Source organism: Pseudomonas bubulae, assembly GCF_037023725.1.
Lineage (GTDB): Bacteria > Pseudomonadota > Gammaproteobacteria > Pseudomonadales > Pseudomonadaceae > Aquipseudomonas > Aquipseudomonas bubulae.
Genome location: NZ_CP146077.1, coordinates 1,676,286 through 1,903,733 on the forward strand (window position 1 = coordinate 1,676,286; position 227,448 = coordinate 1,903,733).

Below are 227,448 nucleotides of genomic sequence, written 5' to 3' on the forward strand. Positions count from 1 at the left end.
CGCGAGTTCAAACTGGCTGCCAAAATCCAGGAAAGTGCTGAAATCACTTCGTTTTACTTCCGCCCGGTAGACCAGCAACCGATCCTCGACTTTGCCCCGGGCCAGTATATCGGTCTGAAACTGATGATCGATGGCGAAGAAGTGCGTCGCAACTACTCACTGTCGGCGCTGGCTCAGGTCGGTCGCTACCGTATCAGCGTCAAGCGCGAGAAGGGTGGGGTGGTGTCCAACTTCCTGCACGACCGTCTGAATGTGGGCGATACCCTGGAGCTGTTCCCGCCAGCGGGCGACTTCACCCTGGCCAATAGCGAAAAACCGCTGGTGCTGATCAGTGGCGGTGTGGGCATTACACCGACCCTGGCGATGCTTGAAGCGGCCCTGGCGACAAAACGCCCGATCCACTTTATCCACTGTGCCCGCAATGCCGATGTGCATGCCTTCCGCACATGGATCGATGAACTGGCAGACCAGCATCCGCAATTGAAGCGTTTCTACTGCTATGACGAGCAGGGCGAGTCTGCAGATCATGTAGGGCTTTTGACCGAAGAAGTACTGGCTCAGTGGTTACCGCAAGAGCGTGACCTGGATGCCTACTTCCTGGGGCCAAAAGGCTTTATGGGGGCGGTCAAGCGTCATCTCAAAGCCCTGGGTGTGCCGGAGCAGCAAAGCCGCTACGAGTTCTTCGGCCCGGCAGCCGAGCTGAAGTAGGGCGCGTGGCAGCTGCCGAGGAACGAAGGCTGCTACAAGAAGCAGGCAAGACCTTAATCCCCCATTAATCCCCTTGCGCCACTTTTCCTGCAACGTTCAGATACATCCAGGCCCGGGGTCTGGGTGTAAACTGTGCGGCTTACACATAATCAGGCAAAGGGACGCGGGATGACCAATGACATGTTGCAACTGGGCCGGGAGAAACGCTTCCTGGTCCTGCTCGGGGTGATCTGCCTGGCGCTGATCGGCGGCGCGCTGTACATGCAGATCGTGCTCGGCGAGGCACCTTGCCCGCTGTGTATCCTGCAACGCTATGCACTGCTGCTGATCGCGATCTTTGCCTTTATCGGTGCAGCCATGCCTGGCCGGCGCAGCCTCACCGTGTTTGAAGTGCTGGTGGTGCTCAGTGCCATCGGTGGTATTGCCGCCGCCGGGCGCCACGTCTATATCCTCGCTCACCCGGCCGTGAGCTGCGGTCTTGATGTGTTGCAGCCAATCGTCGATGGTCTGCCGTTGGCAGCCGTGTTCCCCCTGGGGTTTCAGGTCGACGGGTTTTGCTCCACCCCATACCCGCCGGTGCTTGGTCTGTCGCTGGCACAGTGGGCACTGGTGGCCTTTGTAATGACTGCGGTGCTGGTGCCACTGGGCATCTATCGCAACCGGAAACAATCGAGCTGAGCCAGCCACCAATTTTTGCTTGAGCAGCCTCGTGCTTCCTTCGGCAGTGCGGGGCGTTTTTTTGTCCCTGCGCAAATGTAAAGAAGGCGTGATCCTCACGTCGAAAAAGTCTGTGCGACACTGCGACATATTGTCACGCGCAGGGTGTCTCAGGGCTGGTTTTGGTCTGACCAGTGGTCTTTTAAACGTATGACTTCGTGTAACCCAGCTGAGGCATTTTGACGCTGGCAAAGGGGTTGAAATCAGGGTTGCGAGACTCAACGCAAATCGGCTGTAGCCCTTTTTATTTGGGCGTTCAGGCGGGGTCAGGGGGGGGTGTTCATGCGCTAAAAAGGGGCATAAAAGTGCAGGGCTAAAGACGTGCTACAACTCTGTTTCAAGGGGGGGCTTGAACGCTTGGCGTAATAATAGGCAGGGATTGTTACCGTACCCGATAAGAATTATTTCGGGATGAGACATGGTTTATAGAGAGCTACCTAACTACAATCGCCCGCACTGAACGTCCAGCCTGCTCATCCCTGAGCCCAAGCGGGAAGTTGAAGGCCGACTGGGTTGTTCAATACAGGCGTCCCATGCGACTCCCAGGTACTGGCAACCCTTCTAAGTTCCGCACCAAATGGAATTGGTCTGTGACAAGGCCATTGACCACGTATCGAATAAGAAATCACTGCTAACCCGGAATTTTGCCCGTTCGCCTGATGGTGATAGAGCAGGCTTTCATTCAATTCCGGAAAAGAGCCAACCCTTGGCAGGGCGAAGTGTTGGCGAAAAAAACCAACTGCATTGTGCAAGCTGTTTTAGAGGTCGTGAGATGACTAAAAAAAGGTACCCCAGACTCCTTGGCTTATTGCCACTTTTCGGCACGCTGCTGCTGGGAGGTTGCAACATGACATTGCTCGATCCGGTGGGGCAGGTCGGGATCGAAGAGCGGAATCTGATCATCACTGCAACACTGCTGATGCTTCTGGTCGTGGTGCCGGTCATCATTATGACCCTCGTCTTCGCGTGGAAATATCGCGCGTCGAACACCAGCGCTACCTATACACCTAAATGGTCGCACTCCACCAAGATCGAAGTCGTGATCTGGACTGTGCCAATTCTGATCATCATCGCCCTGGGCGTGATCACCTACAAGTCGACCCACGCGCTGGACCCTTATCGTCCGCTCGAGTCCGACGTCAAGCCGATTACCATCGAAGTGGTGGCAATGGACTGGAAGTGGATGTTCATCTATCCGGAACAGGGTATCGCTACCGTCAACAAGATCGTGTTCCCGGCCAACACCCCGGTCAATTTCCGTATCACCTCTGACACGGTCATGAACTCGTTCTTCATTCCAGGCCTGGGCGGTCAGATCTACGCCATGGCCGGGATGACGACCAAGCTGCACCTGATTGCCAACCGCAACGCTGAAATGGAAGGCATCTCTGCCAACTACAGCGGTGCCGGTTTCACGGGCATGAAATTCAAAGCGATCGCGACTACTCAGGCTGATTTCGATGCTTGGGTAAGTGAAGTCAAAGCATCACCTAAACAGCTTGACCAAGCTGAATACGAAGCCTTGAGCAAGCCAAGTCAGAACAACCCCGTTGAACTGTTCTCCTCGTACACACCGAACCTGTTTCAGAAAATCGTCGACAAGTACGAAGGTATGACGCCAGGCAAGCCGGTGAAGCACGAGAAGAAAGAAGTGGCCGGGACCGATGTGGTGGACATGAGTTCGCATTCAGCTGCCGGGGCAGAGGAGTAAACGATGTTTGGTAAATTAAGTTGGGAAGCGGTCCCGTTCCACGAGCCGATCGTGATGGTGACCATCGCCATGATCGCGCTGGGTGGTCTGGCACTGTTTGCAGCAATCACGTATTTCAAGAAGTGGACCTACCTGTGGACCGAATGGCTAACGTCAGTCGACCACAAGAAAATCGGCGTGATGTACATCATCGTCGCCATGGTCATGCTGCTGCGCGGCTTTGCCGACGCAATCATGATGCGTACCCAGCTGGCCATGGCCACCGAGGGTTCGCCTGGCTACCTGCCACCTGAACACTATGACCAGATCTTCACCGCTCACGGTGTGATCATGATCATCTTCATGGCGATGCCATTCTTCACCGGCCTGATGAACCTTGCAGTGCCGCTGCAGATCGGCGCCCGTGACGTGGCCTACCCGTTCCTCAACTCCCTGAGCTTCTGGCTGCTGGTGTCCGGCGTTGTGCTGGTCAACCTGTCGCTGGGCGTCGGCGAGTTCGCCAAGACCGGTTGGGTTGCCTATCCGCCGCTGTCGGGCTTGCAGTACAGTCCGGGCGTGGGGATGGATTACTACATCTGGGCTCTACAGCTATCGGGGTTAGGTACGACGTTAACCGGGGTTAACTTCCTGGCGACCGTACTGAAGATGCGTGCTCCAGGCATGAAACTGATGGACATGCCGATCTTCACCTGGACCTGCACCTGGGCAAACGTCCTGATCGTGGCTTCGTTCCCGATCCTGACCGCTACCCTGGCACTGCTGACACTTGACCGTTACATGGATTTCCACATTTTCACCAATGAACTTGGTGGCAATCCAATGATGTACGTCAACCTGTTCTGGGCGTGGGGTCACCCTGAGGTGTACATCCTCATTCTGCCGGCGTTCGGTATCTTCTCCGAAGTTATCTCCACGTTCACCGGCAAGCGTCTGTTCGGTCACCACTCGATGGTCTACGCCTCCGGCGCGATCTCGGTGCTGGGCTTCATGGTTTGGCTGCACCACTTCTTCACCATGGGTTCGGGTGCCAGCGTCAACGCCTTCTTCGGTCTGGCGACGATGCTGATTTCGATCCCGACGGGGGTGAAGCTATTCAACTGGCTGTTCACCATCTACCAGGGCCGTCTGCGCTTCACCAGCCAGGTTCTGTGGACCCTGGGCTTTATGGTGACCTTCGCCATCGGCGGCATGACTGGCGTACTGCTGGCCATCCCGGGTGCTGACTTCGTACTGCACAACAGCCTGTTCGTTATTGCTCACTTCCATAACGTGATCATCGGCGGCGCAGTATTCGGTTACATCGCAGGCTTCAGCTTCTACTTCCCGAAAGCGTTCGGCTTCAAGTTGAACGAAACCTGGGGCAAGCGCGCGTTCTGGTTCTGGATCGTCGGCTTCTTCATCGCCTTTATGCCGCTCTATGCACTGGGCTTCATGGGCATGACCCGTCGTCTGAACGCCAGCACCAACCCTGAGTGGGTGCCTTACCTGTACGTAGCCCTGTTCGGCGCAGTACTGATTGCCATGGGTATCGCCAGCCAGCTGATCCAGCTGTATGTCAGCGTCCGTGACCGCAACAAGCCAGAGAACGCCTGCGAATTCGGCGATCCATGGAATGCTCACACGCTGGAATGGTCGACTTCGTCGCCACCACCGTTCTACAACTTTGCTGTACTGCCAAAAGTCGACGGTATCGACCCGTTCACCGAAGCCAAGGAAAACGGCACTGCGTACCAGGTTCCGGCCAAGTACTCGCCTATCCACATGCCTAACAACACCGCTACCGGTGTGTACATGGGTGCTTTGCTGACCGTCTTCGGTTTCGCGATGATCTGGCACATCTGGTGGCTGGCCATCGTGGGTCTGGTAGGTACGGTTGTTGTCTTCGTTGCTCACGCCGCCCGTGACGACCAAGGCTACATGGTGCCGGTCGAGACCATCGAGCGTATCGAGGCCGAGCAGCACAAGCGTCTGGTAGCCGCCAAAGCAATTCCGGCTACTCGTGTTGAAACCAAGTTGGAACAGGCTTAAACCATGTCGAACTTAGCGACCACTGCTGGACACGCTCATGGTCACGACCATGAGCATGAGGAACACCACGACGCGGGCGAGACAACCATTTTTGGTTTCTGGCTCTACCTGATGACCGACTGCATCTTGTTTGCATCGATCTTCGCGGTATACGCGGTATTGGTAAACAACGTTGCAGGTGGCCCGTCGGGCCACGACATCTTCGAACTGCCGTACGTACTGGGTGAAACTGCCCTGCTGCTGTTCAGTTCGATCACCTACGGCTTCGCCATGCTGGCGTTGTTCAAGGGCAAGAAACAGCAGGTGCTGTTCTGGCTGGCCATGACCTTCCTGCTCGGTGCAGGCTTCATCGCCATGGAAATCAACGAGTTCCACCTGTTGATCTCCGAGGGCTACGGCCCTAGCCGTTCGGGCTTCCTGTCTGGCTTCTTCACCCTGGTCGGTACCCACGGTCTGCACGTGACCAGCGGTCTGATCTGGATGGCGATCATGATGTACCAGGTGCAGAAAAACGGCCTGACCTCGACCAACAAGACCCGCCTGAGCTGCCTGAGCCTGTTCTGGCACTTCCTGGACGTGGTGTGGATCTGCGTATTCACCGTTGTTTACCTGATGGGGACTTTGTAATGGCTAACGCACATTCCGACGGCGCCAACCACGGCAGCGTGAAGTCCTACGCGATCGGCTTCATCCTGTCGGTGATCCTGACCGTTATTCCGTTCGGGCTGGTGATGTACCCATCGCTGCCCAAATTCACCACCCTGGCGATCGTACTGTTGTTCGCCGTGGTGCAAGTGGTTGTTCACCTGGTGTACTTCCTGCACCTGGACCGTTCGCCTGCACAACGCAACAACGTCACCGCGCTGGTATTTGCTGCGCTGGTAATTGTGCTGCTGGTGGGCTTGTCCCTGTGGATCATGTTCAGCATCCACACTGAAATGATGGCGAAGTGAGGTAAGACCCGATGTCCTTCAAGCACTTTATCCAAATCACCAAACCGGGGATCATTTTCGGTAACGTGCTTTCTGTGGCAGGCGGGTTCTTCCTGGCCTCGAAGGGGCATTTCGATCTTGCCCTGTTCCTGGCTGCGGTAATCGGCACCTCCCTGGTGGTAGCGTCCGGTTGTGTGTTCAACAACTGCATCGACCGCGACATTGACATCAAGATGGACCGCACCAAGAACCGCGTACTGGTTCAAGGCCTGATCTCCCTCAAGGTGGCGCTGGTTTACGCCACCCTGCTGGGGGGCGCCGGCCTGTACCTGTTGTATCGCGTAGCCAACCCGCTGGCGGCTCTGTTCGCCGCGATCGGTTTCGTGATCTACGTCGGTCTGTACAGCCTGTACTTCAAGCGCAAGTCGGTTCACGGCACGCTTATCGGCAGTCTGTCGGGTGCAATGCCTCCGGTCATCGGCTATGTAGCTGTGAGCAACAGCTTCGACATGGCTGCAATGACCTTGCTGGTGATGTTCAGCCTGTGGCAGATGCCGCATTCCTACGCCATCGCGATCTTCCGCTTCAACGATTACCTGGCTGCATCGATTCCGGTGTTGCCAGTGAAGCGCGGGATCAAGGTTGCCAAGAAGCACATCCTGCTCTACATCCTCGCGTTTCTGATCGCGACCCTGATGCTCACCCTCGGCGGTTACGCCGGCATGAGCTACATGGCCGTGGCTGCTGCGATGGGCATGTACTGGCTGTACATGGCGTGGACGGGCTACAAGGCCGTCGACGACAAGGTCTGGGCACGCAAGCTGTTCGTGTTCTCGATCTTCACCATCACCGCGCTGAGCGTCATGATGTCCCTGGATTTCAAAGCGCCTGCCGAGTTGTTACTGACTTACGCGCACTGATCTGTCCAGAGTGAAAAACCCCGCCTTCGAAAGAAGAGCGGGGTTTTTTTATGCGGAAATTCACGTGTGCAAATTGGCTCAGGGGGGGGCTACACACCGGAAATGTTTGGTGGTTGGTTTGTTTTTTTGCTGTTTTCCTACTGATTGCAAAGTCTAGGCCTACATTATTTGTTTTTTTCTGATGCTCAAATACAACGGCTAAATTGAGTTTGTAAATTTGTTCAAAAACTAAATGATCAGGTGCCTATAATGCTTTCAGCTAGTTTTAAAAAAACTATTGCAGTACTTGCTCTCGGGTGTGCGTCTGTGGGGGCCGTATCTTCTGTTCAAGCCGGGAATAAAATGTCCCAGGAACAGCTTCAGAAACTGTTAACCCAGGAATACATTAAAAAAGCTGAGGAGCGAGCGCGTCTTCAAAAACAAGCCCAACTCAGAAATGAAGAGGCACGAAAAAAAGCGGCCGCCGTACATGCAAAAAATGATGCCATCGGCGAACAAATCCGAAAGCAACTGGCCGCAGATAAAGTACAAAAAGCAGCAGATAAGGCCGCAAAATTAGCAGCACGCAGAGCCGAAACGCTAAAGAGTGCAAAACAAAGCCATGCAGCCAGAAAAGCATCGCAGGTGCCTGTAGGGCCAGCGGTACAGAGCGCATTGGCATTGAGTTGCAGTGCGTCGGGTGTGACTGCGCAAATTGAAGGCGTAAGCTCTATTACTCCGCTTGTTAGCGGGAAGCATACCGTTGTGCAGGTTACAAAATACAAAATCACCCCTGTGGACCGTTCACGTTTTTATGGGAGCGTCTCCGCATCATTTTTTATTACCGGCGAGCAGCTTACTGGGGCGAAGATTTTTAAGATGAGTGATAGCTGGACCCCAGCCAATATTGTACTGCGTACCTATGCACCAGCACCTGAGTTTAGTGTCAACTTATCAGCGAATGGTAAAGTGCAAAAATTTTCCTGCGTTCTGCGTAAGAAATTCTAAGGTTACCAGCGTATAAAATCCGCGGAGGCGTACATAGAGATGCCAGGGTGGTGTTTTGAGCGTGGTTGCACTGCGTGGGGCTGCAGTATTTAAAAAAATAATGAAATACTAGGTCGGCCTTTTTATTCTTTGATTTGTTTGTTCGACTGTTGCGGCGATTGGAACTCAGTTTTAGTTCTGGCTGTTGTTCGGGTTGAGTCAGGAAGACAGTCCGCCCTGATATGGGCTTTCGCTCGATTGTCAGGGAAAAAACGTCATGCTTTTCGGCGCCTGAACACTGAGCTCTGATAATGCGGTACGACCCTTGTGAGTATATAGATGCGATGGCTCGAAAGCTGGCAGCCGAGCTGTTTCTGGTCACTCTGAACCGGCTCGCTTAAAGTTAGCATAAGCGGGTACAAGTTCTATATGTTCTGGGGGCGTATTTTATTGAGCTGGTCGCGTGGTCTTTACCTACATATTGTGAGGCGAGCCCCTACATTTTCTAGTGTCGGCCAGTGATTAAATGTGTTTGCTGGTTAGGCGGTTTTAATTGTAGTGGGCTCAAAGTTTTAAAATTCAGAGATTTTCTATGCCTTCATTTTTATGTGAGCAGCCAACTGTTCTTTGTTCTTCTGGTCGTTTGTCAGTCCCAGCTATTTATGTTTGTGCATGGGTCGAATACAGGTCTGACGGGCAGGGGGGGGCGGTGTTGTCATGAGCAGCCCGGCATGCATTTCAATGAAGGGGGTCAGCAAGAGTTATGCGTGCCAAGGGGGAGGGAGCCCGGTCATAAGCCACGTTGATTTTCATATCGCGGTCGCAGACTCCTGCGCCATTATTGGTCCGTCCGGATCCGGTAAAAGTACATTGTTGAATATAATCGGCCTGCTGGACTTTGCCGACGCGGGTGAGTACCTGTTTATGGGACGCCCTGTCACAAAAAAACAGAGTGACGAGTTGGCAGCCCTGAGAAAGAAGAACATCGGATTTGTCTTTCAGAATTTCAATTTGATCCCCCGTTTAAATGTTGTCGAAAATGTAGCCTTGCCGCTTCGCTATCACGGGGTTGACCGCGGGCAATCTCTGGAACGGGCGATGCTGATGTTGCAACGGGTCGGGATGGCTCATCGCGCAGGCTACAAGCCTGCCGATCTGTCGGGAGGGCAAAAGCAACGCGTCGCTATTGCCCGGGCTCTGGTGGGGCAGCCATCCCTGATACTGGCTGACGAGCCGACCGGCAGCCTGGATGGCCAGACGGCCAGTGAAATTCTCGAGCTGTTGCTGTCGATCCAGAAAGAACAAGGCGTCACATTATTGATTGTTACCCACGACCCACTGGTTGCAGGCCTTATGCGCAGGCAAGTCCGTGTATGTAACGGGCGGGTTGAGGAGGCGGGCAAGTGCTAGCCCTGATGACTTTCCTGCCTCCATCACTGCTGCAAGTGGGCGCAGATGCAGCAGACAGTTTTCGCACGCTGGGCAAGCGCTCGATTCTCGCCTTGTTAGGCATCGTGATAGGTAGCGCCTCGATTATCGCAGTCATCAATATCGGGCATAACGCACGGCAGGAGGTCGCAAGTGTCTTCCACAACATGGGCGTCGATACATTTGCGGTGAGTTTCTCTGTCAAGCAAGGGCGGCAAGCGTCACCTCTCTCTATCGAGGCTGCAACATTCAGGAAGTTGGTCCTGGAAGGTCTGTTGATCGCTCCTGCAGCGATAGTGCCTGCCCAGGCCGGATTTAACCACCGGACTATCAATATCCGCCTGGTAGGAACCGAGCCTTCCCTGTTAGACGTGATGAAACTGTCGTTAGCGTATGGGCGGTTTTTGCATCCCTTTGATCAGGACGAAAATGTGGTTGTGCTTGGTCACGATATCGCAACCTCACTGAGCAGCGATGGAACTCTGATCAAGACCGGTGACTGGCTCAAAATCAATAACTACCTGTTTAGGGTTATCGGTGTATTGCAATCTCGAACGCACTCACTGATCAGTCCGGTCTCCGCCGATCTTTCAGTTTTTGTACCGTTGCAGGCCATGAATCGTGTGGCAAGCGAGGCCAGAATAGATGATTTGGTTGCGCGTATCCCCCTTCACAAAAAAAGTGAAAACGTAGCCTCGACCTTCGGTGAAATGCTGACCCGTACTTTCAAGTCCCGAGACATTGAGGTGGTTACACCTGTGCAAATGATCGAGGGGATGAATAGCCAGAATCGCACTTTCCATTACCTCTTGATGGCCTTGGGGGTCATCACGCTGGTAGGCGGCGGAGTGGCGGTGATGAACGTTATGTATATGAACGTTTCTGAGCGCCGTAGTGAAATAGGTTTACGTATGGCAATGGGTGCCCGCCGTCAGGACATTCGCAATTTGTTTCTGATCGAAGCCGCTGCGCTTAGCGTTTTAGGGGCTGTGTTGGGCGCTGGGCTGGGCATGGCACTGGCTTACATTTATGCCCAAGTATCGGGTTGGGCGTTCGCCATGGCATTCAGCGCCATCCCCTTGGGCGTCACAAGCACGGTTTTGGTCGGCGTGTTCTTTGGTTTGAAACCTGCCATTACGGCTTCTCGCCTGACTCCGGTGGAGGCCCTGCGTGATTATTAAAACAGGACTGATTCTGGCCGTGGTGTGCGGTGTGGCGATGCAATCCTTGGTGGCATCTGCGCAAACAGACGTGCCGGCCCCTAATGCTCCCCCCACAGCCTTGATGAGTCAGCACTCGATTGATTTGTCGTTGGTCGAAGCAGTGTCTCTGGGCTTGCGCCGCAACTACAACATACGCAGCCTTAAACTTCAGCGCGTGCGAGAGAAGTTCGACTTGTTTGTCGCTGATGACATGTTTAACCCCAAGCTCAAGCTCATTGGCACTCACAAACTTTCCAAAGGGAGCGTGGACAGCAGTCGTGCAACAGGTATTGGGCCTTCGGTGAGCCTGCTGGGTGAGTATGGGAGCAACGTGGAATTGAGCTGGAACCAGGAGTTCAATGCCACGAGAAACTCGGGTGATTTGAGCAGTAATGGCCTCGCGTTGACCTTGACTCAACCCTTGCTTCGGGGGGCGGGTAAAAACGTCACAACTGCGCCCTTGCGCTTGGCGAAATTGGCTGAGCAAGTCAACCAGCTTAATTTGAAAGCCAGTGTGTCCCAAACCATTTACGAAATCATTGCGGCTTATCGCGTACTGCTTAAAACCCAGAATCAGGTGACGATCGCCACGCAGGCGCTGGAGCGGGCAGTCGCTTTGCTCAAGGTCAACAAGCAACTGATCACAGCAGGACGAGTAGCCGAGTTTGATGTTGTGCAGATCGAGGCGGATATCGCGAGTCAGGAGCTGGCGGTGGAAGATGCAAAGAATCAGTTGGAGGCGAGCCGCTTGTTGCTGCTCAAGCTTTTGGCGCTTGACCTATCAACGCCCGTGCGCGCCAGTGACAGCTTGCGAGTGACCCGGCTTGAACTGGATCAGGCGACGGCATTTAAAGTGGCACAGGCCAAGCAACCCCAGTACTTGAGCACGATTGTGCAGAGCGAACAGGCCTCGATCAACCTGCTGCTTGCCAAAGACAAGGTCCGTTGGGATTTTTCTTTGGTGGCGGGTGCCTCTCAGCAGCGCGATCAACACAGCCTCAACGGTTCTGCCAGGGCCTGGGACACTTACGCGGGGCTCAAACTGGAAATTCCCATCAATGATCTCAGTACTCGCCAGGGCAAGGTCCATGCCCAGACAGCGTTGGAACAACAGCAATTGCTGCTGGAGGAGGCTCGGGTTGATTTGCAGCGCCAGACTACTGACGCAGTACGTAGCCTGAATACCCAGTGGCGTCAGCTTGAAATTTCCCAGCGGGTGATGGACCTGTCCAGGCGCAAGCTGGCGATAGAGAACGACAAATTGAACGCAGGCCGATCCAGCAACTTTCAGATCATCAGTTTTGAGTCAGACCTGCGGGCCGCTGAGGAAGCGAACTTGAGCGCAAAAATTTCATATCTGGATGCCAGGTCCCAGTTGGATGTGCTGTTGGGCGTAATGTTGGAGAGTTGGGAGATCTCACTTGAGAGTTTTTGACAGAATCCAGGCTTCGAAGAGGCGTTGGAAATTTCTCGCAGCGGGAGTGCTGGTATTGAGCTTGATACTGGTATTTATCGTACCCGAAGCCCCGCACGGCACTGACTCCTGGGTAGCGGTTAACAGTCGGAACCTGGAGCATGAAATCGGGCTGGTGGGTAAAGTTGAGCCGGTTGAGACAGCCATTCTCACGGCGCCTTTTGAAGGTTTTGCCTTGGACAACAATTTGAGTCCAGGTATGTATGTTGAAGAGGGGCAGGCTCTGTTGACCCTCGATACCAGGTTGCAGGAAGTCAAAGTAAGGGACGCTTTGGCCAGCAAGTTGAAAGCGCAGCAGACTGCTGCAGCGTTTCGCGTTTGGGATACGGGCTCGGGAGTGAGGCAAGCCAGGCAGGCGCTAAGACTGGCCGAGGTGGCCATGCAGAGGCTTGACCTTGAGCTTGCCCAGGTCAAGACGCTTTATCAGAGCGGCATTGTATCTCGCAACGAGCGAGATACCTTGAAGCAACAACGTGACCAACAATTGCTTGAGGTGACCTCAGCCAAAGCACAGCTCAAAGACATGCTGGCTGTTGGCAAGGGCGAGGGCAAAGTCATAGCTGATATGGAATACCAGAATGCATCCATTGCTCATGAGCGGCTAAACACGATGCTGGAGCAAAAGACGATCCATGCCCCGTTTCCGGGAGTAGTGCTATCCATTGGCGCACCCCAATCGTCAGGGGGCGAGCCGGGGTCTCTTCACAAAGGAGCGTCTTTGGCCCAAGGCCAACAAATACTCAAGTTGGCCAACATATCTGGGCTTAAGGTCGTCACCCAGGTGTTGGAGTCAGACGTCAACAAGTTCTCCCTGAATCAGCCAGTAGCGATCCATGGGGAGGGTTTTTCGGTGCCGAATTTAAACGGTTATGTAAGCGCCATCAGCCAGTTGGCTGTGCCGGATGATAGCAGCAGCTCAGCAAGATTCCCGATCACGATCACCGTCAATGATCCCGAGGATGGTGACCTGAAAAAGGTGAGGCTAGGTATGAGTGCGCACATGACGATCGTGACCTATAGCAATGAAAACAGCTTGGTCATTCCTCACGGTGCAGTTGAGAAGGAAGGGGACGCCTACGTCATACAGTATCGCGAGCGTCTAGACGCACCCGTGGTGCGGCGTGAGGTTACGATCGGCCAATCGACTGTCGAAGGGGTTGAGGTATTCGGTCTGGACCCTGGATTTGTTCGTGTGAAAGCAGACCCTCGGTAACTATTTACATCAGGCTTTTTGAGCGCTAAATATCTGTGGTAACCGGGCTTGCCCGCGATGGCCCCGCCGCAGTCGACCAGATGAGTCGAGTCGCCGGCATCGCAAGCAAGTCTGCCCCCACCAACAGAATTACGCAGTCTGCAGCTTGTTCGTCGGCAACACCGGCAGTACATTGGCAAGACCGGCTGCGATCCCGTACGGCCGCAATACGCTGATCAATAACCCGCTCGCCAGCAGATACCCCCCGGAACAGATGACCAGCGACCAGCGCAGGGCATTGATGCCCATTAGCGGGGTCAGGTGATCACTCAGCACACCCACGGCCAATGGGCCGAAACCTGCACCGATGGCCATGATCCCGAAGTTGTAGAGGGCGATCATGGTTGCGCGGCGCTCAGGCGCCACCAGTTGGGCAATGGCGGTGTAGCTCGGTGCCATCCACCACATGCCGAACACCGACATGCCAAACATGAACACCGTTGCCTGGGGCACTTGCAGCGCACCCAGCGTCCAGGGATGACCGGCCGGGTACAGCGCGAAGGCAATCGACATCGGCAAGGCCAGCAGTGCCCCGACGATCGGCACGCCCAATTGCCAGCGGCTGTCGCGTTGGGCCAGGCAGGCGCTCAACCAGCCGCTGGACAGAGAGCCGATAATGGCCCCCGGCCCGGCCGCCAGGCCCATGATGATGCCTGCGTCCTTGAGCGTCAGCCCGTGGCTGCGTACCAGAAATGCAGTGCTCCAGATACTGAACGCATAACTGGCAAACGCCAGCAGCGCCCCGGCCAGGGCAATACGTACAAAGGTTTTCGACGCCCAGGCCACGCGCATCACTTGCATCACGCTTTCATGGGGCACGGCTGGGCGCGACTCACGGGCTTTCTCCCATAAGCCGCGCAATGGTTCGGCAGCCGTAAACCGCAGCAATACAGCGGCAGCGATACCAGGCAGCGCCATCCAGATAAAGGCTTCGCGCCAGCCGTGGTAGTACGCGATATAGGCGCCCAGGCTCATGCCCAGCAAGGCGCCGATGGGCGCTCCGAGCATAAATACGCTGATGGCCTTGGAGCGCTGATGGGGCGGGTAGAGGTCGGCGATCATCGACATCGATGCTGCGCCGCTGCCCGACTCGCCCACTGCCACGCCTATGCGTGCCAGGGCCAGGGTCCAGAAGTTACTGGCAAAGCCGCAAAGCATGGCCATCACGCTCCAGAACGCACAGCACCAGCCGATCAGGTTGCGCCGATGGCCACGGTCGGCAAAGCGCCCCAACGGGATCGCAAACAGGCAGTAGACCAGAGCAAAGGCCAGACCTGTAAGCAGGCCGATCTGGGTATCGGAAACGTGAAATTCGGCCTTGATCGGTTCAATCACAACGCCCGTGACCTGACGGTCGATCAGGCTGACCGCCGAAATCAGGAACAACACAAACAAGGTGTAATGACGGCGAAATCCGGAGATTTGGTTATTCATCATTTCAATCCCATCGAGCAGTGTTCATCGGTTGAGTGGCTTACAGCGGTGCGCGTCGATCAGCCCAGGGGCTTGCCTGTTCGAGTTGCCCGGCCAATTGGAACAACAGGTCTTCGCGGCACCAGCCTGCACTGAACATCATGCCGATGGGCAAGCCGCTGCTGCTGGTGCCCAGCGGCACCGACATGGACGGCTGGCCACTGACATTGGCCAGTACGCTGTAGCCGATGCTGCCGATGATGCCCTGGATGTAGTGCGGGTAATCCTGATCCAGACTGGCCACTTTCAGTTCGGGAGTGATCTGCGAGGTGACCGGACTGAGCAGCAGGTCATAGTCGTCGAACAGGTGTTCCATGCGACTGCCGATCAATTCGAAACTGCGTCGGGCACGGTACAGGTTTTCGGCGGTGGCCGAAGTGGCATTGTTGACCAGATAACGGCTGACGGGCTCCAGCTCGTCAGCGTGCAACGGGCGGCCGAGGACGGTTTCGCGGTCACGCACGGCGGCCAGCAGTGCGGCTGCACCCACGGCGCCGTGAGCGCCGTATACCTGCTGCGGGTCGACGGGCAGGGTCACGGGGTCTACCCGATGTCCGAGGCCCAACAGCAGATCAACAGTAGTGTTCAAAACGCTGCGGATATCGGCGTCCAGTTCCAGGCCGGTCATGGCCTGATCGACCACGCCGATGCGCAACGAACCGGGGCTGCGTCGCACTGCCTCGCTGTAGCTTATGGCCTGTGGCGCGAGCCAGTAGGGACTGCCTTTTTCATGACCGTGACTGACGTCCAGCAACAGTGCCGAGTCGCGCACGCTGCGTGATACCACATGACCGCAACTGGCACCGAACCAGCCTTCGAAGGTGTCCGGGCCCTGAGGGGTGCGATAGCGCGTGGGCTTGAGGCCAAACAGGCCGCAATACGACGCCGGGATGCGAATCGAGCCGCCGCCGTCGGTGGCGTGGGCCACGGGCACGATGCCTGCGGCCACGGCTGCCGCCGCACCGCCGGATGAGCCGCCTGCGCTGTGAGCCAGACTCCAAGGGTTGCGTGTCTGGCCCCACAGTGAGGATTCGGTGGTGGTGGTCAGGCCGTACTCGGGGCTGGTGGTCTTGCCGAAGATCAGCATCCCGGCGGCCTCGTAGCGCTGCACGATGGTGCTGTTGCGCGTTGCCGGCGGCGTGTCGGCCAGCATTCTTGAGCCGTTGGTAGTCAGGGTGCCAGTCAGGTAAGTGTTCAAGTCCTTGAGCAGCATCGGCACCCCGGCCAATGCTCCCAGCAGCTCGCTGCCGGCGTGGTGACGGGCCCTGAGCACGCTGTTGGCATGCTCGTCGTGGCGCATGTTGACCGCATTGACCAGCGGGTTTACCGCATCGCAGCGCGCCTGGGCGGCGCTGAGCAGCATCCGGGGGGTCAGTTCGCCGGTTTTGACCGCAGCGGCCATGGCTGTGGCGTCCAGCGCCAGATAGTCGCCGGTGGACAGTTGATAACGTTCATCGCTCATGTTCTACGACCTCGCATTAGCACCTGGGCCTGCGCTGCAAAGGACCAGGTGACGGGTATATACGGCTGGGGGCTGGCGCTTTAAAACAGGAAGTTCAGCGATTCCTGGAGCAACAGGGCATCGGAATGGATCGGCGTGAATACCGGGTTCTTGGTGTAGGTCAGACCGCTGATCAAATACACGCCGGGGATCAGGCGGGCCGCATAGGAAGCGGTTACCGCCAGGGTGTAGGGCGCCGCTTCCATGCCATAGCTCCTGGTCACGTCGCGCAGATCCTTGCTGTAGTAGCTCTTGGTCAGGCCCACGGCGGCCATGTCGGCAGGGCGGCTGGCGAACGGGCCGACATTGAAGGCACTGACCTGGAATGCCTTGTTGATGGCGTTGACCGAGTCAGGCGAGTAATCAAGTTTGCTGTCCAGATACCAGCCGCGGGCATCGCCGTAGGGCTTGGTCACCTGCACCGTCTCGGCCAGGTATACGCCGTAGTTGTTGTCCGACTTTTCACCGGTGGTGAACTCGGTGTAATGGCTGGTGTTGTACATGGCCCCTGCGCGCAGCCACATGGCGTTGGAACTGGCCGACGGCGCCTGCTTGTAGCCGAACTCATTGATCAGCATGGCGCGGGCATCCGGCACCTTGAGGCGCAATCCGCTGGGGTTGAGGTCGACATCCTTCTGGATGCCTTCGGGGCTGACGCTGCGGGTCAGCGCGGTGCTGTTGTAGAAGCGCAGCGACGGGTCACGCACGATCACGTTGACGGTTGGGGTCGGCTCGGTAGCCGACATGCCGACCTGAAATGGCACCACGCTGCTTGGGCCCAGGGCGGCGGTCGAGGCACTGCCCCCCAGCGCCATGCCATAGAACAGGCGCACGCCGGGTATGAAGCCGTATTCCAGTTCCAGCTGGTGATTGAAAAAGGACTGGTTGATGGCAAATACCGAGACGGTTTTGACCCGCGGGTTGGCCGGGGTATAGGTCGAGTCCACCCAGTTGCCGGCCAGTGTCAGCTGCGCGTCATTGGCAAAACCAACGCGGGTCAGATCGTAGGTCAGGTACAGGTTGAGCGACGTGTTGTAGCTGGGGTTCTGGCCGTTATACACCTGCTTTTTCGCGTTGTTGCCCAATACGTCATAGGTGTAACCGTTATACGAGGTGGCGGTAAAACCGATGCCATGCTCGGCCAGCTCCTTGCGCAGCCCCCACAGGTCCGGCTTGATCCGCGCGCAAATGGGCACGTTCTTGAAGGCCAGTTCGGCGCGGGTCAGCAGCTTTTCATACTGGGCACATTCGGGGGCAGCCGACGTGTCGGCTGCCAGCGCATGCTGGGTAAAAGCGAAGGCGGCAAGGCTGACGGCTAACGGATACTTTGCGTAAAACATAGTGAGAGTTTCCCATCCTTAACGTTTTGTTTTCAGGACGACGCCAAGTGCTTTGGTGGTCAGCAGTAGTACTGCATATCCGTGACCAGCGAATGGGGCCAGCGGGGACTATCGATAGGGCCAGGGGCTGGTAGTGCGACTACCGTGCGGGAGCCGGGGTTGTGGGAGCCGGGCTTGGCCGCGATGGGATCACTGCGGTTTGCCAGATGCACCGTGTTGCCTGCATCGCGAGCAAGCCCGCTCCCACAGGGAGAGATGGCACTGGGGTTGTGGGAGCCAGGCTTGGCCGCGATGGGGGCACTGCGGTTTGCCAGATGCACCGTGTTGCCTGCATCGCGGGCAAGCCCGCTCCCACAGGGATAGATGGCCCTGGGGTTGTGGGAGCCGGGCTTGGCCGCGATGGGATCACTGCGGTTTGCCAGATGCAGCGCGTTGCCTGCATCGCGAGCAAGCCCGCTCCCACAGGGATAGATGGCCCTGGGATTGTGGGAGCCGGGCTTGGCCGCGATGGGGGCACTGCGGTTTGCCAGATGCACCGTGTTGCCTGCATCGCGAGCAAGCCCGCTCCCACAGGGAGAGATGGCCCTGGGGTTGTGGGAGCCGGGCTTGGCCGCGATGGGGGCACTGCGGTGGGCCAGATGCAGCGCGTTGCCTGCATCGCGGGCAAGCCCGCTCCCACAGGGGCAACGCAGGCGCTGTTGTGGGGCAAATGGCTCAGCCGCGCACAACTGCAGGTCGTTTCGCGTGGGCGTTGATCACCAGTCCCAGCTCGCGAATGCCGGGGGCAATCAGCTCCTGGGCGATGGAGCCAAAGCCCAGGCGCAGGCAAGGCCGGGGCAGGGTGTCGGGCTCGACGCAAAACGCACTGCTCGGGTCAAACAGCACGCCCTTGGCCAACCCTGCGTAGTACAAGCTCAGCAAGTCGTGCTCGCCGGCCAGCTTGAGCCATAGCGTGGCGCCGCCGCTGGGCATGACAAACTCCGCATCCGGCAGCACTTCACGCAATGCGGTGGCCATCGCCCCGGCCCGCAGTTGCAGTTTTTCCCGGGCCTGTTGCAGCAACCGATCGTAGTGGCCTTGTTGAATAAACAGCGCGGCGGTGATCTGGTTGTTGCCCGGGATCTGGCGGATCATCAGCCGTTGCAGCTGGCGCAGTTGCTCGATCACCGGTGTCGGGGCAACGATGTAACCGATGCCCAGCCCCGGGGACAGCAACTTTGACAAACTGCTGAGGTAGATCACTCGCTCCGCCGGGTCGGTGGCCTTGAGCGCTGGCAGGGCGCGGCCGTCGTATTCGGTCTCGGGGTCATCATCGTCTTCGAAGATCACCTGATCGTGCATCTGCGCATGTTCAAGCAAGGCCTGGCGCCGGCCCAGGCTCATGGTCACACCGGTCGGGCACTGGTAGCCGGGTGTGCAATACAGATAGTCGCAGGCTGCCAGTGCCGGGGATATCTGCAATCCGTGTTCGTCGATGGGCAGCGAGACCATGTGCGCGCCATCGTGGGAAAAGGCATTGCGCGGATCGCGAAAGCCCGGTTCCTCGACCCCGACTACGCTGCCGGGGCGGGCAAACAGGCGCGCGAGCAGGTAAAAACTTTGCTGGCGGCCCAGGGTCAACAACACTTGATCATGGGTGGCGGCAATTCCGCGGCGCGGCAACACGCGGCGGATCAGTTGATCGATCAGCTGGCTGGCGCCGACGTTCTCGCCTTCCTGCCACCAACGATCCACGGCCTTCAATTCCAGTGCCTGACGGCTGCACTGGCGCCACTGGGTGAGCGGGAATTGCCGGGGATCGAACTGGCCGTAGATAAAGGGGTAGCGCACTTCGCGCCAGGTGGGCGGGCGGTCCATAAACGCCAGCGGGTTGCGCGCCAGGTGCATGCGCGAGGCCCAGTCAGGTGGTTGCGCAGCCTGTTCGGGCAGAGGCCGGGTGGTCTGTGTCGGAGTGATGGCGCCGCATACAAAAAAACCGTCACGGGGCCGCGAATCGACATAACCCTCGGCTACCAGGCGTTCGTAGACCAGTACTGCGGTATTGCGCGAAACCCCGGTCAGCATGGCCAGATCACGGCTCGATGGCAGCCGTGTACCGCCAGGCAAACGCCCGTCGAGCATGGCCGTGACAAACGCGGTGCACAGCTGCACCTGCAGCGGCTCATCGTGCCTGCGCACTTTGGGCAGCAACTGGCGCCACATCAAATCGTGCTGACTGGAGCGCATGGTCTATCCGGAAATCAGGTCGGGGAGCGCCACCCTAACCCAAGACTCTTTTGCAGGGCTATGTAGTCCTTGATCAACTGACCGTCACTGTGAACCCGGTCCTGTTCGGCGCGGTAGCGGGTGCGTTCGGCGTCCAGCCAGTCGAGCACGCTGCTGGTACCGGCGCGGTATCGCTGTTCGGTCAGGGTGGATGCGCGTACGGCGCTGGTTTCGACCCGGCCCAGGGTGCCCCTGCGCTGGCGTTCGTTACCGTAGCGGGCCAATGCCACATCGGCATCGCGCAGGGCACCGAGCACGCTGCTGCGGTACCTGGCCAGGGCTTCGTCGCGTCCGGCTTCGGCCTGTTTGACCTGGGCCTGCACGCGGCCAAAGTCCAGCCAGTTCCACTGCAGATAGGGGACACCCAGGGCGCTGAGGTTGTCCTTGCGCAACAGATGGCCCGGCGCGCTGGCGCTGAAACTCAGGGAGCCGAACAGGCTGACCCTGGGAAATGCCGCCGCCTTGTGTTCTCCGATCTGCGCGGTGCTGGAGGCCAGCCGGCGTTCTGCAGCGCGGATGTCGGGGCGCTGTTGCAGCAACTGCGCCGGGTCACCGATATTGACCATGGCGGGCAGTGCCGGCAGCGCGGCTTCGGTGCCCAAACGGGTGTCCAGGGCGCCGGGCTCGAGACCGCTGAGCAAGGCCAGTTCGTCGAGGGATTCAATCACTTCCAGCTCCAGGGCGATGGACGCGGCACGGGTGGTTTCGACCTGGGTGGCGATGCGTTCACGGTCCAGTTCCGAGGCGGTTCCCTGGGCCAGGCGCTGCCCGGTAAAGTCCAGCAACTGGCGCTCAAGCTGTTCGGACTGGCGGGCGATGCGCAGCCGCTGTTGCTGGTCGCGCAGGCCGATATAGGCCTGGCCCACTTCAGCGGCCAGTTGCACATGGGCGTCGGCCAGATCCGCCTGTACGGCATCTGCTTCGGCACTGGCTGCTTCTACCGCGCGGCGGCTGGCGCCGAAAATATCCAGCTCCCAGCTGGCATCGAAACCGCTCAGGTACAGGTGGGTGGCGTCGGTCTGGCTGTCACCCGAGCCGGTGTAAAGCGCCGCTGCCGTGGCCGAGCTTTTGGGCATCTGGTTGCTGCGTTTTTCCGCCAGTCCGGCGCGGGCCTGGCGTAACCGCGCGGCGGCCGCTTGCAGATCGGGGCTGTGGCCCAGTGCACTGTCGATCAACTGGTTGAGCACCGGGTCATTGAGGTCGCGCCACCATTCGGCAACCTGTGCTGTTTGCGCCTGGGTGCCAGCCACCTGACGGGCAAAGTCCCTGTCTTGCAGGTGGCTGTCGGGTGCCGCGTGATAGTCCGGGCCCAAGGTGCAGCCCACCAGCAACAACGGACCCAACAGGCTCAAGGGTTTGCAAGCGATCATGGTCAGTGTCCTGTGTTCAATGGCGTACCGGCAGGCGGTTTTTTTAGAAAGAGGGCGAGGGGCAGACACAAAAGCAAGGCGATGCCGAGCACGTAGAAGGTTTCGCTGTAGGTCATCACTTGCGCCTGAACCTGGATCTGCCCGGCCAGTTGACCCAGTGCCTGGAGCTGGGCATGGGCGAGATCGCCGTGCTCAGCGAAAAAGCCCTGGGCGGACGCTGCAAGCTGAGTGTGAGCTTCGACCGACTGTACGCTTACGGCATCGCGCAAGGTGGCGTCATGGAAGCTGCTGCGCCGCTCGATAAACGTCCCCAGCAGCGCCAGCCCCACCGAGCCGCCGAGGTTGCGCGCCATGTTGTAGATACCCGCAGCCTCACCCGCCACGTGGGCCGGCACGCAGCTCATGGAGGCCTGATTGAGCGGCATCATCGCCATTACCTGGCCCAGGCCCAGCAGCAGTTGGGTGCGAGTGAAATTCTCGCCCACGCTGTCGGCGGTCAGCCCCATGGCCAACAGGCAACTGCTGGCCAGGCAACCGAGGCCAAGCATGACCATGATGCGGGTATCCACGCGGCCAAGCAGGCGTGGCAAAACAGGCATCATCAAAAACGCCGGCAAACCCGACATCAGCATCACCGCTCCGGATTGCTGAGCATTGAAACCGGCAATATTGCTCAGAAATTGCGGCAGTACAAAGGCCACGCAATACAGTCCGCAGCCCACCACAAATACAATCGCGATCACGCTGGCAAAGCGCGGATTGAGCAGGAGTTTCAGACGCACAATCGGCGTCTTCGACAGCCTCTGGGCAATCAGCAGCAAGGCGATCCCGGACACCGCCAGCAGGCTCAGGCCGATGATGTGCGAAGACTCGAACCAGCGCTCGCGATTGCCTTCTTCGAGTACCACGGTCATGGCGCTAAGGCCCACGGTCAGGCCGATAATCCCCAGCCAGTCGGCCTTGATAAACGCTTGCCAGTTGCTCGGGCTTTTTTTCAGACCCTGACTGAGCATCACCAGCAGCAAGGCGCACACCGGAATGTTCAGAAAGAAACACCAGCGCCAGCTGAAGTTTTCGGTCAGGGTGCCGCCCAATACCGGGCCCAGCAGTGGCCCGAGCAGTACGATCAGGCCGAACATTGTCATGCCGATGGGCATTTGATGGCGAGGTAAGCGGGTGGCCACCAACACCTGCGCCGTGGGAATCATGGCCCCCCCGGCAAAGCCCTGGCCGAGCCGGCCAATGACCATCTGCGGCAAGGTTTCGCTAATGCCGCACAGGATCGAAAACAGACTGAACAGAATCGCGTTGCCGATCAGGAAATTGCGCAGCCCGAACACCCGTGTCAGCCAGGCGGTTAACGGGATCATGACAATTTCAGCCATCAGATAGCCGGTCGAGATCCATGTGCCTTCGGTGCCAGAGGCGCCAATCTGGCCCTGAATCTGAGGCAGGGCGGCGTTGGTGATGGAGATGTCCAGCGTGGCCATCAACGCGCCCAATGCGCCAGCAAAGACCACAATCCAGTCGCTGGTACTGGCGTTTGCCCGGGGCGGTTGCAGCGCTGCGGATGCAGCAACAGCACTAGCCACGATGGGTGTCGACGTCGACAGTGGCCGACAGCCCCGGCATCCACTCAATGCCTTTATCGGCAGAGGGGTTCAGGCGAATGCGCACCGGCACCCGCTGTACGATCTTGGTGAAGTTGCCGGTGGCGTTGTTGGACGGCAGCAGGGCGAACTGTGAGCCGGTACCGGGCGACAGGCTTTCAACCACACCCTCAAATTTTATCCCCGGCCAGGCATCGATATGCACCGCCACGGTCTGGCCGGGGTGCATGCGCTCGATCTGGGTTTCCTTGAAGTTGGCGGTCAGGTAGACCTCATCGAGGGGCACTATGGTCATCAGGCGCGTTCCGGGTTGCAGGTATTGGCCCACCCGCACCGAGCGGCTGCCGACGCGGCCGGCCAGGGAGCTGTAAACCACGGTGTCCTGTTCATCAAGCTTGCTTTGGCGGGTGCTGGCCTGGGCGCTGGCCAGTTGTGCACGGGCTTGTTCAATGGCGGCGCGCTGGGTGTGCAATTGGCGCTGGGCAACGTTCAGTGCCGCCGCCTGGGCAGCCCGCCTTGCGCTGGCCTGACGCAGGGCGTTGCGCAGCTCGGCCATGCGCTCCTGCGTCTCGGCGCCACTTTCGGCCAGGGGCGCGTAGCGTTTGACCTGTGCGGCGGCGTACTGCTCGTTGGCGCTTTCACCTTCCAGCTGCGCCTGCACCTGGGCAATGGACGCGCCGTGCTGCTCAAGCTCGGCTTCGCCCCGGGCAATATCGGCCTCGGCTGCGCGAATGGCCGCTTCGGATTTTTCCCGCGCCGCCTGATAAGTCCGCACATCGAGGCGCACCAGCGGCTGGCCGACGCTGACGGTCTGGTTGTCGCTGACATACACCTCGCTCACCGTACCTGCGATCTTGGCGGCTACGCTCAGGCTGTCGGCCTGCAGGTAGGCGTCGTTGGTGCTTTCGATAAAACGCCCCACATTCCACCAGTGTGCACCCCATATGGCAGCACCCAGCAGCGCGCCCAGGCCGAGAGCCCCCAGCGCCAGGGTTTTACCAGGCTGGCGTTTGGGCCTGATCTTGATCGATGGGTCTAGGGCCTGATGTGCGGTCATGGTGCTCTCAATTGTTATCGGTTGTAACAATTATTACGATCGGTAAAATTATGTCAATCGATATAAATTCAGGCACACTCCCGTCTTCATCGATCAAGGAGAAGCCCATGACCACGATTCACCGGCGCCGACCTGCCAGCGAAGGCGGCTATACGTGTGGGGATGAAACCAGTGCGCGGATTATCGAAGCGGCCCTCAACCTGTTTGGCGAGCGTGGCTACGAGGGCGCTTCGACCCGCGATATCGCCGAATTGGCGGGGGTTAATGCACCGGCGCTCAATTACTACTTCAAGAACAAGGAAGGGGTGTATAGCGCCTGCACCGAGTACATGGTGGAGCGGATCTGGGATTACCTGGCGCCGACCATCGAAGCGGCCCAGGCGCTGCTGGGCACGCGGCCGGACACCGAACAGCTGATCGACACCTTCTGCGCCATCCAGAGCAAGATTGCCGAATTCATGCTGGTGTCCAACCGTACCAACAGCTGGCGCAAGTTCTATGCGCGGGAGCAGGCGGGGCTGGGCCCCAGCGCCGGTGAAGAAATGATCAGCCAGCGTATAGGCCAGCGCATTATCGGCGTGACCAGCGGAATCATTTCGCGGCTGATGGGCCCGGATGCCAGTGATGAAGAATGCATCCTGCGCTCCATGACCCTGACCGGGCAGTTACTGCCGTTTCACCTGACCCGCACCAGCTCGCTGAAGTCACTGGGCTGGGACACACTGACGGCCGAGCGTTACGCCATGCTGATGGGCATTGTGCGCGAGCAGACCGTGACCCTGTTGCGCGGGTTGGTGCGCTAAGACCTGCAACTGTGGGAGCGAGCCTGCTCGCGAACGCCCTTCGCGAGCAGGCTCGCTCCCACTGGGCCGGCTACGGGTTTTCATTTATCCCCGGCCCTTCCACGGCACCAGTTTGCGCTCCAGCCAGCGCATGCCCAGATCGAACAGCAGGGCCAGCGCTCCGATCACCAGAATGCCCATGATCACCACATCAGTGGCCATGAACTTGGACGCCGTCAGCACCATAAAGCCCAGCCCGGCCGTGGCCGCGACCATTTCGGCGGCCACCAGGGTGGTCCAGCCAAAGCCGATGGCGATGCGCATGCCGGTCAGAATTTCCGGCAGGGCTGCCGGCATGATCACCTGCCTGAGCACTTGCCCGCGGCTGGCGCCCATCGAATAGGCCGCGTGGATCTGCTCAATGGCCACCGACTTGACCCCGGCCCGGGCACTGAGTGCCAGCGGGGCAAACATCGCCAGGTAGATCAGGAGGATTTTTGAGCCTTCACCGATACCCATCCAGATCACCACCAACGGCAGATAGGCCAGCGGCGGCAGCGGGCGGTAAAACTCCACCAGTGGGTCGAACACGCCTCGGGCCACCCGATTGACCCCCATCAAAATACCCACCGGGATTGCCGTCAGCACCGCCAGCGCAAACGCGCCAAACACCCGCAGGGCACTCCAGCCGATATGTGTCCACAGGCTGGCATCGGCAAACCCGTCGCGGCTGACATCCACGATCTGCGCCCATACCGCCTGGGGCGAGGGCAAAAACAGCGGCTTGATCCAACCGCCATTGGTGGCGAAAAACCACAAGGCGAACACGACACAAATCGTGCCCAGGCTCAGCCCCATACTGGAGCCGTTGCCCGGTGCGCCATATTGCTCGCCCGGCTTTGCCGGCGCGGCGCGGCGCAGTTCATGGAGGGTGCGCAGCACGGCATTGCGTTGTTTTTCATCCAAAAGGCTCATTACGCTGCCTCCTCGTCACCGTGGATGATGCTCAGGATCTGCTCGCGCAGGGCGATGAAATCGGGACTGGATTTTACGGCGCGAGCGTCGCGGCACTTGAGAAAGCGCTGGCCGAAATCCACCGAAAACTCGTGGGTGATACGCCCCGGGCGTGGCGACATGATGATCAGTCGGGTGGCCATAAACAGCGCTTCTTCGACGTCATGGGTGATAAAAAACATCATCTTTTGCGTGCGCTGCCAGATCTCCAGGATCAGCTCCTGCAAGCGTTCGCGGGTCAGGGCGTCCAGTGCGCCGAGGGGCTCGTCGAGCAGCAGCATCTTCGGGTCATTGGTCAGGGCGCGGGCAATCCCGACCCGTTGCTGCATACCGCCCGACAGCTGATAAGTGGCGTGATCGCGAAACTCCGCCAACCCGGTCAACTGCAAAAAATGCAGGGCACGTTCTTCGCGTTCGACCTTGGGGATACCGCGCAACTTGAGACCGAAGGCCACGTTGTCGATCACATTCAGCCACGGCAGCAGCGCATGTTTCTGGAACACCACACCGCGTTCTGCGCCGGGGCCGGTGACCTGGTCACGCAGCTCGGCGCCGTCGATGCGCTCGGGCACCTGGCCGTGATAGTCGCCCAGGGTAATCACCCCGCTGCTGGGCTGGATAAACCCGGCCATCAGGTTGAGCAGTGTGGTCTTGCCGCACCCTGAAGCACCCAGGGCGACGACAAAATCACCGGCGGCAATGTCCAGATTGACCCCGGACAGAGCCCTTACCGGCTGACCCTTTTGCTGCCCGGGGTAGAGCACCGACACATCATGAATTTTTAGGCTGAGGGGCATGGCGTGTTCCTCGTCAATTAACTTGATGCCCTGTGGGAGCGGGTTATTGGGCGTTTTGCACAAACGTCGGGTTGATCGCCGCGCTGTAGTCAGGCAGCAAGGCCGGGATTTTCTTTTGAGCTTTCAAGAACTCGGCGGTGGCGGCCAGTGCCTTGGCAGCGCCACCGCCCAGCCACGTCGGGCCGGCCTGTTCGCTGGCCAGCGGGAACTGGTACAGCGCCAGCACCGGTGGTACTTCTTCAGGTTTGGCCCCGGACTGCTTGGCCACGTTGATGACCTGCGGCGAGTCGGCGGTCCAGGATTTTGGCGCCTTGACGTAACCCGCGGTGCTGTCTTGCAGCACCTGGGTGAACGCCTGCATGCCGGGGCCGTTGGCGGCAGCGAATTGTTTATCTACCACCAGGCCGTCGAAGGTGGCCTTGCCCCAGTCGGTCAGTTGGCCCGAAGTCAACAGCACATGGCCGCTTTGCTTGAGACGGCCCAGGGCCGGATCCCAGATAAACGCCGCGTCGATATCACCGCGCTCCCAGGCTGCGGGGATATCCGAAGGTTGCAGGTTGATAACCTTGACCTTGCCGGTCAGGCCAAACTGCTCAAGGGCAAACAACGCGTGAAAGTGGGTGGTGGAGACAAAGGGTACGGCGAGGGTTTTGCCGGCCAGGTCCTGTGGCGCGACGATACCGCTGCCATTGCGTACCACCAGCGCCTCGGCATCGGCAATGTTGTCCAGAATCCAGAACAATTGCGCATCCACACCGCGGCTCACGGCGGCGGCAATCGGGCTGCTGCCGGCGACCCCGATCTGCACATCGCCCGAGGCCATGGCCATCATCACGTCGCCGCCGCTGTCGAAGTTGCGCCACTGGATATCCCAGCCGGTAGCTTGCTCGAACTGCTTTTGCGCGATGGCGTCTTTCCAGGGCGCAAACATGCTTTGCACGCCGATGGTCACGGTCTGAGCGTGGGCAGTGGCTACCAGGCTCAGAGCGGTAAGGGGCAACAAGACGGTGCGACGGATCCATTTGTTCAGGGGCTTGAGCATGGTGAGACTCCGGGCTGGGGGATGTCTGTTTTTTTGTCAGCCCGATCTTAGGCGCTGGCTCGGCGCTTGCTTTAGATCCAGTTGCTGCAAGCTGTGGTGCCAGAGGTCGTTGCAGGCCTTGTGTGGCAAGGGCTGTAGCGCATCGGGTGCGCCATGACGGGGCGCCGGGCCAGGAGCTTGAACCATGTTGGAGCGTTATTTTCGACCCTTCGAAGCTGGCCGGGGCTTACAGGAGCAACTGCGCGAGAGCTTGCTCAGCGCGATTCTGGACGGTGCCATGCCGCCCGGTGAGCCGATGCCGTCATCGCGCAAGCTGTGTGAGCTGCTCAACGTGTCGCGTAATACTGTGGTGCTGGTGTATGAGCAGTTGGTGCAGGATGGTTATCTGATCCCATCGGACCGGCGCGGTTTCTTTATCAACGAGAAGTACCTGCGCCAGCAGCTCAATGTCAGCCTCAAACCCGCCACGCAAAAAATCTTTGAGCGCCCCGACCATGCACCGGACTGGGAGGCGCGCCTGCAAAGCAGTTCGTCGCAGTTGCGGGCCATCGTCAAGCCGCGTAACTGGCGTGAGTATCGCTACCCGTTCATCTATGGTCAGGTCGAGGCGGATGAGCAAACCGCTGCCCGCTGGCGCGACTGTTCGCGCATCGCCAGCACCGGCGCACATATGCGCAGTTGGGTCGATGATCAAGTGATGCTCGACGATCCGTTGTTGGTCGAACAGATCGTCCAGCGTGTGTTGCCCAAACGCGGGATCAGCGTGTCGACGCAGGAAGTGATGATCACCATCGGCACGCAGAATTCGCTGTATATGCTCGCCAGGCTGCTGGGCCGCCCGGGGCTGGTGATGGGGCTGGAGGATCCGGGCTATGTGGACGCGCGCAATATTTTCAGCCTGAGTGGCTGCGCGTTGAAACCGCTGCGCATTGATCGCCAGGGGCTGGTGGTCAATGAGCAACTGGCCGACTGCGAGATGGTGTTTTGCACGCCCAGCCATCAGTCGCCCACTGGCGTGACCATGCCGCTGTACCGACGCCTGGAGCTGATGGCCAGTGCCCGTGAAAATGACTTGTTGATCATTGAGGACGACTACGAAAACGAACAGAATTTTTTGGGCAGCAACCATCCGGCTTTGAAGAGTTTTGATGACAGCGGACGGGTGATCTATCTGGGCAGCTTGACCAAAAGCCTGCTGCCGGGGGTACGGTTGGGATTTATTGCCGCGGATGCCGAGCTGATCCATGAACTGCGGGCGCTGCGCCGTTACATCTACCGGCATCCGCCGTCGAACAACCAGCGTACGTTGGCGCTGTTTTTATCGATGGGCCATTACGATGCCCATGCCCGGCGGTTGCGCGATCGGCTGGCGCGCAAGTGGCGGGTGATCAGCCGGGCCATGGCCGAGCATTTGCCGCAACTCAATGCCAGCGGCATGGCGGGGGGCTCGTCGCTGTGGGTCAGTTGCCCGCCGGATGTGGATGCCTGGGTGTTGCAGCGGCTGGTGGCCAGGCGTGGTGTGTTGATTGAACCGGGGGATATTCATTACTTGAGCGAGCAGCGGCCGCTCAACTGCTTTCGTCTGGGCTTCGGGGCGATTGCCGAAGAACTGATCGAGCCGGGGATTGCGGCGCTGGGTGAGGCGTGGCGCGAGTTGAAAGCCCCTCACCCCATCCCTCTCCCTCTGGGAGAGGGCTAGGGTGAGGGACTTGCTTTAGCCTTACAAAATCTCCCGCCCCAACGTCTCTCTCAACACTTCAAACATCGCATCCAAATCCGCCCGCCCAGTCACCAGCGCCGGGGCAAAGATGATCGCATCCCCGGTCGTTTTAACATGCAGCCCGGCGTCATACAGCGCCCTCTGCACCCGTGCGCCCTTGGCCCCCGGCGCTTCCCCGGGCGTTAGTTGAATCCCGCTGAGCAAACCATAACCGCGCAAATCACTGACCTGTGCCAACCCCCTCAAACCGCTCAAGGACTCCAGAAAATACGGCGCCAGTTTTGCGCCCTTGGCAAACAAATCCTCATCCCGGTAAATATCCAGCGAAGCCAGCGCCGCCGCACAGGCCACCGGGTGCCCGGAGTAGGTATAACCGTGGAACAGTTCCGGGCCGCCACCTTTGCTGGCATTGATCACTGTGTCGTAAACCGCCTCGTCCACCGCCACGGCACCCATCGGGATTGCGCCATTGGTCAGGGCCTTGGCCATGGTGATGAGGTCCGGCTTCACCTCAAAGCTCTGTGCTGCAAACGCCTGGCCGGTGCGGCCAAAACCTGTGATGACTTCATCGAACACCAGCAAAATCCCATGTTTGTCACAAATGTCGCGCAGGCGCTTGAGGTAGCCCGCAGGCGGCACATACACGCCGATGGAACCGGCAATCGGCTCCACAAAGCAGGCAGCAATGCTGTCGCCGCCATGCATGGCGATGATCCGCTCCAGGTCGCTGGCCAGGTCGGCGCCCTGCTGCGGTTCGCCCAACTGAAAGCGCTGGTCCTCTTGCCAGGTGTGACGCATATGGCTGACGTGGGGCAGGCCGCCGGTGGCGAAGGCCTGGCGGTTGCGCATCATCCCCGACAGGGCCACGCCGCCAAAGTTGACGCCGTGATAAGCCCACTCGCGGGACACAAACCGGGTGCGCTGGGCTTCGCCGCGGGCACGGTGATAGGCCAGGGCAATTTTCATCGCGCTGTCCACCGACTCGGAGCCGGAGTTGGTGAAAAACAGTTTGTTCAGGCCAGCAGGCAACAAGTCGCTCAAGCGTTCCGCCAGCTCGAAAGACAACGGCGAAGCCCGTTGAAAGTGCGGGGTGAAATCCAGGGTCAGCAATTGCTTGCACACCGCCTCGGCGATCTCGGTACGGCCATGGCCGGCAGCGCTGCAAAACAACCCGGAGCTGCCATCGAGCAGTTCGCGGCCCTCGGCATTCCAGTAACGAACGCCCTCGGCGCGGACGAACAACTGCGGTGCGCGGTGAAACTCACGGTTGTCGGTAAAAGGCATCCATTGGTGGTTCAGATTCGTCGCCATGCATGTCACTCCTGAGGGTCGGTCCGGTGCGGCCAGTTGCTCGCAGACTAGTCACGGCCGGGGGCAATCCTTAGATCCAGATGAGGTTTTCGATAGGGCCAGTTCTGGCCCCATCGAAAGCCCCGACTGGATCTAAGCCCCGGGGCGCGCGGCTGACTACAGTGGCGCCATTGAGCACCCTGGAGCAGCGTATGAACCCTGAAGCAAGTTGGGCCCTGAGTGCGCTGTGCGTACTGGTGGCGGCTGTGGTGCGCGGGCTCACGGGGTTTGGTTTTGCGGCCATTGCCGTGGTCGGGCTGGCGATGCTCGGGTCGCTGCAACAGGCGGTGCCGCTGGTGCTGTTTCTGGAAGTGGCGTCCAGCGTGATGCTGTTGCGCAGTGCCTGGCGCGAGGCGCATTACCCGCTGCTCAAACGCCTGCTGCTGGCGGCCGCGTGCGGAGTGCCGTGCGGTATCTGGTTGCTGACGGGTATCGACAGCGGTGGGCTGACAGTGGGGGTCTACCTGTTGGTGGGGCTACTGGCGATTCTGGGTCTGGCGCGTATTCGCCTGCCGATGGGCGAGGGTCGCGCCGGTGCCTGGCTGGTGGGGGGCAGCAGCGGGGCGTTGATCGCCGCATTCAGTATTGGCGGGCCGCTGGTAGTGGCGTGGCTCAGCCACTGCGGGTTGCGGGCCCGGGCGTTGCGGGCGACGCTGATCATGTTCTTTTTTGCCGTCGATCTTGCGGCGCTGGCCGGGCTGGCGGTGGCTTTGGCCATCCCCCCCGGCACAGGCCGGCAGGCATTGCTGATGCTGCCTGCGCTGCTGTTGGGGCTGTGGCTGGGGCAACAATTGTTCGCGCGTATCCAGGCCGAACAGGCCGCCCGTTTTACCCAATGGCTATTGCTGGTGCTGGCAGGCGTTGGTCTGCTGGGCCGGTCGTGGTCCTGATCGATCCCAAGGAGCTGTCTATGATGCCGACTGTTTTTATTACCGGTGCCACGTCCGGTTTTGGCGAAGCCTGTGCCCGTCGTTTTGCTGCCGCAGGCTGGTCGCTGGTGCTTACCGGTCGCCGGGCCGAGCGCCTATATGCACTGGCTGACGAGCTGTGTGCGCAAGCCAGAATCTTGCCGCTGGTGGTGGACGTGCGTGACCGTGTCGCGATGGAGCAGGCCATTGAACATCTGCCTGCGGAATTCAGCAGGTTACGCGGGCTGATCAATAATGCCGGGCTGGCATTAGGCACCGCGCCAGCCCCCGAGTGCTCGCTGGATGACTGGGAGATCATGGTCGACACCAATATCAAGGGCCTGCTGTACAGCACGCGCTTGCTGCTGCCACGGTTGATCGCTCACGGTGCCGGGGCAGGCATCGTCAATCTGGGGTCTATTGCCGGTAACTGGCCGTACCCTGGCAGTCATGTGTATGGCGCGAGCAAAGCCTTTGTGCGGCAGTTCTCATTGAACCTGCGCTGTGACCTGCAGGGTACCGGCGTGCGCGTCACCAACCTTGAACCTGGCCTGTGCGAGAGCGAGTTTTCGCTGGTGCGCTTTGCCGGGGACAAGGCCAAATATGATTCGGTCTACGCCGGCGCCCAGGCGATTCAGCCAGCGGACATAGCCGAAACGATTTTCTGGATTCTCAACCAGCCGGCGCACATCAATATCAACAGCCTTGAGTTGATGCCTGTGAGCCAGTCGTGGAACAACTTTGCGATTGAGCGGGCTTGAGCCCGGCTTTCCAGGGCGTGTACTCGACGCGATAAAACGCGCTGCTCATGCCCTGGGTGTTGGGCACAAAGCCCGGCATGGCGCTCAAGTCCAGTTGCTTGCAGCGCTGAACCAGTCCTGCAAGTAACCCATCGTCATGCCTGAACTCAGAAGGGCGCATGGCGTGCGGATCAAGGCTGGCGGCACATTCGCGCACCTGGCCGGTGCTGTCAGTCATCATCATCAGCGTGGCGACACCAATGCTGTCGATGGGCATCGGCGCGAGCAGTTGCTTGAACAAAAAGTCGTTTTGCGCCTTGTCCTGCAAGGCCGCATCGCGCCGTGCCCGGGTCTCGGGGGAAAGCCCAACCAATGGATACACCAGAACCGGCGCCACGACACTTGCCGTCTTGCTCTTGGGGTCGATCAGTGACGAGGGCAGCTCGGGGAACACCGCTGTCCAGCAGATCGACCGCAGGTCCAGGGCCAGCTTGCGATTGTAGGGGTAAACCCTGGCATCCACTTTCTTGTTGGGTTGAGTGCCGCAGCCAATGATGCGGTTCTTGTCATCGAGGGTCAGCATCAGATTGAAACTGCCATCGCGCCCTTGGGCATTAGCCAGGTCGCCCTCACGGGCGAGCACACTGCTGATCAGTTTTTCATACACACCGCGTTGTACCGCCTGCTCCTTTTCCTGGGCTTGGGTGAGCTTGGGCGGGCTATCGGGGTCAATGGTCGCTGACTGGCAACCTGCAAGCAGCACCGCTGTCAGGGCGAGGGGGAAAGAGGGTTTGAACATGACGATCCTTGTGCGAGAGGCTAGCCGGTGAAGTCCTTGCCGTTTTTTAAACGGCGGGCAGTTTATCGCATTCAAGGTGTTTATTGCAGTTGGGTTGTATTCGCGTTAGCGCAGGGGCTGCGCTTTACCACACAGCGCAACAGCCCCCTACTTTAACCTTGCGGATGCCAGCCCAACTGACTTGAAACCTGCTGCGAGGCTTCCATCAGTTGTTTGACGTAGTCCTGTTTCAGTTCCTCACGAAAGCGAAAGCACGGGAAGGATACGCTCATGCCGCCAATCACATGGCCGAAACGGTCGCGGATGGGGGCTGATAAACAACGCATGTTGTCTTCAAATTCTTCATGGTCTTCGCCATAACCCTGCTGGCGTACCACAGCCAGTTCCTGCAGGTATTCGTCGATGCTGGTGAGGGTGTTGGCGGTACGCCGCTCGAAGCTCTCTTCGCGCAAATGTGCCAGCAACTCATCCTCTTTCAGCCAGGCCATCAGCACCTTTCCGATGCCGGTGCAGTACAGCGGCGCCCGACGGCCGATACGCGAATACATGCGCAGGTTGTATTTGGAGTCGATCTTGTGCACGTAGACGATGCTGCCTTCGTCGAGGATGCCCAGGTGCACGGTTTCCCCGGTCAGTTCGTTGATCCGGCGCATCCCCGGCTCGGCTTCGCGCACGATATCCAGATGGGGCAGGGCCTGGGCACCCAGTTCGAACAACCGCACGCTCAGGCGGTAGCGGTCTTCAGCATCCTGAACCACATAACCACGGGCCTTGAGCGACTGCAAAAAGCGATAGACCGTACTTTTTGACATATCCAGTTTTTGCGCGATTTCGGACACGCCACTCTCTTCCGGGTGCTCGGCCAGCGCTTCAAGCACGGCCATGGTGCGACCGACTGCAGAGACCAGTTCATTGTTCTGGGTGGTGCTGTTGTCCATGAAGGCTCCAACGCAAATGAAAAAAACAAGGATATACCGTAGGGAAACGAAACGCTGTTTCATTTTTCTTGACGGTGCGGGGATTTTGATTAAACTCGCCCTCAAGCAATGAAATGAAACGCCGTTCCGAAAATAATAATCAGCTCGATGCAAGGACACGACCCGTGCCTGTATCGACGCCAAGCGACCCATAAAAACAAGGCGCGAAGTGATGACGGTAACCCTCGGGCATTGCCCACAGGCCGATTTGCCCCACCCCCGACGAGTCGCTCTGGTGGGCGAGTGCATGATTGAGATGCGCGGTCTGCCAGGAGCGCTTTTCAGCCAGACCTTTGGCGGCGATACGCTCAATGCAGCGGTCTATCTGTCACGTCTGGGGGCTGGCAACGGTATTGTTGCCGACTATGTAACCGCCATCGGCGCAGACGCTTTCAGCGTTGCCATGCGCCAGCTCTGGCGTGATGAGGGTGTCGGCGATCAGCATGTGCGAGTGATCAAGGACGCGCTGCCCGGTTTGTATTTCATCCAGACCGATGACCAGGGTGAGCGCCGCTTTGCCTACTGGCGCGGAGAAGCCGCCGCCCGACGGGTTTTCGACGGACCAGAAGCCGATGACGTACTGCGCGCCCTGGCCGACTACGACTATGTGTACCTGAGCGGCATCAGCCTGGCGATCCTCACCGCCGGCGGCCGCGAGCGCCTGATGCAGGCCCTGGGCCAGGCGCGCCAGAGCGGCACGCGCATTGTCTTTGACAACAACTACCGCCCACACCTGTGGCCAGATGCGTCTTCTGCACGCAAGGCGTACAGCGACATGCTGCGCCTGACCGATCTGGCGCTGATCACCTGGGAAGACGATGCTGCGTTGTTCGGCTATGCCGATCCCGAAGCCCTGTTTGGCGCCTATGCCCGGTTTGGTGTGGGCGAAGTGGCTCTCAAGCGTGGTCCGGCTTCGTGCCTTATCCAGTGCCCGACCGGGCGTTTCGAGGTGCCCGCCGAACAGGTGCGGCAGATCGTCGATACCACGGCGGCAGGCGACTCTTTCAGTGCTGCGTACCTTGCCTGCCGCTTGCAAGGCGGTGAGCCGCAACAGGCTGCGCGCTGGGGGCACACGCTGGCCGCAGAAGTGGTGCAGCATCCCGGCGCGCTGATTCCCGCAGCGGCCATGCCAAGCCTGAACATGCCTGTATTTTCTTCTGTCGCCGAGGCCTGAACCGATGAAAATTGTTGAAGCACGCGTGATTGTCACCTGTCCGGGTCGCAACCTGATCACCCTGAAAATCGTCACTGACGAGGGGGTCTACGGCATTGGCGATGCGACTTTGAACGGCCGCGAAATGGCGGTTGTCGCCTACCTCGAAGAACACGTGCTGCCCGCGTTGATCGGGCGTGATGCGCGACGTATCGAAGACATCTGGCAGTACCTTTACCGCGGTGCCTACTGGCGCCGTGGCCCTGTGACCATGACCGCCATTGCTGCCGTTGACGTGGCACTGTGGGACATCAAGGCCAAGGCAGCCAATATGCCCCTGTACCAGCTGCTCGGCGGCAAAAGCCGCGAGCGGGTAATGGTGTACGGGCATGCCACGGGCAAGGACATCGAAGGCTGCCTGGCCGAAGTGGCCCGTCATGTGGAACTGGGCTACAAGGCGGTGCGTGTGCAATGCGGCATTCCGGGCATTGCCACCACCTATGGCGTGGCCAAGCGCAGTGGCGAACGCTATGAACCGGCCGACAGCGACCTGCCAGCAGAGCATGTCTGGGACACCGCCAAGTACCTCAATCATGTACCCAAGCTGTTTGCCGCCGTGCGCGAGCGCTTTGGCGATGACCTGCACATCCTGCATGACGTTCACCACCGCCTGACACCGATCGAAGCGGGGCGCCTGGGCAAGGCTGTGGAGCCTTTCAACCTGTTCTGGCTGGAAGACTGCACCCCGGCAGAAAACCAGGAGGCATTTCGACTTATCCGCCAGCACACCACAACCCCGCTGGCGGTGGGTGAAGTGTTCAACTCGATTCACGACTGCCGCGAGCTGATTCAGGAACAACTGATCGACTATATCCGCGCCACCCTGGTTCACGCGGGCGGTATTACCCATGTGCGGCGGATCGCCGACTTTGCCGCGTTGTACCAGGTGCGCACCGGCTTTCATGGCGCCACCGACCTGTCGCCGGTGACCATGGGCGCGGCGCTGCATTTCGATACCTGGGTGCCCAACTTCGGCATTCAGGAGCACATGCCCCACGACCCGCTGACTGATGACGTCTTCCCCCATGCCTATCGCTTTGAGGACGGCCATTTCACCCCGGGTGAAACCCCGGGCCATGGCGTCGACATCAACGAAGAACTGGCTGCCAGGTACCCCTACAAGCGCGCCAGCCTGCCGGTCAACCGCCTGGAAGATGGCACGCTCTGGCACTGGTAATACCGCTTAAAGCTGATTGCTCGACTGTTTAATAACTATAAAAAACGGGGCGTCATGTCCTGGCAGGAGTTACCCGATGAAAGCGTTTAAAGTAAGAGCTCCCTTTGAATTCGGCCTGGCCCAGGTCGATGTCCCGCAACTGTCTCGCAGTGAAGTCAGGGTCGACGTCGCTTATGCCGGAATCTGCGGTTCGGACCTGCACATCATTCACGGGCAAAACGCCTTTGTGCGCTTCCCTCGGATTACCGGCCATGAGTTTTCCGGAGTGGTCAGCGAAGTGGGTGCTGACGTTGCGCAGATCAAGGTCGGCGACCGTGTGTGCATCGACCCGGTGATCAGCTGCGGTACCTGCTACCCGTGCCGCATCAATCGGCCCAATGTGTGCACCCAACTGCAAGTGATCGGTGTGCACCGTGACGGTGGTTTCAGTGAGCAAGTCTGCGTGCCTGCGAGCAATGTTTATCGCCTGCCGGACACTATGTCGCTGAGCCATGCCGCGCTGGTGGAACCGTACTCCATTGCCCTTAACGTGCTGGATCGCATGCAGCCGCACCCCGGCGACAGCCTGCTGATCTACGGCGCCGGGGTGATCGGCCTGACCCTGGTGCAAATGGCCCGGGCATTGGGGCTGACCGACATTACCGTGACTGACGTGATTGACGAGCGCCTGCAAACCGCCCGCGCCCTGGGCGCCAGCCGCACCCTCAACGGCAAGGAAGTGGATGTAGAGGCGACGATGCGCGAGTTGACCCATGGCGAAGGCGTGCCACTGATTGTCGATGCTGCCTGCATCCCGGCGCTGATGCCGCAAATGGTGCGTATTGCCTCACCGGCCGGCCGTATCGGCCTGCTGGGTTTCAGCACCACGCCCACCGATCTGGTGCAGCTGGAAATGATCAAGAAAGAACTGACCCTGGTGGGATCGCGGCTCAACAACCGCAAGTTCGCGCGGGTGATTGAACTGATTGCCAGCGGCAAGTTGCAGGTTCAGGAAATGATCAGCCACCGCATCCAGTTCGATGAAATGCCCGAAGCGATTGCCCTGATCGAAAACCACCCCGAGCAGACCCGCAAGGTGCTGGTGCAACTCAACAGCGCCCTGTAGCCGTTGAGGCGCGCAGCCGCGCTGCGCTTCCGGCGGCTACAGATCAGGCGTTACGGCTTTCGGCGTCAAGGATTCAACCGATACACGTGCCCCCAGCGGGCACCCTCACCGAATACAAAAACAAGCGGGAGGTTCCAATGTTTGGTCAAGGTCGTACCTTAGTCATCATCATGCTGTTCCTGGCAGGCGTTATTAACTACCTGGATCGCTCGGCATTGTCTGTGGCCGCCCCCTTCATCCAGAAAGACTACGGTCTGACCACGGGTGAGATGGGCATGATTTTCAGCAGTTTTTTCGTCGGCTATGCGGCATTCAACTTTATCGGCGGCTGGGCCGCTGACCGCTACGGGGCGAAAACCACACTGCTGCTGGCCATGGTGCTGTGGTCGTTGTTCAGCGGTCTGACGGTATTGACCGTCGGCTTTATGTCGCTGGTGTTTATCCGCATCCTGTTCGGCATGGGTGAAGGCCCGTTGAGCGTGACCACCAGCAAGATGGTCAACAACTGGTACACCCCCAAGCAACGGGCGCGGGCGCTGGGTTCCTCCATGTCCGGCACCCCGTTGGGGGGGGCGATTTCCGGACCGGTAGTGGGCTTTATCGCCATCAGCTACGGCTGGAAGGTGTCGTTCATCATCATCATGCTGATTGGCCTGGTGTGGGCGGCGGTCTGGTACAAATTCGTCAAGGACAAGCCCACCGGCAAGGTTGCCGAAGAGATTGCGCAAGGCGAAGGCCAGAGCGAGATGGCGGCGCAGCCGGTGCACCCGCTGCGTTACTACCTCAAGCAGCCGACCGTGCTGTTCACCTCGCTGGCGTTCTTTTCGTACAACTACACACTGTTCTTCTTTCTGACCTGGTTCCCCAGCTACCTGACGATGGCCCACGGCCTCAACGTTAAAGAGATGAGTATCGCCACGGTCATTCCATGGTTGCTGGGCTTCCTCGGTTTGGCACTGGGCGGTTTCATTTCCGACTTCGTGTTCAAGAAAACCGGGCGGATGATGTTTTCACGCAAAGTGGTACTGGTGACCTGTCTGCTGGCCTGTGCCGTGTGCATCGGCCTTGCCGGGCTCGTCACCACCCTGTACCCGGCCGTGATTCTGGTGGCCCTGGCGGTGTTCTTTCTGTACCTCACCGGTGCCATTTACTGGGCAATCATCCAGGACACGGTACCTGCTGCCCGCGTCGGCGGAGTCAGTGGCTTCATGCATTTTCTGGCCAACACCTCGGGCATTATCGGTCCGACCCTGACCGGCTTCCTGGTGCAGTTCACTGGTTCGTTCACCAGCGCCTTCCTGTTGGCCGGTGTGCTGACCATCATCGGTGCAGTATGTGTAGCGCGCTATGTCAAACCACTGCCGGTGATCGATGAAGCCGTACCACCAGCAGGCAGCGTCTTGCCGGCTGCCGCCCTGAGCCATCCTTGAGGAGCCTGTCGATGCCTGTGATTCAACCAGTACCCGCAGTGGCCGCAGCAGCTGAAATCGGGATCGTGCATCTGGGCCTGGGGGCGTTTCATCGTGCTCACCAGGCGGTCTATCTGCAACGCCATCACAACCGTCACGGTGAGGGTCCGTGGGGCTTGTGCAGCGCCAACCTGCGTTCCAACCGGACCCTGGTAGAGCAGTTGTGCGAGCAGCAATGCCGTTACTCGGTGGCCGAGTATCGTGACCGCGAGCAGGTGACGTTGCGCGAGATCACGGTATTGCGTGAGGCCCTGTACGCCGGTGATGGCGGCGCGGAACTGGAGCAGCTGTTGCAGCGCATGGCCGATCCGCAGACGCGGATTGTGACCCTGACGGTTACCGAAAAAGGTTATTGCCTGAGCCCGGCCACTGGCCAGTTACGCCTGCAAGACCCGGGCGTTATCCACGACCTTGCCCACCCGCAAGCACCACGTACGGCACCGGGGATTGTGCTGGAGGCCCTGCGCCGCCGGTTCCAGGCGGGTATCCCGGCCTTTACCGTGCTGTGCTGCGACAACATGCCGGACAACGGCCAGCGCACCCGTCAGGCGGTCATGGGGTTGGCGGTTAAAGGCAGTGAGCTGGCGCTTTGGATCGGGCAGCACGTGGCATTCCCCGGTTGCATGGTCGACCGCATTGTTCCGGCCATGGATGCGCAAGCGTTCAGCGACCTGCAGCAGCTTGGCTGCCAGGACCCCGCGGCAGTGGTGTGTGAAAGCTTCAGCCAGTGGGTGATCGAGGATCACTTCCCCCAGGGGCGCCCGGACTGGGAGCTGGACGGCGTGCAGATGGTCGCGGATGTGCGGCCGTTCGAGACCATGAAGCTGCGCATGCTCAACGGCAGCCATTCGCTGCTGGCCTATATCGGTTTGCTGGCGGGCCACGAGACGGTATTCGAGGCCATCAGCGATCCTGATTTACTGTTGTTTATCCAGCGCTATATGGCCCAAGAGGCCGCACCGACGCTGGATATGCCGGCGCAGATCGACGTAACGAGTTATGGCCGTGACCTGTGCGCGCGGTTTGCCAATGACAGCCTGCAACACCGGTTGCGCCAGATCGCCATGGATGGTTCGCAAAAACTGCCGCAGCGCTGGCTCCAGGGTGCACAGGCACTGCTTGAAGCGGGGCGCGACGTTGACTGTATCGCGCTGGGGGTTGCAGCCTGGATTCACTACTGCACCCGGCCTTTGCCGGGCCGTGAAGCCCATGTGGTCGATGATCCGCTAAGCGCCACGTTTGCCGATCTGGCGGGCAGCCTTGACGGGGCACAGCGCGTCGATGCCTTTCTCGATCTGGAGCAGGTATTCCCGCTCGCGCTGTCGGCGCGGCCGGCCTTTCGCGATGCGGTGCAGCGCGCTTACAGCGCCATTGAGCAGGCCGGTATGGCGGCTCAGCTAAAAACTTTTGCAGCACATAACTAACAAGAAGGGAGATAGACATGGAACAGACTTGGCGCTGGTTTGGCCCCCAGGATCCGATTTCACTGGCAGATGTGCGCCAGACCGGAGCCACCGGGATTGTCACTGCCTTGCACGACATCCCCAATGGCCAGGTATGGCCGGTGGCAGCGATTGCGGCACGCAAGCAGATGATCGAAGACGCTGGCCTGACCTGGTCGGTGGTGGAAAGCATCCCGGTGCACGAAGACATCAAGCGTGGCTGTGGTCGCCGTGACGAGTACATCGCCAACTATCAGCAAAGCGTGCGCAATCTGGCGAGTTGCGGCATTGATATCGTCTGCTACAACTTTATGCCGGTGCTGGACTGGACCCGCACCGACCTGGCCTGGGAGATGGATGACGGTGGCTGGGCCCTGCGTTTTGACCAGACCGCCTTTGCCGCATTTGACCTGTTTATCCTCCAGCGCCCGGAGGCGCAGGCCGAGTACAGTGCCGAGGATATCGCGCAAGCCAGGGCCTACTTTGAAAAGCTGACCCCCGAGCAGAATACCAGCCTGGTCAACACGCTGATTGCCGGTCTGCCTGGCGCAGAAGAACACTACAGTCTGGAAGATTTCCGCGCCTTGCTGCGCACCTACGCCGAGATCGACGAGGCGAAGTTGCGTGAGCACCTGGGGCATTTCTTGCGTGAAGTGATTCCGGTCGCAGAGGAAGTGGGTGTGCGCATGGCCATCCACCCGGACGATCCGCCGCGGGCGTTGCTGGGCCTGCCGCGTATCCTGTCGACTGCCGCAGATGCGCAATGGTTGCTGGATGCCGCGCCAAGCCCGGCCAATGGCCTGACTTTTTGCACCGGGTCTTATGGCGTGCGTGAAGACAATGATCTGGTGGCGATGGCCAAACAGTTTGCGCCCTTCATCTACTTCACCCACCTGCGCTCGACCCGCCGCGAGGCCGATCCGCGCAGTTTCCACGAAGCCCATCACCTGGGAGGGGATGTGGACATGGTCGGGGTGATCGGTGCGCTGGTGACCGAGGACCTGCGTCGTGAACGTGAGGGCGGCCCGCGCTTGCCGCTACGCCCGGACCACGGTCACCAGTTGCTCGATGACCAGCACCGCAAGAGCAACCCGGGTTATTCGCTGATCGGTCGCCTCAAGGGCCTGGCCGAGATTCGCGGGGTGGAAATGGCGATGCGCCAGCAACTGGCGTGACACCGTTTGCCTTGCACAGCTGACCTGTAGCCACTGCCGCTGGCTGCGCGCCCCATCGCAGCCTGTGGCAGCGGCGACAGGGTTGAATCAATAGGCAAACACCTTGCGGTGCTTTTGCACAAAGTCTTCCCAGCGCACCGGCTGGCGCCCGGTGATCTGGCTGAAGTTGTCGAAGGTTTCTTCAACCCCGGGAATTTGCCCGGCGGCCATGCGCGTGAAGTTGTCCTGTACGCAGGTCATATAAGCCATTTCTGCACCTGCCGCGCGCATGTTCTGCACAAATACGTCCGGTGACTGTGCGTCATAACGAAATGGCTGGCCCAGCAGGCGGGTCATGATCGCGGCGATATCGCCATAGGACTGTACGTCGTAGCCCAGTCGATAGGTCTGACCTGCATGCTTTTGCGGGTGCAACAAAGCTTGTGCGGCCACCCGGGCCACATCTTCGCCGTCAACCCAGCTGAACCGCGTATCACCGGTGTACTGCTCGATCACTCCGTTGATGACTGCGCGGGTGCCATCGTAGCTGAGCAGGTTTTGCATAAAGCACTCGGGACGCAAATGGGTAAACGAGAAACCGGACCACTCGATATAACGTTCTACAAACTGGTGCCAGGCCCAGTGGCCGATGGTGGTGTCGTCCCGCCCGCAGGCACCCAGATGCACCAAATGCTGCACGCCGGATTTTTTCGCCTGGTCGATGAATGCCTTGCTCTGGCGCAGCATGTCCACGGTGTAGCCGGTGACCAGCAGGGCGCGGTCGATACCCTCCAGCGCCGGGGCCAGGGTGTGTTCCTGGTCGAAATCCATGATCACGGTGCGAATGCCCTGTGCAGTAAAAGGCTGGGCCTTGGCGTGGGAGCGCACGGCCGCGACCAGGGTAATGGTCTTGTCAGCCAGCAGGTTGCGCAGGGTGTCGCCGCCGATCTGGCCGGTGGCGCCGGTGATTAAAACGGTGGGTTTGTGCGAAGTCATAAATACGCCTGATGCTTGAGTAAGTTCGTGGTGTAAAAGCTTACTGGGGAACTGCTGGCGTATTTAGGATGCCTTTTATCTAATAAGATGAACTGAATTCACTAATGAGGGCCGTGCATGTTTGCTTCCGAGCGCCTGAAAGGTATCGATGTATTTGTCTGTGTCGCCGACTCGGGCAGCTTCAGGGCTGCTGCCGAGCGTTTGAACCTGACGGCCTCGGCGATCAGCAAGGGCATAGCCCGGCTGGAAGGCAGGCTTGGGGTGCGCTTGTTCCAGCGCACCACGCGGCGCTTGGCATTGACCGATGGCGGAGCGGCTTTTTACCGGACCTGTATCGGGGTTCTGGCCGAACTGGAGGAGGCCGAGTTGGCCATGCAGGCCGACAATGCCGAGCCGCAGGGCAGGATCCGCATTGACTTGCCGGCGGCCTTCGGGCGTTTGCAGGCGTTGCCGGTGATTTTGCAGTTTGTGCAAAAACACGCACTGCTGCTGCCGCATATTTCGTTCTCCGACCGCTTTATCGACCCGGTCGAAGAGGGCGTGGATATTGTCGTGCGGGTCGGTGGGCCGGATATCTGGCCAGCGGCGCTGGAGCATCGCTTTCTGGGGCGCGAGCGGCATGTGTTCTGTGCTGCGCCGGCTTATCTGAACATTCACGGCACGCCTGTGACCGACCGCGATCTGGAGCATCACCAGTGTGTGGCCTATGGGCGGGCCGACGGCACGGTCAGCCCTTGGAACTTCGCAGGCAGCCGCCCCGGAGAGATAGAGCGCCGGGTGATGCCCGCCAGGTACATCGTAGGAGATGGTGAAGGGCAAGTGATGACGGTGCTGGCGGGATGCGGCATCGCCCAACTGCCTACCTGGCTGATCAAGCAGCATCTGGCTGATGGTTCACTGGTGCAGGTGCTGCCGCATCTGGCGAGCGAGGGGCTGGCGATCAACCTGGTGTGGCCAAAAAGCCGCAAAGCCCTGCCCAAGGTCAGTGCTTTGCTTGATGCCCTGACCGTCGGGCTGATGCCGTTGGCGGATTAATTGGCGGGTTGCACTCGTCCTGTGGGAGCGGGCTTGCTCGCGATTGGATCACTGCGGTTTTACAGTGACAGCGCATCGTCTGCATCGCAGGCAAGCCAGCCCCCACATGTTTTTATGCCGCCTCACAACGGCAGCATCCGGTCCTGAATAACCCGCTTCATTACCAGCGTGGACGTCAGGCGTTGCACATTGGGTAGTGAGGTCAGGCGCTCATCGTAGAGCTGCTGGAAGGCCGGCAGGTCGGCGGCGACCACATGCAGCAGGTAGTCCGGGTCACCAAACAGCCTTTGTGCGTCGACGATCTGCGAGGTCTCGATCACTGCCGCTTCAAAATCGGCAATCGCCTGACGGGTCACTTCGCGCAGGGTGACAAATACCATGGCGGAAAAGTTAAGTCCCAGTTCGCCGGGCGCCAGCAGGGCGCGATAGCCAAGAATCACCCCCGAGTCTTCCAGCGCCCGTACGCGCCGATGGCAGGGTGAGAGACTCAAACCCACCCGTTCTGCGAGTTCGGTGAGGGAAAGTCGGCCATCAGCTTGCAGCTGCGCAAGAATATTCCTGTCAATGCGATCCATATGGAAGAACCTTTCCCGTTAATAACTGTTGCTTAGGATAAACGAAAGATAATCCTGGCGGCATTTGCTTATTCTTCTTTTGCCCGCTTAGACCTTCCCAGAAAGCAGCGGCGCGGGGCTTGTGCCCCATCTCTCATCATCAAAGTTCCAGTGTAGAAAGGAAATGTCCCGTGACTCTCAGCGTCCTGGCCGCGTTTTGGGCGGTATCGTTCTTGTTTATCATCACCCCCGGCGCAGACTGGGCCTATGCGATTTCCGCGGGCATGCGCGGGCGGCTGGTGACGCCAGCGGTGGCGGGTATGCTCTCGGGGCATTTGCTGGCTACGGTGATTGTGGCGGCAGGCGTGGGCGGGCTGGTGGCGCGCAATCCGATGATCCTCAGCGTGCTGACGGTTGCGGGGGCGCTGTATTTGCTCTGGCTGGGTGTGTGCATGCTCAGGGATCCCGCAACCCCCCAGTCCGGGCAGGGGCAGGCGTCTGATTCATGGTCGCGCTGGGCGTGGAAGGGGTTGTGTGTCAGCGGCCTCAATCCCAAGGTGCTGCTGTTGTTTCTGGCGCTTTTGCCGCAGTTCACCGACCCGCTGTCGAACTGGTCGATACCGACACAGATCATTGCCCTGGGCGGGCTGCATGCAGTCAGCTGCGCGCTGGTGTATCTGGCGGTGGGTTTCAGTGCCCACGCCGTGTTGCGCACCCGGCCAGGTGCTGCAAAGAATGTCAGCCGGGTATCGGGGGCGATAATGATCCTGATTGCGGTGGTGCTGCTGGCGGAGCAGGCCTACAGTTGAGGCTTGGCCAACAACCTGAGGAATAAACTGTGGCAGCGACCGGGAAGGATCAGCAAATAACACCGCAGGCGGTAATCGAGTTCTGGAAACAGGCTGGCCCCAGGCACTGGTTTGCCAAGGATGAAGCCTTCGACACCTTGTTTCGCGACACTTTCTACAGCGCCCATTTCCTGGCGTCCAGTCGCAAGTTGGAGCACTGGCTGGCGCAACCTGAAGGCGCCCTGGCGTTGCTGTTGCTGCTGGACCAGTACCCGCGCAATGCCTTTCGTGGAACCGCACATATGTTTGCCACCGACTCGCTGGCGCGCTTTTATGCCCGGGAGATGATCAATGGCGGTATGGACAAGGCGTTCGAGGCCGACTTGCGAGTGTTCTGTTATTTGCCGTTCGAGCATTCCGAAGACAGTGCCGACCAACAGCTGTCCCTGCAACTGCACCACAGTCTTGGGCCGCAAGCCAGCGTCTGGGCTGAAGAACACGCCGTGATCATCCAGCGTTTTGGGCGTTTCCCCCATCGCAATCATGTGCTGGGGCGCGATACCAGCGTGGAGGAACGTACGTTTCTGGATGAAGGCGGGTTTGCCGGGTAAGCCCTGTCTTGACCACCAGCAAGGTGTAACCGCTGGCGGGCAGGCATAATTGCCGCCTGAGCCTGAACACCCTTACCTGATGGAGTGACCGATGAAGTACCCAGCCTTGTTGATCCTTAGCCTTTGTGCCGCGCTGTTGAGTCACGGCGCGATAGCTGCAGGGGATGCCGAAGCGGGGGGCAGGCTGTTCACCAAAACCTGTGGCGGCTGCCACAGCATCGGCGAAAACGCCCGCAATGGTTTTGGTCCGCAACTCAATGGTGTGATCGGACGGCTGGCCGGCACCAGCGAGGGCTACCAGTATTCCGACGCCATGAAAAACTCAGGTGTTGTATGGACGCGGGAAAAACTGGCGGCCTATATAGAAGCACCGAAAAAAGTGGTGAGCGGCACGCGGATGATCTTTTGGGGCATCAGCGATCAAGAGAAGATCGACAATCTGCTGGCCTATATCGAGTCCGTCCAGGGGCAGTGATTACTGCACGTCCTTGAGGTAATCCTTGAGCGTCAGCAGCGCCGGGTGCATTTGCTCCGGGGTCTGCGCATTGCTGAAACCGGCGGCCAGCTTTTGCAGTTCGCGGCCCATGACCGTTTGCGCGCCGCCCAGGGCGTCCAGCGCCAGTGCCACACAGCGCTCGATTTTATCCTGGATGGCGTCGATATCGCCCTTGCGCAGGTCAAAGGCAAAGACATCGCGCTGATAGTCGCTCATGGCCGGGTCGTCGCGCAAAATCGGGCTCGAACCTTCGGACTCGTACGCCAGCTTGAGTGCATAAAGGGCGACTGATTCCAGTGGCAATTCCATCGACAAGATCCTCTACGTTGATGCCGGGCGGCGATCATCGCTTTTCTGCTGGCGAAAAAAAAGGCCAAGGGGCAGCACAAGAGGCTTTCAGCATTTAGGTTGATGCGGTGATACCCTCCGGTTTTTTCAGGGAAGGAAGATGAACATGCGCAAGACAGCGTCAGCCCTGGTAGCTGCAATGGGCTTGCTCGCAGCGGGCGGAGCCGGGGCCTGGACCATGAAGGACGGCGTTATCCAGTTCAGTAACGGCGAAGTGTCTTATTGCGACGGCTGGGCACTTGATGCGGCCTCAATCATGTTGAGTCGACAGGAGGGCAGGCCCGTAGATTATGTCTACGATGCCTACCATGAGCCTTCAGACATCACCAGGAAGATGCGCGTGCTGTTTGTGCGCGATGCCCAGGCATACCCGATAGAAGATACAAAAGAAAAAAAATGGGCTGCTGCAGAAAAGTTCAGCAACAAGGTGAAGGGGCAGTGCTTCAAATCCTATATCGAGCGCGTTCCGCAATCTTGAACGCCATAACCTGAGGGTGATGGAGATATGGGCTGAGGGCAAGCAGGTGAGCCCGGGCGGGACAAATCGCAGGCACAAAAAAACCGGCGCGGTGGCCGGTTTCTCTGTGTATCCAGGGTGCATTGAGCTGCACCTTGAATCTATGTTTGGTGCCCCGAGGGAGAATCGAACTCCCACTTCTTTCGAAAACGGATTTTGAATCCGCCGCGTCTACCAATTCCGCCATCAGGGCTCAATGGCGGCGAAGTATAGAGATGAGGTTTAGGTCGGTCAACAACTTATTGGTCTATTTTTGCCAAGTCCGTTAAACTCCCCGGCCCTGCTAGACGAAACCTATCATGCGCGTTGCTGACTTTACTTTCGAACTCCCTGATTCGCTCATCGCACGCCATCCTTTGGCGGAGCGCCGCAACAGTCGCCTGCTGACCCTGGACGGGGAGAGCGGCGTACTGGCACATCGTCAATTCACTGATTTGCTTGAACATTTGCGTCCAGGCGATTTGATGGTGTTTAACAATACCCGGGTGATTCCGGCCCGTCTGTTTGGCCAGAAGGCCTCGGGCGGCAAGCTGGAAATTCTGGTTGAGCGGGTGCTCGACAGCCACCGCGTGCTGGCCCATGTGCGTTCCAGCAAGTCGCCAAAACCCGGGTCGAAGATCCTGATTGATGGCGGTGGCGAAGCCGAGATGCTGGCGCGTCACGATGCGCTGTTCGAGCTGGGCTTTGCCGAAGAGGTATTGCCGCTGCTGGACCGTGTCGGGCATATGCCATTGCCGCCCTATATCGACCGCCCGGACGAAGGTTCGGACCGCGAGCGCTATCAAACGGTCTACGCCCAGCGCCTGGGTGCCGTCGCGGCGCCAACGGCAGGGCTGCACTTTGATGAGCCGCTGATGCAGGCCATCGCCGCCAAAGGCGTCGAGACGGCATTCGTGACCTTGCACGTGGGCGCGGGTACATTCCAGCCGGTGCGGGTCGAGCGTCTTGAAGATCACCATATGCACACCGAATGGCTCGAAGTGGGCCAGGATGTGGTCGATGCCGTGGCTGCATGCCGTGCCCGTGGCGGACGGGTGATCGCCGTGGGTACCACCAGCGTGCGTTCGCTGGAAAGTGCCGCGCGTGATGGCGTGCTCAAGCCGTTCAGTGGCGATACCGATATCTTTATCTTCCCCGGTCGACCCTTTCATGTGGTTGACGCGCTGGTGACCAATTTCCATCTGCCGGAATCCACGCTGCTGATGCTGGTTTCGGCATTCGCCGGTTATCCCGAAACCATGGCGGCCTACAAGGCTGCGGTTGAGCATGGGTACCGCTTCTTTAGTTACGGTGATGCAATGTTCATCACCCGCAATCCTGCGCCGACGGCTCCAGCCCCGGCCCCAGAGGATCAAGCATGAGCAACTGTCGTATGTCCTTCGAGCTGCTGGCCACTGATGGCAAGGCTCGTCGCGGTCGTTTGACCTTCCCCCGTGGTGTGGTTGAAACCCCAGCGTTCATGCCGGTCGGTACTTACGGTACGGTCAAGGGCATGCTGCCCCGCGATATCGAAGCGATCGGCGCGCAGATGATTTTGGGCAATACCTTCCACCTGTGGCTGCGCCCAGGCACTGAAGTCATCAAAAAACACGGCGACCTGCACGACTTCATGAAGTGGCAGGGCCCGATCCTGACCGACTCCGGCGGTTTCCAGGTGTTCAGCCTGGGCGCCATGCGCAAGATCAAGGAAGAAGGTGTGACCTTCGCTTCGCCGGTAGATGGTGCCAAGGTGTTCATGGGCCCCGAAGAGTCGATGCAGGTCCAGCGCGATCTGGGCTCTGACGTGGTGATGATTTTCGACGAATGCACCCCGTACCCGGCCGATGAAGACACTGCCCGTGTCTCCATGGAGCTGTCGTTGCGCTGGGCGCAGCGCTCCAAGAATGCCCATGGCGACAACACGGCGGCACTGTTCGGTATCGTTCAGGGCGGCATGCACCAGAACCTGCGCGAGCGCTCGCTCGAAGGCCTGAACAAGATCGGCTTTGACGGCCTGGCCATCGGCGGTTTGTCGGTCGGCGAGCCCAAGCACGAAATGATCAAGGTGCTGGATTACCTGCCGGCGATGATGCCTGCTGACAAACCTCGTTACCTTATGGGGGTTGGCAAGCCGGAAGATCTCGTTGAGGGTGTGCGCCGCGGTGTGGACATGTTCGATTGCGTGATGCCAACCCGCAATGCCCGCAATGGGCATCTGTTTATCGACACGGGTGTCATCAAGATCCGCAACGCGTTCCATCGCCATGATGATTCGCCGCTGGATCCGACCTGCGATTGCTACACCTGCCAGAACTTCTCCCGCGCTTATCTGCATCACCTGGACAAGTGCGGCGAAATGCTGGGTAGCATGCTCAATACCATCCATAATTTGCGCCACTATCAGGTGCTCATGGCTGGTTTGCGCGAGGCTATTCAACAGGGTACATTGGCCACCTTTGTCGACGCCTTCTATGCCAAGCGCGGGCTGCCTGTGCCGCCCTTGGACTGAGTTTCGGACCTTTAAGAAACAACATTGCAACTGGAGTGCTTAATGAGCTTTTTCATCTCTTCCGCTTTCGCGGACGCTGCTGCACCTGCTGCTGCCCCAATGGGTGGCGGTTTTGAATGGATCTTCCTGGTCGGCTTCCTGGTCATCTTCTACCTGATGATCTGGCGTCCACAGGCCAAGCGCGCTAAAGAGCAGAAAGCCCTGTTGGGTAACCTGCAAAAAGGCGACGAAATCGTGACCACTGGCGGCATCGCCGGCAAAATCGTCAAGGTTTCCGATGCTTTTGTTGTCATCGAAGTGTCTGACACTGTCGAGCTGAAAATTCAGAAAGGCTCGGTTGCAGCCACGTTGCCTAAAGGCACGCTGAAAGCGATCTAAGTTTCAACTTTCAACAATCGACGGGGCGCGCAAGGCGCCCCGCGTTTTAAGCGGGCGGCGTGATTGATGCTGAACAAATACCCTCTGTGGAAATACATACTGATCCTGGCAGTGCTGGCGATCGGTTTTATTTATTCCGCTCCCAATCTGTACCCTGATGATCCGGCCATTCAAGTGTCGGGTGCGAGCACGGCCCTGCAGGTCACTCAAGCTGATCTGGATCGCGCAAGCAAGGCGCTGACGGATGCAGGCATTGAAGTCAAGGGTGCTTCCCTGGCCCAGAACGGCAAAGGTGGTTTGCTGCGCCTGGTCAAGAAAGACGACCAGTTGCCAGCCAAGGATGTTGTACGCAAGGCTCTGGGTGACGATTATGTTGTAGCGCTCAACCTGGCACAGACCACGCCACAATGGTTGCGCAGTCTGGGTGCTCACCCGATGAAACTGGGTCTGGACTTGTCGGGCGGTGTGCACTTCCTGCTGGAAGTGGACATGGACAAAGCTGTCGATACACGCATGAAAGTGTACGAGAGCGATGTCAAAAGCCTGTTGCGTAAAGAAAAAGTGCGTTATCGCAGCCTGCCGCAACTCAACGGTGCCATTCAGTTGGGCTTCACTGATGAAGCTGTCCGTGAGCAAGCGCGTAGCCTGATCCGTAAAAGCTTCAATGATTTCGACATTACCGCTGCAGACCTGAACGGTCAGCCGGTTCTGCGTCTGGCGATGACCCCGGCCAAGCTGGCGGAAATCCGTGAATATTCCATCAAGCAAAACCTGACAACCGTCCGTAACCGGGTCAACGAGTTGGGTGTTGCCGAGCCTCTGGTTCAGCGTCAGGGTGCCAACCGCATCGTGGTTGAGCTGCCGGGCGTGCAAGACACCGCCGAAGCCAAGCGTATCCTGGGCAAGACGGCCAACCTTGAGTTCCGTCTGGCGGCCGAGCCGGGCGCTTCCAAAGCGACGTCCGAAACTTTCGAGTTCCGTGAAGGCAACCGTCCTGGCGCGCAAATCGAGCGTGGTCTGATCATCACCGGTGACCAGGTAACCGATGCTCAGGCAGGCTTTGACGAGCACGGCCGGCCACAAGTGAACATCAAGCTTGATGGTCACGGTGGCGAGCTGATGAGCCGTTCGACGCGCAGCAACGTTGGTCGCAGCATGGCGGTAATCTTCATCGAGCAGAAGCCGGTGACGACTTACACCAAGCAAGTGGTTGACGGTGTCGAGAAGGACGTACCGGTTCAGTCGTTCAAAGAAGAGAAGAAGATCATCAGCCTGGCGACCATCCAGTCGCCGCTGGGCAGCCAGTTCCGGATTACCGGTCTGAATGGTCAGGGTGAAGCTTCCGAGCTGGCACTGCTGTTGCGTGCCGGTGGTCTGGCCGCGCCAATGTACTTCGCTGAAGAGCGCACCATTGGCCCGAGCCTGGGTGCTGACAACATTACCAAGGGTGTCGATGCATCGCTGTGGGGCATGTTGTTCGTGTCGATCTTCATCATCGCCATCTACCGTTTCTTCGGTGTGATCGCGACGGTGGCACTGGCGGGCAACATGGTCTTGCTGCTGGCGCTGATGTCGGTGCTGGGTGCAACCCTGACCCTGCCGGGCATTGCCGGTATCGTGTTGACGATGGGTATGGCGGTCGATGCCAACGTACTGATCTTCTCGCGTATACGTGAAGAGCTGGCCAATGGCATGACACCGCAGCGGGCGATCAACGAAGGTTTCAACCGTGCCTTTACCGCCATCGTTGACTCCAACCTGACAACCCTGCTGGTCGGCGGGATCCTCTTCGCCATGGGTACCGGGCCGGTTAAAGGCTTCGCGGTGACCATGTCGCTGGGTATCTTTACCTCGATGTTCACGGCCATTATGGTCACCCGCGCACTGGTCAACCTGGTGTATGGCGGTCGGGACTTCAAGAAGTTGTGGATTTAAGGGGCTGCCATGTTACGTACAATCAACTTCATGGGCGTTCGCAACGTAGCGTTCGGCGTCACTGTACTGCTTACCGTGCTGGCCTTGTTCAGCATGTTCCACAAGGGCATGAACTACGGCCTGGACTTCACCGGCGGTACGCTTATCGAGCTGACCTACGAGAAGCCGGCTGATCTGACCAAGGTGCGTAACGAGCTGGTTTCGGCCGGCTTCCACGATGCCGTGGTGCAGAGCTTTGGTGCGACGACCGACTTGCTGGTGCGTATGCCCGGCGATGATCCGTTGCTGGGTAACAAGGTAGCGGCTGCGCTGGGTCAGGCGGATACCAGCAACCCGGCGGTGATCAAGCGCGTCGAGTTCGTTGGTCCGCAGGTGGGTGAAGAGCTGCGCGACCAGGGCGGCCTCGGCATGCTGATGGCGCTGGGCGGCATCATGCTTTACCTGGCCTTCCGCTTTCAGTGGAAGTTCGCTGTCGGCGCGATTGTGTCCCTTGTTCACGACGTGATCGTGACCATGGGCGTGCTGTCGTGGTTCCAGATCACCTTCGACCTGACGGTATTGGCGGCGGTGCTGGCGATCATCGGTTACTCGCTCAACGACACCATTGTGGTATTTGACCGGGTGCGCGAGAACTTCCGGGTTCTGCGCAAGGCCAGCCTGATCGACAACATCAACATCTCGACCACGCAAACCTTGCTGCGCACCATGGCGACATCGATCTCCACCTTGCTGGCCATTGCCGCATTGCTGATTTTCGGTGGCGACAACCTGTGGGGCTTCTCGATTGCCCTGTTCGTGGGTGTTCTGGCGGGTACTTATTCGTCGATCTACATCGCCAACGTGGTGCTGATCTGGCTGAATCTCAGTGCAGAGGATCTGATCCCGCCTGCGGCGAGTGAGAAGGAAGTCGATGATCGTCCATAACCAATAGTTATCGACGACTGTCACCTAAAAGGCGCGAGTTATTGAACTCGCGCCTTTTTTTGTGCTCCAACTCCAGGATTGGTGTGGGACTGTTCCCACTTAAGATGGTCTGGAGGTTCACGTGAACAAGTCATTGCTGGTGGGTGCTGTACTGGGTGCTGTCGGTGTTACAGCCGGTGGTGCTTTTGCCACTTACAGCTTGGTGAAAGGCCCTGAGTCTGCGCAGGTGCTGGCCGTTGTGCCGGTCAACCAGCAGATCAAAACGCCGCGTGAGGTGTGCAAGGATGTGACTGTGACGCGTCAGGCGCCGGTCAAGGATCAGCATCAGATTGTCGGCAGCGTGATTGGTGCTGTCGCCGGCGGCTTGCTGGGTAATCAGGTGGGCGGCGGTAACGGCAAAAAGATCGCGACGGTTGCCGGTGCGGTGGGTGGCGGTTATGCCGGTAACAAGGTGCAGGAAGGCATGCAGGAGCGTGATACCTACACCACGACCCAGACGCGTTGCAACACGGTCAATGACATCAGCAGCAAGGTCGTCGGCTATGACGTGCGCTATTCGCTCAATGGCAAGGAAGGCAAGGTGCGTATGGATCACGAACCGGGCAATGAAATTGCCGTGGACAAGGAAGGCAAGCTGATCCTGAATTAAATTCTTGTGGGAGCGGGCCTGCTCGCGATGCAGGCGGCTCGGTCTGTCAGGCAAATCGCGGTGATGCTATCGCGGGCAAGCCCGCTCCCACAGGGTGGGGTAATTGCAAGGCCAAAAAAAAGCACCCCGAAGGGTGCTTTTTTTGTCTGCGGTATTCGCTTAGCGTTTCAGCGAGGTTGGCAGGTGAGGCTGGATTGCAGTCAGGACAGCTTTGAAGCACTTGGTGTTACCGGCAACGATATGACCTTTTTCAAGGAAATCGTGGCTACCGGTAAAGTCGCTGACCAGGCCGCCTGCTTCTTGAATCAGCAGTGCGCCTGCAGCCATGTCCCACTCGGACAGGCCCGACTCCCAGAATGCATCGAAACGACCTGCAGCCACGTAGGCCAGATCCAGGCTGGCAGCGCCTGCGCGACGGATGCCGGCAGTCTGGCCAACCAGGCTGCGGAACATGCCCAGGTAGTTGTCCAGGTTGTCCATCTGGTTGTCACGGAACGGGAACCCGGTGCCCAGCAGGGCGCCTTCCAGGCTGGTACGACCGCTAACACGCAGGCGGCGACCGTTCAGTTGGGCGCCACGGCCACGGCTGGCGGTGAATTCTTCCTGGCGAACCGGGTCAAGAACCACTGCGTGCTCAAGGCGGCCGCGGTATTTGCAGGCGATGCTGACGGCGAAGTGTGGAACGCCGCGCAGGAAGTTGGTGGTGCCATCCAGTGGGTCAATGATCCACAGGTAGTCTTCACCTTCACCGCTGCCTGGGTGCATGCCGGTTTCTTCACCGAGGATGCCGTGCGTCGGGTAAGCCTTGCGCAGGGCGTCGATGATTTTCTGTTCAGCAGCACGATCGACTTCAGAGACGTAATCCTTGGCGTCTTTTTCGTCAACCTTGATGGTATCCAGGCGCTCGATGGAGCGGAAAATCAATTCACTGGCGCTGCGGGCGGCGCGCAGCGCGATATTCAGCATGGGCTGCATGGACGTTTCACCTAAGGTTGTTAAAGAAAGCCGAATATTCTATCAGAAAACTTTGGTAGATGAAGGTTTGCGTTAGCTTTCGTAGCTTATGACGTTTTGCTTAGGTAAGATTTGCTCCCTTTTGCTGGTCTGTGAGCGCTTCCTTTGCTGCCTAATATTCGTGTCGTTCTGGTCAATACCAGCCATCCCGGGAACATCGGCGGTGCTGCGCGTGCCATGAAAAACATGGGGTTGTCGCGGCTGGTTCTGGTTGAGCCGAGGGTGTTCCCGCACCATGAGGCTGACGCGCGCGCCTCGGGCGCCGGTGACATTCTGGAAAATGCACAGGTTGTCGCGACCCTTGAAGATGCCCTGGTGGGCTGCAATCTGGTGCTGGGTACCAGTGCCCGCGACCGTCGTATCCCCTGGCCGCTGCTGGATCCGCGCGAGTGCGGGCAGAAAGTGGTTGCAGAGGCGGCCCAGGGTGCGGAAATCGCGCTGGTGTTCGGTCGTGAAGACTCCGGTCTGACCAATGACGAGTTGCAGCGTTGTCACTTCCATGTGCATATCCCCTCTGATTCCGAATTCAGCTCCCTGAACCTCGGCGCGGCCGTGCAGGTGCTCAGTTACGAGATCCGCATGGCCTGGCTGGCGGCCCAGGGGCAGCCGAGCAAGGTCGAGAAAGAAGAGGTGGCGTCCACCAAGAGTGGCGAGCTGGCCACCATGGATGAGCTGGAGCGCTTTTATGAGCATCTGGAGCAAACCCTGGTAGCTATCGAATTCATGGATCCGGAAAAGCCGCGCCACCTCATGGCGCGTCTGCGTCGGCTCTACGGTCGCAGTGCTGTCAGTCGTGCCGAGATGAATATTTTGCGTGGCATTCTCACCGAAACCCAAAAAGCAGCCCGTGGCGAGCTGCTCAAGCGCAAGGATTAATGATGTTCGAGCGTCTGCGTGAAGATATCCAAAGTGTGTTTCACCGTGATCCTGCAGCCCGTAATGCTTTTGAAGTGCTGACGTGCTACCCGGGGATGCATGCGATCTGGATTCACCGCTTGTCGGCGCTGTTGTGGCAGGCTGGCTGGAAGTGGCTGGCTCGTCTGGTGTCCAACTTCGGGCGCTGGCTGACCGGGATTGAAATTCACCCGGGGGCCAAGGTTGGGCGTCGTTTCTTTATTGATCACGGGATGGGTATCGTGATTGGTGAAACCGCCGAAATCGGGGATGACGTGACCCTGTATCAGGGTGTGACCCTGGGGGGTACGAGCTGGAACAAGGGCAAGCGCCACCCCACTCTGGAAAATGGTGTCGTGGTAGGGGCGGGCGCCAAGGTATTGGGGCCGTTCACTGTCGGGGCGGGGGCCAAGGTCGGTTCCAATGCGGTTGTGACCAAGGCTGTGCCGCCGGGCGCGACCGTAGTGGGTATTCCGGGGCGCATCATTATCAAGAATGACGATGAAACCGAGGCCAAGCGCAAGGCAATGGCTGAGAAAATCGGTTTTGACGCATACGGTGTCAGTGAAGATATGCCGGATCCGGTGGCGCGGGCCATTGGCCAGTTGCTGGATCATCTGCAGGCGGTCGATGGCAAGCTGGATGGTATGTGTGGCGCGCTCAAGGATTTGGGCAGCCCTTACTGTGCGAAAGAGCTGCCTGAGCTGCGCGAAGAAGACTTCGCCTGCGTCAAGGGCAAGGACGAAAGCACGGCGGTCTAGATTCTGGGTGCTGTGGGAGCGAGCCTGCTCGCGATGGCGCCATCGCGAGCAAACCCGCTGCCACCAGATGTGTGTCATGTGCCATTACGCCGCAGACCCTGCTACAATGCGCGCGCTCTTTTGCGGGTAATCCCGACTAAAGTACTAGGTCTAATAGTTGACTTAAATAGTCGGGAATAGCATACTCGCTTCCATTCCGAATTCCGTGGTACCTGTCCATGAGACTGACTACAAAAGGCCGTTACGCCGTAACTGCAATGCTCGATTTGGCGTTGCACGCACAGCACGGGCCGGTGTCCCTGGCCGATATTTCCGAGCGCCAAGGCATCTCGCTTTCCTACCTTGAGCAACTGTTTGCCAAATTGCGCCGCAGCAGTCTGGTTTCCAGTGTGCGTGGCCCGGGTGGCGGCTATCAGCTGTCACGCGACATGCAGGGCATCCAGGTAGCTCAGGTGATCGATGCCGTGAACGAGTCCGTCGATGCCACGCGTTGCCAGGGCCTTGGCGACTGCCATGCCGGCGACACCTGCCTGACCCACCACCTGTGGTGCGACCTCAGCCTGCAAATACACGATTTTCTCAGCGGTATCAGCTTGGCTGACCTTGTCACTCGCCGTGAGGTACAAGAAGTAGCCCAGCGTCAGGATCAGCGCCGCTGTAATGGCAAGGCGCCGCACCTGGATAAGATCGAAGCGTCCGCCGTCGAGTGATTGCATAAAAACGACGGTGCGCCAGCCAGCCTGATTTAGGAGATAGTCCATGAAGTTGCCAATTTACCTCGATTACTCAGCCACTACCCCGGTTGATCCGCGTGTTGCTCAAAAAATGAGCGACTGCTTGCTGGTTGACGGGAACTTCGGTAACCCGGCTTCGCGCTCTCACGTGTTCGGCTGGAAAGCTGAAGAAGCGGTTGAGAACGGGCGTCGTCAGGTTGCTGACCTGGTTAACGCTGACCCCCGTGAAATTGTCTGGACCTCCGGTGCGACCGAGGCCAACAACCTGGCAATCAAAGGTGCAGCGCACTTCTATGCCACCAAGGGCAAGCACCTGATCACCGACAAGATCGAGCACAAGGCCGTTCTCGACACCATGCGTCAGCTTGAGCGTGAAGGCTTTGAAGTGACCTATATCGAGCCGGGCACCGATGGCCTGGTAACGCCGGCCATGGTTGAAGCCGCGATGCGCGACGACACCATCCTGGTTTCGATCATGCACGTGAACAACGAAATCGGCACCATCAACGATATCGCTGCCATTGGTGAGCTGACTCGCTCGCGCGGCGTGTTGTTCCATGTCGATGCGGCACAGTCCACCGGCAAGGTTGAAATCGACCTGGCCAAGCTGAAGGTCGACATGATGTCGTTCTCGGCGCACAAAACCTACGGCCCTAAAGGCATCGGCGCACTGTACGTAAGCCGCAAGCCTCGGGTGCGTATTGAAGCAGCCATGCACGGCGGCGGTCACGAGCGCGGCATGCGTTCGGGTACCCTGGCCACCCACCAGATCGTGGGCATGGGCGAAGCGTTCCAGATCGCCAAAGAAGAAATGGCTGCAGAGAACATCCGTATCAAGGCGTTGAGCGACCGTTTCTTCAAGCAGGTTGAACACCTTGAAGAACTGTACGTCAACGGCAGCATGGTCCACCGCGTTCCGCACAACCTGAACCTGAGCTTCAACTACGTTGAAGGCGAGTCGCTGATCATGGCGCTCAAGGATCTGGCTGTGTCGTCCGGTTCGGCCTGTACTTCTGCTTCCCTCGAGCCGTCCTACGTATTGCGCGCCCTGGGCCGCAATGACGAGCTGGCTCACAGCTCCATCCGCTTTACCTTCGGCCGTTTCACCACCGAAGAAGAAATCGATTACGCCGCGCAGAAGGTTTGCGAGGCTGTTACCAAGCTGCGCGCCCTGTCGCCGCTGTGGGACATGTACAAAGACGGCATCGACATCTCGAAAATCGAATGGGCGGCGCACTAACAATTTAAGTCGCCGTAAGTAGACGCTGTAAGCGCAGCGAACAGCAGCTTTTACAGCGTCTCAAGAGCGACTCTCTGATGAGTGAGGATTAGTACCATGGCTTACAGCGAAAAGGTCATCGACCACTACGAAAACCCGCGCAACGTCGGCAAGATGAACGCGGAAGACCCGGATGTCGGCACCGGCATGGTCGGCGCCCCTGCGTGCGGCGACGTAATGCGCCTGCAAATCAAGGTCAACGAGCAGGGCATCATTGAAGATGCCAAGTTCAAGACCTATGGTTGCGGTTCGGCAATCGCTTCCAGCTCCCTGGCGACCGAGTGGATGAAAGGCAAAACTCTGGATGAAGCAGAGACCATCAAGAACACTCAGCTGGCTGAAGAACTGGCTTTGCCGCCGGTAAAAATTCACTGCTCGGTACTCGCTGAAGACGCCATCAAGGCTGCTGTTCGCGATTACAAGCAGAAGAAAGGTTTGATCTGATCCGTACTGCTTGCGCCCGCAAGTGGCGCAGGCAAGGTGAAGAAACTGGCAAAAGGTAAGGAGTCACGATGGCTATCAGCATGACAGAAGCGGCTGCGCGACACATTCGCCGCTCCCTTGATGGGCGCGGCAAAGGTGAGGGGATTCGTCTGGGTGTTCGCACCACGGGCTGTTCCGGTCTTGCCTATGTGCTGGAGTTTGTCGATGAAGTAGGTGAAGAAGACCAGGTCTTCGAAACCCATGGCGAAAAAGTGATCATTGATCCGAAAAGCCTGACCTATCTTGACGGCACCGAACTGGATTTCGTCAAGGAAGGCCTCAATGAGGGCTTCAAGTTCAATAACCCTAACGTGCGCGGTGAATGTGGCTGCGGCGAAAGCTTCAATATCTGAGGCTGATCGTGGGTACTCCTTGTCATTTTGCTTTGTTTGAGCTGCAACCGGGTTTCAATCTGGACCTCGATCAGCTGGCTGTGCGCTATCGAGAGCTGGCGCGTGGTGTTCACCCGGATCGGTTTGCCGATGCTTCCGAGCGCGAGCAGCGCCTGGCGCTGGAGCAGTCCGCCAGCCTCAATGAGGCCTACCAGACGCTCAAAAGCCCTGCCAAGCGTGCGCGTTACCTGCTTGCGCTGAAGGGGGGCGAGTTGCCGCTGGAAGTCACGGTGCACGATCCCGAGTTCCTGATGCAGCAGATGCAGTGGCGCGAAGAACTTGAAGATTTGCATGACAGCGCCGATATGGCCGGTATTGCAGCATTCAAGCGTCGACTGAAAGTCGCTCAGGAACACCTGAACGACAGCTTCGCAGCGTGTTGGGATGATGCTGCGCAGCGTGAGCAGGCTGAACGCCTGATGCGCCGCATGCAGTTCCTCGACAAGCTAACTTACGAAGTGCGCCAGCTAGAAGAGCGCCTCGACGATTAACTCCGTGCTTCCCTGATGGCACGCCTGATTACAGATAAGTCCTGATTACGATGGCCCTACTGCAGATCGCCGAACCCGGCCAAAGTCCTCAACCGCACCAGCGACGTCTGGCTGTGGGGATCGACTTGGGCACTACCAATTCGCTGGTCGCTGCTTTACGCAGCGGCCTTTCCGAGCCTCTGGCCGATGCCAATGGCTATGTCATTTTGCCGTCTGCCGTGCGCTATCACGCTGATCGCGTCGAGGTAGGCGAGTCGGCACGTCTGGCAGCCTCCAGCGACCCGTTCAATACCGTGCTGTCGGTCAAGCGCTTGATGGGACGTGGTCTGTCCGACGTCAAGCAGTTGGGCGAGCAGTTGCCTTACCGCTTTGTCGGCGGTGAGTCGCACATGCCGTTTATTGACACGGTGCAAGGCCCTAAAAGCCCGGTTGAAGTGTCTGCCGAAATCTTGAAGGTGCTGCGTGAGCGCGCCGAAAAGACCCTGGGTGGTGAATTGGTGGGGGCGGTGATTACGGTCCCGGCCTATTTCGATGACGCTCAGCGCCAGGCCACTAAAGACGCGGCCAAACTGGCTGGTCTGAATGTGCTGCGCCTGCTCAATGAGCCGACAGCGGCCGCCGTGGCCTATGGCCTGGACCAGTCGGCTGAAGGCGTGGTGGCTATCTATGATCTGGGTGGGGGTACGTTCGATATCTCGATCCTGCGCCTGACCGGCGGTGTGTTTGAAGTCTTGGCTACCGGCGGCGACAGCGCGCTGGGTGGCGATGACTTCGATCATGCGATTGCCAGCTGGATGGTCGAGCAGGCCGGATTGTCTGCCGACCTTGATCCAGGCACGCAGCGCACCTTGCTGCAGGCTGCCTGCGCTGCAAAAGAAGCGCTGACCGATGCGTCCTCGGTGACGGTTGCCTTTGGTGGCTGGCAGTCCGAGCTGACCCGTGAAGCCTTCGACGCCATGATCGAGCCAATGGTTGCGCGCAGCCTCAAGGCTTGTCGCCGTGCTGTGCGCGACGCCAATATCGAGATTGAAGACGTCCAGGCCGTCGTCATGGTGGGTGGTTCGACCCGTGTACCTCGTGTGCGTGAAGCGGTGGCTCAGATGTTTGGTCGCGAGCCCCTGACCGATATCGACCCGGATCAAGTGGTTGCCATTGGTGCTGCGATCCAGGCTGATACCCTGGCCGGCAACAAGCGCGATGGCGGCGAGCTGCTTCTGCTTGATGTGATTCCGTTGTCCCTTGGTCTGGAGACCATGGGTGGCTTGATGGAAAAGGTTATTCCGCGCAACACCACGATTCCGGTGGCGCGCGCGCAGGATTTCACCACCTATAAAGATGGTCAGACGGCCATGATGATTCATGTGCTGCAGGGTGAGCGCGAGCTGATCAGCGATTGCCGCTCCCTGGCGCGCTTTGAATTGCGTGGCATCCCGCCGATGGTGGCCGGTGCCGCAAAAATTCGCGTGACCTTCCAGGTCGATGCCGACGGTTTGCTCAGTGTGTCGGCCCGCGAGCTGGGTTCAGGTGTTGAAGCCAATATCCAGGTCAAGCCTTCCTACGGCCTGACCGACGGCGAAATCGCCAAAATGCTCAAGGATTCGTTCCAGTACGCCAGCGACGACAAGGTCGCCCGCGTATTGCGTGAACAGCAGGTGGATGCCCAGCGTCTGATCGAGGCCGTGCAAGCAGCCCTTGAAGTCGATGGCGAGCGTTTGCTGGATGCCGAAGAGCGCATGGTGATCGAGCTGCAGATGCAGGAACTGTCCGAATTGTTGAAAGGCACCGATGGTTACGCCATCGAGCAGCAGACCAAGCGTCTGTCGCAAGTGACCGATGCCTTTGCAGCCCGTCGCATGGACTTGACCGTCAAGGCCGCTTTGTCGGGTCGCAACCTGAATGAAATCGAGGAATAACTGATGCCGCAGATCATTTTTCTGCCACACGCCGAGCACTGCCCGGACGGTATGGTTGTAGAGGCTGAGACCGGCAAGACCATTCTCGAAGTGGCCCACGACAACCACATTGAAATCGAAAGTGCCTGCGGTGGTGTTTGTGCCTGCACCACTTGTCATTGCGTGATTCGCGAGGGTTTCGACTCGTTGAACGAAGCTGACGAGCTGGAAGAGGACTATCTTGATAGAGCATGGGGTCTGGAAGCGACTTCGCGCCTGAGCTGTCAGGCCCGCGTTGGTACTGAAGACATCACCGTCGAGATTCCGAAATACTCGCTCAACCATGCTGCCGAAGCGCCGCACTGATAAGGAATTGGCATGAGCCTTAAATGGGTTGATGTACAGGAAATCGCGATCCAGCTGGCTGAAGCTCACCCGGATGTCGATCCGCTCTCGGTGAATTTCGTCACGCTGCGCAATCTGGTCATGGCGCTGCCGGAGTTCGACGATATCCCTGATCGCGGCGGAGAGAAGGTGCTCGAAGCCATTCAGGGTTTGTGGATCGAAGAAGCCGACTAAGCTTGCAACGCACGTAATTATGCAATACCCAAGAACCCGCGTATAATTCGCGGGTTTAATTTTTCGCTTAAATCACTGTTTCTGGAGTTACACCATGGCTGTTCAACGTACTTTCTCCATCATCAAGCCTGACGCCGTTGCTAAAAACGTTATCGGCAAGATCGTTACCCGTTTCGAAGACGCTGGCCTGAAGGTTGTAGCTTCCAAACTGAAGCAACTGTCCAAAGCTGAAGCTGAAGGCTTCTACGCTGAGCACAGCGAGCGCGGCTTCTTCGGCGACCTGGTTGCTTTCATGATCTCCGGTCCTGTTGTTGTTCAGGTTCTGGAAGGCGAAAACGCTATCGCTCTGAACCGCGAGCTGATGGGCGCTACCAACCCTAAAGAAGCAGCTGCCGGCACTATCCGTGCTGATTTCGCTGAATCCATCGACGCAAACGCTGTTCACGGTTCCGACTCTGAAGCCGCTGCTGCTCGTGAAATCTCGTACTTTTTCGCAGCTACTGAAGTAACCACTCGCTAAGTATTGGCTTGTGAGTGAGGGTGAAGACATGATTGCAACGACTGGCAAAACCAACCTGTTGGGTTTGACTCAACCGGAAATGGAGAAATTCTTCGACTCAATCGGGGAGAAGCGTTTCCGTGCCGGTCAGGTCATGAAGTGGATTCACCACTTTGGCGTCGATGATTTCGACGCCATGACTAACGTCAGCAAGGCTTTGCGCGACAAGCTCAAGGCCATTGCTGAGGTTCGTGGACCCGAAGTCGTCAGCGAGGACATCTCCAGCGATGGCACCCGTAAGTGGGTGGTACGCGTAGAGTCCGGCAGCTGCGTCGAGACCGTTTATATTCCCTCGGGCAAACGTGGCACCCTGTGCGTTTCGTCCCAGGCTGGCTGTGCCCTGGACTGCAGTTTCTGCTCCACCGGCAAGCAAGGCTTCAACAGCAACCTCACCGCCGCCGAAGTGATCGGCCAGGTGTGGATTGCCAACAAATCCTTTGGCAGCGTTCCGGCAACCATCGACCGCGCCATCACCAACGTGGTGATGATGGGCATGGGCGAACCGCTGCTGAACTTCGACAATGTCATTTCTGCCATGCACCTGATGATGGATGACCTGGGCTACGGCATCTCCAAGCGCCGTGTCACCCTGTCTACCTCCGGCGTGGTGCCGATGATCGATGAGCTGGCCAAGCACATTGACGTTTCGCTGGCATTGTCGCTGCACGCACCTAACGACGAACTGCGTAGTCAATTGGTGCCGATCAACAAGAAGTACCCGCTGGCCATGCTGCTTGATTCCTGCCGTCGCTATATGGCGACCCTGGGCGAAAAGCGCGTGCTGACCGTTGAGTACACCTTGCTCAAGGATGTGAACGACCATGTCGATCACGCCCGCGAAATGATCGAGCTGCTTAAAGACACACCGTGCAAGATCAACCTGATCCCGTTCAATCCGTTCCCGCATTCTGGCTATGAGCGCCCGAGCAACAATGCCATTCGCCGTTTCCAGGAGCTGTTGCAGCAGGCTGGCTACAACGTGACCGTGCGCACCACCCGTGGTGAAGACATCGATGCGGCGTGCGGGCAGCTGGTAGGTCAGGTCAATGACCGTACCCGCCGCAGTTCGCGCCTGATCGCGGCGCGTGAGCTCAGTGCTGACGCCGATACAGCGCAAAACGCTGCCTCTGCGCCCTGAGAGAGGACATCCATGATCCTGCGCGCTGCGCTCCCGGTCGTTTTGGTCAGCTTTTTGGCTGGCTGCGTGTCATCGGGCGATTCAAGCCCGATGGCTGGCGACAAAGGGCGTAACGAGGCGCGTCAGGCGTATGTTCAGCTGGGTCTGGGCTATTTGCAGCAAGGGATGACCGAGCAGGCCAAAGTCCCTTTGCGCAAGGCCCTTGAGCTCGACAAGACCGACCCGGACACCAACGCCGCACTGGCCTTGGTGTTTCAGGCCGAAATGGAGTTTGCCCTGGCCGAGCAGGCATTCCGTACTGCGTTGAACGGTCGGCCTGCTGATGCCCGGATCCTCAATAATTACGGCAGTTTCCTGTTTGAGCGTCAGCGCTATCAGGAGGCCAGCGTGCAGTTTCAAAAGGCGGCAGCAGACAACCTTTATCCGGAACGCTCCCGCATCTACGAAAATCTGGGTATAACGTCACTTGAGTTGGGGCAACCTGAAGCGGGGCGCCAGCAGCTTGAAAAAGCACTGCGCCTGAACCCTCGACAACCCCGTGCGTTGCTTGAAATGGCCGAGATGGCTTATCAGGACAAACAATATGTAACGGCGCGTGACTTTTACGATCGTTTTAGCCTGCTTAGCGGGCAAAATGCACGTAGTCTATTGCTCGGTGCGCGACTGGCGAGTGTTTTCGATGACCGCACCCCAACTGCCAACCATGGCCAGCAACTAAAACGACTCTATCCCGGCACGCCGGAATATCAGCAATACCTGTCGGAGCAATGATGAAAGCGGCGCAACCCGAAGTTCTAGCAGCGACTCGTGTCAATCCCGGTGAGACTCTGCGTCAGGCCCGTGAAAACAATGGCTGGACGCTGGCTGAAGTCGCCTTGAAACTCAACCTCACGGCCAGCTCCCTGAGCAACCTTGAAACGGGCGCGTTCGACAAACTGCCTGGGCATACCTTTGCCCGGGGCTATATCCGGGCCTATGCCAAATTGCTGGGTATGGACCAGGCCGCCCTTGTGCGTGAATTTGACCTGTACACCGGCACTGATGCCAACGGCAGCAACGTGCACAGCCTGGGTCGCATAGAAGAGCCGGTGCGCGTGTCGCATACCATTTTGCGTATCGTCAGCCTGTTGCTGTTGATCGCCGTGGTCGGAGGCGGTTTTATCTGGTGGCAAGACCAGACGTCCATGCGCGCCAAGGACCTGATTGGTCTTGCTCCGGAACACGTCGAAGTCGAAGGGGCTGACGGCACAACCCGCATCCACCCGCTGGACGAACCTGAAGATCAGGCAGTAGCCGAGGCCAAGGCCGAAGGCGAAACACCTCTGGCGGCCGAATCGGCGCCGGAGCAGGGCGCGACCACGGCACTGGCACTGCCGGGTGCTCCCGCTGCCGAGCCCCAGGCACCCGTTGCCGTTCCGGTACAGCCAGTACCTGCTGCTGTTGCGCCAGTTGCGCCAGTAGTGGCACCTGTTACGTCCACCGCGCCTGCGCCCGACACTGCCGCCCCGGTTGCCGGTGCTGGCAAAGTGAGCGTGCAATACACCGCTGATTGCTGGACTCAAGTGACCGACGGCACGGGCAAAGTGCTGTTTGGTGGCTTGAAGCGCAAGGGCGAAAATCTAGAAGTGAGCGGCAAGCCACCCCTGAGCTTGCGCCTGGGCTATGCCCGCGGTGCCCAGGTCAGCTATAACGGCCAGCCTGTGGATGTCGCTCCTTTCACCAGTGGCGAGACTGCTCGTCTGAAGTTGGGTCAATAAGTCATGCACGGCGAATCACCAATCAAACGTCGCGAATCGCGCAAAATCTGGGTCGGTAATGTACCTGTAGGTGGCGATGCCCCTATTGCTGTGCAGAGCATGACCAACAGTGACACCAATGACGTCGCTGCAACCGTTGCGCAAATCAACCGCCTGGAAGCCGCGGGTGTCGATATCGTGCGGGTTTCCGTGCCGGATATGGACGCAGCCGAAGCTTTTGGCCGGATCAAGCAACTGGTCAAGGTGCCATTGGTCGCCGACATTCACTTCGATTACCGCATCGCCCTGCGCGTTGCAGAGTTGGGTGTGGACTGCCTGCGCATCAACCCGGGCAACATCGGTCGCGAAGACCGTGTGCGGGCGGTGGTTGATGCAGCCCGCGATCGCGGTATTCCGATCCGAATCGGCGTCAACGCCGGTTCCCTGGAAAAAGACCTGCAAAAAAAATACGGCGAACCGACGCCAGCCGCCCTGGTCGAATCGGCACTGCGCCACGTTGAACACCTTGAACGCCTGAATTTCAAGGACTTCAAGGTCAGCGTAAAGGCCTCCGACGTGTTTATGGCGGTTGAAGCCTACCGTCTGCTGGCCAAGGAAATCGTCCAGCCGCTGCATCTGGGCATTACCGAAGCCGGTGGTTTGCGTTCAGGCACAGTGAAATCTGCCGTGGGCCTAGGTATGCTGCTCGCCGAAGGAATTGGCGATACCATCCGCATCTCCCTGGCAGCAGACCCGGTTGAGGAAGTAAAAGTCGGTTACGACATCCTCAAGTCCTTGCACCTGCGCTCGCGCGGCATCAACTTTATCGCGTGCCCGAGCTGCTCGCGGCAGAACTTCGACGTGGTGAAAACCATGAACGAACTTGAAGTTCGCCTCGAAGACCTGCTGGTGCCGCTGGATGTTGCCGTGATCGGTTGTGTGGTCAATGGCCCTGGCGAAGCCAAGGAAGCCCATGTGGGGCTCACCGGTGGTACACCCAACCTGATTTACATCGACGGCAAGCCGTCGCAGAAACTGACGAATGACAATCTGGTGGATGAGCTCGAAAGACTGATCCGGCAGAAGGCGGCCGAAAAGGTCGAAGCTGACGCAGCCGTTATCGCGCGCGGCTAACCAGACGAATAAAGGATTTATTGTGAGCAAGTCTTTGCAAGCCATTCGTGGCATGAACGACATCCTGCCGGAGCAGACGCCTCTGTGGCGCTACTTCGAGAGCAAGGTTTCGCGTTTGCTGGATAACTACGGTTACAAGCAGATCCGCATGCCAATCGTCGAATTCACCGAGCTGTTCAAACGCTCGATCGGTGAAGTGACCGATATCGTCGAAAAAGAGATGTACACCTTCGAGGACCGCAACGGCGATTCGCTGACGCTGCGTCCTGAGGGAACTGCGGCGTGCGTGCGTGCGGTGCTTGAGCACGGCATCACCGGTGGTGGCCAGGTGCAAAAACTGTGGTACATCGGCCCGATGTTCCGTCACGAGCGCCCGCAAAAAGGCCGTTATCGCCAGTTCCACCAGATTGGCGTCGAGGTGTTCAACCTCGATGGTCCGGACATCGATGCCGAACTGATCGTGCTGACCTGGCGCCTGTGGGGCGAGCTGGGTATCCGCGATGCGGTCAAGCTCGAACTCAACAGCCTGGGCACCAGCGAAGCCCGTGCGCGCTATCGTGCGGCCCTGGTCGAGTATTTGTCCTCGCGTCTGAGCGAACTTGACGAAGACAGCCAGCGTCGCCTCAAGTCCAACCCGTTGCGTGTGCTCGACACCAAGAACGCCGATACCCAGGCGGTTCTGGTGGATGCACCGAAACTGGTGGACTACCTGGACGAAGAGTCCCGCGTGCATTTCGAGGGCCTCAAGGCTCGCCTCGATGCCGCCGGCATCCCGTACACGATAAACCCGAAGCTGGTTCGTGGCCTGGACTACTACAGCAAGACCGTATTTGAATGGGTAACCGACAAACTGGGCGCCCAGGGCACCGTGTGTGCGGGCGGTCGTTATGATGGCCTGGTCGAGCAGATGGGCGGCAAGCCTACTGCCGGTGTCGGTTTTGCCATGGGCATCGAGCGCCTGATCCTGCTGCTCGAAACCCTTGAGCAGATCCCCGAAGAAATCGCACGTCAGGTCGATGTTTACCTGTGTGCTTTCGGCGAAGCCGCCGAACTGGCAGCCCTGGCTTTGAGCGAACGCGTTCGTGATCAACTGCCAAACCTGCGCCTGCAGATCAATGCCGGTGCGGGCAGCTTCAAAAGCCAGTTCAAAAAGGCTGACAAGAGCGGTGCACTGTTTGCGCTGATCCTGGGTGACGACGAATTGGCCCAGCAAGTGGTAGGTGTAAAACCCCTGCGTGGCCAGGGCGAACAACAAACGATTGCCTGGGATGCTCTAGCCGAGCACTTGGCCACCTGCATCGTGCAGGGTTGAAGCTGCAAAACAGCCGATTTAGCGAATAAGGAGTGTTGGGGTGTCGAGTAACGAAGATGATCAGCTGGGCGAGTTGAAAGACTGGTGGCAGCGCAACGGCAAACCCCTGCTGACTGGCGGCTTGCTTGCGCTGGTAGTGGTGTCCGGCTGGCAGCTCTGGCACAAATATCAGGCGAATCAGTCGCAAGGTGCGTCGGTTCTCTACCAACAATTGCTTGAAACCACGCTAACCCCTGACGGCAAGCCGGATGTGGCCCGCGTGGCGGATCTGGCCAACAAGCTGAAAAGTGAATACGCAGGCACTGCCTATTCGCAATTTGGCGGCCTGTTTGTGGCCAAGGTGGCGGTGGACAACGGCAAGCTTGATGACGCGGCTACCGAGCTGAAAGTCATTGTCGACAAGCCGGCCAATGCCACTCTGGGCGAAGTGGCGCGTCAGCGTCTGGCTCAGGTACTGGCCGCACAGGGCAAGGTTGACGATGCCCTGAAGCTGCTGGAAGGCGACTCGGACAAGGCATTCCTGGCCAGCCGTGAAGAACTCAAGGGCGACCTGCTGGTGCAGCAGGGCCGTACTGACGATGCGCGTGCAGCCTACGAGAAGGCCAAGGCCGGATTGTCGGATGAAGCAGCAGTAGGCGGCTTGCAAATCAAGCTCGATGACCTGGCCAAAGGGGATGCGTGACGTGATGCGATGGAAACATGCAGCATTGCTGGCTCTGGTCGTTTTGGCCGCGGGTTGCAGCAGCAACAGCAAAAAAGAATTGCCACCGGCGGAGCTGACCGACTTCAAAGAAGAAGTCGTGCTGCAAAAGCAGTGGAGCCGCTCGATCGGTGACGGTCAGGGCAAAACCTACAACATGCTGGTTCCGGCTGTTGAAGGCAATAATATCTACGCTGCTGACGTAACGGGCGTGGTGATGTCTCTGGACCGCATGAACGGCGACGTTGAGTGGAAAAAAGACCTCGATCTGCCTGTTTCCGGCGCAGTTGGCCTGGGCTATGGCCTGGTCATGCTTGGCACCTTGCAAGGTGACGTGATTGCCCTGGATTCCAGCACAGGCGAAGAAAAATGGCGCTCTCGCGTTAACAGCGAAGTGCTTGCACCTCCTGCGACCAACGGTGATGTGGTGGTGGTACAGACTCAGGACGATCGTCTGATCGGTCTGGATGCTGACACCGGCAATCAGCGCTGGACGTATGACAGCACGCCGGGCGTGCTGACCCTGCGTGGTACGGGGGCGCCACTGGTGACCAATCACCTGGCCATCGGCGGTTTGTCGACCGGTAAAGTGGTCGCCCTGGATACCCGCAACGGCGTGCCTGTGTGGGAGCAACGTGTTGCCATCCCGCAGGGTCGCTCCGAGCTTGAACGCATTGTCGATATCGACGGTGGCCTGCTGTTGTCTGGCGGTACACTGTACGTCGCCAGCTACCAGGGCCGCATGGCGGCACTGGACATGGAATCGGGTCGCGTGCTCTGGCAGCGTGATGCTTCCAGCTATGCAGGTGTCGCCCAAGGTTTCGGCAGCGTCTACGTCAGCCTGGCGTCGGGCACTGTAGAAGGCGTTGACGAGCGTTCGACCACCTCGCTGTGGAGCAATGATGCTCTGGCACGCCGCCAATTGTCGGCTCCAGAGGTCTTCTCCAGCTATGTGGCAGTCGGTGACATGGAAGGCTATCTGCACCTGCTCAGCCAGGTCGATGGTCGTTTCGTGGGCCGTACCCGCGTTGACAGTGATGGCCTTCGGGCACGTCCGCTGGTGGTCGGTGACATGATTTACGTGTTTGGTAACAGCGGCAAACTGGAAGCCCTGACCATTCGCTAAGGCGTCTATGCTTGAGGCTCTAGGGCCTCGGGCAGCCTTGCTCTGGCAAGGTTTGCGGCACATTTGTGCTGTTCCGAACTCTGGCCGCTGCCTTGCAGCGGCTTTTGTATTTTCTGAAATAACGAAGTGGAGAGCCGCATGGTTCCCGTAATCGCCCTGGTGGGCCGACCAAACGTCGGCAAGTCCACCTTGTTCAACCGCCTGACCAGGACTCGTGACGCCATCGTCGGCGACTTGTCCGGTCTGACCCGTGATCGCCAATACGGTGAGGCCAAGTGGCAAGGGCGTTCCTACATTCTGGTCGACACCGGCGGTATCTCCGGTGACGAGCACGGTATGGACGAAAAAATGGCCGAGCAGTCGCTGCTGGCCATCGAAGAAGCTGACGTCGTTCTGTTCCTGGTAGATGCAAAGGCGGGTTTCACTGCCGCTGACCAGATGATCGGCGAACACCTTCGCAAACGTAACAAGCGCTCCTACGTGGTGGCCAACAAGGTCGACAACATCGACCCGGACATGGCTCGCGCCGAGTTCGCGCCGCTGGGTATGGGCGATGCAATCCCGATCGCCGGTGCCCATGGCCGTGGTATCACGCAGATGCTGGAAATTGCCCTGAGCAACTTCCCGCGTGACGAAGAAGAGCCGGAAGACGGCGAAGAAGAAGTTGTTCTCGAAGGTGAGGAAGCCAAGCGCATTCCGGGCCCTAGCGAAAAAGACGGCATCAAGATCGCAATCATCGGTCGCCCGAACGTCGGTAAATCGACCCTGGTTAACCGCATGCTTGGTGAAGACCGGGTAATCGTCTATGACCAACCGGGTACCACTCGCGACAGTATCTACATCCCGTTCGAGCGTAACGACGAGAAGTACACGCTGATCGACACCGCCGGTGTGCGCAAGCGCGGCAAGATCCACGAAGAAGTTGAAAAATTCTCCGTGGTCAAAACCCTGCAAGCGATCAAAGACGCCAACGTGGTGATCTTTGTGATGGACGCCCGTGAAGGCGTGGTTGACCACGACCTCAACCTGTTGGGCTTTGCCCTGGAGGCCGGTCGGGCTCTGGTTATCGCGATCAACAAATGGGACGGCATGACCCCTAGCGAGCGCGAGTTCGTCAAGGTCGAGTTGACCCGTCGCCTGTTCTTCGTCGACTTCGCCGATATCCACTTTATCTCGGCGCTGCACGGCACTGGCGTGGGTAACCTGTACCAGTCGGTGCAAAACTCCTTCAAGTCGGCGGTTACCCGCTGGCCGACCAACCGCCTGACCCAGATTCTGGAAGATGCGGTTAGCGAGCACGCGCCACCGATGGTCAACAGCCGCCGGATCAAGCTGCGTTATGCCCACTTGGGTGGTGCCAACCCGCCGATTATCGTGATTCACGGTAACCAGGTTGAGAAGGTGCCGAAGTCTTACGTCCGTTATCTCGAAAACACCTACCGTCGCGTCTTGAAGCTGGTCGGTACGCCGATCCGCATCGAGTTCAAAGGTGGCGAGAACCCGTACGAAGGCAACAAGAACTCGCTGACCGACCGTCAGGTCAACAAGAAACGTCGCATGATGTCGCACCACAAGAAAGCCGAGAAAAATCGCAAAGACAAGCGCTAACCGCGCAAGCTCAAAGCGTAATGAGAAAGGGTCCGAAAGGACCCTTTTTCGTGTCAGGCGTTTGGGCTATCCTCGGTGGGTCCTGTGCCGCAGTCAGTGCCGGGAACTCAACAGGGAACGGCCATGATCACCAGCAAGTTGCCGAACGTCGGCACCACCATCTTCACGCGCATGTCGCAGCTCGCGGCAGAAACCGGCGCACTCAACCTGTCTCAGGGGTTCCCTGACTTCGATGGCCCGCAGGCGTTGCGTGATGCAGTTGGCCAGCACATTGCCAGTGGCCATAACCAGTACTCCCCAATGACCGGCCTGCCTGCGTTGCGTCAGCAAGTGGCGGCCAAGATCGCCCGTAGCTATGGCGCACAGGTGGATGCTGACACTGAAGTGACCATCACCCCCGGCGCTACCCAGGCTATTTTCTGCGCCATTCAGGCCGTGATTCATGCTGGCGATGAAGTCATTGTGTTTGATCCGTGCTACGACAGCTACGAGCCTTCGGTCGAACTGGCGGGTGGCCGTTGTGTGCATGTGCAGTTGGGGCTGGATGACTTTTCGATAGACTGGCAAAAGCTTGAAGATGCGCTGAGCCCGCGCACGCGCATGATCATTCTCAACAGCCCGCACAACCCCAGTGGTGCCTTGATCAGCCGTGCCGAGCTTGACCAGTTGGCCCGCCTGATTGCTGATCGGGATATCTACCTCATCAGCGATGAGGTGTACGAACACCTGGTGTTCGATGGCGTGCCCCATGTCAGTGTTTTGTCCCATCCTGAACTGTACGATCGTGCATTCGTGGTCAGCTCTTTCGGCAAGACGTATCACGTTACGGGCTGGAAAACCGGTTATGTCGTGGCACCGCCGGCTCTGACCGCCGAATTGCGCAAGGTTCACCAGTACGTCAGTTTTTGCGGGGTCACTCCCCTGCAATATGCATTGGCTGACTTTATGAGTGCCCACCCCGAGCACGTTGAAGAGTTGCCCGGGTTTTATCAGGCCAAGCGAGACCTGTTTTGTGATTTGCTGAACCCATCGCGTTTTACTTTCAAACCGGTGGCAGGGACGTATTTCCAGTTGGTGGATTACTCCCGAATTCGTCCGGACCTCAATGATGTCGACATGGCGGTGTGGCTGACCCGTGAGCATGGTGTAGCCACCATTCCGGTGTCGGTGTTCTACCAGGCCCCGCCCGCAGGGCAACGGCTGGTTCGACTGTGTTTTGCCAAACGCGAGGAGACGCTGCGTGAAGCAGCAGAGAAACTATGCGTGATCTAAAGGGATTACCCGATTTAAACGTAGCGCTGGTGCAAACCACGCTGGCCTGGCATGACCGTCAGGCCAACTTCGATCATTTCGACGAGCTGCTCGAGCAGGCTGTTGGCGCTGACCTGGTGGTCTTGCCTGAGATGTTCACCACCGGCTTCAGCATGGAGTCCAGTACCCTTGCTGAGCCCGAAAGCGGCCCGACCACCGAGTGGCTGCGCAAGCAGGCACAAAGGCTCAATGCCGTGGTGACGGGCAGCGTGATTGTGCTCGCGGCGGATGGCAGCCACCGTAACCGCCTGTTGTGGGCGCGTCCGGATGGCGAAGTGCTGCATTATGACAAACGCCACCTGTTCCGAATGGCCGGTGAGCATGAGCATTTCACTCCGGGTGAGCGTCAGGTCCAGTTTGAGGTCAAGGGCTGGCGTGTTCGCCCGCTGATTTGCTATGACCTGCGCTTCCCGGTGTGGAGCTGCGACCCCCATGACACCGACCTGTTGCTGTACACCGCCAACTGGCCGGGTGCGCGGCGGTTGCACTGGAACCGTTTGCTGCCGGCGCGGGCCATCGAAAACCTGTGTTATGTCGCGGCGGTGAATCGGGTGGGCACGGACGGCAAAGGTCTGGTGTATACCGGGGACAGTCATATCCTCGATTTTCAGGGCGAGTCGCTGCTCAGTGCAGGGGAGGCGGATGGCGTATTTACCATGAGCCTGAATGCGGGCGAATTGGGTGCTTACCGCGAGCGCTTCCCGGCCAACCTGGATGCGGACAGTTTTGATCTGCGCTGATTTGTAGAAGCAGTTATCAGATTGTGTGTACGACGTAAACCTGTGGGAGCGTGGCTTGCCCGCGATGGCATCACCGCGGTCTGCCTGCCAAATCGCGCCGCCTGAATCGCGAGCAAGCCCGCTCCCACAGGGGCTGGTGATTGCCGGTCATGATGCAATAAAAAGCCCCCAGGGTTCTCACCTTGGGGGCTTTTGCGTTTCAGGCCAACGTTTACGCGGCTTTCGCCTCGGCTTCGCTCAGGGAACGGTTCAGAGCGCTGAACAATGCCTTGAAGCTTGCCGTGGTGATGTTTTCATCAATGCCCACGCCATGCACGGCTCGGCCGCCATTGACCCGCAACTCTATATAAGCCGCAGCCTTGGCGTTGGTGCCAGCACCAATCGCATGCTCGTTGTAGTCCATTATTTCGGCATTGACCGGCAGGCCGGCTACCAGTGCTTCCAACGCGCCGTTGCCTTTGCCGCTCCAGCGCAGATTGGTTTCGCCGTCGCCTTTGGCCGAGACTTCGACTTCGACCGCACTGTGACCGTTCTCTTCCTGCAAGCGATGGCTGACCAGCGCGTAAGGAGTGTTGGCCTGCAAGTACTCGGTGCGCAGCAAGCTGTGAATCTGCTGAGCAGTCATTTCCAGGCCCAGACGGTCAGTTTCGCGTTGTACCACCTGGCTGAATTCGATCTGCATCCGGCGCGGCAAGCTGATGCCGTATTCCTGCTCCAGCAGGTAAGCGATCCCGCCTTTGCCCGACTGGCTGTTAACCCGAATCACGGCTTCGTAGCTGCGACCGATATCCGCCGGGTCGATCGGCAAGTACGGCACTTCCCACAGGGCGTCCGGTTTCTGCTGGGCGAAGCCTTTGCGGATGGCGTCCTGGTGCGAACCGGAGAACGCGGTGTGCACCAGGTCGCCCACATACGGGTGACGCGGGTGCACCGGGATCTGGTTGCACTCTTCGACAACCTTGCGCACGCCATCGATATCGGAGAAGTCCAGCTGCGGATCCAGGCCCTGGGTGTACATGTTCAGGGCCACGGTCACCAGGTCGACGTTACCGGTCCGTTCGCCGTTACCGAACAGGCAGCCTTCGACACGATCGGCGCCAGCCATCAGGCCCAGCTCGGTGGCGGCTACACCGGTGCCACGGTCGTTGTGGGTGTGCAGGCTGATCAGCACGCTGTCACGGCGATTGATATTGCGGCCGAACCATTCGATCTGGTCGGCGTAGATATTCGGCGTCGCGCACTCAACGGTGGCAGGCAAGTTGAGGATCATCTTGTGCTCAGGCGTCGGGTTCCACACTTCGATTACCGCGTCACACACTTCCTTGGCGAACTCCAGTTCGGTGGCGCTGAAGGTCTCTGGCGAGTATTCGAACGTCCAGTGGGTTTCGGGCTGCTGAGCGGCGTATTTGACGAACAGCTTCGCCGCGCTGACCGCGATTTCCTTGATGCCGTCTTTGTCCTGGTTGAACACGATGCGGCGGAAAGCAGGGCAAGTGGCGTTGTACAGGTGGACGATAGCCTTTTTCGCGCCGCGCAGCGATTCGAAGGTGCGGGCGATCAAGTCTTCGCGGCCCTGGGTCAGCACCTGGATAGTGGTGTCGTCCGGTATATGGCCGTCTTCGATCAGGGTGCGGACAAAGTCAAAGTCGGTTTGCGATGCCGCCGGGAACGATGCCTCGATTTCTTTAACGCCTACGCTGACCAGGGTTTTCCAGAATCGCAGCTTCTTTACCGCATCCATCGGCTCGATCAGCGACTGGTTACCGTCGCGCAAATCGGAACTGCACCAGATCGGCGCCTGGGTGATGGTTTTTGACGGCCACGTTCGGTCGGGCAAATCAATGACCGGGAAGGCACGGTATTTGGAAGAAGGGTCTTTGAGCATGGTCATCAGGCAATCCTTTTTATGCGAGCCGGTCATTGAGGAGGCGGCTAGCCGAAGAAATACAAAGCAGAAGGCGAGGCACCGCGACTAGCGTTGCAGTCGTGCACTGACGAGGCAAAGGCTGCGGTGTTGACGAAGCAGAATGAGGACGTGAGGTGTGTTCATAGGCTCAACCCTAACCATTGGCGGGAAAGATGGCAAGCCTATAAAAAACATTGAGATAAATGCTCGAAAAGACAAGATATGCGCGTTTTTATAGCGCATATTGATTTTTGCCTTGCTCTGGATTGCGTGGTTTAAAGGGAGGGCATGCCTTGCGTGCTACAGGGGTTTTCCCCTTTCTGGGCGCTTGTTAGGGTGCGAAGGCGCCAATGAAAATCGCCGGGTCAACCCTTGCATCATTGAGGCTGACGTTCCAGTGCATATGCGGGCCCGTGGCGCGGCCTGTCGAGCCGACCTTGCCCACCACATCGCCGCGGGCCAGTTGCTGGCCGACCTTGGTGTCGATCTTCGACATATGGCAGAACATGCTGATAAAGCCCTGGCCGTGATCTACAAACACCGTATTGCCATTGAAGAAGTAATTGCCGATCAGGATTACCTTGCCCGCTGCCGGGGTCTTGATCGGCGTGCCAGCAGGTACGGCGAAGTCGAGACCGGCGTGAGGGTTGCGCTCTTCGCCATTGAAGAAGCGGCGCACGCCGAACTTGCTCGACAGCGGGCCATTGACCGGTTTGTCCAGCAACAGGTTGCTGGGTGTGTTGGGGCTGAAGGTGCGGTAGGCCTTGATCTGGATCGCCAGCTCGTTGTCGATGCGCTTGATATCGGCCGGGTCGGGATTGACCTGACGCTTGTTTTTCAAGGTGATGTGTTGCTCGGGGTATTTTTTGCTGCCCACCGCAAAGCTCAGGTTGCGCCCGCCGGAGGTGATCTGCTGGCTACCGGGTTTGACCGTCAACGGGATGCCGACAATCGCCCGCCAGGTGTCCTGTTCCTTGATCACCATGACCGGCTTGCCGTCATAGCTGGCCTTGGGCGCCTGGGCGCCGCTGCCCAGTTCAATCACGGCCACCCCTCCGGGCACCGGTTTGTGCAGCAGGCGGGTGATATAGCTGTCAGCCGCCTGAGCATTGAAAGTCAGGCACAGCAAAAGCACGGCAGAGAAAAAACGTGGCATTGGTTAATCCAGTAAAGAAAGGGTGACAGGCGTGAGGTGATTGTCCTCAACGCGCACTTGCAGTTCGCCTTCGCCCAGCCTGGCGGTCAAGCGCTGACCGTTTTGCGTTTGCGCGGCCCGGCGAACGGCATTGCCCTTTTCATCGAGCAGGATACTGTAGCCACGGCCCAGGGTCGCCAGCGGACTGACCACATGCAGGGTTTGCATCTGGTTTTGCAGCTGCATGCGGCGCGCCTTGAGGCCTTCGCGCATGGCCCGGGGCAAGCGCTCGGCCAGGCTGTCCAGACGCTGGCGCAACATGGCCAGCTGACGCCCCGGATGTTGTGCGGCCAGACGGGTTTCGAGGCGGATCAGGCGTTCGCGGCGAGTATTCAGGCTGCGCTCGAAAGCCCGGCGCATGCGCATGTCCAGGTCATCCAGGCGTTGGGCTTGCTGACGCAGACGTTCGCCGGGGTGACGCAGGCGTCGCGCCAGGCCGTCGAGGCGCAAGCGGTCGCGCATCAGGCGATCACGAATGCGCATCACCAGGCGCCGATGCAGGCTGTCGATGCGCCGTTGCAGGTCGCTTGAGTCCGGTGCCAGCAGCTCGGCCGCGGCCGAAGGCGTGGGCGCGCGCACGTCTGCCACGAAGTCGGCGATCGAGACATCGGTTTCGTGACCCACGGCACTGACGACAGGGGTAACGCAGGCATCGATGGCGCGAGCCACGGCTTCTTCGTTGAAACACCACAGGTCTTCCAGCGAGCCGCCGCCGCGGGCCAGGATCAGTGCGTCAAAGCCCCGTGCATCGGCCAGCTTGAGGGCACGGACGATTTGCGCCGTGGCTTCGCGGCCTTGAACGGCGGTGGGGATCAGGGTCAGTTCGACTTGTGGCGCACGGCGGCGGAACACGCTGATGATGTCGCGAATCACCGCGCCGGTGGGCGAGCTGACAATACCGATGCGCTGCGGGTGAGCGGGCAGGGCGACCTTGCGTTCGGGGCTGAACAGGCCTTCGGCGCCGAGCTTTTCCTTGAGTGCATCGAAGGCCAGGCGCAGTGCGCCGTCGCCGGCGGGTTCTACAGTGTCGAGGATCAACTGGTAATCGCCACGGCCTTCAAACAGCGAGACCTTGCCGCGCACCTTGACCGCCAGGCCATCCTTGAGCGCCTGACGAACCCGCGCAGCGTTATTGCGAAACAGCGCACAACGCACCTGGGCGCCGCTGTCCTTGAGAGTGAAATACACGTGGCCAGAGGCCGGGCGGGCGAGGTTGGAGATTTCGCCTTCTACCCAGATATTGCTGAACACGTCTTCGAGCAGCACCCGCGCCCGGCCATTGAGCTGGCTGACGGTCAGGACTTCCCGGTCGAGATTGAGTCTTGCAAAGGGGTCTTTAATCATGCGGGTCATCATAAGGGCGGATTGTTATCACTGCACCTGTCTGATAGAAGTCTGCGCACTAAAAACAAGGAAGCAGAGCAATGGATTTGCCGTTTAGTGGTGGTGAGTGGGTGCTGCTGGAGCTGGCCATTGCCCTGGCCTATATCGTCTTTGGTGTGGCCGGGTTCGGCACGGCGCTGGTGGCCGGGCCGATCCTGATTCTGTGCCTGCCGCTGTCGAAAATCATCCCGCTGCTGGTGCTGCTGGATTTTGTGGCGGCCTTTGGTAACTGGCTGCCGTCGCGCCGGGATGTGGTGCGATCCGAGTTGCTGCGCTTGCTGCCGTGCATGGCGATCGGCTGTGTGGTGGGCGTGGTGTTTTTGCTGAACCTTAAATCCGACCTGTTGTTGCTGTTGATGGGGGTTTTTATCACCGCTTACGCCTTGTACAGCCTGGCGGTGAAGGTGAAGCCGGCACGGCTCGCTGCCGGTTGGGCCATCCCCACGGGTATCACCGGCGGGTTGTTTGGTGCGCTGTTTGGCAGTGGCGGTTTTTTGTATGCGCTTTATCTGAATGCCCGCTTGCCCAAAGACGCTGCCCGCGCCACCCAGAGTGCGTTGATCAGTTGCAGCACCGTGGTGCGTCTTACGTTGTTCGTACTTGCCGGTGTGTATGCCGATGGCGAGCTGTTGTTGCTTGGCGCCTGCCTGTTACCGGCGATGGCAATGGGACTGTGGGTTGGCCGCCGGCTGACGCGCAAATTGTCCCGCGAGGCGTTTGTGCGGCTGGTAACGTGGCTGGTGCTGGCCAGCGGCATTGCGCTGATTGCGCGTTATCTGAGTGCTTGACCTCGCGAGGTGAGGCTTTAAGCTGCGCGTCAGCTCTAACTCTGTGGGAGCGGGCTTGCTCGCGATGCAGGCACTGCGGTGCCGCAGCCAGATCGCGTCGATGTGATCGCGAGCAAGCCCGCTCCAGCAGTTGCACTGTGTTGCCCTTATTTCACGTACATGTGCCGTCCCCATGAATTCCCAAAGCATCATCGTTCCAAAAATCTCCACCTTGCCGGTGCATGAGCCGCGTGCCCGGGCCATCGTGCGCTGGCTGGTGCGCAAGAACATCATCGAAGAAGAGCTCACCACCTGCGGCCGTACCGGCAATGGCATGGCCTACGCCATCGCCCCCGGTGCCCGTGAAGTGGTGCTGCACCCCGAGGCTCTGCCTTTCGGGCAGCCGGTCAATGGCCTGGAGATCATCACCAAGCGCTGCATCTACACACCGGCCAAAGGTTTTCTTGAAGAAGCCGGTTGCGCCGAGTGCCGCAAGGAAGTGGGCGAGGCACTGTTTGAAAGCCTCGAAGACTGGATGCCGGGGCGTACCGACAACTTCATCTGTCCGCTGTGCGCCCACGAAGACGACATCAACGGTTTTCTGTTTTTACAGCCGTGTGCGTTTTCCAACCTTGGGTTTATTTTCAACAACTGGGCCGAGGCTGGATTCAAGCAAAGCTTTCTCGACGAGTTCGCCGACTGGCTCGACCAGCCGGTGGCGTGGGTGAAAGTCGAACTCTGAGGTGAAAATTCCGTAGCAGCTGCCGAAGGAACGAGGCTGCGTTCGATTGCGAAGCGATCGTAAGTCCGGGGCACGCGGTTCAGCTGAAAAAACGCGTGCTATGGATTTACGACGGCTACGCCGCCGGACGCAGCCTTCGGCAGCTGCTACGGTTCAATTTCTGCCTTCAAAGTCAGCTAATCATTGGCCCTTAGCGCAAAACTCTCTAAAGGTTTCCGTTGAGAGATCCAGGGGTTTTGAGTACAATGGCGCGCTTCCATTTTCCCGCTCGGGAGCCCCAGCGATGCTGCGTATCAGCCAAGAAGCACTCACATTCGATGACATCCTTCTCGTCCCCGGTTATTCCGAGGTTCTCCCGAACGAAGTCAATTTAAAGACTCGTTTGACCCGTGGCATTGAACTGAATATTCCGCTGGTTTCCGCTGCAATGGACACCGTAACTGAAGCCCGTCTGGCAATCGCCATGGCTCAGGAAGGCGGTATCGGTATCATCCACAAGAACATGACCATCGAGCAGCAAGCTCACGAAGTTCGCAAGGTCAAGCGTTTCGAAGCCGGCGTGGTTAAAGAGCCGATCACTATCGAGGCTGATGCCACGGTACGTGAGCTGCTTGAGCTGACCCGCCAGCACAATATCTCCGGCGTTCCGGTACTGCACAATGGCGACCTGGTCGGCATCGTGACATCCCGTGACGTACGCTTTGAAAACCGTCTGGAAGCTACCGTTCGTGACGTGATGACGCCTAAAGAGCGTCTGGTTACGGTCAAGGAAGGCGCCGACAAGGAAGAAGCCCGCGAGCTGTTGCACAAGCACCGTATCGAGCGCGTGCTGATCGTCGACGACAACTTTGCCCTCAAGGGCATGATGACCGTTAACGACATCGAAAAAGCCAAGGCTTACCCGTTGGCCAGCAAGGACGACCAGGGTCGTCTGCGCGTAGGCGCTGCGGTCGGTACCGGCAAGGACACCGCTGATCGCGTGGCCGCCCTCGTGGCTGCCGGCGTTGACGTGGTGGTAGTCGACACCGCCCACGGTCACTCCAAAGGCGTGATCGACCGCGTTCGCTGGGTCAAGCAGAACTTCCCTGAAGTTCAGGTCATTGGCGGCAACATCGCCACTGGCGCTGCTGCCCTGGCCCTGGCTGAAGCCGGCGCTGACGCAGTTAAAGTCGGTATCGGCCCGGGCTCGATCTGCACCACCCGTATCGTTGCCGGTGTTGGCGTTCCGCAAATCAGCGCGATTGCCAATGTGGCCGCTGCCCTTGAAGGCACTGGCGTACCTCTGATCGCCGACGGCGGCATCCGTTTTTCGGGTGACCTGTCCAAGGCCATCGTTGCCGGTGCTTCCTGCGTGATGATGGGTTCGATGTTTGCCGGTACTGAAGAAGCACCAGGCGAAATCGAGCTGTACCAGGGCCGTTCGTACAAGGCTTACCGCGGCATGGGTTCGCTGGGTGCGATGTCGCAATCCCAGGGCTCCTCTGACCGTTACTTCCAGGACTCCTCCGCGGGTGCCGAGAAGCTGGTACCGGAAGGTATCGAAGGTCGCGTGGCTTACAAAGGCTCGCTGACGGCGATCATTCACCAACTGATGGGCGGTCTGCGTTCCTCGATGGGTTACACCGGCTGTGCCGACATCGAACAAATGCGTACCAAGCCCGAGTTCGTGCGTATCACCGGCGCTGGCATGGCTGAATCCCACGTCCACGACGTGCAGATCACCAAGGAAGCACCCAACTATCGCGTAGGTTGATAGTGGTCGCACCCGGGTTCACACCCGGGTGCGATACGAATTAAGTCACCGGGGCTGTTTGATTCAGCCCCGTGTCGTTTCTGAAATTAATCGAGATTTTGTCATGGCCCTCGACATTCACGCTCACCGCATCCTGATCCTGGACTTCGGTTCCCAGTACACCCAGCTGATCGCCCGCCGCGTGCGCGAAATCGGCGTTTACTGCGAACTGCACCCGTTCGACATGGACGACGCAGCGATCCGCGAATTCGCCCCTAAAGGCATCATCCTGGCCGGTGGCCCGGAGTCGGTACACGAAGCCGGCAGCCCGCGCGCCCCACAAGCTGTATTTGACCTGGGCGTACCGGTTTTCGGTATCTGCTACGGCATGCAGACCATGGCCGAGCAACTGGGCGGCAAGGTTGAAGGTTCCGAGCTGCGCGAGTTTGGTTATGCCCGCGTCGACGTGGTTGGCAAAAGCCGCCTGCTGGACGGCATCGAAGACCACATCGACGCCGACGGCCTGTTCGGTCTGGACGTGTGGATGAGCCACGGTGACAAGGTCACCAAAATGCCGTCCGACTTCCACATTCTGGCCAGCACTCCAAGCTGCCCGATTGCCGGCATGTTCAGCGACGAGCGCGGCTACTACGGCGTGCAGTTCCACCCGGAAGTGACCCACACCAAACAGGGTGGCCGCATCCTGTCGCGCTTTATCCTCGACATCTGCGGCTGCGAAGCCCTGTGGACGCCGTCGAAAATCGCCGAAGACGCGATTGCCAACATCCGTGCCCAGGTCGGTACCGACAACGTATTGCTGGGCTTGTCCGGCGGCGTTGACTCCTCGGTAGTAGCAGCTTTGCTGCACAAGGCCATCGGCGACCAGTTGACCTGCGTATTCGTGGACAACGGCCTGCTGCGCCTGCACGAAGGTGAGCAAGTGATGGCCATGTTCGCCGAGAACATGGGCGTCAAGGTGATCCGCGCCAACGCTGCCGACCAGTTCCTGAACAACCTGGCTGGCGAAAGCGACCCGGAGAAAAAGCGCAAGATCATCGGCCGTACCTTTATCGACGTGTTCGATGCCGAATCCTGCAAGCTGGAAAACATCAAGTACCTGGCCCAGGGCACCATCTACCCGGACGTGATCGAGTCGGCTGGCGCCAAGAGCGGCAAGGCTCACGTCATCAAGTCGCACCACAACGTGGGCGGCCTGCCGGACGAAATGAACCTCAAGCTGGTTGAACCGCTGCGTGAGCTGTTCAAGGACGAAGTCCGTCGTCTGGGTCTGGAGCTGGGCCTGCCGTACGACATGGTCTACCGTCACCCGTTCCCGGGCCCGGGTCTGGGCGTGCGCATCCTGGGTGAAGTGAAAAAGGAATACGCCGACATCCTGCGTCGTGCTGACCACATCTTTATCGAAGAGCTGCGCAAGGCTGACTGGTACCACAAAGTGAGCCAGGCATTTGTAGTGTTCCAGCCGGTTAAATCGGTTGGTGTTGTAGGCGATGGCCGTCGTTACGCCTGGGTAGTTGCCCTGCGTGCCGTAGAAACCATCGACTTCATGACCGCGCGTTGGGCTCATCTGCCTTACGAACTGCTGGAAACCGTCAGCGGCCGGATCATCAACGAAATCGAAGGCATCTCCCGCGTAACTTATGACGTGTCGAGCAAGCCGCCGGCAACGATTGAGTGGGAATGATTAGACGTCCGGCACTGACCGGCACGATCTAGCAGGAAATACCCTGAAGCCCGCTTAATTGCGGGCTTTTGGCTTTTTTGGGCTGGCAATTTCTGGCTGTTTTGTGCATCGCCAGGCAGCGTGTTCAGGTGGCTTGGTACGGGGCCGCGCTGATTTCGGCTAGAAGTTATCCATCGCGTGACACATCGACACCTTGCCATCAGGCTTCGGCTCGACAGCGACCCATTGCATGCCGTCAGCTGAAAGCTCATCCAGCAGGAATGAGCAGTCTGCCGACATGGATGCCTGCACCCGGTAATCCACCCCGGGCCGAGGTACGAAGGTCATGGTCCTGGCGCACTGCCGGGCATATTGCAGGCGCCCCAGGTAATGGAGCGCGATCGGCTTGTTCGCCGGCACTACCAGCTCTGACGAGACCGAACCTGCCAACGAATAGATCGGCCCGGCAATGCTGAGGTTTTCGCCGTTATGGTCGGGGAAGCCGGATTTCGCCGACGCCATCACCCCCGCGCCGGGCACATTCCAGTCGAGGCAGTCACGCCCCGGCACGGCGCGCACCAGACCGTCGGTGAGCAGACGAATACGGGCAGTCTCGCCGCTCTGCGGGGGTATGTAGCCGGTAGACAGCGAACGCACGTTTGCCACTTGGCCGCAGCCGCTGAGCGCTAGCAGAACGGCGGGGATTACAGTGAACAGTCTCATCAGGCAATCGACTCGCAGGGGCAGGTTAAGGCTGGCGGCAGTTCTGGCTGACTGACAGATGCGGCGCAGGTTCATAGGTCACGCGCTGCAAACCATCGGCGTCCTGGAACAGGAAGTACTTGGTGCGACAGTCCTTGAACATTGTCGAGTAACCCTCGGCCCGGAAGCCTTGACCATCTACCTGTTTGGTCACGGTATTGTTGCGGCTGACCACCGCGAGCACACTCTGATAGCTGTCGCCCATGTTTACCCCAGGTTCGCCGGTGATTGCGACCGAGGAGGCGCAACCACCCAGCGCTGTTGCCGCCAGGGCCAATGCGGCACCATACAGTCCGTTGCGTAGATTGTTCATTCCCTGTGTCCTTTAGGTGACGGATTAACGGCGGCCATCGCACACCGGCGATTCTCCAATACGACCGAGCTTGCACATGTCCAAGTTATCTTTGCGTTTGTAGCCTGCGTCTTTCATGCAATAGAAGTTCAGTAACCTCACATCGATTGGCGACCTGTCTCCTGCGCCATCAACATTGGTATATCCGCACGCACGCATCGCAGCAATGATCCCGGTCTGCGATACGCCCTCCTTGTACCATTTTGTGTAATCCGGAGCCGGCGGTTGAAAGCCCCTTCCCGTGCAGCCAACCAGTAACACAGCGCAAAAACTCAGCAACAGGCTCCTCGTGAACATGGCGTTCTTCCTTGGGTTTTGACGCGGGTAGAGTGTGATGCGCCAACATCGTATAGGGAACTTTCATTCAACAAATGGTTCCATACTGTCCTTCACTCAGACTGTTCAAGGATCGAATGAAAACTTATCTGGCAGTTCCGTTAGCAATCACACTCGCCCTTGTGATGACCGGTTGCAGTAGCCGTAAGGCGGGTGATCTCACTTCAACGCCGGTCGTGCCACTGGTCATGAATGACCATCAAGCCAGCTTGACCTTCCGTACCATCGGCGGGGAGGGTGATCACCCTGTCAGTTACATGTACGGGTATTCCGACGGTCGAATGGATGACGCGGGTGATCGTGTTTATGACACTGCTTACTTCAAGCGCATACCGGCCTATCTGAAGCGAATTGGCGGTGGCACTGACAGCATCAGCAAGCTGGTCGATGCAGACAAAGTGGTGCACGTGGAAGGGACGGTCAAGGCCAAGCAGTTCACCTTCAACGGTATTCCAATGCCTACGCCGTTCGACAAAGAGCAGCCTGTTGCGCAGCAATTCACCCCGCAAGCCAAGAAGAATTACGTGGTTGAAACCGTGATCGCTGACACTTGGGTGATGAACGTGTATGAAGTTTCTCCAACCGGTGAACGCAAGACCGTTGGCGCTCAAAAAAATGATGGCGCCGCAGACTGATAGTGCATGAAAGGCCTTGAGCCCGGCTTGATATAAAAAGCGATCAACCTTTACTGTTGATCGCTTTTTTTGTGGTCGGCGTTCTGAATCATCAAACTTCCGACGCCAATTAATTGAACGTGGCAATTGCTCGAAATGGCAATTGAGCTTAGTTCGATTGATTCATACGCGTTATTAAAACCTCATCCATAAATAATACATGCCTCAACCAAAACAATTGGTTAGGCGTGCTGTTTTTGCTGTAGTCAAAATACTGACAATCAAAGCCAGTCGCATCCTCCCTATAAGTCGGTGATTTATCATGATCAAGATCATGGCCTTCTTGTTAATAGGAGTTGTCACTGCAGGATGCAACGGATTCGTGAAGCCCGACTTGTCGGGGCCGGTCAATGAAGCTTACTTTCCCGTCTTTTCAGGCTTTCCCATGCCGTATATGTACATGGCCTCGGCCGTGCAATGGAATGAGGACTACGCCGTCACCACTGGGCATACCCCGTTTATCCCCAACGTTGCATACCGTTGCAGCACACGCTGCGATCTGGTCTTTATCAAGCATAAAGCCAATGGCCACTTCCCGGCATGGCGAGCGCCGCAGGTGGGAGAGAGCATCACGGCCGTGGGCGTGAGCCCTTACCTTGTGACCACGACGGGTAAGGGCAAAGTGTATAAAACCCCCTTCAGCAATACCGAAGATCACAGCGGTGACCTGTATGCCATTCATGATGCCCCGCTGGTCAAGGGCATGTCGGGTGGGCCGGTGATCGCCAGTGACGGTTGCGTGGTGGGGATCAATGCCGGTTTTTATTCGACCAGCCTGAACAGTGCTATTACGTTGCCTGAGCTGAAGAGCGCGCAGAGAGTGAGCATTTTTATCCCGTATTCGATTGTTGCCCGCGAATGGGGGATGTTGCAGGCGCAGCTTGATGGGGGGCGTGGGTCGAAGTTTGCGGCCAAGTAAAAAAGCACCCTCACCCCGGAAGGTGAGGGTGCTTTTTTTGATGTCAGCGCCGCGCCACATCCGAAAAGTAGAACTTGTCCAGCGTATGCCGCGACTCGGTGTACTCGAACTGGCGCCCATCCTGTAGAAACGTCTGGTTGCTCACCACGATCACATGGCTCTGACCTTCCAGGTCCAGGTGCTGCTGGTCGTCCTTGCTGCGCGGCACCGCTTCGATGGTGCGCTGGGCATAGCTGATCTGCATATTCAGGGTCTGCTCGATATAGGCATAGATCGAGTGCTCGGCAATGGCCTGATCCAGCCCCGGAATCAGGTCGCTGACAAAATGGTTGATGTCCAGAATCACCCGCTTGCCATCAATATGGCGCACGCGTTTGATGCGGGTTATCAGGCTGCCCGCTGCAACATCGAACTTCTCGCACAGTGCGCCTTCGAGCGGGAACCGGGTGAACTCCACCACCTCGGTACTGACGTTACCGCCCAGGCGCGGGTAGGTCTCTTGAAAGCTGACGATACCGCCCAGCTGGAACTCGATCGGGCTGGATGACAATACAAAAGTGCCCTTGCCGTGGATCTTCTGGGCAAATCCACGCTCCTGCAGTTGTTCAATCGCCTTGCGCACGGTTCCGCGGCTGGCCCCATAGCTGGCCATCAACTCGGTTTCGGACGGCAGGCGCGCGCCGCGGGCCAGGCGTTCAGTGGTGATACTGGCAAGCAGATCCGTGTAGATCTGATTGTATTTGGTCATGGCGAGGGCTCTATGCCGGTTGGGCTCGGGGCCCGGAACCTTAAGGGTTGGAGGGAAGGCAGCGCAAGTACGCGGCAGAAAAATCACTAACTCGTCTGTACCAGTTGTTGCTTTAACTCGTACAGACGAGTATTTTTTTGCTACGGCGTGCTGCCACAGCGACGCTCCATAATAAAAATTCAAGCGAGACCACGCATGAGCCACGACTATTCCCAGATCGCCCGCGAGCTGCTGCACAGCCTCGGTGGTGCCGCCAACATTGAGCAGGCCGCGCATTGCGTCACACGCTTGCGCCTGGCCCTCAAGGACCCAAGCCTGGTCGACAGCACAACCCTCAACCAGATCGATCTGGTCAAAGGTTCCTTCTTCACGGGCGGCCTGTACCAGGTGGTGATCGGCCCCGGTGAAGTCGAGAAGGTCTATGCCGCCCTGCGTGAGCAGACCGGCCTGGCAGCCGCCACTATCGCCGACGTGAAGCAGCAGGGCGCCGACAAGGCCAACGCCATGCAGCGTCTGGTGCGTGTGTTCTCCGATGTGTTTATGCCCATCCTGCCCGCCCTGATCATTGCCGGCTTGCTGATGGGGGTTAACAACCTGCTCGGCGCCAAGGGCATGTTTATCGACGGCAAAACCCTGCTCGACGCTTATCCGCAACTGGACGGGGTGTGGAGCCTGATCAACCTCATGGCCAATACCTCTTTTGTATTCCTGCCCGCGCTGGTGGGCTGGTCGGCGGCCAAGCGATTTGGCGGCAGCGAAATCCTCGGCATTGTGCTGGGCCTGATGCTGGTTCACCCCGACCTGCTCAATGCCTGGAACTACGGCAAGGCCGTGGCCGGGCTGGAGGGCCAGAGCCTGCCGTACTTCAACATCCTGGGCCTGTTCCAGATCGAGAAAGTGGGCTACCAGGGGCAGATCCTGCCGATCCTGATGGCCGCCTATGTGATGAGCGTGATAGAGAAATGGCTACGGGCGCGAGTGCCCAATGCCATTCAATTGCTGGTGGTACCCATTACTACCATCGTCATCACCGGGGTGCTGGCGCTGGCGATCATTGGCCCGGTGACCCGTCACCTCGGCATCCTCATTACCGAAGGCGTAGTGCTGTTGTTCGACGTGGCCCCGGTGCTCGGCGGAATGATTTTCGGCCTGCTGTATGCACCGCTGGTGATTACCGGCATGCACCATATGTTTCTCGCCGTGGACCTGCAATTGATTGCCAACCACGGCGGCACCTTTATCTGGCCGATGATCGTCATGTCCAACCTGGCCCAGGGCAGCGCCGCGCTCGGGGTGTTCTACATGAGCCGCAATGTGCGTGAGCGCAGCATGGCCTCTACCTCTGCAGTCTCGGCGTACTTTGGCATCACGGAACCGGCGATGTTCGGGATCAACCTGCGCTACAAGTTCCCGTTCTATGCGGCGCTGATCGGCTCGGCGCTGGGCAGCATTTTCCTGTCGCTGAACAAGGTGCTGGCTTCGGCCATCGGTGTTGGCGGCTTGCCCGGCTTTATTTCGATCATTCCGCAGTACATCCCGATGTTTGTCATCGGCATGTTGATGGCCATTGTCGTGCCGTTTGTCCTGACCTGCGGCCTGAGCCTGAAAATCATTCGTCCGGGTTATCGCGTCGCGTAGCACATCCACTTTCCTGTAGCCGCTGCCGAAGGCTGCGATGGGCTGCGAAGCTGCCCGTCTTGATAGACGGTCCAGCGGCCCTTATCGCAGCCTGCACCAGCGGCTACAACGTCCAAGCAAGGAACACCCCATGCAAGACTGGCAGCGTTCAGTGATCTATCAGATCTACCCAAAAAGCTTTTGCAGCCACGCGGGCAACGCGACCGGTGACTTGCGGGGGGTGGTCGACAAGCTCGATTACCTGCAGTGGCTGGGCGTCGATTACCTGTGGCTGACGCCGTTCCTGCGCTCGCCCCAGCGCGACAACGGCTATGACATCAGCGATTACTACGCCATAGACCCGAGTTACGGCAGCATGGCCGATTGCGAACTGCTGATCCGCGAAGCCGGTGCCCGTGGCCTCAAGCTGATGCTTGATATCGTGGTCAATCACACGTCCATCGAACACGAGTGGTTCCAGCAGGCGCGCAGCAGCCTCGACAACCCGTATCGCGACTTCTATATCTGGCGCGACCAGCCAAACAACTGGGAGTCCAAATTCGGCGGCTCGGCCTGGGAATACGAGGCGCAAACCGGCCAGTACTATCTGCACCTGTTTGACCACACTCAGGCCGACCTCAATTGGGACAACCCCAAGGTACGCGCCGAGGTCTACAAGCTGATGTGCTTCTGGCGGGACAAGGGCGTGGGTGGCTTTCGCCTGGATGTGATCAACCTGATCTCGAAACCGGCGCATTTCCCCCAGGACGACAGCGACGGCCGCCGTTTCTATACCGATGGCCCCAACGTGCATGAGTACCTGCAGGAGATGCACCGCGAAGTGTTTGCCGGCCACGATCTGGTCAGCGTCGGCGAGATGTCGTCCACCAGCCTTGAGCACTGCATCCGCTACTCGCGCCCTGACAGCCAGGAGCTGTCGATGACCTTCAATTTTCATCACCTGAAAGTCGATTACCCGAACATGCAGAAGTGGGTGCGGGCTGATTTCGATTTCCTGCAGCTCAAGGGCATTCTTTCGGAGTGGCAGGTTGGTATGCAGGCCGGTGGCGGCTGGAACGCGCTGTTCTGGTGTAACCATGACCAGCCGCGTGTGGTTTCGCGTTTTGGCGATGACGGTGAACACCGCGTGGTCTCGGCCAAAATGCTCGCCACGGCGCTGCATTTTTTGCAAGGCACACCCTATGTGTATCAGGGTGAAGAAATCGGCATGACCAACCCCGGGTTCGAGCATATCGAGCAGTATCGCGATGTCGAAACCCTGAATATCTATCGCCTCAAGCGCGAAGCCGGGGTGCCTCACGACGAATGCATGGCTGCGATCAAGCAAAAGTCACGGGACAACGGCCGCACGCCAATGCAATGGGATCATCAGGCCAATGCCGGTTTCAGCAGTGTCGAACCGTGGATTGGCATCCCCGCCAACGCGGCGTTTATCAACGTTGAAGACCAGCGCAATGACTCGGCTTCGGTGCTGCATCACTACCGCGAATTGATTGCCTTGCGCCGCGCAGAGCCCTTGCTGCAACACGGTGTATACCGTCTGTTGTTGCCCGAGCATAAGCAGGTATGGGTCTATGTGCGTCAGGGCGATGGCGAGAGTCTGCTGGTGATCAACAACTTCTATGGCACACCCTGCGATATCGAACTGCCTGAAGGAGTGGTTGACGCGGGTATGAGCCAGCGGCTGCTGATCAGCAACTACGACGACTGCCCGGTGCGCAGCAGTCGGATTTCACTGCGTCCGTATGAGTCATTTGCCCTGCATCTGCAGTGATTACCGGTTTTACCCATAACAATAAAAAAGGTCGTTCCATGAAATCTTCACTCAACTACAGCATCTGTATCGCCAGCCTGTGCCTGCTGGCACCGTTGTCGGCCAGCGCCCTGGAGTTCGCCGGGTATTTGCGCAGTGGCGTGGGCAACTCGCTCAATGGCGGCAAGCAATCCTGCTTCAAGCTGCCCGGTGCCGAGGCCAAGTACCGGCTGGGCAACGAGTGCGAACAATACGCCGAGCTGGAACTGCGCCAGGACGTGTACAGCTTTGACGATGGCTCGGTACTGAGCGTCGATGGCATGGCCTCGCTGTACAACCAGTACGACCGCCAGCTGACTTTCCAGGGCGACAACGGTTCGGCGCGTCTGCCGCAACTGTACGCGCAGTGGTCGAACCTGTCGGGTCTCAACGGCGGCTCACTGTGGGCCGGGCGCCGTTACTACAAGCGTAACGACATCCATATTTCCGACTTCTACTACTGGAACCAGAGCGCCACCGGTGCCGGTATCGAGGATGTACTGATCGGTGGCTTGAAATACAGCTACGCCCTGTCGCGCAAAGACAACCTGTACCAGGAAAACTATGTGACTCGCCACGACTTCAACGTGGCCGGTTTCAACACCAACCCCGGCGGTGAGCTGGAGTTGGGCCTCAGTTATCTGGACAAGCCCGAGCGCACTGACGCCCACAGTGGCTGGGCCATTACCGCGCAGCATGTGCAGAGCGAGTTTCTGGGGGGCAAGAACAAGTTTGCCGTGCAGTACGGCGAAGGCTCGGGCACCGGCCTGGGCTATACCGGCGACTTTCGCCTGGATAACAGCAGCAAGCGTTATCGCATTGTCGAGTTTTTCGACTGGCAAGTGACGCCGCGTTTCGGCGGGCAGGTGGAGGCGGTGTACCAGAAGGATTTTCGCCCCGACGGCGGCAATCAGGAGTGGCTGTCTTTGGGCGTGCGCCCGACTTACGCGATCAGTGAGCAGTTCAAGCTGGTCACCGAGCTGGGGCACGATCAGGTCAAGGCCGCGGACGGTACGCGCAAGTTGAGCAAGTTCACTTTCGCGCCCACCTGGTCACCCAAGGGCCCAGGTTTCTGGACGCGCCCGGAAGTGCGTTTGTATTACACCTATGCCAGCTGGAACGCTGCGGCACAGCGCGCCGCCAATGAGTTTGATGCAGGCTCGGCGCTCTCCGACAGCGGTGCATTCGGTTCGGCCCGTCACGGTTCCAACGCAGGTTTGCAAGTCGAGTACTGGTGGAAGTAAGCGAGCTGTCGGGGCTCGCGCTCCATCGGCATTTAACCGAATCAACTGCAGGTGAAGTTATGGTCACATCCCAACAAGTGGAATTGCTGGCACCGCTGTCCGGTGTGCTGATGGCGCTGGATAACGTGCCCGACCCGGTGTTTGCCAGTCGCCTGATAGGCGACGGCCTGTGTATCGATCCGACGTCGCAGGTGCTTTGTGCGCCGCTGGCCGGGGTGATCAGTAACTTGCAACACACCGGCCACGCCATCAGCATCACCCATGCCAATGGCGTGCAGGTGTTGCTGCATATTGGTCTGGATACCGTCAACCTGGGCGGCAAAGGCTTTACGGCGCTGGTCGAGGAGGGCCAGCAGGTGACAGCGGGGCAGGCGCTGATCGAGTTCGATGCAGACTACATCGCCCTGCATGCCCGCAGCCTGTTGACGCTGATGCTGGTGGTCAGCGGCGAACCTTTTGTGGCCCCGTCACCAGGTGGCGTTCTGGTCGAAACGGGCCAGCCGCTGCTGCGTCTGCAACTGGGGCAGGCCGAGACAGTGGCCGAGGTGCAAGCCGGCGATACCCAGCGTTCCCAGCCGCAGCGTCTGCCCAACCCCAACGGCTTGCACGCCCGTCCTGCAGCGGTGCTCGCCCAGGCGGCGAAAGGCTTTGCGGCAACCCTTCATTTGCACAAACAGGGTGAGAGCGCCAATGCCAAGTCGCTGGTAGCGATCATGGCCCTGCAGACGGTTTGCGGCGACAGCGTTTACCTCAGTGCCTGCGGCTCAGATGCCGAGCAAGCGCTCAAGGTGCTGAGTGAACTGCTGGCTGAGGGTTGCGGCGAATCGGTCGTGGCTGTGGCGCCCGAAGCGCAGCCAGTAGCAGTGCCGGAGCCTGTGGCCAGCAACGAATTGCGCGGGGTCTGTGCGTCACCGGGTTCGGCCTTCGGTCATGTTGTGCAACTGACAGAAAGCGTGTTGCAGATCAGCGAACTGGCAACCGACCAGCGCCACGAGCGCGAGCAGTTGCAACAGGCCCTGGCAGGAGCCACCGCGCAGTTGCAAACGCTGTGCGACACCACACAGGGCAAGGCTCAGGCCGAGATTTTCAACGCTCACCAGGAGCTGCTGGAAGACCCCGGTTTGCTGGAGCAGGCTTTCGGGCTGATCGAGCAGGGCAAGAGCGCAGCATTCGCCTGGCAGAGTGCCACACACCAAACCGCGACCCTGTTCAAAGGCCTGGGCAATCGCTTGCTGGCCGAGCGCGCGCTGGATCTGGACGATGTCGGCCAGCGCGTACTCAAACTGATACTCGGGGTTCAGGACTGCGCACTGGAGTTGCCGGATCTGGCCATCCTGATTGCCGAGCAACTGACCCCGTCGCAGACCGCAACCCTGGATACCCGCAAGGTTGCAGGCTTTGCCACGGTCGGTGGCGGTGCCAGCAGTCATGTGGCGATTCTGGCCCGGGCGCTGGGCTTGCCGGCACTTTGCGGTATGTCGCCACAGGTGCTGGCGCTGGCTAACGGAACCGAGGTGTTGCTCGATGCGGATCAGGGGCAGCTGCACCTGGAGCCGGATCCGCAGCGGATCCGCCAGCTCACCCTCCAGCGTGCCCTTCAGCACCAGCGTCAGCAGCAGGATTTGCAGCAGGCGGCACAGCCAGCCAGTACCCGTGACGGGGTACGTATCGAAGTCAGCGCCAATATCGCGTCCCTGGCCGAGGCAGAGCAAGCGGTGAGCCTGGGGGCAGAAGGGGTCGGCTTACTGCGCTCCGAGTTCCTTTATCTGGAACGCAGCAGCCCCCCCAGCCATGCCGAGCAGGTTGCCACTTACAGCGCCATCGCCGGTGTCGTGGGTACCGGGCACAATCTGGTGGTGCGCACGCTGGATGTGGGCGGCGACAAACCACTGGCCTATGTACCGATGGCACACGAGGCCAATCCATTTTTGGGCATGCGCGGAATCCGCTTGTGCCTTGAGCGTCCACACCTGTTGCGTGAGCAGTTCAGCGCGATTCTGGCCAGTGCCGACCTGACCCGTCTGCACATTATGTTGCCGATGGTCACGCAGCTGTCCGAGTTGCGCATGGCCCGCCAGTTGCTCGAGGAGCAGGCGCTGGCGCTGGGGATCAAGACCCTGCCAAAACTGGGCATCATGATCGAAGTGCCGGCAGCAGCGTTGATGGCGGATCTGTTTGCCCCCGAGGTGGATTTTTTCTCCATTGGTACCAATGACCTGACCCAGTACACCCTGGCGATGGACCGGGACCATCCGCGTCTGGCCAGCCAGGCCGACAGCTTGCACCCGGCGGTGCTGCGCCTGATCGCCACCACTGTCAAGGCCGCCCATGCCCACGGCAAATGGGTCGGGGTGTGCGGCGCACTGGCCTCCGAGACGCTGGCGGTACCATTGCTGCTGGGGCTGGGTGTCGATGAGTTGTCAGTGAGCGTGCCGTTGATCCCGAGTATCAAGGCGCGGGTTCGAGAGCTGGATTTCGTCGCGTGCCAGGCCCTGGCGCAGCGTGTGCTGGGCCTGGAGAGTGCCGGGCAGGTGCGGGCTGCATTGCAGCCATTGGTGCAACCCATGACCGAGTTGGAGTCCTGAACATGTTCGATAAAGCGCTTAAAGCATTCTGGAAGGCCCTGACACCCGATCTGGTGGTGGATGAGCCCGCTAAACCGGTGTCGACACTGGATAAAACGGTGCTGGCTGCGCTGGGCGGGAGCGGCAATATCAAGACCGAGCAGCGGGTGGCCTTGACCCGGATCCGTGTTGAGCTGGCCGATATCACCCGCCTGGATCCGCAAGCCCTGCGTGTGGCGGGTGTGCCCGGGATCCTGAGCCTGCCGGGTGGGGTGGTGCATCTGGTGGTGGGGTTGTAAACCCAGTCCTGCGGCCCTTAGGTGGGAACGGGCTTGCTCGCGATGACAGCGCTGCGATGTAGCTGCAACACCGCAGCGATCCGTTCGCGAGCAAGCCCGCTCCCACAGGCTGTGTTTGCCTGCCAGCTGTGACCCTTCGCCACCCCGCCCTTACTGTTTCGCAATTGCAGGTGTATCGTATTCGCCTTTTGCGGGCCCAACGCCCGCGCCGGATACGAGAGGTAGTTGAATCCATGTCCTTTACCCGTCGACAAATACTCGGTGGTCTGGCCGGCCTGGTAGTGGTGGGTGTTGGCGCAGGAGGCGCTTCGCGTTACTGGCTGGGCAAGGTGGCTGCCGAGAACGCCGGCCACGATTACGAACTGATCAGCGCGCCACTGGACGTCGAGCTGGTGCCCGGCCATATCACCCAGGCCTGGGCGTTCGGTCCATCGGCTCCAGGTACCGAGCTGCGCGTGCGTCAGGGTGAGTGGCTGCGGGTGCGCTTTATCAACCATCTGCCAGTCGCAACCACCATCCATTGGCACGGTATCCGCCTGCCCCTGGAAATGGACGGCGTCCCCTACGTCTCGCAACTACCGGTATTGCCCGGAGAATACTTCGACTACAAGTTCCGCGTGCCCGATGCCGGCAGCTACTGGTATCACCCCCACGTCAACAGCAGCGAAGAGCTGGGTCGTGGCCTGGTCGGCCCGCTGATCGTCGAAGAGCGCGAGCCTACCGGCTTCAAGCACGAGCGCACCCTGAGCATCAAGAACTGGCACGTCGATGAAGAGGGCGGCTTCCTGCCGTTCAGCATCACCCGCGAAGCGGCCCGTGGCGGTACGGCGGGGCGCCTGTCGACCATCAATGGCAGCCATGTGCCGACCATCGACCTGCCTGCAGGGCAGATCACCCGTGTGCGTATTCTCAACCTCGACAACACCCTGACCTATCGCCTGAATATCCCCGGCGTGGAAGCGATGATCTACGCGCTGGATGGCAACCCCATCGAGCCAAGGCCGTTGGGCAAGGATTACTGGCTGGGCCCGGGCATGCGTATTTGCCTGGCAATCAAGGCCCCGCCCGCCGGTGAAGAACTGTCGTTGCGTGACGGCCCGGTACGGCTGGGCACTTTGCGTTCGGTCGCCAGCACCGATGCACCGGGCGAGTGGCCACCGGCGTTGCCCGCCAACCCGATTGCCGAGCCCGACGTGGCCAATGCCGAGAAGATCAACTTCAACTTTGAGTGGGTCGGTTCGATGTCCGAGAACCTGGGCCCGGATCAGCCTCCGAGCCTTTGGCAGATCAACGGTGTGGCCTGGGATATCAAGGACAAGACCTGCGCTGACCGACCGATTGCCAAACTCAAGCTGGGTCAGAGCTATATCTTTGAATTGAAGAACATGACCCAGTACCAGCACCCCATCCATTTGCATGGCATGAGTTTCAAGGTGCTGGCCTCCAATCGCAAAAAAATCATTCCGTATTTCACTGACACCTATCTGCTGGGCAAAAACGAACGTGCCCGCGTGGCGCTGGTGGCGGATAATCCTGGCGTGTGGATGTTCCACTGCCATGTGATTGATCACATGGAAACCGGCCTGATGGCCGCTATTGAGGTTTCCTGATGCGACAAGGGCGTCAACCCCTGATTATCGACCGCAGCCGCGATCAAGACTTTATGCGCGAAGCGCTGGCGCTGGCCGCTCAAGGCGCAGCGCTGGGTGAAGTGCCGGTGGGTGCGGTGCTGGTGCAGGACGGTGAAGTCATCGGCCGTGGCTTTAATTGCCCGATCAGCGGCAGCGACCCCAGTGCTCATGCCGAAATGATGGCCATCCGTGATGCAGCGACGGCTGTCAGCAACTACCGGCTGCCGGGCAGCACGCTGTACGTGACGCTGGAGCCATGCAGCATGTGTGCGGGGCTGATCGTGCACGCCCGGGTGGCACGGGTGGTGTATGGCGCGCTGGAGCCCAAGGCCGGGATTGTGCAAAGCCAGGGGCAGTTTTTTACCCAGGGCTTTTTGAATCACCGGGTGCTGTATGAAGGCGGGGTATTGGCTGAAGAGTGCGGGGCGATCCTCAGCGAGTTCTTCAAGGCCAGAAGGGCTCGCTGAGCCCGCTCCCACAGGGGTGAAGGGCGTGTGTTACTTCCTGGCCATAATCACCGCCCGCATTGGCGCCGGCAGGCCTTCGATGGTTTTGCTGTGGTCGTTCGGGTCCAGGTAGTCGCTCAACGACTGGTACTTCATCCACTCGGTGGCACGTTGTTCTTCAACGGTGGTGACGCTCACGTCGACGCAGCGCACATCGCTGAAACCGGCACGGCGCAACCAGCGCTCCAGCGCCGGGATCGAGGGCAGAAACCACACGTTTCGCATCTGCGCGTAGCGGTCTTCCGGCACCAGCACCTGGTTCACGTCACCTTCGATCACCAGGGTTTCCAGCACCAGTTCGCCGCCTTTGACCAGGCAGTCTTTCAATGCCAGCAAATGCTCGATGGGCGAACGGCGGTGGTAGAACACACCCATGGAAAATACAGTGTCGAAACCTTCCAGGTTCGGCGGCAGGTCTTCGAAAGGAAACGGCAGGTGCCACGCCGCTTCCTGCTGCAAAAAGCGTTGCACGGCCTGGAACTGGCAGAAGAACAGCCAGTTGGGGTCGACGCCGATTACGCTGTGGGCGCCTGCGCCGAGCATGCGCCACATGTAGTAGCCGTTGCCGCAGCCCACATCGAGGATGCGCTTGCCCTTGAGGTCGACATGCGGCGCGACCCGCGACCATTTCCAGTCCGAGTGCCACTCGGTATCGACGTGAACGCCAAACAGGTCGAACGGGCCTTTGCGCCACGGTGACAGGCCCATCAGGGCTTCGCGCATCTGTGCACGGGTGGCGTCGTCGCAGTCGGTGTCCAGGGTCAGGCCGTTCAACAGGTCGATTTCGCTCGGCTTGACGTCGGGCAAGGCATCCAGCGCGCTTTGCCAGCGCTCCAGGTCGCCGTGGCCTTTCTCCATCTTGACGTCGAGCTGGGCTTGCAGGGTGTTGGCCCATTCAGCCAATGGAGTGCCGGCCAGACGCCGGGCAAGTGGGGACAGATCAATCATGGCAAGGCAATCAACGAGGCAAAGTTAAGACACTGGAACCACGGCACGACTTTCGAGAACCCGGCCGCCAGCAGGCGTTCGCGGTGTTCTTCGAGGCTGTCGGGCTTCATGACGTTTTCGATGGCGCTGCGCTTTTGTGCGATCTCCAGATCGCTGTAGCCGTTGGCGCGCTTGAACGCCACATGCAGATCAGTCAGCAGCCCGTGCTCTTCGGGGTCGCTGAAACGCAGCTTTTCAGAAAGGATCAGGGCACCGCCAGGCAGCAGCGACTGGCGGATACGGCCCAGCAGCGCCAGGCGCTCTTCTGGAGCGATGAATTGCAGGGTGAAGTTCAGCGCCACCACCGAAGCCGGCTCGAACGCCAGGGCCAGGATATCGCCTTCGATGACCTCGACCGGCAGCAGCTCCTGAAACATCGAGTTCTGCCCATTGAGGTACTCGCGGCAGCGCTCGACCATTGCCGCCGAATTGTCCACCGCAATCACCTTGCAGCCTTCAGTGCGCACATGGCGGCGCAGGGCCTGGGTGACGGCGCCCAGTGAGCAACCCAGGTCGTACAGTACGCTGTCGGGCCGGGCGAACTGGGCGGCGAGCACGCCAAGGTTCTCGACAATGGTCGGGTAGCCGGGCACCGAGCGTTTGATCATGTCCGGGAACACCCGCACAACGTCTTCGTTGAAGGCGAAGTCCGGCACCTGGGTCAGGGGCTGGGCGAAAATACGGTCGGGTTCTTTGCTCACGGCGGTTCCGGCGGTGGAATTTTCAAAAGGGGCGGCATTTTAGCCAAGTTGGCGCCGGGATGCGCGGTCTGTCTGATAAAGCGTTCAGCGTTTGCCCTGGGAAAACACCGAGGCGGCAATGCCCCACTGGCCCAGCCAGTAACTGAGGATGATCAGGTAGGGCGCGGCGCTGAACGGTTGCACAAAGCGATCGATGCCGATCAGGCTGTCCGAGACCACAAACGCCAGCGCCCCGGCGGCTGCCAGCCAGGCCGAGTGTTTCGGTACGCCGCTGCCGAGGCGGGCGAGGGCGCGCCAGAGCATGGCGCTGATGGCCAGGGCGTAGACGCCCACGGGCACCAGCAAATCGCCCAGGCCCTGGCTGGCCATGACACTCAACAAGCTGCCACCGGCAAGCAGTGCCAGGATCAAGGCCGGCACGGCTGCGCGGCGGCAGTCCACCAGGTAGGCCTTGAGATAGGCCAGGTGGGCAAACAAAAACGCCCCAAGGCCAAATACAAACAGGTCCTGTGGCCAGGCCAGCAGAATGTCGCCCAGCAGGGAAAACCCCAGGCCTATGCTGATCCAGTGTCGATAGGGGCTGACAGGCCCGCTGTGCAGCCAGCCGAGCAATGCCAGTAGAGGTACGGGCTTGGTCAGCAGGCACAGCACCATGGCGTGCGTGCTGACGCCATAGAGGTAGGTGACAGCTCCCATGATCGCAAGGATCAGCCACGCCATATCAGTTCACCGTAATCGGGCAGTCGAACACCTGCGCGGGTTCGGCTTCGGGTTCCCACGGTTGCTGAGAGGTCAGGCGCAGGCGCCCGCTGCCAGGGGCAAATACCTGAAAGCGCCATGTCGATTGACCACCGCTGCCCAGCAACTGGCCATTATCGCTGCTGGTGTAGACCTCCGGGCCGAGGCTGCGCAGCACGCCGCCTGCGGAGTCCTGGATAGCCCAGCGGTAGCCGGTGGTGGGGTTGCTCGGCAACGACAGGATCAGTTGCTGGCCCACATGCAGTTGCTGGGGGCAGTCGCTTTGATCTTCGAGCGTAACGTTGTGTGCAGGCTGTTGGGCACAGGCCGTCAGCAGGCTGAGGCCAAGCAGGGGGATAAGGCGTACAGGGGGCATTGAAGGCTCCGGTCAGGCAAACACAAGGGCGCAGCATAACCCATGAAGGGAGCTGCGCCATTCGTCGCCTGCCGATCAGAAAGAGGCGTGGGGCGGGCTGATGCTGAATTCGCCGCACATCTCCATGCTGTTGCTGTTGTGGTCCAGGCCTTCCATGGTGAACAGCCGGGCGCTGTAGCAACTTTCGACCACGCTCAGGTGCAGGGTGCCGACATCGGCCTGATTCAAGTGATACACCTGGCGGCCATCGATTTCAACGCACTCGATGTAGGACATGGACAGGATGGGGCCGTGTTCGTCTTTTTGGAACCGGTAGATACCCGACTGGATATTGATATCCAGGGTGAACGCAACCGCGCGATAAGCGGTTGAGCCAAAGTCATCGAACTCACCGGTAATGACGATTTTTTTCTGGCTGCTGGCAAAGGTCATTTCCTGCGCGGTAAACGCGGGACGATCCAGCAGTTCGGCCTTGAGTTCTCCCCGGGTTCTGGGGTTGAAGATTTTTTGTCCTGACTCCTTGAGCCTCAGGACATCCGGGTTCTCATATACAGGATGATGAAGTGCCATATTCTTTTCCTGCATTATTTTTGTGGGAATTAGCTCTATTAAGGATGGGAAATGAACAACCGTCTACTGTCATAAATGACAGTAGACGTGTCTAGTACGCGACTTGTGTGGAATTTTGGATCCAATATTCGAACTGTGTTGCTTTAAGCCCGACTTGCCTGATTAGCCGCAGTGAGGCAATCGCAGGCAAGTCAGGGCCTACAAACAGTTTTAAAACAGCACCTTGGCCACATCGGTAAAGCGCTTGGCAAAGTGTACGGTGATGCCTTCCTTCAGATAATCGGGCAGCTCTTCGAAATGCCCGCGGTTCGGTTCGGGCAGAATCAGTTCGTTGATTTTTTGCCTGCGCGCCGCAATTACTTTTTCGCGCACGCCGCCAATCGGCAACACATGCCCGGTCAGGGTCAATTCGCCGGTCATGGCGATGCCTTTTTTCGGCGGCTGATTGCGAGCCAGCGACAGCAGGGCACTGGCCATGGTCACGCCTGCGCTAGGGCCATCTTTGGGCGTGGCCCCTTCAGGCACATGCAGGTGGACAAAAGCTTCATCGAAGAACTTCGGATCGCCGCCAAATTGCTTCAGGTTTGAGCTGATGTAGCTGTAGGCGATTTCAGCCGACTCTTTCATCACTTCACCCAGTTGCCCGGTCAGCTTGAAGCCGCGATTGAGGGTGTGAATGCGTGTTGCCTCGATCGGCAGCGTCGCTCCGCCCATGCTGGTCCAGGCCAGGCCGGTAATCACCCCGGTACCGCTGATGACCTGTTCGTTACGGAACACCGGCATGCCCAGTGAAGCTTCAAGGTCTTTGGGGCCGATCTTGATCACGGCTTTGCGGTCTGCCAGCAGCTTGACCACGGCCTTGCGTACCAGTTTGCCCAGTTGTTTTTCCAGCTGGCGCACCCCGGCTTCGCGGGCATAACCGTCAATCACCGCGCGCAGGGCGCTGTCGCTGATGCTCAGTTTGTCTTTGGCCACGCCAGCTTTTTCGAGCTGTTTTGGCCATAGGTGACGCTTGGCGATCGCGACTTTCTCTTCCGTGATGTAACCCGAGAGGCGAATCACTTCCATACGATCGAGCAACGGGCCGGGGATCGAGTCCAGGGTGTTGGCGGTACATACAAACAGCACTTTGGACAGATCGAGGCGCAGGTCGAGGTAATGGTCGAGGAAGTCGACGTTCTGTTCCGGGTCGAGGGTTTCCAGCAACGCCGAAGCGGGGTCGCCCTGGAAGCTCTGGCCCATCTTGTCGATTTCGTCGAGCATGATCACCGGGTTCATTACTTCAACATCTTTCAGTGCCTGCACCAGTTTGCCCGGCTGGGCGCCAATGTAGGTGCGGCGATGGCCCTTGATCTCGGCCTCGTCGCGCATGCCGCCGACGCTGAAACGGTAGAACGGGCGGCCCAGGGACTCGGCGATCGACTTGCCGATACTGGTTTTGCCCACGCCCGGGGGGCCGACCAGCAGTACGATCGAACCGCTGACCGAGCCTTTGTAGGCTCCGACGGCGAGGAATTCGAGGATGCGATCCTTGATGTCATCAAGGCCGGCATGATGGGCGTCGAGCACCTTGCGGGCGTGCTTGAGGTCGAGTTTGTCTTCACCCAGCACGCCCCAGGGCACCGACGACGCCCAGTCCAGGTAGTTACGGGTCACGGCGTATTCCGGCGACCCGGTTTCCAGGATCGACAGTTTGTTGATCTCGTCATCAATGCGCTTTTGCGCCTGGGCCGGCAGGGTCTTGCCTTCAAGGCGCTGCTTGAACTGTTCGATATCGGCGCTGCGATCATCCTTGGTCAGCCCGAGCTCCTGCTGGATGACCTTGAGCTGTTCCTTGAGGAAGAATTCGCGCTGATGTTCGCCGATCTTAAGGTTAACTTCGGCTGAAATCTCTTTTTGCAGCCGCGCTACCTCGACCTCCTTGCGCAGCATGGGCAGCACTTTTTCCATGCGTTTGAGCATCGGCACGCAATCGAGCACCTGTTGCAGCTCGTTGCCGGTGGCAGACGTCAGGGCCGCTGCGAAATCGGTCAGCGGCGACGGATCATTCGGGCTAAAACGATTGAGGTAGTTTTTCAGCTCTTCGCTGTACAGCGGGTTGAGCGGCAGCAGCTCCTTGATCGCATTGATCAGCGCCATGCCGTAGGCCTTCACCTCGTCGGTGGGCTCCTTGGGCTGCTGCGGGTACTCGACCTCAACCAGATACGGCGGACGGTGATGCTTGAGCCACATGCTGATACGCACGCGGCTCAGGCCCTGGGCCACAAACTGCAACTTGCCGTTTTCGCGGCTGGCGTGATGCACCTTCACCAGGGTGCCGTATTCCGGCAGGCTTTTGGTGTCGAAGTGGCGAGGGTCATCAGGGGGCGTGTCGACAAAAAACAGCGCCAGGGAGTGATGGGGGGATTTGCTGACCAGTTCCAGGGTCTCGGCCCAGGGTTCTTCATTGACGATGACCGGCAGCACTTGTGCCGGGAAGAACGGCCGATTGTGAATCGGAATGATGTAAACCTTGTCCGGCAGATTCTGCTCCGGCAATGCCAATTCAGTCCCTCCAGAATGTGGATGGTGTTCGGATTCAGTGTGTTCTACATCGGTGTACTCAGTGGTGTTGTCCGGAAACTCTTGCTGGTCGCTCATGGGGCACCTGCGCAATTGGGTATGGATGTTAGATGGGGCGCGGTGCCAGTGGTTTCAATGGTGAACAGATTTTCATGTGTAAGGAGAAGAAACCCCGTAGACGGATAGGCGGCTACAGGGAATATTCAACTGTGGGAGCTTGACCGACGATCAGGTCATTCTCGTGCCCGTATTTCATGGTCGCTTCGCAATCAAACCCAACCTCACGCCTTCCTCGGCGGCAGAACAACTGCTTGCACGTCGATTGAAGAAATAATCCGTCAAACCCCCGTGCGCTAGGCCTTTGTCGCCAACAACTTGACAGTAGACGGCCCGAAATTAATGGGTGATCTTCTGTCTGCAGCAGTTGGATCCATAACAACAAAGATGGATTGGAAGGCCACCGGTATGGCTTTTTCAAGGAAGTCGCGGGAGCGCTTATGTGGCCATTGGCATTCACTCAATGGATTGAGGGCGCAGCATGAAGTTGCGCAACAGTTTTCAGGCGCGTATCAGCCTGTTTCTTGCCTTGCTCCTGCTGTTGGTGATCGGTGCGGTGTACTTCGCCGTTAAAGCCGTGACCATTACCGTGGCCAGCGATCAGGCGCAAGAGCAGCTCAAGACCGGAACCCGGGTGTTCGAGCGCTTTATGGATCTGCGCTGGCGGCGTATCCAGTACGGCCTCAACTGGCTGACCAATGACTCGGATTTCCGTGAGGCGACGATCAAAGGCAGCCCCTCGCTGATAGAGCACGCCCTGCAGGAGTTCGAGGCGAGCCTGCATGGCAGTGAGCTGTTTGTGCTGGATCTGGACGGCAATATCATCACCAGCACCCTCAAGGGCCTGCCAGCGGGGCAGGCATTTCCTTATGCCAAGGCACTGCGGCTGGCCCGTCGCAACACCCAGACCATGGTCATCGGCATCCTGGCAGGGCGCCCGTACATGCTGGTGCAAGGGGTGGTGCTGGGCCCTTTGCCTGTGGTGCGCGTGGTCTCGGGGATGCCGATGGACGACGTGTTTGCCCATGAATTGAGCTCCCTGAGCAACCTTGAAGTGTCGTTTATGACGGTCAAGCCAGGCGAAAGCGGAATACTGAGCAGCACGCAGCCGGACTTCATGAGCGCCAGCATTATTGAATTCGTGCAGGAGCATACGCCGGGCTCGACAATCCATTTCAGCGAATTCCACGGCCGGCGCTTTCTTGGCCAGATGCTGCAACTCGCCAACTCCGGTGACCCGGGCAACGGCCAAGTCATGGCGGTGCTGCAAAGCCCGCTGGATCAGACGATGCAGGCATTCGACTCGCTGGATCGCAAGTTTCTGTGGATATCCCTGGGGGCTTTGCTGGCTTCATTGCTCGGTGCCTTGTGGCTGGCGCGGGCGGTTTCGCGGCCGGTCAGCCTGTTGGCGGAGGCTGCGCAGCGCATTGGCCGGGGCAACTACGAAACGCCGGTGGAGCTTACACGCAGGGACGAACTGGGGTTTCTGGCCAAGGCGATCAATGCCATGCAAAGCGGGATTGCCGTGCGCGAGCAGCAACTGGCACATAACGCCCTGCACGACCCGCTTACCGGTTTGCCCAACCGCGCCCTGGCCATGGAACGCCTGGGCAGTGCCATCAGCGCAAGGCGCGGCGTGGTGCTGATTTACCTGGGGATCGAAAATTATCGTGTGATCAATGAGAGCTTCGGCCCCGAGGGTGGGGAGCGGATCATGCGTGAGTCCGCCCGCGTGATGCTCGACGCTCTGCGTGAACGCGATACGGCAGCACGCATCACCGGCAACGAGTTCTTGTTACTGCTTGAAAGCACCCAGGTCGATGTGGGTGTTGCGCTGGCTGACAGGTTGTACGCATTGCTCAAGCGTCCGCTGAGCATTGATGGGCACGAGGTGTTGCTGGAAGTCTGCATGGGCATTGCGATCTACCCGCTCAATGGGCGGAGCGCTGAAGAACTGATCAGCCGTGCTGCGATTGCATGCCGGGATGCTGCCGCCTTGCCGGGTTATTTGCAGGTGTATCAGCAGGACCGTGACCTCGCCCACCAACGGCAAATCCAGCTGATCCGGGACTTGCGCAGTGCCGCCAGCGATGGCCAGTTGCAGCTGTATTATCAGCCCAAAATGGATATCCGCAGTGGCCATGTGCGCCAGGCTGAAGCGCTGTTGCGCTGGCAACACCCGGAACTGGGCATGGTCTCGCCGGCGGAATTTATTCCACTGGCTGAGCGCACGGGCAGCATGTTCCTGCTGACGGGCTGGGTCATCGAGGAAGGCATCCGTCAGTTGTCCGCGTGGAACCGCAAGGGCCTGCATATGCAGCTGTCGCTGAATATCTCGGCGGAGGATTTGCACGGTGAAAATCTGTTGATGACCGTCGAGCGCCTGCTCAAGCGTTATCAGTTGTCGGCTGAGCAACTGATATTCGAAATCACCGAAAGCACGGCCATGCGCGACCCCGAACACTCGCTCAACGTGCTGGAAAAGTTGCGTGATGGCGGCATCAGCTTGTCGGTGGATGACTTTGGCACCGGTTACTCGTCGCTGGCGCATCTCAAGCGCTTGCCGGTGCAAGAGCTGAAAATCGATCAATCGTTTATCCGCAACCTGGACGAAACCAGCGAGGACGCGGTGATCGTGCGTTCGACCATCGAAATGAGCCACAACCTGGGGCTCAAGGTGGTGGCTGAAGGCGTGGAGTATCAGCATACCCTTGAACTGCTCGAGCGCTGGCACTGTGATACGGCCCAGGGCTATCTGATCAGTCGGCCAATGGAGGCCGTGGCGTTCGAGGCCTGGGTGTGGAAATTGCGGGCAACGGTGTAAAACCGGGCTCACAAAAAAGGCGGCTATCTCTCGATAGCCGCCTTTTTCAATACCAGCTGTAAATCTTACTCAGCCAGTTTGAACGCCATTACATAGTCACCTTTTTTGGTGCCCAGGCCGCCGTGACCGCCCGCCATGACCAGCACATATTGAGTGCCGTCCTTGCCGGTGTAGGTCATCGGGGTGGTCTGGCCGCCAGCAGGCAGGCGACCTTCCCACAGTACTTTACCGTTGCTTACGTCGTAAGCACGCAGGTACTGGTCAAGGGTACCGCTCAGGAAGGCCACACCACCTGCGGTGGTGAAGGTCCCGCCCAGGCTTGGAACACCCATGGACAACGGGATCGGTACCGGTGAGCTGTCACGCACGGTGCCGTTTTTGTGTTTCCAGATCACTTCGTTGTTGGTCAGGTCGACTGCAGCAACATAACCCCACGCCGGTGCCTGGCAAGGCAGGCCCAGTGGCGACAACAGTGGCTCCAGGATCACGCCGTAAGGTGCGCCTTTGTTCGGTTGAACGCCGGAGGTTTCGCCTTTGCGCGGGCCCATTGCAGCCACGTCGGCCTGCGGAACCAGCTTGGAGGTGAACGCCATGTAGCTCGGGTTCAGGAAGGCAATCTGGCGAACCGGGTCAACCGAAATGCCACCCCAGTCAAACACGCCGAAGTTGCCTGGATACACGATCGAGCCTTGCAGCGATGGCGGGGTGTACATGCCGTCATAGCGCAGGGACTTGAAGTTGATCCGGCACAGCATCTGGTCGAATGGGGTTACGCCCCACATGTCGCGTTCGGTCAAGACCGGAGGAATCATGTTCAGGTCAGAACGTGGCTGTGTCGGTGCAGTGTGGTCACCTTCAACAGCGCCGCCCGGGGCCGGAACCTCGGTGATCGGCACAATGGCTTCGCCAGTGCGACGGTCCATCACGTAGATGCTGCCTTGTTTGGTGGAAGCCAGCAGGGCCGGTTTCACGCCATCGGCGGTTTTCAGGTCCATCAGGGTTGGTTGACCACCTACGTCCATGTCCCACAGGTCATGGTGAGTAAGCGGACGGTACCAGCGGACTTTACCGGTGTTGATGTCCAGGGCGGTGATGCCAGCGGCATAACGCTCGGAATCTTCGGTACGGTCGCCACCATATTGGTCAGGCGTCTGGTTGCCCATCGGCAGGTACAGCATGCCGAGGTCTTCGTCGACAGCGAACATCGACCACATGTTTGGCGAGTTACGGGTGTAGGTTTCGCCCTCAGCAATCGGAGTGGTTTTCTCCGGGTTGCCGCTGTCCCAGTTCCATACCAGCTTGCCGGTACGTACGTCGTACGCACGGATCACGCCCGATGGCTCGTCGTTGGAAATGTTGTCGGTCACGTGGCCGCCAATCACGACCAGATCTTTGGTCACGGCAGGTGGCGAGGTGGAGTAGTAACCACCCGGAGCAAAGGTACCGATGTTGTGACGCAGGTCTACCGCGCCATTGGTGCCGAAGTCTTCGCACACTTTACCGGTGTCGGCGTTCAGGGCGATCAGACGGGTGTCGGCAGTCGGCAGGAACAGGCGGCGCGGGCACGAGTTGCTGGATGTAGCAGCAGCAGGCTCGGCAGCGCTTTGTTCAGTGCTGACTTTGGCGTAGGCGTTTTCGTCGTGATAAGTCACGCCGCGGCAGGTCATGTGTGCCCAGCCTTTGAAGTTTTCAGCGTTCTGAGTGCTGATCTTCGGATCGTAACGCCAGATTTCCTTACCGGTATCCGGGTCAAGGGCTATGACCTGGCTGTGCGGGGTACACACATACAGCATGCCGTTGACTTTCAGTGGGGTGTTCTCGGCGGTTGTTTCGCCGGGATCGCCTTCACCAGGGATGTCACCGGTGCGGAATGTCCAGGCTGGTACCAGCTTGTGGGCATTTTGCGGGGTGATTTCTTTCAGCGGCGAGTAACGGTCACCAAAGGCGGTACGACCGTAGGACTGCCAGTCACCATCGGGCATGGCCGGTGCAGCGTTGGTCATGCCAGGTACGGCATCACGGTCCAGTTGGCCTTTGATTTCACCCGGGCTGGTGAACTGGCTGGCCAGTGCAGCCAGACCGGCCAGCACTACGGCAACGCTCAGTGCGCCGGTGGCAACCGGTGCCGACTGACCGCGCAGGACAGGGCGACGGAACCATGGCAGCAGCAGGACGATACCGATGGCGAACCACATGGCCAGGCGTGGCACCAGTTGCCACCAGTCCAGACCGACTTCCATCAGTGCCCATACGGTGCTGGCGAACAGTACCAGTGCGTACAGGGTCAGTGCTGCGCGGCGCCCGGCAATCAGCAGTGCGCCCGACAAGCCAAAACCGATCCCGGCCAGCAGGTAGTACCACGACCCGCCCAGCGTGACCAGTTTGATACCCCCGGCCAACATGGCCAGGCCCATTAGCAGCAGCAAGATACCGAGAAGGCTCGGTAGCAGGCGGCTTCGACTGAAAGCACCTTCAGTGCTCATAGTGTGGTTCTCCGTTGCGTTTGAGGTGTTCCCGCGAGGGTGGGGTCTTTAAGGGACGAACCGACGCGGGAGTGAATCAGCTAAATAGGTGTTCGATCACAACCTTCAAGGTTGTTGTTGCAGTCCGTTTGTCAGAACGCACTTTGAATTTTCAGACCGCCAATCAGTGCGTCATCCAGCTGGCTGACGCCGCCCGGGTGGCGGATGTACTGCAGGTTCGGTCGAACGGTCAGCCAGTTGGTGACGTGGATGCCGTAGTACAGCTCGGCGCTGTATTCAGTGTCCTGGGGAGGCAGGTAGTCCGGGTTGTCGAAATCGTAGATGGCGCGGGCCTGGTTAGTGGCCTGGGCGTTCTTGCGATAAGCCGGGTTGACGTGAACGCGCGCCATGGCAAAGCCGATATCGTCCTTGGGACGGGCATCGAACACGCCTTTGTAGACGACGCCAGCCTGGACGTAGTTGTCCACGGCATTGGTTTTCTTGTCGTGCATGGTGGCATTGGCAAACACACTCAAGCCCCTCGACTGGTCGCTGGCGCGGGTAGTGAGCTGTTGTTGCACGCCCAGCCACATCCCTTGTTTGCTTGAACTGCTGCGATACGCTTCACCGGTCAAGGCTGCTGGCTGGCCGTTGGCATCTTTGTAAGCATCTGTTGCCTTGGCATTACTGTAGTAGTAACCCGCGCGGTATTCCCCTGGCAGGCCATTAATTTTTGGCGTCCACACCAGTTCGATCGGCAGTACTGCGCCCTGGGTGCCGCTGCCGCTGAGCTTGAAGCCGTTGCCGCGATCCAGGTTGGACGGGTTTTGCTCATAGGCACCGACCTGTGCGTACAACTCGGGGGTCAGGTGATACTTGACCCGCAGGGCCCACTGGCTGACGGGCCAGTTGTACCAGATGCTGCCGGCCCAGTTGCCCACCTGTGAACCGCAGAACGCCAGGTTCTGGAAATCGCAAGGGAACGAGTTGAAATCTTCGCCCTGACCAAAGCGGCCGACTTTGATGTCGAGCTTCTGGTCAAAGAATTTCTGCTGGTACCACATTTGCGTCAGGCGCGTGGTCTGACCACGGCCCCAGACTTCCTGGGCCGAAGTGAAACCGCCCACCCGTGGATCGTTGATGCGGTCATTGCTGATGTTGTTGCCGCTGCGATGGGTGATGGTCAGCTGAAATTCAGCGTCGTCCCAGCCCAGGATCTTTTGCAGGTCCAGGTGCGTGCCCAGGCCGAACTGGTCGCTGTAGCGCGCCGTGCGGTCATGGTCATAGCCGCCGTGCAGGTTGGAGCCGACTTCGCCTACATAGTCGAGGGAAAAGGAGTAACCCTGCTTTTCCAGTTCGCTACGGGTACCACCCCAATCGCCGAGCATCCACTTGGAGTCAGCGTCAAAGGCGGGGGCCGCCTGCACGCAAGTAGCCAGGCCCAGAGCGGTAATGCCGCCGATCAAAGCCAGAGCTTTTTGCCCGGCAACAGGAAGCAGCGCGCTGTGTTTGCGCATATTCAGGAATGTGGACATAGGTCGAGATGCGAGTCTTTATAGGTATGGCTGTGGCAGTGGGTAGCGCTGTCTTTGAGGGCAGGGCTGACACTTCAGAGTTAAGGGCGGAATGAATCGTTTCAGCCCTTTATGCGGAAATGATAAAGCCCCGAAACGTTTAGAAACAGCACTTTAAGTGACATGGATCATTTCTGATTCAGTAACAGTGTGCTGCGACGGTTCGTCCCAGGGCTCTTTTGTCGCGCCCCGACTTGATTGGAGGCCGCGTATTTACTGCTGTGCAGCTTAGAACGTGGTGCGCAGGCCTACCTCGATACCGCGCCCCGGTGCGGGGGCGATGTCACGTAAAATAGAACTGGCATAACGCACGGTCTGGTTGGTCAGGTTGTCGCCTTTGACAAACGCCAGCCACTGGCTGCTGCCCACATCGAAGTGATAACCGGCACTGGCGCCCAGAGTGGTGTAGCCATCAGTGCCCGATTCGTTGGCCGGCACACGGCCCTGATTGCTGGCATGTTCGACGTCAACCCGCGCTTGCCAGCGGTCCATTTCCCACAGCAAGCCGCTGCTCAGGCGCAGCGGGGCAATCCGCGGCAAGGCTTCGCCGGTGTCGAGGTTGGTGGCGCGGGTGTAGTCGCCCGACAGTTCCAGTGCAAACTTGCCATAGGCACTTTCTCCGAGCTTCCAGTGATCCTTGGCCTCAAAGCCGGTGAAACGCGCCCTAACCCCGGAATAGGTGTATTCCGGAATGCCGTCGGCGTCTGGCTCGCCTTCGTCGTTCAGTGTACGACCTGTACCCAGCAGACCGATGTAATTGGAGAAGTGGCTGTAGAACACCCCGATGCTGCCATTGTGGGTGCCATTGTCGAAGCGCAGAGCCAGGTCGCTGGATACGGCTTTTTCCTTCGACAGATTGGCGTTACCTACTTCATAGGTGCCGGTAGCGACGTGGGCGCCATTGGCGTACAGCTCGTAGAACGTTGGTGCGCGTTCGGTGTAGCCCAGGGTGGCCGCCAGCGACCAGATCGGGGTGAGGGTGAACACGGCGCCTGAAGACAGGCTGCCCGCCGTGAAGCTCCTTGAACGGTCCGCCGCAGCAAAGCGCTCATTGCCCTTGGCGTCCGGGTCGACCACGGTGCGCTCAAGGCGCCCGCCGAGGCTCAGTTTGAGGCGCTCGGTGGCCTGCAGTTCTTCAAGCACAAACAGGGCGCCGCTGTTGGTGTCGGTTTGCGGTACGAAAGCTTCTTCACCAAGGGCCGAAAATTCGTTGCGATTGACCTGTGCGCCAATGACACCCTCAACCGGGCCGATCGGTACATGGCGGGCTTCAACGCGGGCTTCGTAGCCCTTGTTCTTGAACGTGGTGCCGACTTCGCCGCCCTCGATTTCGCGGTGCTCGTAATCGGTGTAGCCGGCATCTATTTTCAGCGAGCTGAACGGGCCTTGCAGGTTGCGGATTTCGGAGGCAAAGGCGTAGTGATCCTGCTTCATGCGGATGCGTACGTCCTGCTCGGCCGGTGAGCCGTAGTTGGCGTCGTAAGTGCTGTACGACAAGCCTGCGTAACCATCTTCCCAGGTGTAGGAACCGCCCACGGCACCGCCGTCCTGCCGGCCATTGCTGTTACCCAGACGGCCTTTTTTCTCGTCACCGTCTTCGCTTTCGGGGGCATGACGGCTGCGGGCATAGCCGGGGATTTTCAGGTCGTTGAACTCGCGGGCGTTGGCATCCAGATGCAGGGCGAAGGTGCCATCACCGGCTTCCAGCTTGCCCGCGCTGCTGCGGGTGGTGTCGGCACCGCCGTAGCGCAGTTCGCCTGCCCCGTGAATGCCGTCGATGGCGGTGGTGGGGATACGGTTGTCGAAGGTGTTGACCACGCCGCCGATGGCGTTGCCGCCGTACAACAGGGCGGCAGGGCCGCGAACAATTTCGATTCGTTCAACGTTGACCGGGTCCAGCGGTACCGCGTGGTCATAAGACAGCGATGAGGCATCCAGAGCGCCGACGCCGTTGCGCAAGATGCGAATACGGTCGCCATCCAGGCCGCGAATGATCGGTCGGCTAGCGCCCGGGCCGAAGTAGGACGAAGACACGCCGGGTTGTTTGTTGAGGGTTTCGCCCAGGCTGCCTTGCTGATTAAGGGTCAGGTCGTCGCCTTCCAGTACCGTTGTGGGTGAGGCCAGCTGGGTGTTGCCCAAGGGGTTCCCGGTAATGACTTGCTGGGGCAGATCGAGGGCGTAGGCCGGGGAGGCGAGCAGCAGTGCGGTGGCGAGCGGCGTTAGACGAAGGCGACGCAAGTGACGCGGGAGTGCAGGGGAGGACATTACAAGTTCCTTGGCAGGGTGACGAAAGAAAGCGGCGCTGAGCGCTCTTTGACTGGATAGGTATAGTTACAATATAACATCACTTTAATCTGTCAAAGCGGAACTTTCATTTCTGCCCCGGGACACGGCTAGACTGGTTGCTTGGCGAATGCACTTCCCCCTGAGCAGGTGCTCGGCTAAGGTGCGCGGCTTTCTCTCTTTTGCTTTAAAGGCCCGGCATGACTGAACCCAACAACAACCCATTGCACGGCGTGACGCTGGAACAGATCCTCACTGCGCTGGTGGCGCATTACCAGTGGCAGGGGCTGGCCGAGCGCATTGATATTCGCTGCTTCAAGAGCGACCCGAGTATCAAGTCGAGTTTGACGTTCCTGCGCAAAACCCCTTGGGCGCGGGAAAAGGTCGAAAAGCTCTATGTGAAATACGCCCGTACCAAGCGCGAGCTTTGATCGGCACATGAGTGCGTTGTCCAGGCACAGGCTCTGCCTGCTGCTGGCGATCCTGGGCTGGAGCGGCCTGGCGATTCAGCTTGAACTGGTGCTGCTGGCCCGCTGGGAGAGCGGTGCGAGTGTGGTGGGTGGGCTGGTGAGTTACTTCAGCTTTTTCACCATTTTGAGCAACACCCTGGCCGCCAGTGTTCTGACCTATGCGGCAGACAGTCGCCCCTCAAAGGGCAGGTCTTTTTTCTTGCAGCCCTGGGTCAGCAGCGGCATTGCCGTCAGCATTATCGTGGTGGGAGTGGCGTATAGCCTGTTGCTGCGTCAGCTCTGGCAGCCCCAGGGGGTGCAATGGCTGGCCAATGAAATACTCCATGACGTGATGCCGGTGCTGTTTACGCTGTACTGGTGGTTTTGTGTGCCCAAGGGATTGTTGCGCGTGAGCCATATCGGACTCTGGATGCTGTATCCGCTGCTGTATTTCGCCTACATCCTGTTGCGTGGGCACCTGCTGGGTGTGTACCCGTATCCGTTTGTCGATGTCGAAAAACTGGGCTATTGGCAGACGTTTATCAATGCTGGCGGAATTCTGGCGGGGTTTGTGGCGGTGGCATTGGGGGTGGTGGCGGTGGATCGTCTCAGGGGGCGCAAGTACTTGTAGCAGCAGCCTCGTTCCTTCGGCAGCTGCTACGGAGTGTAGGGAGCAATTACTCTTCGGTACTGCCATCCAGGCGCCAGTAGCCCACAGCCTTGACGAATTCTTCGCTCAGGCCATGGGTGTCCAGCAGCACTCGGCGCACTTTGCGCGACAGCGCGCTTTCGGTGGCCACCCAGGTGTACAGCGCACCTTCGGGGATGCTCAATACTTCGACGGTTTTAAGCAGGTCCTCGCCCGGCACATCACGGTGTACCCAGATCACGTCAACCGCTGCGGCGCTGTGCAGGGGTTGTTCTTCAAGCGCGTTTTCGACCTCGATCACCACCAGGGCACGGCGGTTGGCAAGCAGCTCTTCAAGGCGCCGGGCAATGGCCGGCAGCGCGGTTTCGTCACCGATCAGCAGGTAGCTGTCAAAGATGTCCGGTACTACCATCGAACCGCGCGGCCCGCCGATATGCAGATACTGCCCGGGCGTGGCCTGGGCGGCCCAAGTGGCTGCCGGGCCGTCACCGTGCAGGACAAAATCGATGTCCAGCTCAAAGGTGTTCAAGTCAAAACGGCGTGGGGTGTAGTCGCGCATCGGCGGCATTCCACCTTTTTGCCCGGCGCTCAGTTCCAGGGTTTCCAGCGCTGCCTGTTCTTCGGCGGTCTGCGGAAAAAACAGCTTTACATGGTCATCGCTGCCCAGGCTGACAAACCCCGCCAGCTGTGGGCCTCCCACGGTAATTCGGCGCATGCGCGGGGTCAGGTCGACCACGCGCAGCACTTCGAGTTTACGACGTTTGATTTCATGCATGACCCGGTGAATGGTCTGGGGTGTGGCAGCATTCATTCAGCGTTCTCCTGCGCAGGCTGGGCAGATACAGGGCCATCGACGATGGCTTTGGCGGTGTTGTTGAGCAAGTCGCGTACACGCAGGATTTCTGCCGGGCTCCAGCGACCGTGGTGCATTTGCAGGGCATGGCGCAGGTTGTGCACCGCCTCGTGAATCTCGGCCGGGCGATCATGGCCGCGCAGTGAGCGCTTGCTGACGTCGATGCGCATCCGCACGCCATCGAGTGCTACCGCCTGATCGGTCAGGTACTGGCGACCGGCATCGGTCACGGTATAGCGTTTTTTTCCGCCTTCGGCGTCGCCCTGAATCAGCTCGCTCTCTTCAAGGAAGGTCAGCGTGGGGTAGATCACGCCAGGGCTGGGGCTGTAGGCACCGTCGAATAAACCTTCGATCTGGCGGATCAGGTCGTAGCCGTGGCAGGGCTGCTCGGCGATCAGCGCCAACAGCAATAATTTCAGATCGCCCGGGGCAAAAACCCGGGGGCCGCGGCCACCGCGTTCGCGACCGGGGCGTTTCTCGAAGCCGTCTTGACCCGCGCCATGTTCGCGGTGATGGGGATGATGGTCTCTCATTGTCTTTTCGCTCTCTCATTAAGTTAGACATAACTTAAGATATATCTTAAGGAATGTAAAAACCCAGTCGACGAACGGTAATGATTCTCAATGGGAGCGCTCCCACAGCTTGGCTATTTCGCTGCGGTGTGTACTGGCGCAGGTGCCAGGCACAAGGTGTTGGTGCCTGGTTGCAGATACGGCGTAAGGATCGGTGCCATGCCCTTGAGCACTTGCACCGGCAGTGCCGAGGTGAATTTGAAAGCCTCGGCCGAGCGTCCGGGAACGAACGCAGTCAAGGTGCCGAAGTGATGCTCGCCGATATAAAACACGAAGGTCGCCGTGCGATTGATCGACTTGGAGCTAAGGATACGTCCGCCAGCACCCATGCTTTCGATGCGGTTGTCGCCGGTGCCGGTCTTGCCGCCCATGGCCAGGGGTGTGCCGTCGTCGAGCTTGAAACTGCCCGATACCCGTCGCGCCGTACCGGCATCCACCACTTGCGACAGGGCTTCGCGCAGTGCCGTGGCCACTTCGCTGGGCATGACCCTTACGCCTGCGTCAGGGTCGTTGACCAGGCGGGTTTCATAGGGAGTATCTGCGGCGAAATGCAGGGTATCAATGCGTAATACCGGCAAACGTACGCCATCGTTAAGGATAATGCCCATCAGCTCGGAAAGTGCCGCCGGGCGATCCCCCGAACTGCCCAGTGCGGTGGCGAGAGACGGCACCAGGTGGTCGAAGGGGTAGCCGACTTTTTGCCAGCGCTGATGGATATCAAGGAAGGCTTCGATCTCCAGCATGGTGCGGATGCGGCTGTCGCGGGCGCTCTTGTGCCTGCTTTTAAACAGCCAGCTGTAAACTTCCTGACGCTCATGTTCGCTGGCGTCGACAGCTTGCTGGAAGGTGGCCTGCGGGTTATTGAGCAAATACCCCAGTAACCACAGATCCAGCGGATGGACTTTGGCGATATAGCCTTGGTCAGGCAGGTTGTAAGCGCCGGGGCCATAGCCTTGGTACAACTTGTCCAGACGCTCGTCGGTGATCTTGTCGTTAGTCAGATGCGAGCGCACGAAGCGGTTGAAGGTAGCCTGATCGGCATGGGGGAACAGGTAACGATGCACTGCCGACATGCGAATGGCGGTGGGGTGCATGCTGTCCAAGAAGGTATCAAGGCGGGCCTTTGAGTCTTTCCCGCGGTATTTTTTCCAGAACTTAAGCATGAAGGTGGTGCCTTCGCGGTCGGCGAAACGACTGAGGTATTCCTGGCGCATCGGGTTGCTGTCGTCACTGAGCAGGTCCGCGTTATTGCTCGGCGACTGATAGCTGGTGTAGCGCACCACGTCGCGCATCAGGCGCACAAAGGGGAGGTTGATCGACTCACGGATCGAATCGCGCAGCGTCGCGATGCGGTTGTTGTCCTGGCTGCGAAAGTTGTGGAAGTGATGCATACCGCCACCGGTAAAAAAGCCTTCGCCGGGGTTGGCCGAGTACTGACGGTTGAGTGCGGCATCCAGCATGGGTGTCAGTTGTGCACCAGGATTTTCGATCAGGTACGCCAGTGCCCAGCGGGTCAGCGGATCCTGGTGGGTGATGGGGATTTTTTTCAGCGTCGTGCCAGGCTGGCCGCCGTAACGGTCATGCAGCTCGGCAATGATCTGCAGATAGGTGGTCAACACCCGCAGTTTGGCGGTGGAGCCCAGTTCCAGTTTGCTGCCTTCATTTATATCGAAGGGCTGGTCGGTGCTGTCGGTCTGCACCCGGGCGCGGGCGCCGTCCGGCGTAAGTTCAAACAGGGTGAAGCTGTAGCGCACTTGCGCGGTACTGGTGGGCGTTAGCAGGTAGGGGCCGAGCAGGCCTATTTTGCCGGCAAATGCAGGGTTTGCCAGCTGGCGCAGGTAGTCACTGACCTGGCCCTGCAAGTCGCCCTGCAAGGTGCTGGTGGCAGACAGGTCCAGGCGATCGAGGTCATACAGCGGGCGTTTGAGCAGCACCGAAAGGCGGCTGCGGGCTACGCTGATGCCCTTGTTGGTTTCATTGGGTTGCAGGGTTGGCGCCTGCGCCCAGTCGCGGTAAGTCACGCGGCTGGCCAGCGCGGCGGCGGTCAGGGCCGGGTCGATCACATTGTTCTGCGCCAGCAGGCGGATATGGCTGTCGGTCAGTTGCGCGAGCTCATCACGGCCCTTGGCCAGGTAGTGTGAGGGCCGACGTTGGGCGATCATCAGCGACAGCACTTCACGCAGGGCCAGGCCTCTTGATGCGAGGCTTTTTGGGTCAGTGGCGGTACTGCTCAGTTGCTGGTTGATCTGATTGAAGTCGGCGCCGTACCACACCCGCAACCCTTCGGCCATGCCGTGAACCTCGCCGTGGCCAGGCACCGCCGACAGTGGCACGCTGTTGAGGTAATCACGCACCACCTTTTGCCGGGCTGGCAGGGTTTGCGGGCCGTTCTGATAGGCACGCACGCTGGCAGAAACCATCTGGCGCAATTTTTCGCCGCCTGAGAGCGTCAGCCCATCGGGAGAGTGCCGATACTTTTCCAGTTGGGTGGCCAGGGTACTGCCGCCCGCAGATTGCCCCGGCAAGTGCAGCAGTTTTGCAGCCTGGGAGTAGGCCGCCATGGCAAAGCGCGGCCAGTCCACGGCAGGGTTGGCCTGGGGTTCATCAGGGTTGAGCAGGTTGCGGTTTTCGATAAACAGCAAACTGTGAACCACCAGCGGGGGGATGCTTGCAAAGCTGGGATACAACTGTTGCGGGTACTTGTACTGATAAAGCGAACTGCCAGCGCAGTCGGTGATCGAGAGTCCGGTCTGAATTTTTTCTGAATAGGGTACGAAAAACCCTTTCTCGCTATAGCTCAAGAGCGCTGGTGAAAAGCGGCTTTGTTGAGTAATGACGTAATCACGTTTTTGAAGGCGTGCCAGAAAGTCGCCCAGTGCGCTGTAACCCAAGCGTTTATCGAAAGGGCCTGCGCCGGGATAAAGCATCGCGTTGCTGGGCCCTTCGTGCATCGAATAGCTGAGCGACGCAGCAAAACGGCTGAACTCGCGGGCTTGCAACTTGGAACTGCGCACCTCCTGGGCCATCACAAACCACAGCACAACCAGGACGGCCAGCACCCCAAGCCCGAGCACAAACCATCCATAACGCCTGGGCTCAGGAGGTTGTGGCGCAGGTGCGGCATCGTCCGTTACAGCTGATGACACCCTCGTCTTGCTGGAGTTGGAGTTCCACAGTACGCCCATAGTCGACAGATCCAGGTACGCATATTGGTTGCGCTTGATAGAAGCGTAGACGCTGGCAGATTCGGGTGAAAAATTTGTGAGGCTTATCTGGTGTTTCTATAGGCACGGTCTGCTGAGTGGCTCTCATAAATCCAGGATCGGGATGCATCCACAACGTGGCTTACCCATGTAAGTGCAGGAATAGAGCCTTTGCGGCAGGTAAATAGGTCCTAGGTAGGGGCATGACTGTGCACCAACGCTGTGCAATACTCGCCGCCGATCTCAGCAGGGCATTTCTCTTTTGACCTACCGACCTACAAGGTCCAGGCCGGTCAGGGGGGCAAGACAGGTAACCCGCCCGTCTTTTCGAACGCTCTGTTGATGGATACCCAATAACAATACGAGGTTGTACTTTTATGCCCGTCGGCAACCACCAGCCCCACGTAGATAGCGTGCAGGGCGGTCCACTCAAACGCGAACTGGGCGAGCGCCACATTCGCCTGATGGCGCTTGGTGCCTGTATCGGCGTAGGCCTGTTCCTGGGCTCGGCCAAAGCAATCGAAATGGCCGGACCGGCCATCATGCTGTCCTACATCATCGGCGGCCTGGCCATTTTGGTGATCATGCGTGCACTGGGCGAAATGGCCGTGCACAACCCGGTAGCCGGTTCGTTCAGCCGCTACGCGCAGGACTACCTCGGCCCGTTGGCCGGGTTTCTGACCGGCTGGAACTACTGGTTCCTGTGGCTGGTGACCTGTGTCGCGGAAATCACCGCCGTGGCGGTGTACATGGGCATCTGGTTCCCCGATGTACCGCGCTGGATCTGGGCCCTGGCGGCGCTGATCAGCATGGGCTCGATCAACCTGATCGCGGTCAAGGCGTTTGGCGAGTTCGAGTTCTGGTTTGCCCTGATCAAGATCGTCACCATCATTGCGATGGTCTTCGGCGGTATCGGCATTATCGCGTTCGGCTTCGGCAATAACGGAGTCGCTCTGGGTATTTCCAACCTCTGGGCTCACGGTGGTTTTTTGCCCAACGGGATCCAGGGCGTATTGATGTCCTTGCAGATGGTGATGTTCGCCTACCTGGGCGTCGAGATGATCGGCCTGACTGCCGGCGAAGCCAAGAACCCGCAAAAGACCATTCCGAGTGCGATTGGCTCGGTGTTCTGGCGCATTCTGCTGTTCTACGTCGGCGCACTGTTCGTGATTCTGTCCATCTACCCATGGAACGAAATCGGCACCTCGGGCAGCCCGTTTGTAATGACCTTTGAACGTCTGGGCATAAAGACGGCAGCAGGCATTATCAACTTTGTGGTGATTACCGCGGCATTGTCGTCGTGCAACGGCGGCATTTTCAGCACCGGTCGCATGCTCTACAGCCTGGCGCAAAACGGCCAGGCCCCGGCCAACTTCGCCACCACTGCGAAAAACGGTGTGCCGCGTCAGGCGTTGCTGCTGTCGATTGCCGTGCTGCTGCTGGGGGTTGTGCTCAACTATATGGCGCCGGAGAAGGTGTTTGTCTGGGTGACGGCCATTGCCACCTTTGGCGCAATCTGGACCTGGTTGATGATCCTGCTGGCGCAACTGCGCTTCCGCAAGAGCCTGAGCCCGCAGGAAGCGGCAGCCCTGAAGTACCGTATGTGGTTGTACCCGTACAGCTCTTACGCGGCATTGGGGTTCTTGTTTATGGTGGTCGGGTTGATGGCCTACTTCGAAGAAACCCGAATCGCACTGTTTGTAGGCCCAGCCTTCCTGATCCTGCTGACCGTGCTGTTCTATGTGTTCAAGCTGCAGCCTACGCAGCGCACGCAGACTCACTGACAATGTGGGGGCGGGCTTGCTCGCGATAAAAGCACCTCGGTTGGTCAGACCAACCGCGGCGTTCCCATCGCGAGCAAGCCCGCTCCCACAACAGCTTTCGCTACTTGCGGTTCAGACGCTTGTTCCAGTCCAGCCAGGCCGCCAGCACGGCCATGATCCCCACGCCCATCAGGGCGCTGAATACCTTTACGACAAACCCGTCACCGCCCAGCGCATTGAGCATGTCAGCCAACGGCGCCAGGATCACTCCCAGACAGAACACTTCCAGCGAATAGCGGCCCATGCGGCATGCCTGGCGGGCCACCCGGTTATTCAGCCAGTTGCCGTGGGGCACCACTTTGGCCGCCACATAAGCCAGGGCCAGAAAATGCAGCAGGCGTACCGGTGAAAGGTTGGTCTTGCTGATCGGGTACAGGTACTCGCCCAGCCAGAGCGGCATGAGCGCATCGTGAAACTGCGGCCATCGCCATGACAGTGCCAGCAGGCCGGTCACCAGCAGATAGAGTACTGCTCCCACAAACACCGGTTGACGCGACAGGGGACGGTTTTGCGCAGCCTTGGGTTGCTGCCCGTGGATCGCCGCTGCACCGCCCAGAATAAACAGAAACTGCCAGGCCATAGGGTTGAAAAACCACACGCCGCCTTCCTGAGCCGCGAGGTTCCACACCGGCGCCAGCAAGTACAGGGCCAGGGACGCGGCAACCACATAGCCTGCCTTGCGCAGCAGCATCGGCAGCACCAGCGGCAAACCCAGCAACAGCACGATATACAGCGGCAGCGGGTCCATCAGGTTGGGTTTGAAGCGCAGCAGCAGTTCGTCGGTGAGGGCCTGTTGCGGATTGCTCAGGAAGTACTGCAGGCCCATTTCCTGCACCAGGTCACGGGTTTCGACATGGTTGTTGGCAAAAAACACGATGCCCATCAGCACCGCCAGCAGGAAGATATGCACCACATACAGCACCCAGGCGCGGCGCAGGATCTTCACGCTGGCGACCAACAAACCGTCACGTTGAGCGATTTTGCCGTAGGCCAGCACGGCGGCATAACCGGCCAGGAACACAAAAATCTCCGCAGCATCGCTGAAGCCGAAATTGCGCACCGTAAATTCGGCCAGCGGGTTGTGCGGGATGTGGTCCCAAAAAATAAAAATCAGCGCCAGCCCGCGAAAAAAATCGATGCGGTGGTCGCGTCCGTTCAGCGTCACGGCGAGTACTCAAACAAAGGGTTTAATTAAGACCGACGGGCGCAGCGGAGGTTGCGCGCCGCGTATCGGCGGCGCGCAGGGTGATGGTATTACGGGTTAAATGCAAAGGTTGGATATTACTGAATGTCTCGAGCTACTGCGCGAACACACCCGCCAGCGCCTTATTTCAGCGCGGCCTGCTGGTGGACCGTCAGGCCGCCGCTATTTCGTTGGCCTCAAAGCTGTCCGAACGGGCCATTTGCCACATGCGCGAATAGAACTCGCCATTGACCTCGCCGGTGAGCAGTTCGCCGGGCTTGAGGAACACATGCAACTGTGAGAACAGTTTGATTTCGGTGGCGGACATGCGTCGTACCAGGTGCTTGGCCTTGAGCTGCGCCGGATGCTCCAGACCAGCCGCAGCCAGCATTTCGGCCAGGGCCTTGAGGGTGTTCTGGTGGAACTGCACAACCCGTTGGGCCTTGTCCGGCACTACAAGCGCTCGCTGGCGCAAGGTGTCCTGGGTGGCCACGCCGGTGGGGCATTTGTTGGTATGGCAGGACTGCGACTGAATGCAGCCAATGGCAAACATGAAGCCTCGCGCCGAGTTGGCCCAGTCGGCACCGATGGCCAGCACGCTGGCAATATCGAATGCGCTGACAATCTTGCCGCTGGCGCCGAGCTTGATCTTGTCACGCAGGTTCAGGCCCACCAGGGTGTTGTGGACGAACAACAAGCCTTCGCGCAGCGGTGCGCCAATATGGTCGGTGAATTCTACGGGCGCCGCGCCGGTGCCGCCTTCCTTGCCATCAATCACGATAAAGTCCGGCAGGATACCGGTTTCCAGCATGGCCTTGGCAATGCCCATAAACTCCCACGGGTGACCCAGGCAAAACTTGAAGCCCACGGGCTTGCCGCCGGACAGCTCACGCAACTGCGCGATAAATTGCATCAGCTCGATAGGCGTTGAAAAGGCGCTGTGGCGCGAAGGCGAGATGCAGTCTTCACCCATGGGCACACCGCGGGTTTCGGCGATTTCCGCGGTCACTTTATGCTTGGGCAGGATACCGCCATGGCCTGGTTTGGCGCCCTGGCTCATTTTGATTTCAATCATCCGCACTTGTGGCGTGCGAGCCTGGGCGGCAAAACGCTCAGGGTCGAAACGCCCGTCCGAAGTGCGGCAACCGAAGTAGCCACTGCCCAGTTCCCAGGTCAGGTCACCACCATGCTCACGGTGATAGGAGCTGATACTGCCTTCACCCGTGTCGTGGGCAAAGTTACCGAGCTTGGCACCCTGATTGAGGGCGCGGATGGCGTTGGCGCTCAGTGAGCCAAAGCTCATGGCTGAAATATTGAAGATCGACGCCGAGTACGGCTGGCTGCATTGCGGGCCGCCCACCACGATGCGAAAGCTGCTGGGGTCGGTCAACGGGGCCGGGCGCATGGAGTGACCGATAAATTCAAAACCGGGCTGGTAAACGTCAACCAGAGTGCCGAAAGGCTTGTCGGCACTCTCATTCTTGGCTCGTGAGTACACCAGCGAACGTTGCGCCCGTGAGAAGGGCAGCGCATCGCTGTCAGATTCCAGCAGGTATTGGCGAATCTCTGGGCGGATGGCTTCCACCAGATAGCGAATATTGCCCAGGATCGGGTAGTTGCGACGCACGGCGTGGGGGCTTTGCAGCAAATCGAAAATCCCCAGCAGGCTCAAGGCCAGTGACACGGCCGTGAAGGGCCACAGCCACTCATGGTGCATAAAGGGCAGGCTGGCGAGGGTGAAGATGACGCAGAATGCAAAAAACGCATAACGGCTTAACAGTGACAGGCTCATACGGTTTCCTGTTTCAGGCTGGTCTGTTCCGCCGGGCGGTGATGCCTGGCGTGGTCAAGAACAGAAAAAGGACAATAGAACCCTCTCTTTGAGTCGGAGGTTTGCTGGGGGGAGTGTTGGTCATCTATCAAGCAAATGCCAACTCCCTGTCAGATTATTCATTGAACGGGATTTCATCTGTGGCAGCATCCCGACCAAAGTCGGGCACTTCATACAGAAGGCTCGGGTAAAAGTGACATCTGTGTATTTTCAGGGGCGTTGGGTCGTGCAATCCTTCTTGACCTTACTGTTTTGTTGGCCGAATTCCGTGACCTCATTTGAACCCGCAACCTCCAGAATCATTCGTATTGCCGCTGCCGTAGTGATTGGCCTCGATGGGCGGACCCTGCTGGTGCGCAAGCGCGGCACCCAGGCCTTTATGCAACCCGGCGGCAAGATCGATGCCGGTGAGCAGCCGGTCGACGCCCTGGCCCGTGAGCTGGAAGAGGAGCTGGCTTTGGTGATCGACCCGGCCAGCGCGACCTGGCTGGGCCATTTCGCTGCCCCTGCGGTCAACGAACCGGGTTTTGAGGTACAGGCCGAGCTGTTCCTGGTGCATATCAGTCAGCCCGTGGTGGCAGCGGCAGAAATTGAAGAAGTGCAGTGGATCGACCCCGAGGGCGATGGCGGCCTGGTACTGGCGCCGTTGACCCGGGATCTGGTCCTGCCGTTTTATCGCAATGCCTTGCAGTCCCGGACGGCCTGATGATTCCAGCCCATGAATTGCTGATTTTTGCTGCGGCCTGCCTGCTGTTGGTGCTGACGCCAGGGCCGAACATGATCTACCTGATCTCGCGCTCCATCTGCCAGGGGCGCAAGGCAGGCGTCACATCGTTGCTCGGGGTGGTGGCGGGTTTTTTCGTGCACATGTTTGCCGCCGCTGCGGGTTTGACGGCGGTATTTATGGCTGTACCGATGGCCTATGAGGCACTCAAGTGGGCGGGCGCCCTGTATCTGCTGTGGATGGCCTGGCAAGCTGTACGCCCGGGTGCCAGCTCACCGTTCGAAGCCCGGGACCTGGCGCCGGATGCCATGCCGAAGCTACTGACGATGGGCTTTATGACCAGCGTACTCAACCCCAAGGTGGCGGTGTTCTATTTGTCGGTTTTCCCGCAATTCATCAACCCGGAACACGGTTCGATGTTCACTCAGAGTATTGTATTGGGCCTGACTCAAATCAGCGTCAGCTTCACGGTTAACCTGCTGATCGCGCTGTTTGCCAGCGGTATTGCCGTGTGGTTTGTACGCAACCCGCTATGGCTGGCCGTGCAGCGCTATGTGATGGGCGGTGTGCTGGCCGCACTGGCGGTGAGGCTGATGCTGGAACAACGTAAAACCGTATGACCTGGACCCGTAATGGCTATAGAACTGCTTGAACCCGCAAACGCCAAGGCTTATCGCCAACTGATGCTTGAGGCTTATGCGCAGCACCCCGAGGCTTTTGTATCCTCCATAACCCAACGTGAGAAGTTACCGCTGAGCTGGTGGGAAGCAAAACTGGACGATGAACTGAGCGCCCTGTTCGGTGCATTTGTCGATTCCCGACTGGTGGGCATTGTCGGCCTGGCATTCGAACCCTGGGAAGATGCCCGGCACAAGACCACGTTGTTTGGTTTGTATGTGTCGCAGGCTTTTCGTGGGCAAGGGCTGGGGGAGCATCTGGTGCAGGCGGTGGTTTCACTGGCTGAGCAAGAGCCCGAAACCAAGGTGATCGAACTGACGGTCAGCGCTAACAGCGATGCTGCACTGGCGTTGTACCAGCGCTGCGGTTTTGCACAGTCTGGGCTGGAAGACTGCGCAATTCGGGTGGGGGAGGCCTATTACGACCGGGTACATATGCGCCGGTTGGTCAATATAGAAGAGAACTGACCGGGCTCTGGGTGGGAGCGGGCAAGCCCGCTCCCAAACTGCCTTGCCGTTGTCAGCGAACCGCACTCACGCCATCCAGCGTCGAAAATGACGTGTCCTTGGCTGTCAGCAAAAAGTCGCGCATATAAGGTGCATCCAGCATGTCGGCGCGAATCGCGGCGTAGAGTGTCGCAAACAGGCCTTTCTCGCCCAGGCGTTTGGCCTTCACATAACCCCGTGAGCTGTATTCATGCAGCGCCCAGTGCGGCATCCCGCAGACTCCCCGGCCGCTGGCTACCAGCTGCATCATCATCACTGTCAGCTCCGAGGTGCGAACCTGCGCAGGTTCTACATCGGCCGGCTCCAGGAAGCGGGTAAAGATGTCGAGGCGATCGCGCTCCACCGGGTAAGTGATCAGAATTTCGCTGCTCAAATCCTCAGGCACGATAAATGGCTTGCTGGCCAATGGATGCTGATTGGCCACTGCTAGCATGGCTTCATAGGTAAATAGCGGCACATAGGTCAGCCCGGCGATTTCCTGCGGGTCGGACGTGACCACCAGATCCAGATCGCCCCGGGCCAGTGCCGGCAATGGTGCGAAGGCAAAACCGGATGCCAGATCCAGCTCGACCTCGGGCCAGGCATCGCGGAACTGGTCAATGGTCGGCATCAACCACTGGAAGCAGCTGTGGCATTCAATCGCCATATGCAGACGACCGGCCGTTCCGCCAACCAGACGTGCGATATCGCGCTCGGCACCGCGCAGCAGGGGCAGCATGGCATCGGCCAGTTGCAGCAGGCGCAAGCCGCCGCTGGTGAAGCGAACCGGTTTGGTTTTGCGCACAAAGAGGGGCATGCCCATGCGCTCTTCAAGCTCTTTGAACTGGTGGGATAAAGCGGACTGGGTCAGGTGCAGGCGTTCGGCTGCTTCGACCAGACTGTCTGACTCGCGCAACGCGTGCAGGGTTTTGAGGTGACGAATTTCCAGCACAGTGGCTCCATGAGTAACTTTGATGATCAACACGAAAACGTTGAGTTTGTCTCATGTTGTAGCGGGTGTCGATAATAGTGCCATTACTTACACGAAGGAATGTTGTTATGGCCCTGGCACACAATCTTGGTTTCCCCCGCATCGGCGCAGACCGCGAGCTGAAAAAAGCACTCGAAGCCTATTGGAAGGGTGATATTGACCAGGCCGCGCTGAAAGACGTTGGCCGCCAATTGCGTGCCACCCACTGGCAGTTGCAAAAAGACGCAGGCATCGATTTGTTGCCGGTCGGTGACTTTGCCTGGTACGACCAGGTGCTGACCCACTCATTGACGTTCGGCGTGATCCCCCCGCGTTTTTCCAGCACCCTGGACGAGCAGCGCCAGCCAACCCTGGATACCCTGTTTGGCATGGCTCGCGGTGCCAGTCAGAGCTGCTGCGGTGCTGAGCACGGCAAAGGCCAGTATGCCCAGGAACTGACCAAATGGTTCGATACCAACTACCACTATCTGGTACCGGAATTCAGTCAGGACCAGCGCTTTGATCTGAGCTGGAACGAGCTGTTTGAAGAAACGGCAGAAGCACAGGCGCTGGGCCATAAGGTCAAACCCGTGATCATTGGCCCGTTGACCTACTTGTGGCTGGGCAAGGCCAAAGGCAACGAATTCAACAAGCTCGACCTGCTGGAAAACCTGCTGCCGGTTTACGCTCAAATCCTGTCCCGCCTGGCTGAGCAGGGCGTGGAATGGGTACAGATCGACGAGCCGATCCTGTCGCTCGACCTGCCACAGGAATGGAAAAACGCCTTTGAACGCGCGTATCACATTCTTCAATACTCGCCACTCAAGAAGCTGGTTGCCACCTACTTCAGCGGCCTGGAAGACAACCTCGGCCTGGCGGTCGGCCTGCCGGTGGATGGCCTGCACGTGGATCTGGTGCGTGCTCCCGACCAGTTGCATGCCATTCTGGACCGTCTGCCGACTTACAAAGTGTTGTCCCTGGGCCTGGTCAATGGCCGCAACGTGTGGCGCTGCGATCTGGAAAACGCCCTGGCGCAACTGCAGGAAGCCGAAGAGCGTTTTGGCGATAACCTGTGGGTAGCCGGTTCCTGCTCGCTGTTGCACAGCCCGGTGGATCTGGACCGCGAAACCAAACTGGATGCCGAACTGAAAAGCTGGTTGGCCTTCGCCAAGCAAAAGTGCGCTGAAATTGCAGTGCTGCGTGATGCGCTGAATATCCCGCAAGACCCCAAGGTACAAGAAGCCCTGGCCCAAAGTCGCGCCTTACAACAAAGCCGGGCCAGCTCGCCACGTATTCACAAGGCCGCCGTACAAGCCCGTATTGCAGCGATCACCGACGCCGACAGCCAGCGCCAGTCACCCTTTGCTGCACGGATCGAAGTGCAGCGTGCCCGCTTGAATCTGCCGGCATTCCCGACCACCACCATCGGCTCGTTCCCGCAGACTGCTTCGATTCGTCTGGCGCGTCAGTCTTACAAACAAGGCAAGTTGTCGACCAGCGAATACACCGACGCGATGCACAGCGAAATCCGCAACGCTGTACTGGTCCAGGAACGTTTGGGTCTGGACGTACTGGTACACGGCGAGGCCGAGCGCAATGACATGGTCGAGTATTTCGCCGAGCAACTGGACGGCTATGTGTTCACCCAATACGGCTGGGTACAGAGCTACGGTTCACGTTGCGTAAAACCGGCCATCATCTTCGGCGACCTGAGCCGCCCGCAGGCCATGACCGTTGAGTGGATCAAATACGCTCAGGGCCTGACCGACAAGGTGATGAAAGGCATGCTGACAGGCCCGGTGACCATGCTGATGTGGTCCTTCCCCCGCGAAGACGTATCGCGCAAAGTACAGGCGCAACAACTGGCTCTGGCGATCCGCGATGAAGTGGTGGATCTGGAACAGGCAGGGATCAAAATCGTGCAGATCGACGAAGCCGCGTTCCGTGAAGGTTTGCCGTTGCGCCGTGCACAGTGGCAGGAATACCTGGACTGGGCGGTGGAAGCCTTCCGTCTGTGTGCCTCGGGTGTGGGGGATGAAACCCAGATCCACACCCATATGTGCTACAGCGAGTTCAATGATGTGATCAAGTCGATTGCCGCGATGGACGCGGACGTGATCACCATCGAAACCTCGCGCTCGGACATGGAACTGCTTGATGCATTTGAAGCGTTCGACTATCCGAACGACATCGGCCCGGGTGTGTATGACATCCACTCGCCACGGGTGCCGGAAACGGCCGAGATGATCAAGTTACTGAGCAAGGCAGCGCAGCGTATTCCCGCTGAGCGGCTATGGGTCAACCCCGACTGCGGCCTTAAAACCCGGGCCTGGGCCGAGACTGAAGCGGCACTGATCAACATGGTGGCGGCAGCACGGCAACTACGCTTGCAAGCCGCTTGAGATCAATAGCCCCTCTCCCTCCGGGTGAGGGGCTTTGAGGTGTTACCTGACAATTTTATCGACATGAATATCCAGCTTTTTCAGGCGGTACCAGAAGCTGCGCTCGGATATGCCGATTAACTGCGCCGCCGCAGCCTGTACGCCATTGGCCTGTTGCAGGGCACTTAGAATGTAGGCTTTTTCGACTTCGGCCAAGGCGGCTTCCAGGTCGGGGGGCACGCTCGGTCCGGGGGCAAGCAAGGCACTGCTCTGGCCGGGTTGGGCACTGAACAGGTAGGGCGGCAGGTCACTGTCCTGGATAGTGCTGCTATTGGCCACAATGGTGGCGCGCTCCACGCAGTTTTGCAGTTCGCGAATATTGCCCGGCCAACTGTACTGGGCCATCGCCTGCAAGGCGCTGGGGCTGAAACCGGTGATGCGTTTGCCTGCGGTAGCACCCAGGTTATGGGCAAAGTGCCGCGCCAGCGAGGCGATGTCTTCAACGCGTTCGCGCAACGCGGGCAACGGAATCGGGAAGACGTTCAGGCGGTAATACAAGTCTTCGCGAAACTCCTTGTTGGCTACGGCTTGCAGCAGGTTTTTGTTGGTCGCGGCGATGACCCGCACATCCACCTTGCGCTCTCGCGGATCCCCCACTGGCTCGATCACCCGTTCTTGCAGCGCCCGCAGGATTTTTGCCTGCAAGGCCAGGGGCATATCGCCCACTTCATCGAGAAACAGGGTGCCCTTGTCGGCCTGCATAAAGCGCCCGACCCTGTCTGCTACGGCGCCGGTAAACGCGCCTTTGCGGTGGCCGAACATCTCGCTTTCAAGCAGCCCCTCAGGAATCGCCGCACAGTTGACCGCGACAAAGGGTTTGTCGGCGCGGCTGCCGTGTTTGTGGATGGCGCGGGCGACCATCTCTTTGCCGGTACCGCTTTCGCCAGTCAGCAGGATCGTGGCGTTGCTCTCGCGTACCGAGTCGATGGCCTGCAGCACCCGGCGAAAGCTTGGGCTGTCGCCAATCAGGCTGTCGATGTGCTGGTGCTCGTCCAGCTCGGCGCGCATGCGCGCGTTGTCGCGCAAAATGTCGCGAAACTGCAGGGCTTTGCTGACCGTAATATCCAGCTCGTCGATATCAAAGGGCTTGGCGATGTAATCGTAGGCGCCGTTACGTATGGACTGTACGGCGTTTTTTACCGTGCTGTAGGCAGTCATTACAATCACTGGCAGGTTCGGGTAACGCTGTTTGATCTCGGCCAGTAACTGCGGGCCGTCCATGCCGGGCATGCGCCAGTCGCTGATCACCAGGTCGATATCTTCCTGCTCCAGAACTTCAAGTGCCTGCAGGCCGTTGCTGGCAGTGAAGACCTGAATCCGGTTCTGGCTCAGTGCCGAGCTGAGCAAGTCGCAGAGTTTGGGCTCATCGTCGACCACCAGCACGTTATGACTCATGTTTCATCCCCTCCGTGGGCCGGAATGTACAGGTTGAAGGTGGCTCCGACGTCTTTCTCGCTGATGCATTCGATGCGTCCGTCGTGGCTGTCCATGATGGAGAACACTTTGGCCAGGCCCAGCCCCGTGCCTGAGGCTTTGGTCGTCACAAAGGGCGTGAAAATACGCTCAAGCATATCGGGTGCGATTCCTTCTCCGGTATCAGCAATGCCTATTACTGTGTAGTCCTCTTCGCGGGAAATGCGTACGGTCAGGCATCCGCCCTCAGGCATGGCGTCGATGGCGTTGATGATCAGGTTCAGGCACGCCTGTTTGAGTTGTCCGGCATCGGCGTACAGGGTCGCACCGGGCGCCTGATCGTCGATGTGGGCATCAATAGTGTGGCTTTCCAGCTCCGGTTCGCAGAAACCCAGAATGTCTTCGACCAGAGGCCGCGCCAGCTGCGGCGCACGCACGGGGGCGCTGGGCTTGGCGAATTCGAGAAACTCGGTGATCAGGTCATTGATGCGGGTCACTTCGCTGACCACATACTCCAGATGGCGCTTGTCGGTTTCACCCAGATCGGCCCGGCGGTGCAACAGTTGGGTCGCGGTTTTGATAATGCCCAGCGGATTGCGGATTTCGTGGGCCAGGCCCATGGCCACCTCGCCCAGGGCATGCAGGCGGTCGCGGCGACGCAATTGGGCTTCGAGATGATGCAGCTCGCCCAGTCGTGCGGTCATATGGTTGAAGGTGCTGCTCAGCTCGGCCAGTTCGTCGTTGCCCGACACCGCCACGCGTTGGTTGTAGTCCCCGGCAGTGACGGCGCGTACCCCTTCGGAGAGGTCGCGCAACGGCCGGGTAAGGCGTTCGGAAACCAGCCAGCCGACGGTCAGCGACAGTACCGAGCCGACCAGGAAGATCAACGCGAACAGGTTGCTCTGGTTGACCAGCCCCACCAGGCTGCTATGGCGCAGCAGGCCACTGTAGATCACCCCTTGCAGCTCACCGGTGTCGTTGAGGATGGGCCAGTACAAGCCGCTGTAGCGGCTGGTGAATTGTTCGCTGGGCTGACGGGTTTCCCGCAGGGTTTGTTCGATGGCGCCGGGCACCATCAGCTGGCGGTCTTCGAAACGCTGGCTGGAGAATATCTCGGCAAAGCCTGCCGTATTGGACAGGTACAAACGCAAGTCGAGGGAGTGCACGTCGGCCACGCTGGTCAGAAAGCTGCTGTCCATATAGGTAGCCACCAGCAGCTGATAGTTCACTCCATCCTGGCTGGTGGCAAAGGTCGAGACTACGGTGCCGGTTGGCACACCGCCGACATTGATAGTTTGCAGTACAGCGTTGGGGCTCAGGCTGATCTGGTCGACAATGGTGTCGCTGGCGGTACTGAAAATCACTTTGTGGTCGCTGTCACGGATCAGCGCGACCACGTCTATGCCCATGGCTTCGGCGATATCGGCAGTCAGCCGGTCATGGCGGATGGCCTTGCTGGAGGACGGCGGGTGGGCGTGTTGCAGAAGCAGCTTGGCGGCGCGGGCGTTGTCCGCGAGGATTTCGCTGATCTCGTCCTTGACGATTTTGGTCGACTCCTGCAGCCAGACCCGTACGTTACTGTCGAAAATCTGCGACAGGGTGGTCGCTGCCAGTTCGGCAGCAATCATGGTCGGGATCACGCTGACCAGCCAGAACGCCAGCACCAGTTTGCGCTGTACGGTCCAGCGCGACACTTTGAAGGGTTGTGGCTGGCGCGGTGTTTTGGGCGTGGTGGGCATTAGTACTCGCTTATCGCAGCCGCCAGTGCCGGGTCGTGGCGGTCAGGGCGAATGAACAGTTTGACCAGTTTGAGTGCGTTATTGATCAGCCAGTTGCGATGCCGGAAAAACAGCGTATTGCTTTGAAAGGTGCAGCCCAGACGAATCTTGCTCGCGTAGCCGGCCTGACCGCATTCGTACAGGGCAATATTGTGACGTATGCAGTAATCGACATTCACCAGCCAACTCCTGAAGTACAGATTGTAGTCACGGGTGAGCTCAAGGTCGTGACCAAAAAACTTGTCGATCAGACGGTGTTCGTCAATCAACACCAGATTGAACGCCACCAGTTGATCGTCGAGCCAGTACAAAACGCACACTGCCCGGTCGCCGAGTTGTTGGAGGATACCGGTGAAATAGGTCGCTGGTAAGCGCTCCAGTTGCAGATCACTGCGCGCCAGGCTGGCCTCGTACAGGCGCATGATTTCAGGCAAGACGTCGTCAATTGCGTTGCGCCATTCCACCCGTGGGCCAGGCGTACGCAGTTTGCGGCGCATGTCTTTGCGGGTGGACTTGCCCAGCGAGCCAAGGTAGCCGTCCACTGACCCAAAGGGCACGGGCAGCGTCGCACTGGGCAAGCCGGGCATGGCCTGAAAGTCCGCCGCCTTGCAACTGTGCGCCCAGTCAGCGTCATGGCTGGGGACGTCCTTGACGGCAATCAGGCCGATACCCAGGCGGGCCGCATCGGTCTGGGCCAGGGTCAGCAACCGGGCGAGCAGGGCAGGGCGCTGCGCCGCCTGTACATGACTGGCCGTTCCCGCACTGCATTGTTCGGTCACCGGTGAGCCGATGGCGTAAAGCTTTAGCTGCACCAACCCCGGGAGTGCGCGATTGAGTTTTTCGGTAAAGCGTTTGCCGATGCCCTGGACCGTGGTGTCGAGGCGATAGCACGTGGTGAACGCAGTCGCTGCGGCAATCAGGGTGGAACCTTCGAACAGCGTCAGGTAACGCCATGCAAAGCCTTCAATCCCGGCTTTTTCGACGGCCATAATGTAATCCCAATCCTCCAGGGCATCTGGAAAACAGTCATTCCAGGCTTCACGGTCGATTGCCTGAATGGATGAAAAGGCTTGGGCTGTAATCATGGGGCGTCCTTGGGCTCAGGCCTGCTTGAGGTACTCGACAGGGACCGGTGCCGTGCGGCTGTTTTTCTTGATAAAGGCGTCACTCAGTTCGATCACGCGGCGGTATTGCAGGTCGACGGTGATCATGTGATAGCAGTTGTCGAGCAGCACCTTGGTCACCGGCCCGCCCAGATGGCGTTCGACGTAATCGGCGTTCCAGCGGCTGGTGATATCGTCTTCAATGGAGTGCAGCACCAGAGCTTTGGTGGTGATCGAAGGCATGCGTTTTTTCACCACGGCATTCATCCGGTGCAGTTCACGCACGGTGATCCCTTCCATCGTCAACAACCCGGCATTGCTGCTCTCGCCGGCTTTCATCTGGCGCTCGACAATGGCCCTCAGGCGCTGGTTTTTAATACCGTAGGGCGGCTTTTCCTCAAAGCTGCACAGGTGCACACCAAAGGGGATCTTCATCAGCAGCGGGGTCATAAAGGCCAGCTTGTTGATGCTCCAGCCGTCATAGCGCAAGGTCGTGGAGTACATCAACAGCCCGGCGACCTGGCCCGGGTGTTCGGAGGCCAGGTACATCGACATTACCGCACCCATCGACAGCCCGCCGACGAACACCTGCTGGTGGCGCTGGCGGATCCCGGCAAAGGTCTTGCGCACGCCTTCATACCAGTCCAGCCAGCCGGTGGCCTGCAGGTCGCTGTTGTCACCGCAGTGCCCGGCCAGGGTGGGGACGTACACCGTGCACGTCCCGTCTTTTGCCAGCCCCTGGGCAACCCGACGCAACTCCGTCGGGGTGCCGGTAAGGCCGTGGATCAACAAGACCCCGACCTCACCCGTGCCGAGAACGAAACCGGTGTTGCCTTCGCCCAGATCGATCTCTGCCCCGTTCACCGTTTCATGGCCCGAGCCAGCAGGCGATCGAGCAGGGCGATGCCCAGGTCGATTTCGGCGTAGCTGATTTCCAGCGACGGCGCCAGGGTGATAACGTTCTTGTAGTAGCCGCCCACGTCGAGAATCAGACCCAGACGTTTGCCGTCGATTTCGATATCCCCCTTGATGCCTTCCTCAACCATGAAGTCGAGAGTGGCCTTGTCCGGGGTAAAACCGTCCGGGCCGCAGATTTCGCAGCGCAGGGCCAGGCCCAGGCCATCGACGTCACCGATGATCGGGTAGCGTTTTTGCAGATCTTGCAGGCCGTCGAGGAAGTACTTGCCCTTGGCCATGACCATCGCGCCATAGTCGACTTCGCTGGTCATCTTGAACATTTCCAGGCCCACCGCAGTACCCAGCGGGTTGGAGGCGAAGGTGGAGTGGGTCGAGCCCGGCGGGAATACCTTGGGGTTGATCAGCTCTTCACGGGCCCAGATGCCGCCCAGCGGGTTGAGGCCGTTGGTCAGTGCCTTGCCGAACACGATGACGTCGGGTTTGACGTCGAAGTGTTCGATCGACCACAGCTTGCCAGTGCGCCAAAAGCCCATCTGGATTTCGTCAACCACCATGAGAATGCCGTGCTGATCCAGTACGTGCTTGAGCTCGCTGTAGAAGTTCATCGGCGGGATTACATAGCCGCCGGTGCCCTGGATCGGCTCGACGTAGAACGCGGCATATTCGCTCTGGCCGACTTTCGGGTCCCACACGCCGTTGTATTCGGTCTCGAAAAGACGGGCGAACTGTTGCACGCAGTGGCTGCCGTACTCTTCCTTGGTCATGCCTTTTGGCCCGCGGAAGTGGTACGGGAACGGGATGAAGTTGGCGCGTTCGCCAAAGTGGCCGTAACGGCGACGGTAGCGGTAGCTCGAGGTGATCGATGAGGCGCCCAGGGTGCGGCCGTGGTAACCGCCCTCGAAGGCGAACATCAGGCTTTTGCCGTTGCTGGCGTTACGCACCACCTTCAGCGAGTCTTCGATGGATTGCGAGCCGCCGACGTTGAAGTGCACACGACCGTCGAGGCCGAACTTGTTTTTGGCGTCGACTGCAATGCGCTCCGACAGCTCGATCTTGCCCTTGTGCAGATACTGGCTGGCGATCTGCGGCAGGGTGTCGATCTGTTGCTTGAGGGCGTTGTTCAGGCGCGGGTTGGAATAACCGAAGTTGACTGCCGAGTACCACATTTGCAGGTCGAGGTAGGCCTGGTCTTCGGTGTCCCACACGTAGGAGCCTTCGCAGCGGCTAAAAATGCGCGGTGGTTCGATGTAGTGAACGGTGTCGCCGTACGAGCAGTACTTGGCTTCTTTTTCCAGAAGAATCTGGTCTTCAGGGGTAGCGATTCGAATATCAGACATGATTGAAGAGTTCCTGCTGTTCACGAGAATAGTGGGGCGCGTTGGCGGCATGGCTCGGCAGTTTGGCGAGCAGGGCCGGGAGTTCGGCAAAGGAGTCAAATTGTGCGTACGGGATACCGTTGCGCTCGCAGTGTTCGGCCAGGCCGTCCCTGGCAAAGACGAAATCGGCGCCAGAGGCCACGCACATGTCGGAGCGGCCATCGCCAATCACCAGCACGCGTTTGCCGTCGGGGGCGGATTTGCACTTGCAGTTGCCCGAGGCGGCACGGCAGGCGTCGCTGGAATAAGGGAAGTCGATGCGCCAGCTGTTCTGGTCGACCTGACGCAGGCGGTTGGCCAGGATCGGCAACAGGCTTACGTAGTTACGGGCCAGAATGCGGGCGATGGCTTGTTCGATGCCGTCACTGACGACCTCGATGGAGGCGCCAAGACCGATGACGTGGTCGACGAAGTCGGGGAAGTCAGGGTCAATCTCAACGCTGTCGAAATAGGCCAGCAGCTCGGCAGGCGTGGCTTTGACCAGCGACAGCTGGCGGCTCAGGCATTCACGCGAACCGATGTCACCCTGCAACCATTGGTCTTCGATCGCTTCCCAGCTGGGGTCGGCGAAACGTTGAAGAATGTTGTCGATGACGTCGGTACGGGTAATGGTCCCGTCGAAATCACACACGATATGCCATTGCATCATCTGCATTGTCCTGTCGAAAAGGCGCGCTTTTTGCGCTTGCCAGAGGACATAGCATTGACTGTGCCAACTATTGAAAGCCCCGTGGGCTGGGGGTTTGCGCGGATTTGACGGTGACTTTCGGGTTTGGAACTACAATTTTTGTAGCTTGCTACAAACAACATGAGTGCTTGCGCAGGCCGCGCTAAAAAGGGATTGATGCGCGCATAGAACCTCTATGGAACCCTCGTGATGAAAACTCCGGTCTGTGCTTTTTTGCTGCTCACTTTGTTGGGCGTCAGCGCGGCTGCCCATGCCGCAGACGGCCCCAGTGGGGAAGTGGGCATGGGGATTGGCTATCAGCCGTATGATCCAAGCGCCAGCCGCTACCAGACAGTGCCATTGCCGTATTTTGATGTGGACTGGGGCGATGTCAGCCTCAATACCGATGACGGCCTGACCTGGAGTGCTTTCAAGGCCAACGGCTGGAGCGCCGGGCCCTTGCTCAATTATGTGCCGGGGCGCAATGCCAATGGTTCGCTGCGGGGCCTGCGCGATGTTTCAGACATGGCCATGTTCGGCGGCTTTGTGCAGTACAGCCCGGCTGACTTCTGGCGTGTCTACGCACAGCTCGGGCAGGCGGTGGGTGGTGCAGGCGGTCAAGGCGGGGTGCTGGGTCAGGTCGGGGGCGAGTTGGGTTACCCGCTGGGGCTGGGGATTATCGGCAGCAGCCAGTTGGCGGTGCACTTTGCTGATGGTCGGCAGATGTCGACCTTTTTTGGCGTAAGTGACAGCGAGGCGCAGGCGTCAGGGATTTCCGCGTACAAGGCCAGTGGCGGCCTCCAGAATGTTACCTTGACCCAGAATTTCGAGTTTCCGCTGACCGCGAACTGGTCGCTGGTGACCAGTGCCAGCTGGACACGCCTGCTGAGGGCGGCGGCGGACAGCAGCATCGTACGCGAGCAGGGCAATGTGAATCAGGGCGCGGTGCAGACGGCGGTAAGTTACAAATTCTGAAGCGGCCCTCTCAACCCTCTCCCGGAAAGAGAGGGTTGGGCTAAGGGAAAGCAGGCAGTGACTCAATGTTCCGGTTCACCATCGGCCAGCAGCGCAATCCCGCCGACAATCACCGCCACGCCTGCCCAGTGCAGTGCGCTGATTTGCTCGCCAAGGCCCAGCCAGGAGCCCATCAGCACCCCGACAAATACCAGTGAACTCAAGGGAAACGCCAGCGACAGGCTGCTGCGGCGCAATATCAGCATCCAGACAAAAAACGCGCCGAAATAACAGGCAATGGCCACCCATACTCCCGGGTTGAGCAGCACGGCCTGGAGCCACTGCAGGGTGAAGTCCATCTGTCCCAATTGATCGCCACCGATTTTGGTGGCTATTTGCCCTGCGCTCTCGAGAGCAATCAACAAGGCCCACAGCACAATCGTGCCCAAACGCCCGTGCAGCCAGCCGTTATCCGGGGCTTTTAACCCGTCAGTGTTTGCCATTGCTCAACTCCTCAAGCTGCGGTGATGCAGACCAGCATCACTCCAAGGGTAATAACCAGGGTGCCCATCCAGCGCCGACGGCTGACGTGTTCGCCCAGGAACACCTTGCCGGCGAATACCACACCGCAATACGCCAGCGCAGCGGCCGGGAATAGCAAGCTCAAGGGTGCCCTCGACAGGGCCTCCAGCCAGACGAAGAACTCAATCACGTAAGCGCCGACCCCAGCCCACAGCATCGGTGCACTAAATACCTGACCCCAGAAGGCATTCAGGCGAAAACCACCCTCCAGTTCCGGCAAGCGGTCCAGGCCGATTTTGAAACACAGCTGGCCGATAACATCGAGCACAATGGAAAACGCCACCAGCGCAATTACGATCAAGGACATGGGAACAGCTCCTCGAATAAATGGATCAGCGCTTCATTGGTGGTTGAGTTGCGCAGCAGATCGCTTTCACTCCAGCGCCCAGGTGCTGGCTGGTCCGATCGGGCCTCCCAGCGTTTGAGCACATTGCGGTGCGCAGCCTTGGCAAACTCACCGCAAACATCAATACCCAATACCCGCTTGCTGGTGGCCAGGGCACGAAGGGCGTGAAGCAAGTGGGTCAGGCGCATACCACCCTGATCCCAGTTGGTGGCGGCGTCTTCGCTGGCGAGTACGTCTTTGTCCACGGTTATCCAGATCGCTTCGGTAGGCAGACTGCGGATCAACTCGTCGAGAAAGGTCGGCCAGTCCTGATCGGCGAGGTTGCGCCAGTGCAACAGGTTCTCGTGCTGCTCGTGCCCTGCGCCGTCGCCGATTCGGCCCCAGACCTTGGTGGGGGCATGCTGCCAGGGGAATAGTTGCAAATCGCCACGGCACAGGGCTCCGAGATTTGCGCCCTTGAACTGCGGGTTTTGCAGGTCGTCACTGCAGGGGCCGAGGGTGACTATGCGTTTGATGTTCGGCAGCTTCAAGGCGCGGTTGACCCACGAACCGCAATGGCGGCGGGGGGCAAAGCGTACCCAGTCAGGATGGTTGTCGAAGTGGATCAGGGTGATCGGTTCGGGCAAGTCCGCGAGCAAGGCCGGGGTCAGGTGGTGATAGTCGCCGGAGCCTATAAAAAAGATTTCTGGCCGCTGCGTGGAGCGTTTCGGCCGTTGTTGCAGGCGTTCAGCGAAGCGCCGGTAATTGCGTTCGGTGGACCACAGACGCAGTTGCGGCCCCAGTTCCAGCAAGTCCATGCGTGTGGCACGACCGTCGGTCAGACGTTGCTTAATCGGTGCTTGTGAGGTCAGGCTGTGATCAAGATCGAGAATATTCAAAGTGTGATTTACCCCATGTCATCGCCGCCGATCCAAGCAGGGCGGGCTTTATGGGGTAAATGCAAGGGGCGGGCCAAACAACTTGGCCAGTGGGGGCCGGGGTTGCCAGCGAGGTTGTCACTGCTGTTTATCTGGCAAACCGCGTCATGTGTATTGCGAGCAAGCCCGCTCCCATCGTTTCAGTGCAGGCGTACCCAAACGCTGACCAACACGGTCGCGGCCATCAGCCAGGCTACGGCGGCCAGCGCCAGCGAGGCTTCAAGGCGCATGCGATCGACCAGCACGTACAGGGCAGCGAGGTACACGAAGTAAGGAATGATCGACCACATGCCGAACACAATGGTGGTTTTCAGGTCGTCCACCGAGCGGCCTTTGCCGACGATGTAGTGGGCGATAAGGGCAAATGTTGGAAACAGCGGCACAAGCCCTGCGATGTAGTAGTTTTTGGTTTTGGCCAGCATGGCCAGAATGATCACCACTCCAGCGCCCAGTGCAGCTTTGAGAATCAGATCCATCAGTGCGCGAGCCCGTATTTTTTGACTTTATCAAAGAGGGTGGTCTTGGCCATGCCCAGTTCCTGGCTGGCCTGGGTCAGGTTGCCGCCGCTGCGTTGCAGGGCATCGTTGAGCAGGTTGCGTTCGAACGCTTCCACCGCCTCGGAAAACCCCAGCCCCTGCGCTGCATTGCTCCCCGGCTTTTTGAACGCCGGAAGGCCCAGGGCAAAACGTTCGGCCACGTTGCGCAGTTCCCGCACATTGCCCGGCCAGTCATGGCTCATCAGGCTGGACAGGGTCTGGTTATCCAGCTCCGGGGCCGCACGGTCGAAACGCAGTGATGATTGCTGCAGGAAGTATTCAAACAATTGCAGGATGTCTTCGCGGCGTTCGCGCAAAGGAGGCAGCTCAAGTGTGACCACGTTCAGGCGGTAGTACAGGTCGCTGCGAAACTGGCTGGCCTTGCTCAGTTGGTCGAGGTCGGATTTGGTCGCCGCGATAACCCGGCAGTCCACATCGATGCTCTGGTTGGAGCCCAGGCGCTCCAGAGTGCGCTCCTGCAAAACCCGCAGCAGTTTGATCTGCAGGTTGAGCGGCATGCTTTCCACTTCGTCGAGAAACAGCGTGCCGCCATGGGCGTGTTCGATTTTGCCGATGCGGCGTTTGCCTGCCCCGGTAAAGGCGTTGGCTTCGTGGCCGAAAATTTCGCTTTCAAACAGGTTTTCCGGCAGACCACCGCAGTTGAGGGCAACAAACTGCTGGGGCTGGCGGCGGCTGAAGTCGTGCAGGCAGCGGGCGACCAGCTCCTTGCCGGTACCGGTTTCACCTTCAATCAGCACGTTGGCTGAAGTATCGGCGACGTTGGCTATCAGTTCGCGCAACTGCTGCATGGCCGGCGAGCGGCCGATGATGCGTCCTTCAAGTGAATCACGCTCGGCAAGCTGACGGCGCAACGACCAGACTTCCCGCGCCAGGCTGCGCTGCTCCAGCGCACGACGGGCCACATCAACCAGGCGTTCGGGGGAGAAGGGTTTCTCCATAAAGTCATAGGCACCGTCACGCATGGCGCCCACGGCCATGGAAATATCGCCATGCCCGGTAATCAATACCACCGGCAGGGTGCGGTCGCGGGCCTTGAGGTGCTTGAGCAGTTCAAGACCATCCATTCCGGGCAGGCGGATATCACTGATGACGATACCCGGGAAGTTGTCGCCTACCAGCGCCAGCGCCTGTTCGGCACTGCTGACGCCTTCGCTGCGAATATCTTCGAGCGCCAGCGCCTGCTGGCAGCCGAGCAGAACATGGGGATCGTCTTCAACAATCAGGACCGTCAGGTCGTTATTCATGGCGTGTCGGCCTTAGCAGGTTGTACCAGCGGCAAAAGAAGGACAAATGCGACACCACCGGTGACCGGGAACTCGACACTGAGGCTGCCGCCGGCAGCAGCGGCCAGGCTGGCTGACAGGGTCAGGCCAAGGCCTAGACCCTGTTCGCCGGGTTTGGTGGTGAAGAAGGGTTCAAAGAGATGTTTGCGTGCTTCTGGCTCGATCCCGGGACCGTTATCGCGCACGCACAGACGGTATTTGGCGTCGTTGGGCTCGCCCGTCAGCCACAGTTGCGGTTGTGTCGCCTGACCTTGCATGGCGTCCAGCGCATTGCCGATCAGGTTGACCAGAATTTGCTCAAGTCGGGTTTGATCAATCTTGAGCGCCACCTCCGTGAAGTCTCGATGCAGTTGCACCCCTGATTCTTCCATGCGGCTGGCGAGCAGTTGCAGGGCGGCGTCAACGGCCTTGCCCAGGCAGGCCTGGCCATGATCGTCACCGCGGCGGGCGAAGGAGCGCAGGTTAGCGGTGATGCGGCCCATTCGGTCGACCAGATTGTTGATGGTGCCGAGGTTGTCCGCGGCGACCTTGAGATCACCGCGTTCAAGAAAGCGCACGGTATTGCCCGACAGCGTGCGCAAGGCCGCCAGCGGCTGGTTCAGTTCATGGGCGATGCTGGTGGACATCTGCCCGATGGCCGCCAGCTTGCCCGCCTGTACCAGTTCATCCTGGGCGCGGCGCAGGGTGTCTTCGGCCTGGCGCCGCTCGCGTATCTGGCCTTTGAGCCGTTCGTTGCTGGCCCGCAGGTGGGTGGTGCGCTCGGTGATCTTGCGCTCCAGCTGGTTGTTGGCCTCTTGCAGGGCTTCCCGTGCAGCCAGTCGGGTGGCTATCACTTTGCGTCGCTCATTCCAGGCAATCAGCAAAAAGGCCAGCAAGGCAAATGCCACCGCCACCAGCATTCCCTGGTTCGCCGCTTCACGGCGCAGGTCTTGCAATGGCGTGAGCAGGGTGATGTCCCAGGGGGTGTCGTTAAGCCTGCGGGTTTGCGCCAGGTAGCTGACTTCCTGGTGGTCGGTCACCACATCGTTACTGCTGGCGAAGGTGACTTTTTCTACGCCTTCGGCGAGGTTTTCCCGCTCCAGCGGTTCCAGCTCGTTAAGCGGCCACCAGTAGTACTGCAGGCTGCGGGCCAGGCGCTCCTTGGTGTCGGCACTGAGCGGGTGGATTGACTTGAGCCGCCGGGTAGGGTCGCTGGACAGGATGATAATGCCGTTCTCGTCGCTGACGTAGGCTTCGAGGCGGGCGCGTTGCCAGCGCTCCTCAAGGGCTTCGAGGCGGACTTTGATCACGGCCACGCCAATGATCTTGCCCTGCTCTTCCAGGCCGTGGGCGAGGTAGTAGCCGGGTTCACCCGAGGTACTGCCAATGCCGTAGAAGCGGCCGGGCTGGCCGCGTACGGCATCCTGAAAGTAGGCGCGAAATGACAGGTCCTCGCCCAGATAACTGTCGGTATCCCGCCAGTTGCTGGTGGCCATCACGCGGCCGGTGGTGTCGAGCACATAGATGGCCCGGCTGCGGCTGCGGCGGTTCAGGCCTTCGAGGTATTGATTGACGGTGACCCGGTTCTGCACGGAGGGATCGGCGAGCAATCGCGAAACGCTGGACTCCAGCTCCAGCAGGCTGGGCAGGTAAGTGTATTTGCCCAGCTCACTTTCAACGGTACGGGCATGCAGTTCCAGTTGGCGTTCGCCGGTTTCGCTCAGGGTACGAATACCGAAGTGTTCGCTGATGCGATAGCCCGCGTAGCCCAGGCCGATCGTCAACAGGATGATCAGCAGAGGCAGCAGGAAATGACGGAGCAGGCGAGGTTTCACGGCAAGTGAGGGCGGAGCACCGCGATAAATAGTGGGGTCGCATTTCATCACAGATGCCTTGGGTCAACCACTGTGCAGTGGTTGACCGTTCACGTAGATCCACTGTGGGAGCGGGATTGCTCGCGATGGGAGCGGCGCGGTTCATCAGTTAACCAGGATCGCTGCCATCGCGAGCAAGCCCGCTCCCACCCAAGCCGGTGGGAGCTGAACGGGTGTTTAGTGCTGCAGGATCTTGGCGAGGAAGTGCTGGGCACGCTCGGAGCGGGCCGATACATCACCGAAAAACTCTTCTTTCTCACAGTCTTCGACGATTTTGCCCTGATCCATAAAGATCACCCGATTGGCGACCTTGCGGGCAAAACCCATTTCGTGGGTCACGCACATCATGGTCATGCCTTCGTTGGCCAACTGCACCATGACGTCGAGCACTTCGTTGACCATTTCCGGGTCAAGGGCCGAGGTCGGTTCATCAAACAGCATGACGATCGGGTCCATGGCCAGGGCGCGGGCAATCGCCACACGTTGTTGTTGCCCGCCGGAAAGCTGGCCGGGGTGCTTGTGGGCATGGGCCGACAGGCCTACGCGTTCCAGAAGCTCAAGGCCTTTTTTGGTGGCTTCAGCCTTGCTGCGGCCCAATACCTTGACCTGGGCAATGGTCAGGTTTTCGGTGATGGTCATGTGCGGGAACAGTTCGAAGTGCTGGAACACCATGCCAACCCGCGAACGCAGCTTCGGCAGGTTGGTCTTCGGGTCGGCAATGGAGGTGCCGTCAACCACGATGTCGCCTTTCTGGAACGGTTCAAGGGCGTTGACGCACTTGATCAGGGTCGACTTGCCCGAGCCCGACGGGCCACAGACAACGACCACTTCGCCTTTTTTGACTTCAGTACTGCAATCGGTCAGTACCTGGAAGTCCCCGTACCACTTGTTGATGTTCTTGATCGAGATCATACGGCAAACCTTTTTTGCAGACGCTTGACCAGCAGCGAGGCGGAAAAGCTGATGATGAAATACACCAGACCGGCGAAGATCAGGAACTCATTGGAGCGGCCGATGATGTCGCCACTGGAACGCGAGGCATTGAGGAAATCCACCAGGCCAACCGTGTAGACCAGAGAGGTGTCCTGGAACAGGATAATGCTCTGTTGCAGCAGCAGCGGGGTCATTTTACGAAAGGCCTGGGGCAGGATGATCAGGCGCATGGCCTGGCCGTAGCTCATGCCCAGGGCCTTGGCTGCACCCATTTGCCCCTTGGGGATGGCCTGCACGCCTGCTCGCACGATTTCGCAGAAGTAGGCTGCTTCGAACATGACGAAGGCTACCAGGCACGACTCGAACGCCCCGATCGGGGTGTCCTTGCCGGTGATCCAGCGCAGCACGAACGGCACCGCCAGGTAGAACCAGGTAATCACCAGCAGTAGCGGGATGGAGCGGAAATAGTTCACGTAAGCGCCGGCCAGGTTGGCCATCCACTTGCTTGACGATAAACGCATCAGGGCCAGCACGGTGCCCAGGGCCACACCACCGACAACGCCCATGACCATCAGCTTGAGGGTCATGATCATGCCGTTCCACAGGCCCGGCAGGGCGGGGACAATCCCGCTGAAATCGAAGAAGTCCATTATTTGCCCCCCAGAGACATGAGACCGGGTACGGCTACTTTTTTCTCGATCAGGCGCATCAACAGCATCAGGCTCATGTTCAGGGTGAAGTAGATCAACGTGGCCAGGGTGAAGGCTTCAAACAGGTTGGCGGAAAACTCGGCCGTCTGTTTGGTTTGTGCCAGCAGTTCCATCAAACCGATCAGCGAGGCCACGGACGAGTTCTTGAACACGTTGAGGAATTCGGAGGTGAGCGGTGGAATGATGATTCGGTAGGCCTGTGGCAGCAGCACGTTCCAGTAGATCTGCGCCATGCTGAAACCCATGGCGCGGGCCGCTGCTTCCTGGCCCCGTGGCAGGGCTTCGATACCGGTACGTACCTGTTCGCAAACACGTGCGGCGGTAAACAGGCCCAGACACACGACAACGCTCAGATAAGCCGAAGTGGTCGGGTTGAGGTCCTGCTTGTACCATTCCTGCAGGTTGGGTGGCAGCAGATCGGGCACCAGGAAGTACCAGATAAACAGCTGCACCAGCAGCGGAACATTACGGAAGATTTCTACGTATACCGTGGCAATGCCCGCGATAAAGCGGTTCGGCAGGGTGCGCATCACGCCCAGCAGCGAACCCAGGATCAGCGCGACAATCCAGGCGACAACAGCGATAGCGATGGTCCAGCCCAAGCCGGAAATAAACCAGTCGAGATATGTCTCGCTGCCTACGCCGGTGGACTTGAAGAACACGCTCCAGTCCCAATTGTAATTCATGCAGGGTCTCCCCTCAGATGGGTCTATAAACAAGCACTTGCTTCAGGGAATCCGTTCTCACCCGGCAGGGTCGCCGGGCACACTTAGCCCGCTCGATAACCGGCGGGTCGAGTGCTCTCTAATGCAATAAGAAGCTTAGTCCAAAGGTGGTCGACACCCCCGGGCGCAATGGCTTGCGCCCGGGGGGTTCAGCCGGCTGAAATCAGGATTTCTTTTCTTCAGCCGGTTTGTCGTCTGCTGCCTTGTCGGTAGGGGTGGCAATCAACGCTTTGAGCTCATCGCTCATCGGGAACATCAGGTTCAGGCCTTTTGGTGGAATCGGCGACTCGAACCAGGTTTTGTAGGTGTCGTTGATCTTGCCCGACTTGTAGTAGGCAACGATGGCGTCATCCACGGCCTTTTTGAATTCCGGATCGCCTTTACGCAGCATGCAGCCGTAGATTTCGTAGGACTGTGGAGTGCCGGTCACGGCCCAGTCTGTAGGCTTCTTGGCTTTGGCCATTTCACCGGCCAGCAGGGCGTCGTCCATCATGAAAGCAACAGCACGGCCCGACTCCAGCATGTTGAAGGCTTCGCCGTGGTCTTTTGCCGAGATCACGTTCATGCCCATCTGCTTGTCGGCGTTCATCGCCTTGAGGATGCGCTCGGAGGTGGTACCAGCAGTGGTCACGACGTTTTTGCCTTTCAGGTCAGCGAAGTCCTTGTAAGGTGAGTCCTTTTTGGACAGCAGGCGCGTACCGATTTCGAAGATGCCGACCGAGAAGTCGACCTGCTGTTGGCGTTCAACGTTGTTGGTGGTGGAACCACACTCAACGTCAACGGTGCCGTTCTGCACCAGCGGGATACGGGTCTGGGAGGTAACGAGGTTGTACTTGACCTTCAGGTCCGGCATGTCGAGCTGTTTTTTCAGCCCTTCAACGATAGCCAGTTGCACATCATGGGAGTAGCCAACCGGTTTGCCGGAAGCGTCCGCGATGTAGGAGAACGGAATGGAGGAGTCACGATGCCCAAGGGTGATGGTGCCGGATTCTTTGATTTTCTTCAGTGTGCCGGTCAATTCGGCTGCAAAAACTGGAGTGCTAATCAGAGCTGCAGCAATTGCTGCGCCCAAAAGTTGCGGAACGATGCGCATCGATGTTTCCTCGACATTGTTTTTTTTATTGAGCCCGTTTGCAGGCCCTTTTTTACTCAGAACGTCTCAACAGGCTAAACGCTCTGTTTAAGCATTCGGCATAGAGTGTAGAGCATGAGTCGTGCCAGCCCTGGCATTAAAGTCTAACCTGCTGATTTATAACGAATTAAAGTTTTATGTCGGGACTTCGGTGGCATGCAGATGCCCGGAAAGCCGAATCATTGGGGGGGAGTGCGTTCGGAAAACCGAATGAAAGGCAGGCAGTGCGGGGGGGGAGGAGCGAAGGCCCGTGCAAGCGGACTCGCTCCCACGGGCCATCTAAACGCGAATTAAGCGGCCTGAACCTTGCGGTGTTTCAGGCCAAGGGTGGTCATGTACTGGCTCAGGTGGGCCTGTTCCTCGGCCGTGGTGAACAACCCAAGCTTGGTGCGGCGCCACAGGATGTCCTGTGCCTCCAGTGCCCATTCCTGGTTGCACAGGTAATCAACCTCACGGCTGTAAAGGCCGCTGCCGATATGCTCGCCCATGTCGCTCAGGCCTTGTGCACCTTCGAGCAAGCTCCAGGAGCGGTTGCCATAGGTGATTGCCCAGCGCTTGGCAATTGCGGCATCCAGCCAGCTGTATTTGCTGACCAGGGCCTCGCTCAGGGCTTTTGGCGTGGTCATGCCTTCGCCGCCGGGTAATGTCGCGCTGGCGGTCCAGCTCGGCTTGATCTGGGTGAAGTAGGGTGTCAGCTGTGCCATGGCCGATTCGGCCAGCTTGCGATAGGTGGTCAGTTTGCCGCCAAATACCGATAGAAGCGGGGCTTCGCCCGCTGCGCCAGACAATGCCAGGGTGTAGTCGCGGGTCACGGCCGAAGGGTTGTCGGACTCGTCATTGCACAGCGGGCGCACGCCGGAGTAGGTGCGCAGAATGTCGCTGCGGCTCACTTGCTGCTTGAAGTGGGCGTTGACCACATTAAGCAGGTAGTCGGTTTCTTCTTCGGTAATGCTGACCTTGGCCGGATCGCCGGTGTATTCGCGGTCAGTGGTGCCGATGATGGTGAACTGGTCCATGTACGGAATGGTGAACACAATCCGCTGGTCTTCGTTCTGCAGGATGAAGGCATTTGGCGCGTCATACAGCTTGGGCACAATCAGGTGGCTACCCTGGATCAGGCGGATGCCGTAAGGCGAGTCCAGCTTGAGGTCGTCCTTGATGAATTTGGCGACCCAGGGGCCGGCGGCATTGACCAGGGCCTTGCTGCGGATCGAAAACAGGCTGCCATCTGCACGTTCCAGGTTCAACTCCCACAAACCCTTGTTACGGCGCGCGCCGACGCAACGGGTCTGGGTGTGAACATGGGCGCCTTTTTCCCGCGCGGCCATGGCGTTGAGCACTACCAGGCGCGCGTCATCGACCCAGCAATCGGAGTATTCAAAACCTTTGGTGATTTCTGCTTTAAGGGGGCTGTTGGCACCGAACTTGAGGCTGGTTGAACCAGCCAGCTTTTCACGCTTGCCCAAATGGTCATACAGGAACAGGCCGGCACGGATCATCCACGCCGGGCGCAGGTGCGGTCGGTGCGGCAATACGAAACGCATCGGTTTAACGATATGCGGGGCTTTGGCCAGCAGCACTTCGCGTTCGGCCAGCGCTTCGCGCACCAGGCGGAACTCGTAATGTTCGAGGTAGCGCAGGCCACCGTGGATCAGCTTGCTGCTGGCAGAGGACGTGTGGCTGGCCAGATCGTCCTTTTCGCAAAGGAACACCGAGAGGCCGCGCCCGGCTGCATCTGCCGCAATCCCGACACCATTGATTCCACCACCAATAACGGCGACGTCGTAAACCTCAGCGAGGGGAGTGGCAGGCAAAGTGGTCAGGGGCATGGGTTGGCCTCGCGTTCTTTACGCATATTTGAATTCGAACATTAATGTTCATTTGCGAAAATATTAGCGGATAAAGGCGCGCGCAGCCAGCACCCTTCGATTGAAAAAACTCATCGAAGGGCGTCGAAAGGAAGAATTTCGAACATTTTAGTGTAGGGCAATGATTCTGCGGGAGCAGGCATTGCTCGCAATGCAGGCGCTGCGGCTCACCTGTCAGGTTGCGGTGATGCCATCGCGAGCAAGCCCGCCCCACAGCATCTGAACCCGCATCACTATCTGAGTGCGGTTACACCACTTCCAGACGAATTTTGTTCTGGGCCAGCAGTTGCGCCAGCTCCGGCACGGGCGGCTGGTCGGTGACCAGGCAATCGATCAAGGTGATCGGGCCCAAGCGGACCATTGCATTGCGGCCGAACTTGCTGGAGTCCGCTGCCAGGATAGTTTGTCGGGCATTGGCGATAATCGCCTGGGATACGCGTACTTCCTGATAGTCAAAGTCCAGCAAGCTGCCGTCAGAATCGATACCGCTGATACCAACCAAGGCGAAGTCGAACTTGAACTGGTTGATAAAGTCGACGCTGGCCTGACCGACGATGCCACCATCGCGGCGCACATTGCCGCCGGCGATCAGTACTTCGAAGTCGTCTTTTGCGCTCAGGATCGACGCAACATGCAGGTTGTTGGTGATGATTTTCAGGTGATTGTGGTTGAGCAGCGCCCGGGCAATCGACTCGGTGGTGGTGCCGATATTGATGAAAATCGAGGCGTGATCGGGAATCTGGGCGGCAATGGCTTCGCCAATGCGGCGCTTTTCATCGCGCATCTGGTCGGCCCGCATGGCGTAGGCGGTGTTCTCTACACTGGAGTCATAGGCGGCGCCACCGTGGTAGCGGCGCAACAGGTCGGCTTCTGCCAACTGGTTGATGTCACGGCGAATGGTCTGCGGCGTGACGACGAACAACTGAGCCATTTCCTCGATGCTGACATAACCGCGCTCGCGTACGAGTTCGAGGATCTGCTGTTGGCGTGGAGGCAGATTCATGGAGTTTCCTTTGGGCGGCGAAGCAAATTCACCCATGATGCCGCAGGAAAGCGTCGTCTGCTACTCGCAGGTGCCTCAAGCAACTGCGGGCGCCATAGGCGCCCGCAGATGTAATTGCCCGTACTTAGTTGCTTTCTTCGTGAGGTTCCCAGTCGCGGGTACGGCTTACGGCTTTTTTCCAGCCGGCATAGAGCTTCTCTTTGCAGCTTTCGTCCAGTGCAGGTTCGAACTCGCGCTCGATCACCGCCTTGCCGCGCAGTTCATCCAGGCTGCCCCAGAAGCCGCAAGCCAGACCCGCCAGGTAGGCAGCGCCCAAGGCCGTGGTTTCACGCATTTGCGGGCGTTCAACCTGGGTGCCGAGGATGTCTGCCTGAAACTGCATCAGGAAGTTGTTGGCTACGGCACCACCGTCTACACGCAGGGCTTTGAGGCGTTCGCCGGAGTCCTGTTGCATAGCGTCCAGTACGTCCCGTGTCTGGTAGGCAATCGACTCCAGCGCAGCACGAATGATGTGGTCTACGCGTACACCGCGAGTAAGGCCGAACAGTGCGCCACGGGCATACGGGTCCCAGTAGGGGGCACCGAGGCCGGTGAAGGCAGGCACCAGATACACGCCATTGCTGTCTTTGACTTTATTGGCGAAGTATTCGGTGTCGTGGGCGTCGTTGATGATCTTCAGTTCGTCACGCAGCCATTGCACGGTGGAACCACCGTTGAACACGGCGCCTTCCAGGGCGTAGGCCACTTCGCCGCGGGGGCCGCAGGCGATGGTGGTCAGCATGCCGTGGGTCGACTTCACGGCGTTGGCGCCGGTGTTCATCAGCAGGAAGCAGCCGGTGCCGTAGGTGTTCTTGGCCTGGCCGGGCTCGACGCACATCTGGCCAAACAGCGCGGCCTGTTGGTCGCCGGCAATGCCGCCGATGGCGATACCGCTTTTGGTGCGGCCGTAGATTTCTGAAGACGACTTCACTTCAGGCAACATTTCGCGCGGGATATCCAGCACCTCCAGCATCTTGGCATCCCACTCCAGAGTGTGGATGTTAAAGAGCATGGTGCGCGAGGCGTTGGTGTAATCGGTAACGTGGGTTTTGCCGCCGGTAAATTTCCAGATCAGCCAGCTGTCGATGGTGCCAAACAGCAGTTCGCCTTTGCGCGCCCGTTCGCGGCTGCCTTCGACGTTGTCGAGGATCCACTTCAGTTTGGTGCCGGAGAAGTACGGGTCGGTCACCAGGCCGGTGGTGTCGCTGATGTATTGCTCGTGACCGTCGCGTTTGAGCTGCTCGCAGATCTCGGTGCTGCGACGGCATTGCCAGACGATGGCGTTGTAGATCGGGCGGCCGCTTTCTTTGTCCCAGACCACCGTGGTTTCGCGCTGGTTGGTAATGCCGATGGCGGCAACCTGGTCATGATGCAGGCCGGCCTGGGCCAGGGCCTCAACCATCACGGCGCTCTGGGTGGCAAAAATCTCCATCGGGTCGTGTTCGACCCAGCCCGGTTGCGGGTAATGCTGTTGGAACTCACGTTGTGCTGTGCACACCACGTTGGCGTCACGATCGAAGATGATCGCTCGCGAACTGGTGGTGCCTTGGTCCAGCGCAATGATGTAGTTCTTATTCTGAGTGTCGGTCATTTGTTAGTGCCTTGCAGAATGAGGGAGGTTGCGGGCGCGAGACAGGTAACGGGCAGTAGGTCTCGTGCGCCCCGTTTCATCAGTCGGTATCAGGATGCCTGGGTCTTTGCAGGCGCAGCGGCTTGGGTAACCGCATCTGCCGGGGCAATGTCAGGCAAGTGCCGGGCAATCATCCCGCGATAAATGGCAGCACCCAGACAGGCACCTACGATGGGTGCAAAAATGGGAATCAGGAAATACGGGATATCGCGCCCGCCGGTGAACGAGACGTCCCCCCAACCAGCGAAGAAAGTCATCAGCTTGGGCCCGAAATCACGCGCAGGGTTCATCGCAAAACCGGTCAATGGGCCCATCGAGCTGCCAATGACGGCGATCAGCAAGCCGATCAGCAGGGGGGCCAATGGGCCACGGGGCAAGCCGTTTTTGTCGTCGGTCAGGGCCATGATTACGCCCATAAGGATAGCGGTTATCACAAGCTCGACGAGGAAGGCCTGCAGCGTTGTCAGCGAAGGGTGCGGGTAGGTCGAGAATACCGAGGCCAATTCCAGGCTGGCCTGGCTGCCACGTACCATCTGGTGGGCTTGTTCGTAATCGAAGAACAGGTTGCTGTAGAGCGTGTAAACCAACGCCGCTGCGCAAAAGGCCCCTGCGATCTGGGCGAGGATATAGAAAGGCAGTTTACGTTTTTCAAAATCGGTGAACAGGCACAGCGCAATGCTGACCGCCGGGTTCAGGTGTGCGCCGGAAACGCCCGCCGTCAGATAAATCGCCATGCTGACGCCAATGCCCCAGATGATGCTGATTTCCCATAGGCCAAAACTTGCGCCCGCGACCTTGAGAGCCGCAACACAGCCGGTACCGAAGAATATCAAAAGTGCGGTGCCGAGAAACTCGGCCAGGCACTGGCCTGAAAGTGTGGGGTGCTGCGATGCAGTCGACATGTAAAACCTCGTTATTGTTTTTTTTTGACGTCGTCAATCAGGGTGGCAGTGCGCCTGAGCCTGGACCGGGAACTGCGTATTTGTGTTTTACGCTGTCAGGCTGAGTCGTGTGAGTATATTCAGATTCGAAAAAATATAGACAAGAAACACTGCTGTCAAAGGTCGAAAGTGAACGGGTATTCACATTCTGACTTCAGATGAGTGCTTTGGTATTGGTTTTTATGTAAACAAAGACTACGAATTGAGAGGGGTAAAGGTAACTTTTTAGCTACATGCAGGGTCTGTAACCTCGGTTTCAGCGCCTTTTTACGGGGTAATAGCCTAAAATCGGCCATCGTATTTCTTTCTCCTCTGCAAAACTGGAGCTGTCATGACGCCTGCACTGGACCTGCTGAAAAAAGTTCGCGCCGAACATCGGGTACACAGCTATGAACACGACCCCAAGGCGGCATCCTACGGCCTGGAGGCCGCAGAAAAGCTTGGCCTGGAGCCTGCGCAAGTGTTCAAGACGCTGTTGGCCAGCAGTGAAAAGGGCGAGTTGCTGGTTGCCGTCGTACCGGTCGTCGGAAGTCTTGATTTGAAAGCGCTGGCTCAGGCAGCGGGGGTGAAAAAAGTCGAAATGGCGGACCCGGCGGCGGCTCAGCGCTCCACAGGTTATCTGCTTGGCGGGATCAGCCCGTTGGGGCAAAAGAAGCGCCTGCGTACTTTTATTGATAAAAGTGCCGAGGGTTTTTCGACTATTTTTGTCAGCGCCGGACGACGCGGCCTGGAGGTGGAACTGGCGCCTGCGGTGCTGGCAGAGCACACGCAAGCGAAGTTCGCAGAAGTAGGCAGGGCGTAAGCGCTGCCACAGGTTTTTAGTGCGCTGTGCTGAAACGCCTTACACCTGATTCGGATTGCGGGATTTGCGCCGCTATGCTGCCGCTGGTTTGAAACATCACCAGGTGTTCGGCGGCAACGCGAATGCCCACTTCAGCGCCAGGCAAGTGGTCGGCATGACTCGGGAAGATCGACTCCAGCTGGCTGCCTGTCGGCAGTTGCAGGCGATAAAGGGTCGATGCGCCGAGAAATGTCTTGCCGATGATCCGCGCCTTCAAATCGCTGTCCGGTGCGTAGACGATATCGTCCGGGCGCAGCAATACATCCACTGCACCGCCCGTTGGCCAGGTATACGCACGGTTGCCACGCAAGACACCCAGCTCGGTTTGTACCGATTCAGGTGTCAGCAACTGGCCGCGAATAAAGTAGCCCTGACCGATAAAGCTCGCCACAAAGGGCGTCTGAGGTTCGTGGTAGAGGTTGTAAGGGGTGTCCCACTGTTCAAGGCGGCCTTCCTTGAACACGCCAACATGATCGCTGACAGCGAAGGCTTCTTCCTGATCGTGTGTCACCAAAATCGCACTTGTACCACGGGCTTTCAGGATATCGCGCACTTCGTGGCTGAGCTTGCGGCGCAGCTCGCCATCCAGGTTGGAGAATGGCTCATCCAGCAACAGCAGTTGCGGCTCGGGTGCCAGGGCGCGGGCCAGGGCAACGCGTTGCTGCTGACCACCTGATAACTCGTGCGCAAAGCGTTTGCCCAGGTTTTTAAGGTTGACCAGCTCAAGCAGCTCTTCGGTCACACGGTCTTTGTTCGGGTGCTTGCGAATGCCGAAGGCAATGTTGTCGGCCACGCTCAGGTGCGGGAACAGGGCGTAGTCCTGAAACACCATACCAATACGACGTTTCTCGGGTGCCAAGGTGAAGCCGGCGCTGGAGATCACTTCGCCTGCCAGCCTGATTTCACCCTGGTGTACCGGTTCGAACCCGGCAATAGCACGCAATGTCGTGGTTTTGCCGCACCCCGAAGAGCCCAGCAAGCAGCCGATATCACCGGCATTGAGATGCAGGTTGAGGTTTTGCACCACGCTCTGGCCCTGATACCCACAGGCCAGATCACGAAGGTTTAGCAATAGCGGCTGACTCATGCGGATTGGTACGCCGGTTGGACAAGGAATTCGAGCAGCGCTTTTTGCGCATGCAGGCGGTTTTCGGCCTGATCCCAGGCCACGGAGCGAGGGTCGTCCAGCAGGTCGACGCTGATCTCTTCGCCGCGATGAGCTGGCAGGCAGTGCATGAACAGTACGTCATCGGCCGCCAGGTCGAGCAGGGCACGGTTGACCTGATACGGGGCAAACAGTTCGAGGCGCTTGGCCGTTTCGTCTTCCTGACCCATTGATGTCCATACGTCGGTGCTCACCAGGTGGGCGCCAATCACGGCATCACGCGGGTCGCGAACGATGGTAACGCGTTCGCCTGCCAGCGCCACGAACTCGGGGTTGGGCTCATAGCCTTGCGGGCAGGCAACACGCAGGTGGAAGTCAAACTGGATAGCCGCTTCTATATAGCTGTTGCACATGTTGTTGCCGTCACCAATCCAGGCCACGGTCTTGCCCTTGATCGATCCGCGATGCTCAAGGAAGGTCTGCATGTCAGCCAGCAGCTGGCATGGGTGCAGGTCGTCCGACAGGCCATTGATAACCGGTACGCGGGAATTGGCCGCAAACTCGGTCAGGGTGCTGTGGGCGAAGGTGCGGATCATGACGGCGTCAAGCATGCGTGACATGACGATGGCGCAGTCGCCTATCGGTTCGCCACGACCCAGTTGGGTATCTCGTGGTGACAGAAAAATGGCCTGGCCACCGAGCTGGATCATGCCAGCTTCAAATGACAGGCGGGTGCGGGTCGATGATTTTTCGAAAATCATGCCCAGTACGCGACCTTTCAAGGGTTCGAACAGAACGCTGCGCTGGCGCAGGTCCTTAAGCTCGATGCCGCGGCGAATCACGCTGACTAGCTCTTCGGGAGTGCAATCCATCAGGGAGAGAAAGTGCCTTGCGCTCATCATTAACTACCTTTTTTTGCAACGATCGCAGATGCTCAAGGCCGGGGTTTTCGGAAAAACGGGCGAGACCTGCGGCGAAAGCCGCACGGGGCGACGAAATAGGGGAAGGCGCGATCTTATAAGGAAATGTCGCGTCTTGCCAATAAGGGTCATATGTATAGAGGTTTGAGCGGGTCTTGCGCTGCATGAGCCACATCAGGCGGTTTGCCTCACCTCAGCTGCCCATTTGTACACTGCCGTGGCGTAGCTTGGCAATTGCGAGGGGGGGCGAGGTCGTCGTATTTGTCATCGCTGGCGAGGAGCGACGGCTGCGATGGCGTTGTCAGCATTCCTGTCATGAGGCGGGGTTTAACTGCTCGCAGCCATCGTTTCTCGGCAGGGACAACAAGCTTTGTGGAGGGAGCAGGGGCATACTATTGTCTGTCGGGGAGACCGAGCGTCGCGCTCGGCTTTCCGTTACAATGCGCCACCGTGCCGACATCTGCGTCGGAAAGTTCAGCCGAGGTGCTCCATGGATATCATCGAAACTATTAAAGACCAGATTGCCAACAACACCATTCTGCTCTACATGAAAGGCTCCCCGAATGCCCCGCAGTGCGGCTTTTCGGCTAAAGCTGCTCAGGCAGTCATGGGGTGTGGCGAGAAGTTCGCTTACGTGGACATCCTCCAGAATCCTGAAATTCGTGCCAATCTGCCAAAGTACGCCAACTGGCCAACTTTCCCGCAATTGTGGGTAGGTGGCGAGCTGGTTGGCGGTAGCGACATCATGGCTGAAATGGCCGCTGATGGTTCTTTGCAGGCTTTGATCAAAGAAGCTGTCGAGAAAGCCGCAGCAAACAAGACTGAAGCGTGATATCAGTCGCGTCGTGACAGTTGTTTTGTCGCACGCATAAAAAAGCCCCGCCTCTGTGATAAACAAGGCGGGGCTTTTTAATGGGTGTTAGTTACTCACCCATTTGCGATTGCAGGTAATTCTCAATACCCACTTTGTCGATCAGGCCCAACTGAGTTTCCAGCCAGTCGATATGTTCTTCTTCCGACTCAAGAATATCTTCGAGCATTTCCCGGCTGCCAAAGTCACCAACTACTTCACAATGGGCAATGGCGGCCTTGAGGTCGGCGTGGCCAGTCTTCTCGATGCGCAGGTCACACTCCAGCATTTCCTTGGTGTGCTCGCCGATATGCAGCTTGCCCAAGTCCTGTACGTTTGGCAGGCCTTCCAGGAACAGGATGCGTTTAATCAGTTTGTCCGCGTGTTTCATCTCGTCGATGGACTCGTGGTACTCATGCGCGCCCAACTTCTCCAGGCCCCAATCCTGATACATGCGTGCATGCAGGAAGTATTGGTTGATTGCGACCAGTTCGTTGCCGAGAATTTTGTTGAGGTGCTGAATAACCGAAATGTCGCCTTTCATGGCTGGGGCCTGCCTTAATTAACTGTATATAGGGCAGAGTTTGATCCGCACCTTGCAGACTGTCAAACCTAAGTATTTGAATAATAAATGAAAATTAATCGGAATAAGAATGTTTGTGTTCCGCGTCTTGGGCCTAAGCACTTGAATTCTGGGCATAAAAAAACCGGACGCTATGTCCGGTTCTTTGGAATTGGTTAATCAGGCGACTGAAAATTCTGCCGGGAAACTCATGACAGCCTGGCTGGCTTGCAGCGAGGAAAGGGTTTCGCGAACCACTTGCTTGGCCAGACAGGCACATTTGCCACATTGGCTGGCAACACCTGTCGCTTCACGCACTTCACGGTAACTGCAGCAACCGTCGTAGATTGCGTCGCGGATTTTTCCATCGGTGACGCCAGTGCAAAGGCAAACGTACATAAATAAGAACCATCGCTGGTTGGGATTCAATGCCAAGGATCTTAATGTTAACGAGAATGATTGTCAAAGTACCTTGAGTCTCAATTGAGGGTCTCAGGCACTGTGCTGACGAACGGTTCTTTTGAGCGCTTTCGGGCGGGTGAAAAAGGGTGCCTGCCAGTTCCGACGAGCGGTGTATGATGACCGGTCTTTTTACCCGGGAGCTGATTGCCTGGCGTCGTTTTCAACGGCTGCCCAATCAGGTTCTGTTTTTCACGCTGCACACCAGGAGATATCCAATGAGCGTACTCGTAGGCAAACAAGCCCCTGACTTCACCGTCGCCGCCGTACTTGGCACTGGCGAAATCGTTGACAGCTTCACGCTGTCCTCCGCCATCAAAGGCAAATATGGCCTGGTGTTCTTCTACCCACTGGACTTCACTTTCGTATGCCCGTCCGAGCTGATCGCACTGGATCACCGTATTCCTGAGTTCCAGGCGCGCAATGTTGAAGTGGTTGCGGTGTCCATTGACTCCCATTTCACCCACAACGCATGGCGCAACACGCCAGTGAACAATGGCGGCATCGGCCAGGTGAAATACACCATGGCTGCCGACATCAATCACGCCATCTGCAAGGCCTACGACGTTGAAACCGAAGGCGGCGTGGCTCTGCGCGGCGCGTTCCTGATCGACGACAAAGGCGTTGTGCGCTCGCAGATCGTCAACGACCTGCCACTGGGCCGCAACATGGACGAGCTGCTGCGTCTGGTTGACGCCCTGCAATTCCACGAAGAGCACGGCGAAGTTTGCCCGGCCAACTGGAAAAAAGGCGACAAGGGCATGACCGCTTCGACTGCAGGTGTTGCGGCTTACCTGACTGAAAATGCTGACCAGCTGTAATCGTCAGTTTCAGGCATAAAAAAACCGGACCCAGTGTCCGGTTTTTTTATGGTGCGCTGTAAGCCTTTACGACAGGATCAGTCGTTGAAGTCTTTCCAGCCGCCCATTTGTTTCCAGCTGTTTACGATGCCACAGAACAACTCGGCGGTTTTCTCGGTGTCGTAACGGGCCGAGTGTGCTTCACGCCCATCAAAGTCGATGTCGGCGGCCTGGCAGGCTTTTGCCAGGACGGTCTGGCCATAGGCCAGGCCAGCAAGGGTCGCGGTGTCAAAGCTCGAGAACGGGTGGAAAGGGTTGCGCTTCATGTCCAGGCGCGCGACAGCGGCGTTGAGGAAGCCCAGGTCGAAGCTGCTGTTATGCCCCACCAGAATGGCGCGTTTGCAGCCATTGGCCTTCAGGGCCTTGCGCACACCGCGGAAGATATCGGTCAGGGCTGTCTCTTCACTGACGGCCATGCGCAGTGGGTGATCGAGCTTGATACCGGTGAATTCCAGTGCAGCGGCTTCGATATTGGCGCCTTCAAACGGCTCGACACGGTGGAAATAGGTGTGTTCGGGGAACACAAAGCCTCTTTCGTCCATGCCGATCGTTACGGCAGCAATTTCCAGCAATGCATCAGTAGCACTGTTGAAACCGCCGGTTTCAACATCGATTACGACCGGCAGATAACCGCGAAAGCGCTCTGCCATCGGGTGGCGTGGACCGCCGCCATGGCCGCCTTCGTGTTCGTCATCATAATGGTCGTCACTCACAGCTGTTCCTCCAGCAGGCGCCAGCGCAGTGTTTCACCGGCGCGCAGCGGAATTACGGTCAGCTCGCCGAAAGGCAGGCTGGTTGGGGCGGTCCACTCCTGGCGAACCAGGGTGATCTGTTCGTTGCTGGCGGGCAAGCCGTAGAAGCGCGGGCCGTTAAGGCTGGCAAAGGCTTCCAGCTTGTCGAGCGCATTGCGCTGTTCGAACGCTTCGGCGTACATCTCGATGGCCGCATAGGCGGTATAACACCCGGCGCAACCGCACGCCGCTTCCTTGGCGTGCTGGGCGTGAGGTGCCGAGTCAGTGCCCAGGAAAAACTTCTCGCTGCCGCTGGTGGCCGCATCCAGCAGGGCTTCCTGATGGGTGTTGCGCTTGAGGATCGGCAGGCAATAAAAGTGCGGGCGAATGCCGCCAACCAGCATGTGATTGCGGTTGTACAGCAGGTGATGAGCGGTAATGGTTGCGCCGACGTTGGCCGAAGCCTCGTTGACGAACTGCACCGCGTCGGCGGTGGTGATGTGCTCAAACACGACTTTCAGCGTCGGGAAACGATCTACGACGCGGCGCATATGCTCGTCGATGAAGATCTTTTCGCGGTCAAAGACGTCTACGCCGGCTCGGGTGACTTCACCGTGGATCAGCAAAGGCATGCCGACTTCGGCCATGACTTCCAGAACCGGGAAGATCGCGTCGATACTGGTTACACCGGAGTCGGAGTTGGTCGTTGCCCCGGCCGGATACAGCTTGGCTGCATGGACGAATCCGCTGGCCTTGGCCGTGCGAATGTCTTCTGGCTGGGTACGATCGGTGAGGTACAGCACCATCAGCGGCTCGAAGCGGCTGCCAGCGGGGCGTGCAGCCAGGATGCGCTGGCGATAGGCGTCGGCCTCGGCGGCATTGCGCACCGGGGGTACCAGGTTGGGCATGATGATGGCGCGGCCAAAAGTGCGCGCTACATCCGCGACAGTGTGAGGCAACACAGCACCATCGCGAAGATGTATATGCCAGTCGTCGGGACGCAGCAGGGTCAGGCGGTCAGACATTGGGGATTCCAGGCGGGTCGAACTGAGGTGAATGCTACCGGAAAAGACTCTGGCAGGCACTCGCTATCAAGTTTTGTGATTGCTGACCGATATCTGATGAGCATGCCGTAAATCTGTGGCCTGTTTTTTTGCCGTACAAGCCTGTGGAGCCTCCCGTGCGCCAGCGTTATTTCATCCTGCTCAGTATGTTTGCCAGCCTGCCAGCCATGGCTCTGACTTTTCAGACGCGGCTGGAGAATATCGAGTGGAAAGTGGAAGGTGACAAATTCGAATGCCGTCTGATTCAGCCGATTACCGATTTTGGTTCGGGTGCTTTTGTAAGGCGTGCAGGAGAACAGGCTGTATTTCGTCTTAATGCTTACAACTCAATGTTGGGCGAGGGCTCTGCCAAGCTGTTGGCCGCCGCTGCGCCCTGGCAACCGGGCCGTGGTGATATTGACCTGGGCTCGGTGCGTATTGGCCGTGGGCAGGTGCTTTTCAACAGTTCCCAGGCGCAGGCCGCCAACTTGTTTCGAGGCTTGATTGAGGGGCGCAGCCCCTTGATAAGGCATTATTCTCGTGAGGGCAATGTCTCGGAAGTACGCCTGCTCCCTGTCAGGTTTCGCCAGGCTTACGGCGACTACGAGGCCTGTACCGCAAAGCTTTTACCGAAAAACTTTGAGCAGGTCAGACAAAGCCAGATCGGTTTCCCTGGCGGGGGGACCGAACTGGACGCGGTGGCCCGGGTCAACTTGCAAGTCATGGTCGAATACTTGAAGGCAGACCCTACAGTCAATCACGTCATCCTCGACGGTTATTCCGATAATCAGGGCAATCGCTTGACCAATCGTGAGCTGTCGCGGCGCCGGGCATTGGCGGTAATGGAGTATTTCAAGCAGAACGGCCTGCAGGAGTCGCAGATCACGGTGCGATTCCATGGTGAGCAATACCCCTTGGCGGCGAATACCAGTCGGGTAAACCGGGCGAAAAATCGCCGGGTAAGCGTCCGCCTGGAACGGCTCCCTGTGCCTGAAAAAGCTGCGCCATCTGTAGGTCCCAGCAATCCAGCGGCTATTTCCTGAAGCAACGGTCTCGTCGCGTCTTTGATATAAACTGTCGCTTTGTCGTCTTAAGCTGTCGCGCCTCTGTAAATTCATGGCTGTGGGCGGTAGACTGTTCGGCTTTTCGAACAACCCGTGGAGTGATGGCATGGCGGACGTAAACAAGGTCGTTCTGGCTTATTCGGGCGGCCTGGACACTTCGGTGATCCTGAAGTGGCTGCAGGATACTTATAACTGTGAAGTCGTAACCTTTACCGCTGACCTGGGTCAGGGTGAAGAGGTCGAACCTGCACGTGCCAAGGCGCAAGCCATGGGCGTCAAGGAAATCTACATTGATGACCTGCGCGAAGAGTTTGTTCGTGACTTCGTTTTCCCGATGTTCCGCGCCAACACCGTTTACGAAGGCGAGTACCTGCTGGGTACTTCCATTGCTCGTCCGCTGATTGCCAAACGCCTGATTGAAATCGCCAATGAAACGGGCGCCGATGCCATTTCCCACGGTGCAACGGGTAAAGGTAATGACCAGGTTCGCTTTGAACTGGGTGCCTATGCCTTGAAGCCAGGGGTGAAGGTTATTGCTCCTTGGCGTGAGTGGGACTTGCTCTCCCGTGAAAAGCTGATGGATTACGCTGAAAAGCATGCAATCCCGATCGAGCGTCACGGCAAGAAAAAATCCCCGTACTCGATGGATGCCAACTTGCTGCATATCTCCTACGAAGGTGGTGTGCTCGAAGATACCTGGACTGAGCACGAAGAAGACATGTGGAAGTGGACCGTCTCTCCGGAGAACGCTCCTGACAAGCCGCAGTACCTAGAACTGACCTACCGTAATGGCGACATCGTTGCGCTGGACGGTGTTGAGATGACACCTGCGACTGTTCTGGCAACGTTGAACCGCATTGGTGGCGAACACGGTATCGGCCGTCTGGATATCGTCGAAAACCGTTATGTTGGCATGAAGTCCCGTGGTTGCTATGAAACCCCGGGCGGCACCATCATGTTGCGTGCTCACCGCGCCATTGAGTCGATTACTCTGGATCGTGAAGTCGCTCACTTGAAAGACGAGTTGATGCCAAAGTACGCCAGCCTGATCTACACCGGCTACTGGTGGAGCCCTGAGCGCATCATGCTGCAACAGATGATTGATGCTTCGCAGGTTCACGTTAACGGTGTTGTTCGCCTCAAGCTGTACAAAGGCAACGTGATTGTTACCGGTCGCAAGTCTGACGAGTCGTTGTTTGATGCCAACATCGCAACCTTTGAAGAGGATGGCGGTGCTTACAATCAGGCCGATGCTGCCGGCTTCATCAAGTTGAATGCATTGCGCATGCGTATTGCTGCAAATAAAGGGCGCAAGTTGTTCTAATACAGCTCGCCTGGTAAAGCCCCAGCCAATTGGCTGGGGCTTTTTTTTGCCTGCAATTCAGGTATTTGTTTGGGGGCGGGGTGAGTTAAGCAGGGTGAATCTGTGTGCGTCGGTGTTGTAGCTGATAATGGTTGTATGGTTGATGGATGACGTATGTTTGAAGTTGTCGATGGCCCGTCGAATAGTTTCCTGAGGAATACTGGAGTGCTGGTTGGTAAGCAGTAGCAGTACAGCATGTCTGGGGGGCGTGTTTTTATATTTGCGGGTTGCTTTGTAATAGATATGTAATACCTCTTCGGCAGTGCCTTTATGAGGGGAGAGCAAGTGCAGGTAGTTCAGGTCCATAAGATAAAGTGTTTTTAACTCTGAGCCCTCTCTCCATGCATGACTCTTGGCAAAGAATGTTGCGTGCGCTCTTTCGGGGGGTGGAAACGGGGGAGGGTCTACGTGGTGGACTCTTTGGCCTTGAAGGAAGATGTTATGGGGTCTGTATAAGCTGTACGGGGAGCCTGAAGGGCAGGCGGGTATAAATAGTTGTGCGGATGTACTTGTGCTTGCAAATGAATTGCCTTGCTTCAGGCAAGGGCCAGTCGGCTGAGAGAACCCTTCCGGAGTATTCTCGGCTTTGGATAAGTCAGCGGGGGTATAAAGTGTTTTGTTATTGAAGTTTAAGGTCAGGAAAAACAACGTGATCAGAAGTGATGGGAACACAATCAGGAACCATACGTATATTTTTTGATGCTCACTGTCGATATAAGGGAGAGAGACTGCAGCGGACGCTTCCGTCAGCATTGAAAAAACAGCGATAACGGTAAGTGGATGGTTGATTTTTATGGTGTTTTTTATCATGAAAGTGCCTTTTGGTAAAAGTCGGAATGATAAGGAAGAAGGCGCTTCTTGGCGGTGTATGGCCAGCTTGGAGTATCTGTGCAGGGTCAATGTAAGTCGGGTGATTGGTTCAGCGCTTTCTTCAGGGAGTTGCTAGCGTTTTTTAAAATTAGTCGTGTTTTTTTTTAAGGCGCAAATCAATTGCATGAGATTGTGTCGCGCCCGGCTGGCGGAATTTATCGATTTCTTGAATAAGAGGTTTGTTTTTGTAGGGGGGCTGTCGTTATCAGATCGGACCTTGTTAAAGGGCGTTAAGTGTTTTTTGTAAAGGGTGTAAGGTTTTTAGTCAGTGACTGATTTGAATGATAAGTCTGAGAGGGAGTTGTAGGTGGATGAACGTATCTATCGAATATTTATTTTTATCTTGGTTGGGTTTGCCTGGGCGAACGTCTTGCCGTTATTTTAGCGTGATTTAATGCTTTAGGTGTTTTCCTAATGATTTGTAGTCCGATTCTGTAAGCATGAAATTGTAATATTTTCCCTTGGAAAAATAGTAGATTTAATTTGAATGAACATTGAGATTTGTCACTGTGTTTTTTGTGGTTTTTAATGGGGGTGGGGCATTTTATTTGGGCGGCAGGCCATGGGGGTGGGGTATGTAGTTGGGTTGTCAGGCTGTTTGGTCAGATTTTTGAATGTGTTTTATATCTGGTTTTTTGAATGTGTCTTAAGTGGGTACGATTTCGTTATCTGTGTGAAAGTGTTGCAGTTCTATGTTGGGTTTTTATTTTAATTCTCGGCGCTTTCTTGAGTTTCGGTCTTCCCATGTCTGGCAGCTTGTGACGAAAGTGTGTGGGGGGCGTTTCAATGGGCGATATCTGTAGGGTTGATCTCCAATATTTGTAGGAAATGTCTTTGGTTGTTGATGCTTGAGGGGGTGCTATGCCCAGTTTGTTGCGACTAGGCTATGGTGCTGGTTCTGAAAATTCGAACAGCGATAAATTGGAATGGCCCATGAATAAAGTGCTGATCGTGGATGATCATCCTGTAATTCGTCTTGCTGTGCGTATGCTCATGGAACGACATGGCTACGAGGTTATTGCAGAGACGGATAATGGTGTGGATGCTTTGCAGCTTACGCGTGAATATGCGCCTGATATCGTAATTCTGGATATTGGAATACCTAGGCTTGACGGGCTTGAAGTTATAGCGCGGTTGTCCACACCGGCAGTGCCTATCAAGGTGCTGGTGTTGACTTCACAAGCCCCGGGTCACTTTTCCATGCGTTGCATGCAAGCCGGTGCAGCCGGTTATGTATGCAAGCAGCAGGACTTGACTGAACTGTTGAGTGCAATCAAGGCCGTACTGTCTGGCTACAGTTATTTCCCGAATCAAGCCTTGCACTCAGTACGTTCAAGCTTGGGGAATGCCAGTGAGGCAGATATGGTCAATCGCCTTTCTGGGCGAGAAATGATGGTGTTGCAGCAGTTGGCACGTGGAAAGAGTAACAAGGAAATTGCGGATGGCATGTTTTTGAGCAATAAAACGGTGAGCACCTACAAAACGCGCCTTTTATTGAAGCTTAATGCCCGTTCACTTGTAGATTTGATTGAGCTGGCACAGCGCAATGGCCTGGTGTGAAGAGAGGGGCTTGAAGATGTAATACCCCAAGCCCCCTGAGCAAAAGCCTCCACAACAGGAGGCTTTTGATGCCGTATCTCCGGGATTACAGGTCGTATCCATAATCTTCCAGCTCTTTTCTGAGCCGTTTTTCTTCCAGCAGTGCGTCAATGGTGCGGCGTTTGGCCAGATTGGTTTTAGCGACCTCGACAACAGGCTCTACGACTTCGTCCGAATCGACGACTGCGAAATCTTCCTCTACTTCCAGTTCTTCTTTGCCAGTGCTCATTCAATTCACTCCAGGCTAAGACAGCTAATGGCGCCCCTTATAGCGATAATCGCTCGTTGGGTAAAAAAGATTTTCTCAATCGATCAGCCCATAGAACGCCTATCACTCAATCATCAGAGGTTTTTTCCTTGAAATCGCACAGGTCTTCTATGCGACAACTGCCGCACCGAGGCTTGCGCGCCTGGCACACGTAGCGCCCGTGCAGGATAAGCCAGTGATGGGCGTCCAGCAGGTAGGGTTTTGGTACGTACTTCATGAGGTTTTTTTCGACCTCCACCACGTTTTTGCCAGGGGCAATACCGGTTCGGTTGCTGACCCTGAAAATATGGGTGTCTACAGCCATTGTCAGTTGCCGGAAAGCTGTATTGAGCACAACGTTTGCCGTTTTACGACCTACCCCGGGCAGTGCTTCAAGCTCTTCTCGGGTCTGTGGGACCTGGCTGCCATGGCGCTCAATCAATAAACGGCAGGTTTCGATCACGTTCTTGGCCTTGCTGTTATACAGGCCAATGGTCTTGATGTAGTGCGACAGTCCTTCCACTCCCAGAGCGTAGATGGCTTCTGGTGTGTTGGCGACCGGAAACAGTTTGGCCATTGCCTTGTTAACGCTGACGTCAGTGGCCTGTGCAGACAGGATCACGGCGATAAGCAGTTCAAAAGGCGATGAATAGGCCAGTTCGGTTTTAGGTTCAGGGTTGTCTTCGTGAAACCGGCGAAATATTTCAAGGCGCTTTACGGCGTTCATGGTTAAAAACGTTCCTGAAGAGCAGTCCGATAAACGGTGGGGCGCTTATATGGTTTTTTCAAGTCTTGCCCGGATCCAGCGCATTGAGTGCGGATTCTGCCTGAGTGACAGCGTCAGCCAAAAGTGTCAGCTCGGTGCCGGACACCTCTTGGCCCATGGCTTTTTTAAGTTCGGCGCGGCGCATGGCCAGCTGGATTTTTGCCCGTTTGAGTTTGGCAGTATTGGCTATCGGTGCGGGTGTGGCGGCCAGGGGCATTGACTCCAGTTGAGCCAGTGCCTGCTGCGCGGATTCAAACTGCTGTTGCAGAATAACCAGCTGAGATTGCTGCTGTGCGGTTGGCGGATGCCCGAAGGCCTTCAACGATTTGTTCAATTGCGCGCGGGCCATGGCCAGAGTGACCTTGGCTTTTTTAAGTGCGGCGTCATTGAGGCTGCCTGATGCTGCCCCGGGTAAATCCGTTTGCGTGCCGCTGAGGGTTGCTGCAGGCGGGCGCTGGGCACGGGCAAGGCGTTCAGCTTGCCTGTGCAGCTCTTCGTGGCGCAGGCGTTCGTCGCGCGACTCGAAACGCTTGCGGGCATGCTCGCGTTTCTGGTTACGGGCGTTGAACTGCTCTTCATTCTGAGCGAGGCCGCCGACAATCGGGATGACATTGGCAGGCAGCGGGTGCATTTCGATGCAGTCCACCGGGCATGGCGCAACGCAGAGATCGCAACCGGTGCATTCATCGATAATCACGCTGTGCATCAGTTTGGCGGCGCCAAGAATGGCATCGATCGGGCAGGCCTGAATGCATTTGGTGCAGCCGATGCATTCGGCTTCGCGAATATAGGCCACTTGCGGTGGGGCCTGGCCGCGATCGGTATCCAGTTGCAGTACGGGAACCCTGAGCAAGCTGGCCAGTGCAGCAATGGTTTCGGCACCGCCAGGCGGGCACTTGTTGATTGCCTCGCCTTGAGCAATACCTTGCGCATAAGGTTTGCAGCCAGGATGGCCGCATTTCCCGCATTGAGTTTGCGGCAGTAAAGCATCAATACGTTGAATCAGGCTCATGGTGTGATCAGTCCAGCTACAGCGGGTCGCATCTGGGCGACGCTCAACATGCGCAGAGATAAATAGGGGCGTGACGGTCAAGCGTGGGTGCAAGATCGTTCAGCTCGGTAAAGACGGCTGATTATCCGGCATGACGGGAGGGGCGGCTACTGATGAACAGCGTCTGGTGGCCTGCAGGCCACCAGACGGTGCAAAGGGGCAGTGTTACTTGATGCGCTGACCTGGCTTGGCGCCGCTGTCCGGGCTGAGCAGGTAAATTTCTTCACCGCCAGGGCCGGCAGCCATCACCATGCCTTCAGATATGCCAAAGCGCATTTTGCGTGGCTTCAGGTTGGCGATCATCATGGTCAGACGACCTTCAAGCTCGGCCGGGTTCGGGTAGGCGCTCTTGATTCCCGAAAACACGTTGCGTTGCTCGTCGCCAATATCCAGGGTCAGGCGCAGCAGCTTGTCGGCACCTTCAACCGCTTCGGCCTTGAGAATCAGCGCGACGCGCAAGTCCACGGCAGCGAAGGTATCGAACTCGATTTCTGCGGCCAGCGGCTCCTTGACCAGTTCGCCGTTGCCCTGTGGTGCAGCGCTGCCGGTGTCGGTCTGGCTGGCGACCAGATCTTCTTTCGAAGCATCGGTCATGGCCTGGACCTTGACCGGGTCGATACGGGTCAGCAATGGCTTGAATGCGTTCAATTGGTGGTTGGCCAGCAACACCTGGTGATCGTTCCAGGTCAGGGGGGCGACATTCAGGAATGCCTCTGCATCGGCAGCCAAAACTGGCAGGACCGGCTTGAGGAAGATGATCAGCTGGCGGAAGAGGTTGATGCCCAGTGCGCAGACCGCCTGAACTTCAGCTTGCTTGCCTTCAACTTTGGCCATTGCCCAAGGAGCCTTGTCAGCGATCCAGGCGTTGGCACGGTCGGCCAACGCCATGATTTCACGCATGGCACGGGCGAAGTCACGGGCTTCATAGGCCTCGGCAATGCTGGGTGCGGCGGCCAGGAACGCTTCGGTCAGTTCGGGAGCAGCATTGCCCTCGACCATCACACCGGCGTTACCCTTGTGAATAAAGCCTGCACAACGACTGGCGATATTGACCACTTTGCCGACAAGGTCCGAGTTGACCTTCTGTACGAAGTCTTCCAGGTTCAGGTCCAGGTCATCAACCCCGCGACCCAGCTTGGAGGCGTAGTAGTAGCGCAGGTATTCCGGTGCCAGGTGGTCCAGGTAGGTGCGGGCCTTGATAAAGGTGCCGCGGGATTTGGACATCTTCTGGCCGTTGACGGTCAGGTAACCGTGAACGTTGATGGCAGTAGGCTTGCGATAGCCTGCGCCTTCGAGCATGGCTGGCCAGAACAGGGCGTGGAAGTTAACGATGTCCTTGCCGATAAAATGGTACAGCTCGGCGGTGGAGTCCTTGGCCCAGTACGCGTCGAAGTCCAGATCTGGACGGCGGGCGCAGAGGTTCTTGAAACTGGCCATGTAGCCGATTGGTGCGTCCAGCCATACATAGAAGTACTTGCCTGGCGCGTCCGGGATCTCGAAGCCGAAGTACGGCGCATCGCGGGAGATATCCCACTGTTGCAGGCCGGTATCCAGCCATTCGGCGATCTTGTTGGCTACAGCATCCTGCAGGGCGCCGCTGCGGGTCCAGCTTTTGAGCATGGCATCGAAGTCGGGCAGCTTGAAGAAGAAGTGCTCGGAATCCTTGAGTACCGGAGTGGCGCCGGAGATGGCGGACTTGGGATTCTTCAGATCGGTTGGCGCGTAGGTGGCGCCGCATTTTTCGCAGTTGTCGCCGTACTGATCGTCAGTGCCGCATTTAGGGCAGGTGCCCTTGATGAAGCGGTCGGCCAGGAACATTTTCTTTTCCGGGTCGAAGTACTGGGTGATCGAGCGGGTAGCGATATGCCCGGCTTCGCGCAGCTTGATGTAGATCGCACTCGACAGCTCACGGTTTTCTTCGGCGTGGGTCGAGTGGAAGTTGTCGAAATCGACGAGGAACTCGGCAAAGTCGGCGCTGTGTTCAGCCTGGACGTTGGCGATCAGTTGCTCGGGGGTGATGCCTTCTTTCTCGGCGCGCAACATGATGGCCGAGCCGTGGGCATCGTCTGCGCAGACATAAGTGCACTGATTGCCGCGAAGTTTCTGGAAGCGCACCCACATATCAGTCTGGATGTACTCAAGCATATGGCCAAGGTGAATTGAACCATTGGCATAGGGCAGGGCGCTGGTGACTAAGATATTGCGTGGCTCGGACATGGGGCTCGGCTACTTGATGAGACGGTGGTCGGCCACTATAAAGCGCCGGGCAATATATTTCACCCCGTGCTGGCGTATCTGATCGTTTGTGCTGTTTTTGTGCGGTTCAAAAGCCTGCTGCCGGTGGTTTATTACAGGTACGATAGCGGCCTGTTTTACTCAGTCTTTACGGGAGTTGCCCATGAGCGCAGTTAATCGCGCAGCGGTGGAGGCCGTCCTTCGCCAATACACCGACCCTTATCTGAATCAGGATCCGGTCAGTGCCGGATGCATCCGCAACATAGAGGTTCAGGGTGAGCGCGTCAGTGTTCAGCTTGAACTGGGTTATGCCGCCGGTCTGTTCAAGGGTGGCTGGGCGCAGATCCTGCAAACCGCCATCGAAAACATGGATGGCGTGACCTCGGCCAAGGTCGAGATCAACTGCGTGATTGCGGCGCACAAGGCGCAGGCGCAAATCCCGGGCCTGGCCAATGTGAAGAACATTGTGGCCGTGGCTTCCGGCAAGGGCGGTGTCGGCAAGTCCACCACCGCAGCCAACCTGGCACTGGCGCTGGCCCGTGAAGGTGCGCGGGTGGGGATTCTGGACGCGGATATTTATGGTCCGAGCCAGGGCGTGATGTTTGGCATCGCTGAAGGTACGCGGCCGAAGATTCGTGATCAGAAGTGGTTCGTGCCCATCGAAGCCCATGGCGTTGAAGTCATGTCGATGGCCTTTTTGACTGACGACAACACGCCGATGGTGTGGCGCGGTCCGATGGTGTCGGGTGCGTTGCTGCAGCTGGTGACACAAACGGCCTGGAATGACCTTGATTACCTGGTCATTGATATGCCACCGGGTACCGGCGATATCCAGCTGACCCTGGCACAGAAAGTCCCGGTGACCGGGTCGGTGATTGTGACCACGCCGCAGGATCTGGCTTTGCTGGATGCACGCAAGGGTGTCGAGATGTTCCGCAAGGTCAACATTCCGGTGCTGGGTGTTGTGGAGAACATGGCGGTACACATTTGCTCGAACTGTGGTCACGCAGAGCATCTGTTCGGTGAGGGTGGGGGGGAGAAGCTGGCAACGCAATATGGCGTTGAGGTGCTGGCCTCGCTGCCGCTGTCGATGGAAATCCGCGAGCAGGCCGACAATGGCAAGCCAACAGCGGTGGCTGACCCCAACAGCCCGGTTGCCTTGATCTATCAGGAGCTGGCCCGACAGGTGGGCGCGCGTATTGTCCTGCATGAAGCGGCTTCGCAGGCTATGCCGACCATTACGACCACTGACGACTGAATTGCGATGAAATACCTGTAGTCGCTGACGAGGTACGAGGCTGCGATAAGGCCCCCAGGGCCTTCAGAAATTGGGGCCGCTATGCAGCCCATCGCCGCCTCGTGCCTCTTCAGCGACTACAAAATCGTGCCTGGGTTTATTACGGGCATAAAAAAACCCCGCTTTTAAGGGCGGGGTTTTTTACTGGATCAGTACAAGTTAGATAACTTGAACTTCCTCAGCTTGCATGCCTTTCTGACCGCGAGTAGCGATGAAAGAAACCTGTTGGCCTTCTTTCAGGCTTTTGAAGCCGTCGGATTGGATTGCTTTGAAGTGAACAAACAGGTCGTCACCGGATTGTGGAGTGATGAAGCCGAAGCCTTTTTCATCGTTGAACCACTTAACGGTACCAGTTTGGCGATTAGACATGGTGTAACTCCTTGAACAAAGATAACTGCGACGCAGGAAAAGCCCTGGCCGAGACTGAGTGCAAAGAGCAGGAAAAATTCTTGGAGATGGTTGGATCGAAATTCAACATATCGTGTAGAGATTCTCAGTGACACAAGCAACACAGTGGCGCCACCTTAACGCTTTTTTCCGAACGTGCAAAGGGTCTTTGCGAAGGATTATCCAAAAACGTGACTGACGGTTGCCCTCACACCCTGTATTCAGGGGATCTCAAGCTAATTTCGATATTTTTTCCCCAGATTTTTGAACAGGGCCTTGGGGGGCGGTAAGATGCCCAACAGAATTTTCTACCTCGCTATTCAGGACACCCGCCATGAGCATCAAACCAGACAAGTGGATTCGCCGCATGGCGCAAGAGCACGGCATGATCGAACCTTTCGTCGAGCGTCAGGTGCGTGAAGAAGGCGAGAACCGTCTGATCTCCTACGGCGTTTCGAGCTACGGCTATGACGTTCGTTGCGCAAACGAGTTCAAGGTCTTCACCAATATCAACTCGGCGACCGTTGATCCAAAAAATTTCGACGCGGGCAGCTTTGTCGATGTCACCAGCGACGTTTGCATCATCCCGCCAAACTCCTTCGCCCTGGCACGCACCGTTGAGTACTTCCGTATTCCGCGCAATGTGCTGACCATCTGCCTGGGTAAAAGTACCTACGCGCGTTGCGGCATCATCGTTAACGTGACGCCACTTGAGCCCGAGTGGGAAGGTCATGTGACCCTGGAGTTTTCCAACACCACGACATTGCCGGCCAAGATCTACGCCAATGAAGGCGTGGCACAAATGCTGTTCTTCGAATCTGACGAAGAGTGTGAAGTGTCGTACAAGGACCGTGGCGGCAAGTATCAGGGCCAGCGCGGCGTGACCTTGCCTCGCACCTGACGAACAGAGGGAATTCTTGAGCGCAAATGCACTCTATTGAGTGTATTTCCGGTTACGCATCCAGCGAGCCGGATCATCGCTCAGGAGTGCCTTATGAAGATTGATCCGAGTATCCGCGCCCAACTGGCAAACCTCGAGCCCAATCAGGTCGGGCTGCTGGCCTGGTCTCTGCTGGCCTTTCCACAGCTGCATGCAGGTGGCATCCCCGGCCAGCCTGACCCGGACAGCCCGCAACCGATCGAGCCCGAACCAGGCGTGCCAACGCTGCCTGACGAGCCTCCGCCTGCGCCGGTTGCCTGATCCGGTAGTGGCTCAAGGCGATAGCAGATAACCGCTACGATAGGCTTCGCGGCCTGCCACGTGGGCAATCACCATGCCTGCGGTGGCCATTCGCCGCTGAGAGCGGGCATACAGTAAACCTGCGCTGGCGCAGTAAACCGGTGTGAGCTTGTCGCTGATGGGGTCAATGATCTCGGCAATCAACTGGCCAGCGCACAGATACTCCCCCGGCCTGGCATTGAACACCAGCAGCCCGCCTGCAGGTGTTGCCACGGGCTCTACGCCGGCCAAAGGGGTGGCGGGGTAGAGAAGGGGTGGCAAAGGCACGGATTCTCCGTCAATCGCGCCAAAATCGATCAGATAATCAATCAGCGCCTGGCAGTCGTGCCCTGCATGGCTGTGGTTCACATCTGCCAGGCCGCGTAATTCCAGGGTTACGGAAAAGCTGCCCTGGGGAATCGCATAGCAATGACCGAAACGCTGCTGTAGTTGCCACCACAGCAAGGTGAAGCACTCATCGAACGACAACCCGCCGGAGTCCGTTGCCAGCAGGCTGGCTTGAGCGCCGAGGTGGCGCGCCAGCGGTTCGACCTGCGGCCAGGCTTCAGGCGTGGTGTACAGGTGGGGTACGGCCTCATAGTCGCAGTGCAGGTCCAGCACCATATCGGCATCGCAGGCCAGCGTTTGCAGGGTCAGGCGCTGGGAGTGCAACTGCGTTGTCGGCACTTGCGCTGACAGCAGTTCGCGCAAGCGACGGCGGATTAACTGCAGGTTCTGTGCGGGATCATCGCTGAGCTGGCCTTCAAGCTCATCACCAATCTGCGTGCTCAGGTCCAGGAAGTTACGATTGAAGTTCTGCCCGCTTTGCAGCTCGTAACGCCCCAGCGGGATATCCATCAAGACCTGCTCAAGGCCAGCCGGGTTGGCCACTGGTACCACGACTATCTCAAAGAGCAACCGTCCCGCCACCTCAAGCTCTGCAAGGCGCTGCTTGAGGTGCCAGGCGACCAGCATCCCGGGCAATTCATCCGCGTGCAGTGAGGCCTGAATATAGATCTTGCCTCGGGGCTGGGCAGGCCCGTAATGAAAACTGTGAATAAGCCGTTCAGTGCCCGGAACAGGTGCCAGCAAAGGATGAATTTGATGTCGCTGCATGGAGACGTCCTTGTGAGCCAAGTTCAGATGGCCAGACAGTAGCGCTGTGCCAGTCGCCCCAATCGAAGCATATTATGGGCGACATACAAATGAAAAATTGCACCTTTTACTCAGCATATGCCCTCTCCCGGCTTTGTGCATGAGAGGGCAGGCTGTGGCTCTCGGTTACTTGCCCGGAACCAGGGTCAGACGGGTCTTGCCGTAGGTCTTGTCGAAGTTCTGCGGCTGCATCGGGAAGCTGATGTACTGCCCTTTGAGCCACGGATCGATACCGTCGGTGTAGTGCGGGCTGGCCGGGTTACTCGATTGCCCGGTGCTGTTTTGCGCCATCATCGGTTCGACCTGGCCGAAGTCGATGATCATGCGCATGGCCGGTATCTGCGTCACCTCGAAGTTTGCGCCCGCGAGGTGGTAGGCCGCCGTATTGAGGGTCGTATGATCGCCGCCTGCCATAACGGGGGCGCGAACAGTCTGGCCGTTGGCATTGCGCCATACGTACTGATGCAGCTTGCCCCACTGCCATGCTTTGTGATCGTTGCCCATCAGGCTGTCACCGATGCTGATCGCCCCGGCCAGGCTGCGGGCCAGAATGGCCGGTTTGTCTTCTTTTTGCGTGGTGCGGCTATCGTCCCAGAAAGGACTGTCTTCGCGGCCCAGCAAGTGATCGGCTACCGCCGGGTAAGACAGGTTGCTATTGGCCACAAATGCCTGCCAGCTGGCGCTGTTCTCGGGGCCCAGTTCATCCAGGAAGATCTGCCGGGTGCTTTCCTGCAAAAACAGTTCGTACACTGCCGCATCGGCCGAGTTGGCGCCGAGCTTGCCGTCAAATGCCATCAGCCGGCCAAGAGCTTCACGGGCTTTGGCCTGTTCTGGCGCGGGCAATGCCGCGATCGCCTGTTTCAGAGGCTGTGCCATGCCGGGGGCGCTGAACATGGTTTTCAGCTTGGCTGCGAACAGCGTGGTCTGGTCGTACTGCATGGCTATCATGCTGCGGGCGTCCTGTTTGCCACTGCCTGCCAGTTGCGCAAGGCGTTCGCTGCGCTCAGGTGACAGCCACGAGTTGGACAGTTGCATGCCGTAGCCATAGGCGGCCGTACGCTGGTTGGCGGTACCCAGCCAGCCCTGGGTCGGGTCCTGGTCGTAGGGGTGCAGCATCGGGTCGGCGTAACCTTCCCAATCGTAGCGGCCATCCCAGCCCGGCGACGGGAACAGGCCAAGGCCTTCACGGCGGTTGGGGTAGAGCCCGGTCACTTGCCAGCCGATATGGTTGGCGTCGGCATACAGCAGGTTCAGCGCCACAGCGCGGATTTCACGGCTGGCATCCGAGGCTTTTTCGCTGTTCTGGGCACGGGACAGGTCAAAAAATGCGTCGAGGGTTTTGTCGCCCTGCAAGTCCGGGGTTTGCAGGGCAAGGCCCAGGCTACTGTTCAGGGCATTGGGGCTGCCCAGGGTGCTGTTGAGCAAAGGCCCGTGGCGGGTTTCGTAAATTACTTCGCGAATCGGACGCTGACCTTTGACGAAAAAGGTTTCGTTGCGCACCGTCGCCGGTAGCCACTTGCCGTTCGCCATGTAGTACAGGTTGCTGCCCTGGCGTTTGAGCTTCTCCAGGAACACATCCTGGTTGTCGCCCATGGCCATGCTCATACCCCATGCCACCTTGCCGTTGAACCCGGCAAACAGGGTCGGCAAGCCCGCAATGGTTGCCCCGGCAGCCTGGTATTTGGGGGCGCGAATCTGCACGTAGTTCCAGGCCGAAGGCACGCCTATGGGTTGATGGATATCGTTGGCCAGCAGGCTCTTGCCACTGCGGCTGCGCTGCGGGCCAATGGCCCAGTCGCTGGATGCCGTGACACCTGGCAGGCTCAGTTGCTTCACCTGTTCAAGGGCCTGGGACACGCCGCTCAAGCCTTGCAACTGGCTGCCCAGGGCCAGGCCCTTGAGCTTGTCGGCTTCGCTGCTGGGCAGGGCTTCGTTGGGATAGGTTGGCATCAGCCAGGGCAGTTTGTCGGTGCCGACTTTTTGCGTAAGGGCCAGGGCGTTGAGTTCTTCTTGCAGGTTGACCGACATGCCGAAGTTCAACAGGCTGAAAATCAGCGCCGAGTCCTCGGGTTTCCAGTACTCGACCTTGTAGCTGGCCTGCGCCAGATCGGCCGGCAATTTGTCGCGGTAGCGGAACAGGTAGGCGTTGACTCCGCGAGCGTAGACTTCGAAAAACTTTTTAAGTCGCGGTGAGGCGCTTTTATAAAGCTCGTCAGCGTTCTTTTTCAGATTGACGGTGCGCATCAACCGGTCGCTTTGCAGTGCATCAACGCCGTTGAGCTCGGCCAAGCGGCCTTGGGCCAGCAAGCGCAAACGCACCATCTGGCTGATTCGGTCACCGGCATGCACATAACCCAGGGTGAACAGGGCGTCATGGAAGCTGCTGCTTTCGATCAGCGGCATGCCCTGGATGTTGCGGCGTACCGACACGTTCTGTGCAAGGCCCTTGAGCGGTTGCACGCCAGAGGCTGGCACCAGGCTTTCAGTGGCATGGTTGTTTATCTGGCAACCGGCCAGGCCCAGCAGGCTGACCATTGCCGCGGCAACGCCGAACCGGGGTAGTAAAGAAGTAAAGGCTGGCGAGGCCATGGCAAAGCTCCTGCGGGGGTGGTGTCATCGAAAGCCGCTACGTTAGTGAGGCCGATGACACCGTGCAAGCGCTATATGCACTACTTCGGCGGGTTGATTTTATCCACCAGTGCGTAGGCACGTTCTGTAGCCGGGCGCGCCTTGACTCGCTGGAACCAGGCCTTCAGGGCCGGGAAATCATCCAGGTTCTGCCCCTGCCATTCATGGGGCACGATCCACGGGTAAATCGCCATGTCGGCGATGCTGTATTCGTCACCCGCAACAAACTCGCGGCCTTCCAGCTGTTTGTTCAATACGCGATACAAACGGGCCGTCTCTTCGGTGTAGCGTTTGATCGCATACGGGATTTTTTCCGGTGCGAAGCGGTTGAAGTGATGATTTTGCCCGGCCATTGGCCCCAGGCCACCCATTTGCCAGAACAGCCATTGCAGGGCCATTTGCCGGCCGCGCAGGTCCTTGGGTAAAAATTGCCCGGTTTTTTCCGCGAGGTACAGCAGGATCGCGCCGGACTCGAACAAGGACAGTGGCTCGCCACCGTCGGCCGGTGCCTGATCAACAATGGCCGGGATGCGGTTATTCGGGGCTATCTTCAAAAAGTCCGGAGCAAACTGTTCGTTCTTGCCGATATTGATCGGATGAACCTTGTAGGGCAGGCCAGCTTCTTCAAGAAACAATGAGACTTTGTGGCCGTTGGGAGTGGTCCAGTAATAAAGATCGATCATGAAGGGCTCCAGAAGGGAATGTTCACCCAGCACCTGACGACCATCAGAGGCGGTCATCGACTGTGGGCTGTCAGTTTTACCCCCAAAAGCGCGTCGGATGAAAGCAGGTCATGGTTTGTGACGCACTTTTTCATAAAGCAAAAACACAAACGCCGCACAGGACACTGGATCCTGTGCGGCGTTTGCAAAGCGTCCCGAGGGATCAGGCGCCGTGGCACTTCTTGAATTTCTTGCTGCTGCCGCACGGGCAGGGATCGTTGCGGCCAACTTCTTTCAGCTCGTTGCGCACAGGCTCTTGAGGTGCATGGCCGCAATGCGGGCCATGTACATGACCGTGATCGTGGTCATGGGTGTGGCCATGATCATGATCGTGGTTGCAGTCGGGGCCATGAACGTGGGGTTGTTGGGTCATTGCTCAATCACTCTGGAATAAAATCGCCGGGGATTATCTCGCCTTTGCGCGTCAGGTGCACGTCGTAACCGTAGAACAGCCCGGTTTGCAGTGTGCCCTCGAGTCGGTAGGGGATGGGCTGGTCGGGTGTTTCAAGCAAATTGACCAGCGGGCGCACCTGCGGCCAGAGGTTGGTACGTACCGGTATCACGTACATGGCGCTGCTGTTGGGTTGCACGCTGAACCAGTGTTCGTTCTCACCTTCGGTCAGCTTGATGGTGCCCAGATACACGGCATAGCTCAGGCCGCGTACGGTCAGTGTCGAGTCATTGGGGTTGTCGACCCGAAAATGCAGCCTGAAGCGCTGCTCCAGCAGCTTGGCCTGCACCAGTTCGACTTTTTCCAGATGCACGTCCGGGTCCTTGTCGCCTGAGTCGAACCAGGAGGTGCATCCCGATACCATCAGCAGCATGGCCAGGGCGATTGTTTTTATTGTTCGGGCCCGCACGTCCATTGTTTAACCCTCAGAGTCCAGCCTATTGACCGAAAAAACCGGCACAGCATTTTTTGAACTTCAGCCCGCTGGCGCATGGGCAAGCGTCGTTGCGCCCGACCTTGAGCGGTACGGTGGGGTCGATGAAGTACCAGTGCCCGGCGCTTTGCACAAAGGATGAGCGCTCGCGGTGGCTGTGCTCACCATTGGCGTCGTGCCAGCGTGCAGTAAAGGTCACAAAGGCGTGTTCCGGTTGGCCGCCGAACACTTCGCTGCTTTCAACGGTCAAGCCCAGCCAGGTGCTCTGCGCGCTCCAGTCGGCAATGGACTGGCGATCCAGCCCGGCTTGCTGCACAGGCAGGGTGGTGCTGACCAGGTAGTCGACAAGCCCCAATACATAGGCGCTGTAGCGTGAGCGCATCAGGGTTTCGGCGCTCGGGGCCGGGTGGCCGTCATGATAGTGCCCGCAGCAGGCTTCCAGCAGGTTGCCGCTGCCGCAGGGGCAAATGGATGTGCTCATCGGGTTACCACCAATACTTGCCAAAGTTTTCCGGGTTTGCCCAAAACCTGGCGTTTAGCCAGTCGGGTACTTGTTTGTATTCGCGCAAGTCGTAAGTAAAGAGCGTCAAGACTTGCTCGTCACGCTGAAACCTCTCATTGCTTTGTAAAGCAAGGGCGTAAAAGTCGGTTTCTTTCCAATTGCAGGCTGTGAGATCCGCCAGCACGGCAATGCGACTGGCATTGAGGTTGCGAATGCCGCCCAGCAATTGCAGCCCGCTGTTTTTGGGCAGGTGCTCCAGGCAGTCGATCACCAGTGCCAGGTCAAAGCGCTGCGCTGCCAGGTCTTCGGGCAACGGGCCAGGCGCTGCTCGGGCCACCTGCGCGCCGGGGTGCGCAGCCTCGAAGGCGGCCAGTGCCGGGAAACTGCTGGCCCCGACCACGAGCAGGCGTTGTGGCGCATAACGATCCAGCAAGGCCGCCAGCGCTTGCTGGGGTGTACGTGTAGAAATACCGGGCGTCATCGAAGGTCCTCACTTAGAGCGTCCAAGACTAGCCTGCGCAAGCCGCGCGGCCTAGTGGGCTGTTGCCGCTACTGTCACTTTGCTGGCGCATACCCTGAGCGCAGTCTTTACTTTGCCTTGCATCGGCCAAACGCCGACCCTCAGGAGAGACCCTTTTATGAGCATCATAAGAACAGCAGTACCTCTGGTTGTTCTCACCGGCGTATTAACGGGCTGTGCCGGGTTGCAAAAAACTGACTGGCCCACCTGTGCTGCAGTCGGCGGTGTGGGCGGGGCGGCCTTGGGTGCAATAAAAAGCTCGGCCTGGGCGGGGGGTGGTGCCGTATTCGGTGCGGGCATGGCCGCGGCTTACTGTTGGGTACACGGTGACGGCGATGCGGATGGCGACGGTGTTCCGGACAGTCGCGACAAGTGCCCTGATACGCCCCAAGGCGTGAAAGTCGATGCTGCGGGCTGCCCGATTGTGGCCGTCGTGGTGGTTGAAGAAGTGGTGGTCGTCAAGCAAGAGGCCATTGTAGTACGTGATGTGAATTTCGAATTCAACTCTGCCCGGTTGACTGCGGCGGACAAGGAAAAGCTCAATATCATAGCCGCGCGCCTGAAAAAAGACGCCGCCAACGCCCAGTTGAAGGTCACAGGGTATACCGACAGTGTGGGCAATGAGGCCTACAACCTGAAACTGTCCAAGGCACGGGCGCAGTCGGTGGTTGAGTACTTGATCGACAGCGGTGTACCGCGCAGCCAGTTTGTTTCCGTGGAGGGAGCCGGTGAGTCGAACCCTGTGGCCAGCAATCAGACCCCTGAGGGCCGCGCCCAAAACAGACGTACCGAGATTCTGATCATTCGTTAACCCTTGGTATCGCCGCGGTTTTGCCCGGGCCAGTCGAAGTTGCGGCGAATCTTTTTATGACGGTCTATGGCGTCCTGCTTGTACAAGCCGTTAATGTGCGACAAAGAACATGCTAAAGGCGGATGTATGAGGGTGCTTTGGGGGCTGGGTAAAGCATTGACACTGATAGTTTGGGCCTTGGTGCTGAGTAATCTGTACCAGCCCTTGGTCTACCCGTTCGATGTGCTGATCAACCTTGTTGGCAGCCTGTTGGTGCTGACCCATGTGCTTGAGGTGCTCTTGTTCAAAGGTCGCCTGCAAGGCCGCCGCCATCCCTGGCGTGATCGCCTGTTGATTCTTGTGTTTGGAGTTTTTCACGCACATACCCTTCCTGCCTCCCGCGAACGAGATGCCAGCCATGCGTAAGTTATGTTTGTTGGCTGCCTTGTGCAGCCCTTTTGCTCAGGCCGAGGTCGTCTCGGTCGAGGCCAACTCGATGATGCGCCTGCCCGCTAACGTCAGTGTATTGCGCCTGGAAAAGCTCGATGTTGCTGACTACGGGACGTTATTGATTCCAGCGGGGATCACCCAGGTCTATATCGACCAACTGCAGCTGGGTCGTGAAGCACGCATCACTATCGTTCCTGCCGAGCACGGCATCGCGCTGCGGGTGGCGCGTGCCGAACTGGGCGAGGGCAGCCAGATCAATGCCCGTGGCGCCACCGGTACCTTTGAAAAGCCTGCGCGGCCAGCCCGGGACCTGAGCCTGCGAATTGAGTCACTGCAAGCGCCGCAACTGTCCATTGATGCCCGTGGCGGTACGGGAGCGCCGGGTTTTGCCGGGCTTGATGGCGGTAATGGCGAAGAGCCAGGCTGTACTTGGGGCGCGGCGGGCTCCGGAGCCAATGGCGACAATGGAGGTAACGGGCAACCGGGTGCGGCCGGCGGGCAGGTGCGGGTTGAGCTGCCGCGTGACTACCCGGCCGAACAAGTCCGTGTGCGGGTTGACGGCGGTACGGGCGGCAAGCCCGGCGAGGCCGGACGGGCTGGCGCAGGCGGCAAAGCCAAGGGCTGTGTGGTGTATCGCACCGATGGCGGCAAGTCCGGCAAGCCGGGCCTGGCCGGGCAGCCGGGGGAAGCGGGTACGGCAGGTGCTGTGACTATCCAGCGGTTGTAACCTGTGCACGGCACGCAATATCCGCTGAGGCGCTAAGCGCAGATTGCGCAACACATTCACTCCAAACAGGCCGGCCGGTCGGCCGCCTCGAGGGCGCTGTGCTTTTGATCTGCCTGCCCTCCCGGGAGGGCGAGTGGAGGTTCTGTGGAGTGGGTCGACCGGCATGGATGCCGGGAGAGCCGCGATGGGCCATGGATGGCCCGTGGCGGCGTGCCCACGGAACAGGACCGGAGCGAGTGAACCTGAGCGCAGCGAAGGCCGTACGATGGGGCGCAAGCGCTTTGGTTACTTTGCCGCTTTTGCAAAGTGACTCGCTGTAAGAGCGAAACCAATATTTCAGTTAGACGCAAATGCCGGATATGTAACCGGTGGATCAGTTGATTTGCGGCACAGCTACGTATAAATAAACGACGTGCCTGTCGCCAATCAGGCGCGTGCTGCTTCAGTGCGTTACCAGCGTGTCCAGCAACTTGTCGACATAACCCTTGGCCAGCTTTGCAGCGATGGGCCGAGACTATTCCCCGATTTTAAGCGGCGCAAGCGAACGGGATTTTCTAGGAAGTTTCACGGAAACGAAAGCGAAACGTCGTACGAAACGCCTGATATTAAAGGCCAAATGCCTTGCTGTCGTCGTCGCAAACACTGCAAACACGAACCCTCTGATACCCCGTAATTAAATGGTTGTACGACTGCTGCGCAGCCGGACGCCGCCTCGTTCCTTCGGCAGCTACACCCATCCGGCTTTTAAAAAGTCGGCCGAGCCGCCGCAATTGCCACCAACACCAGCCCCACAATCAGATTGCACCCCACCAGCCGGCGAATTTTTCCCATTACCGCTGCCCCGTCAGCCCAAGCCTGGGCTTCGACAGCCTTGCGCAACTCAGGCAACTGCAGCGATTGAATGCGGATAAACAACGCCACCATCACGATGTACAAGCCCATCATGATCTGCACATAGCGCGGCGCCGTTTCAAAACCGTTGAAGCGCATTTGCAGAAGACCTACACCGCTTATCGGCAAAATCACCACTGCGATCCACACCCATACAAAAAAACGTTGGAACACTTCTACCCACAGCTTTAACCGTACCGGGCCTTCAAGGGCCGTGACAGCCGCCGGGCGCAGGATCATCCAGGCGAAAAACATGCCGCCCACCCAGATCAGGGCGGCCAGTACATGCAGGCTGTAGGCGAGGGCAAAGGCGGTCATTGGGGTACTCCGTTCGGCGCGGGATGAATTAGCGGGGTATGATAGCGGTCATTCGAACCACTGAAAATTTATCCAGCGTTTCTTGCGCCCGAAGAACCATGATTAGTACCGAACTCAAAACTCAGATCCAGGGCGCTTACTCGCGTTTTCTCGAATCCAAGAGCCTCAAGCCGCGTTACGGTCAGCGTCTGATGATCGCTGAAGTGGCCAAGGTGCTGGGCGATATCGACACCGACGAAGAAAACCACCGCAGTGGCGACCCGGCTGTGGTCGCCGTAGAAGCGGGCACCGGTACCGGCAAAACCGTGGCTTACTGCCTGGCCGCCATTCCTGTGGCCAAGGCCGCGGGCAAGCGCCTGGTGGTTGCCACGGCAACGGTCGCCCTGCAGGAGCAGATCGTCTACAAGGACCTCCCGGACCTGATGCGCAACAGCGGGCTGAACTTCAGCTTTGCCCTGGCCAAGGGCCGTGGCCGCTATATGTGCCTGTCCAAGCTCGACATGCTGCTGCAAGAGGGCCACGCGCAAACCGCGACGGCGCAGCTGTTCGAGGAAGAAGGCTTCAAGATCGAAGTCGATGAGGCCAGCCAGAAGCTGTTCACCAGCATGATCGAAAAGCTGGCCGGCAATAAGTGGGACGGCGACCGCGACAGCTGGCCCCAGGCCCTTGAAGACCAGGACTGGGCGCGCCTGACCACCGATCACAGCCAGTGCACCAACCGTCATTGCCCCAACTTCGGCCAGTGCGCTTTCTACAAGGCCCGGGAAGGCATGAGCAAGGTGGACGTGATCGTCACCAACCACGACATGGTGCTCGCCGACCTCGCGTTGGGGGGTGGCGCGGTATTGCCTGACCCCCGTGACACGGTCTATGTGTTTGACGAAGGCCATCACCTGCCGGACAAGGCCATTGGCCATTTTGCCCACTACACCCGTTTGCGCTCCACCGCCGACTGGCTGGAGCAAACCGCCAAGAACCTTACCAAACTGTTGGCCCAACACCCGTTGCCCGGCGACCTGGGGCGTTTGCTGGAGCAAGTGCCGGAGCTGGCCAAAGAAATCAAGGCCCAGCAACAGTTCATGTTCACTGCCTGCGAGCAGATCGCCGACTTTAAAGTCGGCGAAGAGCCCGAGGGTCGCGAGCGTCCGCGCCATCGCTTTATTGGCGGCCTGATTCCCGATCACATGCGTGAAATGGGCATCGAGTTGAAAAAAGGATTCTCGCGTCTGACCGACTTGTTCACCCGCCTGACCGAGATTCTCAAGGACGGCATGGATGGCGAGGTCAATATCGGCATCACCAGCAACCAGGCCGAGGAATGGTACCCGCTGTTTGGCAGCCTGCTGTCCCGGGCTCAGGGTAACTGGGAGCTATGGACCGCGTTCACCGTCGAGGACCCTGAAGACAACTCGCCCATGGCGCGCTGGCTGACCCTGGCGGAAAGCGGTTCGCTGTTTGATATCGAGGTCAACGCCAGCCCCATCCTGGCCGCCGAGATGCTGCGTCGCAACCTGTGGAACGTGGCCTATGGGGTACTCGTGACCTCCGCCACCCTGACAGCACTGGGCACCTTCGACCGTTTCCGCATGCGTGCCGGTCTGCCCAAAACAGCCGTGACAGCGGTGGTGCCCAGCCCTTTCCATCATGCTGATGCCGGTGTGTTGCGAGTGCCTGACCTCAAAGCCGACCCCCGTGACGCTACGGCTCATACGGCGGCGATCATTCGTGACTTGCCCGCGCTGGTCGAAGGCTCGCGGGGCACGCTGGTGCTGTTTTCATCACGCAAGCAGATGCAGGACGTATTCGACGGCCTGGAGCGCGACTGGCGCAAGCAAGTGTTTATCCAGGGTAACCTGTCCAAACAGGAAACCCTCAACAAGCACAAGGCGCGGGTCGATGGCGGGGACTCCAGTGTGTTGTTTGGCCTGGCCAGTTTTGCCGAAGGCGTGGATTTGCCTGGTGCCTACTGCGAGCACGTGGTGATCGCCAAAATACCGTTTTCGGTTCCCGATGATCCGGTCGAAGCGGCCCTGGCCGAGTGGATCGAGGCCCGGGGTGGCAACCCCTTCATGGAGATATCCGTGCCTGATGCCTCGCTCAAGCTGGTTCAGGCTTGCGGGCGTTTGCTGCGTACCGAACAGGATCGCGGCACCATCACCTTGCTGGACCGGCGCCTGGTCACCCAGCGCTATGGCAAGGCGATTCTGAATGCACTGCCGCCGTTCAGGCGCGAAATTTCTTAAGCGCGGGTCGGCGTTATCGTCGACTTTGCTGTCTATGCTTTGACTTTCAACACCTCACAGGCCGATTTTCGGCCGTTTGGGAGAACCAGATCCATATGATTCGCCGTTCGCTGTCTGCTGTTTTTGCGTTGCTGGTCACGACTCCGCTGTTGGCGGCGCCTGCTGGCCAACAAACCCTGTTCAATTTCGTTCGCCCTGCCGATGTGGTGCAAGTGGCGACTACGGATGCGATCTTGCCGCAATACAATGCGGAGCAAACAGCCGAAGGCGAAGTGCTGCGCCGCGTCACCTTCAACCCGGCCGTCGCGCCCAGCCTGCGTTTGACTCCGCAAACCGGGGTATGGGACTGGTCGCAGTCGGGGATGATGACCCTGCGCATCCAGAACGCCATGAACTGGGCACTTACGCTGGACGTGACCGTGCAAAGCAGCAACGGCAAAACCCTGACCAGCCGTGTCGACCTGCCTGCCGGCCCGGCGCAAACCCTGTTGTTGCCGCTAAAAGCCAATTCTCCCCACAGCCAGGGCATGCGCGCCGGCCCACCGATGCCGATGACGCTGGATGGCCAGCGCATTCTGCTGGCCAGTAGCCAGGGTGAAATCGATCTGAGCCAGGTGGTGTCGGTAAGTCTGTCGATTGCGCAACCGAACGTCGCGCAGAGCATTCTGCTGGAGCGCTTCGGCGTGCAGGACGGCACAGGCGTAATCAAGGCCGTGTACGGCGCGATCGTCGACGGCTACGGCCAGTCGACCCGCGCCAAATGGCCGGAGCGTGTTGCCAATGACGAACAGCTCAAGGCCGCCGCCGCAAAAGAACAGCAGCAACTCAAAGGCTGGCTGGCCGGGCGTGCCGATCAGGACAAGTACGGCGGCTGGCTGAAGGGCGCGGGGTTTGAGGCGACCGGGTTTTTCCGCACAGAAAAGCGCAATGGCCGCTGGAACCTGATCACCCCTGAAGGTCACCCGTTTTACTCGCTGGGCCTAAATGCCGTAACGGCCAACGACAGCCAGACCTATGTTGCCGGCCGTGAGTGGATGTTTACCGATTTGCCCCATGATGGCACTCCTCTGGCCAGTTTTTACGGCAAGGCGAACAACAACAGCGGCAACGCCTCGACCCAGGGCAGGGGCTTTGACGCCGGGCGCTGGTACAACTTTTATGCCGCCAACCTGCAGCGCATCTACGGTGAACCCTGCGTAACGGCTAAAACTGAACCGGATAGCGCACCGGTGAGCCCTTGTGCACCTCCAGCCTTTGATGCCAAGCGTTGGCAGGCCCGCACCCTGGATCGCCTGCAAGCCTGGGGTTTCAACACCATCGGCAACTGGAGCGACCCCGAACTGGGCCTCAACGATCGCGTGCCCTACACCCTGCCGCTGTCGATTGTGGGGGACTACACCAGCATCAGTACCGGCACCGACTGGTGGGGCGGCATGCCCGACCCGTTTGACCCGCGCTTTGCCATGGCCACCGAGCGCGCCGTGGCCATTGCCGCTCGCGATCATCGCGATGATCCCTGGTTGATCGGTTACTTTGCCGACAACGAACTGGCCTGGGCTGGTCCGGGTAATGACCCGAAATCCCGTTATGCATTGGCCCTGGGCACTTTGCGCATGACCACGGATGTACCCGCCAAGCGGGCCTTTCTCAAGCAGCTGCGTGACAAATACCGCAACCAGCAGGGTCTTTCCAAGGCCTGGGGTATTGAAATTCCGGCCTGGGAGCTGATGGAAGATCCCGGTTTTGAAGGGCCTTTGCCCAACACCGAGCACCCGCAAATCGAGGCGGATTATCAGTATTTCCAGAAAGTCTTTGCTGATACCTACTTCAAGACCATTTCCGACTCGCTCAAATGGCATGCTCCAAACCACTTGCTGCTTGGCGGACGGTTTGCCGTCAGTACGCCAGAGGCCGTGGCGTCCTGTGCCAAATACTGCGATGTACTGAGCTTCAACTTCTACACCCTGCAACCGCAAGACGGCTATGACTTCGGCAAACTGCGCGAACTGGACAAGCCGGTAATGATCACCGAGTTCAACTTCGGCTCCCGTGACCGTGGCCCGTTCTGGGGCGGCGTCACTGAAGTGGCCAACGAAGAAGCCCGTGGCCCGGCTTACAGCAAGTTCCTCAAACAGGCGGTGGCAGAACCGTCGATTGTTGGCGTGCACTGGTTCCAGTACCTGGACCAGCCGGTCACAGGCCGGTTGCTCGACGGCGAAAACGGCCACTTTGGCATGATCGGTATCACCGATTTGCCGTTTACCGGTTTTGTCGACAGCGTGCGCAAGGCCAATCTGCAGGCCCTTGGCCAGTTGGGCCAGGAGGCCGCCAAGGCCCAGGCCGAAGCCGAAAAAGCCGTCAAGGCGCCTGTGCATGCAACCGATGATGGTAGCGGCGGGCGCTCTGGCGCGGGGCATGCAGGTGGGCACTCGGGCAAGGGGCACTGATTTTCCCTGCCCGATGGGCGGCGATGTATTTCGTCGCCCAGTAGGGGTTTCTTCCTTTTCAATTCCCACTTTAAAACTAAGGTCTTGCATTCCAACTGAATGGAGACTTCGAAATGGAAGCGAAAGGGAAGTGTGCAAGTGGGTTCGAAGCCGTTCAGGAAGCCTTTGAGGCGATCTTCGATGATCCTCAGGAGCGAGGAGCCGGTGTTTGTGTGCAGGTGGGCGGCGAAACCGTTGTCGACTTATGGGCGGGTGTGGCGGATCTGGAGGGCGACCAGCCCTGGAACCACGACACATTGGTCAACACCTATTGTTGTATCAAACCCTTCACCGCCATCGCGGCACTGATGCTGGTGGAAGAGGGCAAGCTCGAGCTGGATCAGACGGTTGCCCACTATTGGCCGGAGTTTTCCCAGGGCGGCAAGGAGCGCATCACCTTGCGCCAGGTGTTGTGCCATACCTCAGGTATCCCGGCGCTGCGTTTGCCCAGCCGCACGCCCATTATGTACGACTGGGATGCAATGGCCGAAGTCGTCGCGGCAGAACCCTTGTGGTGGGAACCGGGAACCAGTGTCGGTTATGGCGCCACCACCTATGGCTGGATCCTTGGCGAGCTGGTTCGACGGGCCGATGGTCGCGACCCCTGTACCTTTATCCACGAGCGAATCTGCGAGCCCAACGACCTTGAAGTTCATATGGGCGTTGATGCCGAGCACTTTCACCGCATTGCCTTTTTCGAGCGCGCTGAAGGGCGAACGGGTGATAACTACGCCCAGGACTTGCGTGCCGTGATGGTCAGTGAGCCTGAGCATGTCGCGACCCTTGCATTTACCAATCCCGCCATGGGATCACGGCAAACGGCTGACCCGCGCTGGTGGGCCTATCGCCATCCCGGCGTAAATGCCCACGGTACCGCCCATGGCCTGGCCGGGTTTTACAGTGCGCTGCTGGGCGGGCGCCTGGTGGGGCCTGAGCTGCTCGCAGAGTTCACCCGCGAGCACAGTAACGATATGGACCGCACGCTGCTGCGGCCCATGCGTTATGGCCTGGGTTGCATGATGGAGCAGCCGGCGGACCCGGGAGCCTCCCATCGGATGGGGCCAAAGGCATTCGGGCATGTGGGGCTGGGCGGGCCAATCTCCTTTGCCGACCCTGAGCGGGAGGTGAGCTTCGGCTTTGTCACCACCACCATGGGCAGCCATGTGCTGATGGACCCGCGGGTGCAGAAGCTTGCGCCTTTGGTCTACGCCGCGCTGTAGACACACCCTAAGTAGCAGCTGCCGAAGGAACGAGGCTGCGTTCGGCGGCAAAGCCGTCGCGAAATCAGACCCTGCGGTATGTCAGTTATACCCGCAAGTCAGGTTTTACGACGGCTGCGCCGCCGGACGCAGCCTCGCTCCGCGAGTCAGCTGCTACGAGATTTTTGCCATGGGTGTTTTGCCTTTTTTCACAAAAAAAACACGCCCTTGCTGATACTTTGCCCGCCGACTCAACAGCGCACAAAAATTGTGTGCTCAGAGCGCTTTGCTCTGTTTCAAAATCTTACTGGTGCTGGAACAATGCACGCCTTGTAGAGCCATGCTTGATCCAGGAGGTCCGGGTGCAGATTCAGGGTTTTCACGACCTTAACTTCGAAGCAGTACGCGAGGCGTTTGCCGATCTTTTCAATGATCCGCAAGAGCGCGGCGCGGCGTTGTGCATCCAGATCGGTGGCGAAACCGTTCTCGACCTGTGGGCCGGTACCGCTGACAAGGACGGCGAGCAGCCGTGGCACACAGACACCATTGCCAATCTGTTTTCGTGCACTAAACCTTTTACCGCTGTCACGGCGTTGCAACTGGTCGAAGAGGGCAAGCTGGAGCTGGATGTGCCAGTGGCCCGCTATTGGCCCGAGTTCGCTGCTGCCGGCAAAGAGTCCATCACGTTGCGTCAGCTCCTGAGCCATCGCGCGGGTTTGCCGGCCTTGCGCGAATTGATGCCGGCCGAGGCGCTGTATGAATGGCAAACCATGGTCGATGCACTGACCGCCGAAACCCCCTGGTGGACGCCGGGCGAAGGGCACGGCTATGCCGCGATCACCTATGGCTGGCTGGTGGGCGAGCTGATTCGCCGCGCCGATGGCCGCAGTGCGGGCCAGTCAATCATGGCGCGGACGGCCAGGCCGCTGGGGCTGGACTTCCATGTCGGGCTGGGTGACGAAGAGTTTTACCGGGTGGCTCATGTTGCCCGCAGCAAGGGCAATATGGGGGATGCGGCTGCGCAGCGCCTGTTGAAGGCCATGATGAATGAGCCTTCATCCATGAGTACGCGGTCATTCACCAATCCACCGTCTATTATGACAAGTACCAACAAACCCGAATGGCGCCGAATGGAGCAGCCAGCGGCCAATGGGCATGGTAATGCCCGTAGCCTGGCCGGTTTTTATAGCGGTTTGCTGGACGGCAGCCTGCTTGAAGCCGAAATGCTGGAGCAACTGACCCGCGAGCACAGCGTCGGCGAGGATAAAACCTTGCGCACGCAAACCCGATTTGGGCTGGGGTGCATGCTGGATCAGCCAACCGTGCCCAACGCGACGTTTGGCCTTGGGCCAAAAGCTTTCGGTCATCCTGGGGCTGGGGGGTCGACCGGCTTTGCCGACCCGGATCGTGAGGTGGCCTTTGGATTTGTGACCAATACCCTTGGGCCCAATATATTGATGGATCCCAGGGCGCAAAAACTGGTTAGAGTACTGGCTGAGTGCCTGTAAGCAGGATTTGTAGGCCACAGGTCGGAACTCGGTAGCTTTTCTGTTTTCAATACGTTTTTTATAGTGGGCTTAGTGCCTCTTTAATTCTTAATTCATTGTGTGGATATTCAATGTCATCTAATAAGACCCTCGCTCTGGCTCTTTGCCTGGCTATTACCGGTTGCGCACAAACTCCACAGAATGACGCCGAAGGTGGCCACAAATGGTGGCAGTTGGGCTCGTCCGACCAGGCGTCGACTCCTGCGGATAAAACTGCAACTGTTGCGGCCAAGCCAGCAGACAGCAAAACAACGCCACCGGTAACCAAAACTGCCACCGCCCCAGCGGTCGCAGCCAAAGACAGCGGTTCCAGCTGGTGGCCTTTTGGCTCTGACTCGGCGAAAAAAGACACCCCGGTTGAAAAGGACAAAAAAGTAGCCGTCACCGCCGCGCCTGCCTCTGCAGCAGCCTCTTCGAAAAACTGGTGGTGGCCGTTTGATAGCGATGCCAAAGACGCCAAAACTTCGCCGGTTGGCGTGATCCCGATGCCGGATCCGAAAATTACCCAGGCCTGGCTGGACGAATATGAGCCTCGTCTGCGTACTGCAATCAAGGACACCAACCTGCAACTGGAGCGTCGCGAGAATCTGCTGATTATCGTGGCTTCAGCTGACAGTTCGTTCAAGGCCACCCGCCCGGACTTGCTGATGCCGTCCATGCTTGGCCCGTTTACCCGAGTGGCCAAAGTGGTTGAAGGCGACCCAAAAACCGCCGTGCTGGTGCTGGGGCATGCCGATTCTTCGGGCGCAATGGCGGCCAATACCCGTCTGAGCCTGGACCGTGCCAAATCGGTGGCAGCGATCTTCCGTATGAGCGGTTTGCAAGGTAACCGCCTGACCTTGCGTGGCATGGGTTCGGTGATGCCTCGCGCAGCCAACGACAGCAACGAAGGACGCGCCCTGAACCGTCGGGTTGAAATCCTGATGACCCCGCAAGCCACCATGGTTGCCCTGGTCAGCAAATACAGCCAGCCAGTCCTCACCCCGGCCGAGCTGGTTGCGGTGCAGCCAGCTGTTGCTCCTTCTGTGGCCAAAAAGAATGCAGCACCGGCCAAGAAAGGCGTCGTAGCCAAAAAGGCTGCACCGGCCAAAAAAGCGGCCAAGCCAGCGCCAGCCAAAAAGCCGGTTGTCGCTAAAGCCAAAGCTGTTGCGGACAAGAAAGTTGCCGCCAACGATCAGGCCAAGAACTGACTGATTCAAGGAAGGATGGGGGCATGACTCAAGCACTGGCGGATATGCGACGTGACTACACCCGTGACGGGCTGGCCGAGGCTCAGGCCCCGGCCGAGCCTTTCGCGCTGTTTCATCAGTGGTTCGGCGATGCGGTGAAAACCGAGCAGCCACCGGTCGAGGCCAATGCCATGACCCTGGCCACGGTGGACGCCCGCGGGCGGCCGCATTGTCGGGTGTTGTTGCTCAAGGGGCTGGATGAACAGGGTTTTACCTTTTTCACCAACTACACCAGTGCCAAGGGCCAGCAGTTGGCCGAGCGCCCGTTCGCGGCCATGACCTTTTTCTGGCCAACCCTCGAGCGTCAGGTACGCATCGAGGGTCAGGTGGTCAAGGTCACTGCGCAAGAATCCGATGCCTACTATCAGGTTCGCCCCCTGGGCAGCCGGATCGGGGCCTGGGCCTCGCCGCAAAGCCAGGTGATTGCTGATCGCGATGAACTGGTCGAGCTGCTCAAAGCCACCGAGGCGCGCTTCAGTGACAGCCAGCCCCATTGCCCCGAGCACTGGGGCGGTTATCGCTTGCTGCCCGAGCGCATCGAGTTCTGGCAGGGGCGCCCGAGTCGCCTGCACGATCGCCTCAACTATCGGCGTGAGGGGGCAGACTGGGTGCGTGAGCGCCTGGCACCCTGAAGGCACCCTCTACAGCAAGGCGCGCAATGCAAACCGGCTATTTCGCGCTACTCTTTGCGAAGTCTTGTGTGGGCAAACAGCGCTATTGTTACTGTACAGACGCTGAATAAAGCCCTTTTATCCGCCCTGTGCCGTGACAGGTTACCGGCTGCGGAGTTTAATGAATCCCTGTTATTTTGGAGTTGATCCCATGCGTAAGTCCGTTCTGTTGGTTGCAGCATTCTCTACCATGACTGTTTTGTTGGGCGGCTGCACATCGAGCTTGACCGGCGACACCTACTCGCGCGACGAAGCCCGACGTGTACAGACCGTTCGTATGGGCACCATCGTTGCCCTGCGTCCTGTGCAAATTGAAGGCACCAAGACCCCGATCGGCGCTGCGACTGGCGCTATCGTGGGTGGTGTAGGCGGCAGCGCCATCGGTGGCGGTCGTGGCAGCATCGTCACCGCAGTGATCGGCGCCGTGGCCGGTGGTTTGCTGGGCTCGGCAGCCGAGTCGGGCCTGACCAAGACCCAGGGTGTGGAAATCACCGTGCGTGAAGACGACGGCAGCACCCGTGCTTATGTTCAGCAGGTTGAGCCTAACCAGGTATTCCGTACCGGTGAGCGCGTGCGCATCATGACCGTTGACGGTACCAGCCGCGTTACCCAGTAAAACAGGCGACAGCGTAAAAACAAAACCCCGGCCAGTGCTAACTGGCCGGGGTTTTTTATGGCTGTAAAGCAGCTCAGGACGAGTGCTTGAATGCCTGCTCGGCCCCAGACAGCGTTATGGCGATATGGTCCAGCAAGCGTTCTGCCGTGTACTTGGGCATACAGCTGAAGGCCATCACCACCGCCAGCCCCAGTGTCAGGGCAGGTCGAGGGACGTGACTGACGTTGTACTGCCTGAGGCTGAACACAAATACGCAGGCGGCGACCGAGCCTATCAGCGCTCCGGCGATGGCTTCCGGCAAAGGGTGGATGGTGAGGGCGACGTAATTGATGGCGAACCACCAGGTCGCCAGCAACCCGACCCCGAGTGCAGGCCAGCGCAAGCGCTGATCAAGCTGTTGGCACAGCAGGTTGAGCAACACGGTGAAGACCAGGCAAGCATTCATGGCGTGGCCGCTGAATACGGCAATGCCCAGGTCATGCAGGCCAACGCCCCAGCCCTTGAACAGGATCTTGCTGACGCCCACCACCAGGTAGGCAGTTACCAGCACGCCCAACCACAGCAAAGCGATTTTTCTGGATGCGCCCAGCCATAACCAGGCAGCAATCACCAGCGCTGCCGGGAACATCACGGTGATGCCGGCGTATTGCACAATCTGCATTTTATCGACCACGTTTCTCTCTTTTGGTTGTTCACTCAGGCGGGCTGTGTCTCTGTGAGAGCCCGCCTGAGTGAGCAACATCAGGGTTACGCCACCGGCTGTTTACGGCTAAAGAACAGCGTAACACCATAGCCGATCAGTGCTGCGAGGATCGAGCCGGTAAGGATGCCCATACGGTCCATGCCTACATAATCGCTGCCTGCAACGAACGCCAGTGAGCCCACAAACAGACTCATGGTGAAGCCGATGCCGCACAGGATGGCCACGCCAAACACCTGGCCCCAGTTGGCGCCTGCCGGCAGCGCGGCCATGCCGGTCTTGATGGCGATCCAGGTCAGGCCGAACACGCCAAGGGTTTTGCCAATCAGCAAGCCTGCGGCAATGCCCATAGGCACATGGCTGACAAAACTGTGCAGGCTGACACCCGCCAGTGATACACCCGCATTGGCGAAGGCAAACAACGGCAGAATCGCGTAAGCCACCCAGGGATGCAGGGCATGCTCGATGCTCATCAGCGGTGAAGTTTCTGAGTTTTTGGTGCGCAGCGGAATGCAGAACGCCAGCGTTACACCTGCCAATGTGGCATGCACACCGCTTTTGAGTACGCACACCCAGAGGATCAGGCCGACGATCATATAAGGTGCGACCTTGATCACTCCCATGCGGTTCATGGCAATCAGCGCGATCAGGCATGCCGCCGCCAGCAGCAGGGACACACCCGACAACTCGCTGGAGTAGAACACCGCAATCACGATGATTGCCCCCAGGTCATCGATGATCGCCAGGGTCATCAGGAACAGCTTCAGCGACACCGGTACACGCTTGCCGAGCAGGGCCAGCACGCCGAGGGCGAAGGCGATGTCGGTGGCCATGGGGATGGCCCAGCCGCCGAGAGCGTCCGGGTAATCCTTGTTGATGAACCAGTAGATCAGCGCCGGTACCACCATGCCGCCGATTGCCGCCGCGCCGGGCAGCACCACCTGTGAGGGTTTGGACAGCTGGCCTTCAAGCAGTTCGCGTTTGACCTCAAGGCCGATCAGCAGAAAAAACAAGGCCATCAGGCCATCGTTGATCCACAGCAGCGACGGTTTGGCAATTTGCAGGGCGCCGATTTGCACCGCTACCGGCACGTCCAGGAAGGCCGTGTAGTAATGGGAAAGCGGTGAGTTATTGACGATCAGAGCCAGAGCGGCCGCGGCAATCAACAGCAGACCGCTGGCAGCTTCCAACTGAAAGAACCGAGTGAAAGTGCTACGCAGAGGCAAGGTCGCTCTCCATCAATTAGGTAATAAGGTGCGACACCCTAACCTGTGGGGTTAGTGGTTAAAACAAAAACTATATTCTTTTTTGTTATAAGCAACGGCGTGCTCACACACCGCTCAAGAGCCTAGCAGTTGTGTGTCAAATTGAGTCTGATTTGTGCCTGTGAAGGCTGTAGGAAATAGACCAGCTTTGCTGGTTTTTCAGCAAGGATCCCGCCTGAAGAAGGAGAAGGCGGTGGCTGTGTGGGAGCGGGCTTGCTCGCGATACAGGCGCTACGGTCTGCCTGGCAAACCGTGGTGAATGCATCGCGAGCAAGCCCGCTCCTACATGTCAGGGCTGCAGCCCCTACCGAGTCAAAACCTAGGCTTCGATACCCAGAATGTCGCGCGCTACAGCTTCGGCAATACGGATACCGTCGACACCTGCCGACAGAATCCCGCCAGCGTAGCCAGCGCCTTCGCCTGCCGGGAACAAGCCCTTGACGTTAAGGCTCTGCATCGACGCATCACGGGTCATGCGCAGCGGCGACGAGGTACGGGTTTCGATGCCGGTGAGAATGGCATCATGCATCGAGAAGCCCTTGATCTGCTTCTCGAACGCCGGCAGTGCTTCACGGATGGCTTCAATGGCGAAGTCCGGCAGGGCCAGGGCCAAGTCACCCAAAGACACACCCGGCTTATAGGATGGCTCGACGCTGCCCAGGGCCGTGGACGGTTTGCCCGCAATAAAGTCGCCCACCAGTTGCGCCGGGGCTTCATAGTTGCTGCCGCCCAGCACATAGGCGTGGGATTCGAGGCGTTCTTGCAGCTCGATGCCGGCCAACGGACCACCCGGGTAGTCTTCAGGCGTAATGCCGACCACGATGCCCGAGTTGGCATTGCGTTCGTTACGCGAATACTGGCTCATGCCGTTGGTCACAACACGGCCCGGTTCGCTGGTTGCCGCAACCACGGTGCCACCCGGGCACATGCAGAAGCTGTACACCGAGCGACCGTTTTTGGCGTGGTGCACCAGTTTGTAATCGGCAGCGCCCAGCTTCGGGTGGCCGGCATACTTGCCCAGGCGCGCACTGTCGATCAGCGACTGCGGGTGCTCGATACGGAAACCTACCGAGAACGGCTTGGCTTCCATATACACGCCACGATCATGGAGCATGCGGAAGGTGTCCCGGGCGCTATGGCCCAGCGCCATGATCACGTGGCGAGCATTCAGTTGCTCGCCATCTGCCAGGATCACACCGGTCAGTTGACCGTTGTCGATCAGCACATCAGTCACGCGTTGTTGAAAACGCACTTCGCCGCCCAGCGCGATGATCTGCTGGCGCATATTTTCGACCACACCGGTCAGGCGGAACGTACCGATATGCGGCTTGCTGACATAGAGGATCTCGTCCGGCGCGCCGGCCTTGACGAACTCGTGCAGCACCTTGCGGCCGTGGTGTTTCGGGTCCTTGATCTGGCTGTAGAGCTTGCCGTCCGAGAACGTACCGGCACCGCCTTCGCCAAACTGCACATTGGACTCGGGGTTGAGTACGTTTTTACGCCACAGGCCCCAGGTGTCCTTGGTGCGCTGGCGCACTTCGGTACCACGTTCAAGAATGATCGGCTTGAAACCCATTTGTGCCAGCAGCAGCCCGGCGAAAATACCGCAGGGGCCGAAGCCGACCACAATCGGACGCTCGGTCAAGTCCTGGGGTGCCTGGCCGACGACCTTGTAACTGACGTCCGGCGCTGGATTGACGTTACGATCGTCGGCGAACTTGAGCAGCAGCGGCGCTTCATCGCGCACACTCACATCGATGGTGTAGATGAAGCACAGTTCGGACGATTTTTTACGCGCATCGTAGCTGCGCTTGAACAAGGTGAAATCGACCAGGTCATCACTTTCGATGCCCAGGCGCTGCAGGATGGCAGGGCGCAGGTCTTCATCGGGATGGTCGATCGGCAGCTTGAGTTCGGTGATTCGTAACATTGACAGTGTCCAGTATCGGGGGCCAGGTAAACCCTGGCAGAACCGCTAATTGTAAGCTGCTTCGGGGCAATATGCGGCAACAGTTATCGGTTAGTCGTTACGGGCGCCACCAAAATAGCCGCAGCCGCGCTGGACTTGACCGTTGATCCGTAGCTCGGCGCTCAGATGTTGCACGCTGCCATTGGCACTGTCGGTGCAGCGTTGTGGGGCCACCCACAGCTCGATGCGCTGATTGTTGGCCTCGGTGGACAGGGAGAAGCGGCCATCGCCGACCTGTTCTTCAACGTAGGGCAGCGCCAGGTCGGGCTGGCCTTCGCGCTTGAGCACCATGCCCTTGCCCCCGGCTTGCACTTCCCAGGCCGGGCCATTGCCGTTGGCGTGCACGGTCACCTGCTTGAAGTTGGGATCCTGGCAGGCGCTGTTGCTGCGCTCCAGGCGGTAGAGTTGCTGCAGCTCGACTTCACCGTCTGTACCGGCTGTTGTGCTGGCGCTAAAACGGCCGCGGATATCGGCGAACAACTTGCCCGGTTTATTGGGCATGTAGGTCGCGTCCTGCACCAGCGTGGTGTCGGCGCTGTCACGAACTACATAGCGCTGTTGGCCGACGCAGGGTTGAAACACCAATTGACCATTGGCCGATACCAGCTCGCCCTGCAGGCGGGTTTGACCTGCGGTGGTGTCGGCAGGTGTGCTGCTGAACATCTGGCAACCGGCAAACACGGGCAGCAAGGCGAACAAAGCTAAGGAACGGGCAAAACGCATCATGGGCACTCCTGAAGGGTGTCGCCACGTTACTCAGCCTAGCGATGCATCACAAGTGATTCAACCTACGGTGAATGTCTGCCCGGTTTGCAAGCCTTCCACGCTTTTGGCGTAAGCCAGGGCCACATCGGCGCCCGATACAGGCTTGAAGCCGCGAAAGTACGGGGCGTATTTGTCCATCGCTTCTTCCAGGACCGTAGGGCTCACCGAGTTGACCCGCAGGCCCCGTGGCAACTCAATGGCGGCTGCTTTTACAAAACCGTCAAGTGCCGCGTTGACCAGCGCCGCCGAACTGCCGGTACGGATCGGCTCGCGGTTGATAACGCCGCTGGTGAAGGTGAACGAGGCCCCATCGTTGGCAAACTCGCGGCCAATCAGCAGCAGATTGACCTGGCCCATCAACTTGTCCTGCAAACCGAGGGCGAAGTCGCTTTCGCTCATGTCAGCCAGTGCGGCGAACGTGACGTTACCGGCGGCACAGATCAGCGCATCGAAGCGCCCGGTTTGCGCGAAGAGTTGGCGGATTGATTCACTGTCGCTGATATCGACCTGATAATCCCCGCTTTTTCGACCAATTTCTACGATCTCATGGCGCGGTGACAACTCGCGGCGAATGGCTGAACCGATGGTGCCGTGAGCGCCTATCAAGAGGATTTTCATGTTGTGTGCCTTTGTGGATGACGTGAGTGCTCAGTCTAGTGGTGCTTTTTAAGTGGGATAAGCGCACTAATAGGCAACCTTTGGTTTTCATATGGAAACAATCCATGAGTGAAATGGATGATCTGGCTGCGTTCGCGGTCTTGATCGACGCTGGCAGTTTTACCTTGGCCGCCCAGCAACTGGGCTGCAGCAAGGGGCAGCTGTCCAAGCGTATCAGCCAGCTTGAGGCGCAGTTTTCGGTGGTGTTGCTGCATCGCACCACCCGGCGCTTGAGCCTTACGGCGGCTGGCGCGGCGCTACTGCCACAAGCCCAGGCGCTGGTGGTGCAAGTGGAGCGGGCACGTCAGGCACTTGCCCGGCTAAAGGATGATGTTGCAGGCCCGGTACGCATGACCGTGCCCGTATCCCTGGGCGAGACTTTCTTTGATTCGCTGTTGCTGGAGTTTTCCCGCGAATACCCGCAGGTGCAGATCGAGCTGGAGCTCAACAACAGCTATCGCGATATGGTGCGGGAAGGGTTTGATCTGGCGATACGCTCGCAGGTTGCCAGCCATGAACGGCTGGTGGCCAAGCAGGTGCTTAACTGGCACGAGATCACCTGCGCCAGCCCTGCCTATCTTGAGCAATACGGCGAGCCGGTTACGCCGCAAGAACTGGTCGAGCACCGCTGTCTGCTTAACAGCCACTACAGCGGTCGCGAGGAGTGGCACTACCACCGCCAGCATGAACTGCAACGAGTGCGGGTCTCGGGGTCATTTGCCAGCAATCACTACAGTCTGCTGAAAAAAGCGGCCGTGATCGGTGCCGGCATCGCCCGCTTGCCCTCGTACATGCTTGGCTGCGAGTTGGCTGATGGGCGCCTGCGCGGCTTGTTGCGTGACTATCAAACGCGCAGCAACCCCATGTATCTGGTTCACCCTTATCAAGGCGGTTTGCCCAGGCGCACTCAGGTATTGGCGGATTTCCTGGTGGGCTGGTTCCAGAGTAATGGTGAGGCCATTGACCTGCTTTAACGAAAACGCTGTGCAATCAGATGATCAATCGACAGCGCACCCGGGCCCTTGGCCATCAAGTACAACAAGACCGCGATCCAGGTGCCGTGAGTCGGGTAGGCATCAGGGTATACGAACAGCTGGATGGTCATGCTCATGGCCAGCAGTGCCAGCGCCGAGAACCGGGTGGCCAAGCCCAGCAGGATCAGCACCGGGAAAACATGCTCGCTGAAGGCGGCAGCGTGAGCAGCCACCTCGGGGGAGAGTAGCGGGACTTTGTATTCCGTACTGAACAAGTACAGCGCAGAGTCAGACAGATGCGGCATACCGAGTTGAAAGGTGCCTTCAACCAGATCGATTGCCAAACCTTCAACCTTGGTCTGGCCTGATTTCCAGAACACCGCCGCAATGGAAAAGCGTGCGACAAAGGCGATCAGTGTGTCGGGTATGCAGCGCAACAGCCCGATTGCGCCTCCGATCCAGCGCTGTAGCAGGCCGGGGCTTATTGTTTGAGTATTCATGGCGAGGCCTCGAGGGCGGGTTGTAAGCCGGTGATGGTGTTATTGCTAATCAACAGCGCCAGGGCCTGGCCCAGGTTAAAGTCTGGGTCGGCTTCCAGGGCATGGGCCGCGGCCAACCCCAGGGCATTCCCCGCTTTGAGCAAGTGCACAAATACTGCGCACCCTGAGCTGACCGTGAATACCTCCACGCGCAATTCATTGCGTATTACCAGGACGCTTTGTGGTTGGCGCGTGTCCAGTCCCTGTATCTGTCCCTGGCGTTGGTGCGCCGCCCACAAGGACGCGATGGCGTAGGGTGAATGCAGCGATGCGACACCGGGGTGCAGTTGCAGGTGTAAATGGGGCAGCCCCTCGGGGCTGTTGAGCGCCTGAGCCAGCAGCCCGGGGTTTACGGCGCACACGTCTGCGGCGTGAAAGGCCTGCACACACAAACGCTCAAGGCGAGCCACGTCCGCCAGGTAGGGCACGCTTCTGGCGGGTGCAAAGGCATTGATAAAACCGGCGAACTGGCTGCCATAGGCGCTCATGACCGGGCTGTCGGGTGGGTGTTTTTGAATAAATATCTGCGCCATGGCCTGAAAAAAGGCCTCACCCACCAATTGCGCAACAACGGGATAGCTGGTGGCCAGCGCGTTGATCAGTCCGCTTTGCACATTGTTGCGATATACCGCGAAACGGCGGTCAAGGTCGCCGTTGTAGCAGGCAATGCCTGTGGGGGCGGGCGTGTGTGGATTGAGCAATGCTGCACTGAATGTATCTTGTAGTTTCATGGCTGCACCTGTGCGCTGAACAGGTAGCGGTCAGCCAAGCGGGCTTCCTGAAGCAGTTCGGTGAGAGGGGGCAGATGATTGTCGCGTTCGATCAGGGTGGCCATCGGGCCAATTCGGTCCAGTACTTGCTGGTACAGCGCCCATACCGCTTGATCGACAGGTGCGCCGTGGTTATCGATCAGCAAGCGTTGCCCCAGGCTGTCTGCTTCTTCAGCAAAACCCGCCAGATGAACCTCACCTACGGCCTGAAGGGGCAAGGCATCGAGATAGACAACAGGATCGCGGGCGTGGTTGATGCATGACACATACACATTGTTTACATCCAGCAAAAGGCCACAGCCGGTACGGCTTATGACTTCCTGAATAAAACCGGCTTCGTCGAATTGGGCCTCGTCGAACTCGATATAGGTAGCGGGGTTTTCCAGCAGTATCTGGCGCTTCAACACATCCTGTGCCTGGTCCATATGCGCGCATACCCGGTGCAGCGTGGCGGTGTCATAGCGCAAAGGCAGCAGATCATTGAGGAATAATGGCCCGTGGGAGGACCATGCCAGATGTTCGGAAAACATCTGCGGCTGGTAACGCTCGAGCAATAGGCTCAGGCGGCGCAAGTGTTCGGTATTGAGCGGGCTTTCGCCGCCAATCGACAGGCCAATGCCATGAATTGACAGCGGGTAATGTTCGCGGATCAAGCTCAGGTAATGGTGGAAAGGGCCGCCAGCTACCATGAAGTTCTCGGCATGCACTTCAAAGAACCCGATGTCTGGGCGGCTCGCAAGTACATCCACAAAGTGCTCGGCCTTGAGCCCCAGCCCCGCACGAGGCGGGAGCCGGGGCGCACGAGGCGCGATAAGCGAAGCAAGCGGGCTGTGCATTATCAACACTCGGCGGCGCGGATCAGGACTTGCCTTTGTAGGCAGCCAGTTGGCCAAAGCCGGTTGGTGAGGTGTTGCTGGCGGTTTTTTCGCAGGTCCCTTTTGGGACGAGTTTCCAGGCATTGGCCTGATGATCGGTTTTGGCGGAGCCAGCACAGGTAGTGCCAGCGCCGGCGGCGCAATCGTTATGCCCTTTCATGGCAACCCCGAAGCACTTCTCCATGTCGTCGGCAGCCTGAGCGGGCAGGGCGGCAATACTCAGAGCCGACCCCAGAGCAAGAGCCAGGGCTGCGGCAGACAAGGTGCGGGTGGTTTGGTTTTTCATGGTGACTCTCCAGAAATTCCGGTAGCGATTGCTGCCGGGTTACCCAACTAGAGAGGCAAGGGGGGGCGTTGTTACAACTGATCTGAATTATTTTTATGTAGCCGATCGCAGCCTTTGCTCCTCGTCAGCGGCTACAGGAAAAACGTAAACCTGTGGGAACGAGCCTGCTCGCGAACGACCTTCGCGAGCAGGCTCGCTCCCACAATAGGGCTAGATATACAACAGAGTTTCGACAGCTTATGCGTCGTTTAACAAGAAACGGCCCCGAAGGGCCGTTGTGTGTCGCAGGCAGGTTTAGCCGCCCAGGTAGGCGTCACGCACTTTCGGATCGTTGAGCAATTGCTCGCCAGTGCCTTGCATCACCACCCGGCCGTTTTCCAGCACATAGGCACGGTCAGCAATTTTCAGTGCCTGGTTGGCGTTCTGCTCCACCAGAAACACCGTTACACCCTCATTGCGCAGCTGTTCGATGATATCGAAAATCTGCTGAATGATGATCGGTGCCAACCCCAGTGATGGCTCATCAAGCAACAACAGCTTGGGTTTGCTCATCAACGCACGGCCAATGGCAAGCATTTGCTGTTCGCCACCGGACATGGTGCCACCGCGTTGGGTAAAGCGTTCCTTCAAGCGCGGGAACAGGTGCAGAACCTTGTCCATTTGCTCCTCGTATTCCCGTTTTTCGGTAAAGAACCCGCCCATGGCCAGGTTTTCTTCCACGGTCAAACGAGCAAATACCCGACGCCCTTCAGGTACAACGGCGATGCTTTTGCGCATGATCTGGGCCGAGCTCAACCCCACCAGTTCTTCACCCAGGTAGCGAATGCTGCCGCTATGAGCCTGAGGCGAGCCGCACAGGGTCATCATCAGGGTCGACTTGCCGGCACCGTTGGCGCCGATCAGGGTCACAATCTCACCCTGGCGCACCTCTACATTGACGCTGTGCAGGGCCTGGATCTTGCCGTAAAAGGTCGAAACGTTTTCGAATTGCAGCATTTTACGCTTCCCCCAAATAGGCTTTGATCACTTCAGGGTTGTCACGGATCTGTTCCGGCGTCCCGTCAGCCAAAGGCGTGCCCTGGTTGATCACCACGATATGGTCGGAAATGCTCATGACCAGTTTCATGTCGTGCTCGATCAACAGCACGGTGGCGTTGTGCTCATTGCGCAATACGCTGATCAGCGCCTTGAGGTCTTCGGTTTCCTTGGGGTTCAGACCTGCAGCCGGTTCGTCGAGCATCAGGATGCGCGGGCGCGTCATCATGCAACGGGCGATTTCCAGGCGTCGCTGCTGCCCGTAGGCCAGGGTGCCCGCCGGGCGGTTGGCGAACTCGGTCAGGTTGACCTTGTCGAGCCAGTACGCGGCGTAGTCCATGGCATCACGTTCGCTTTTGCGAAATGACGGGGTCTTGAACAGGCCCGACAGGAAGTTGGTGTTGAGGTGGCGATGCTGGGCAATCAGCAGGTTCTCAACCGCGGTCATGTCCTTGAACAGGCGCACGTTCTGGAAAGTGCGGACCACGCCTTTGCGCGCGATCTCATGACCCGGCAGGCCTTCGATCGACTCGCCATCGAGGACGATGCTGCCCGCAGACGGTTTGTAAAAACCGGTCAGGCAGTTGAATACGGTGGTCTTGCCGGCACCGTTAGGGCCGATCATCGACACCACCTGTTTTTCCTTGACGGTCAAGGCTACGCCGTTTACCGCCAACAGGCCGCCAAAGCGCATGCTCAGGCCGCTGACTTTCAGTAACTCGCGGCTCATTTTCGCAGCTCCAGGTGAGGACGTTGCATAGGCAGCAGACCTTGTGGACGCCAGATCATCATCAGCACCATCAGGGCTCCGAACAGCAACATGCGGTATTCGCTGAATTCACGCATCATTTCGGGCAGCAGGATCATGACCACGGCGGCCAGGATGACACCCAGTTGCGAGCCCATGCCGCCCAGTACCACGATGGCCAGGATGATCGCCGACTCAAGGAAGGTGAACGACTCAGGCGTTACCAGGCCCTGACGTGCGGCAAAGAAACTGCCAGCAAAACCCGCAAAGGTAGCGCCCAGTGTGAAGGCCGACAGCTTGATCACGGTCGGATTCAGGCCCAGTGCACGGCAGGCGATTTCGTCTTCACGCAGAGCTTCCCAAGCGCGGCCGATCGGCATGCGCAGCAGGCGGTTAATGACGAACAACACCAGCAGTACCAGCACCAGCGCGATCAGGTAGAGGAAAATTACCTTGTTGATCGAGTTGTAGGCGATGCCGAAGTACTCGTGAAAGGTTTGCATGCCCTCGGCGGCGGTTCTGTCGAAGCTCAGGCCGAACAACGTTGGTTTCGGGATGTTGCTGATACCGTTTGGCCCGCCGGTGATGTCCGTCAGGTTACGCAGGAACAGGCGGATGATTTCACCGAAGCCCAGCGTCACGATGGCCAGATAGTCTCCGCGCAAGCGCAACACCGGGAAACCCAGCAGGAAGCCAAAGGTAGCCGCCATCAATCCGGCCAAAGGCAGGCAGATCCAGAAGCTCAGCCCGAAGTAATGCGCGAGCAGGGCATAGGTATAGGCGCCTACGGCATAAAAGCCGACATAACCGAGGTCAAGCAGGCCAGCCAGGCCTACCACGATGTTCAGGCCCAGGCCGAGCATCACATAGATCAGGATCAGTGTGGCGATATCCACTGCACCACGAGAACCGTAGAACGGCCAGATCAATGCCACAACGACCAGACCGAGAATGATCCAGCGTTGAGTGCTGGGCAGGGTCAGGAAGTTGGTGGCCTTGGTGGGCACTTTCGGCAGGCTGGGGGAGTTTCTCCAGGCTGTGGTCAGTTGCTGGTTGAACAACACGCGCACAAACATCAGCAAGGAGCAGATCGCGATCACGCTCAGGGTAAAGGTGCTGGTGTTGTGAACTTCGATGTTGATCCCGACGATAGTCAGTTTCAGGCCGAGTACCGGGTAGGCGACGGCCCAGACCAACAGGGCGCTGAAGAGCGCCGACTTAAGATTCCTAGTCATACTTTTTCAATCTCCGGACGCCCCAGAATGCCGGTCGGACGGAACAGCAGCACCAGTACCAGCAAGCCAAAAGCCACAACGTCTTTGTACTGGTCGCCGAAAATATCGGCACCGAAGGCTTCAGCCACACCCAGCACCAGGCCACCGAGCATCGCGCCAGGAATGCTGCCAATGCCACCCAGTACCGCTGCGGTAAAGGCTTTGAGACCTACCAGGAAGCCCGCGTTGGGGTTGATCACGCCGTATTGCACGCTGATCAGCACCGCAGCAACAGCGGCCAGGGCAGCACCGATCACGAAGGTCAGCGCAATAACGTTGTTGGTGTTGATACCCAACAGGTTGGCCATCTTCATGTCTTCGGCGCAGGCGCGGCAGGCACGACCCATGCGGGAGCGTGAGATAAACAGGGTCAGGCCGAGCATGGCGAGGAAAGTGACAACGAAAACCACGATCTGCATGTAGGAGACAATAACTTCGCTGGCACCTCCAGGGCCAAAGGTGAAGCCGCCGGGGATCAGGTTGGGGATCGATTTGTCTTTGGAGTCTTGTGCCAGTAGCACGGTGTTTTGCAGGAAGATCGACATGCCGATGGCCGAAATCAGCGGGATCAGGCGGTTACTGCCACGCAATGGACGGTAGGCAACCCGTTCAATGCTGTAGCCGTAGGCGCTGGTGACCACGATGCTGGCGATAAACGCGGCAGTCAGCAGTAGCGGTACGCTGTCCAGACCCATCATGGTCAGGCCGGCGATGGCGATAAACGCAATATAGGAACCAATCATGTACACCTCGCCATGGGCGAAGTTGATCATTCCAATAATGCCGTAAACCATCGTATAGCCGATGGCGATCAGGGCATAGGTGCTGCCAACGTTGAGGCCGTTAACCAGCATTTGGAAGAAGTGATAGATGTCAGGCATTACAAAGCTCCTAAAAACCTGAGACGCATTTCACTGGTGGAGTCATTTTCCGGCCCGGGCCGTATGGGTTTTCACCCACTTGGAGCACAGGTCTTCTGCCAGCGAACCGCTGGTGACGGTTTTAAAGATTTTCAGGTGGGCAGGCTTTCGGATCACGAAAGCGCGGCCCCATTTCCATGAACCGCGGGCCTGTAAAACAAAACCCACCGCTTGAGCAGTGGGCTTGGTTTTCAGGTCAGGAACCGACCCTTACTGAGGGCTTACTTCAGTTTTCGGCTTGCCGAAGTGCCATTCGTAGACCACGAACTTGAAGTCTTCCACGTCACCCTTGGCGTCAAACTTCAGGTTACCGGTAGGCGTTTTGAACGTACCTTTGTGGATGGCTTCAGCGACTTTGGCCGGGTCTTCGCTTTTCGCCTGCTCGATACCGCCGGCAATCACTTCAACTGCGGCGTAGGCCGGGAACACGAATGGGCCGGTTGGGTCCTGCTTCTTGGCAGCGAAAGCATCAACCAGTGCCTTGTTTTCCGGATCGGCGTCGAACGCTTTTGGCAGGGTGACCAGCAGGCCTTCGGAAGCGCCCTGGGCGATTTGCGAGATGGACTCGTTGCCCACACCTTCAGGGCCCATGAACTTGGCGTTCAGGCCTTTTTCTTTGGCCTGGCGCAGGATCAGACCCAACTCAGGGTGGTAGCCGCCGTAGTAGACGAAGTCGACGTTGGCTTGCTTGAGCTTGGCGATGACCGAGGAATAGTCTTTTTCACCGGCGTTGACGCCTTCAAAGACAGCAACCTTGATGCCTTTGTCTTCGAGGGTCTTTTTAACGGCGCTGGCGATGCCTTCACCGTATTGTTGTTTGTCGTGCAATACCGCAACGACCTTGGGCTTGACGTGATCCGCGATGTAGTTACCGGCGGCAGGGCCCTGGGCGCTGTCCAGACCGATGGTGCGGAAGATCATCTTGTAGCCACGAGCGGTGATTTCCGGGCCGGTGGCGGCCGGGGTAATCATGATGATGCCTTCGTCTTCGTAAATGTCCGAAGCAGGCTGGGTGGAGCTGGAGCACAGGTGACCGACTACGTACTTGATACCGTCATTGACCACTTTGTTGGCAACGGCAACCGCTTGTTTCGGGTCGCAGGCGTCATCGTAGTCAACCGCTTCTAGTTTTTTGCCATCAACGCCGCCCTTGGCGTTGATTTGTTCGATGGCCATTTTTGCGCCAGCAAACTGCATGTCGCCGTACTGAGTCAGAGGCCCGGTTTTAGGGCCGGCAATACCGATCTTGATGGTGTCTGCGGCAAATGAATGGCTGGCGAACCCGGCCAAAACCATAGCGGCAAACAGTTTAGTAATCTGCTTCGTAGCCATCTTTATTGGTGCTCCACTCTTCTGTTGTAATTTTTATAGTCCTGGAAGCCAAGGCAGCCGGACCGGGTCTTCTTGTAGCGAAATTCCCGGTCAATTCCCCTTGCAACTGTACCGGTACAGTGTAGAGCGCCGCTTCAGCGCTTGAATAGCGTGCTGGCGAGGGAAAAAACAGAGAATGTCGCTTAAACGTAAGAAAAAGACAAAATGGCGGCGGATTCATCGGTTGATAGTTATCTGAATGTTGCCATATCAACCGGTTTGACCTTGGCCCTCAGCTCTTGCCACGTTTTATTACCTGTAAAGTCGGGTTTTTCTACCGGGTATGCGGCGTTATCATGACGCCGATTTTTTTCCCCGGTGAAACCCATGAATCAAGAACCTAGCACCCTCTATGCCAAGCTGCTTGGCGAGACCTCAACAATTGAATGGAAAGCGTTGCAACCCTTCTTCGCCAAAGGGGATTTGCTGTGGGTCGAACCCGCTCTGGACTTGATCGAGGCGGCGCAGGCCGTGACTCAGGATGATGCAGAGAAAGTCGCGGCCTGGATGGCATCCGGGCTGCTTGGCAGGATGACTGAGGCGCAGGCGCTAGACGTTCTTGAGCGCGACCCTCAGCTATGGGCAGTGGTGGTTTCACCTTGGGTGATGGTCCAGGAAAGGGCGCAAAATTAAACCTGCGCACCAAGCCGGCGCATTTATTTGCACCGCTGTGAAGAGCCCGGAGTGTGTAGCTCAGTAACCCGTCTTCACGTAGTGGCAATATGCCGTAGAGAAACGCCACAGTCGCCACTGTGGCGTTTTTTTGTGCCTGGGATCTGGCTGTACCGCTATTGGTTGGTAAGTACGAAGGTGGCGTGATCGGGAGCGGGCACAGGGCGCTTGTCGAGTTGTTGAAGAATCTCTGGCAGCGCCTCAAAGGGCACAGGCCGGCTGAGCAGATAGCCCTGGATAAAGTCGCAGCCGAACTGGTTGAGAAATTCGAACTGTTGGATGGTTTCAACCCCCTCGGTGACTACTTGCAGGTGCAGGGTATGGGCCATGAGGATAATGGCCTGAACGATCTCCATGTCCTGGCTGGAGGCCGGGATGTCTTGAATAAAAGTGCGATCAATTTTCAGGGTGTTAAGCGGCAGACGCTTTAGGTAGGCCAGGGACGAATACCCGGTACCGAAATCGTCAATGGACAGGGATACACCCAGCGCACGGATCTGTCGTAACAGTTGCGAGGTGCTGCTCAGGTTGCACATCAGGGCGTTTTCTGTGACTTCCAGCTCCAGCCGGTGTGCAGCAACGCCTGATGTGCGCAGGGCGTTTTCGATTTCGTCGGCCAACTCAACCCGTACCAGATTCAGCGCCGAACAGTTAACGGCTATGCCCAGGTGCTGCCAGCCCAGGCGGGAGAGGGCGGCGAGATCATGACAGGCTTTGCGCAACACCCAATGGTCGAGCCTGGCGATCAGCCCGTTGGCCTCGGCGATGCTGATAAAACGATCAGGGCCGAGCAGCCCGTGTTCGGGATGCTGCCAGCGTATCAGCGCCTCCAGTTTGGCGACCCGGCCACTCTTGAGGTCGAAGATGGGCTGGTAATGCAGGGACAGCCCCTTGTCCTCGTTAAGCGCGTTGCGCAGTTCCTCTTCGATTTGCAGCTCCAGCGAGGCTCGGGTTTTCAGGCTCGGGCTGAAAAAATTGAGGTTGTTACGCCCGCTGCCCTTGGACTGGTAGAGCGCCAGGTCGGCATGCTTGAGCAGTTCGGCACTGGTGGTGCCATCATCCGGGTACACACTGATGCCAATGCTGGTGGTCATGACCATTTGGCGACCTGACAGCTCAATGGGCTCTTTGAGCTTGAGCATGATGCGCTGGGCCATGCCTTGGGCTTCATCGCGCTGGCTCAGGCTGAACAGGATGCAGAACTCGTCTCCGCCAAAGCGTGCAACAACGTCATCGTGGCTGCGGGTAGCGAGCTTGATGCGGGTGGCGATTGTCTTGAGCAATTCGTCCCCGGCATCGTGACCCAGGCTGTCGTTGATGCGTTTGAAGTGGTCAATGTCGAGAAACATTACCGCAAGCCTGGTGTTTCTGGTGGCGCAGTCGATGAGTTTTTCAGCAAACAGCTGATTGAAGCCGCGACGGTTGATCAGATTGGTCAGCGGGTCGTAGTGGGCCACTTGCTGCAAGGATGCGCGCGCCTGGTCGAGCTGGCTGAGCAGGGCATTGACGCGGCGCAGGTCGTGCTCCTTGAGTTGTAGTTTCTTGTCGACAATCGTGGCGCTGATGCAACTGCCAATCAGCAACAGGGTGATCACGGCCAGCACAAGGCCCGGTTGCCAGTTATTGCTGCCTGCATCCGAATTGCCAGCCAGTGTATTGCCAATGAGCAAGTGAGTGCTGAGCAGGCCGCCAGCAGCAAGCATGCACAGGGCATATTTGAATAACTGATGGAGCAGGCGGCTGTTTGGGCGCCAGGCTGTAGTGTTGTCGAGGGTTTGCACAATAATCAGGGCAATCAGCAATGAGCCAAGCGCGATAACAACGCCGTAGCGAGCGTCGAGCGGGGAGTCAAAGGCCAGGATGCAGATGCTGTGCATCGCCCAGATGCCGATGGTCAGGCAAGCGACAGCTATCCATCGCCAAATGGTTCTTGCCGCAGTTTTTTCGGCATTGGCTGCGCGGTCGAGCAGATTCAGCGTGGCCACGCAGGCAGTACAGGCAACGAGCCAGGCGAGAAACAGCAGATAGGGGTTATAGCCGCCGATCAACAGCAGTTGCCCGTTTTCTGCGGATTCGGCCAAAAGTTGCAACCCCGGACTTTCCATTGCACGCCTCGGCGATCCAGATGCGCTAGTCGTTGGGTGCTAGCTTGAGATCGAGTATAGAAGCTGGATTGGCTGTGACAGGGGTGATGGCAAAATGATGGTTATCATTTTGTTATTAGGGCGGGGGTTTATAGTTAGTTACGTTAGATCGGGACTGTCAGAAATGTGGGAGCGGGCTTGCTCGCGATAGGATTAACGCGGTGATTCAGTTTCACCTCATTGATCCTATCGCGAGCAAGCTCGCTCCCACAGCTCATGGGTTTTAACCCGCTACCAGAACCCGAATGGCTTCAAGGCGCAGGGCGGCTTTTTCAAGCATGGCCAGGCTTTGTTCGCGCTGCTTGCGCAGGGCAATCAGTTCGCTCTCGCGCACGCTCGGGTTGACAGCCTGCAGGGCAGTCAGGCGGGCCAGTTCTTCTTCCGTGTCGGCTGCCAGACGGCGCTGGGCTTCGGCCACGCGTTCCGCATGACGTGGCGCGATTTTGGCTTCGCCTGCGTTGATTTTAGGCGTCAGTTGGTCGCGCTGGGCCTGAACGAACTTGTTGGCGCTGGCGCGGGGAACGCTTTCCAGCTGTTCGTTCAAGGTGTCAAAGGCCACGCGCGACGACAGGTCGTTGCCATTGGCATCGAGCAGGCAGCGCAGGGCGGCCGGCGGCAGGTAGCGGCCCAGTTGCAGGGAGCGCGGAGCAACCACTTCACTGACGTAAATCAGCTCGAGCAGGACGGTACCGGGCTTGAGGGCCTTGTTCTTGATCAGGGCGACGGCGGTGTTGCCCATCGAACCCGACAGCACCAGGTCCATGCCGCCTTGCACCATCGGGTGCTCCCAGGTGATGAACTGCATGTCTTCGCGCGACAGGGCCTGCTCGCGATCGTAGGTGATGGTCACGCCTTCGTCGTCACCCAGGGGGAAGCTGGCGTCGAGCATTTTTTCGCTGGGCTTGAGGATCAGCGCGTTTTCCGAGTGGTCTTCGCTGTCGATGCCAAAGGCGTTGAACAGGGTTTCCATGTAGATCGGCAGGGTGAACTGATCGTCTTGCTCAAGGATCGCCTCAACCAGTGCTTCACCTTCACCCGAACCACCGGAGTTAAGCTCCAGCAAACGGTCGCGGCCGGTGTGCAGCTCTTGCTCCAGACGCTCACGTTCAACCCGGGCTTCGTCGATCAGTGCTTGCCACTCTTGGTCGTCCCCAGCTTCCAGCAATGGCAGCAAACGAGGACCGAACTGGTGTTGCAGGGCGTTACCGGTCGGGCAGGTGTTGAGGAACGCGTTCAGCGCTTCGTGGTACCACTGGAACAGGCGCTGTTGCGGGCTGGTCTCAAGGTACGGTACGTGCAGCTCGATCACGTGCTTCTGGCCGATCCGGTCCAGACGGCCAATCCGCTGCTCCAGCAAATCCGGGTGGGATGGCAGGTCGAACAGCACCAGGTGGTGGGCAAACTGGAAGTTACGGCCTTCACTGCCGATTTCGGAACAGATCAACACCTGAGCGCCGAACTCTTCGTCAGCGAAGTAGGCCGCAGCGCGGTCACGCTCAAGAATGTTCATGCCTTCGTGGAAGACCGTTGCAGGAATACCGGAACGCACGCGCAGGGCGTCTTCCAGATCCATCGCGGTTTCGGCGTGGGCGCAGATCACCAGCACCTTGGTGCGCTTGAGCATTTTCAGGGTGTCGATCAGCCATTCGACCCGCGGGTCGAAGTTCCACCACCGCTCTTCATCGCTGGCGTCCGGCTGGGCCTGGAAGCTGACTTCAGGGTACAGCTCGGCGTGTTCGCCCAACGGCAGCTCAAGGTATTCGGCCGGGCACGGCAGCGGGTAGGCATGCAGTTTGCGCTCCGGGAAGCCCTGGATCGCGGCGCGGGTATTACGGAACAGCACGCGGCCGGTGCCGTGGCGGTCAAGCAGTTCGCGCACCAGGCGGGCGCTGGCCTCGGCATCGCCAGCATTGACGGCGGCCAGCAGGGTATCGCCTTCGGCGCCGAGGAAACCGTGGATGGTTTTATGGGCTTCAGGGGACAGGCTGCCTTTATCCAGCAGTTCCTGTACGGCCTGAGCCACCGGGCGGTAATTTTCGCTTTCGGCGCGGAAGGCGGCCAGGTCGTGGAAGCGGTTCGGGTCCAGCAGGCGCAAGCGCGCAAAGTGGCTGTCCTGGCCCAGTTGTTCCGGGGTTGCAGTGAGCAGCAGCACGCCCGGGATCACGCCGGCGAGTTGTTCAACCAGGCCGTACTCGGGGCTGACGTTGTCTTCGTGCCACACCAGGTGGTGAGCTTCGTCGACTACCAGCAGGTCCCAGTCGGCATCAAACAGCGCTGCCTGGGCCTTGGGATCGTCCACCAGCCATTCCAGGGCAACCAGGGCCAGCTGGCAGTCTTCGAACGGGTTGCTGGCGTCGCTTTCGATAAAGCGCTCTTCGTCGAACAACGCCACTTCAAGATTGAAGCGTCGACGCATCTCGACCAGCCATTGGTGCTGCAGGTTTTCCGGGACTACGATCAATACACGGTTGGCGCGGCCACTGAGCAGCTGGCGGTGGATCACCAGACCGGCTTCGATGGTTTTGCCCAGACCCACTTCGTCGGCCAGCAAAACCCGAGGGGCGATGCGGTCAGCGACTTCGCGGGCGATATGCAGTTGGTGCGCAATAGGTTGCGCACGTACGCCACCCAGGCCCCACAGCGGCGATTGCAGCTGGCGGCTGGTGTGTTCGAGGGTGTGGTAGCGCAGGGAGAACCAGGACAGCGGGTCGATTTGCCCGGCAAACAGACGGTCACTGGCCAGACGGAACTGGATAAAGTTCGACAGTTGGGTCTCTGGCAGGGTGACGGCTTCGTTTCGCTCGTTGAGGCCGTGGTAGACCATCAGGCCGTCAACGTCCTCAACTTCGCGCACGGTCATCTTCCAGCCTTCGAAGTGGATGATGGTGTCACCCGGCGAGAACCGTACGCGCGTGAGCGGTGCGTTGCGCAGCGAATATTGGCGGGTTTCGCCAGTGGCCGGATAGAGCACGGTCAGCAAGCGACCGTCCTGTGCCAGAACGGTGCCCAAACCTAGCTCTGCTTCGCTGTCACTAATCCAGCGTTGCCCCGGTTGATACTGCTGCGCCATGCTGCCTGACTCCCGCTTTGAAAAAGCCGAGTATATTAACGGATCAAGGGCCTCAGTCCAAAGGACTCTCAAAAAAAGCTGTCCGGTTTGCCAGGGTGTCAGCCCGGTTATCGACCAATGGTTCACGATTACCGGTTCGCGCAAATAGCCAGAAGACAGGAGAACAATCACCATGCTGCCGTCCATTTTGCCCCTTGGCGCAGTACCGGTTACCTCCGGACAGGATCCGGTTCGCCCGCGCCCGGACATTCCGCCTGTGGTGCCGGCCCAGGCCAGCTCCAGCGAAAGTGCCATTGACCTCAAGCACAGCGATGCCGACCAGGCCACTTTATTGTTGCGTGAGGAGCAACGGCGTCAGCAGGAACAGCGCCGCCGCGAATCCCGGGAGCAGGGGAGTACGCTCCCGCAGGTGGTTGACGAGGTGCCGGTTGAACCCTTGGCCGATGGCATGCAGCGCCAGGGTGTGTGGGTTGATATCAAGGTCTAGGTGGTTTTTTCTGGTCAGGGCCGAATGTGCATCGCATTATTGGCGTACTGAAACATACTGACAGTGGTCTGATTTGCTTATGAGCCAAGACACCAAGCTGGTTGACCTGGGCGCCGAGCGCGCCAAACGGGTACATGACCTCAATGAAAAGCGCCTGAACGAGGTGCGCAAGGCGTTCGAACAGGCAATGCCGTTGGCAAAAACGGCGAAAAAGCCGAAGAAAAAACCGAAAAAGCGCTGAACTGCCGCGTTTTCGATGATCTGCGTCAACTAACCCCCTCAACTGCCGGCTGGCCGTGGGTCACTATTGATCCCGGTCAAGTTGTGCGCCTGCGTGTCTGGTTAATCTAGCTTCAACAGACACACAAACAGAGCGCAGGAGGCCGTCATGTTTCTCGATAATGTGGTTATCGCCGGAGTACTTACTGTCGGCCTCATGGTTTTGTTTTTCGCCGGTCTGGGCATTTTTATCTGGAAAGACTCGCAGAAGCGCAAATAGCGCCGGGTCTTTCCATGGCATGAGCACGCAAGGCATTTTGGGCGACTTCGGTCGCCTATTTTTTTGCCTGTAATAAATGGGACTTGCCCGAATGCGGTGGGAGCGGGCTTGCTCGCGATGCAGGCAACGCGGTCTGTCAGGCAAACTGAGTCGATGCCATCGCGGGCAAGCCAGCTCCCACAGGGTCTGCATAATGACCGGGCATAAAAAAAGGTACGACCCGTGCGGGTCGTACCTTTTTTGTGCGGCGCGCTATCAGGCGAGGACTTTGGAAGCCAGCCAGAACAGCGTTGCAGACAGTGCAATGGTAGCCGGCAAGGTCAGCACCCAGGCCATCAGGATGGTTTTGATCGTACCGCCCTGCAGGCCGCTTTTGTTGGCGACCATGGTACCTGCCACGCCCGACGACAGAATGTGCGTCGTCGATACCGGGAGGGAGAAGATATTGGCCATGCCGATGGCGAAAGCCGTGGTGATTTGAGCGGCCATGCCCTGAGCATAGGTCATGCCCTGCTTGCCGATCTTCTCGCCGATGGTTTTAACCACACGCTTCCAGCCCACCATGGTGCCCAGACCCAGGGCCAGGGCTACAGCCAGGATCACCCAGAACGGTGCGTATTCGGTGGTGGCGGTCAGGTCTTTGCGCAGTTTCTCGAGGTCCGCTTTTTCGCGGGAATCAAGCACTGGCAATTTGCTGACTTTCTTCGCGGTGTCATCCAGGCAAAGCAGGTAGCGGCGGATCTCGATACGCTTTTCAGCCGGGATCGAGTGGTAGTCCGCTACACCTTTGAGCGAGCTCAACAGGGCTGCGATGGTCGGTTCGGTCTGCTGCGGATTGCAGCTGAACTGATCCGGCAGGTCGCCCTTGACGCTTTTGCCCAGGGCCAGGAACTCGGTCAGCGAAGCGTTGTTGCGCTCGTAGAACTGGCTCAGGTGCAAGGTGGCGTCGCGGGTGCGTTCGATCTGATAGGTGGTGCTGTTCAGATCCAGAACGAAAGCGCTTGGCACGATGCCGATCAATACCAGCATGATCAGGCCGATGCCTTTCTGGCCATCGTTGGAGCCGTGCACGAAACTGACTGCCATGGCCGAAATCACCAGCACCAGTCGGTTCCAGAACGGCGGGTGCTTCTTGTCATCCAGCTTGCGGCGCTGCTCAGGGGTCTTGTGCATCTTGGACCCCGGACGCCACCACTTCAGGCCGACCAGTACCAGGCCCGCTACCACGAAACCGGCGATTGGCGAGAACACCAGCGAGGCACCAATATCGATAGCCTTCTGCCAGTTAACCCCGTCACTCACCGGGATGCCGCTGATCAGGGCGTTGGCCAGGCCGACACCGAGGATCGAACCGATCAGGGTGTGTGAGCTTGAGGCAGGAATGCCGAAATACCAGGTGCCAAGGTTCCAGGTGATGGCCGCAGCGAGCAACGAGAACACCATGGCCAGGCCATGTCCGGTGTTTACGTTGACCAGCAGCTCAACCGGCAGCAGGTGGACGATGGCATAGGCCACGCCAACCCCGCCCAGCAACACGCCGAGGAAATTGAACACACCGGAAAAGAACACCGCCAGGTGAGGCGGCATGGCTTTGGTGTAGATGACAGTCGCTACCGCGTTTGCGGTGTCATGAAAGCCGTTGATGAACTCAAACGCGAGAACAAAGGCTAGGGCGAAGAAGAGGCTGATAAGAACCCAGGCGTCCAATCCGCTTAATAGATCGATCATGAAGGTTTTCTGACACGGTCATAAAGGGGGGCGGATTATGCCAGAAAACCCCGCTAATCAATGCACTAGCTGCCCGTTGGTAACATCTATAAATGAAAAAACCTGTAAGAATCCATCGCGAGCTGGCGTAGGCAATTCCCTTCAAGCCACTGATACCAAAGGCTATAGGGCTTTTCCAGGGGCATACGCACGCTGTGGCGCAGGTCTGATTTGGATAGATGAAATTTCTTAAATCAGAGGGGCCGACGCTGCTGGTTCAGGTTCTGATATAGCAAACAGCCATACCCGCTCATGCAAATGGCGAGCACGCAAGAGGCAGCAGGGGCTGTTCTGGTACGTTTTCAGGTGCGGGTCAGGGCTCTTCGGCCTTGAGCTCTTTTTCGATCTTCTGGATTTCTTGAGTGAACGCCTGGTCGAGCAGGCTGGCCCGTTTGCGCCAGGGTTTGCGTCCGGGCTCGGGTTTGGCCGCGTAGGTGGTCACTTCACCACCGTAAAGATCCTTGAATCGTTGTTCCTGTCGCTCAAGTTCTGCGCGCAGTTCGTCTTTTGTCACTGTCTTACCTAATTGAGTTGAGTTTGAACCTGGTGAATCACCGTGCAGGGAGGTTGATTCATATGACGAATGACAGGCAATAAGACAAAGGCCTATAAATAACGTCATGCTTACATACACCACGCTATGCACTCGGCCACGTCATTTACAGAAACATGAGCGTCGCCGTCTCAAGTGTTCACCCCCGGGTGAAACTACACACGATGCAATTGCCGGCAAGCTGCGCGTAGCAATCGAACGCAACGCTCTGGTTGGATCCAATCGGCTGTACGGGCTTGACCTTGTACTCTCAATAACTTGCGCGTTCTCAATAGCTGAGAAGTGCCTCTACTATCGCTGAATAACTTCCTGCGCGTCAACTTCCAGTCGTGACATGTGTTATGAATATTTGTGAATTAGCCTGCGCTTTGCACGCGTGACTCTATTTGATTCGCTGCCGGGTAGTTGGCCATCAAGTTGTTTAATGCCAGAGCTGAACTTGACCTGAATACATATTAATCAGACGTTTTCTATCATTGAGCGGACGCGCCTGATTGTAATAAAGCCCAGGTTAAAAAAATGTCATCCAACTAAAATGATTCAAGATCGTACAAAATCATGTGTACATTACCTCGCTGCAGCACTGATTGCGATTATCGACTAGCGGTTCGATAATCGCCCGGCATGCCATAACTATAAATAGCTGAAGCTGGGGGTTGGGAATGAATGATCGACTGCACAATGCCGTTGCCAGTATCGCGCCACCGATTGTGGCGTCGCCGGCCAAGCGTATTCAGGCGTTTACCGGTGATCCTGACTTCATGTCGTCGTTGGCCCGTGGCCTGGCGGTGGTGCAGGCGTTTCAGGAACGCAAGCGGCATCTGACCATCGCGCAGATCAGCCACCGCACGGAAATCCCCCGGGCGGCGGTGCGCCGTTGTTTGTACACCCTGATCAAGCTGGGCTATGCGACCACTGACGGGCGTACCTACTCCCTGTTGCCCAAAGTGTTGACGCTGGGCCATGCCTATCTGTCGTCCACGCCGCTGGCCGTGTCGGCTCAGCCTTATCTGGACCGCATGAGCGAGCAATTGCACGAGGCGTGCAACATGGCGACGCTCGAAGGCGATGACATCCTCTACATCGCCCGTTCGGCTACTACGCAGCGGCTGATTTCGGTTGATCTGTCGGTTGGCGGCCGCCTGCCCGCCTACTGCACTTCGATGGGGCGCATTCTGTTGGCGGCGCTGGACGACGTGACCCTGCACGAATACCTGGCCCACGGTGAGTTCCAGGCCAAGACCAGTCGTACCCTGCACACCCGCGAAGCACTGCTGGAGTGTTTGCAACTGGTGCGTGAGCAGGGCTGGTGTGTGGTCGACCAGGAACTGGAACAAGGCCTGCGTTCGATTGCCGTGCCGGTCTACGACGCTTCCGGGCAAGTGCTTGCCGCCCTGAATGTCAGCACCCACGCAGGAAGGGTCACACGCACGGAGCTGGAGCAGCGCTTTTTGCCGATCATGCTCAACGCCAGCCGCGAGCTGAGCACCCAGTTGTTTAGTTGATGGGTGAAAACTAAGCGTTCGATAAACGCACAGTTAAGCGTTTATCGAATTGCATGGCGGCAGTGGGCTGATTAATGTCGGCTCAGCGCTGCCTTGCCGGGCAGGCTAAATAATAATGAGAAGAGGCCAAACGCCATGACACTCCCCCTGACGCTGCCACTGCGCAGTCGCCCGCTGCCCTTCTGATCCCCCGATAACTATTAATGTGAGCCGCTGGCCCCTGGCCGGTTTTCGTTCGCCCTGGTTTTTGACCGGTATAAAAATAATGAATTCACCCCAGTCTTCTGTCGGCAACTGCCTCGATGTGCAGTCCTTTATCAACGCCCAACCCCTGTCGCGCTACCAGTGGCGCGTGGTGATCCTGTGTTTTCTGATTGTCTTCCTCGATGGCCTGGACACAGCGGCCATGGGCTTTATTGCGCCTGCCCTGTCCCAGGACTGGGGGATTGACCGCGCCAGCCTCGGTCCCGTGATGAGCGCCGCGCTGATCGGCATGGTGTTTGGTGCCCTGGGCTCTGGACCCTTGGCGGACCGTTTTGGCCGCAAGGTGGTGCTGGTGTCGGCGGTGCTGGTGTTTGGTGGCTTCAGTCTGGCCTCGGCCTACGCCAGCAACGTTGACCAACTGCTGGTACTGCGCTTTTTAACCGGGCTTGGCCTGGGGGCCGGCATGCCTAATGCCACTACCTTGCTTTCGGAATACACCCCCGAACGCCACAAGTCTTTGCTGGTAACCAGCATGTTTTGCGGCTTTAACCTCGGCATGGCGGGCGGCGGGTTTGTCTCTGCCAAGTTGATCCCGATGTATGGCTGGCACAGCCTGTTGTTGATTGGCGGCGTGCTGCCGCTGATTCTTGCCGTGGTATTGCTGTTCTGGTTACCGGAGTCGGCGCGCTACCTGGTGGTGCGCAACCGCAGTGTTGAGCGTATTCGCAAGACCCTTGCCCCGATCGACCCTGCCCAGGTGGCCCAGGCGTCAAGCTTCAGCGTGCCGGAGCAGAATACCGTCAAGGCGCGCAACGTCTTTGCAGTGATCTTTTCCGGCACTTACAGCACCGGCACCCTGTTGCTGTGGCTCACCTACTTTATGGGGCTGGTGATCGTTTATCTGTTGACCAGCTGGCTGCCGACGCTGATGCGTGACAGCGGCGCAAGCATGGAGCAGGCGGCATTTATTGGCGCTCTGTTCCAGTTCGGCGGGGTGTTGAGTGCAGTGGGGGTGGGTTGGGCGATGGACCGGTTCAACCCGCACAAAGTGATCGGCATTTTCTACCTGCTGGCCGGGGTGTTTGCCTACGCGGTTGGTCAGAGCCTGGGCAATATCACCGTGCTGGCAACTCTGGTGCTGGTGGCCGGTATGTGCGTCAACGGTGCGCAATCGGCGATGCCGTCGCTGGCCGCACGTTTTTATCCGACCCAGGGGCGGGCCACCGGTGTGTCATGGATGCTCGGCATCGGCCGCTTCGGCGCCATTCTGGGGGCGTGGATGGGCGCGACCCTGCTGGGTCTGGGCTGGAACTTCGAGCAGGTGCTGACCGCGCTGGTGATTCCGGCTGCCCTGGCAACCACGGCAGTGCTTATCAAAGGCATGGTCAGCCACGCTGATGCAACCTGATAGGCAGCCTGCTAACTATGTGTTCGATTAGCGAACACATAGTCGATTATCGGATTGTTTGGGCCAAAGCCGCGGCTTAATCTGCTGAGCATCCGGTGTCGCCCTGGCGCACCTTCTTCAACCGCAGTGGCCTACAAAAAACGGGAGCTACCCCAGATGGCAGACATCATTTCGTTACACGACGCGGTGAAACAATTTGTGAGCGATGGTGACACCGTTGCCCTTGAAGGTTTCACCCACCTGATCCCGACTGCAGCGGGTCATGAAATCATCCGTCAGGGCAAGAAAGACCTGACTCTGGTGCGGATGACGCCTGATCTGGTGTACGACCAGTTGATCGGTGCCGGTTGTGCACGAAAGTTGATCTTTTCCTGGGGTGGCAACCCTGGCGTTGGTTCCCTGCACCGTTTGCGCGATGCCGTCGAGAAACAGTGGCCACAGCCGCTGGAAATCGAAGAGCACAGCCACGCCGACCTGGCCAATGCCTACGTTGCGGGTGCCTCGGGCCTGCCATTTGCGGTGCTGCGTGCATACGCAGGGTCTGATTTACCCAAGGTCAACCCGCTGATCAAGACCGTCACTTGCCCGTTTACTGGCGAAGTACTGGCCGCAGTACCGGCGGTGCGCCCGGATGTCACGGTGATTCACGCGCAAAAGGCCGACCGCAAGGGCAACGTGCTGCTGTGGGGCATCCTGGGGGTGCAGAAAGAAGCGGCCCTGGCGGCCAAGCGCTGCATCGTCACCGTTGAAGAAATCGTCGACGACCTGCAAGCGCCAATGAATGCCTGCGTCCTGCCAACCTGGGCCTTGAGCGCAGTGTGTCATGTGCCGGGTGGGGCGCACCCTTCCTACGCTCATGGTTATACCGAGCGCGATAACCGTTTCTATCAAGCGTGGGACCCGATTGCCCGCGACCGTGAGACCTTTACTGCCTGGATCAATGAATACATCCACGGCACTGCGAATTTCAGTGAGTTCCAGGCCAAGCTGGCCCGCGCTTCGGAGGCTAAATAATGACCTACACCACCAATGAAATGATGACCGTTGCGGCGGCCCGCCGTTTGAAAAACGGTTCGGTGTGTTTTGTCGGCATTGGCTTGCCTTCCAAGGCGGCTAACCTGGCGCGTCTGACCTCGTCTCCGGATGTGGTGCTGATCTACGAGTCCGGCCCGATTGGGGCCAAGCCTGATGTGTTGCCGCTGTCGATTGGTGACGGTGAACTGGCCGAAACGGCTGACACCGTAGTCTCCACCAGTGAAATCTTCCGTTACTGGCTGCAGGGCGGTCGGGTCGATGTCGGCTTTTTGGGCGCAGCCCAGGTCGACCGTTTCGGCAATATCAACACCACAGTGGTCGGTGACTACCACCAGCCAAAAGTTCGCCTGCCAGGTGCCGGTGGCGCGCCGGAAATCGCCGGTTCGGCGAAAAGCGTGCTGATCATCCTCAAGCAGTCGGCCCGCTCTTTTGTCGACAAACTGGACTTCATCACCTCGGTGGGCCACGGTGAAGGCGGCGACTCGCGCAAGCGTCTGGGCCTCCCGGGTGCCGGGCCGGTGGGCATCATTACCGATCTGTGCACCATGGAACCTGAAGAACAGACCAACGAATTTGTGGTCACTGCCCTGCATCCGGGCGTGACCCGCGAGCAAGTCATTGCTGCCACCGGCTGGGCCATTCGCTTTGCCGATAATGTGGCGCAAACAGCGGCCCCGACCGACGTCGAACTCAGCGCCTTGCGTGACCTGGAAGCGCGCACCGCACTGGCCCACGGTCAGGCTCCGGGAGAAGCATGATGCGCGAAGTCTTTATCTGTGACGCGATTCGTACCCCTATCGGCCGTTTTGGCGGTGGCCTGGCAGGCATGCGCGCCGATGATCTGGCGGCAGCGCCGATCAAGGCGCTGATCGAACGCAACCCGAATGTGAACTGGAACGAAGTCGACGAAGTTTTTTTCGGCTGCGCCAACCAGGCCGGTGAAGACAACCGCAACGTGGCGCGCATGGCCGCGTTGCTGGCCGGGCTGTCGGACACCATTCCCGGCGTGACCCTCAACCGCCTGTGTGCCTCGGGTATGGATGCCATCGGCACGGCGTTCCGCGCCATTGCCAGCGGCGAGATGGAGCTGGCGATTGCCGGTGGCGTCGAGTCCATGTCGCGGGCGCCGTTTGTGATGGGCAAGGCCGATGCCGCGTTCTCGCGCAACATGAAACTGGAGGACACCACCATTGGCTGGCGCTTTATCAACCCGCTGATGAAAGCCCAATACGGTGTCGACCCGATGCCACAGACGGCGGACAACGTGGCCGACGAGTACAAGATTTCCCGCGCCGATCAGGACGCTTTCGCCCTGCGCAGCCAGCAACGGACTGCTGCTGCCCAGGCCGCAGGCTACTTTGCCGAAGAAATCGTGCCGGTGCGTATTGCCCATAAAAAAGGTGAGACGGTGGTTGAGCACGACGAGCATCCGCGTGCCGATACCAGCCTGGAAACCCTGGGCAAACTCAAGCCGGTCAACGGCCCGGACAAGACCGTCACTGCGGGCAATGCCTCGGGGGTCAACGATGGCGCCGCGGCGATGATCCTGGCATCGGCCGAGGCGGTCAAACGCCATGGCCTTACCGCTCGCGGTCGGGTTCTGGGCATGGCCAGCGCCGGTGTTGCGCCCCGTGTAATGGGCATTGGCCCGGTACCGGCGGTGCGTAAGCTGGTGGAGCGCCTGGGGTTGGCGGTGAGTGATTTTGACGTGATCGAACTCAACGAAGCCTTCGCCAGCCAGGGCCTGGCCGTTTTACGCGAGCTGGGCCTGGCTGACGATGCGCCGCAGGTAAACCCCAATGGCGGGGCAATTGCCCTGGGTCACCCCCTGGGCATGAGCGGTGCTCGCATCGTCATGACCGCCTTGCATCAGCTGGAAAAAACCGGTGGCAAGAAAGGCCTGGCGACCATGTGCGTGGGCGTTGGGCAGGGTCTGGCATTGGCTATTGAACGGGTCTGATAGCGCTCAATACTGCCTCTGTGGGAGCGAGCCCGCTCGCTCCCACGGCCTCAGTCGTTCGGCTTATTGCGGTGATGGCGCGAGATGTTGCAATGTGTGTCTGATTGCAACTAAAACCTGATGAGTAAATAAAGATGACAACAGCAACTCACTACACAGGAGAGGAGCGCAAAAAAAGGATTTTTGCGATTGTCGGTGCATCCTCCGGCAACCTGGTCGAATGGTTCGACTTTTACGTTTACGCCTTCTGTGCGATCTACTTCGCTCCCGCTTTCTTCCCCTCCGATGACCCTACGGTGCAGTTGCTGAACACGGCCGGTGTGTTTGCGGCGGGTTTTTTGATGCGCCCCATAGGTGGCTGGCTGTTTGGCCGGGTGGCTGACAAGCACGGGCGAAAGAATTCCATGATGATCTCGGTGCTGATGATGTGCGCCGGCTCACTGGTTATTGCCTTCTTGCCGACCTATGCCTCGATCGGCGCCTGGGCCCCGGCCTTGTTGCTGATGGCACGGCTGTTCCAGGGCCTGTCGGTAGGGGGTGAATACGGCACCACTGCGACCTATATGAGTGAAGTGGCACTCAAGGGCCAGCGCGGCTTCTTTGCTTCCTTCCAGTATGTAACGCTGATCGGCGGGCAACTGCTGGCGGTGCTGGTGGTGGTGATTCTTCAGCAGTTTCTGTCAGAAGACGAACTGCGGGCCTGGGGCTGGCGCATCCCCTTTGTGATCGGAGCCATTGCGGCGCTGATTTCGTTGTTGCTGCGTCGCACCCTGAAAGAAACCACCAGCGCCGAAACCCGCCAGGACAAGGACGCCGGTAGTGTTAGGGCGTTGTTCCGTGACCATAAAGCGGCGTTTATTACCGTGCTGGGTTACACCGCAGGCGGCTCGCTGATTTTCTACACCTTTACCACCTACATGCAGAAATACCTGGTCAACACCGCCGGTATGCACGCCAAGACCGCCAGTTACATCATGACCGGGGCGCTGTTCCTTTATATGTGCATGCAGCCGCTGTTCGGCATGCTGGCGGACAAGATCGGCCGGCGTAACAACATGCTCTGGTTTGGTGCGCTGGGTACGCTGTGTACCGTGCCGATCCTGTTGACCCTGAAAACCATCAGCAGTCCCTTCCTGGCCTTTGTCCTGATTACCCTGGCGCTGGCGATTGTCAGCTTCTACACCTCGATCAGCGGCCTGGTCAAAGCCGAGATGTTCCCGCCGCAGGTACGGGCGCTGGGTGTTGGCCTGGCCTATGCCGTGGCTAACGCCATCTTTGGTGGTTCTGCGGAATACGTGGCACTGGGCCTCAAGTCCATGGGCATGGAAAACAGCTTCTACTGGTATGTGACGGTGATGATGGCCATCGCGTTCCTGTTCAGCTTCCGTTTGCCCAAGCAGCCCAAGTACCTGCACCACGATTTGTGATGTGCCCGCGCGCCCGGCTGTGGCGCGCGCTTTCTAAGGAAGGTTTATGAGTGATCAGCTGTTCGATGCGTACTTTACCGCCGAGGCCATGAAGCAAGTGTTTTGCGATCATGGCCGGGTACAGGCCATGCTCGACGTCGAAGCGGCGCTGGCCCGGGCACAAGCCCGGGTCGGGGTGATTCCTCACTCTGCGCTTGCACCGATTACCGCGGCCTGTCGCGCACAACTCTACGATTTTGAAGCGCTGGGCCTGGCGATCGCCAGTGCCGGCAATTCGGCGATCCCGCTGGTCAAGGCCCTGGGCAAACAGATTGCCAGCAGCGCGCCCGAAGCGGAACGTTATGTGCATTTGGGTGCCACCAGCCAGGACGTGATGGACAGCGGTCTGGTCCTGCAATTGCGCGCCGCTCTGGATTTGATCGAGCGTGACATGACGCAGCTGGCGGATGTGCTCGCCGCGCAGGCCCAGCGCTATGCCACGACGCCTTTGGCCGGGCGCACCTGGCTGCAGCAGGCTACTCCGGTGACCTTGGGCATGAAAATCGCCAGCTGGCTGGGGGCCGTGACCCGTAGCCGCCAGCGTCTGCACGAGCTCAAACCGCGTTTACTGTGCCTGCAGTTTGGCGGTGCTTCCGGCACCCTGGCAGCCCTTGGCGATCAGGCCATGCCGGTGGCACAGGCGTTGGCTGATGAACTGGGCCTGAGTCTGCCTGAGCAACCCTGGCATACCCAGCGTGATCGTCTGGTGGAATTTGCCGCAGTTCTGGGCCTGATCGCCGGTGGCCTGGGCAAAATCGGTCGGGATATCAGCCTGCTGATGCAGACCGAGGCGGCGGAAGTGTTCGAGCCGTCGGCACCGGGCAAGGGCGGCTCGTCGACCATGCCGCACAAGCGCAACCCGGTTGGGTCTGCGGTATTGATCGGTGCCGCAACGCGGGTGCCGGGCCTGCTGAGCATTTTGTTCAGCGCCATGCCTCAGGAGCACGAGCGCAGCCTGGGTTTATGGCATGCCGAATGGGAAACCCTCCCCGAGATTTGTTGCGTGGTGTCCGGCGCGCTGGTACAGGCGTTGAATATTGCCCGTGGGCTGGAAGTGGACAGTGAGCGCATGGCGCGCAACCTCGATCTGACCCACGGGCTGGTGCTGGCTGAAGCAGTAAGCATTGTGCTGGCGCAGCGGGTAGGGCGCGAAACCGCGCATCATCTGCTGGAGCAGTGTTGCAAGCGGGCGGTGGCCGAAAAGCGCCATTTACGTGGGGTGCTGGGCGAAGAGCCGCAAATCACCGCGCACCTCAGCGCGCAGGAACTGGATCGCCTGCTCGATCCGGCCCATTACCTTGGTCAGGCGACGACGTGGGTCGAACGTGCGCGGGCTGAACATTTTGCGTTGGTCCTCTAAAGGAGAAACTCGTGGGACGTGTACAACTCGCTGAAGGTGAACTCAACTACCGCCTGGACGGCCCGCAAGGTGCACCGGTGCTGGTGCTGTCCAATTCCCTGGGCACTGATCTGGGGATGTGGGACACGCAGATTGCGGCGTTCGCCGAGCACTTCCAGGTATTGCGCTACGACACCCGGGGTCATGGCCAGTCGTTGGTGACCGAAGGACCGTATAGCATTGAACAACTGGGCGGAGATGTTTTGGCGCTGCTGGATGCGCTGCATATCGAGCGCGCGCATTTTTGCGGGTTGTCGATGGGTGGACTGATTGGCCAGTGGCTGGGGATCCATGCCGGTTCGCGGCTGCACAAGCTGGTGGTGTGCAACACGGCTGCCAAAATTGGCGAGCCTGCGGTCTGGAATCCGCGCATCGAGATGGTTTTGCGTGAGGGTGCTGCGGCGATGGCGGGGTTGCGTGATGCCTCCATTGCCCGCTGGTTTACCGCGGACTTCGCCCAGGCCAATCCCGGGCAGGCCAAGCGCATCACCGATATGCTGGCGGCCACTTCGCCCCAGGGCTATGTCGCCAATTGTGCTGCTGTGCGTGATGCAGATTTTCGCGATCAGTTGGGCGCAATCGAAGTGCCCATGCTGGTGATCGCGGGCACTGAAGATGCCGTCACGCCGCCTGCGGGCAGCCACTTCATTCAGGAACATGTGCGTGGCGCGCAGTACGCCGAGTTTTACGCCGCGCACCTGTCCAACGTGCAGGCAGGCGATGCTTTCAGCCAGCGCGTGCTGCAATTTTTGCAGGCAAGCTAAGGAGTTTTTTGTGGACGAGAAACAACGTTACAACGAGGGCATGCAAGTACGCCGCGCAGTGCTGGGTGATGCCCATGTGGATCGCAGCCTCAATGCCCTGACCGAGTTCAACAGCGAGTTCCAGGAAATGATCACCCGCCACGCCTGGGGTGATATCTGGACTCGTCCGGGGTTGGCGCGCCATACCCGTAGCCTGATTACCATCGCGATGCTGATCGGCATGAACCGCAATGAAGAGCTGAAACTGCATCTGCGCGCTGCGGCCAACAATGGCGTGACCCGGGCCGAGATCAAGGAAGTGATCATGCAGAGTGCTATCTATTGCGGGATTCCGGCGGCCAATGCGACGTTTCATCTGGCTGAATCGGTGTGGGATGAATTGGGGGTTGAGTCGCGGGAGTAACAGCGGCTACAGATCAATCTGCATCCCTAGCCTGAAACAACAAACCCGCCATAAGGCGGGTTTGTTGTTTAACCGATACGCATCAAGCCTTGGGTGGCTGATCCGAAACAGGGCGGTTTTGCCCGGTCTGTTCGTACCAGCCGCCACCCAGCGCCTTGTACAGCGTGACTTCACTGGTCAGCTGCGAAAGACGGTCGGTGATCAACGATTGCTGCGCGCTGAACAACGAGCGCTGGGCATCGAGGAAGGTCAGGTTGCTGTCGATGCCAATCCGATAACGACGCTCGGCCAAACGGTAGTAATCCTGGTTGGCGTTGACGAAGTCGGTTTGCGCCTGCAACTGCTGGTTGTAGGTTTGACGCGCTGCCAGACCGTCAGAAACTTCCTGGAAGGCGGTCTGGATTGTTTTCTCGTACTGGGAAACGGTGATCTCTTTCTGGATTTTTGCGTAGTCCAGGCTGGCGCGCAAAGCCCCTGCGTTAAAGATCGGCAAGTTGATTTGCGGTGAGAACAACCAGGTGCCCGAGCCGCCCTTGAACAGCCCCGACAGGTCAGGGCTCAAGGTCCCGGCATTGGCCGTGAGGCTGATGCTCGGGAAAAACGCTGCCCGCGCCGCGCCGATGTTGGCGTTGGCGGCCAGCAACTTGTGCTCGGCTTCAAGGATGTCCGGACGACGTTGCAGCAAGTCCGATGGCAAGCCAGCCGGTACTTCGCTCAACAGGTCGGCTGCCAGCGGTTGGGCTGCCGGCAGGTTGTCCGGGATGGTGCTGCCCAGCAACAGCGCGAGGCTGTTCTGATCTTGCGCCACCTGACGGGTGTAGCGGGCCAGCTGCACCTTGGCGTTTTCCACCGAGGTACGCGACTGGCTGACTTCAAGGGCCGAGGCCACACCGACTTCATTGCTGCGCAAAGTGAGCTTGTAGCTCTCATCGAACGCCTTGAGGGTGTCTTCGGTGAGCTTGAGCAGCTCTTTGTCAGCCTGCCAGGTCAGGTAGGCATTGGCGACGCTGGCCACCAGACTGATCTGGGTGCTGCGTCGGGCTTCTTCGGTTGCAAAGTAGTTCTGCAACGCCTGATCGCTCAGGCTGCGAACCCGGCCGAACAGGTCCAGCTCGTATGCACTGACCCCAAGGGTCGCCGAATAAGAACTGGTGATGCTCGACTCGCCGGTTTGCGACATGTTGGCCGGAGTACGTTGACGGCTACCGCTGCCAGAGGCCGAAACCGCCGGGAACAGATCGGCGCGCTGGATGCGGTACTGCGCGGCATAGGCGTCGATGTTCAACGCCGCGACGCGCAGGTCGCGGTTGTTGACCAGAGCCGTCTGGATCAGCTGCTGCAGCGCCGGGTCATGGAAAAACTGACGCCAGCCCTGTTCCGCAGCGGCCTTGCTGGCCGCCTCGGTTGGCGAGTAGGCCGGGCCTTGCGGGTATTGCGCCGCTACCGGCGCTTCAGGGCGCTGGTAGTCGGGGATCAGCGAGCAGCCGCCGAGCGTAAACGCTGCAACAGCTACTGCGAGAAGCGACTTGCTCATTGGCCAGCCTCTTGGTTTGGAGTTTTAGTCAGATCCACTTTCTTTTCCGTATCTTTATTCTTGCCGCCGCCAATGGACGATACGGCCACAAAGAACAGCGGTACCCAGAACACGGCCAGTACGGTGGCGGTGATCATGCCACCGATAACACCGGTACCAATAGCGTGCTGGCTGCCCGAGCCTGCGCCCGTGGAGATGGCCAGTGGAACCACACCCAGTACGAAGGCCAGGGAGGTCATGATGATCGGACGCAGACGCATGCGGCACGCCTCGATCGCGGCATCCACCAGGCTTCGTCCCTGCTCATGCAGTTCCTTGGCAAACTCGACGATCAGAATGGCGTTTTTCGAGGCCAGACCGATGGTCGTAAGCAAGCCCACCTGGAAGTACACGTCGTTGGACAACCCGCGCAGGCTGGTGGCCATAAGCGCACCAATGATCCCCAGGGGTACGACCAGCATCACCGCAATCGGGATCGACCAGCTTTCGTACAGTGCTGCAAGGCACAGGAATACCATCAGCAAGGAAATAGCGTACAGGGCAGGCGCTTGCGAACCTGACAGACGTTCCTCGTAAGACAGCCCCGTCCAGGAAATACCTACACCCGCTGGCAACTTCTTGGCCAGGGCTTCGACCTCAGCCATGGCTTGACCGCTGGTATAGCCCGGAGCCGGAGCGCCGAGAATTTCCATCGCTTCTACGCCGTTGTAACGCGACAGCTTGGGTGGGCCGTAGATCCACTCGCCCTTGGCGAAGGCCGAGAATGGCACCATGGTTCCCTGATCGTTACGCACGTACCACTTCTTCAGGTCTTCGGGGTTCATCCGCGAGTCAGCTTCGCCTTGCAGGAATACCTTTTTGACTCGACCGTGGTCGATGAAGTCGTTGACATAACTGGCACCGAGACCAATGGACAGGGTGTTGTTGATGTCCGAAATGCTCAGGCCCAGGGCGCGAGCGGCCTCATCGTCGATCAGCAGCTTGTATTGCGGTTCATCGTTCAGACCGTTCGGACGTACGCCCGCCAGGATCTTGCTTTGAGCCGCCATCCCCAGGAACTGATTGCGTGCAGCCATCAGTTTCTCGTGGCCAATGCCGGAGCGGTCTTGCAGGTACACGTCGAAACCGGTGGCGTTACCCAGTTCCATTACAGCAGGCGGGGCAAAAGCGAACACCATTGCATCGCGGTAGCTGGAGAACACTTTCTGCGCCCGTGCAGCCAGTGCAAATACACTGTTGTCGGAATCGCGCTCGCCCCACGGCTTGAGCATGATGAACGCCAGGCCGGAGCTCTGGCCACGGCCGGCGAAGTTGAAGCCGTTTACGGTAAACACCGAAGACACAGCGTCCGACTCATCGGCCAGCAGGTATTCGCGCATCCGGTCGATCACTTGCTGGGTGCGCTCTGCAGTGGTGCCTGCCGGTGTTTGAACCTGTGCAAACAGTACGCCCTGGTCTTCTTCCGGGAGGAAGGAGGTAGGGATACGGGTAAACAGGAACACCATGCCAACCACAATCAGCACATAAGCCAGCAGGTACGGAGCCTTGTGCCGCAGAATGCTGCCGACACCTTTTTCATAGCGTTTCACGCCATTGTCGAAGGTCCGGTTGAACCAGCCGAAGAAACCGCGCTTGTTCTCGCCGTGATCACCCTTCTGGATTGGCTTGAGCATGGTGGCGCACAGGGCCGGGGTGAAGATCAGGGCAACCAGTACCGACAGGCCCATCGCCGACACGATAGTGATCGAGAACTGGCGATAGATCACACCCGTGGAGCCGCTGAAGAAGGCCATCGGCAGCAATACCGCCGACAACACCAGCGCAATACCTACCAGGGCACCCTGGATCTGCTCCATGGATTTCTTGGTGGCTTCCTTGGGCGGCAGTCCTTCTTCGGACATGACCCGCTCAACGTTTTCAACCACCACGATCGCATCGTCCACCAGCAAGCCGATGGCCAGTACCATACCGAACATGGTCAGGGTGTTGATGCTGAAGCCTGCAGCGGCCAGGATCCCGAAGGTACCCAGCAATACAACCGGTACTGTCATCGTGGTGATGATGGTGGCGCGGAAGTTTTGCAGGAACAGGAACATCACCAGGAACACCAGTACAACCGCTTCGACCAGGGTGTGCACCACACCTTCGATCGATGCCGAAACCACAGGCGTGGTGTCGTACGGGTAAACGACTTTCATACCTTCCGGGAAGAAGGGTTCCAGGCCGTTGATGGTTTCACGCAATGCCTTTGCCGTGTCCAGAGCGTTGGAGCCCGGGGCCAGCTTAATCGCGATACCCGATGCCGGTTTGCCGTTGAATTGTGCGCTGACGCTGTAGTTCTCACCACCCAGGGCAACATCTGCGACATCGCTCAGGCGTACCTGGGAGCCGTCGGTGTTGACCTTGAGCAGGATCTTTTTGAACTCTTCAGCCGTTTGCAGACGGGTTTTGCCGATGATGGTCGCGTTCAGCTCCTGACCCTTGACGGCAGGCAGGCCGCCCAGTTGCCCGGAGGACACCTGAACGTTCTGTGCGCTGATGGCCGATTTAACATCCACCGGAGTCAGGTTGTATTTGTTCAGCTTGACCGGGTCGAGCCAGATACGCATGGCGTACTGGGCGCCGAACACCTGGAAGTCGCCCACACCTTCGGTACGGGAGATCGGGTCCTGCATGTTGGAAACGATGTAGTTGGACAGGTCGTCCTTGTTCATGCTGCCGTTTTCAGACACCACACCAATAACCATCAGGAAGTTTTTCACTGCCTTGGTTACACGGATACCTTGCTGCTGTACCTCTTGCGGTAGCAGGGGGGTCGCCAGGTTGAGCTTGTTCTGTACCTGGACCTGTGCGGTGTCAGGGTCAGTACCTTGCTCGAATGTGGCGGTGATGCTCATGCTGCCGTCGGAGTTACTTTCCGATGACACATAGCGCAGGTGGTCGATACCGTTGAGCTGTTGCTCGATCACCTGAACCACGGTGTCCTGCACGGTTTGCGCCGAAGCGCCCGGGTAGGTCACGGAGATCGAAATGGCCGGTGGTGCAATGCTCGGGTACTGGTTGATCGGCAACTTCAGGATCGATAGAGCCCCGACCAGCATGATCACCAGGGCTATAACCCAGGCGAAAATCGGACGGTCGATAAAAAATTTCGACATGGTTTATTCCCCTTTACTGCCTGCAGCTTTTTCTGTTGCCGGGGCAGATGCCGGGGTTTCGCCTTGTGGCTTGTCCATGATCTTGACTTCAATGCCAGGCTTGATGAATTGCAGGCCATCAGTAATCAGACGGTCGCCAGGGTTCAGGCCTTTCTCAACCAGCCAGTTGCTGCCAACGGTGCGCGAAGCTTGCAGTACACGCAGCTCAACCTTGTTGTCCGGTCCAACGATCATTGCAGTCGGTTGGCCCTTGAGGTTGTGGGTCACGCCGATTTGCGGTGCCAGGATCGCATTGCTGTCGATGCCTGCTTCCAGCTGCGCGTGGACAAACATGCCCGGCAACAGGGTTTCGTCAGGGTTCGGGAACACTGCGCGCAGGGTGACGG

209 protein-coding genes and 1 tRNA gene (2 of these 210 running past the window's edge) are annotated in these 227,448 nt (G+C 58.6%); 109 read left to right on the forward strand and 101 right to left on the reverse strand.

Features of this window, described 5'->3' with window-relative positions:
* The 12 genes from hmpA to V6L81_RS07845 all read left to right on the forward strand — a co-directional run.
* Positions 1-708, forward strand: the 3' portion of a protein-coding gene (gene hmpA, locus V6L81_RS07790; protein WP_095018305.1) for an NO-inducible flavohemoprotein. 465 nt of this gene lie to the left of the window's left edge; the window shows 708 of its 1,173 coding nt (coding positions 466-1,173); its start codon lies beyond the left edge, outside the window; it ends in the stop codon at positions 706-708.
* 168 nt (positions 709-876) lie between these two features.
* On the forward strand, positions 877-1,386 hold the full coding sequence (locus V6L81_RS07795; RefSeq protein WP_095001518.1) for a disulfide bond formation protein B: 510 nt from the start codon (positions 877-879) through the stop codon (positions 1,384-1,386).
* An 811-nt stretch (positions 1,387-2,197) separates the two neighbouring features.
* The gene (cyoA, locus tag V6L81_RS07800; protein WP_095001517.1) at positions 2,198-3,136 is read left to right on the forward strand and encodes a ubiquinol oxidase subunit II; all 939 of its coding nucleotides are present in this window, start codon (positions 2,198-2,200) and stop codon (positions 3,134-3,136) included.
* A 3-nt stretch (positions 3,137-3,139) separates the two neighbouring features.
* On the forward strand, positions 3,140-5,164 hold the full coding sequence (gene cyoB / locus V6L81_RS07805; protein WP_095001516.1) for a cytochrome o ubiquinol oxidase subunit I: 2,025 nt from the start codon (positions 3,140-3,142) through the stop codon (positions 5,162-5,164).
* 3 nt (positions 5,165-5,167) lie between these two features.
* On the forward strand, positions 5,168-5,791 hold the full coding sequence (locus V6L81_RS07810) for a cytochrome o ubiquinol oxidase subunit III (RefSeq protein WP_095001515.1): 624 nt from the start codon (positions 5,168-5,170) through the stop codon (positions 5,789-5,791).
* A complete protein-coding gene (gene cyoD, locus V6L81_RS07815) occupies positions 5,791-6,117 on the forward strand; it encodes a cytochrome o ubiquinol oxidase subunit IV (protein ID WP_016779556.1) in 327 nt (108 codons plus the stop codon). Before V6L81_RS07810 ends, cyoD begins: the two co-directional genes overlap by 1 nt.
* A gap of 11 nt (positions 6,118-6,128) precedes the next feature.
* Entirely contained in the window at positions 6,129-7,016 is an 888-nt protein-coding gene (cyoE, locus tag V6L81_RS07820) for a heme o synthase (protein WP_095001514.1), read from the forward strand.
* 249 nt (positions 7,017-7,265) lie between these two features.
* Positions 7,266-8,003: a hypothetical protein gene (locus V6L81_RS07825; protein ID WP_296303189.1), complete on the forward strand. Its 738-nt coding sequence runs from the start codon at positions 7,266-7,268 to the stop codon at positions 8,001-8,003.
* Positions 8,004-8,699: 696 nt separating this feature from the next.
* Positions 8,700-9,392 (forward strand): ABC transporter ATP-binding protein, encoded by a 693-nt coding sequence (locus tag V6L81_RS07830; protein WP_095018307.1) that lies wholly within the window; start codon positions 8,700-8,702, stop codon positions 9,390-9,392.
* A gap of 5 nt (positions 9,393-9,397) precedes the next feature.
* Positions 9,398-10,591, forward strand: a complete 1,194-nt coding sequence (locus V6L81_RS07835) for an ABC transporter permease (protein ID WP_095018367.1) — start codon at positions 9,398-9,400, stop codon at positions 10,589-10,591.
* Positions 10,592-10,628: 37 nt separating this feature from the next.
* A complete protein-coding gene (locus tag V6L81_RS07840) occupies positions 10,629-12,047 on the forward strand; it encodes a TolC family protein (RefSeq protein ID WP_095025470.1) in 1,419 nt (472 codons plus the stop codon).
* 46 nt (positions 12,048-12,093) lie between these two features.
* Positions 12,094-13,299 (forward strand): HlyD family efflux transporter periplasmic adaptor subunit, encoded by a 1,206-nt coding sequence (locus tag V6L81_RS07845; protein WP_338660681.1) that lies wholly within the window; start codon positions 12,094-12,096, stop codon positions 13,297-13,299.
* A 129-nt stretch (positions 13,300-13,428) separates the two neighbouring features.
* Here the strand turns inward: V6L81_RS07845 and V6L81_RS07850 are convergent, their stop codons facing one another.
* The 7 genes from V6L81_RS07850 to V6L81_RS07880 form a co-directional block, all read right to left on the reverse strand.
* Complete coding sequence (locus V6L81_RS07850; RefSeq protein ID WP_338660590.1) at positions 13,429-14,772, reverse strand: MFS transporter; 1,344 nt, start codon at positions 14,770-14,772, stop codon at positions 13,429-13,431.
* Between the two features lie 40 nt (positions 14,773-14,812).
* Positions 14,813-16,273 (reverse strand): amidase, encoded by a 1,461-nt coding sequence (locus tag V6L81_RS07855; RefSeq protein ID WP_138738124.1) that lies wholly within the window; start codon positions 16,271-16,273, stop codon positions 14,813-14,815.
* A gap of 80 nt (positions 16,274-16,353) precedes the next feature.
* Complete coding sequence (locus V6L81_RS07860) at positions 16,354-17,652, reverse strand: carbohydrate porin (RefSeq protein ID WP_095038583.1); 1,299 nt, start codon at positions 17,650-17,652, stop codon at positions 16,354-16,356.
* A gap of 714 nt (positions 17,653-18,366) precedes the next feature.
* The gene (locus V6L81_RS07865) at positions 18,367-19,878 is read right to left on the reverse strand and encodes a PLP-dependent aminotransferase family protein (protein ID WP_338660591.1); all 1,512 of its coding nucleotides are present in this window, start codon (positions 19,876-19,878) and stop codon (positions 18,367-18,369) included.
* Positions 19,879-19,892: 14 nt separating this feature from the next.
* Complete coding sequence (locus tag V6L81_RS07870) at positions 19,893-21,287, reverse strand: efflux transporter outer membrane subunit (protein WP_095025439.1); 1,395 nt, start codon at positions 21,285-21,287, stop codon at positions 19,893-19,895.
* Between the two features lie 2 nt (positions 21,288-21,289).
* Positions 21,290-22,879, reverse strand: coding sequence for an MDR family MFS transporter (locus tag V6L81_RS07875; RefSeq protein WP_338660592.1), 1,590 nt, complete (start codon positions 22,877-22,879; stop codon positions 21,290-21,292).
* Positions 22,872-23,954, reverse strand: a complete 1,083-nt coding sequence (locus V6L81_RS07880) for an HlyD family secretion protein (RefSeq protein ID WP_095024031.1) — start codon at positions 23,952-23,954, stop codon at positions 22,872-22,874. The genes V6L81_RS07875 and V6L81_RS07880 overlap by 8 nt, the downstream gene beginning before the upstream one ends.
* A 107-nt stretch (positions 23,955-24,061) precedes the next feature.
* On the opposite strand from V6L81_RS07880, the gene V6L81_RS07885 reads away from it, so the two are divergent.
* Entirely contained in the window at positions 24,062-24,757 is a 696-nt protein-coding gene (locus V6L81_RS07885) for a CerR family C-terminal domain-containing protein (RefSeq protein ID WP_095001503.1), read from the forward strand.
* 84 nt (positions 24,758-24,841) lie between these two features.
* Here the strand turns inward: V6L81_RS07885 and V6L81_RS07890 are convergent, their stop codons facing one another.
* The 3 genes from V6L81_RS07890 to tauA are packed head-to-tail and all read right to left on the reverse strand — an operon-like array spanning position 24,842 to position 27,589.
* Entirely contained in the window at positions 24,842-25,711 is an 870-nt protein-coding gene (locus V6L81_RS07890) for an ABC transporter permease subunit (RefSeq protein WP_095020356.1), read from the reverse strand.
* Positions 25,711-26,547: a taurine ABC transporter ATP-binding protein gene (locus tag V6L81_RS07895; protein WP_095001501.1), complete on the reverse strand. Its 837-nt coding sequence runs from the start codon at positions 26,545-26,547 to the stop codon at positions 25,711-25,713. Before V6L81_RS07895 ends, V6L81_RS07890 begins: the two co-directional genes overlap by 1 nt.
* Positions 26,548-26,590: 43 nt before the next feature.
* On the reverse strand, positions 26,591-27,589 hold the full coding sequence (tauA, locus tag V6L81_RS07900; RefSeq protein ID WP_095001500.1) for a taurine ABC transporter substrate-binding protein: 999 nt from the start codon (positions 27,587-27,589) through the stop codon (positions 26,591-26,593).
* Positions 27,590-27,773: 184 nt separating this feature from the next.
* Here tauA and V6L81_RS07905 point away from each other — a divergent pair, with 184 nt between their 5' ends.
* Positions 27,774-29,288 (forward strand): PLP-dependent aminotransferase family protein, encoded by a 1,515-nt coding sequence (locus V6L81_RS07905; RefSeq protein ID WP_338660593.1) that lies wholly within the window; start codon positions 27,774-27,776, stop codon positions 29,286-29,288.
* A gap of 21 nt (positions 29,289-29,309) precedes the next feature.
* Here the strand turns inward: V6L81_RS07905 and V6L81_RS07910 are convergent, their stop codons facing one another.
* A complete protein-coding gene (locus V6L81_RS07910; protein ID WP_338660594.1) occupies positions 29,310-30,620 on the reverse strand; it encodes an aminotransferase class III-fold pyridoxal phosphate-dependent enzyme in 1,311 nt (436 codons plus the stop codon).
* A gap of 191 nt (positions 30,621-30,811) precedes the next feature.
* On the opposite strand from V6L81_RS07910, the gene V6L81_RS07915 reads away from it, so the two are divergent.
* The gene (locus V6L81_RS07915) at positions 30,812-31,549 is read left to right on the forward strand and encodes a sulfite exporter TauE/SafE family protein (protein WP_338660595.1); all 738 of its coding nucleotides are present in this window, start codon (positions 30,812-30,814) and stop codon (positions 31,547-31,549) included.
* A gap of 20 nt (positions 31,550-31,569) precedes the next feature.
* Positions 31,570-32,328: an SDR family oxidoreductase gene (locus tag V6L81_RS07920; protein WP_338660596.1), complete on the forward strand. Its 759-nt coding sequence runs from the start codon at positions 31,570-31,572 to the stop codon at positions 32,326-32,328.
* Here V6L81_RS07920 and V6L81_RS07925 read toward each other — a convergent pair.
* Positions 32,264-33,106, reverse strand: a complete 843-nt coding sequence (locus V6L81_RS07925; protein ID WP_095020361.1) for a hypothetical protein — start codon at positions 33,104-33,106, stop codon at positions 32,264-32,266. The two genes, V6L81_RS07920 and V6L81_RS07925, sit on opposite strands and share 65 nt — an antisense overlap.
* 152 nt (positions 33,107-33,258) lie before the next feature.
* Entirely contained in the window at positions 33,259-34,044 is a 786-nt protein-coding gene (kdgR, locus tag V6L81_RS07930) for a DNA-binding transcriptional regulator KdgR (protein ID WP_095018322.1), read from the reverse strand.
* A gap of 211 nt (positions 34,045-34,255) precedes the next feature.
* Between kdgR and V6L81_RS07935 the strand changes: the two genes are divergently transcribed.
* The 6 genes from V6L81_RS07935 to uxuA all read left to right on the forward strand — a co-directional run bounded on the left by V6L81_RS07935 (position 34,256) and on the right by uxuA (position 41,664).
* Entirely contained in the window at positions 34,256-35,257 is a 1,002-nt protein-coding gene (locus tag V6L81_RS07935) for a sugar kinase (RefSeq protein ID WP_095001488.1), read from the forward strand.
* Between the two features lie 4 nt (positions 35,258-35,261).
* Positions 35,262-36,473: a D-mannonate dehydratase ManD gene (gene manD / locus V6L81_RS07940; RefSeq protein WP_095001487.1), complete on the forward strand. Its 1,212-nt coding sequence runs from the start codon at positions 35,262-35,264 to the stop codon at positions 36,471-36,473.
* Positions 36,474-36,549: 76 nt separating this feature from the next.
* Positions 36,550-37,578 (forward strand): Zn-dependent oxidoreductase, encoded by a 1,029-nt coding sequence (locus tag V6L81_RS07945; protein ID WP_338660597.1) that lies wholly within the window; start codon positions 36,550-36,552, stop codon positions 37,576-37,578.
* A gap of 137 nt (positions 37,579-37,715) precedes the next feature.
* Complete coding sequence (locus tag V6L81_RS07950; RefSeq protein WP_095001485.1) at positions 37,716-39,008, forward strand: MFS transporter; 1,293 nt, start codon at positions 37,716-37,718, stop codon at positions 39,006-39,008.
* 11 nt (positions 39,009-39,019) lie between these two features.
* Entirely contained in the window at positions 39,020-40,471 is a 1,452-nt protein-coding gene (locus tag V6L81_RS07955; RefSeq protein WP_095018324.1) for a mannitol dehydrogenase family protein, read from the forward strand.
* A 17-nt stretch (positions 40,472-40,488) separates the two neighbouring features.
* A complete protein-coding gene (gene uxuA, locus V6L81_RS07960; RefSeq protein WP_095024020.1) occupies positions 40,489-41,664 on the forward strand; it encodes a mannonate dehydratase in 1,176 nt (391 codons plus the stop codon).
* Between the two features lie 87 nt (positions 41,665-41,751).
* Here the strand turns inward: uxuA and V6L81_RS07965 are convergent, their stop codons facing one another.
* A complete protein-coding gene (locus tag V6L81_RS07965; protein ID WP_095001482.1) occupies positions 41,752-42,639 on the reverse strand; it encodes an SDR family oxidoreductase in 888 nt (295 codons plus the stop codon).
* Positions 42,640-42,756: 117 nt separating this feature from the next.
* Between V6L81_RS07965 and V6L81_RS07970 the strand changes: the two genes are divergently transcribed.
* Positions 42,757-43,674, forward strand: coding sequence for a LysR family transcriptional regulator (locus tag V6L81_RS07970; RefSeq protein ID WP_338660598.1), 918 nt, complete (start codon positions 42,757-42,759; stop codon positions 43,672-43,674).
* A 122-nt stretch (positions 43,675-43,796) separates the two neighbouring features.
* Here V6L81_RS07970 and V6L81_RS07975 read toward each other — a convergent pair whose 3' ends face one another.
* The gene (locus tag V6L81_RS07975) at positions 43,797-44,249 is read right to left on the reverse strand and encodes an Lrp/AsnC family transcriptional regulator (RefSeq protein WP_095018326.1); all 453 of its coding nucleotides are present in this window, start codon (positions 44,247-44,249) and stop codon (positions 43,797-43,799) included.
* A gap of 170 nt (positions 44,250-44,419) precedes the next feature.
* Between V6L81_RS07975 and V6L81_RS07980 the strand changes: the two genes are divergently transcribed.
* The 3 genes from V6L81_RS07980 (at position 44,420) to V6L81_RS07990 (ending at position 46,102) form a co-directional block, all read left to right on the forward strand.
* Positions 44,420-45,037, forward strand: a complete 618-nt coding sequence (locus V6L81_RS07980) for a LysE family translocator (RefSeq protein WP_016779589.1) — start codon at positions 44,420-44,422, stop codon at positions 45,035-45,037.
* 29 nt (positions 45,038-45,066) lie between these two features.
* Positions 45,067-45,627 carry a DUF924 family protein gene (locus V6L81_RS07985; RefSeq protein ID WP_338660599.1) on the forward strand — a complete coding sequence of 187 codons (561 nt, stop codon included), beginning with the start codon at positions 45,067-45,069 and terminating at the stop codon, positions 45,625-45,627.
* A 91-nt stretch (positions 45,628-45,718) separates the two neighbouring features.
* On the forward strand, positions 45,719-46,102 hold the full coding sequence (locus tag V6L81_RS07990; RefSeq protein ID WP_095020368.1) for a cytochrome c family protein: 384 nt from the start codon (positions 45,719-45,721) through the stop codon (positions 46,100-46,102).
* Here the strand turns inward: V6L81_RS07990 and V6L81_RS07995 are convergent, their stop codons facing one another.
* Positions 46,103-46,432: a hypothetical protein gene (locus tag V6L81_RS07995; protein ID WP_095024016.1), complete on the reverse strand. Its 330-nt coding sequence runs from the start codon at positions 46,430-46,432 to the stop codon at positions 46,103-46,105. It lies immediately after the preceding gene.
* Between the two features lie 139 nt (positions 46,433-46,571).
* Between V6L81_RS07995 and V6L81_RS08000 the strand changes: the two genes are divergently transcribed.
* Complete coding sequence (locus tag V6L81_RS08000; protein ID WP_130871880.1) at positions 46,572-46,949, forward strand: hypothetical protein; 378 nt, start codon at positions 46,572-46,574, stop codon at positions 46,947-46,949.
* Positions 46,950-47,096: 147 nt separating this feature from the next.
* Here the strand turns inward: V6L81_RS08000 and V6L81_RS08005 are convergent.
* Positions 47,097-47,181, reverse strand: a tRNA-Leu gene (locus tag V6L81_RS08005).
* Positions 47,182-47,287: 106 nt separating this feature from the next.
* Between V6L81_RS08005 and queA the strand changes: the two genes are divergently transcribed.
* The 6 genes from queA (at position 47,288) to V6L81_RS08035 (ending at position 53,362) form a co-directional block, all read left to right on the forward strand.
* The gene (queA, locus tag V6L81_RS08010; protein WP_095025428.1) at positions 47,288-48,349 is read left to right on the forward strand and encodes a tRNA preQ1(34) S-adenosylmethionine ribosyltransferase-isomerase QueA; all 1,062 of its coding nucleotides are present in this window, start codon (positions 47,288-47,290) and stop codon (positions 48,347-48,349) included.
* Between the two features lie 11 nt (positions 48,350-48,360).
* Positions 48,361-49,476, forward strand: a complete 1,116-nt coding sequence (tgt, locus tag V6L81_RS08015) for a tRNA guanosine(34) transglycosylase Tgt (RefSeq protein WP_083369874.1) — start codon at positions 48,361-48,363, stop codon at positions 49,474-49,476.
* Between the two features lie 42 nt (positions 49,477-49,518).
* On the forward strand, positions 49,519-49,854 hold the full coding sequence (gene yajC, locus V6L81_RS08020) for a preprotein translocase subunit YajC (protein ID WP_095001475.1): 336 nt from the start codon (positions 49,519-49,521) through the stop codon (positions 49,852-49,854).
* A 66-nt stretch (positions 49,855-49,920) separates the two neighbouring features.
* Complete coding sequence (gene secD, locus V6L81_RS08025) at positions 49,921-51,789, forward strand: protein translocase subunit SecD (RefSeq protein WP_338660600.1); 1,869 nt, start codon at positions 49,921-49,923, stop codon at positions 51,787-51,789.
* A gap of 9 nt (positions 51,790-51,798) precedes the next feature.
* A complete protein-coding gene (secF, locus tag V6L81_RS08030; protein WP_095001473.1) occupies positions 51,799-52,713 on the forward strand; it encodes a protein translocase subunit SecF in 915 nt (304 codons plus the stop codon).
* A 121-nt stretch (positions 52,714-52,834) separates the two neighbouring features.
* Complete coding sequence (locus tag V6L81_RS08035; protein ID WP_095001472.1) at positions 52,835-53,362, forward strand: glycine zipper 2TM domain-containing protein; 528 nt, start codon at positions 52,835-52,837, stop codon at positions 53,360-53,362.
* 159 nt (positions 53,363-53,521) lie between these two features.
* Here V6L81_RS08035 and suhB read toward each other — a convergent pair whose 3' ends face one another.
* On the reverse strand, positions 53,522-54,337 hold the full coding sequence (gene suhB, locus V6L81_RS08040) for an inositol-phosphate phosphatase (protein WP_016779599.1): 816 nt from the start codon (positions 54,335-54,337) through the stop codon (positions 53,522-53,524).
* A gap of 144 nt (positions 54,338-54,481) precedes the next feature.
* Between suhB and trmJ the strand changes: the two genes are divergently transcribed.
* The 21 genes from trmJ to V6L81_RS08145 all read left to right on the forward strand — a co-directional run bounded on the left by trmJ (position 54,482) and on the right by V6L81_RS08145 (position 73,245).
* The gene (gene trmJ / locus V6L81_RS08045; RefSeq protein ID WP_338660601.1) at positions 54,482-55,252 is read left to right on the forward strand and encodes a tRNA (cytosine(32)/uridine(32)-2'-O)-methyltransferase TrmJ; all 771 of its coding nucleotides are present in this window, start codon (positions 54,482-54,484) and stop codon (positions 55,250-55,252) included.
* A gap of 2 nt (positions 55,253-55,254) precedes the next feature.
* Positions 55,255-56,031, forward strand: a complete 777-nt coding sequence (gene cysE, locus V6L81_RS08050; RefSeq protein ID WP_095001471.1) for a serine O-acetyltransferase — start codon at positions 55,255-55,257, stop codon at positions 56,029-56,031.
* Positions 56,032-56,249: 218 nt separating this feature from the next.
* Positions 56,250-56,741: a Fe-S cluster assembly transcriptional regulator IscR gene (gene iscR, locus V6L81_RS08055; RefSeq protein ID WP_003443378.1), complete on the forward strand. Its 492-nt coding sequence runs from the start codon at positions 56,250-56,252 to the stop codon at positions 56,739-56,741.
* 49 nt (positions 56,742-56,790) lie between these two features.
* Positions 56,791-58,005, forward strand: coding sequence for an IscS subfamily cysteine desulfurase (locus tag V6L81_RS08060; protein WP_019823684.1), 1,215 nt, complete (start codon positions 56,791-56,793; stop codon positions 58,003-58,005).
* A 96-nt stretch (positions 58,006-58,101) separates the two neighbouring features.
* Positions 58,102-58,488 carry a Fe-S cluster assembly scaffold IscU gene (gene iscU, locus V6L81_RS08065; RefSeq protein ID WP_007929523.1) on the forward strand — a complete coding sequence of 129 codons (387 nt, stop codon included), beginning with the start codon at positions 58,102-58,104 and terminating at the stop codon, positions 58,486-58,488.
* A gap of 68 nt (positions 58,489-58,556) precedes the next feature.
* A complete protein-coding gene (gene iscA / locus V6L81_RS08070; protein ID WP_016779604.1) occupies positions 58,557-58,880 on the forward strand; it encodes an iron-sulfur cluster assembly protein IscA in 324 nt (107 codons plus the stop codon).
* Positions 58,881-58,888: 8 nt separating this feature from the next.
* Positions 58,889-59,410 (forward strand): co-chaperone HscB, encoded by a 522-nt coding sequence (gene hscB, locus V6L81_RS08075; protein WP_095001470.1) that lies wholly within the window; start codon positions 58,889-58,891, stop codon positions 59,408-59,410.
* Positions 59,411-59,460: 50 nt separating this feature from the next.
* A complete protein-coding gene (hscA, locus tag V6L81_RS08080; RefSeq protein ID WP_338660602.1) occupies positions 59,461-61,323 on the forward strand; it encodes a Fe-S protein assembly chaperone HscA in 1,863 nt (620 codons plus the stop codon).
* Positions 61,324-61,326: 3 nt separating this feature from the next.
* Positions 61,327-61,668: an ISC system 2Fe-2S type ferredoxin gene (fdx, locus tag V6L81_RS08085; protein ID WP_003443365.1), complete on the forward strand. Its 342-nt coding sequence runs from the start codon at positions 61,327-61,329 to the stop codon at positions 61,666-61,668.
* A gap of 12 nt (positions 61,669-61,680) precedes the next feature.
* Entirely contained in the window at positions 61,681-61,881 is a 201-nt protein-coding gene (gene iscX / locus V6L81_RS08090; RefSeq protein ID WP_016779607.1) for a Fe-S cluster assembly protein IscX, read from the forward strand.
* A 94-nt stretch (positions 61,882-61,975) separates the two neighbouring features.
* Entirely contained in the window at positions 61,976-62,401 is a 426-nt protein-coding gene (gene ndk / locus V6L81_RS08095; RefSeq protein ID WP_016779608.1) for a nucleoside-diphosphate kinase, read from the forward strand.
* A gap of 28 nt (positions 62,402-62,429) precedes the next feature.
* On the forward strand, positions 62,430-63,578 hold the full coding sequence (gene rlmN / locus V6L81_RS08100) for a 23S rRNA (adenine(2503)-C(2))-methyltransferase RlmN (protein WP_095001468.1): 1,149 nt from the start codon (positions 62,430-62,432) through the stop codon (positions 63,576-63,578).
* 12 nt (positions 63,579-63,590) lie between these two features.
* Positions 63,591-64,349, forward strand: coding sequence for a type IV pilus biogenesis/stability protein PilW (pilW, locus tag V6L81_RS08105; RefSeq protein ID WP_095020373.1), 759 nt, complete (start codon positions 63,591-63,593; stop codon positions 64,347-64,349).
* A complete protein-coding gene (locus V6L81_RS08110; RefSeq protein ID WP_095020374.1) occupies positions 64,349-65,335 on the forward strand; it encodes a RodZ family helix-turn-helix domain-containing protein in 987 nt (328 codons plus the stop codon). Before pilW ends, V6L81_RS08110 begins: the two co-directional genes overlap by 1 nt.
* A gap of 3 nt (positions 65,336-65,338) precedes the next feature.
* Positions 65,339-66,448 carry a flavodoxin-dependent (E)-4-hydroxy-3-methylbut-2-enyl-diphosphate synthase gene (ispG, locus tag V6L81_RS08115; RefSeq protein WP_086795918.1) on the forward strand — a complete coding sequence of 370 codons (1,110 nt, stop codon included), beginning with the start codon at positions 65,339-65,341 and terminating at the stop codon, positions 66,446-66,448.
* 22 nt (positions 66,449-66,470) lie between these two features.
* On the forward strand, positions 66,471-67,760 hold the full coding sequence (gene hisS / locus V6L81_RS08120) for a histidine--tRNA ligase (RefSeq protein WP_095001465.1): 1,290 nt from the start codon (positions 66,471-66,473) through the stop codon (positions 67,758-67,760).
* Between the two features lie 40 nt (positions 67,761-67,800).
* Positions 67,801-68,442 carry a tetratricopeptide repeat protein gene (locus V6L81_RS08125; protein ID WP_095001464.1) on the forward strand — a complete coding sequence of 214 codons (642 nt, stop codon included), beginning with the start codon at positions 67,801-67,803 and terminating at the stop codon, positions 68,440-68,442.
* The gene (gene bamB / locus V6L81_RS08130) at positions 68,435-69,586 is read left to right on the forward strand and encodes an outer membrane protein assembly factor BamB (protein ID WP_095018336.1); all 1,152 of its coding nucleotides are present in this window, start codon (positions 68,435-68,437) and stop codon (positions 69,584-69,586) included. Before V6L81_RS08125 ends, bamB begins: the two co-directional genes overlap by 8 nt.
* Before the next feature lie 138 nt (positions 69,587-69,724).
* Complete coding sequence (gene der / locus V6L81_RS08135; protein WP_016779615.1) at positions 69,725-71,194, forward strand: ribosome biogenesis GTPase Der; 1,470 nt, start codon at positions 69,725-69,727, stop codon at positions 71,192-71,194.
* Between the two features lie 123 nt (positions 71,195-71,317).
* Positions 71,318-72,466 (forward strand): pyridoxal phosphate-dependent aminotransferase, encoded by a 1,149-nt coding sequence (locus V6L81_RS08140; protein WP_095018337.1) that lies wholly within the window; start codon positions 71,318-71,320, stop codon positions 72,464-72,466.
* Positions 72,454-73,245 carry an amidohydrolase gene (locus V6L81_RS08145; protein WP_095018338.1) on the forward strand — a complete coding sequence of 264 codons (792 nt, stop codon included), beginning with the start codon at positions 72,454-72,456 and terminating at the stop codon, positions 73,243-73,245. The genes V6L81_RS08140 and V6L81_RS08145 overlap by 13 nt, the downstream gene beginning before the upstream one ends.
* A gap of 211 nt (positions 73,246-73,456) precedes the next feature.
* Here the strand turns inward: V6L81_RS08145 and leuA are convergent, their stop codons facing one another.
* The 3 genes from leuA to xseA form a co-directional block, all read right to left on the reverse strand.
* The gene (leuA, locus tag V6L81_RS08150) at positions 73,457-75,136 is read right to left on the reverse strand and encodes a 2-isopropylmalate synthase (RefSeq protein ID WP_095026022.1); all 1,680 of its coding nucleotides are present in this window, start codon (positions 75,134-75,136) and stop codon (positions 73,457-73,459) included.
* A 346-nt stretch (positions 75,137-75,482) separates the two neighbouring features.
* On the reverse strand, positions 75,483-76,307 hold the full coding sequence (locus V6L81_RS08155; protein ID WP_338660603.1) for a peptidoglycan DD-metalloendopeptidase family protein: 825 nt from the start codon (positions 76,305-76,307) through the stop codon (positions 75,483-75,485).
* A gap of 3 nt (positions 76,308-76,310) precedes the next feature.
* On the reverse strand, positions 76,311-77,690 hold the full coding sequence (gene xseA, locus V6L81_RS08160; RefSeq protein WP_095001630.1) for an exodeoxyribonuclease VII large subunit: 1,380 nt from the start codon (positions 77,688-77,690) through the stop codon (positions 76,311-76,313).
* Between the two features lie 80 nt (positions 77,691-77,770).
* On the opposite strand from xseA, the gene V6L81_RS08165 reads away from it, so the two are divergent.
* The 4 genes from V6L81_RS08165 to guaA all read left to right on the forward strand — a co-directional run bounded on the left by V6L81_RS08165 (position 77,771) and on the right by guaA (position 82,672).
* A complete protein-coding gene (locus V6L81_RS08165) occupies positions 77,771-78,517 on the forward strand; it encodes a sulfite exporter TauE/SafE family protein (protein WP_130871885.1) in 747 nt (248 codons plus the stop codon).
* A gap of 172 nt (positions 78,518-78,689) precedes the next feature.
* On the forward strand, positions 78,690-79,238 hold the full coding sequence (locus V6L81_RS08170) for a sugar ABC transporter ATPase (protein WP_095001456.1): 549 nt from the start codon (positions 78,690-78,692) through the stop codon (positions 79,236-79,238).
* Positions 79,239-79,521: 283 nt separating this feature from the next.
* A complete protein-coding gene (gene guaB, locus V6L81_RS08175) occupies positions 79,522-80,991 on the forward strand; it encodes an IMP dehydrogenase (protein WP_016779630.1) in 1,470 nt (489 codons plus the stop codon).
* A 103-nt stretch (positions 80,992-81,094) separates the two neighbouring features.
* Complete coding sequence (guaA, locus tag V6L81_RS08180; protein WP_095001455.1) at positions 81,095-82,672, forward strand: glutamine-hydrolyzing GMP synthase; 1,578 nt, start codon at positions 81,095-81,097, stop codon at positions 82,670-82,672.
* 159 nt (positions 82,673-82,831) lie between these two features.
* On the opposite strand, the gene V6L81_RS08185 is transcribed toward guaA, so the two are convergent.
* The 3 genes from V6L81_RS08185 to V6L81_RS08195 are packed head-to-tail and all read right to left on the reverse strand — an operon-like array spanning position 82,832 to position 84,062.
* Positions 82,832-83,374 (reverse strand): hypothetical protein, encoded by a 543-nt coding sequence (locus tag V6L81_RS08185; RefSeq protein WP_240882060.1) that lies wholly within the window; start codon positions 83,372-83,374, stop codon positions 82,832-82,834.
* 25 nt (positions 83,375-83,399) lie between these two features.
* The gene (locus V6L81_RS08190) at positions 83,400-83,726 is read right to left on the reverse strand and encodes a hypothetical protein (RefSeq protein ID WP_338660604.1); all 327 of its coding nucleotides are present in this window, start codon (positions 83,724-83,726) and stop codon (positions 83,400-83,402) included.
* Between the two features lie 24 nt (positions 83,727-83,750).
* Complete coding sequence (locus V6L81_RS08195; protein ID WP_010655636.1) at positions 83,751-84,062, reverse strand: hypothetical protein; 312 nt, start codon at positions 84,060-84,062, stop codon at positions 83,751-83,753.
* A gap of 116 nt (positions 84,063-84,178) precedes the next feature.
* Here V6L81_RS08195 and V6L81_RS08200 point away from each other — a divergent pair, with 116 nt between their 5' ends.
* Both V6L81_RS08200 and V6L81_RS08205 read left to right on the forward strand, forming a co-directional pair.
* Positions 84,179-84,736, forward strand: a complete 558-nt coding sequence (locus tag V6L81_RS08200) for a hypothetical protein (protein WP_095018344.1) — start codon at positions 84,179-84,181, stop codon at positions 84,734-84,736.
* Between the two features lie 301 nt (positions 84,737-85,037).
* Complete coding sequence (locus V6L81_RS08205; RefSeq protein WP_095001449.1) at positions 85,038-85,694, forward strand: trypsin-like peptidase domain-containing protein; 657 nt, start codon at positions 85,038-85,040, stop codon at positions 85,692-85,694.
* Positions 85,695-85,737: 43 nt separating this feature from the next.
* On the opposite strand, the gene treR is transcribed toward V6L81_RS08205, so the two are convergent.
* Positions 85,738-86,442, reverse strand: coding sequence for a trehalose operon repressor (gene treR, locus V6L81_RS08210; protein WP_338660605.1), 705 nt, complete (start codon positions 86,440-86,442; stop codon positions 85,738-85,740).
* Between the two features lie 195 nt (positions 86,443-86,637).
* Here treR and treP point away from each other — a divergent pair, with 195 nt between their 5' ends.
* From treP to tadA, 7 genes are all read left to right on the forward strand, one after another.
* Positions 86,638-88,080, forward strand: a complete 1,443-nt coding sequence (gene treP, locus V6L81_RS08215; RefSeq protein ID WP_095018345.1) for a PTS system trehalose-specific EIIBC component — start codon at positions 86,638-86,640, stop codon at positions 88,078-88,080.
* A 130-nt stretch (positions 88,081-88,210) separates the two neighbouring features.
* Positions 88,211-89,854, forward strand: coding sequence for an alpha,alpha-phosphotrehalase (gene treC, locus V6L81_RS08220; protein ID WP_169917158.1), 1,644 nt, complete (start codon positions 88,211-88,213; stop codon positions 89,852-89,854).
* 38 nt (positions 89,855-89,892) lie between these two features.
* The gene (locus tag V6L81_RS08225) at positions 89,893-91,116 is read left to right on the forward strand and encodes a carbohydrate porin (RefSeq protein WP_338660606.1); all 1,224 of its coding nucleotides are present in this window, start codon (positions 89,893-89,895) and stop codon (positions 91,114-91,116) included.
* Between the two features lie 59 nt (positions 91,117-91,175).
* Positions 91,176-93,701 carry a phosphoenolpyruvate--protein phosphotransferase gene (ptsP, locus tag V6L81_RS08230; protein WP_338660607.1) on the forward strand — a complete coding sequence of 842 codons (2,526 nt, stop codon included), beginning with the start codon at positions 91,176-91,178 and terminating at the stop codon, positions 93,699-93,701.
* A gap of 2 nt (positions 93,702-93,703) precedes the next feature.
* Positions 93,704-93,979 (forward strand): PTS transporter subunit EIIB, encoded by a 276-nt coding sequence (locus V6L81_RS08235; RefSeq protein WP_095001444.1) that lies wholly within the window; start codon positions 93,704-93,706, stop codon positions 93,977-93,979.
* 233 nt (positions 93,980-94,212) lie between these two features.
* Positions 94,213-95,589, forward strand: coding sequence for a multicopper oxidase family protein (locus V6L81_RS08240; RefSeq protein WP_095001443.1), 1,377 nt, complete (start codon positions 94,213-94,215; stop codon positions 95,587-95,589).
* Positions 95,589-96,077 carry a tRNA adenosine(34) deaminase TadA gene (gene tadA, locus V6L81_RS08245; RefSeq protein ID WP_095001442.1) on the forward strand — a complete coding sequence of 163 codons (489 nt, stop codon included), beginning with the start codon at positions 95,589-95,591 and terminating at the stop codon, positions 96,075-96,077. Before V6L81_RS08240 ends, tadA begins: the two co-directional genes overlap by 1 nt.
* Before the next feature lie 30 nt (positions 96,078-96,107).
* On the opposite strand, the gene cmoB is transcribed toward tadA, so the two are convergent.
* The 6 genes from cmoB to lon all read right to left on the reverse strand — a co-directional run bounded on the left by cmoB (position 96,108) and on the right by lon (position 102,128).
* On the reverse strand, positions 96,108-97,064 hold the full coding sequence (cmoB, locus tag V6L81_RS08250) for a tRNA 5-methoxyuridine(34)/uridine 5-oxyacetic acid(34) synthase CmoB (RefSeq protein ID WP_095018349.1): 957 nt from the start codon (positions 97,062-97,064) through the stop codon (positions 96,108-96,110).
* On the reverse strand, positions 97,061-97,804 hold the full coding sequence (gene cmoA, locus V6L81_RS08255) for a carboxy-S-adenosyl-L-methionine synthase CmoA (RefSeq protein WP_095018350.1): 744 nt from the start codon (positions 97,802-97,804) through the stop codon (positions 97,061-97,063). Before cmoA ends, cmoB begins: the two co-directional genes overlap by 4 nt.
* Positions 97,805-97,888: 84 nt before the next feature.
* Positions 97,889-98,524: a lysoplasmalogenase gene (locus tag V6L81_RS08260; RefSeq protein ID WP_338660608.1), complete on the reverse strand. Its 636-nt coding sequence runs from the start codon at positions 98,522-98,524 to the stop codon at positions 97,889-97,891.
* Between the two features lies 1 nt (position 98,525).
* Entirely contained in the window at positions 98,526-98,918 is a 393-nt protein-coding gene (locus tag V6L81_RS08265) for a protease inhibitor I42 family protein (protein WP_088379088.1), read from the reverse strand.
* A gap of 75 nt (positions 98,919-98,993) precedes the next feature.
* The gene (locus tag V6L81_RS08270) at positions 98,994-99,488 is read right to left on the reverse strand and encodes a hypothetical protein (RefSeq protein ID WP_095001438.1); all 495 of its coding nucleotides are present in this window, start codon (positions 99,486-99,488) and stop codon (positions 98,994-98,996) included.
* Positions 99,489-99,698: 210 nt separating this feature from the next.
* A complete protein-coding gene (gene lon / locus V6L81_RS08275; RefSeq protein WP_095038565.1) occupies positions 99,699-102,128 on the reverse strand; it encodes an endopeptidase La in 2,430 nt (809 codons plus the stop codon).
* Between the two features lie 460 nt (positions 102,129-102,588).
* On the opposite strand from lon, the gene V6L81_RS08280 reads away from it, so the two are divergent.
* Positions 102,589-104,931 carry a GGDEF domain-containing protein gene (locus V6L81_RS08280; protein WP_338660610.1) on the forward strand — a complete coding sequence of 781 codons (2,343 nt, stop codon included), beginning with the start codon at positions 102,589-102,591 and terminating at the stop codon, positions 104,929-104,931.
* A gap of 65 nt (positions 104,932-104,996) precedes the next feature.
* Here V6L81_RS08280 and V6L81_RS08285 read toward each other — a convergent pair whose 3' ends face one another.
* The 3 genes from V6L81_RS08285 to V6L81_RS08295 form a co-directional block, all read right to left on the reverse strand.
* The gene (locus V6L81_RS08285; protein ID WP_095018354.1) at positions 104,997-107,414 is read right to left on the reverse strand and encodes a glucose/quinate/shikimate family membrane-bound PQQ-dependent dehydrogenase; all 2,418 of its coding nucleotides are present in this window, start codon (positions 107,412-107,414) and stop codon (positions 104,997-104,999) included.
* Between the two features lie 131 nt (positions 107,415-107,545).
* Positions 107,546-108,910, reverse strand: coding sequence for a carbohydrate porin (locus tag V6L81_RS08290; RefSeq protein ID WP_338660682.1), 1,365 nt, complete (start codon positions 108,908-108,910; stop codon positions 107,546-107,548).
* Between the two features lie 285 nt (positions 108,911-109,195).
* On the reverse strand, positions 109,196-111,232 hold the full coding sequence (locus V6L81_RS08295; protein WP_095001434.1) for a TonB-dependent receptor: 2,037 nt from the start codon (positions 111,230-111,232) through the stop codon (positions 109,196-109,198).
* 218 nt (positions 111,233-111,450) lie between these two features.
* On the opposite strand from V6L81_RS08295, the gene V6L81_RS08300 reads away from it, so the two are divergent.
* Complete coding sequence (locus tag V6L81_RS08300) at positions 111,451-111,681, forward strand: VF530 family DNA-binding protein (protein ID WP_095001433.1); 231 nt, start codon at positions 111,451-111,453, stop codon at positions 111,679-111,681.
* Positions 111,682-111,688: 7 nt separating this feature from the next.
* Positions 111,689-112,330 (forward strand): Pr6Pr family membrane protein, encoded by a 642-nt coding sequence (locus V6L81_RS08305; RefSeq protein WP_338660611.1) that lies wholly within the window; start codon positions 111,689-111,691, stop codon positions 112,328-112,330.
* 46 nt (positions 112,331-112,376) lie between these two features.
* Here V6L81_RS08305 and V6L81_RS08310 read toward each other — a convergent pair whose 3' ends face one another.
* From V6L81_RS08310 to V6L81_RS08320, 3 genes are all read right to left on the reverse strand, one after another.
* A complete protein-coding gene (locus V6L81_RS08310; protein WP_338660612.1) occupies positions 112,377-113,159 on the reverse strand; it encodes a siderophore-interacting protein in 783 nt (260 codons plus the stop codon).
* On the reverse strand, positions 113,156-113,734 hold the full coding sequence (locus V6L81_RS08315) for a PadR family transcriptional regulator (RefSeq protein ID WP_095001430.1): 579 nt from the start codon (positions 113,732-113,734) through the stop codon (positions 113,156-113,158). The genes V6L81_RS08310 and V6L81_RS08315 overlap by 4 nt, the downstream gene beginning before the upstream one ends.
* A 113-nt stretch (positions 113,735-113,847) precedes the next feature.
* Entirely contained in the window at positions 113,848-116,958 is a 3,111-nt protein-coding gene (locus V6L81_RS08320) for a transglycosylase domain-containing protein (RefSeq protein WP_095026424.1), read from the reverse strand.
* 395 nt (positions 116,959-117,353) lie between these two features.
* Between V6L81_RS08320 and V6L81_RS08325 the strand changes: the two genes are divergently transcribed.
* Entirely contained in the window at positions 117,354-118,760 is a 1,407-nt protein-coding gene (locus V6L81_RS08325; protein ID WP_095024189.1) for an amino acid permease, read from the forward strand.
* Positions 118,761-118,860: 100 nt separating this feature from the next.
* Here the strand turns inward: V6L81_RS08325 and V6L81_RS08330 are convergent, their stop codons facing one another.
* The gene (locus tag V6L81_RS08330) at positions 118,861-119,964 is read right to left on the reverse strand and encodes an OpgC family protein (RefSeq protein ID WP_138738147.1); all 1,104 of its coding nucleotides are present in this window, start codon (positions 119,962-119,964) and stop codon (positions 118,861-118,863) included.
* Between the two features lie 190 nt (positions 119,965-120,154).
* On the reverse strand, positions 120,155-121,774 hold the full coding sequence (locus tag V6L81_RS08335; protein ID WP_095020390.1) for an FMN-binding glutamate synthase family protein: 1,620 nt from the start codon (positions 121,772-121,774) through the stop codon (positions 120,155-120,157).
* A gap of 307 nt (positions 121,775-122,081) precedes the next feature.
* Here V6L81_RS08335 and V6L81_RS08340 point away from each other — a divergent pair, with 307 nt between their 5' ends.
* From V6L81_RS08340 to V6L81_RS08350, 3 genes are read left to right on the forward strand one after another with little or no spacing between them, the layout of a single operon-like run.
* On the forward strand, positions 122,082-122,519 hold the full coding sequence (locus V6L81_RS08340) for an NUDIX domain-containing protein (protein ID WP_095001627.1): 438 nt from the start codon (positions 122,082-122,084) through the stop codon (positions 122,517-122,519).
* Positions 122,519-123,157, forward strand: a complete 639-nt coding sequence (locus tag V6L81_RS08345) for a LysE family translocator (RefSeq protein WP_095001425.1) — start codon at positions 122,519-122,521, stop codon at positions 123,155-123,157. The genes V6L81_RS08340 and V6L81_RS08345 overlap by 1 nt, the downstream gene beginning before the upstream one ends.
* Before the next feature lie 12 nt (positions 123,158-123,169).
* Complete coding sequence (locus V6L81_RS08350; RefSeq protein ID WP_095026427.1) at positions 123,170-123,682, forward strand: GNAT family N-acetyltransferase; 513 nt, start codon at positions 123,170-123,172, stop codon at positions 123,680-123,682.
* A gap of 52 nt (positions 123,683-123,734) precedes the next feature.
* Here V6L81_RS08350 and metR read toward each other — a convergent pair whose 3' ends face one another.
* The gene (gene metR / locus V6L81_RS08355; RefSeq protein WP_095001423.1) at positions 123,735-124,652 is read right to left on the reverse strand and encodes a transcriptional regulator MetR; all 918 of its coding nucleotides are present in this window, start codon (positions 124,650-124,652) and stop codon (positions 123,735-123,737) included.
* A gap of 107 nt (positions 124,653-124,759) precedes the next feature.
* Here metR and metE point away from each other — a divergent pair, with 107 nt between their 5' ends.
* Positions 124,760-127,072 (forward strand): 5-methyltetrahydropteroyltriglutamate--homocysteine S-methyltransferase, encoded by a 2,313-nt coding sequence (gene metE / locus V6L81_RS08360; RefSeq protein WP_338660613.1) that lies wholly within the window; start codon positions 124,760-124,762, stop codon positions 127,070-127,072.
* Between the two features lie 42 nt (positions 127,073-127,114).
* On the opposite strand, the gene V6L81_RS08365 is transcribed toward metE, so the two are convergent.
* Genes V6L81_RS08365 through V6L81_RS08390 form a run of 6 tightly spaced genes read right to left on the reverse strand, consistent with a single transcriptional unit; the run spans position 127,115 to position 134,348 of the window.
* Positions 127,115-128,506, reverse strand: a complete 1,392-nt coding sequence (locus tag V6L81_RS08365) for a sigma-54 dependent transcriptional regulator (protein ID WP_338660614.1) — start codon at positions 128,504-128,506, stop codon at positions 127,115-127,117.
* Entirely contained in the window at positions 128,503-130,263 is a 1,761-nt protein-coding gene (locus tag V6L81_RS08370; RefSeq protein ID WP_338660615.1) for an ATP-binding protein, read from the reverse strand. Before V6L81_RS08370 ends, V6L81_RS08365 begins: the two co-directional genes overlap by 4 nt.
* A complete protein-coding gene (locus V6L81_RS08375; RefSeq protein WP_095026430.1) occupies positions 130,263-131,387 on the reverse strand; it encodes a GNAT family N-acetyltransferase in 1,125 nt (374 codons plus the stop codon). Before V6L81_RS08375 ends, V6L81_RS08370 begins: the two co-directional genes overlap by 1 nt.
* 15 nt (positions 131,388-131,402) lie before the next feature.
* Positions 131,403-132,269 (reverse strand): carboxylesterase, encoded by an 867-nt coding sequence (locus tag V6L81_RS08380; protein WP_095001418.1) that lies wholly within the window; start codon positions 132,267-132,269, stop codon positions 131,403-131,405.
* Positions 132,266-133,660 carry an aminotransferase class III-fold pyridoxal phosphate-dependent enzyme gene (locus V6L81_RS08385; RefSeq protein ID WP_338660616.1) on the reverse strand — a complete coding sequence of 465 codons (1,395 nt, stop codon included), beginning with the start codon at positions 133,658-133,660 and terminating at the stop codon, positions 132,266-132,268. The genes V6L81_RS08380 and V6L81_RS08385 overlap by 4 nt, the downstream gene beginning before the upstream one ends.
* Positions 133,653-134,348, reverse strand: coding sequence for an MtnX-like HAD-IB family phosphatase (locus V6L81_RS08390; protein WP_095001416.1), 696 nt, complete (start codon positions 134,346-134,348; stop codon positions 133,653-133,655). Before V6L81_RS08390 ends, V6L81_RS08385 begins: the two co-directional genes overlap by 8 nt.
* Positions 134,349-134,576: 228 nt before the next feature.
* Between V6L81_RS08390 and V6L81_RS08395 the strand changes: the two genes are divergently transcribed.
* On the forward strand, positions 134,577-135,341 hold the full coding sequence (locus tag V6L81_RS08395) for a MipA/OmpV family protein (protein ID WP_240882035.1): 765 nt from the start codon (positions 134,577-134,579) through the stop codon (positions 135,339-135,341).
* Positions 135,342-135,403: 62 nt separating this feature from the next.
* Here the strand turns inward: V6L81_RS08395 and V6L81_RS08400 are convergent, their stop codons facing one another.
* The 14 genes from V6L81_RS08400 to V6L81_RS08465 all read right to left on the reverse strand — a co-directional run bounded on the left by V6L81_RS08400 (position 135,404) and on the right by V6L81_RS08465 (position 149,800).
* Positions 135,404-135,823: a transporter gene (locus V6L81_RS08400; RefSeq protein WP_095001414.1), complete on the reverse strand. Its 420-nt coding sequence runs from the start codon at positions 135,821-135,823 to the stop codon at positions 135,404-135,406.
* Positions 135,824-135,834: 11 nt separating this feature from the next.
* Positions 135,835-136,209, reverse strand: a complete 375-nt coding sequence (locus V6L81_RS08405) for an EamA family transporter (RefSeq protein WP_095001413.1) — start codon at positions 136,207-136,209, stop codon at positions 135,835-135,837.
* Positions 136,200-137,126 (reverse strand): arginase, encoded by a 927-nt coding sequence (locus tag V6L81_RS08410; protein WP_240882033.1) that lies wholly within the window; start codon positions 137,124-137,126, stop codon positions 136,200-136,202. The genes V6L81_RS08405 and V6L81_RS08410 overlap by 10 nt, the downstream gene beginning before the upstream one ends.
* 179 nt (positions 137,127-137,305) lie before the next feature.
* Positions 137,306-137,632 (reverse strand): GlpM family protein, encoded by a 327-nt coding sequence (locus V6L81_RS08415; protein WP_169844883.1) that lies wholly within the window; start codon positions 137,630-137,632, stop codon positions 137,306-137,308.
* A gap of 8 nt (positions 137,633-137,640) precedes the next feature.
* Positions 137,641-138,966 carry a sigma-54 dependent transcriptional regulator gene (locus tag V6L81_RS08420; protein ID WP_095001411.1) on the reverse strand — a complete coding sequence of 442 codons (1,326 nt, stop codon included), beginning with the start codon at positions 138,964-138,966 and terminating at the stop codon, positions 137,641-137,643.
* Positions 138,963-140,867, reverse strand: coding sequence for an ATP-binding protein (locus tag V6L81_RS08425; RefSeq protein ID WP_095020398.1), 1,905 nt, complete (start codon positions 140,865-140,867; stop codon positions 138,963-138,965). Before V6L81_RS08425 ends, V6L81_RS08420 begins: the two co-directional genes overlap by 4 nt.
* Positions 140,868-141,035: 168 nt before the next feature.
* Positions 141,036-141,770, reverse strand: coding sequence for an amino acid ABC transporter ATP-binding protein (locus V6L81_RS08430; protein ID WP_016779681.1), 735 nt, complete (start codon positions 141,768-141,770; stop codon positions 141,036-141,038).
* Positions 141,767-142,441 (reverse strand): amino acid ABC transporter permease, encoded by a 675-nt coding sequence (locus V6L81_RS08435; protein WP_019823564.1) that lies wholly within the window; start codon positions 142,439-142,441, stop codon positions 141,767-141,769. The genes V6L81_RS08430 and V6L81_RS08435 overlap by 4 nt, the downstream gene beginning before the upstream one ends.
* Positions 142,441-143,187, reverse strand: coding sequence for an amino acid ABC transporter permease (locus V6L81_RS08440; protein ID WP_016779683.1), 747 nt, complete (start codon positions 143,185-143,187; stop codon positions 142,441-142,443). Before V6L81_RS08440 ends, V6L81_RS08435 begins: the two co-directional genes overlap by 1 nt.
* A gap of 202 nt (positions 143,188-143,389) precedes the next feature.
* Positions 143,390-144,319 carry a glutamate/aspartate ABC transporter substrate-binding protein gene (locus tag V6L81_RS08445; RefSeq protein WP_095001409.1) on the reverse strand — a complete coding sequence of 310 codons (930 nt, stop codon included), beginning with the start codon at positions 144,317-144,319 and terminating at the stop codon, positions 143,390-143,392.
* Positions 144,320-144,648: 329 nt separating this feature from the next.
* Positions 144,649-146,187, reverse strand: coding sequence for a glycerol-3-phosphate dehydrogenase (glpD, locus tag V6L81_RS08450; RefSeq protein WP_095001408.1), 1,539 nt, complete (start codon positions 146,185-146,187; stop codon positions 144,649-144,651).
* Between the two features lie 286 nt (positions 146,188-146,473).
* On the reverse strand, positions 146,474-147,229 hold the full coding sequence (locus V6L81_RS08455) for a DeoR family transcriptional regulator (protein WP_019823558.1): 756 nt from the start codon (positions 147,227-147,229) through the stop codon (positions 146,474-146,476).
* Between the two features lie 124 nt (positions 147,230-147,353).
* Entirely contained in the window at positions 147,354-148,859 is a 1,506-nt protein-coding gene (glpK, locus tag V6L81_RS08460; protein ID WP_095001407.1) for a glycerol kinase GlpK, read from the reverse strand.
* 89 nt (positions 148,860-148,948) lie between these two features.
* On the reverse strand, positions 148,949-149,800 hold the full coding sequence (locus tag V6L81_RS08465; RefSeq protein WP_095001406.1) for an MIP/aquaporin family protein: 852 nt from the start codon (positions 149,798-149,800) through the stop codon (positions 148,949-148,951).
* Positions 149,801-150,170: 370 nt separating this feature from the next.
* Between V6L81_RS08465 and ybaK the strand changes: the two genes are divergently transcribed.
* Positions 150,171-150,641, forward strand: a complete 471-nt coding sequence (gene ybaK, locus V6L81_RS08470; protein ID WP_095001405.1) for a Cys-tRNA(Pro) deacylase — start codon at positions 150,171-150,173, stop codon at positions 150,639-150,641.
* Between the two features lie 16 nt (positions 150,642-150,657).
* Here the strand turns inward: ybaK and V6L81_RS08475 are convergent, their stop codons facing one another.
* Positions 150,658-151,767, reverse strand: coding sequence for an ABC transporter ATP-binding protein (locus V6L81_RS08475; protein ID WP_095001404.1), 1,110 nt, complete (start codon positions 151,765-151,767; stop codon positions 150,658-150,660).
* The gene (gene argF / locus V6L81_RS08480) at positions 151,764-152,684 is read right to left on the reverse strand and encodes an ornithine carbamoyltransferase (RefSeq protein WP_095001403.1); all 921 of its coding nucleotides are present in this window, start codon (positions 152,682-152,684) and stop codon (positions 151,764-151,766) included. Before argF ends, V6L81_RS08475 begins: the two co-directional genes overlap by 4 nt.
* 511 nt (positions 152,685-153,195) lie before the next feature.
* Between argF and grxD the strand changes: the two genes are divergently transcribed.
* On the forward strand, positions 153,196-153,537 hold the full coding sequence (grxD, locus tag V6L81_RS08485) for a Grx4 family monothiol glutaredoxin (RefSeq protein ID WP_016779691.1): 342 nt from the start codon (positions 153,196-153,198) through the stop codon (positions 153,535-153,537).
* 91 nt (positions 153,538-153,628) lie between these two features.
* On the opposite strand, the gene bfr is transcribed toward grxD, so the two are convergent.
* Positions 153,629-154,099, reverse strand: coding sequence for a bacterioferritin (gene bfr / locus V6L81_RS08490; RefSeq protein ID WP_016779692.1), 471 nt, complete (start codon positions 154,097-154,099; stop codon positions 153,629-153,631).
* 198 nt (positions 154,100-154,297) lie between these two features.
* Positions 154,298-154,516 (reverse strand): bacterioferritin-associated ferredoxin, encoded by a 219-nt coding sequence (locus tag V6L81_RS08495; protein WP_016779693.1) that lies wholly within the window; start codon positions 154,514-154,516, stop codon positions 154,298-154,300.
* Between the two features lie 278 nt (positions 154,517-154,794).
* Between V6L81_RS08495 and V6L81_RS08500 the strand changes: the two genes are divergently transcribed.
* Entirely contained in the window at positions 154,795-155,397 is a 603-nt protein-coding gene (locus V6L81_RS08500; protein ID WP_095001402.1) for a peroxiredoxin, read from the forward strand.
* Positions 155,398-155,474: 77 nt separating this feature from the next.
* Here the strand turns inward: V6L81_RS08500 and rnt are convergent, their stop codons facing one another.
* A complete protein-coding gene (rnt, locus tag V6L81_RS08505) occupies positions 155,475-156,149 on the reverse strand; it encodes a ribonuclease T (RefSeq protein ID WP_016779695.1) in 675 nt (224 codons plus the stop codon).
* Positions 156,146-157,192: a dihydroorotase gene (pyrC, locus tag V6L81_RS08510; protein WP_095001401.1), complete on the reverse strand. Its 1,047-nt coding sequence runs from the start codon at positions 157,190-157,192 to the stop codon at positions 156,146-156,148. Before pyrC ends, rnt begins: the two co-directional genes overlap by 4 nt.
* 155 nt (positions 157,193-157,347) lie before the next feature.
* Between pyrC and V6L81_RS08515 the strand changes: the two genes are divergently transcribed.
* Positions 157,348-158,253, forward strand: coding sequence for an OmpA family protein (locus V6L81_RS08515; RefSeq protein ID WP_095024200.1), 906 nt, complete (start codon positions 157,348-157,350; stop codon positions 158,251-158,253).
* 127 nt (positions 158,254-158,380) lie between these two features.
* Positions 158,381-159,598: an argininosuccinate synthase gene (locus tag V6L81_RS08520; protein WP_016779698.1), complete on the forward strand. Its 1,218-nt coding sequence runs from the start codon at positions 158,381-158,383 to the stop codon at positions 159,596-159,598.
* Between the two features lie 57 nt (positions 159,599-159,655).
* On the opposite strand, the gene V6L81_RS08525 is transcribed toward V6L81_RS08520, so the two are convergent.
* A complete protein-coding gene (locus tag V6L81_RS08525) occupies positions 159,656-160,447 on the reverse strand; it encodes a hypothetical protein (protein WP_130871905.1) in 792 nt (263 codons plus the stop codon).
* Positions 160,448-161,440: 993 nt separating this feature from the next.
* On the opposite strand from V6L81_RS08525, the gene V6L81_RS08530 reads away from it, so the two are divergent.
* Complete coding sequence (locus V6L81_RS08530) at positions 161,441-162,067, forward strand: response regulator transcription factor (RefSeq protein ID WP_095002959.1); 627 nt, start codon at positions 161,441-161,443, stop codon at positions 162,065-162,067.
* Between the two features lie 85 nt (positions 162,068-162,152).
* Here V6L81_RS08530 and V6L81_RS08535 read toward each other — a convergent pair whose 3' ends face one another.
* From V6L81_RS08535 to metG, 4 genes are all read right to left on the reverse strand, one after another.
* On the reverse strand, positions 162,153-162,335 hold the full coding sequence (locus V6L81_RS08535) for a PA3496 family putative envelope integrity protein (protein WP_016779702.1): 183 nt from the start codon (positions 162,333-162,335) through the stop codon (positions 162,153-162,155).
* Between the two features lie 106 nt (positions 162,336-162,441).
* A complete protein-coding gene (gene nth, locus V6L81_RS08540) occupies positions 162,442-163,080 on the reverse strand; it encodes an endonuclease III (RefSeq protein WP_095002960.1) in 639 nt (212 codons plus the stop codon).
* Between the two features lie 58 nt (positions 163,081-163,138).
* Positions 163,139-164,131, reverse strand: coding sequence for an electron transport complex subunit RsxB (gene rsxB / locus V6L81_RS08545; protein ID WP_138738157.1), 993 nt, complete (start codon positions 164,129-164,131; stop codon positions 163,139-163,141).
* Positions 164,132-164,335: 204 nt separating this feature from the next.
* A complete protein-coding gene (gene metG, locus V6L81_RS08550) occupies positions 164,336-166,387 on the reverse strand; it encodes a methionine--tRNA ligase (protein ID WP_315262229.1) in 2,052 nt (683 codons plus the stop codon).
* A 181-nt stretch (positions 166,388-166,568) separates the two neighbouring features.
* Here metG and apbC point away from each other — a divergent pair, with 181 nt between their 5' ends.
* Positions 166,569-167,663: an iron-sulfur cluster carrier protein ApbC gene (gene apbC / locus V6L81_RS08555; protein ID WP_095002963.1), complete on the forward strand. Its 1,095-nt coding sequence runs from the start codon at positions 166,569-166,571 to the stop codon at positions 167,661-167,663.
* A gap of 198 nt (positions 167,664-167,861) precedes the next feature.
* On the opposite strand, the gene V6L81_RS08560 is transcribed toward apbC, so the two are convergent.
* Positions 167,862-168,071, reverse strand: coding sequence for a cold-shock protein (locus V6L81_RS08560; RefSeq protein ID WP_002554837.1), 210 nt, complete (start codon positions 168,069-168,071; stop codon positions 167,862-167,864).
* 352 nt (positions 168,072-168,423) lie between these two features.
* On the opposite strand from V6L81_RS08560, the gene dcd reads away from it, so the two are divergent.
* On the forward strand, positions 168,424-168,990 hold the full coding sequence (gene dcd, locus V6L81_RS08565) for a dCTP deaminase (RefSeq protein ID WP_016779707.1): 567 nt from the start codon (positions 168,424-168,426) through the stop codon (positions 168,988-168,990).
* A 93-nt stretch (positions 168,991-169,083) separates the two neighbouring features.
* A complete protein-coding gene (locus V6L81_RS08570) occupies positions 169,084-169,290 on the forward strand; it encodes a hypothetical protein (protein ID WP_095002964.1) in 207 nt (68 codons plus the stop codon).
* A 12-nt stretch (positions 169,291-169,302) separates the two neighbouring features.
* Here V6L81_RS08570 and V6L81_RS08575 read toward each other — a convergent pair whose 3' ends face one another.
* The 7 genes from V6L81_RS08575 to V6L81_RS08605 all read right to left on the reverse strand — a co-directional run bounded on the left by V6L81_RS08575 (position 169,303) and on the right by V6L81_RS08605 (position 175,680).
* The gene (locus V6L81_RS08575; RefSeq protein WP_095002965.1) at positions 169,303-170,424 is read right to left on the reverse strand and encodes a succinylglutamate desuccinylase/aspartoacylase family protein; all 1,122 of its coding nucleotides are present in this window, start codon (positions 170,422-170,424) and stop codon (positions 169,303-169,305) included.
* A gap of 165 nt (positions 170,425-170,589) precedes the next feature.
* On the reverse strand, positions 170,590-173,052 hold the full coding sequence (locus V6L81_RS08580; RefSeq protein ID WP_338660617.1) for a penicillin acylase family protein: 2,463 nt from the start codon (positions 173,050-173,052) through the stop codon (positions 170,590-170,592).
* An 80-nt stretch (positions 173,053-173,132) separates the two neighbouring features.
* Positions 173,133-173,774, reverse strand: coding sequence for a glutathione binding-like protein (locus tag V6L81_RS08585; RefSeq protein WP_095002967.1), 642 nt, complete (start codon positions 173,772-173,774; stop codon positions 173,133-173,135).
* Positions 173,775-173,976: 202 nt separating this feature from the next.
* Positions 173,977-174,186: an SEC-C metal-binding domain-containing protein gene (locus V6L81_RS08590; RefSeq protein WP_338660618.1), complete on the reverse strand. Its 210-nt coding sequence runs from the start codon at positions 174,184-174,186 to the stop codon at positions 173,977-173,979.
* Positions 174,187-174,193: 7 nt separating this feature from the next.
* Positions 174,194-174,679 carry an LEA type 2 family protein gene (locus tag V6L81_RS08595; RefSeq protein WP_095002968.1) on the reverse strand — a complete coding sequence of 162 codons (486 nt, stop codon included), beginning with the start codon at positions 174,677-174,679 and terminating at the stop codon, positions 174,194-174,196.
* Between the two features lie 22 nt (positions 174,680-174,701).
* Positions 174,702-175,178, reverse strand: coding sequence for a YchJ family protein (locus V6L81_RS08600; protein ID WP_095019458.1), 477 nt, complete (start codon positions 175,176-175,178; stop codon positions 174,702-174,704).
* A 4-nt stretch (positions 175,179-175,182) separates the two neighbouring features.
* On the reverse strand, positions 175,183-175,680 hold the full coding sequence (locus V6L81_RS08605; RefSeq protein WP_095019457.1) for a DUF6231 family protein: 498 nt from the start codon (positions 175,678-175,680) through the stop codon (positions 175,183-175,185).
* A gap of 157 nt (positions 175,681-175,837) precedes the next feature.
* Between V6L81_RS08605 and V6L81_RS08610 the strand changes: the two genes are divergently transcribed.
* The 3 genes from V6L81_RS08610 to V6L81_RS08620 all read left to right on the forward strand — a co-directional run bounded on the left by V6L81_RS08610 (position 175,838) and on the right by V6L81_RS08620 (position 177,686).
* On the forward strand, positions 175,838-176,530 hold the full coding sequence (locus V6L81_RS08610; protein ID WP_095002971.1) for an OmpA family protein: 693 nt from the start codon (positions 175,838-175,840) through the stop codon (positions 176,528-176,530).
* 126 nt (positions 176,531-176,656) lie between these two features.
* Positions 176,657-176,935 (forward strand): DUF1145 domain-containing protein, encoded by a 279-nt coding sequence (locus V6L81_RS08615; RefSeq protein ID WP_095002972.1) that lies wholly within the window; start codon positions 176,657-176,659, stop codon positions 176,933-176,935.
* The gene (locus V6L81_RS08620; protein WP_095032388.1) at positions 176,928-177,686 is read left to right on the forward strand and encodes a hypothetical protein; all 759 of its coding nucleotides are present in this window, start codon (positions 176,928-176,930) and stop codon (positions 177,684-177,686) included. Before V6L81_RS08615 ends, V6L81_RS08620 begins: the two co-directional genes overlap by 8 nt.
* A 744-nt stretch (positions 177,687-178,430) precedes the next feature.
* Here V6L81_RS08620 and V6L81_RS08625 read toward each other — a convergent pair.
* The gene (locus V6L81_RS08625; protein WP_095019454.1) at positions 178,431-178,895 is read right to left on the reverse strand and encodes a CopD family protein; all 465 of its coding nucleotides are present in this window, start codon (positions 178,893-178,895) and stop codon (positions 178,431-178,433) included.
* Between the two features lie 98 nt (positions 178,896-178,993).
* Between V6L81_RS08625 and dinG the strand changes: the two genes are divergently transcribed.
* The 7 genes from dinG to V6L81_RS08660 all read left to right on the forward strand — a co-directional run bounded on the left by dinG (position 178,994) and on the right by V6L81_RS08660 (position 188,886).
* Positions 178,994-181,138, forward strand: coding sequence for an ATP-dependent DNA helicase DinG (gene dinG, locus V6L81_RS08630; protein WP_338660619.1), 2,145 nt, complete (start codon positions 178,994-178,996; stop codon positions 181,136-181,138).
* 95 nt (positions 181,139-181,233) lie between these two features.
* Positions 181,234-183,585, forward strand: a complete 2,352-nt coding sequence (locus V6L81_RS08635; protein WP_095025903.1) for a beta-galactosidase — start codon at positions 181,234-181,236, stop codon at positions 183,583-183,585.
* A gap of 113 nt (positions 183,586-183,698) precedes the next feature.
* Positions 183,699-184,844 carry a serine hydrolase domain-containing protein gene (locus V6L81_RS08640; protein WP_095027022.1) on the forward strand — a complete coding sequence of 382 codons (1,146 nt, stop codon included), beginning with the start codon at positions 183,699-183,701 and terminating at the stop codon, positions 184,842-184,844.
* A gap of 341 nt (positions 184,845-185,185) precedes the next feature.
* The gene (locus tag V6L81_RS08645; RefSeq protein WP_338660683.1) at positions 185,186-186,331 is read left to right on the forward strand and encodes a serine hydrolase domain-containing protein; all 1,146 of its coding nucleotides are present in this window, start codon (positions 185,186-185,188) and stop codon (positions 186,329-186,331) included.
* A 110-nt stretch (positions 186,332-186,441) separates the two neighbouring features.
* Positions 186,442-187,560, forward strand: a complete 1,119-nt coding sequence (locus tag V6L81_RS08650; protein WP_095002979.1) for an OmpA family protein — start codon at positions 186,442-186,444, stop codon at positions 187,558-187,560.
* Between the two features lie 23 nt (positions 187,561-187,583).
* A complete protein-coding gene (gene pdxH, locus V6L81_RS08655; protein WP_095002980.1) occupies positions 187,584-188,231 on the forward strand; it encodes a pyridoxamine 5'-phosphate oxidase in 648 nt (215 codons plus the stop codon).
* A gap of 190 nt (positions 188,232-188,421) precedes the next feature.
* The gene (locus V6L81_RS08660; protein ID WP_095002981.1) at positions 188,422-188,886 is read left to right on the forward strand and encodes a glycine zipper 2TM domain-containing protein; all 465 of its coding nucleotides are present in this window, start codon (positions 188,422-188,424) and stop codon (positions 188,884-188,886) included.
* 73 nt (positions 188,887-188,959) lie between these two features.
* On the opposite strand, the gene V6L81_RS08665 is transcribed toward V6L81_RS08660, so the two are convergent.
* The 5 genes from V6L81_RS08665 to V6L81_RS08685 all read right to left on the reverse strand — a co-directional run bounded on the left by V6L81_RS08665 (position 188,960) and on the right by V6L81_RS08685 (position 194,203).
* On the reverse strand, positions 188,960-189,559 hold the full coding sequence (locus tag V6L81_RS08665; protein WP_095002982.1) for a hypothetical protein: 600 nt from the start codon (positions 189,557-189,559) through the stop codon (positions 188,960-188,962).
* A gap of 74 nt (positions 189,560-189,633) precedes the next feature.
* Entirely contained in the window at positions 189,634-190,812 is a 1,179-nt protein-coding gene (nhaA, locus tag V6L81_RS08670) for a Na+/H+ antiporter NhaA (protein WP_095002983.1), read from the reverse strand.
* Between the two features lie 358 nt (positions 190,813-191,170).
* Complete coding sequence (locus tag V6L81_RS08675; protein WP_095002984.1) at positions 191,171-192,781, reverse strand: NAD(P)/FAD-dependent oxidoreductase; 1,611 nt, start codon at positions 192,779-192,781, stop codon at positions 191,171-191,173.
* Between the two features lie 90 nt (positions 192,782-192,871).
* A complete protein-coding gene (locus V6L81_RS08680) occupies positions 192,872-193,543 on the reverse strand; it encodes a COG3650 family protein (protein WP_169916891.1) in 672 nt (223 codons plus the stop codon).
* 60 nt (positions 193,544-193,603) lie between these two features.
* Positions 193,604-194,203, reverse strand: coding sequence for a short chain dehydrogenase (locus tag V6L81_RS08685; RefSeq protein ID WP_095002986.1), 600 nt, complete (start codon positions 194,201-194,203; stop codon positions 193,604-193,606).
* A 104-nt stretch (positions 194,204-194,307) separates the two neighbouring features.
* On the opposite strand from V6L81_RS08685, the gene V6L81_RS08690 reads away from it, so the two are divergent.
* Positions 194,308-195,216, forward strand: a complete 909-nt coding sequence (locus V6L81_RS08690) for a LysR family transcriptional regulator (protein WP_095002987.1) — start codon at positions 194,308-194,310, stop codon at positions 195,214-195,216.
* Here V6L81_RS08690 and V6L81_RS08695 read toward each other — a convergent pair.
* From V6L81_RS08695 to V6L81_RS08735, 9 genes are all read right to left on the reverse strand, one after another.
* Positions 195,213-195,716, reverse strand: a complete 504-nt coding sequence (locus V6L81_RS08695) for a DoxX family protein (protein WP_095024422.1) — start codon at positions 195,714-195,716, stop codon at positions 195,213-195,215. The two genes, V6L81_RS08690 and V6L81_RS08695, sit on opposite strands and share 4 nt — an antisense overlap.
* Positions 195,713-196,486 carry a DUF2063 domain-containing protein gene (locus V6L81_RS08700; RefSeq protein ID WP_130871912.1) on the reverse strand — a complete coding sequence of 258 codons (774 nt, stop codon included), beginning with the start codon at positions 196,484-196,486 and terminating at the stop codon, positions 195,713-195,715. Before V6L81_RS08700 ends, V6L81_RS08695 begins: the two co-directional genes overlap by 4 nt.
* Positions 196,483-197,361, reverse strand: coding sequence for a DUF692 domain-containing protein (locus V6L81_RS08705; protein WP_338660620.1), 879 nt, complete (start codon positions 197,359-197,361; stop codon positions 196,483-196,485). The genes V6L81_RS08700 and V6L81_RS08705 overlap by 4 nt, the downstream gene beginning before the upstream one ends.
* A 22-nt stretch (positions 197,362-197,383) precedes the next feature.
* A complete protein-coding gene (locus tag V6L81_RS08710) occupies positions 197,384-197,686 on the reverse strand; it encodes a DUF2282 domain-containing protein (RefSeq protein ID WP_095002991.1) in 303 nt (100 codons plus the stop codon).
* Between the two features lie 294 nt (positions 197,687-197,980).
* Positions 197,981-198,682 (reverse strand): ABC transporter ATP-binding protein, encoded by a 702-nt coding sequence (locus V6L81_RS08715; protein WP_095002992.1) that lies wholly within the window; start codon positions 198,680-198,682, stop codon positions 197,981-197,983.
* 1 nt (position 198,683) lies between these two features.
* Positions 198,684-199,451, reverse strand: a complete 768-nt coding sequence (livG, locus tag V6L81_RS08720) for a high-affinity branched-chain amino acid ABC transporter ATP-binding protein LivG (protein ID WP_095002993.1) — start codon at positions 199,449-199,451, stop codon at positions 198,684-198,686.
* Entirely contained in the window at positions 199,448-200,704 is a 1,257-nt protein-coding gene (locus tag V6L81_RS08725; protein WP_095002994.1) for a high-affinity branched-chain amino acid ABC transporter permease LivM, read from the reverse strand. Before V6L81_RS08725 ends, livG begins: the two co-directional genes overlap by 4 nt.
* Positions 200,701-201,624, reverse strand: coding sequence for a high-affinity branched-chain amino acid ABC transporter permease LivH (livH, locus tag V6L81_RS08730; RefSeq protein ID WP_016779736.1), 924 nt, complete (start codon positions 201,622-201,624; stop codon positions 200,701-200,703). Before livH ends, V6L81_RS08725 begins: the two co-directional genes overlap by 4 nt.
* Before the next feature lie 249 nt (positions 201,625-201,873).
* Positions 201,874-203,001, reverse strand: coding sequence for a branched-chain amino acid ABC transporter substrate-binding protein (locus V6L81_RS08735; RefSeq protein WP_095002995.1), 1,128 nt, complete (start codon positions 202,999-203,001; stop codon positions 201,874-201,876).
* A gap of 360 nt (positions 203,002-203,361) precedes the next feature.
* On the opposite strand from V6L81_RS08735, the gene V6L81_RS08740 reads away from it, so the two are divergent.
* Entirely contained in the window at positions 203,362-203,667 is a 306-nt protein-coding gene (locus V6L81_RS08740; RefSeq protein ID WP_095002996.1) for a DUF2288 domain-containing protein, read from the forward strand.
* Positions 203,668-203,822: 155 nt separating this feature from the next.
* Here V6L81_RS08740 and V6L81_RS08745 read toward each other — a convergent pair whose 3' ends face one another.
* Positions 203,823-205,811: an EAL domain-containing protein gene (locus tag V6L81_RS08745; protein WP_338660621.1), complete on the reverse strand. Its 1,989-nt coding sequence runs from the start codon at positions 205,809-205,811 to the stop codon at positions 203,823-203,825.
* A 262-nt stretch (positions 205,812-206,073) separates the two neighbouring features.
* Positions 206,074-208,920, reverse strand: a complete 2,847-nt coding sequence (rapA, locus tag V6L81_RS08750; protein WP_218723711.1) for an RNA polymerase-associated protein RapA — start codon at positions 208,918-208,920, stop codon at positions 206,074-206,076.
* 172 nt (positions 208,921-209,092) lie between these two features.
* Here rapA and V6L81_RS08755 point away from each other — a divergent pair, with 172 nt between their 5' ends.
* The 3 genes from V6L81_RS08755 (at position 209,093) to ccoM (ending at position 209,906) form a co-directional block, all read left to right on the forward strand.
* Positions 209,093-209,407 carry an aspartate-semialdehyde dehydrogenase gene (locus tag V6L81_RS08755; protein ID WP_095002999.1) on the forward strand — a complete coding sequence of 105 codons (315 nt, stop codon included), beginning with the start codon at positions 209,093-209,095 and terminating at the stop codon, positions 209,405-209,407.
* 79 nt (positions 209,408-209,486) lie between these two features.
* Complete coding sequence (locus V6L81_RS08760) at positions 209,487-209,648, forward strand: hypothetical protein (RefSeq protein ID WP_095003000.1); 162 nt, start codon at positions 209,487-209,489, stop codon at positions 209,646-209,648.
* Between the two features lie 147 nt (positions 209,649-209,795).
* Positions 209,796-209,906, forward strand: coding sequence for a cytochrome c oxidase subunit CcoM (gene ccoM, locus V6L81_RS08765; RefSeq protein ID WP_016779744.1), 111 nt, complete (start codon positions 209,796-209,798; stop codon positions 209,904-209,906).
* Positions 209,907-210,161: 255 nt separating this feature from the next.
* Here the strand turns inward: ccoM and V6L81_RS08770 are convergent, their stop codons facing one another.
* Both V6L81_RS08770 and V6L81_RS08775 read right to left on the reverse strand, forming a co-directional pair.
* Positions 210,162-211,634: an inorganic phosphate transporter gene (locus tag V6L81_RS08770; RefSeq protein WP_095003001.1), complete on the reverse strand. Its 1,473-nt coding sequence runs from the start codon at positions 211,632-211,634 to the stop codon at positions 210,162-210,164.
* A 352-nt stretch (positions 211,635-211,986) separates the two neighbouring features.
* Positions 211,987-212,187, reverse strand: a complete 201-nt coding sequence (locus tag V6L81_RS08775; protein ID WP_095003002.1) for a hypothetical protein — start codon at positions 212,185-212,187, stop codon at positions 211,987-211,989.
* Between the two features lie 701 nt (positions 212,188-212,888).
* Between V6L81_RS08775 and pcaR the strand changes: the two genes are divergently transcribed.
* The 9 genes from pcaR (at position 212,889) to pcaC (ending at position 222,370) form a co-directional block, all read left to right on the forward strand.
* Positions 212,889-213,731 (forward strand): pca regulon transcriptional regulator PcaR, encoded by an 843-nt coding sequence (pcaR, locus tag V6L81_RS08780; protein WP_095003003.1) that lies wholly within the window; start codon positions 212,889-212,891, stop codon positions 213,729-213,731.
* Positions 213,732-213,996: 265 nt separating this feature from the next.
* The gene (locus tag V6L81_RS08785) at positions 213,997-215,343 is read left to right on the forward strand and encodes an MFS transporter (RefSeq protein ID WP_095003004.1); all 1,347 of its coding nucleotides are present in this window, start codon (positions 213,997-213,999) and stop codon (positions 215,341-215,343) included.
* A gap of 156 nt (positions 215,344-215,499) precedes the next feature.
* Entirely contained in the window at positions 215,500-216,357 is an 858-nt protein-coding gene (locus V6L81_RS08790) for a CoA transferase subunit A (RefSeq protein ID WP_088379144.1), read from the forward strand.
* Complete coding sequence (locus V6L81_RS08795; RefSeq protein ID WP_169916892.1) at positions 216,354-217,136, forward strand: CoA-transferase subunit beta; 783 nt, start codon at positions 216,354-216,356, stop codon at positions 217,134-217,136. The genes V6L81_RS08790 and V6L81_RS08795 overlap by 4 nt, the downstream gene beginning before the upstream one ends.
* Complete coding sequence (gene pcaF / locus V6L81_RS08800; protein ID WP_170943755.1) at positions 217,133-218,338, forward strand: 3-oxoadipyl-CoA thiolase; 1,206 nt, start codon at positions 217,133-217,135, stop codon at positions 218,336-218,338. Before V6L81_RS08795 ends, pcaF begins: the two co-directional genes overlap by 4 nt.
* A gap of 134 nt (positions 218,339-218,472) precedes the next feature.
* Positions 218,473-219,765, forward strand: coding sequence for an MFS family transporter (locus V6L81_RS08805; protein ID WP_016779752.1), 1,293 nt, complete (start codon positions 218,473-218,475; stop codon positions 219,763-219,765).
* 46 nt (positions 219,766-219,811) lie between these two features.
* Positions 219,812-221,164: a 3-carboxy-cis,cis-muconate cycloisomerase gene (locus V6L81_RS08810; protein WP_095003007.1), complete on the forward strand. Its 1,353-nt coding sequence runs from the start codon at positions 219,812-219,814 to the stop codon at positions 221,162-221,164.
* Between the two features lie 11 nt (positions 221,165-221,175).
* A complete protein-coding gene (gene pcaD, locus V6L81_RS08815; RefSeq protein WP_271350325.1) occupies positions 221,176-221,967 on the forward strand; it encodes a 3-oxoadipate enol-lactonase in 792 nt (263 codons plus the stop codon).
* A gap of 10 nt (positions 221,968-221,977) precedes the next feature.
* Complete coding sequence (gene pcaC / locus V6L81_RS08820; RefSeq protein ID WP_095025909.1) at positions 221,978-222,370, forward strand: 4-carboxymuconolactone decarboxylase; 393 nt, start codon at positions 221,978-221,980, stop codon at positions 222,368-222,370.
* Positions 222,371-222,452: 82 nt separating this feature from the next.
* Here the strand turns inward: pcaC and V6L81_RS08825 are convergent, their stop codons facing one another.
* The 3 genes in view from V6L81_RS08825 to V6L81_RS08835 are tightly spaced (at most 3 nt apart) and all read right to left on the reverse strand, a layout consistent with a single transcriptional unit that may run on beyond the window.
* Positions 222,453-223,904: an AdeC/AdeK/OprM family multidrug efflux complex outer membrane factor gene (locus tag V6L81_RS08825; protein ID WP_016779756.1), complete on the reverse strand. Its 1,452-nt coding sequence runs from the start codon at positions 223,902-223,904 to the stop codon at positions 222,453-222,455.
* A complete protein-coding gene (locus V6L81_RS08830; RefSeq protein ID WP_095003010.1) occupies positions 223,901-227,062 on the reverse strand; it encodes an efflux RND transporter permease subunit in 3,162 nt (1,053 codons plus the stop codon). Before V6L81_RS08830 ends, V6L81_RS08825 begins: the two co-directional genes overlap by 4 nt.
* Positions 227,063-227,065: 3 nt before the next feature.
* Positions 227,066-227,448, reverse strand: the final stretch of a protein-coding gene (locus V6L81_RS08835; protein ID WP_095003011.1) for an efflux RND transporter periplasmic adaptor subunit. Its footprint extends 769 nt past the window's final position; only the last 383 of its 1,152 coding nucleotides appear in the window; its start codon lies off the right edge, out of view — the gene reads right to left on this strand; its stop codon occupies positions 227,066-227,068.

What these genes read in the sequence shown, in the direction of transcription:
- V6L81_RS08770 (WP_095003001.1), bottom strand. Translation starts at nt 211,634, where the DNA reads ATGATCGATCTATTAAGCGGATTGGACGCCTGGGTTCTTATCAGCCTC.
- V6L81_RS08635 (WP_095025903.1), top strand. Translation starts at nt 181,234, where the DNA reads ATGATTCGCCGTTCGCTGTCTGCTGTTTTTGCGTTGCTGGTCACGACT.
- V6L81_RS08440 (WP_016779683.1), bottom strand. Translation starts at nt 143,187, where the DNA reads ATGAATTACAATTGGGACTGGAGCGTGTTCTTCAAGTCCACCGGCGTA.
- iscA (WP_016779604.1), top strand. Translation starts at nt 58,557, where the DNA reads ATGGCTATCAGCATGACAGAAGCGGCTGCGCGACACATTCGCCGCTCC.
- V6L81_RS08385 (WP_338660616.1), bottom strand. Translation starts at nt 133,660, where the DNA reads ATGTCTGATATTCGAATCGCTACCCCTGAAGACCAGATTCTTCTGGAA.
- V6L81_RS08155 (WP_338660603.1), bottom strand. Translation starts at nt 76,307, where the DNA reads ATGCCACGTTTTTTCTCTGCCGTGCTTTTGCTGTGCCTGACTTTCAAT.
- V6L81_RS08615 (WP_095002972.1), top strand. Translation starts at nt 176,657, where the DNA reads ATGAGGGTGCTTTGGGGGCTGGGTAAAGCATTGACACTGATAGTTTGG.
- V6L81_RS08705 (WP_338660620.1), bottom strand. Translation starts at nt 197,361, where the DNA reads ATGCACAGCCCGCTTGCTTCGCTTATCGCGCCTCGTGCGCCCCGGCTC.
- V6L81_RS07830 (WP_095018307.1), top strand. Translation starts at nt 8,700, where the DNA reads ATGAGCAGCCCGGCATGCATTTCAATGAAGGGGGTCAGCAAGAGTTAT.
- bamB (WP_095018336.1), top strand. Translation starts at nt 68,435, where the DNA reads ATGCGTGACGTGATGCGATGGAAACATGCAGCATTGCTGGCTCTGGTC.
- V6L81_RS08195 (WP_010655636.1), bottom strand. Translation starts at nt 84,062, where the DNA reads ATGTTCACGAGGAGCCTGTTGCTGAGTTTTTGCGCTGTGTTACTGGTT.
- iscX (WP_016779607.1), top strand. Translation starts at nt 61,681, where the DNA reads ATGAGCCTTAAATGGGTTGATGTACAGGAAATCGCGATCCAGCTGGCT.
- V6L81_RS08145 (WP_095018338.1), top strand. Translation starts at nt 72,454, where the DNA reads ATGCGTGATCTAAAGGGATTACCCGATTTAAACGTAGCGCTGGTGCAA.
- V6L81_RS08620 (WP_095032388.1), top strand. Translation starts at nt 176,928, where the DNA reads ATGCGTAAGTTATGTTTGTTGGCTGCCTTGTGCAGCCCTTTTGCTCAG.
- V6L81_RS08580 (WP_338660617.1), bottom strand. Translation starts at nt 173,052, where the DNA reads ATGGCCTCGCCAGCCTTTACTTCTTTACTACCCCGGTTCGGCGTTGCC.
- V6L81_RS08395 (WP_240882035.1), top strand. Translation starts at nt 134,577, where the DNA reads ATGAAAACTCCGGTCTGTGCTTTTTTGCTGCTCACTTTGTTGGGCGTC.
- V6L81_RS08000 (WP_130871880.1), top strand. Translation starts at nt 46,572, where the DNA reads ATGAACATGCGCAAGACAGCGTCAGCCCTGGTAGCTGCAATGGGCTTG.
- V6L81_RS08715 (WP_095002992.1), bottom strand. Translation starts at nt 198,682, where the DNA reads ATGCTGCAATTCGAAAACGTTTCGACCTTTTACGGCAAGATCCAGGCC.
- tauA (WP_095001500.1), bottom strand. Translation starts at nt 27,589, where the DNA reads ATGCTCAAGCCCCTGAACAAATGGATCCGTCGCACCGTCTTGTTGCCC.
- V6L81_RS08585 (WP_095002967.1), bottom strand. Translation starts at nt 173,774, where the DNA reads ATGATCGATCTTTATTACTGGACCACTCCCAACGGCCACAAAGTCTCA.
- uxuA (WP_095024020.1), top strand. Translation starts at nt 40,489, where the DNA reads ATGGAACAGACTTGGCGCTGGTTTGGCCCCCAGGATCCGATTTCACTG.
- V6L81_RS08325 (WP_095024189.1), top strand. Translation starts at nt 117,354, where the DNA reads ATGCCCGTCGGCAACCACCAGCCCCACGTAGATAGCGTGCAGGGCGGT.
- V6L81_RS08200 (WP_095018344.1), top strand. Translation starts at nt 84,179, where the DNA reads ATGAAAACTTATCTGGCAGTTCCGTTAGCAATCACACTCGCCCTTGTG.
- V6L81_RS07865 (WP_338660591.1), bottom strand. Translation starts at nt 19,878, where the DNA reads ATGCGCTCCAGTCAGCACGATTTGATGTGGCGCCAGTTGCTGCCCAAA.
- tgt (WP_083369874.1), top strand. Translation starts at nt 48,361, where the DNA reads ATGTCCTTCGAGCTGCTGGCCACTGATGGCAAGGCTCGTCGCGGTCGT.
- ptsP (WP_338660607.1), top strand. Translation starts at nt 91,176, where the DNA reads ATGGTCACATCCCAACAAGTGGAATTGCTGGCACCGCTGTCCGGTGTG.
- V6L81_RS08420 (WP_095001411.1), bottom strand. Translation starts at nt 138,966, where the DNA reads ATGAATAACGACCTGACGGTCCTGATTGTTGAAGACGATCCCCATGTT.
- V6L81_RS08810 (WP_095003007.1), top strand. Translation starts at nt 219,812, where the DNA reads ATGAGTGATCAGCTGTTCGATGCGTACTTTACCGCCGAGGCCATGAAG.
- suhB (WP_016779599.1), bottom strand. Translation starts at nt 54,337, where the DNA reads ATGCAGCCCATGCTGAATATCGCGCTGCGCGCCGCCCGCAGCGCCAGT.
- V6L81_RS08370 (WP_338660615.1), bottom strand. Translation starts at nt 130,263, where the DNA reads ATGCCCACCACGCCCAAAACACCGCGCCAGCCACAACCCTTCAAAGTG.
- V6L81_RS08475 (WP_095001404.1), bottom strand. Translation starts at nt 151,767, where the DNA reads ATGAGTCAGCCGCTATTGCTAAACCTTCGTGATCTGGCCTGTGGGTAT.
- dcd (WP_016779707.1), top strand. Translation starts at nt 168,424, where the DNA reads ATGAGCATCAAACCAGACAAGTGGATTCGCCGCATGGCGCAAGAGCAC.
- V6L81_RS07975 (WP_095018326.1), bottom strand. Translation starts at nt 44,249, where the DNA reads ATGGATCGCATTGACAGGAATATTCTTGCGCAGCTGCAAGCTGATGGC.
- V6L81_RS08335 (WP_095020390.1), bottom strand. Translation starts at nt 121,774, where the DNA reads ATGAGCCTGTCACTGTTAAGCCGTTATGCGTTTTTTGCATTCTGCGTC.
- pilW (WP_095020373.1), top strand. Translation starts at nt 63,591, where the DNA reads ATGATCCTGCGCGCTGCGCTCCCGGTCGTTTTGGTCAGCTTTTTGGCT.
- V6L81_RS08190 (WP_338660604.1), bottom strand. Translation starts at nt 83,726, where the DNA reads ATGAACAATCTACGCAACGGACTGTATGGTGCCGCATTGGCCCTGGCG.
- der (WP_016779615.1), top strand. Translation starts at nt 69,725, where the DNA reads ATGGTTCCCGTAATCGCCCTGGTGGGCCGACCAAACGTCGGCAAGTCC.
- ybaK (WP_095001405.1), top strand. Translation starts at nt 150,171, where the DNA reads ATGACGCCTGCACTGGACCTGCTGAAAAAAGTTCGCGCCGAACATCGG.
- treC (WP_169917158.1), top strand. Translation starts at nt 88,211, where the DNA reads ATGCAAGACTGGCAGCGTTCAGTGATCTATCAGATCTACCCAAAAAGC.
- V6L81_RS08825 (WP_016779756.1), bottom strand. Translation starts at nt 223,904, where the DNA reads ATGAGCAAGTCGCTTCTCGCAGTAGCTGTTGCAGCGTTTACGCTCGGC.
- V6L81_RS08165 (WP_130871885.1), top strand. Translation starts at nt 77,771, where the DNA reads ATGGATTTGCCGTTTAGTGGTGGTGAGTGGGTGCTGCTGGAGCTGGCC.
- V6L81_RS07970 (WP_338660598.1), top strand. Translation starts at nt 42,757, where the DNA reads ATGTTTGCTTCCGAGCGCCTGAAAGGTATCGATGTATTTGTCTGTGTC.
- fdx (WP_003443365.1), top strand. Translation starts at nt 61,327, where the DNA reads ATGCCGCAGATCATTTTTCTGCCACACGCCGAGCACTGCCCGGACGGT.
- pdxH (WP_095002980.1), top strand. Translation starts at nt 187,584, where the DNA reads ATGACTCAAGCACTGGCGGATATGCGACGTGACTACACCCGTGACGGG.
- V6L81_RS08595 (WP_095002968.1), bottom strand. Translation starts at nt 174,679, where the DNA reads ATGGACGTGCGGGCCCGAACAATAAAAACAATCGCCCTGGCCATGCTG.
- V6L81_RS07850 (WP_338660590.1), bottom strand. Translation starts at nt 14,772, where the DNA reads ATGAATAACCAAATCTCCGGATTTCGCCGTCATTACACCTTGTTTGTG.
- V6L81_RS08745 (WP_338660621.1), bottom strand. Translation starts at nt 205,811, where the DNA reads ATGGAAAGTCCGGGGTTGCAACTTTTGGCCGAATCCGCAGAAAACGGG.
- V6L81_RS08575 (WP_095002965.1), bottom strand. Translation starts at nt 170,424, where the DNA reads ATGCAGCGACATCAAATTCATCCTTTGCTGGCACCTGTTCCGGGCACT.
- V6L81_RS08525 (WP_130871905.1), bottom strand. Translation starts at nt 160,447, where the DNA reads ATGATAAAAAACACCATAAAAATCAACCATCCACTTACCGTTATCGCT.
- V6L81_RS07920 (WP_338660596.1), top strand. Translation starts at nt 31,570, where the DNA reads ATGATGCCGACTGTTTTTATTACCGGTGCCACGTCCGGTTTTGGCGAA.
- V6L81_RS08570 (WP_095002964.1), top strand. Translation starts at nt 169,084, where the DNA reads ATGAAGATTGATCCGAGTATCCGCGCCCAACTGGCAAACCTCGAGCCC.
- V6L81_RS08625 (WP_095019454.1), bottom strand. Translation starts at nt 178,895, where the DNA reads ATGACCGCCTTTGCCCTCGCCTACAGCCTGCATGTACTGGCCGCCCTG.
- V6L81_RS08270 (WP_095001438.1), bottom strand. Translation starts at nt 99,488, where the DNA reads ATGGCACTTCATCATCCTGTATATGAGAACCCGGATGTCCTGAGGCTC.
- treR (WP_338660605.1), bottom strand. Translation starts at nt 86,442, where the DNA reads ATGACCAAATACAATCAGATCTACACGGATCTGCTTGCCAGTATCACC.
- V6L81_RS08400 (WP_095001414.1), bottom strand. Translation starts at nt 135,823, where the DNA reads ATGGCAAACACTGACGGGTTAAAAGCCCCGGATAACGGCTGGCTGCAC.
- V6L81_RS08500 (WP_095001402.1), top strand. Translation starts at nt 154,795, where the DNA reads ATGAGCGTACTCGTAGGCAAACAAGCCCCTGACTTCACCGTCGCCGCC.
- V6L81_RS08495 (WP_016779693.1), bottom strand. Translation starts at nt 154,516, where the DNA reads ATGTACGTTTGCCTTTGCACTGGCGTCACCGATGGAAAAATCCGCGAC.
- V6L81_RS07925 (WP_095020361.1), bottom strand. Translation starts at nt 33,106, where the DNA reads ATGTTCAAACCCTCTTTCCCCCTCGCCCTGACAGCGGTGCTGCTTGCA.
- V6L81_RS08405 (WP_095001413.1), bottom strand. Translation starts at nt 136,209, where the DNA reads ATGTCCTTGATCGTAATTGCGCTGGTGGCGTTTTCCATTGTGCTCGAT.
- V6L81_RS08695 (WP_095024422.1), bottom strand. Translation starts at nt 195,716, where the DNA reads ATGAATACTCAAACAATAAGCCCCGGCCTGCTACAGCGCTGGATCGGA.
- V6L81_RS08375 (WP_095026430.1), bottom strand. Translation starts at nt 131,387, where the DNA reads ATGATTACAGCCCAAGCCTTTTCATCCATTCAGGCAATCGACCGTGAA.
- V6L81_RS08530 (WP_095002959.1), top strand. Translation starts at nt 161,441, where the DNA reads ATGAATAAAGTGCTGATCGTGGATGATCATCCTGTAATTCGTCTTGCT.
- V6L81_RS07995 (WP_095024016.1), bottom strand. Translation starts at nt 46,432, where the DNA reads ATGGAATTGCCACTGGAATCAGTCGCCCTTTATGCACTCAAGCTGGCG.
- secD (WP_338660600.1), top strand. Translation starts at nt 49,921, where the DNA reads ATGCTGAACAAATACCCTCTGTGGAAATACATACTGATCCTGGCAGTG.
- kdgR (WP_095018322.1), bottom strand. Translation starts at nt 34,044, where the DNA reads ATGGACAACAGCACCACCCAGAACAATGAACTGGTCTCTGCAGTCGGT.
- guaA (WP_095001455.1), top strand. Translation starts at nt 81,095, where the DNA reads ATGGCCCTCGACATTCACGCTCACCGCATCCTGATCCTGGACTTCGGT.
- livH (WP_016779736.1), bottom strand. Translation starts at nt 201,624, where the DNA reads ATGCCTGACATCTATCACTTCTTCCAAATGCTGGTTAACGGCCTCAAC.
- V6L81_RS08685 (WP_095002986.1), bottom strand. Translation starts at nt 194,203, where the DNA reads ATGAAAATCCTCTTGATAGGCGCTCACGGCACCATCGGTTCAGCCATT.
- V6L81_RS08755 (WP_095002999.1), top strand. Translation starts at nt 209,093, where the DNA reads ATGCTGCCGTCCATTTTGCCCCTTGGCGCAGTACCGGTTACCTCCGGA.
- V6L81_RS08605 (WP_095019457.1), bottom strand. Translation starts at nt 175,680, where the DNA reads ATGACGCCCGGTATTTCTACACGTACACCCCAGCAAGCGCTGGCGGCC.
- V6L81_RS07860 (WP_095038583.1), bottom strand. Translation starts at nt 17,652, where the DNA reads ATGTTTTACGCAAAGTATCCGTTAGCCGTCAGCCTTGCCGCCTTCGCT.
- V6L81_RS08290 (WP_338660682.1), bottom strand. Translation starts at nt 108,910, where the DNA reads ATGCGCAAACACAGCGCGCTGCTTCCTGTTGCCGGGCAAAAAGCTCTG.
- treP (WP_095018345.1), top strand. Translation starts at nt 86,638, where the DNA reads ATGAGCCACGACTATTCCCAGATCGCCCGCGAGCTGCTGCACAGCCTC.
- xseA (WP_095001630.1), bottom strand. Translation starts at nt 77,690, where the DNA reads ATGATTAAAGACCCCTTTGCAAGACTCAATCTCGACCGGGAAGTCCTG.
- V6L81_RS08830 (WP_095003010.1), bottom strand. Translation starts at nt 227,062, where the DNA reads ATGTCGAAATTTTTTATCGACCGTCCGATTTTCGCCTGGGTTATAGCC.
- V6L81_RS08240 (WP_095001443.1), top strand. Translation starts at nt 94,213, where the DNA reads ATGTCCTTTACCCGTCGACAAATACTCGGTGGTCTGGCCGGCCTGGTA.
- queA (WP_095025428.1), top strand. Translation starts at nt 47,288, where the DNA reads ATGCGCGTTGCTGACTTTACTTTCGAACTCCCTGATTCGCTCATCGCA.
- cyoD (WP_016779556.1), top strand. Translation starts at nt 5,791, where the DNA reads ATGGCTAACGCACATTCCGACGGCGCCAACCACGGCAGCGTGAAGTCC.
- V6L81_RS08590 (WP_338660618.1), bottom strand. Translation starts at nt 174,186, where the DNA reads ATGACCCAACAACCCCACGTTCATGGCCCCGACTGCAACCACGATCAT.
- rlmN (WP_095001468.1), top strand. Translation starts at nt 62,430, where the DNA reads ATGATTGCAACGACTGGCAAAACCAACCTGTTGGGTTTGACTCAACCG.
- rsxB (WP_138738157.1), bottom strand. Translation starts at nt 164,131, where the DNA reads ATGAGCCTGATTCAACGTATTGATGCTTTACTGCCGCAAACTCAATGC.
- V6L81_RS07915 (WP_338660595.1), top strand. Translation starts at nt 30,812, where the DNA reads ATGAACCCTGAAGCAAGTTGGGCCCTGAGTGCGCTGTGCGTACTGGTG.
- hscA (WP_338660602.1), top strand. Translation starts at nt 59,461, where the DNA reads ATGGCCCTACTGCAGATCGCCGAACCCGGCCAAAGTCCTCAACCGCAC.
- V6L81_RS08805 (WP_016779752.1), top strand. Translation starts at nt 218,473, where the DNA reads ATGACAACAGCAACTCACTACACAGGAGAGGAGCGCAAAAAAAGGATT.
- V6L81_RS07795 (WP_095001518.1), top strand. Translation starts at nt 877, where the DNA reads ATGACCAATGACATGTTGCAACTGGGCCGGGAGAAACGCTTCCTGGTC.
- tadA (WP_095001442.1), top strand. Translation starts at nt 95,589, where the DNA reads ATGCGACAAGGGCGTCAACCCCTGATTATCGACCGCAGCCGCGATCAA.
- ispG (WP_086795918.1), top strand. Translation starts at nt 65,339, where the DNA reads ATGCACGGCGAATCACCAATCAAACGTCGCGAATCGCGCAAAATCTGG.
- V6L81_RS07840 (WP_095025470.1), top strand. Translation starts at nt 10,629, where the DNA reads ATGCAATCCTTGGTGGCATCTGCGCAAACAGACGTGCCGGCCCCTAAT.
- leuA (WP_095026022.1), bottom strand. Translation starts at nt 75,136, where the DNA reads ATGACCATGCTCAAAGACCCTTCTTCCAAATACCGTGCCTTCCCGGTC.
- glpK (WP_095001407.1), bottom strand. Translation starts at nt 148,859, where the DNA reads ATGACCGACACTCAGAATAAGAACTACATCATTGCGCTGGACCAAGGC.
- V6L81_RS07990 (WP_095020368.1), top strand. Translation starts at nt 45,719, where the DNA reads ATGAAGTACCCAGCCTTGTTGATCCTTAGCCTTTGTGCCGCGCTGTTG.
- manD (WP_095001487.1), top strand. Translation starts at nt 35,262, where the DNA reads ATGAAAATTGTTGAAGCACGCGTGATTGTCACCTGTCCGGGTCGCAAC.
- yajC (WP_095001475.1), top strand. Translation starts at nt 49,519, where the DNA reads ATGAGCTTTTTCATCTCTTCCGCTTTCGCGGACGCTGCTGCACCTGCT.
- cyoB (WP_095001516.1), top strand. Translation starts at nt 3,140, where the DNA reads ATGTTTGGTAAATTAAGTTGGGAAGCGGTCCCGTTCCACGAGCCGATC.
- V6L81_RS08690 (WP_095002987.1), top strand. Translation starts at nt 194,308, where the DNA reads ATGAGTGAAATGGATGATCTGGCTGCGTTCGCGGTCTTGATCGACGCT.
- V6L81_RS08425 (WP_095020398.1), bottom strand. Translation starts at nt 140,867, where the DNA reads ATGAAATGCGACCCCACTATTTATCGCGGTGCTCCGCCCTCACTTGCC.
- V6L81_RS07825 (WP_296303189.1), top strand. Translation starts at nt 7,266, where the DNA reads ATGCTTTCAGCTAGTTTTAAAAAAACTATTGCAGTACTTGCTCTCGGG.
- V6L81_RS08295 (WP_095001434.1), bottom strand. Translation starts at nt 111,232, where the DNA reads ATGTCCTCCCCTGCACTCCCGCGTCACTTGCGTCGCCTTCGTCTAACG.
- V6L81_RS07880 (WP_095024031.1), bottom strand. Translation starts at nt 23,954, where the DNA reads ATGACCGCACATCAGGCCCTAGACCCATCGATCAAGATCAGGCCCAAA.
- V6L81_RS08365 (WP_338660614.1), bottom strand. Translation starts at nt 128,506, where the DNA reads ATGAGTCATAACGTGCTGGTGGTCGACGATGAGCCCAAACTCTGCGAC.
- livG (WP_095002993.1), bottom strand. Translation starts at nt 199,451, where the DNA reads ATGAGCCGCGAGTTACTGAAAGTCAGCGGCCTGAGCATGCGCTTTGGC.
- metE (WP_338660613.1), top strand. Translation starts at nt 124,760, where the DNA reads ATGGCCCTGGCACACAATCTTGGTTTCCCCCGCATCGGCGCAGACCGC.
- V6L81_RS07835 (WP_095018367.1), top strand. Translation starts at nt 9,398, where the DNA reads ATGACTTTCCTGCCTCCATCACTGCTGCAAGTGGGCGCAGATGCAGCA.
- pyrC (WP_095001401.1), bottom strand. Translation starts at nt 157,192, where the DNA reads ATGTCTGACCGCCTGACCCTGCTGCGTCCCGACGACTGGCATATACAT.
- argF (WP_095001403.1), bottom strand. Translation starts at nt 152,684, where the DNA reads ATGAGCGCAAGGCACTTTCTCTCCCTGATGGATTGCACTCCCGAAGAG.
- V6L81_RS08725 (WP_095002994.1), bottom strand. Translation starts at nt 200,704, where the DNA reads ATGACTAGGAATCTTAAGTCGGCGCTCTTCAGCGCCCTGTTGGTCTGG.
- V6L81_RS08465 (WP_095001406.1), bottom strand. Translation starts at nt 149,800, where the DNA reads ATGTCGACTGCATCGCAGCACCCCACACTTTCAGGCCAGTGCCTGGCC.
- V6L81_RS08790 (WP_088379144.1), top strand. Translation starts at nt 215,500, where the DNA reads ATGGCAGACATCATTTCGTTACACGACGCGGTGAAACAATTTGTGAGC.
- V6L81_RS08600 (WP_095019458.1), bottom strand. Translation starts at nt 175,178, where the DNA reads ATGAGCACATCCATTTGCCCCTGCGGCAGCGGCAACCTGCTGGAAGCC.
- V6L81_RS08445 (WP_095001409.1), bottom strand. Translation starts at nt 144,319, where the DNA reads ATGCGCATCGTTCCGCAACTTTTGGGCGCAGCAATTGCTGCAGCTCTG.
- V6L81_RS08700 (WP_130871912.1), bottom strand. Translation starts at nt 196,486, where the DNA reads ATGAAACTACAAGATACATTCAGTGCAGCATTGCTCAATCCACACACG.
- V6L81_RS08170 (WP_095001456.1), top strand. Translation starts at nt 78,690, where the DNA reads ATGAATTCCCAAAGCATCATCGTTCCAAAAATCTCCACCTTGCCGGTG.
- V6L81_RS08185 (WP_240882060.1), bottom strand. Translation starts at nt 83,374, where the DNA reads ATGAGACTGTTCACTGTAATCCCCGCCGTTCTGCTAGCGCTCAGCGGC.
- cysE (WP_095001471.1), top strand. Translation starts at nt 55,255, where the DNA reads ATGTTCGAGCGTCTGCGTGAAGATATCCAAAGTGTGTTTCACCGTGAT.
- V6L81_RS08760 (WP_095003000.1), top strand. Translation starts at nt 209,487, where the DNA reads ATGAGCCAAGACACCAAGCTGGTTGACCTGGGCGCCGAGCGCGCCAAA.
- ccoM (WP_016779744.1), top strand. Translation starts at nt 209,796, where the DNA reads ATGTTTCTCGATAATGTGGTTATCGCCGGAGTACTTACTGTCGGCCTC.
- V6L81_RS08300 (WP_095001433.1), top strand. Translation starts at nt 111,451, where the DNA reads ATGACTGAACCCAACAACAACCCATTGCACGGCGTGACGCTGGAACAG.
- guaB (WP_016779630.1), top strand. Translation starts at nt 79,522, where the DNA reads ATGCTGCGTATCAGCCAAGAAGCACTCACATTCGATGACATCCTTCTC.
- V6L81_RS08680 (WP_169916891.1), bottom strand. Translation starts at nt 193,543, where the DNA reads ATGCGTTTTGCCCGTTCCTTAGCTTTGTTCGCCTTGCTGCCCGTGTTT.
- bfr (WP_016779692.1), bottom strand. Translation starts at nt 154,099, where the DNA reads ATGAAAGGCGACATTTCGGTTATTCAGCACCTCAACAAAATTCTCGGC.
- cyoE (WP_095001514.1), top strand. Translation starts at nt 6,129, where the DNA reads ATGTCCTTCAAGCACTTTATCCAAATCACCAAACCGGGGATCATTTTC.
- V6L81_RS08560 (WP_002554837.1), bottom strand. Translation starts at nt 168,071, where the DNA reads ATGTCTAATCGCCAAACTGGTACCGTTAAGTGGTTCAACGATGAAAAA.
- V6L81_RS08320 (WP_095026424.1), bottom strand. Translation starts at nt 116,958, where the DNA reads ATGGGCGTACTGTGGAACTCCAACTCCAGCAAGACGAGGGTGTCATCA.
- V6L81_RS08710 (WP_095002991.1), bottom strand. Translation starts at nt 197,686, where the DNA reads ATGAAAAACCAAACCACCCGCACCTTGTCTGCCGCAGCCCTGGCTCTT.
- pcaF (WP_170943755.1), top strand. Translation starts at nt 217,133, where the DNA reads ATGATGCGCGAAGTCTTTATCTGTGACGCGATTCGTACCCCTATCGGC.
- V6L81_RS07945 (WP_338660597.1), top strand. Translation starts at nt 36,550, where the DNA reads ATGAAAGCGTTTAAAGTAAGAGCTCCCTTTGAATTCGGCCTGGCCCAG.
- V6L81_RS08640 (WP_095027022.1), top strand. Translation starts at nt 183,699, where the DNA reads ATGGAAGCGAAAGGGAAGTGTGCAAGTGGGTTCGAAGCCGTTCAGGAA.
- grxD (WP_016779691.1), top strand. Translation starts at nt 153,196, where the DNA reads ATGGATATCATCGAAACTATTAAAGACCAGATTGCCAACAACACCATT.
- V6L81_RS08650 (WP_095002979.1), top strand. Translation starts at nt 186,442, where the DNA reads ATGTCATCTAATAAGACCCTCGCTCTGGCTCTTTGCCTGGCTATTACC.
- V6L81_RS08060 (WP_019823684.1), top strand. Translation starts at nt 56,791, where the DNA reads ATGAAGTTGCCAATTTACCTCGATTACTCAGCCACTACCCCGGTTGAT.
- V6L81_RS08225 (WP_338660606.1), top strand. Translation starts at nt 89,893, where the DNA reads ATGAAATCTTCACTCAACTACAGCATCTGTATCGCCAGCCTGTGCCTG.
- V6L81_RS07885 (WP_095001503.1), top strand. Translation starts at nt 24,062, where the DNA reads ATGACCACGATTCACCGGCGCCGACCTGCCAGCGAAGGCGGCTATACG.
- ndk (WP_016779608.1), top strand. Translation starts at nt 61,976, where the DNA reads ATGGCTGTTCAACGTACTTTCTCCATCATCAAGCCTGACGCCGTTGCT.
- V6L81_RS08520 (WP_016779698.1), top strand. Translation starts at nt 158,381, where the DNA reads ATGGCGGACGTAAACAAGGTCGTTCTGGCTTATTCGGGCGGCCTGGAC.
- V6L81_RS07910 (WP_338660594.1), bottom strand. Translation starts at nt 30,620, where the DNA reads ATGGCGACGAATCTGAACCACCAATGGATGCCTTTTACCGACAACCGT.
- V6L81_RS08785 (WP_095003004.1), top strand. Translation starts at nt 213,997, where the DNA reads ATGAATTCACCCCAGTCTTCTGTCGGCAACTGCCTCGATGTGCAGTCC.
- V6L81_RS07890 (WP_095020356.1), bottom strand. Translation starts at nt 25,711, where the DNA reads ATGAGCCTTTTGGATGAAAAACAACGCAATGCCGTGCTGCGCACCCTC.
- V6L81_RS08610 (WP_095002971.1), top strand. Translation starts at nt 175,838, where the DNA reads ATGAGCATCATAAGAACAGCAGTACCTCTGGTTGTTCTCACCGGCGTA.
- cmoB (WP_095018349.1), bottom strand. Translation starts at nt 97,064, where the DNA reads ATGATTGATCTGTCCCCACTTGCCCGGCGTCTGGCCGGCACTCCATTG.
- V6L81_RS08285 (WP_095018354.1), bottom strand. Translation starts at nt 107,414, where the DNA reads ATGAGCACTGAAGGTGCTTTCAGTCGAAGCCGCCTGCTACCGAGCCTT.
- V6L81_RS08140 (WP_095018337.1), top strand. Translation starts at nt 71,318, where the DNA reads ATGATCACCAGCAAGTTGCCGAACGTCGGCACCACCATCTTCACGCGC.
- metG (WP_315262229.1), bottom strand. Translation starts at nt 166,387, where the DNA reads ATGTCCGAGCCACGCAATATCTTAGTCACCAGCGCCCTGCCCTATGCC.
- V6L81_RS07905 (WP_338660593.1), top strand. Translation starts at nt 27,774, where the DNA reads ATGTTGGAGCGTTATTTTCGACCCTTCGAAGCTGGCCGGGGCTTACAG.
- cyoA (WP_095001517.1), top strand. Translation starts at nt 2,198, where the DNA reads ATGACTAAAAAAAGGTACCCCAGACTCCTTGGCTTATTGCCACTTTTC.
- V6L81_RS07810 (WP_095001515.1), top strand. Translation starts at nt 5,168, where the DNA reads ATGTCGAACTTAGCGACCACTGCTGGACACGCTCATGGTCACGACCAT.
- V6L81_RS08110 (WP_095020374.1), top strand. Translation starts at nt 64,349, where the DNA reads ATGAAAGCGGCGCAACCCGAAGTTCTAGCAGCGACTCGTGTCAATCCC.
- V6L81_RS08235 (WP_095001444.1), top strand. Translation starts at nt 93,704, where the DNA reads ATGTTCGATAAAGCGCTTAAAGCATTCTGGAAGGCCCTGACACCCGAT.
- V6L81_RS07855 (WP_138738124.1), bottom strand. Translation starts at nt 16,273, where the DNA reads ATGAGCGATGAACGTTATCAACTGTCCACCGGCGACTATCTGGCGCTG.
- nth (WP_095002960.1), bottom strand. Translation starts at nt 163,080, where the DNA reads ATGAACGCCGTAAAGCGCCTTGAAATATTTCGCCGGTTTCACGAAGAC.
- V6L81_RS08660 (WP_095002981.1), top strand. Translation starts at nt 188,422, where the DNA reads ATGCGTAAGTCCGTTCTGTTGGTTGCAGCATTCTCTACCATGACTGTT.
- V6L81_RS07895 (WP_095001501.1), bottom strand. Translation starts at nt 26,547, where the DNA reads ATGCCCCTCAGCCTAAAAATTCATGATGTGTCGGTGCTCTACCCCGGG.
- V6L81_RS08430 (WP_016779681.1), bottom strand. Translation starts at nt 141,770, where the DNA reads ATGATCTCGATCAAGAACATCAACAAGTGGTACGGGGACTTCCAGGTA.
- V6L81_RS08435 (WP_019823564.1), bottom strand. Translation starts at nt 142,441, where the DNA reads ATGGACTTCTTCGATTTCAGCGGGATTGTCCCCGCCCTGCCGGGCCTG.
- V6L81_RS08675 (WP_095002984.1), bottom strand. Translation starts at nt 192,781, where the DNA reads ATGTTACGAATCACCGAACTCAAGCTGCCGATCGACCATCCCGATGAA.
- V6L81_RS08265 (WP_088379088.1), bottom strand. Translation starts at nt 98,918, where the DNA reads ATGCCCCCTGTACGCCTTATCCCCCTGCTTGGCCTCAGCCTGCTGACG.
- V6L81_RS08740 (WP_095002996.1), top strand. Translation starts at nt 203,362, where the DNA reads ATGAATCAAGAACCTAGCACCCTCTATGCCAAGCTGCTTGGCGAGACC.
- V6L81_RS08280 (WP_338660610.1), top strand. Translation starts at nt 102,589, where the DNA reads ATGAAGTTGCGCAACAGTTTTCAGGCGCGTATCAGCCTGTTTCTTGCC.
- V6L81_RS08390 (WP_095001416.1), bottom strand. Translation starts at nt 134,348, where the DNA reads ATGATGCAATGGCATATCGTGTGTGATTTCGACGGGACCATTACCCGT.
- V6L81_RS08350 (WP_095026427.1), top strand. Translation starts at nt 123,170, where the DNA reads ATGGCTATAGAACTGCTTGAACCCGCAAACGCCAAGGCTTATCGCCAA.
- rapA (WP_218723711.1), bottom strand. Translation starts at nt 208,920, where the DNA reads ATGGCGCAGCAGTATCAACCGGGGCAACGCTGGATTAGTGACAGCGAA.
- V6L81_RS08260 (WP_338660608.1), bottom strand. Translation starts at nt 98,524, where the DNA reads ATGGCGTGGCTGATCCTTGCGATCATGGGAGCTGTCACCTACCTCTAT.
- dinG (WP_338660619.1), top strand. Translation starts at nt 178,994, where the DNA reads ATGATTAGTACCGAACTCAAAACTCAGATCCAGGGCGCTTACTCGCGT.
- V6L81_RS08310 (WP_338660612.1), bottom strand. Translation starts at nt 113,159, where the DNA reads ATGAATGCTGCCACACCCCAGACCATTCACCGGGTCATGCATGAAATC.
- V6L81_RS07965 (WP_095001482.1), bottom strand. Translation starts at nt 42,639, where the DNA reads ATGACTTCGCACAAACCCACCGTTTTAATCACCGGCGCCACCGGCCAG.
- apbC (WP_095002963.1), top strand. Translation starts at nt 166,569, where the DNA reads ATGAGCGCAGTTAATCGCGCAGCGGTGGAGGCCGTCCTTCGCCAATAC.
- V6L81_RS08315 (WP_095001430.1), bottom strand. Translation starts at nt 113,734, where the DNA reads ATGAGAGACCATCATCCCCATCACCGCGAACATGGCGCGGGTCAAGAC.
- pcaR (WP_095003003.1), top strand. Translation starts at nt 212,889, where the DNA reads ATGAATGATCGACTGCACAATGCCGTTGCCAGTATCGCGCCACCGATT.
- V6L81_RS07950 (WP_095001485.1), top strand. Translation starts at nt 37,716, where the DNA reads ATGTTTGGTCAAGGTCGTACCTTAGTCATCATCATGCTGTTCCTGGCA.
- iscR (WP_003443378.1), top strand. Translation starts at nt 56,250, where the DNA reads ATGAGACTGACTACAAAAGGCCGTTACGCCGTAACTGCAATGCTCGAT.
- V6L81_RS08535 (WP_016779702.1), bottom strand. Translation starts at nt 162,335, where the DNA reads ATGAGCACTGGCAAAGAAGAACTGGAAGTAGAGGAAGATTTCGCAGTC.
- V6L81_RS07955 (WP_095018324.1), top strand. Translation starts at nt 39,020, where the DNA reads ATGCCTGTGATTCAACCAGTACCCGCAGTGGCCGCAGCAGCTGAAATC.
- iscU (WP_007929523.1), top strand. Translation starts at nt 58,102, where the DNA reads ATGGCTTACAGCGAAAAGGTCATCGACCACTACGAAAACCCGCGCAAC.
- V6L81_RS08305 (WP_338660611.1), top strand. Translation starts at nt 111,689, where the DNA reads ATGAGTGCGTTGTCCAGGCACAGGCTCTGCCTGCTGCTGGCGATCCTG.
- secF (WP_095001473.1), top strand. Translation starts at nt 51,799, where the DNA reads ATGTTACGTACAATCAACTTCATGGGCGTTCGCAACGTAGCGTTCGGC.
- V6L81_RS08455 (WP_019823558.1), bottom strand. Translation starts at nt 147,229, where the DNA reads ATGAATCTGCCTCCACGCCAACAGCAGATCCTCGAACTCGTACGCGAG.
- V6L81_RS07935 (WP_095001488.1), top strand. Translation starts at nt 34,256, where the DNA reads ATGACGGTAACCCTCGGGCATTGCCCACAGGCCGATTTGCCCCACCCC.
- lon (WP_095038565.1), bottom strand. Translation starts at nt 102,128, where the DNA reads ATGAGCGACCAGCAAGAGTTTCCGGACAACACCACTGAGTACACCGAT.
- glpD (WP_095001408.1), bottom strand. Translation starts at nt 146,187, where the DNA reads ATGCCCCTGACCACTTTGCCTGCCACTCCCCTCGCTGAGGTTTACGAC.
- V6L81_RS07870 (WP_095025439.1), bottom strand. Translation starts at nt 21,287, where the DNA reads ATGATCGCTTGCAAACCCTTGAGCCTGTTGGGTCCGTTGTTGCTGGTG.
- V6L81_RS08205 (WP_095001449.1), top strand. Translation starts at nt 85,038, where the DNA reads ATGATCAAGATCATGGCCTTCTTGTTAATAGGAGTTGTCACTGCAGGA.
- V6L81_RS08345 (WP_095001425.1), top strand. Translation starts at nt 122,519, where the DNA reads ATGATTCCAGCCCATGAATTGCTGATTTTTGCTGCGGCCTGCCTGCTG.